Genomic DNA, 229,882 nt, shown 5'->3' with positions numbered 1-229,882 from the left:
GTCGTGGTCGGCATCATCGCCATCTACATTTACCGCGTGATCCGCTGGAAACCCGATGCCTAAGGCGTGATCGCGCCTTGGGCACAAGTTGCTTGCCATAAAATCCAACCTCGTCAATCCTCTGGCAAAGAATTTTGTCGGAGTGATCTGCATGCGTTTTCGCCCTGTTTTCCCGGCCCTGCTGTTCGGACTGATCGCGGCACCCGCGCTGGCCGATCGGATCGACGCAAGCCTGATTGCAGATCATGTCACGGTTTATCCAAGCGGGGCTGAAATCGACTGGCGGGTTCAGGTTCCCGCGATGACCGGGAGGCATCAGATTGTCATTCCCGGCCTGCCTGCAGGAATGGCCGACAGCCTGCGCATCCGCTCGGACGCGGCAAGCATCGGAAATGTCAGCGCAAAGGCCAACGATCAGGCTGCACCGGGCGCGGTCGAGGCACCGGCGGTCGTTGCCGCACGGGAACGGTTGGACAACGAACGCACCGCCCTGCGCGATTTGGAGGCACAGATCGAAGCAAAACGGGCCGAGGCGGCATCCTGGCAGGAACGCGTGCAGATGGTGCGTGACATGATGCGCGGCGACGCCCGCGTTCAGATGGCCGATCTGGCGACCAGTGCCGACACCGCAGGCGATATGATTGCGACCTGGTTCCAAAACGCGGCACAGGCAAGCGCCGCTGCCGCGCAGATGGGAAATCAGCTGGAAAGGCTGAACCGCAACGTGCAACTGGCCGAGGCCGATCTGAGCCGGATCGTTGATCAGAACACCGCCCTGGAAACCCTGACCGTCACGGTTGAAATGTCGGGACAACCTGCTGTTCTGGACATCACCGGCTTTACGAATGCCGCCCAGTGGCGCCCGGTCTATGACCTGACGCTGGCACGCGCGACGGGCCAGATGCAGATGGACCGCGCCGTCATGGTGGCGCAGTCCAGCGGTGTGGATTGGGACAATGTCAGCCTGACGCTTTCGACGGCGCAACCGAACGGACAGACAGCATCAACCGAGGTCGCATCCTGGTTCCCCTCGCTTGATGATCCGGCGGCAAAGACGACCATGCGCCGTCAGACCGCAGCGCCTGAAATGGCCTTTGACCAAGGTGGTTTCGCTGCCGAGGCCGAAGCGGTCGTTGCAGAGACGGCATCGGTCGGGATTACCATCGTCTATCGCTATCCGCAGCGGGTTGCGGTTCCGAATAATCAGGGCGTCCTGCGTCTTTCGCTGGACCAGAAAACCCTCGACACCGATGTTTTCGCCGAAGCTGCGCCGCGTTACGACAGCGTCGCCTATGTCATGGCCGAGGGGGAGAATACATTGGGCGAACCGATCCTGCCGGGGGTGGCGACGGTGCGGCTGGATGGTGCGCTGATCGGCGCGACCAGCCTGCCGCTGATCGCGGCGGGTGATGACGTCCGGGTGGGCTTTGGCCCGATCCTTGGCATGACAGCGGAAATGCGCGTGCCCGAACAGACCGAGGGCGAGCGCGGCTTTATCAGCCGCAGCAATCAGCAGACCCAGACCTATCAGTTGATCGTCAAGAACCTGACAGCCGAGGAATGGCCGCTGCGCATTGTGGACCGCGTGCCCGTCTCGCGCCAGAAGGATCTGGAAATCGCCTATGACGCCGAGCCGGAGCCGACCGACACCGATCCTGAAGGCCGTCGCGGCGTGCTGTATTGGGAATCCCCGCTGCCAGCCGGAGAAACGCGCGAAATCGCCGTGTCCACCGATTTGCGCTGGCCCGAGGGGAGGTTCCTGAACGGTTCGGACCATGGCAGCTATCGGTAACGGCTTGATGCCGTTACCATTCTCAGACCTCGACCCAACGGCGGCCACCGTCTTCGGCCTGCACCAGCTTGCCTTCGCCGATATCATGAACCAGCCCGTGCAAGGACATATTACCCGATTCAACGGCGGACCGCACAAAGGGGAAAGTCAGCAGGTTCTTGATCGACACCAGAACCGCCTGACGTTCCAACGCCGGGATCTGTTCCCCTTCGGGTAAATCCTTGACGTGTTCGTAACCGGGGCGAAGAATATCCATCCAACGACCAACAAAGCTGGTCTTTTCTTCCAGCTCGGGGGCGTGGCCAGAACACATGGCGTGACACCCCGCCACGCCGCCGCAATTCGTATGGCCGACAACGATCAGATGCGCGACTTTCAGCGTATTGACGGCATATTCGATCGCCGCGGATGTGCCGTGCTGATGTCCGTCAGGCGCATAGGGCGGCACCAGATTGGCGATATTGCGGTGAATGAAAAACTCTCCGGTATCGGCACCGAAGATCCCGGTCACATGGACCCGGCTGTCGCAACAGGAAATCACCATCGCCCGCGGATGCTGGCCTTCCTGCGCCAGACGCCGATACCAGGCGCTGTTGTCTTCATAGGATGTTGCACGCCAGCCATGAAAGCGGCTGACCAGATATTGTGGCAATGGGCGCACATTGTGCATAGCGTACCTCGCGCATTTCCGGTTGTGATAGGTGGTAATTTCAGAAAATTCGAGGGGTTTCTTTCCCGGCGGTCAAAGCTTTCTTCATCGCTTCCCACCATGGTCACGCCATGATGATACACAAAGGGTAGAGGTGGGACTTGGCGGAAATAAAGGCTTTGGCAATCTCCGAAGCCGTCAGGGTCGACGCAAAACGTGTCGGCGACATTGTCAGGGAGCTGGGCGAAAACGCTGCTTATAATGTCATCGGAGTGGCTTTGGAACAACTTGCGGGCGCGCTGACCGCCACGGATGAGGCGTATCGGAATGGTGATCTGGTCGCCGCCGTGACCCATGCGGAAAAGCTGTCACGACTGGCGTGGCAGATCGGATTGCTGTCCTTTGCCAGCGTGGCGATGGATCTTGGTGCTTGCGCGGAACGGCGGGACAACATTGCCCTGATGGCGGTTCACGCACGATTGTTGCGGGTGGGCAACCGTTCACTGACCCTGATCTGGGACCGCAGCAATCTGGCTTGATGGCTGGTCTTGCAGGCTGCGCTGTAACGCGTAGTCTGCGCCAAACTGACTGGAGCCTTGCCATGCCCGCCACCTTCGCAACCACCCCCAATGATGCGCTGCCATTGTGGCCGGTGTGGAAGGGGGATGCCCTGCCCGCTCGGTCCGGTGATTGGCCGGGCAGCGCAGGTTTTGGGGCGAAGCCGGGTGAAATCTGTCTGCTGCCGGGTGCGAATGGCGGGCTGAGGGGCGCGTTGATCGGGTTGGGTGACAGGCAGGCGGCGGGCCGCGAACGCTTTGCCCTTGCCCGCGCCACGGCGCTGCCAAAGGGCGTTTGGCAGGTGATGGAATTGCCCGATGGTCTGGACCCGGCTGAAGCCGCACTGGCCCTGTTGCTTGGCCAGTATCGCTTTACCCGTTACAAGGGCAGTGCCTATGACGGTCCGCAATTCCTGTGCCCGGCTGGCGTCGATGCCGCCCGGATCGAGGCAATCGCGGCAGGTGAGTTTCTGACCCGCGATCTGATCAACACCCCCGCCGGTGACATGGGCCCCGCGCAACTGGAAGCCAGCGCCCGCGAATTGGCCACCGATATTGGTGCCGCAATCCAGGTCACAACGGGCGATGCGCTGCTGGATGGCAATTTCCCGATGATCCACGCTGTTGGGCGGGCTGCGGAACAGGAACCCCGTCTGATCGATATTCGGCTTGGCGATAACGGGCCGATGCTGACCATTGTCGGCAAGGGCGTCTGCTTTGACACAGGGGGGCTGGACATCAAGCCACCATCGTCGATGGCCCTGATGAAAAAAGACATGGGCGGTGCGGGCACCGCGCTTGGCCTGCTGAAAATGCTGGCGCAAAGCGGGGCGGCACAAGGCTATCGCATCCGCGTGCTGATCCCGGCGGTGGAAAACAGCATCGCCGGCAACGCTTTCCGCCCCGGCGATGTGCTGACCAGCCGCAAGGGCATGACGGTCGAGATCAATAATACCGATGCCGAAGGGCGCTTGGTTCTGGCCGATGCACTGGCTTTGGCGGCCGAGGAAAAACCCGAGCTGTTGATTTCGCTGGCGACCCTGACCGGCGCGGCGCGGGTCGCGCTTGGGCCGGATGTGCCGCCGTTCTACTGCGACGATGATGAAACCGCACTGGCGCTGGCAGAAGGTGCCGCCACCGCCCGCGACCCCCTGTGGCGGATGCCCTTCTGGGACCCCTATGAGGCGATGATCGAACCCTCAATCGCCGATCTGGACAATGCGCCTTCGGGGGGTATGGCAGGGTCGATCACCGCCGCCTTGTTCCTGCGCCGCTTTGCCGAAGGGGCAGGCCGCTATGTCCATCTGGACATCTATGGCTGGCAACCCAGTGCCGCGCCCGGTCGCCCAAAGGGCGGCGTGGCGCAGGGCGCGCGTGCCATCCTTGCGGCTTTGCCCGTGATGCTGCCATGATGCTGGATCGCCGCCTGACCCCCGCCACGGATCGCGTTGCGCTGGAAAGCCTGCGCGGGATTGTGGAGCGCCCCGACTATACGGCGGGTCAACCCGCGCGGTTGGCGGTGTCGGTGGCCGACCTGCTGACGGCCCCCGATGGCAAGCGTGACCGGCAGGTCAATTTCGGGGCCGATCTGACCGTCATCGACCGCCGCGATGGCCTTGCATTCGTGCAGGCCGCGCTGGACGGCTATTGCGGCTGGCTGCGTGAAGCGCAGCTGACCGCAGACCAGACGCCGATCACGCATCGCGTGTCGGCCCCCGCAACCCATATCTACCCCGAGGCCAGCTTCAAGACGCCCGAAAAAATGCTGTTGTCTCTTGGCGCACGCCTGTCGGTTGACGCTATCGAGGGGCGCTATGCCCGGCTGACTTGCGGAGATTACGTCCCAATCCAACATATCAGTGACCAGCTTTCCCCCGATCCGGTCGCGGTCGCGGAAATGCTGCTGGGCACGCCATATTTGTGGGGGGGCAACAGCCGGTCCGGGATTGATTGTTCGGGTCTGGTCCAGGCCGCGCTGACCGCCTGCGGCATTGCCTGCCCCGGCGATTCCGACCTGCAACGTCTGGCATTTCCGCAAGTCACGGAGATCCAACGCGGCGATCTGCTGTTCTGGCCGGGCCATGTCGCCATGGCGGCCTCGGCCGATCTGATGATCCATGCGACCGCGTGGCAAATGGCTGTGATCTGGGAGCAGATACCGTCAGCCATCGCCCGCATCGACGCAGCGGGCGACGGGCCGCTGTTGGGCGTGCACCGCCCCGCTTAAAGATCGCCCCAGTTACAGGTTGAAAACCCGTTCGGGCTGAACCGTGCCGCCCTGATAGCGCCCGATGCAGACCGGCCCGTCGGCATCGGCGACCCAGACCAGTTCGCCCCATTCTGCCATTCCGGTGACCTCTCCGGGATTGCCGTTTCGGATACGCCGCGCACCCTCGGGCGTTGCGCGCAGTTGCGGCAGTTCCACCAGCGCGGTCTCCAGCGGCAAAAGTCGGCTTTCGAGCCATTCCTGTGTGTCGCGGTCGATTTTGGCAAATTCGACGCCGTCTGCCACGTCGAACGGTCCCGACCACGTGCGGCGCAGGTGATCGACATGACCCAGACAGCCCAGGTGGCGCCCCAGGTCGCGGGCGATCGAGCGGACATAGCCGCCTTTGCCACAGACCATTTCGAACCGTGCAGTATCTGCGCCGCTTTCGATCAGGGTCAGACCTTCAACCCATAGCGGGCGGGCGGCAAGGTCCAGTTCCTCACCCTCTCGCGCAAGGTCATAGGCGCGTTCGCCATCGATCTTGACAGCGGAAAAGGCGGGCGGAACCTGCATGATCTGCCCGGTAAATTCGGGCAGGACGGCGGTGATCTGGTCTGCGGTCGGGCGCGTATCCGATTGCCGGACCACATCGCCCGAGGCATCGTCAGTTGTCGTCTCGGCGCCCCAGTTCACGACGAAATCATAGCATTTCAACGCATCGGTAATGCTGGCCACGGTCTTTGTCGCCTCGCCCAGTGCCACGGCCAGAACGCCGGTGGCATCGGGGTCCAGCGTGCCCGCATGACCCGCCTTTTTCGCGTCCAGCGCCCAGCGGACCTTGGCCACAACCGCGGTCGAGGTCACGCCGGCGGGTTTGTCCACCACCAGCCAACCACTAATATCGCGACCTTTTTTGCGTGCCATCTGAACCTCTGCCTTTCCGAAGGGGTGGGGCATAGCCGCCGCCTGACAAAGCGTCAACTGCGGCGATCAGCCCGCGCTTTCCACCAATCCGATCATTGGCCCCAGACTGCGACCGAAATCCGCGCGATTGACCGAGGGCGCGTAAAGCCGCGACACCGAACCGTCAAAATACAGCGCATCCCGCACCTTTAACCCGTCGCGGAACAGGCGGCCAAATTCGTGGAACGTGACCGGTCGGTCGGAAATCGCAAACCACGCTTTTTGCCCATCGGGCGACACCCCGACACCGTTGCGGACATAGCGGCTGTCGCTGTCGACCAGAAAACGCGGGTGCAGATCGCCGTCGATCACCAACATCGGCCCCGACTGCGTCGCAAGGCGGCAATCCGGGCGGGCATTGGCAAAGGCCCGGCTTTCGACCACCTGAAACGGACGCGCGCCACCCGTGCAAAAGACGCCATTGGGCAGCATTCCGAAATTGTCATTGCTGCCGCCGGTGACGATGGGCGACAATTCCTGACCATCGACGATCAGCAGACCGACCGGCTTGTAATCGGCATGATACATACCGGCATTCATCGCGAAGTTCAGGTTTTCGCCCTGGCCCAGCATTTTTTGGATATTGTTGAAATTCCGCAGCGGTTGACCCGAGGCGTCGTCCTGCCACAGGCGCAACGCAGGTTCCTGCGCGGCGTCAACCTCGCAGATCACATAGCCCTGTCCGTCATGGGTGATGCGCCCGCAGCCATCGGCGGCGGCGGGAACAGTCATCGCCAGCAGCATTCCCACGGCAACGCCAAGGCGGCGTTGCAGATCAAACCGCATCATCATCCTCGTTCGGGGCTTCGACATCGCGGCGCACGCGTTCATCGTCGAACATGCGGCGCGTATCGTCCAACCGGTCAAAGGTTTCATCCAGTTGGAACCGCAGTTGCGGCGCGTATTTCAGCGTCAGCGCCTTGGCGACCAGATGACGGATTTCCGGGGCGTTGCGACGCAGCGCCTCTAACGCGCCCTTGGCGTCGTTTCCGCCCAAAGGCAGCACATAGGCCGTGGCGACCTTCAGATCCGGCGAGGTCCGAACCTCACCCACGGTGATGGAATGGCGATTCAGGTCCGGGTCATGCACATCGGCGCGCAAAAGCACGTCGGAAAGCGTCCGGCGAATCAATTCTCCCACTCGCAGCTGTCGCTGCGACGGGCCTTGTCCATGTGAAAAGCGGTTCTGTGCCATACTGTCCGATGTAGGGGGTCGCGGGCCACGCCGCAACGGGATATGACACGGCAACAGCAAAGGGTGACGCATGAGTGACTTTGAAACGACGCCAGATGGCGATCTTCCCGGCATCGTGGTGACCGGGGCTTCGGGTCGGATGGGACAGATGCTGGTGCGGCTGATCCTGCAAAGCGACAAGGCCCGACTGGTCGGCGCGCTGGATCGCGACGGCAGTGACTGGATCGGTCGCGATGTGGGCGAGGCGATGGGCGGCGCACCGGTCGGTGTCACCGTCAGCGATGATCCCGTCGCGACGATTGCCAAGGCGCAGGCGGTGATCGACTTCACCTCACCCGCTGCGACGGTTGCTTATGCGGAGCTGACCGCGCAGGCGCGGGCGGTGCATGTGATCGGCACAACAGGGTTGGATCAGCCCCAGCTTGACTCGCTGAAAGCGGCTGCCCGCCACGCGCCCATCATCCGCGCTGGCAACATGAGCCTTGGCGTCAACCTGCTGGTCGGCCTGACGCGCAAGGTTGCCGCCGCATTGGGCGAGGATTGGGATGTCGAGATTGTCGAGGCCCATCACCGGCACAAGGTGGATGCCCCTTCGGGCACGGCGCTGATGCTGGGTGAGGCCGCGGCAGAAGGCCGGGGCACGACGCTGGACACGGTTCGCACACCGGCCCGCGAAGGTATCACCGGGGCACGCGAAACCGGCACCATCGGCTTTTCCGCCATTCGCGGCGGCGATGTCGTGGGCGAACATGACGTGATCTTTGCGGGCGAAGGCGAGCGGCTGATCCTGCGTCATGTGGCCACCGACCGCGCGATCTTTGCGCGCGGTGCCCTTCGCGCGGCCCTGTGGGGTCAGGACAAGGGGCCGGGCGAATATGACATGGCAGATGTGCTGGGCCTGAACTGAACCCTCGCGCTATTCTTCGGCCTGCTGTTCTGCCAGCGTATGCGTCACGGAACAGCAGCCGTTCAGCATTCGCGGCGTGGCCCCTTCAGTGGTCTGATCGATAATCAGATGGGCCGCCATGCCGTATAGCTGCTCTGACATGCCATCGCTGCACTGGGCAGGTGTCGTCATCAGCGTGAAATCATTCGCCAGAATCGCGCGGGTCGGCGTGCGATAAGGGCCGGCCACCACATCGGTGACGTTCTGGACATCAACCACCTCACCTTCGGCCAGATTGACCAGCCGAATTTCCTTTTCCCGCAGATCGACCGCCGCATGCCAGAAAGGCTCGGTCCCGAAACAGCGCATCAGTTCGGGCGTGGCGTTGTTCTGCCACGGATTGAACGGATAGGCCATAAACCGCATCGACACCCAGCCGGACCCCTCGCCGCGGTTCACCCGCCCCCAGCCATCGCGTTCCTCGACGACTTCGACATTGGTGGCGTCATGGTCCAACGTGCCAATGATTTCCGATTTCGTGCTCGGCTCGGCCCGGATGTTCAGAACGTCATCTTCTGCGACCTCATGCACGTTATATAGCATGGGGAAAATCGGCTCTTCCGTCGCGGATGCAGGGCCGACAAGGGCCGCAAGGACGACAATGGGGACGATAAGGTGGCGCAGCATCAGACCTCCGATTCACAGGCTGACCTCAACTTAGCGCGGAACATCGCGTTTCGCATCACTTCCTGTTTCCACGGCGATTTTCAGCCGTTAGAAGGTCTGCATGACAACGCGCCTGACTGCCAATGAAACCCTGACCGCCGCGCTGGCCCGGATGCTGGCGGCCACCGCAAAGCCGGGACAGACGATCCTGCTGGATGGTCCGGTCGGGGCCGGAAAGACCCATTTCGCACGTGCATTCATTCGCGCAAGACAGGGCGATCTGGCCGAGGATGTGCCAAGCCCGACCTTCACGCTGGTTCAGACCTATGACGACCCGCGTGGCACCGAAATCTGGCATGCGGACCTGTATCGGCTGACCGATCCGTCTGAATTGGACGAATTAGGACTGGATGAGGCGCTGGACAGCGCCGTCAGCCTGATCGAATGGCCCGACAGGATGGAGGAACTGCCCAAAGGTGCGCTGACCGTGTCGATCCAACCCGACGCCAACCCCGATCTGCGACAGATCGCCCTGACCGGCTGGCCCGATCTGACCCGCACGGTCGAACGCGCACGCTTTGCCGCGCGGGTCGGTTGGGCGGATGCGCAGGTTCTGCCACTGGCGGGCGATGCCTCGGCCCGGCGCTACTTCCGGCTGATCGGAGATGGCGGCAGCGCGGTGCTGATGGACGACCCCTCGGGCGATAACGCGCGCTTTGTCGCCATGACCCATTGGTTGCGTGACCATGATTTCGGCGCACCAGAACTGCTGGCAGAAGATCAGGACGCAGGCTTTTTGCTGGTGCAGGATCTGGGGGATGAACTGGTGGCGCGGGTGTTGCAGGAAACACCTGCTGCGGCCCCGATGATCTATGCCCGCATCACGGATTTTCTGGTCGCGCTGCATCGCCATCCCGTGCCAGATTTCGTCAGTCCGCTGGATGGCCCGACAATGGCCAGTCAGGTGGGCCTGTTCGCCGAATGGTATCCGGCCGCAGCCGGTGCCGATCCCGAACATGCCGCGCAGATCGCCCCGCTGATCGGGCAGCTTTACGCAGAACTGGCCGCCGATCTGCCACCGGTCCTTGGCCTGCGCGATTTTCACGCCGAAAATCTGATCTGGCGGGGGGACGCGCCCTTGGGCCTGATCGACTATCAGGACGCGGTGGCGACGCATCCGGCCTATGATCTGGTCTCGGCCCTGCAGGATGCCCGTCGCGATGTCGCCCCCGAAATCGAGGCCGACAGCATCGCCCGCTATCTGGCGGCAACGGAGCTGGATCAGGACCGTTTCCGCGCCGCCTATGCCCTGATGGGCGCACAGCGGAACCTGCGGATCATGGGCATTTTCACCCGGCTGTCACAACGCGATGACAAGCCGCGTTATCTGGACTTCATGCCGCGCGTCTGGGCCTATATCACCCGCAATCTGGCCCATCCGGCGCTGGCGCCGCTGGCGCAGGTGGTGACTGCGCTGCCCGCGCCAGATGCGCAGATCATCAAAAGGATTCGCAGCCGATGACCAAGCCGTTGATGATCTTTGCCGCTGGTCTTGGCACGCGGATGCGCCCTTTGACCGACCTGAAGCCGAAACCGCTGATCGAGGTGGCGGGCATCGCTTTGCTGGACCGCGCCCTGATGCTTGGCCACGATGCCGGGGCGCAGCCGATTGTCGTCAATACGCATTACCTCGGCGCACAGATCCAGACCCATCTGGACGGGCAGGACATCGCCATCAGTGATGAGGCGGGCGAATTGCTGGACACCGGGGGCGGGTTGCGCAAGGCGCTGCCCCTGCTGGGGGACGGGCCGGTCATGACGTTGAACCCGGATGTGGTCTGGACGGGGGCGAACCCCTTGGCCGGGCTCATTGCCGCATGGGACGGCGACCGCATGGATGCGCTCTTGGCCGTGGTGCCGCTGGACCGCGCCACCGCACGCAAAGGCGGCGGTGATTTCAGCGTTGATGCCGCGGGCCGGATCAGCCGACAGGGTGATTTCGTCTATGCCGGCGCGCAGATCATCCGCCCGGATCGCCTGTCCGACATCCCTGGCCGGGCGTTTTCGCTGAACCGCCTGTGGGATCTGATGATCGCCGAAGGGCGCGCCCATGCGATGATCCACACTGGCGGCTGGTGCGATGTCGGCAGCCCGGACGCCATCCCGCTGGCCGAAGCGATGCTGCTGCATGGCTGAGCCGTTTCACGGCCTTTATGCGCTGCCGCCGGGCGTCGATTTTGCCCGCGAGTTCGTGCGCGGTTTCATGGAACGGATGCAAGGCCAGCCGCCCGAGGCGATGGCCCGCGTCACCATCTATGCCAACGCCTCGCGGACCTTGGCCGAGCTGAAGACCGCCTTTGACGAACGCGGCCCGTTGCTGCTGCCGCAAATGCGGCCCGTGACCAATCTGGACCTGCCACAATTGCGCCACACGCCGCTGGCCGCACCTTTGGCCCGTCGCCTGCAACTGGCCCGGTTGGTTGCGCGGTTGCTGGAAACACGGCCCGATCTGGCGGCGGGACATTCGGTGCCCATGCTGGCACGGTCACTGGCCGCACTGATGACGGAAATGCAGACCGAAGGTCGCGATCTGACCGCGCTGGAAGGGATAGATATCGGCGATCATGCCCGGCATTGGCAAAACGCGCTGGCCTTCCTGCGGATCGCGGCCGATTACCATTTGCAGGCACCCATGGTGGATCGCGCGGCACGGCAACGCGCTGCGGCCCAACAGTTTCTGGACGATTGGACCCAAGGGCTGAACCTGCCGCAAGGGCCGATCATCGTCGCGGGCTCTACCGGGTCGCATGGCGCGACGCGGATGTTCATGCAGGCGGTGACATCCTTGCCAAACGGCGCAGTCGTCCTGCCCGGTTTCGATTTTCACCAACCGCAGGATGTCTGGAATACGCTGGACGAACGGGCCGACGATCATCCGCAGGCACGCTTTGCCCCGCTGATCCGGGCGGCGGGCTATCCGGCGCGCTGGACGGAAACGGTTTCGCCCCAGGACAATCGCAATGCGCTGTTATCACTGGCGCTGCGCCCTGCCCCGGTCACGGATCAGTGGATCGCCGATGGCCCGAAACTTCCCGATCTGATCGCGCCGACCAATGGCATGACGTTGATCGAGGCTGATCAGCCGGGGCAAGAAGCCGAGGTGATCGCCCTGCTGATGCGCGACGCCGCCGAACGGCAAGAGCTTGTGACCCTGATCACCGCCGATGGCAGCCTGATCCGCCGGGTGAACGCGGCACTGGATCGCTGGCATCTTCGCCCCGATGAAAGCGCCGGTCAGCCGCTGTCCCTGTCGGCGCAAGGCCTGTTCATCCGTCAGATCGCCGCCCTGTTTGGTCAGGCCCTGACCATCGACCGCCTGCTGATCCTGCTGAAGCATCCGGTTGCGATGACCGGTTCGCCCCTTGTGCCAACGAACGAGGCGCGGCTGATGTCACGCGAACTGGAACTGCACCTGCGCGATCATGGTCCCGCCTTTCCAGACGGCGCCACATTGCGGAACTGGGCGGACAAAGGCGATGCGCAGCGCAAGTTGTGGGCAGAATGGCTGGCCGGTTTACTTGACCGGATCAAGATGGTCGAAGGCGACAGCGCCCCGCGCCCATTGCCCGACCGCCTGGCCGATCTGCGCGACTTGGCGCAGGCATTGGCCGCTGGTCCTGACGGCGATGCCGAACAGTCGCGCCTGTGGCAGTCCCGGGCCGGACAGCTTGCCCGTTCTGCGATGGATCACCTTGCCGGCCACGCCGCCGAGGGGCCAGAGATGGGGCCGGGTGATTTCAGCGCCCTGCTTCTGGACGAATTTCAACAGCATATGGTGCGGATCGAGGGTGAGGCCCATCCTCTGCTGCATATTCGTGGCCCACGAGAGGCACGAATCGTCGGGCGCGGAACGATCATTCTGGCGGGGCTGAACGAAGGCGGCTGGCCGCGTGCCCTGGAACCCGACCCGTGGCTGTCACGCCAGATGCGGCTGGAAGCGGGGCTGACCGTGCCGGAACGCCAGATCGGTCTGTCCGCCCACGACTTTCAACAGGCGATCAGTCTGCCGCGTGTGTTCCTGACCCGCGCCAAACGTGATGCCGAGGCCGAAACGATCCCCTCGCGCTGGCTGAACCGGCTGATGAACCTGATGAACGGCCTGCCCGATCGCAACGGGCCGCAGGCGCTGGCAGCGATGCGGGAACGCGGCGCGGAATGGCTGGGCATGGCGCAAGCCCTGGCGCATCCGACCGACAGCATCCCGACGGCAAAGCGTCCCTCGCCGGTTCCCCCCGCTCCGCCCTTCCGCGAATTGCCCGTCACCGACGTATCGCTGCTGATCCGTGATCCCTATGCGGTCTATGCCAAGCGCGTGCTTGGTCTGCGGCCGCTGAACCCGCTGCGTCCCGAACCGGATGCGGCGCTGCGCGGCCAAACCCTGCACGCGATTGTCGAGGCGTTGTTGAAATCGAAACCCGGCCCAGACATGACAGCCGAACAGTTGACGGCCGATTTCCTGCGGATCACCGCAGAGGTGTTGGACTCCGAAGTGCCATGGCCCGCCGCCCGCGCCTTCTGGCAGGCGCGGATGGAAAAGATCGCAGATCAGATCGTGTCCGATGAACTGGTCCGGATGCAGCAGGGTCGCCCTGTTGTCGTGGAACGGCGCGGCCGGGTTTCGGTGCCCGGAATGGATTTCACCCTGACCGCCAAACCCGACCGGATTGACCAACTGAAGGACGGGCAGGTGATGATCTATGACTACAAATCCGGCTCACCCCCGACCGATGCGCAGATCAGGTATTTCGACAAGCAATTGGTGCTGGAGGCCGCGATGGCCCGGCGTGGCGGGTTTGACGCGCTTGGCCCGGCGGATGTGGCTGGCATCCGCTATATCCAGCTTGGAGGCGAGGGGAAAACTTATCGTCGCGACCATTCGGACCAGGTCGAGGATGAAAACTGGGAAGGCTTCGTTCGCCTGATCGCGGCCTATCTGACCGGCGGCGCGGGCTTTACCGCGATGCGCGCACCGGAAAAGACCAGCTATGCGGGTGATTACGACCACCTTGCCCGCTATGGCGAATGGTCACTGGCCGATCAGGCCGACCCGGAAAAGGTGGGCGGCGATGAATGACGCGACCATAAATCAGAACAAGGCCGCAGACCCGCTGCGTTCGACATGGCTGACGGCCAATGCAGGATCGGGCAAGACGCGGGTGCTGACCGACCGGGTGGCACGTCTGTTGCTGGCCGGAACCGCTCCCGAACGTATCCTGTGTCTGACCTATACCAAGGCCGCCGCGACCGAGATGCAGAACCGCCTGTTGGGCCGTCTGGGAAAATGGGCGATGCTGCCCGAAGACCAGCTGCGGCAGGAATTGCACGATCTGGGCCAAGATGGCGCGGTCGATCTGCCCGAGGCGCGGCGCCTGTTTGCCCGCGCGATCGAGGCACCCGGCGGGCTGAAGGTTCAGACGATCCACAGCTTTTGCGCCGCGCTTCTGCGCCGCTTCCCACTGGAAGCGGGCGTGCCGATGGGCTTTGCGGAACTGGACGACCGCTCTGCCCGCGTGCTGCGTGCCGAGGTGGTCGAGGAAATGGCCGATGAGCGTGATCCGGCCATCCATGATCTGACGCTGCTGCATAGCGGCGACAATCTGGACAGCTTTCTGGCTGATCTCTCCGAGGCTGATTTTGCCGCAGCCCCCGACCCTGCTGACATCTGGGCGATGCTGCGCCTGCCCGCCGGAATGACGACCGATCGGCTTCTGGCACAGGTTTTCGATGGCACTGAACGTGATTTGTTCGGTGCGTTGATCCCGCTGCTGCGGGCGGGGAAACCCACGGATGTGAAGCTGGCTGATACGCTTGCCAGTGGCAATTGGGCAGAGCCGGGCATGACCGATCTGTGGTTGCTGTGCGGTGCGCTGCTGACCGGCGCCAGCGCGAAAGAGCCGTTCACCGCCAAGATCGGCAGCTTGCCGACCAAGGAGCTGCGCATTGGCCCGTGCGTCGGACTGATGCCGGAGCTGGAGGATCTGATGCTGCGCGTGCAGGATGCCCGCGCCACGGCCATGGCCCTTGGGCTGGCGGAGAAAACCCTGGCGCTGCACCGATTTGGCCATGCTTTCACCGAGCGCGTTGCGGCACGCAAGGCCGCGCATGGCTGGTTGGATTTCGATGATCTGATCCGCCGCACGGCACGGCTGTTGCAGGAATCCAGCATGGCGCAATGGGTGCTGTGGCGGCTGGATGGCGGGATCGACCACATCCTTGTGGATGAGGCCCAGGATACCAGCCCCGAACAATGGCAGGTGATCCGCAGCCTGACCGAGGAATTTACCAGCGGCGCGGGTGCCCATGACCGGTCGCGCACGCTGTTCGTCGTCGGCGATCCGAAACAATCGATCTATTCCTTTCAGGGCGCAGATATCGCCGTATTCGAGGAAATGCGCGACCGCTTTGCCCGCGACTTCGCGGCGGTTCAACGCCCCATGCAGCAATGCGGACTGGCGCATTCGTTCCGTTCCTCGCCTGCGATCCTGTCGCTGGTGGATGCGGTCTTTGACGGGCCTGCCGCGCAGGGCCTTGGCGATCCGCCGCGTCATATCGCGTTTCGTGATACCCTGCCCGGTCGCGTCGATCTTTGGCCCCCCTTGCCCCAGCCGGACGCACCGGAGCGGGCGGATTGGACGCAACCCGTCGATGCGCCGGCGGAAAATGCCGCGGATACCGAACTGGCCCGCGCCATCGCCCGCCAGATCAGGGCCATGCTGGGCACACCGATCCATGATGTGAAAACGGGGCAGGTGCGCGGTATCGGACCCGGCGACATCCAGATCCTTGTCCAGCGCCGGGCGAGCCTGTTCGACGATCTGATCCGCGAATTGAAGGCCGCGAACCTGCCTGTTGCCGGGGCAGACCGCCTGAAACTGGCGGCGGAACTGGCCGTGCGCGATATCGTGGCGCTGCTGTCGGTTCTGGCCACGCCGGAAGACGACCTGTCGCTGGCTGCCGCTTTGCGTTCGCCTTTGCTGGGTCTGTCTGAAAACCAGCTGTATCACCTTGCAGCCAACCGGCCAAAACGGCGCTTCCTGTCGGCAGCATTGCGCGATTCCGAACATCGGACCGCCCATGAGATGCTGATGGATTTGCAAGGGCAGGCCGATTTTCTGCGCCCCTATGACCTGATTTCACGCATCCTGATCCGTCATCGCGGGCGGCACGCATTGCTGGCCCGTCTTGGCCCCGAAGCCGAAGATGGGATCGAGGAACTTCTGTCGCAGGCGTTGGCCTATGAAACCGTCGAAACGCCATCGCTGACGGGATTTCTGGTCTGGCTGGCCAGCGATGATGTGCAGGTCAAACGCCAGCTTCCCGGTGGCGCGGGCGGGTTGATCCGGGTGATGACGGTGCATGGATCAAAGGGCCTTGAAAGCCCGGTGGTGATCCTGCCCGAAACGCAAAAGCGCCGTGCCAACAGTCGCAATCGCACGGTTCGCCTGCATGACAGACCGGTTTGGAAGGGCGCATCGGATGAACGGACCGAAGCTGTGGCGGAAGCCGTGGCCGAATACGATCAGCGGCAAGAGGAAGAACGGCGGCGTTTGCTTTACGTCGCCATGACCCGCGCCGAAAGCTGGCTGATCGTGGCGGCGGCGGGTGAAACCGGCAGCGGCATGGACAGTTGGCATGCGATGATCGCCGACGGCGCGGCACGGGTCGGAATGACCCGCAGCGACATCGGCATTGACGGAATCGGCAGCGGGTTGCGGCTGTCTCTGGGCGGCTGGCCTGATCAGGCCAGCCCGGAAGCGGCGGTCGGCAAGTCGCCCGCGCGGGTGCCCGACTGGGCGCTGCGCCAGCCGCCCACGCCGCCGCCGCTGATCCTGCCGGTTGCGGCAACCGCACTTGGCGGGGCAAAGGTGTTGGGTGCGCCCACGGAACGTGCCGATCCGGCAGCGGCGATGCTGCGCGGGACTCGGCTGCATCTGCTGCTGGAACATCTGCCGGGCCAGCCGCCCGAGGATTGGCGTGATCTGGCGATTTCGGCCCTTGCCGGTGGAGAGGGCGGATTGCCCGACGATGATGAGCTTGAAGGCCTGCTGCGCGAGGCAAGTCAGGTCATCGACGCCCCGGATCTGTCTGAAATCATGACGCCCAGCCCCGCTATGACGGTGCTGAAAGAGGTGCCTTTGACCGCCCCCCTGCCCGGAATTGGCGTGGTGCATGGCAATATCGACCGGTTGATCATAGGCCCCGATCTGATTCACGCCATCGACTACAAATCAAATACCGAAGTCCCGGCAACGCCTGCGCAGATCCCCGAAGGTATCCTGCGCCAGATGGCGGCCTATCGCGATGCGCTGCGAATGATCTGGCCTGACCGAAGGACAGAGATTTCCGTTCTCTGGACGGCAAACCGCACGATAATGACCATCCCCGATCCGCTGCTGAATCAGGTCATGGCCGCTCTTGACCCTCAGGGTCGGGCTTCATAGCTGTTAGACAAGCACATCCCGCCGCATCGTCGGCCCCCGCCTTCTGCAAGGAGCAACCCATGGCAACCGTTCACGTCAACGACAGCGAATTCGATACCGAAGTCCGTCAGGCCGAAACCCCCGTCATCGTCGATTTCTGGGCCGAATGGTGTGGCCCGTGCAAACAGATCGGACCATCGCTGGAAGAATTGTCGGATGAATATGCCGGCAAAGTGAAAATCGTAAAGGTGAACGTGGACGAGAACCCGGAACAGGCCGCCGCCCTTGGCGTGCGCGGCATTCCGGCGCTGTTCATGTTCAAAGATGGCGAAGTCATTTCGAACCGCATGGGCGCCGCGCCCAAAGCCGCGCTGAAAAGCTGGATCGACGAATCGATCTGACGGCCTTCAAGGCTGACGCCGATTCAAAAGCCGTCCGCATCAAGCGAGGCGGCTTTTTCAATTTTTGGGCGCGGTTTAATCAGCCGTCACCATTGTGATCTGGCTGATCCTCCGTCAATTCCGAGCCGTCAATTCTGAGCCGTCAATTCCGGATCGTCCAGATTGGTCTGTATCCATGTCGGGTTCAGGTGAATGTCGATCGTCTCTAACCTGCCCGGCCCCAGATTGACGAACTTGTGGGGCACATCGCGCGGGCCAAGCAGAACATCGCCCTCACCCGCTTCGATCTTGCGATCGCCAATGGTATATAAAGCGCGGCCGGTGCGCAGAATGAAGATTTCATCGTAGGGATGGACGTGCCATTTTGGCCCCTGACCGGGTGTGTCATTGGCGTAAAACAAAACCGTCACATCCGTGCCCAGCGACAGCCCGTCAATGTGGCCGTGCCATTTGTCCTTACCGGACGTCCAGTCGTCGCGGGTTGCATGCCTGATCCGGGCCATAAGATCGACTGTCATCTTTCCCCCTCGGCTTTTCCGACCAGTCGGCCAATGAAGCGCAGGCTAGCGCGGCACTGCTTCCGCTTCAACGGTTGCGAAGATGGGTCCGCGACCATATCTGAACGCAAACGAATGGAGACGCTTCATGTCGGAAGATAAATTTCCTGGCTGGCACGGCACAACGATCCTGGCGGTCAGACGCGGCGGCAAGGTGGTGGTTGCCGGTGACGGTCAGGTCAGCGTCGGGCAGACGGTGATGAAGGGCACGGCACGCAAGGTGCGTCGCCTGAAACCCGGCGGGCGCGATGTCATTGTGGGCTTTGCAGGGTCGACCGCCGACGCCTTTACCCTGCTGGAGCGGCTGGAAAAGAAGCTGGAGCAGGCACCGGGGCAGTTGCAGCGCGCCTGTGTTGATCTGGCAAAGGATTGGCGAACGGATAAATATCTTCGCAATCTGGAAGCCATGCTGATCGTCACCGACGGCGACCAGATTTATGTCGTGACGGGCGCGGGCGACGTGCTGGAGCCTGAACATGACGTGGCCGCCATCGGATCGGGCGGCAACTTTGCGCTGTCTGCCGCACGCGGGCTGATGGAAAGCGATCTTGACGCAGAAGGCGTTGCCCGCAAGGCGATGGCGATTGCGGCCGATATCTGCGTCTATACCAACGGAAACCTGACGGTTGAAATTCTTGAGGCGTAAGGGGGCGCTGCCCCCTTGGTCCGTGCCGGACCTGACCCCCGGGATATTTGAACACAGAAGATAGCCAATCGAGGCAAATTGACCATGACCGACCTGACCCCCCGCGAAATCGTCTCCGAACTGGATCGTTTTATCATCGGGCAGAAGGATGCCAAGCGCGCTGTTGCCGTGGCGTTGCGCAACCGGTGGCGGCGCAAGCAGCTGGGCGACGATCTGCGCGACGAGGTTTATCCCAAGAACATCCTGATGATCGGGCCGACCGGCGTCGGCAAGACCGAGATCAGCCGCCGACTGGCGAAGCTGGCCAACGCGCCCTTCATCAAGGTCGAAGCGACCAAGTTCACCGAAGTGGGCTATGTCGGGCGCGACGTCGAACAGATCGTCCGCGATCTGGCCGATGCCGCAATGATCGACACGCGCGAGCGGATGCGCGAGGACGTCAAGGCGCGGGCGCATAAATCAGCCGAGGAGCGTGTTGTTGAAGCGCTGGCGGGTGAAAATGCGCGTGAGGGCACGCGACAGATGTTTCGGGATAAGCTGAAGCGTGGTGAGCTGGATGACACCGTGATCGAGCTGGAGGTTCAGGACACCTCGAATCCGCTGGGCATGATGGAGATACCGGGGCAGCCGGGAATGGCCGGGATGATGGATCTGTCCGGGCTGATGAAAGCCTTTGGTGGCCGTCGCGTTCGGCGCAAAGTTACGGTTGCGGAAAGCTATGAGCTGCTGATCGCAGAAGAAGCCGACAAGCTGCTGGATGACGAGGTGGTCAAGGCTGCCGCGCTGGAATCCGTGCAGGAAAACGGCATCGTCTTTATCGATGAGATCGACAAGGTCGCTGCGCGCCAGGAAGCACGGGGTGGCGATGTCAGCCGCGAAGGCGTTCAACGCGATCTGTTGCCGCTGATTGAAGGCACGACCGTCAGCACGAAATATGGACCCATCAAGACCGATCATATCCTGTTCATCGCATCCGGCGCGTTCCACGTGGCCAAGCCCAGTGACCTGCTGCCGGAATTGCAGGGTCGCTTGCCGATCCGGGTGGAACTCCGCCCGCTGACCGAGGAAGATTTCGTTCGCATCCTGACGGAAACCGATAATGCGTTGACCCGCCAATATACGGCACTGATGGCAACCGAGGGCGTTACGGTCGGATTTACCGAAGATGGCATTTCGGCGCTGGCGCGGATCGCGGCAGAGGTAAACTCGGCCGTTGAAAACATTGGCGCGCGGCGTTTGTATACCGTGATCGAGCGGGTGTTCGAGGATCTTTCCTTTGCTGCGCCAGACAAAAGCGGTGAAACGGTCAGCGTCGATGCGGCATTCGTCGAACAGCATCTGGGCGATCTGGCACGGTCAACCGACCTGTCGCGTTATGTGCTGTAGCGGAACCATAAGGCCGGCGTTACCGTTTGGCCTAGGGTAGAAAAGGAAACATCGCAATGAAATGGCTATTTGGTGTTATCGTCTTTGTGCTGGATGTCTGGGCCATCGCCTCGATCATCAACACGAATGAGACGATCGGCAAAAAGATCCTGTGGATTTTGCTGATTGCGATCCTGCCGGTCGTCGGCTTCATCATCTGGTGGTTTGCCGGACCAAAGCCGAATTACAGCGTCTGACGAGAGACATTCAGAAAGGCCCGGCATTGTCCGGGCCTTTTGCGTGCGAACCATCAGGGCGCACAGAGAGATGAGATCGGTGGTATCTGCGAACAAGACAGTGCGGAGCACTGGCTTTCCGCTGACGGTCGGGAATTTGCTTCTGAAACGCTGTTATCCTCGACCCGATTGACATGAACAAATCGCTGCCCTGAACCCGCGGCATCTGCTTAAGGGTCAGATAGTATTTCGGTAACTCTCATCTGTAGCGGATCGACACCCCGGCCTTTCCAGAATGGACCCGCCCCTTGCTTTTGGGGCCATCAAGATTCTCGAATGTGACGATCAGGGGCCGGATTTTTGATTGAAACCGTCCGTCTGCCTCTCATCAAATGCTTCCGGAAGGTAGTTTTGGGTCTCGATCAAGGGGCTGGTTGAGGTGGCTATATGCACGCTTCCTCTAAAAGGTTCAGTTTGGCAGTCATTGTGACATGCGCGTTCAACCCGGTCTTCTCAGATAGATATAATACGCGCCCTCGCCCCCGTGACGGTAGTGAGCGGCATTCACCTGTTGAACGATACTGCGAAGCGGCGGGCTGGCCAGCCAATACGGCACCTGATGGCGTAACGCACCCGGTCGGGTCGGCAAGGGACCGTGATCACCCCTGCCCTTTCCGGTGATCACCAGAACCAGCCGGTGGCCCCTGGCCTGACAGGACATGATGAAGCGGATCAGTTCCGGTTGCGCCTGCGCCAGCGTCATTCCGTGCAAGTCCAGCCGCGCCTCGGGCATCATCTTGCCTTGGGACATTCGCTTATGGGTCTTTTTGTCCATCCGCACCGGCTGGGCTGCCAATTGCTGGGCCGGGGTCGGTGCGTATTGCGGGAAGCTTGGCATCGGTAGCGCCGCTGATTCGCCAATGTCAAAGCGGGGGATCGGCTTTTTCGGGACGGGACGGGGCTTGCTATCGGATCGCAGCGACAGATCATCCGGCTTGGCAGCCCGGCTGGGATTTATCGGCGTGGTGGTTTTGGCGACGCGGGACCAGAGCGTTTGCTCTTCAGGCGTCAGGCCCCGTCGTCTGCGTGCCATCAGCTCGTCGCGACAAGCTGCCAGTTCGGATCATCCTGACCCATGCGGCGTGCAAAGGTCCAGACATCCCGCTGTTTACGCGCCGCTTTCGGATCGCCTTCGATCACGTTGCCGTCCGCATCGCGGGTCGCGGCGATCAGTTCGGCAACAAAACGGACGGACAATTCAGCGGTCCCATCTGCCTTGTCGAATTCGGCACCGGCAAGCGCGGTTTCACGGGTGCCCAGATATTGCGCCTCGACCGTCTGATGATTGGCAGCGCGGGCGTCAATGACAGACTGAAGCGCATCGGCGACCTGCTGATCCAGAAAGGCGCGAACATCGGTCAGATCGCCCTTTTCGAAGGCCATCAGGATCATTTCATAGGCGGATTTCGCACCGGACAGAAAATCACCGACAGAGAAGGAGGGTTCAGCGCGCTTCATCGCCAGCAAGGCTTCGGCAGTCGGGCTGCCAGCGTCGGTATGGTCGAAAATATCTCCGTCAATCTCATCCGCGGTGCCGTCGATGACTTCGAAACGCTCGCGCGCGGCTTCGGGCCGGTCAACCTCTTTCGGTTCGAACCCGTCGCGCGTGCCCAAGACATTGCGCAACCGCAGGATCAGAAAGATCGCGATTGCAGCCAAGGCAAGCAGTTGAAGCAACGGGCTGGAAAACATTCGTTAGGCCTCATGTGGCGAAGGGTTTGTTGGTATCTGCGTATTGCGTCATTATGTAGGGATTGGGCGGCAGCAAGTCCAGCTATCCCGCCCACACGGAGGTTATTTCACATGTGGCTTTTGGCTGTGTTTGTTCTGTTGCCGATCATCGAGATCGCATTGTTCATTCAGGTGGGCAGTGCCATCGGTTTGTGGCCAACGCTGGCGCTGGTCATTCTCAGCGCCGTTCTGGGGGTGGTTGTCATGCGCAGCCAAGGGCGCAACGCGTGGCTAGAGGCGCAACGCAGCCTGGCCGAGGTGCGTGATCCGTCGCGTCCGCTGGCCCATGGCGCAATGATCATGACGGCGGGTATACTGCTGGTCATGCCCGGTTTTCTTACGGATACCATCGGCCTGTTGCTGCTGATTCCCTTCGTGCGTAATGCCGTGATAGGCTATTTCGGGCGTCGCGTGCGGGTCACGCGTGCGCATTCCACCAGCTATGGTTATCGCCCGCCCTATGCTGACGGCGTGATCGAAGGGGACTACGTGGTCGAGGATGAGCCACCTGTAAAACGCGGCCAGATGCCCCCCGATCTGGAACCCCCGGAAGATCAACAGCCGCCGCGTTCGGGCAAGTCGGGATGGACGCAGCATTGAGGCGGCATTGAGGGCGGCATTGAGACTGAGACCGCCGCCTGATAGATAACGTTCAAATCCGGATTTACGAGGAACCATCATGGCCGAAGAAAATACACCGAACGGCGTCGAAGCCGGCGCCCAGCCGCAGGTGCGCATGCAGATTCTGGCGCAATATATTCGCGATCTTTCGTTTGAAAATGCCGTCGCCACCAAGGGCGCACCGCAAGGCGAAGTGCAACCGGAAATGACGGTTCAGGTCAGCCTGGATGCCCGCAAGCGCGGCGCCGAACATCAGTATGAAGTCATTTCGAAATTTCGCGTCACGTCGACCAACAAGGGCGATAATTCGACCATGTTTCTGGCCGAGCTGGATTACGGCGGGGTTTTCCACATCGAGGGCGTGCCAGAGGACCAGTTGCACCCGTTCCTGATGATCGAATGCCCGCGCATGTTGTTTCCGTTCGTGCGCCGCATCATTTCGGACCTGACCCGCGACGGCGGCTTCCCGCCCTTCAATATGGACCCGGTCGATTTCGTTGCCCTGTATCGCCAGGAACTTCAGCGTCGCGCCCAGGCACAGACCGAAGCGGGCGCACCAGCCGATCAGCGCCTGTCCTGATCGCGGATGGCCGCAAGCTCTCGTCGGGCCTGGCAGCGGATGTTGTCGGGCCGGCGTCTGGACCTTCTTGATCCGACGCCTTTTGACATCGAAATCTCCGACATTGCACATGGTCTGGCCTTCGTCGCCCGCTGGAACGGGCAGACGCATGGCGACTGGCCCTATTCTGTCGCCGAACATTCGTTGCTGGTCGAAGAGATATTTGCCCGGCTGAACCCGAATATCGAGACGAAATGGCGCCTCGCCGCATTGCTTCACGATGCGCCGGAATATGTCATCGGGGATATGATCTCTCCGGTGAAATCCGCATTGGGCGGAGAATATCGGGCGATGGATGAACGTCTGATGGCTGCAATCCATCGGCGATTTGGACTGCCTACGGCCCTGCCCGCCGCGATCAAGAAAAAGATCAAGATGGCAGATCGAATATCCGCGCGCTGGAATCCGTTCAAATAGCCGGATTCACAGAAAGCGAAGCCAAGCGCTTATTTCCAATTCAAAATGAACTGATTCTTTCGGTTTTGAAAATTGCATTGCGCCCCCCGGCCGAGGTGCGGGTCGCCTATTTGGACAGGTTTAATACGCTGCTCAGCAGTTTAGATGGCGTTGCCGATCGGACGTAAATTGAAAAGGCCGCCCGATATGGCGGCCTTCATAATCAGATCAAAAGATCGTCCAGATTTTTACCCTTATCAAGGTTTTCCTGAACCCATTTCGGCTTTCGCCCACGTCCGGTCCAGGTCAGCGTAGGATCCTCTGGATTCGCATATTTCGGCGCAACAGTGCCGCTGCGGCGGGTTTTGGTGCCCGTCAGCTCGGCAAGATTAAATCCATGTTCACGAGCGGCCTCTTCAATTGCGGCCAACGCCTGACGGCGCTTACGCTCTTGATACGAATTTATGGCACGATCCAGTTTTGTCCGAAGATCACGCATTTCTTTCAGCGTCATCTTGTCAAAGTCGTAGTCCATTTAGGCCATTTCCAATCTTTTCTATATTCCGTAACCAGAACCTATACGTTTAGTTAATGGCTTCAAAGGGGTGATATGTTTATCTTGGACTGCGTTTGGCAAGAATCCGCTGCAATGTGCGGCGATGCATATGTAAACGGCGTGCGGTTTCACTGACATTGCGATCACATTGTTCATAAACCCGCTGAATATGCTCCCAACGAACACGATCTGCGGACATGGGATTTTCCGGCGGCGGCGGTAATGAATCACCTATTGAAAGCAATGCCGAAGTGACGTCATTTGCATCAGCCGGTTTTGCAAGATAATCGGTCGCCCCCATTTTGACCGCCGCAACCGCCGTCGCGATTGCACCATAACCCGTCAAAACGATGATCCGGGCATCTTCACGTGCCTCGCGCAGCGCTTCGACAACGTCTAAACCATTGCCATCTTCCAGCCGCAAATCGACAACCGCATAAGCCGGGGCAAATTCGCGAATCATATCCTTGGCGGCACTGACGCTAAGCGCTGTCTGCGGGATGAATCCCCGTTTTTCCATCGCGCGAGCAAGGCGGGTGACGAACATCTCATCATCATCCACCAACAGAAGGGACGGGTCGGCCCCAAGATCCAAGGCGTTCTTCTTGTCTGTCATGTTTTGCCCTTTCACAGGCAGCTTTACGCTGCCCGAGTGGGGGAATCAAACGCAAGACGAACTTTATCCCATGGCGTTGACAAAGCAGCCCACACGTTCAGCCATCAATTCGGGTGAAACGTCGCGGGCGAAAAACTCGACCGTCTTATTCCCGGGCATAACCAAATAGGTGTTGGTCATGTGATCAACCAGATAATATTCATCATCTTCCTGATCATTCGCCCGGTAATAGTTACGCCACCCCTTGTTGACCGCTGCGATTTCCTCGTCCGTGCCGGTCAGCCCGATCATGTCTTCCGAAAACAGATCGGTGAAGTCCTTCAGAACCTCTGGCGTGTCCCGCTTGGGGTCGACGGTAATCATGACGGTCTGGACGTCCATGCCCTGATCTTTCAAAAGCGCGGCAGCGTCGGCGTTGCGGGCACTGTCCATCGGGCAGACATCGGGGCACATGGTATAGCCGAAATACAGAAGCGATGGCTTGGTAAAGACCTGCTCGGCCGAGACGCGCTGGCCGTCGTCACGCGTCAGTTGGAATTCCGTGCCAAAGCTGTCCATACCGCCTGCCACATTGCCGATCCGGCATGAGGCGAAATCCACCCCGCCGGTATCGCGCTGCGCGACATAGACCCCGCCTGCAACCAACACGATGGCCGCGGCCACACTTCCGATCACCAGTATTTTCTTGTCGGACACAACATCGCTCCCAGCTTGTCAAAGGCACGCATTGATCGCGTATTGCGGCCCACGTATCAAGGTCGCTATTGTCGCATCCGAGGTTGGTATGACCAAGCTTTCACCCGAAATCGCAACCGACAGCTTCCTCACGCCCGAGTTGGAGCCGGTTCGCCTGCGCACGTTGGTGCTGCTGCGCTGGTTCGCCATATCGGGGCAGCTTGCAGCGGTCATGGCCGCGCGTGTGATGGGGATTCAGTTCCCGATCGCGCCGGTATCGGCCCTGATCGCCGCAGCCGCCATCATGAACCTGTGGCAAATGCTGAAGCCGCAACACCGCATGTCGGCCAGTCAGACAACCTGGCAACTGACCTTCGATCTGGTCCAGATCTCGGCGCTGATGGCATTGACGGGTGGTTTGTCCAACCCCTTCGCTCTGCTGGTCCTTGCCCCGGTTATGGTGGCGGCAACTGCGCTGAACAATCGGCGGACGATCGCCCTGGGACTGGCGACTATTATCCTGATTTCGCTGGCGTCCATCCTGGCCATGCCGTTGCATGATGCCGCCGGAAATGAGCTTCGGATGGCACCGGTTCTGACCTTGGGCCATTGGGTCGCGCTGGTCATCGGGGTGGTGTTCTTTGCCAGCTATGCCCGTCGCGTATCGGCCGAGATCAATGCCACATCGACCGCCCTGTTCGCCACGCAGATGGCACTTTTGCGGGAACAACGACTGCAACATCTGGGCGGCGTCGTTGCGGCTGCCGCACATGAAATGGGAACGCCGCTGGCGACGATCAAACTGATCGCCGGCGAACTGTCGGACGAGCTGGGCGATCGGTCAGATTTGCACACCGACATGGTCGCACTTCGCGAATCCGTAGACCGCTGTGCGCAGATCCTGCGCAGTATGGGTCGTGCGGGAAAGGAAGATTTGCATCTGCGCAGCGCCCCAATCCGTGCTGTGCTGGAGGACGCCGCAAATCCCCATGCAAATAGGGGGCCTGTCGTGGAGATCCGTGGCTTTGGCCCGGAAATTCGGCGCGATCCGGGCATTATCCACGCCTTGCGTAACCTGATCCAGAACGCGGTGGATTTTGCCCGGACGCGTGTGGTCATCGAGGTCCGTTCCGGCGACGACCAGATCACCGTGACCATTCGCGACGACGGTCCCGGCTATTCGCCAGCGATGCTGGCGCGGATTGGCGATCCGTTTGTAACCAGCCGTCGAACCGGACAGCAACGGAATGGCTACGACGGAATGGGTCTTGGCTTGTTTATCGCCAAGACATTGCTGGAACGTTCGGGCGCGGCGCTGACCTTTGCCAATGGAGGGCCGGGCGCTGTCGTCACTGTCCGCTGGCAGATGGATCGCATTGGCGCTGACAGCCGCATACCGCTGGGCGAGAACCCATCATTTGATCCATAGCTTTTTAACTGTTTTTTAAATTTACTCTCCCTATGATTGATTTCAATTAACGAGGGATCGCAAAGTTGTCGCTGCAAGGTTTTTGGCTGATTTTCGTCGCAATTATTGCTGGGACAGGTTCGCTTATCGCGGCGATTCTGGTGATCCGATGGGTGGATAATCGCCGCAAGAATCGCATCGGTGCCAATCGGAAAAATCGCCTTGAGGGCGAGTTACGGCCCATAGTTTTCTTATTCAGGCGTGATCGTCTGGTTGACGCGACATCCTCGGCAAAATCGCTGCTGGATCGGACCGGTTCATCCGGTTCCGATTGGACCAGATTGATACGATGGGCGGCCCCCCGTTTTCTGAATGCAGAAGAAAAGTTACAACAAGTCTCGCGCTTCGGTCGCGTCGAGCTGAAGGGCGACACAGGCATGGGCAGCGCCAGCCTGCGCCTTGTCGCGGAAGCCGTCGATGATGGGCTTATCAGGATCAGTATTACCGATCCCGAGGCTGACGGTTCGGGCATCATCGTCGATTCGATGTCGCAGCAAGCGATGGAAGAAGAGCTGGATTTGCTGCGCCGTGCGTTGGATCAGACCCCAATGCTGGTCTGGCGTCAGGATCATGACAAACGGGTGACATGGGCAAATGCCGCCTATCTGCGTCAAGCCGAGACACAGATGAAGGCCCCGGTGTCATGGCCTCTGCCAAAACTCATGGAGCCACCGGCCCCTGTGCCCGGTGGTGGCACCTCTCCGGCCCGGCGCGCGTCTCTGGAGGATAATGGTGTGGTGTCATGGTATGACTGCCATACGCATAAGGTCGGCGACGAAACGACGATGCTTTTTGCGGTACCTGCCGATGCCGCGGTCCGTGCCGAACGCAGCCTGCGAGAATTCGTTCAGACGCTGACGAAAACCTTTGCGGATCTGCCCATCGGCCTGGCCATCTTTGACCGCGAACGGCATTTGCAGCTTTTCAACCCGTCACTGATCGACCTGACCGGCCTGTCCGCCGGTTTTCTGACGGCGCGCCCTACCCTTTTCGACTTTCTGGACAAGCTGCGAGAGCTTCGGATGGTCCCCGAACCCAAGGATTACCGCCATTGGCGTCAGCAGATGGCAAACCTGGAAAACGCGGCGACAACCGGACGTCATGTCGAAACATGGTCCCTGCCCGGCGGTCAGACCTATCGCGTCACCGGCCGTCCACATCCTGACGGAGCGGTTGCGTTCCTGTTTGAAGACATCACCTCGGAAATATCCCTGACCCGCAAGTTCCGGGCGGAATTGTCGCTGGGCACGAATGTCCTGGATGGAATCGAGGACGCGCTGATCGTCTTTGCCCCGGGGGATCAGGTCATCATGACAAACCAGGCTTATCGCGATCTTTGGGGCCAACCTACGGCGTCGATGAGTGCGTCATTGGGCGCGTGGCAACAACAGATCGAACCCGGACCGGGCTTTACCGCCCTGCAGGAACGCCTGGCCGCCAACCCGGACGGTGCCGTGCGGGACAATGGTGTGATGTTCGGGCCGAATCGCCAGCTTTTGCAATGGTCCGTCTCGCCGTTGGGCGTCGGGCGTCAGATGGTTCGTTTCCGTAGCTCTGATTTGCCCATTCAGGCAGATGATACATTTGAGTTGCAGGCATTGGCCGCGGTGGTCAGGACAGGCTGAACTCAGCCCGCCCGCTTCGCCAGCCCGCCCGCTTCGGCCGTCAATAATCACGCTCGAAGAACAGCCCGATCGAACTGTCGCCGTCGCTTCCCACCGACCCGCGCGCTCGCAAGCTATCTGAAATATCCAGATTCAGGTTGATCGCGCTTTTGCCATCATCCCCGACAGACACATCGGTATAAACGTTATCGCTGATATATTTACCGGCGCGCAATTGCACGTTGCCGTCGTCATCCGTTGCAAGATCCAGATCATCCAGCCCCATCCGGCTGCGCAGATTGCCGATGACGCCGATACCGCCACGCCCCGCCAAAACGGCCACGGCATTGGCAAGCTGCGCGGCTTGCAAAGCGCTGATATTGTCCAGACCCCGTCCAAACAAAAGCTGCGACAACACCTCTTCTTCCGGCATTTCGGGCGACGACTGGAAGTTGATATCGGGATTGCGAACCTCTCCGTCGATGATGATCCGCGTGGTTATCCCGTCATTGTTGGATTCCGCCACCAATCGGATCACGGGGATCATGCTGCCTTGCAGTTCCACCAACCCTTCGGTCAGATCAAAGCGCTTGCCCAGAAGATCCACCCTGCCCCGGATCAGCTCCAAATGTCCGATCGGGATGACGTTCCGGGTCGTGCCCCGAACCTGCAGGGTTCCGCCAAGTTCTGCATCGACGCCCCGCCCGCGCACAAAGACCTGCTGCGGCGCGTTGATGAAGAGATCCAGGCGGGGTGGCGCGGATGGCGGGGTTGACGGCGGCGCGGCCATGCCTGCGTCGATTGACGCCTGACTGGGATATTCCTCCAGACCGGCCTTGGCTCGGGTTGCGCGGACAGGCCGCGTATCACCGATATGTTCGATGTCCAGAATTTCCTTGGCCCCGCCAAATCCGGTCGAGGGAATCCGAAACTCGGTCGTGCCCAGATCGATCCGGCCAGAAATCAGCGGACCCGAGGCGTTGTTGCCAACCATCGTCAGGCGTCCGTTGATTTCGGTCTCATACAGATTTGGATCACGCGCGATCACGCCGTCCAGAATAATCACCAGATCAAGCGCGGTGCCATTGTTCAGATCGACAGGTCCGGTCACTTCGATCCGACCCCCGGCCTCGACCTGACCGGCGGCGTTGACCATGATCCTGCCACCGTTCAGATCGGCCGTCGCGTTCAATCCCTCGATCGCGATCCCGGCCCCCGGATCGGAAATGCTGGCATTCGTCAGCTCAACGCGACCCGACAGGGCATTCAATGATGGCCTGCCATTCAGGCGCAGATCAAGCCTGACCGGCCCTTGGATACTGCGCGTCCGAAGCGAGCTGTTCGCGATCGACGCATTACCAGTCCCCGTGATCGCAAGATCGGCGGTCGAAAAATCGCGCGCAGCGGTGCCCGCGATATTCAATCGTGTATCGCCGGGGGCGGTCGTATTCAGATCGACGATGAAACGGCTGCCATCTTCACGAACCGTTCCGTCAACCTCTACGGGGCCGGGAAATTCAGGTTTCAACAGCGCCAGATCTGACAGGCGTGCGGCGACATTCATGCCGCTTGTCGTATCGCCGTCTGCCCGAACCTGAAGTTGCGGGTTCTCTACGATCAGGCGCTGCACCGAAATGCCGGTTTCGCCTTGCGTCGCGGCGACATCGAATGTGGTCCTGCCCGCCAGCAGCGCATCCGCCTGCGCCTGCCTGACCGAAAGACCATTCGCCTGTCCCTTCGCCGTAATCCGGCGCGTGCCGTCTTCCTCGATCAGATGCGCGTCGGCTGTCACCGCGCCACTGATTCCATTGCCCAGAAACCGCAGATCCTGCGCATCCAGATGCGCGGTCACGTCACTTTGCCCACCCCCGACCCGGCCTGTTGCGGTCGCTGCCAGTCGCGGGTTTTCCACCTGCGCCTGTTCGATGATAAAGACGCCATCCTGTTCGGCTCCAACCACCGTCAGGCGCGTTTCGCCGGCCAATGCGCCATCAATCTGCGCCTGACCAAATGCCAGATCGCGCCCGGTTCCGGTCAGTTCCAGCCGACGTTGTCCTTGGGCCGCTTCCTTGAAGCTGGCATCAGCCCGCAGTGAACCGCGCCATCCCGGCCCCATGAACGCGAAAGAGCGGATATCGACATTGGCAGTCACATCGGTGACGCCGTCACCATAGACACCCTGTGCCGTCGCGTTCATCTGATCATTGGTCATCTGGACGTCACGCAGCGTAATCACGCCGCCTTTTTCTTCGGCCTGAACAGTCAGTTTCGTTTCGCCCGTCAGGGTGCCCGCCGCATTCTTTTGACCCAGACTAAGATTGGAACCGGTGCCTGTCAGATCGATGAACCGCGTCCCGTCCCGCTCGGTCAGCTTGGCCTGCGCCTGAAAGCCACCCGTCCACGCGCTTTGCAGAACAGACAAATCCGGCACCGCAAAATTCGTGGTCGCGTCAAGCGTGCCCTGCGTAAACCGCCCCTCGCCCGAGGCATTAAGCTGCGGATTGGAAAGGCTGAATGTTTTCAGTGTGAAGCCTTCGTTCGATTGCTGGGCTGCTGCGTTCAGTTCCGTTCGGCCCTGCAACGCATTGTCCAGCATATCAATTCCAAGTCGCAGATCGGTCGCTTGCCCATCGATCGTCAAACGGCGCTGGCCATCCGGCCCGGTCAGCTTGGCCTCGGCCAGGAGCTCGCCCGAAAAATCCGGATCCGCGCCTTCCAGGGAGGGCATGGAAATCGTGGCGGTGACATCGCTGGCATCGCTGTTCAGGAAACCTTTTGCTTCGGCCGTCAGGCGTTCGGCATTCACGGTCAAGTGGTCCAACTCGATCCCGCGTTCATCGCGGCGGGCGGCAAGCTCGATCGTCGATTCACCAGATAGCAGGCGGTCCACCTGATCTTGATCCATCGAAATGTCGTTGCCGGTCACCGTGGCGTCGATATCAAAGCCACGCGTTAGCATGACGTAATACCCCATCAACGCCACATCGGCCCGACCGGTCATCTTCCGACCCGATATTGTCGAAAGCCGCGACAGATCGTCATAGCGGGCATTGGTTTCCAGCGACAAGGTGATACCGCTGCCCAGACCAGAGACCAGAAAATACCCCGTCATACCGTAATCGGTGCCGTCGATGCGCAGGTTGGAAAATTCAACGGCATTGCCGGGCGTGAAATCGAAATCGGATGAGCCGCGAATCTCATTGCCGACAGCGTCGCGCAGACCGGGATCGGTAAAGGCAATCTCGGTGCCGCCGAACTGGATGTTGCCGGTAATCCCTTCCAGCGCACCGCCATTCAGCGCAACCTCGCCCGCGCCGTTCAGATCCAGTGATCCGATCTGCGTTGCCGTCATGTTCAGCTGGCCGACATTTCCCGTCAGCTTCCAGCCGGACCCTTTGCTGGCATCATATTCCAGCGTCACGCGACCGGTTTCGACCGTGGCGCCATCGCCGGCAAAGGGCAGGGCGACCGGCACTTCCGTTGCACCAGCGTCGCGACCCAGTGTGATCAGCATATTCGCGCTTTGTGGTGCGCCCTGATCGTTTGTGGACAGCGACCCATCCATGGACAAGGCTTCGGTTGAAATCGTTAGTTCCGGAATTTCCATCCGGCCGCTTTCGCCACGCCATCCCTGGGCCTTCAGCTGTGTATTGGTGCCAAAGAATGCGCGATTATCGGGGCTTAGCAGCGATGCGACGTCTCCGCCCAGATTGAAGTTGAATTGCGTGCCGGGCGATCCGTCCGGACCATTTGCACCAGTCGCACTGATCTGACCGGTGATACGTGGCTGTCCGTCGGTGGCCAGTTCGATATTGGCAACGAAATCTGTGATCGCGCCCTCGCCGCTGATGGTCGCGTCAACCGAAGGCTTGCCATAAAGATCAACCATATTGACAAGGATACCGTCCGCATCTTCGTCAAGATTGAGGTTCAGCTTCAGGATCTTGGTCGAGTTTGAATAGCCCGTATCCAGAACGAACTCACCGCGCGGGCCGTCAAGGCGCTGAATGTTCATCTGCGCGTGACCTTCGCCACCGTCAAGGTTCATGCTGCCATCAACGGAAATGGCACCCGCAACACCAATGACGGGTTCGCCAAGCTGAACCCGCTGGGCAGTAATCTTGTCGATATTCAGCGATACCGGCAGTTCGGGCAGCGCAAATTCGCGGGTTTCGGCCTGTGGGACCTCATCGCCGGCGCCCGGCAGACGGGGCAGCAGAATTTCTTCGGCGGACAATTCGGCGATCTGCACACGGCCCCGCAACAAGGCCGAGCGCGTCCATTGAATCGCACCGTTATTCAACGTCAGCCAGACCCCGTCGTCATCCGAAATCGTGATCCTGTCAAAGGTCGCGCGCGATGATAGCGCGCCTTCGAAACCATCAATCACCACCGAACGCCCCGCGCCCGACAGGTTTCGTTCCAGCAAGTTGGTCAGGAAGCCACGGTCGTCATCGACCTGTTCAGAAATCTCGGCAGCGCTTTGCGCCCAGACCATTGCGGGGAACAGAAGAGAGAATAATACCAGCCAGATCTTACGCATCAGAATGCCTGCCCCAAGCCCAGGTAAAGCTGAACACCCTCGCCCGTATCGCCGCCCGTCGGGCCAGCGACATCAAGGCGCAGCGGACCGATCGGCGTCGCATAGCGAACACCAACACCCGCACCCGAATGCCAGTCGCTTTCGCCTGACCAGCCATCCTCGGTCCATAATTTTCCATAATCGGCAAAGACGACAAGGCCGATCCTTTCGCGAACCTGCCAACGGAACTCGGTGCTAAGGTTCGCCTCACTCATCCCGCCCGTCTTGATCGGCCCGTTCGGCCCCTGAATTTCCTCGACGCCCAGCGATTCATAGGGCTGGCCCCGCACGGTCCCGCCGCCGCCCGAAAAGAACAGGTAATCGCGCGGCGTATCTTCGATATTGGGGCCAAGCACGCTGCCCGCACGGGCACGACCCGCCAGGGTGAAGCGGTCATCCATGCCCAGCGAATAGTATCCACGTGCCTCACCAACCACGCGAGAGCCGGAACCTGTGCCGTCAAACCCTTTGAAAGGCTTCACATCGCCGGTCAGATAATAGCCGTTCTTCGGGTCTTTTTCATTGTCGCGACGATCCCACATGACCGCCATCGGAAACGCCAGAACATTGAAGTCCGTTTCACCCAGATCATCATAAACACGGGAAAATTCATACATCATCCCGATGTCGAAGGTGAATTTGTCGTTGAAGATGTGGTTGAAGCCGATGCCGATCGCGCCGTTATCCGAATCGTAATCCTCTTCCCGCATCCGCGCGATCGAGGCTTCCAGATAGGCGGTCGTGTCGGGCGTGATGGTCGCCGGGCGATCCAGACGGGCGGTCAGTTCCTCGTCCCGACCGCTGGTGTCTGATCCGATATCCTGAACCTGCGCATCAAATCGCAACCGCTCGCCACCACCAAGCAGGTTACGATGCATCCAATAGGCCGACAGCAGCGTGCCATCGGTGGTCGAAATCTCAAAGCCTGCGCCGATGCGGCGGGGCTTTTGCTCTACCACGGTCAGGTTCACATCCATCGTATTGCCAGGGCCAAGCTGATCGGCCTCTTCCAGGGTGATCGCGGAAAACACGCCTGTGCGGCGCAGGCGCTTGCGGACATCCTCGATCTCTTCGGGGTCGAAACGCCGTCCCTCGGGCAGACCGGCGATCTTGTGCAGACGGCGGGTGCTGAGCCGCTGGTTTCCGGTCGAGTTCAGGCGGCCAAAAGTCACGACCGGACCGGGTGCCATCCCGATCTGGCTATCGACGGTATTCTGATTGTGGTCGGCCACGATATGCTGGGATGAGACGTCGGCCTTGGCATGACCATAATTCCGCCATCCATCGCGCGCTGCATTGGCTGCCGATTTGATGGTTCCGGTGCCGGCGATTTGACCGCGTTGATATTTATCCGAAATTTCGCTGTCTGGCGCCACCGGACCAATTTCGGCCCGCGAAAACTTGAATTGCGGGCCGGTATCGATCCGGACCACGACATTTTTGACGACATCGGGCGCGTCCAGCGGCGCAACCTCGGCCGCTTCGACACCGTCCAGCTGGATATAGATCAGCGCGGAATAATAGCCCTCATCGTAAAGCGCGCCCAATATCCGGGCGTAATCCGCGCGTGCCGCGGCCAGAATATCCTGACCTGTGGTCCGGTCTTCATCCAACGCCTCCTGAATCAGCGAGGTGTTTTTCAATGAGCTTTCAAGCTCGGTCCCGCCTGTGACATCGAAGGACAGCGACACCGGGCTTTCTGACTGGCTATCGCGACTGAACCAGCCCGAGATGCCTGAAAAAGGGTTCGACGAGGACTGGGCTTTGGCCGCCCCGCCAAAACCAACAGCCGTGGTCGCAACCAACGCCGCCCACAGATACGCCCGCATTTCTACTGCCCTGTATTTCTTCTTTGCCCGCATTTGAGCAGGATCAGGCTGCAGAATCCAGCAAATCGTCGAAAATTAGTAATCTTTAGCGGCGCTGTCGCATTCAGGACAACGCCTCAAGGCAGCCGTGCAGCGCGGCCATGTCGTCGCTGATCAAAAAGATCGGCGTATTTTCAGCGATATGGCGCATATAGGGTTCGGCAAGGAATGACCGTTCGAAGCGATCCATGCGTTCGGCGATACTGCGTCCAACACTACCCGCCAGGAACAACCCCTCCAATGGCATGAAGCGCATTGACAATTCGCGGCACAACAAACCTACCATATCGGTGAACAGCTCATAGGTTGCGATGGCCTCTGCCTCGCCCGCTTCGGCGGCTTTGGCGATCTCTTCGCTGCGCACGGCGGTGGTTTTGGTCCGTGCAGCGTGCAGATGCGACAGACCGCGCCCGGCAAAGGTTTCCTCGGTCGAGGTGAATTGCGCCGCAGCCTTGACCCCCATCAGATCAACAAGAATCCTGTAGATGTTTGCGGGCAGTTGGGTGTGACCCTCCTCCGCCTCCATCGCGATGATCCCGCCCGTGGGCAGGGCACGAACCGCGCAAACGTTGAATCCGGTGCCCAGACCGACGACCAGCGATTGGCCGTTCGTGATCCGATTCGCTGGCGCCTGACGAAGTTCGCGCAATCCGCCCTCGCGGCGAAGGGTGGGGGTCGCGTAGCCCAGGGCGGTCAGATCGTTGATGATCCGCACATGATCCGCATCGGTCAATCGGGCCAATCCGTCTTCGGTCATATCCCAGTCACGGTTGGTCAACCGCGCCCGCCCACCACTGACCGGACCTGCTGCAGCAACACTGGCCGACGTGACCCTTGGCTGATCGTGATCCACCAGAAACTGGCGCACAACGTCATCAAATGTCGCATAGTCGTCACCGCGATATTTGGTGACGGTCTCTGTGTCGATCACACCATTTCGCGCCAGTGCAAAACGTGCATTCGTTCCGCCCACATCCCCCAAAAGAACCGCCATCGCATTCCTCATCCCAAATGTTTGCGGTAACTATTACTTCACTCTGTTACCTAGTTCGAGGCTTCCTGATTAGTCTATCGTTAAAAAGTCGCGTCAATGGACATTTTGGGGACATTTTGGCAGGGGTCGTTTTCCAAGAAATCCGCCCCGCAGCAGATTGAAAAAATATCTTTTAAATATAATGAGTTAAACAATACATGCCTGTTCGAAAATTCGGCATCAAAGGGCGAAATCGGGAACCTGATGGGTTTTGGGACGTTTTTTCATCAGCAAATCGCAAGATGAAAGGCTGAAACCATGAACCGCACCGCAAACCGCATTGGCCGCCTTGGGATGGCTGGCAGCGTCGCGCTGCTGGTGGCGATGCCTGCTTATTCTGCCATCCGTTCGGATCAACCTGTTCAGGGCTGGTCGGCAATGGCGGGCATTGATACGGCAAGCCTGTTGCAACAAGCACAGGACATGCCGACATCGGATATGGCAGTGGGCGATCAGCCCTATTGTGCGACGGATAGCGAAATCCACCAGACTCTGACGCAGGATTTCAGCGAAAACCGTGTTGATGCCGAACAGCATGCCGGCACGGAACTGTGGGGTTCGGATCAGATGGGCACATGGACGCTTGTGGCGCCACGCAAAGACAATACCAGCTGCATCATCGCCTCGGGTATCGGCTTTGACGAACAAACCAGCGTCGAGGTGTATTACACCACTGCCGGTCTGCAGTAATTTCAGCCGACGCGGCGCAAAAAGGCCCTGGTCCGATCATCCTTTGCATTGCCGAATATCTGATCGGGCGGGCCTTGTTCGACAATTCGGCCACCATCCATGAAAATGATCCTGTCCGCGATTTCGCGGGCAAATTGCATTTCATGGGTGACGATCAGCATGGTCTGGCGCCCGTCAGCGATGCGACGGATCAGGTCCAGCACTTCACCCACCCATTCCGGGTCAAGTGCGCTGGTCGGCTCATCAAACAGCATCAGATCGGCGTCCAGAGCCATGGCGCGGCCAATGCCCACACGCTGCTGCTGTCCGCCCGACATGGCCGCCGGATAGCTGTCCCCGCGATCGGCCAGACCGATCTGCGCCAAAATCTGCTCCGCACGGGCATCGGCCTTTTCCCTGGTCCAGCCGCGCACGACGGTCAGCCCCTCGGTGATATTCTGGCGGGCGTTCTTATTGGCGAACAAGGCATAATTCTGAAACACGAAACTGGTGCGACGACGCAGGGCAAGAATGTCCTGCTTGCCTGCGCGTGCAACATCGACCGACAGATCGCCAAGGGTAATCCGACCTTCGTCAGGCCGGTCCAGAAAATTCAGGCAACGCAACAGGGTGGATTTACCGGTGCCCGACGGGCCGATGATCGCCACACGTTCACCCGGTTTCAGGGACAGATCAATCCCGTTCAGAACGACATTCTGGCCAAAACGCTTGACCAGACCTTTGACATTGATTTCGCAGCTCATCGGACCACCGCCTTTCCAAGATGCCGTTCCATCCAGCGTTGCCCGACGGACAGCACTTCAACGATGACCCAGTAGAAGATGGCGACGACAAGGAAGGTTTCGACATAAAGGAAGCTGCCGGCAGCTTCCTTTTGTGCAGCGCCCATCATTTCGGTAACGCCGAGCGTAAAGGCCAGAGAGGTGCTTTTGATGATGTCGATGAAGTAATTCATCAGCGTCGGCGCAACCGTGCGGGCAGCCTGCGGCAGGATGATCCGGCGCAAAAGCTGGATCTGGGTCATGCCGATGGATTCCGCCGCCTCCCACTGGCTGCGATCAACGCCCAGAATGGCACCGCGGATACTTTCCGCCATATAGGCCGAAAAATGCAGCGTCAGACCAAGGATTGCCGCGGTAACGCCGTCGATCTCGACCAGAAAGCTGAAAATTTGGGGCAGGCCGAAATAGAACAGGAACAACTGCACCAATAACGGCGTGCCCCGGAAGAAGCTGATGAACACCGCCACGATCCAATCCACGACCGGTATGCGCATCACGCGGATGATGGCCAGAATGGCTGCCAACACCAGCGCTGCGATCATGGAGACGACCGCCATGAACATGGTCAGCGGGACATACCCGGCAATCACCGGGATCAGGTCCAGCATATAGGCGATGTTCAGGCCTTGCATTATTCGGTCGCTGTCTCTGCTTCAGCCAGAGGCTTGGTCACATCGGTTTTCAGCCATTTCTGCGAGATTTCGGCAAGCGTGCCATCCTCTTTCAACTTGGTGATCGCGTCATTGACCTTGTCGCGCATCGCGATCCCGGCTTCGTCGTTGCGGAAGGGCAGGGCGTTCTGAATTTCGTCAAAGGGTGGTCCGGCCAATGCCAAGGGCAGCGGGCTTTCCGCAATCAGCTGACCGGACGACACGCGATCCATCACAAACGCATCCACGCGGCCAAGTGCAGTATCCTGCGCGATATTGCTTTCATAGGTGCGAATGTCGATCTCACTGGCATAGGGCAGGTTGCGCAACAATTCCTCGAAGTTGGAGCCAAGGTTGACGGCCACCGCGCGGCCTTTCAGGCTTTCGGGGCCGGTAATATCGGTCTCGTTGCCTTTCTTCACAACGACCTGCGCACCATCATAGACATAGGGCTGTGAGAAGGCGAACTTGGCCTCACGCTCGGGCGTGATGGTGATCTGGTTCGCAATGGTGTCGATCCGGTTGGATTCCAGTGCGCCGATCAGACCTGAAAACGACATGGTGACGAATTCGATGTCGTCGCCGGTCGCTTCGCCAATGGCGTTCATCAGGTCAACCTCGAATCCCTGCAACTCACCCGCACGGGTGAACGTGAAGGGGAAATACCCGCCAGACATGCCGACGCGAATGGTTTCCGCCGCTGCGGGCAGGGCGGTCGACAGTCCCAGAACCGCGGATAGGATGACGTTACGCATCACAAAAATTCCTTCTGTTATAGGCAGTTAAGTGGACTGCCCGCATCGCCCACGCAACCGGCCTGCACAAAAAAAGATGTTGTCAGGCGTCATTGTGGAACCACTGGAACAACCGTTTGACTAGAACGGCCCTTGTGGAACTTTGTTCCGGCAATCCGATGGACGCAAGTCAAATGGATTTTCAGAAGGCCGCGCAATCATTGCGCTTTTTGACAAGGTCGCGCAAAGTTCGCCGGAATCAAGGGAGGGGAAATCCATGAAACACCTGTTCACCGCCGCATTGCTCAGCGCGGCAGTCGCAGTTCCGGCTGCCGCGCAGGAAATCAAGATCGGCTATGCCTTGGCCGAAGACAGCCATTACGGCGCGGGTGCCAAGGCGTTCGAGGCATCGCTGACCGAAAGTCTGGGCGATCAATTCACCTTTCGTCATTTCCCGTCCTCTGGGCTGGGCGGCGAGCGTGAAGTGATTGAAGGCTTGCAGCTTGGCACCGTTGAAATGACCATCGTATCCAGCGGCACCCTGTCGAATTTCGTGCCCGAGGCGGGCGTGTTCGACGTGCCCTTCCTGTTCCGCGACAAAGCCCATGCGCGCGCGGTGCTGGATGGCGAGATCGGTCAGGAAATTCTGGCGAAGTTTGATGATGCCGGCCTGCATGCGCTGGCATGGGGCGAGCAGGGCTTTCGCCACATCACCAACAATCGCGGCCCGATCCAGACCCCCGCAGATGCACAGGGGCTGAAGATCCGCACCATGGAAAACCCGGTGCATATCGAGGCGTTTCGCGCACTTGGCGCTTCGCCGACGCCCATGGCATGGCCCGAAGTGATCGGCGCATTGGAGCAGGGTGCCATCGACGGTCAGGAAAATCCGCTATCCGTGGTCGTATCAGCCAAACTGAACGAGGTTCAGAAATATCTGACGCTTGACGGCCACGTCTATTCGCCCGCAATGATTCTGGTATCGCCGCAATTGTGGGGCAAGCTGGACGATGATCAGAAAGCCGCATTCCAGAAAGCAGCAGCCGCGGGGGTGCAGGCGATGCGCGATTACGTGGATGAGGTTGACGCTTCCGGTGTCGCCGCGCTGAAAGCGGCCGGGATGGAAGTCAATGAGCTGACCGACGAGGAAAAAGCCGCGTTCCGCGCCGCTTTGGATGCCCCCTACAAGGAGTATGAAGCGCAATTCGGGAAAGAGTTGATGGACCGCATTCAGGCCGTCCAGTAACCCGCCATGCGCCGGATTGAAAATGCCTTTGTCACGCTGAATGGGGCAGTCCTTGTTTTGGGGCTGGCCTTCATGTCGGTGGTCGTCGGCTGGAACGTGTTCGCCCGATACGCCCTGCCCAGTGCGCCAGCCTGGGCGGATGAGGTTGCGCGTTATTCGATGATCTGGCTTACCTTTCTGGGTGCCGGGCTTGCGCTACGCGAAGGGGCGCATGCCGCCATCGCCAATGCGCAAGAAGCGCTGCCCAGTCCGGCGCAGCGGCTGGTTCGAATTCTTATCCTGTTGATCATGTTCGGCTTTTTTGCCTATATGGTCTGGGTCGGCATCGACTATATGAACCGCATGTCGGTTCAGAAATCGGCGGCGCTGCGCGTGCCGATGAAATGGGTCTATGCCGCGATGCCGGTTGGTTTCGTTCTGCTGATGATCCATCTGGCCCTGATCGCGCCGCGCTATCTGCGGGCAGGTTTCCAGTATTCGGACGAGGCGCACGTTGGCTGAAATCCTGATCATCGCCTTCTTCATCCTGCTGATCCTTGGCGTTCCGGTGGCCTTTTCGCTGGCCATCGCGGCCTTTGCGGCGGTTGGTCTGTCGGGACGCTATCCCACCGTTGTCGTGGTGAAAGAGATGTTCACGGGGCTGGACAGCTTTCCCCTGCTGGCAGTGCCGTTTTTCATTCTGGCAGCGGAAATCATGTCCTCGGGTGCGATTTCGCGGATGCTGCTGCGCTTTGCGTCGCAATTCGTCGGACATTTCCGGGGCGGTCTTGGCTATGCCAACGTCCTGACCGCCACGCTGTTCGCAGGGATTTCAGGTTCGGCCCTGGCCGCCGCTGCGGGACCGGGCGCGATGATGGCCAAGATGATGGAGCGAAGCGGCTATTCCAAATCCTATGCCGGCGCGCTGACGGTGTCTGTCTCGGTCGTCGACCCGATCATCCCACCCTCGATCACCATGATCATCTATGCCCTGCAAGACCGGAACGTCTCGGTCGGGTCGCTGTTCATGGCGGGTATCCTGCCCGGCATCCTGATTTCCGGCGCGATGGCGGGCGTGAACTGGTGGATCAGCCGCAAGCGGAATTACCGCAGCGAGGATATCCGTCCCTCGGCCCGCGAGATGCTGCTGAATACCGCCAAGGCCCTGCCTGCATTGCTGCTGATCGTGCTGATTATCGGCGGCATTCGCGGCGGTATCTTTACCCCGACCGAGGCTTCGGTGATCGCGGTCTTTTACGCCATCATCGTCAGCATGGTGGTCTATCGCGGTTTCAGCCTGCACGATCTGTGGGCGGCGTTCCTGCGATCTGCGATCATGTCAGTGGCGGTGCTGATGATCCTTGCAGCCGCACGTGCCTTTGCCTGGGTGCTGATCATCGAAGGCGTGCCGCAAGCCATGGCCGACGCCGTGATCGCGATGAACCTGTCGCCCATCGCGTTTCTGCTGATGGTGAACCTGCTGCTGCTGATCTTTGGCATGTTCATGGACCCGCTGCCGGGGGTGATGATCCTTGTCCCGATCCTTGCGCCGATCGCCTATGGCCTTGGGATCGCGCCGGACCACTTTGCCATCGTGATGATCGTCAACCTGACCTTCGGCCTGATGACGCCGCCCGTCGGTGGGCTGATCTTTGTCGTGGCGACCGCGACCAAGCAACGGCCATCAGCCATCATTCGGGAATTACCGCCATTTTTCCTGGCTGCGATCATCTGCCTGCTGATCCTGACATTCGTGCCGGGACTGTCGACATGGCTGCCAGGCCTGACGGGCTTCAACCACTGATTCGCGCAAAGCCCGTCAAAACACTTGATATTAGTTTACTCTGCCAGCATCCTTTTCCCGCCACACCCACGAACAGGGAGCGAGGGAAGTATGAGCAAGCGCGACGAGCTGATCGCAAAATATGCGGCTGACATCAAAGAAAAGCTGGGCGAAACACCCGACATGGATCTGTTGACCAAGGTCACGATCGGCTGCGGGCCGTCCATCTATAACGCGGATTCCGAAACCGTTTCAGCCAGCGATCAGACAGAACTGGACCGGGTTCGCGACAACTTTCTGGTCAAGAAGCTTGGGCTGGCCAACGGCCCGGAATTGATGGATGCGATAAACAGCGCCATCGACAAATACGGTCGCTCGAACCGCAACAAATATCGCGCGGTGCTGTATTACATGCTCACCCGGCATTTCGGGAAACAGTCCGTTTACGGCTGATCCAGCATCGACTTGATCGCGGCCACATGATCCGGCGCGGCGGCCAGACAGTCGCCCGCCAGCCCCTTGGTCGCGGCCAGTAACGCATCGCCGGGCACAATCCGGTCAATCAGCCCCCAGGCCAGTGCTTCGGGGGCGTCGATCTTTTGACCCGCCATCAGGATCATCTTGGCGCGTGCCGGGCCGACCAGGGCCCGCAAACGTGGCGGATCGGCAGGCTGCGGCAGAAAGCCCAGCTTCATTACCGGATAGAAGAACTTCGCCTCGGGCACGGCGATCCGCAGATCACAGGCCAGCGCCATGCCAAAAGCCCCGCCAGCCAATGTGCCGTTCAGTGCCGCAATGGTCAGGCAGGGCATGGCCGCTATCTGCGACGACAGCCGGTCCCAGACATGCGACGTGGCAAGGCCTGCCTTTGCCTCATCCAGATCGGCGCCGGCTGAAAAAACCTTGCCGGCCCCTGTCAATATGACGGCTCTGCAGCCATATCGTGACAGATCCGACAGTTTGTCTGTCAGGTCGGTCAGCATCGCCCCGGTCAGTGAGTTGGCCTTTTCGGGACGATTGATCGTCAAAATCGCCAATCCATCCTGAAGATCACATAAGATCACGGAATGTTCCCTTTCCCTTGCGATTGTGCTGTGTCAGACATTCAGCAACCAACGCATTTTCGAAAGGTATCCGGTATGTTCCGTTCGCTTGCAACCTCGGCAATCGCACTAATCGCGGGCGCGGCACCCGTTCTGGCTGATATTACCCCGGCCGAAGCATGGGAAAGCCTGACCAAGAACTACACCGATTTCGGCTATGAACTGACAACCGGGAATGTTGATGACGCGGGCAATACTCTGACCGTCACGGACGCCGTTCTGTCGATGAACAGCGCACAGGGACCGACCACGATCACCATTCCGAAAATGATCTTTACCGAGACCGGCGATGCCAAGGTCCGTGGGGTCATGGAAGGCGATATCGCCCTGTCTGTCACCTATCAGGTGCCCGATGAGAAAGCCCTTGAAGAGGCGATGAACGATCAGGCCGGCCCCGCGCCGACAGATGGCGCCGAGGGTGAAACCACCCCCGAAGAAAGCGCCGAAGCCCCTGCCGAGGAAGGCACCGCTGAGGACGCGACCAGCGACATGGACATGGTCGATGTCCAGATGACGGGCAAGATGACCGCGCCAAACAACGAGATGCTGATCTCGGGCTCGGTCGAAGACACGCTGTATGAATATAACTATCCCTCGATGGTGGTAGATCTTCAGGTTCCTGTCGATCAGGAATCAGATGTGACAATGCCGATCAAGGCAGAGATCACCGATCTGAAGGGCACGCAGCGCAATGTTAAGGCCGACGGCACTGAACAGACCTTCGACCTGACGGCTGCCATGTTGGCTATCGGTTCGGACTGGAAAGTTCCTGCAAATGGCACGGAATCCAGCGGCGGCGATCTGACCTTCAACATCGCCTTCAATAATCTGGCCAGCAAAGGGAATGCGAATACGCCCTCTGGCGAGTTCGATCTTGGCACCCAGATGGCAGAAGCCTTGGCCGCCGGCATGAATTTCGACGCCACTGCTGCCTATGAATCGATTGCCGGCACCTTCAAAATGAACGCCGAGGCCAATGGCCCTGAAAATCCGGCGAAAAATGCCGAAGGCATGTTCAGCGCCGGTTCGGGCGATATTTCGTTCAAGATGTCATCGGATGGCATCACCTATGGCGGCAAGGCGGCTGACACCAAGGTCGAGATGAGCAGCTCGGACCTGCCTTTCCCGATCACCTATGCGATCAAGGAAACCTCTGGCGACATCGCCTTCCCGGTTCAAAAGGGCAACGAGGCGCAGCCATTCACGCTGGCCTATGCGCTAAGCGGGCTGACCATGGGCGATGAAATCTGGGCCTTGTTCGATCCGAATGGCGCCCTGCCGCGCGATCCGGCCAGCCTGTCGATTGATGTTCAGGGCGACGCATTGGTGACGATGAATATTTTCGATCCCGCGCTCAGCCAGCCGCAGGTCGATGCCAGCGGCATGCCCATCGCCCCGCCGGTTCCGTTTGAACCGAAAAACCTGAAGATCAACCGTGTGGCACTGGATGCTGTCGGGGCGAAAGCCGATCTGGTGGGTGATCTGGACTTCAGCCAGAACCCGAACGATCCCACGGGTAAGATCAATGGCACCTTCGAAGGCGTGAACGGTCTGCTGGACAATCTGGTCAAGACCGGCCTTGTTCCGCAGGATCAGCTGATGGGGATGCGCATGATGCTGGGCATGTTTGCCAAGCCTGTCGAGGGCGAAACCGACAAACTGCAGACCGAGATTGAATTCCAGTCGGGCGGCAAGGTCTTTGCCAACGGTCAGCAAATCAAGTGATCTGATCCCTTGCATGGTCAGGGCCGGAGCCATTGCTCCGGCCCTTTTCATTTGCGAAATTCGCTTTGGCGGGACAAAAAGGCATCAAACAGGAGTCCCGGATGAGCAGTAATGCCAATACGCCCCCCGATCTTCAAACGCTTGCTGAATCGCTGATCACAGCGGCCCGGCGCGCCGGCGCGGATCAGGCCGATGCCTTGGCGATGCATGGCCAGTCCGTCAGCATCGATGTGCGAAACAAGTCGCTGGAACATGCAGATCGCGCCGAAGGGGTCGAGATCGGGCTGCGGGTGTTGGTTGGCGGAAGGCAGGCCAATGTATCCGCATCAGATCACAGCGACGCCACCATCCAGCAAATGGCCGAGCGCGCCGTTGCCATGGCCAGGGAGGCGCCTGTCGACGACTATCTGGGGTTGGCCGATCCCGATCAGCTTTCCACAGCGCGCGACGCTGCGGGGTTGGAGATCAGCGACGATCAGCCCGATCCACAGCCCGATTGGCTGCAGGAACTTGCCTTGCGGGCCGAAGCAGCGGCCCTGACCGAACCCGGGATCACGCAGGTCGAAGCATCGAATGCCGCATTCAGCCGACGGTCGATGTGGCTGGCGGCAAGCAACGGGTTTTCGGGCGGATATGGCCGCACGACACATGCCATCTCGACCGTCGCAATCACTGGCGAGGGTTTGAACATGGAACGGGATTACGCTGCTGAATCCCGTATCTGGGCCAGCGATCTGCCTGAACCAGAGGAAATCGGCCGTCTGGCGGCGCTTCGAACGCTGGAACGCGCCGGATCAAGAAAGCCGCCGACGGGCGCATTCCCGATCCTGTATGACCGCCGGGTTTCCGCATCCTTGATCGGGCATCTGCTGTCGGCTGTGAATGGTGGCGCAATCGCCCGCGGCTCAAGCTGGCTACGCAAGGCGCTGGACGCACCTGTTCTGCCCGCGGGGATAGATCTGATCGAAGATCCCCATCGGTTGCGCTATCCGTCATCACGGCCATTCGATGCCGAAGGGTTGGCGACAAGGCAGCGCAGCATTGTTGCCGGTGGCGTGCTGCAGGGCTGGACACTGGATCTGGCGACAGGACGCAAGCTGAATATGGACAGCACGGCATCCGCGTCGCGCGGATTGTCGTCGCCGCCTTCGCCAACCAACAGCAATGTGGTCCTGACCAAAGGAAATCACTCACAACAGGAACTGATCGCAGATATGGGGCGCGGCCTGATCGTGACCTCGATGCTGGGTTCGTCGGTCAATGGGACGACGGGGGACTATTCGCGTGGCGCTGCTGGTTTCTGGGTTGAAAATGGGCAGATCGCCTATCCGGTCAACGAATGCACGATCGCGGGGAACCTGCGCGATATGCTGATGACGCTGATCGTCGCAAATGACGCCCTGCCGTGGCGCGGGTCCGAGGTTTCCAGCCTGCTGGTCGAGGGGATGACCGTTGCCGGCGCCTGAGGACGATCTGACGCTGTTGGTCGATGCCGCCCGGGACGCAGGACAGATTGCCCTGCGCTATTGGAAACAGGATCCCGTCGCGTGGGAAAAGGACGATGATGCCGGCCCCGTGACCGAGGCCGATTTGGCTGTGAACGAAGCCCTGGAGAAAAAGCTTCTGTCGGCGCGACCCGATTACGGTTGGCTGTCCGAGGAAAGCGAGGCCGATCCATCGCGGTTGGACGCAGAATATTGCTTTATCATCGACCCGATTGACGGCACGCGTTCGTTTATCGCGGGGCAAGACGGTTTTGCCCATTCGCTTGCGGTCGCACGCGGCAGCCAGGTGATTGCCGCCGTTGTCTATTTGCCGGCACGCAACATGATCTATACCGCCTATGAAGGTGGCCCCGCCTTGCGCGATGGCCAATCCATCAGGCCCACTGCTGTCAGTATCCAAGGCGCGACCGTTCTGACCTATCGCGCCGCGACCGAAGCCGGCTACTGGCGCGACGGCAAGGCCCCGCCGTTCATCCGCGAATTCCGGCCGTCTTTGGCATGGCGTTTGTGCCTTGCCGCCGAAGGCCGCTTCGATGCGGCGCTGTCTTTGCGCACCGCATGGGAATGGGATATTGCGGCGGGCAGTCTGATTGCTGAACGGGCAGGGGCGATTGCCACTGATCGCAATGGCGGCGCGATGCGATTCAACAGCCCAAAGGCGATGGTGGACGGCCTGATCGTGGCCGGTCCACGGTTGCATGGTGAAATTCTGGACGCATTGACGCCGGAAAAGGCGTCCTAGAACAGCGGTTCAAGATCGGCAAAGGGATCGGGCTGCGTCTGTGTGGCAATCGTTCGGCCCGGACCCGAAAGCGTCGCAATCTGCTGGGCCAGCAGGGAAATCGCCTGCGATGCCGCCGCCGCCGTCTGACCGGGGGATTCGCTTTGCATCGGCACCACGATATCGAAGTTGCGGGCATGGTTTGTCCCGCCCCCACGATCATCTGAAACGAAGTAGCGGCCCGACAGGCGATAGGTATTATTCGCCTGTGCCAATGCGCGTTCGACCCGCACCTCCAATACACGCTGCGGCGGCTCGGCCAGGGGCCATGGCTCGCCAATCACGGTCGCGCCGGATGCATCTGAAATTGCCCGGGCCAGCGTCAGGGTAAAGGCACGTTCAGGGTTGTCTGCCCAAAGATTTCTGGGCGACGACCGGACGGCACCATCGGGCGTTTGATAGGCGACTTCTTCGTCCGAAGCATATCCGGGCAGCGACACATCTTTCAGCTCTGCCGTGCCAAGGCGGTTCGGCACCTGCCCGATGGCGGGCGGGGGGTCGATCAGATAACGGGCCGTCTTTTCAGGGTTGGAACATGCGGTTAGTGCCAGCAGGCCAACCCCGGTCAGCGTTCCAATGCGCATGTAGTTAAGCAGGGTCATCGTTTATCGTCCCAGAATAAAGGCTTGCGGATTGCGTTCGATCATCCGTGCCAGTGAACCAAATGACGCCGTCGCCCGACGCAATTCGCGCAGCATGCCGATCGCCTCGTTGTTGAAGGCCGAGCGATCGCCATAGGCCGCCAGCACAGCATCTGCCCGCGCAGCCGTCGCCTGCAGCCGCTGAACCAACTGCGGCAGATCCTGAACAGCCTTGGAAATCTCATCCGCAGCCGTGCTTGCGGAATCCAGTGCGTTGTTCAGGCTGCCCGCCGCATTGCCATCGCGCAGATCGTTCAACAGCCCCGATGCGGCCTCTAGCGTATTGGACAGGTTGCGCGGCAGTTGTTCTGCATCCTCGGTGCCAAGGATGGCACGGATATCGGCAAGAATACCTTCGGCCTGCGCGCTGATTTCAGCAAAGCCGAATTCTTCCATCTTGGCGGCGGCGGCGTCGATCTGCCTGACCATTTCGGGGGCATCAGCCGCGGCCAGCTTGATCGATTCCGCGGCGGCCGAGGCTTCCTCGACCAAACGTGAAATGCTTGCGGCGGTGTCCTTTTCGCGCAGTTCCTTGGTGATACCACTGATATCCGTTGCGGCGGCCTGTGCCTGATCCAACGTTTCGCGCAATGCCCCGGGAATGGCCCGTGTATCTTGCGAGTTGGCAATGGCCGTGACGCTATCCATCATATTCGTGGCAGATTTCAGAACATCCTCAAGCGGCAGGTTGCCGATACGGTTCAGGAAGCCCTCGGCGCTGGCCGTAAAGTCTTCAAGATTGCCTTCGACCGACGGCATGATCGGGTTCGGATCGCCAGCCATGTCGATGCTTGCAGGCTCGGCGTCGTCGATCTGAACCAATTCGACTTTCAGCGACAGGCCAAGCAGTCCGGCGCTTGCGACACGAGCGCGCAGGCCGCCCTCGACCGCCTGTTCCAAAAATGCCAAGGCATCTTCTTTGGTTGCGCCCGGGTCCAGCCCCAGCCTGCCCGGCGAAATCGCAAGTGTGACCTGCTGCATGACCTCGGGTTCGTTGTTCGGATCGGTCGCATTCTGGATGACAACCGCCAACCCGTTGACCTGACCGATATTCAGGCCCTGAAATTCAACAGCAGCGCCTTTTTCCAACCCCTGCAACGAGTCGTTCACATACATCGTCAGGTAAAGAACATCGCCCGGATTGCCGGCAAGAATGTCATTGCGGGCCGTATCCTCATCCGGTTGCATTGGGAATATATGCCCGGCCTCGACCTGCTGGCCGCCACTGACAAGCGTATCAAATGCCACCCCGCCCTGGAGCAGCGACGACAGCGAACTTACGTTGAAGGCGACCCCGCGCACACCCAGAGACAGCGAAAACCCGGATGTGTTCCAGAACACTGTCGAGGTCGTCAGCTTCCCATCATGCGGCGCTTCGATGAACGCATCTGCAATAACCATGTCGTCGTTTTCTGACAGCCGCAGATTTTCCATCCGCCCAACCTGTAACCCGCGATACAGGACCGGAGCGCCTTCGGTCACTCCGTCGGCATTTTCCATCGACAAGGTAACCCACGTCCCTTTGGCATCTTCGCGGATCAATGGGGGACGGGCCAAACCAATGAAGTGGGTTTTCGGTGCGGTCACTTCGGCGTTCCAATACCCCTCGATGAAAGAGCCGCTGAGAACGGTATCAAGACGGGTCACCCCCTGTGCAGTGACCTGTGGGCGAACGATCCAGAAAGCCGCGTCATCGTCGATATACCGCGCGATTTCCTTTTCAACGCGGATTTCCACAATCACCTTGGAAAGGTCGGGCGTAAAGCGCACCGATTCAACCTGACCCACCGTGATTTCGCGAAAGCGCAACGTGGTTTCGCCCGGCTTCACGCCGGTCGCATCTGAAAATTCGATTTCGATCAGGGGGCCGCGGTTGCTATAGGCATTAAGGGCAATCGCCAGGGTTACGACCAGCGCCAGAATGGGCACCAGCCATATAACGCTCAGTCCCGCCTGTGCGGCGCGTTTGGCGGTCTTGCGAACCGGACTTGCTGGTTTCAGCGGCTGAGGATGTTGCGCGGATTCATCGCTCATAGGGTGTCTTATCCCGTCCCTTCGTTATCCGTCCGGCTTCTCAGCGGCAGGCCGCGCCAGATCAATCTTGGATCAAAGCTTTGCGCCGAAAGCATTGTAAAGGCAACCGATAGCGCAAAAGACACCGCAGCAGGCCCCGGATGGATCGAGGCGACGAAGCCTAATTGCACCAGTGCCGATGTCACCGCGACCACGAACACGTCGATCATGGACCAACGGCCGATAAATTCGACGATTTCATAAACATGCAGTCGACGATGCGCCTGATCGACCGTCGCGGGGCGACCTGCGGCCAAGGCCAGCCATGCGATCGAGACGAATTTCGCAATCGGCACAATGATCGACGCCACGAACACGATTGCCGCGATGTCGTAGCTGCCGTGCTGGACAAGCTGAACCACGCCTTCAAGAATCGTGGATTCGGTATTTCCGGCCAGCCCGCCCAGTGATCTCGTGCTCATCATCGGAAACAGGTTTGCAGGGATATAAGTGATCAGACCCGCAAACCACCACGCCCAGACCGCCTGCAACGACCGGCGGTCCGGTGGCACCAATTTTGCGCCGCATCTGTGGCAATGTGTTTCGGATAGCGGCCAGACGCGTCCGCAACTGCGGCAACCAAGCAGCCCGGCGCGATGTGCTGTTGGAACAGGGCGGTTCGTCTCTGCGGCGCTCATCCGGTCTGACCCTCGACCATCTCACGACCATCGGTTGGCACGCCCGCGTCTTCGATCGCGTCCCAGATCGTTGTCTGGCACATGAAGCCCCGTGCCGCGACGTTCACAAGCACCAGCGCACAAAACGCCCAGAAGGCGGGACCAAGATGGACGGTTGCCAATCCAGCAATCTTGACCAATGCAACCGCCGTGCCGATGATAAAAATCTCGGCCATCGACCACGGTCGCAACTGTTCGGACCAGCGAAACGCCGTAGCGGCATATTGATAGGGTTGATGGCCCTTTGCCAACGGCAGCAGCGTATAAAGCAACAGGAATGAGCGAAAGATCGGCAGGCCGACAACCAGCAGCAACAGCACAAGGACCAGCGGTAGCAAAAGCCCCTCGGCAAACGCCATTGCCACCCCGAACAGCGAGGTCGCATTACCGAAACCCATTCGGGAGATTTCAAGAAACGGAAAGAATATCGCCCCGATCAGAAGGATCATCGAGGTAAAGGACAGCGCGATAAGCTGGATAAAGGCGCCGCCACGGGATTTTGCCAACATACCTCCGCACCGAATGCATTTCGCGGTTTCGCCTGCGGTCAGCTCTTCCTCGATATGCAAGGTATCGCATCGGGGGCATGCGATTAGCCCCTGGCCGGTCGTCAGATTGTAAGTGTCTGGCTGCTGCATCATATGCCTAAGATAAGCGCGGTTAGGGGCGGCGCAAGCGTTATGCGGCCGCCCCTGCGTCTAGTGGCGCGCACCCTCACGCGCGGCAGAGGTCAAAACGACGCTTCGTGGATCGCTTGTTCCACCCAAAACACCGCTGTCGATGGCAAACTCAAGCTTCAAAGTGAAGCTATCGTCGTCGGTTTCTATGACGGCTTCACCTTCAAGCTGTGTCGAAAATGCCTCGATCAATTGGCTGCCAAGGCCGGTGCTTTCACTGTCCAGAACCTGATCGCCCACCGAGTTCGAAATTTCCAGCAATGCACGCCCCGGTTCCGTCGTCACCAGACGGACCCGGACCCATGCACGATCCGCATCCTTGGGAATACCCGCGTATTTAATGGCATTCGTGACGGCTTCAGTCGTCAGCAGCGACAATGGGATTGCCTGATCCGGCAACAGCACCAGCGGCTGAATTTCGGTTTCAATCTTCAGATCACCGGATGAATTGATCGAGGCATTGGCCATTTGATTGATGATATCATCAATAAGCCGGCCCGCCTCGACCGCGTCCAGATGTTCTGCCTGATACAGATTGCGATAAATCGTCGCCAGCGCCGCCACCCGGTCCTGAACGGAACGCAGCACGGCTTTGGCGTCGGGATCGTCAATCATGCGACCCTGCATGTTGATAATCGACGCAATCAATTGCAGGTTATTCTTGACGCGGTGGTGGACCTCTTTCAGCAGAACCGTCTTTTCATTGACGGCTTCCTCCATCGCTTCTTCATCGCGGATCAGAATGCGCGCCATATTGTGAAAGGTCTGGCTGACATCGGCAATTTCCGCTGGCGCATGATTCAGCACTGGCGGCGGTTCCGAACGATTGCCGATGGCAAAGCGGCGCATCTGCCCGCGAAGAACGGTGATGTGCCGTAAAACCATGCGAAATACCGCAAAGTAGGCCACCGCCAATGATACCAGCCAAAGCGCAATCGGAACTGCGACAGCACCAAAGCGGGACAACTGGAACAGCCCGGCGCCTACGGTTTTGGGGCTCCAGCTTCCCAAGGCATAGACCAGACCCGGCACAACCGGAACGACGGTAAAGACCCGGATATTGCCGTTGTTGTCACGCGCGCGGAAGGTCGTATCGCTGCTGGAAAGCAGGTTCACCAGTTCGGTGTTCTGCGGAAGGATATCGGCGTTCATATTCTGATCGTCACCATCCTGCGACAAGACCTGTCCGCGGTGATTGAAGGTGACGATGCGTGCTCCTTGTGTGCCAAGAGTCAGATCGTGGGTCGAGCGCAACAACTCATATGTCAGTGCCAGCGCTATATAGCCCAGCAACTCGCGATCACGATACAGGGGCTGCATCACCACAACAACGGGCCGTTTGCTGATCGGGCCGGATTCCAACGCGGTGACCAGCGTCCCCGGCTCTGCAAGGAATTGTTGGTATGCGGTAGATTCCCGCATATCGATCGTCTGGCCGTTCGGAGCAGACGAACAAGTGCTATAACCGTCTTTCCGAACAAAACTGGCTGAAACATAGGTCGCACTGCGCTGAATAAAATTGCGCATCAGTTCCGAACACAGGGCCGGCTGATCCATCAGATCCAGCACCCCCGGACCAAGCGCGTCGGCCGATCCCAAGGCACTGTGCAGCAGGGCGCGTTCGCCCGCCGCCGCCGAGGTCGTTCGACCAAGTAACGCAATTTCAACGCTCTGCTCGGCTGAACGGACAAGGTTGAAATTCTGGATAAGCGAAATCAGCGCCAGCGGCAAAATCGCCACCGACAGCAACGCGCCCAGGCGAAAACCCAGTTTGCGCGTAAAGCTTAGCCTATCGCCAAACCGCCGGAACACCGGCGGCCTTACCGGGAAATCGTCTGGTTGGACGCCATGATGGCAAGCGTCGCCGGATCGGTCATGTCCATTTCCTCACCATCCGCCAGATGCAAAAGTTCGGCCAGCTTTCTGCGCCCACGATTTGCACGTGATTTGACAGTGCCAATTGCGACACCCGTCATGTCCGCAGCTTCCTCGTAGGAAAAACCCGAGGCGCCCACCAAAATCAGGGCTTCGCGCTGCTCATCGGGCAATTGTTCGAACGCGGCACGAAAATCGCGCATCGCCAGCCGGCCATCATGTTCAGGCCGGGTTGCCTGGCGCGCGGCATGAATCCCGTCCGTATCGCTGACCTCACGCTTGGTCTTGCGACGGGCCGAATAGAATGTATTCCGCAAGATCGTGAACAACCAGGCGCGCAAATTCGTGCCGGCCTGAAATTTGTCCATATTCGTCCACGCTTTGACGATGGTGTCCTGCACCAGATCGTCTGCCGAAGCCCCTTCGCGCGTCAGCGACAGCGCAAAGGCACGAAGCGCGGGAAGATGCCCGACCAGCTCATCGCGCGGATCGGTAGAGTCGGATTTTTTCATATTTTCACCATAGCCAAACCGTCCACAGAAGCACAGACAGTGACTTCATTCCTGCTCTTTCAGTTTTTTGAGCAGATCAAGGAACCGGTCGGGAATTTCTTCCGTGATATCCTGTTCGTAGACACGCTTTAGGTTCTCGTCGATTTGTTGTTCGACTGCTGCCTTTCGACGCTCATCTCGCTTTGGTGTCATTCTTTTGTTAGTCCTGGAAATCTTGTGCGCACCCTTAGCAACATGTAGGGGTGCGGTATAGTTCCTCGAAATACGGGAATAAGGACAAGAAAAAATGTCTTCTGCCGATCTCGCAAACTCCATCGGACGCGAGCTTCCATATCTGCGTCGTTACGCACGCGCATTGACGGGTAGCCAAAGCGCGGGCGACAACTATGCCGCCGCAACCCTTGAAGCCATCCTGACCGACCGTTCGATCCTGAATGGCGAAGACGATGTCCGTCTTGGGCTATACCGCGCCTTCCATGCCATCTGGCAAAGTTCGGGTGAGCCGGTCGAGGAAGTCGAGCTGACCACCCGCGAACAACGCACACAGGATCACCTGCGCAAACTGACGCCAAATTCACGTGAAGCCCTGCTTTTGCGCACCATAGAAGAACTGCGCAACGACCAGATCGCCCGCGTGATGCAGGTCGATGAGGCCGAAGCCGCCGAATTGGTGCAGATCGCCCTGACTGAAATGGGCAGCGCCGTCCGCGGCAAAGTCATGGTCATCGAAGATGAGATGATCATCGCGATGGACCTGAAAGGGATCGTGCAAGCGATGGGCCATGATGTCACCGGCGTCGCCCGCACGCATACCGCCGCCATCGAGTTGGCCGAAAAACAGCGCCCTGACCTGATCCTGGCGGATATTCAGCTGGCAGACGGGTCGTCGGGGGTAGAGGCGGTCAATGAGCTTCTGGCAAAACTGGGTGATCTGCCGGTGATCTTTATCACGGCATTCCCGGAACGGCTGTTGACGGGTGAACGCCCCGAGCCCGCCTTCCTGATCTCGAAGCCCTACAGCGAAGAACAGGTTCGCTCGGCTGTCAGTCAGGCGATGTTCTTTGCATCGACCGAAGGCCTGGACGCCTGATCCAGCGAAATCTGACTAAAAAAAGCGCCGGTTACTCGGCGCTTTTTTTTAACTGCTTCAAAGACTCTCGGGCTTCGCGGGCAGCTTTCAGACGACGTCGGCGGGCAAGTTCGACATTGATCAGCGCCCCCAGCAGCACTGAAAAACCCGCCAGATAGAACCACATCAACAGCGCGACCACAGTCCCGATGGACCCGTAAATGCGGTTATAGCTGTTGAAGCTGCCCAAATAGGCCGAAAATCCGACCGATGCTGCCGCCCACAACATCGCAGCAAACAACGCCCCCCACGTGAATATCGAGGTTCTGGGCATCTTTACGTTCGGGCCATAGCGATAAATTATCCCGATCCCCAGGATCACAACGGCAAACATACCCGCCCAGGGAAGTCCGGCCAGCAGTCGTGCGTTCGCCGGCCCCAAGGGCAGAAAATTCAGCAGCAGCGGAACGATGACAATCGTCGCCAATCCGGCAAGACTGATCCCGACGATCGCCATGGTCAGCGCATAAGCCAGGAAAAAGCCGAAGATCGTTGAATGGCCGCGCACGCCATAAGCAGCATTCAACCCGCGAATCAGGGCATCCACACCCGCACGGGCTGAAATCGTTGCAATGCCAAAGGACACGAATGAGGTCCAACCGACCGACGTTCGCCCTGCCGATGTCAGCGATCTGATCTGGGCGTCGATGATCTCGGCCGATCCTTCGGGCAAGAACTCGTGGGCGACATCGACATATGCCATGATCGCATCCGGATCGAACCACAGGCTCCACAGTGCGATGATCGCCGCCAGGCCCGGAAACACCGCGAACATCGCGTAAAATGCCACGCCTGCAGCGATCAAACCCATATGAGTTTTGTCCATCCGCTCGAATATTGCGGACCAGAAAGACCAGAAATCGCGTAACCAGACGAGCATGGATCCTACAATTGCAGCCAGAATGCTGTGTTGCTGATACAACGGATCAGGTCGAATATCGCGCCCAGATCGATTCCTGGCCCAATTTGACCAAAAATTCAGCGTGGGCTGTGGCTTCTTCGTCAGTCAGACGCGATGGCAAGGGCGCGGGCCGCTGCGTCCGAGGACGGGGTTGACCATCCTCCTGCACTTCGCTTTTGGCCTGTCCCGGCTGATCCAGTATGAAATCAGGCTGCCGCCCGCCGACCAGTTCAAGATAAACCTCGGCAAGCAATTCGCTGTCCAGCAACGCGCCGTGAAGCTCGCGTGACGAGTTGTCGATACCGAACCTGCGGCACAATGCGTCAAGTGAAGCAGGCGAGCCCGGAAATTTTTCACGCGCAACCGCCAGGGTATCCAGCGCACGGGACCAGGGAATGACCGGAAAGCCGGCCCGCCTCAACTCGGCATTCAGGAATTTCATGTCGAAGCTGGCATTGTGGATCACCAGCTTTGCGTCATCCGCGATGAAGTCGACGAATTCCTGTGCAATCTCGGCAAATTTTGGTTTTCCGCGCAGGAAATCATCGCCCAACCCGTGGACATCAAACGCTTCTTTCGGCATCGAGCGTTCAGGATCGATGTAAAGATGTAGCGTGCGTCCGGTGGGCAGGTGGTTCATCAGTTCCAGTGCCCCGATCTCCACGATCCGATCAGCGCCTTCGGCGTCGAAACCGGTGGTTTCGGTATCCAGAACAATCTCACGCATGGGTGGCGATTTCCTTGATGATGCGGGTAACGGCGGCTTTCGCCCCGTCTATCGTATCCGTTGGAATGATCCAATCGGCCCGCGCACGCTTTTCGGCGTCAGGCATTTGGCGGGACAGGATCAGCGCCAATGTTTGTGGCGTCATCCCGGGTCTGGCCATCACCCGCTGCGCTGCGTTTCGGCGTCGGTTGTCACAACAGCGACGCCATCCATCTGATTTTCATAACCATTTTCGAACAGAAGCGGGATATCCAGCAGGACAATTGGCGCGTCGCGATGTTCCGCAATGAACGCCTGCCGGGCTGCGGCGACCAGGGGGTGAACGATCGCTTCCAACTGATCCAGCGCAGTGGAATCCGCAGCAAGAACCTGCTTCAGCGCGGCACGGTCGATACCGCCATCAACATGTGCCGATGGGAAGGCATGGCCAACAGGTGAAACCGCCGCCCCGCCCGGCGCATAAAGGCGATGCACCGCGGCGTCGGCATCCCAGACAGGGACCCCCAGATCGCGAAACATCTGGGCGGTCGTGGACTTTCCCATGCCGATGCTGCCGGTAAGTCCCAAAAGATAGGTCATGCAAGAACGGCCCTGCGCAGATCTTCATCGATTTCGGGACGACGACCAAACCAACGTTCGAACCCCGGTGCGGCTTGATGCAGCAACATTCCCAAACCATCCACGATCTTACACCCCCGGTGTTGGGCCTCGATCAGCAGGGGGGTCATTAACGGTGCATATACCAGATCGGTGACCAGACTGTCAGGGCTGAGTGCATCCAATGGCACCCGCAACGGATGTTTGCCCTCCATCCCCAACGACGTCGCATTCACAACCGTTGCTGCACCATCAAGCATATTCCCGGCCTGAGCCCAGTCATAAACGACCAGACGTGCACCAAATTCCGCCTTGATCTGTTCGGCTCGGATGCGGGTGCGGTTGGTGATGCGTATTTCCTTGACCCCGCTGTCCAGAAGCGACGCAACAACAGCCCGCGCTGCGCCACCAGCACCGATGATCGCGGCCGGACCCGCATCGGGCTGCCATTCCGGCGCCGATTGCCGAATATTCGCGATGAAGCCGTAACCGTCTGTATTATCCGCGTGGATTTTTCCGTCAGGCCTGAAGATGAGGGTATTTGCGGCGCCAATCAGTGCAGCACGATCCGTCACGAAATCCGCCAGTGCCAAAATCGCCTCTTTATGCGGAATGGTGACATTCGCCCCGACGAATCCTGCACGCGGCAGAACGCGCAACACCTCGGCCAGATGCTCGGGCATGACCGGCAAGGGAACGTAATGCCCCCTGATGCCGTAGCGTTTCAGCCAGTGACCATGCAATTGCGGCGAACGCGAATGGGCGATCGGCATCCCGATCACGCCAGCCAACGGAATATCGGAAAGTGGCTTCGGTGTCAGATCATCAGACATGGGCAATCACTCATAAGGCTTTGGGCAGCATAAGCCTTTGTCCTGTGTGACAAAAGCCTTCCCGTCAGCGAAATTTATCGCCCATTTTCCGTCCGAGATCCCCCTGTGGATAACTTCGCGGAGGAATCGGGGCGAGGCTTGTGGGACGTCACAGAGAAAAATCTGTCGCCCGATTTTTGGGCTGGAACCTTTCAGGAACGAAGCCTTTCTATCCACATATGGACAAATCATCGCCGAAAAACGGACTTCTGTGGATAGTTCGGTTACGCAGAATCCTTCCGCACCTTTATACACAATTCAAGTGCATGTTTTAATGATATTTTCTTATGAAAACGGATTCTACACACATACTTATCCACAGCCCCAGAATCGTGGATGAAGGCGAGCATTTATGCTTTATCCGGCTGTCCACAGGCCCTACATCAACAACATCCTTATATCTTCTTATCTTTTAATTAAGAAGAAGAAGGCGAAAGAGAGCCTATGACCGACCTGTTGAGCATGCTTTATCCCTACGTGAAGGCTTTTCACGTGATGGCCGTCATTTCCTGGATGGCGGGGCTTTTCTATCTGCCCAGATTGTTTGTCTATCACGCCGAAAGATCGGCCCAAGGTCACGAACCGACAGCCAGCTTTGTGATCATGGAGCAAAAATTACTGAGAATGATCATGAATCCGGCGATGATCGCGACGTGGATCAGCGGTCTGTGCTTGGTCATGACGCCCGGCATCGTCTCCTGGGCCCTGATTTGGCCCTGGACCAAGGCTGGCTGTGTTCTGGGGATGACCTGGTTTCATATGTGGTGTGCCCGTCAGAGGCGTCTTCTGGAGGCAGGGAAAGGAAAAGACGGTCGCTATTATCGGATGATGAACGAGGTTCCGACCTTGTTGATGATGGTCATTGTTCTGTCCGTCATCGTGAAATTCTGACAGATTGATTGACTTTTGAGCGATCAGCCCCTATTTCGCCGCCAAGCCCTGCCGTCCGGTAAGGGGATTCCCATTTTATAACTTGACTGACTGACTGCGATTTCGTGGTGCAGCCGTAGGTGAACCATATGACCGAAGAACGTTTGAATCTGTCCGATCTTAAAGCGAAAAGCCCTGCTGACCTGCTGTCCATGGCAGAAGAGTGGGAGGTTGAGAACGCTTCGACCATGCGTAAGGGCGAGATGATGTTCTCGATCCTGAAAGAGCATGCGGAAGAAGGGTGGGAGATTGGCGGCGAAGGCGTGCTTGAGGTTGTTCAGGACGGTTTTGGGTTCCTGCGTTCAACCGAAGCGAACTATCTTCCCGGCCCCGACGATATTTATGTCAGCCCTGAAATGATCCGCCAATATGCCCTGCGGACGGGCGATACGGTTGAAGGCGTCATCCGTGCGCCCGGCGAAAACGAACGCTATTTCGCCCTGACAAAGGTCGAACGTATCAACTTTGAAGACCCTGAAAAGGCACGCCACAAGGTCGCGTTCGACAACCTGACACCGCTCTATCCAAATCAGCGCCTGAATATGGAAATCGAAGATCCGACGATCAAGGATCGCTCGGCGCGGATCATCGATCTGGTGGCCCCGATCGGGAAGGGACAACGCTCTTTGATCGTGGCACCGCCGCGAACAGGTAAAACGGTTCTGTTGCAGAACATTGCCCATTCGATCGAAAAAAATCACCCGGAATGCTACCTGATCGTTCTGCTGATCGATGAACGCCCTGAGGAAGTGACCGATATGCAGCGCAGCGTGCGCGGTGAGGTCATTTCGTCGACTTTTGATGAACCGGCAAGCCGTCACGTTGCCGTCTCTGAAATGGTGATCGAAAAGGCCAAGCGTCTGGTAGAACATAAGCGAGATGTTGTTATCTTGCTGGATTCAATCACAAGACTTGGTAGGGCGTTCAACACTGTGGTGCCAAGCTCTGGTAAGGTGCTGACAGGTGGTGTTGATGCCAATGCGTTGCAGCGCCCGAAACGCTTTTTCGGTGCCGCACGGAACATCGAAGAGGGTGGCTCGCTGACGATCATTGCGACGGCGCTGATTGATACCGGCTCGCGTATGGATGAAGTCATTTTCGAAGAGTTCAAGGGCACAGGGAACAGCGAAATCGTTCTGGATCGTAAGGTTGCGGATAAACGCGTGTTCCCGGCTATGGACATTCTGAAATCCGGCACGCGGAAAGAAGAACTTTTGGTCGATGCCAAAGATCTGCAAAAGACATATCTGTTGCGCCGCATTCTGAACCCGATGGGCACGACTGACGCCGTTGAGTTCTTGATTTCAAAGTTGAAGCAAACCAAATCGAATGCAGAGTTTTTCGATTCGATGAACGCCTGACGGGGCATCATGGACGTAATTTTTGCAGAAGCCACTCCGTCTGGGCGGGGTGGCGTTTCCATTGTTAGGCTAAGCGGATCTGGCGCACGCGCCGCGGCAGAGTATTTGGCGGGTGAGCTGCAATATCCGCGGCAAGCCTATTTGCGTGAACTGCGTCATGGTGATGAACTTCTGGATCATGCCCTGGTTTTGTGGTTTGAGGCGGGCCATAGCTTTACCGGCGAGGAAGTCGCAGAACTGCACCTGCATGGCGCACCTGTCATTGTCAGGCGCGTCTTGCGCTTTTTTGCGGCACAAGGTCTGCGACCGGCGGAAGCGGGTGAGTTTACGCGGCGTGCATTCCTTAACGGCAAGATGGACCTGGCGGAAGTCGAAGGGCTGGGAGATCTGCTTGAGGCTGAAACCGAGGCGCAGCGCAGGTTGGCATTGCGGCTAGCAGGTGGAGAACTTGGCCGACGCACGGAAAGATGGCGAAATATGCTGATCCGGGCAGGCGCTTTGGTCGAATCGAGCGTAGATTTTGCCGATGAAGACGTCCCCGACGATGTTCCACTGGAAGTGTTCCATCTTTTGGCTGATCTGCGCAGCCAGTTGGATTCCGAGATTTCCGGCTATGCAGCGGCCGAGCGAGTTCGCGCAGGATTTGAAGTGGCGATCATCGGGCCGCCAAACGCAGGCAAGTCCAGTCTTATCAATCGAATTGCCAAACGTGAAGTTGCGCTGGTGTCCGATATCGCCGGAACGACCCGAGACATCATTGAACTGAGGATTGATTTGCAGGGATTAGCCGTCACCTTGCTGGATACGGCCGGTTTGCGTGATACGGACGATCAGATAGAAATGATGGGCGTTGATCGTGCAAAGCAACGTGCAATGGCTGCGGATATTCGGGTTCATCTGAGTGACACCGGCCAAAAGGATCAAAGACTGTGGCAGGAGGGAGATATTCTGTTGCAGACTAAATCGGATCTTCGTCATGCCGAAAAAAATGCCATTTCCAGCTTTACGGGCGAGGGGATAGATGAATTTCTGCACCAGCTTTTTCTGAATCTGTCCCAAAGGACCATCAGTGCTGGATTGGTAAGTCATGAACGACAGCTGTTGTCGTTGATTGACGCCCATAAAGCTTTGGAAGGTATCGAGGGACTTCCGCCAGAAATTTTGGCGGAAGCTATTCGGAGCGCCGCAAGCTCACTAGATCGTTTACTTGGCAGAATCGGAGCAGAAGAGTATCTGGATGTGATCTTCACGTCGTTCTGCATTGGGAAATAGGGTGTTTCACGTGAAACATTTTGATGTCATCGTCATCGGCGGCGGCCATGCCGGCCTAGAAGCTGCGGCGGCTGCCGCCCGTATGGGTGCGGTCACGGCGCTTGTTACCATGCGTCAGGAAGATATCGGCACGCTTTCCTGTAATCCGGCGATCGGCGGCCTTGGAAAAGGGCATCTGGTGCGTGAAGTAGACGCGCTGGACGGGCTGATGGGGCAAATAGCCGATAAGGCAGGGATTCAGTTTCGGTTGCTGAACCGTCGCAAGGGCCCGGCTGTCCAAGGGCCGCGCGCACAAATGGATCGCAGCATCTACAGGTCGGAGGCGATAAAAGCCGCTAAATCGATAAACGGGCTGGAGCTGATTTTCGGTGAGGCGTTTGATTTCATCAGCAAAGGTGATGTTGTTTCAGGGATTACATTGGCCGATGGGACAATGCTATCGGCCACTTCGGTTGTTCTGACCACAGGTACGTTCCTGAACGGGACGATCCATATCGGTGATGTTAGCCGCCCTGCGGGTCGATGGGGTGATAAAGCATCGAATGGCTTGGCGGCTGCAATCAGAAGATTTAATCTGCCACTGGGTCGCCTGAAAACGGGAACCCCGCCGCGGTTGGATGGTCGCACGATAAATTGGAACGTACTGGAGCAACAACCTGGCGATGATACGCCCGTGATGTTCTCATATATGAGCAGCGCGCCGATTGCGAAGCAGATATCATGCGGGATCACCCATACAAATCTGCAAACTCATGAAATAATTGCAGAAAACCTGAACAGGTCCGCAATGTATGGCGGACATATTTCCGGTCGCGGTCCAAGATATTGTCCGTCGATAGAGGATAAGGTTGTTCGCTTTTCGGATAAAGAATCGCATCAGATATTTCTCGAACCGGAAGGGTTGGTTGACCCCACGATCTATCCAAACGGAATCTCCACATCGCTGCCCGAAGATGTTCAACTGGCGTATGTTCAAACCATAACCGGCTTGGAACAGGTCGAAATCCTTCAGCCCGGCTATGCAGTTGAATATGATTACGTCGATCCGCGTGCTTTGAATTCCTCGCTACGGCTTAAGGACATTAAGGGTCTTTATCTTGCCGGACAGATCAATGGTACCACAGGATATGAGGAAGCTGCCGCGCAAGGTCTTGTCGCCGGGCTGAACGCAGCTTCGGCAGCACTTGGCCGTGACGCCGTCGTTTTCAGCAGAACGGACAGCTATATTGGGGTAATGATCGATGACCTGGTCACACGTGGCGTCACGGAACCCTACCGGATGTTCACCTCTCGTGCTGAATTTCGGCTTACGCTACGGGCAGATAACGCAGATCAACGACTGACGCCCTTTGGGATTGAGCTTGGTTGCGTCGGCAAGGCGCGTGCCGCCGCGTATAATAGGCGGCAAGAGGACTATCTGGCCGCTCGCGAAATTGCGGAATCGACAGGTTTTTCGCCAACGGAACTACAACGAGCCGGGTTCAAGGTTCGTCAGGACGGGCAGATCAGGTCGGTTTTTGCATTGCTTGGCACGGCGGACGTTGATCCGGATCTTGTTTTATCGCTCGCCCCGGGCTTGGCTGAAGTTTCTGCGCAGACCTTGCAGCAGATCAAGAACGACGCGCTTTATCACCAGTATGTGGGCCGGCAGGAAAGGGATGCACAGGCGCTTCGTGCGGATGAAGCCGTCGTTTTACCCTCTTGGATAGATTATTTGGCCATTTCGGGACTATCGGGCGAGCTGAGAATGAAACTACAAGAGCTTCGCCCTCAGAACCTGGCGTCCGCTGCCAAGATCGAGGGGATGACCCCGGCGGCGCTGACGTTACTTGTGGCCGTGGCTCGCAGTGGCGAGCGCAAGAAAGCATGAACGTGAGTGTTTCACGTGAAACAATGGACCGGCTGGCGGCCTATGAAGCGCTGATTCAACGATGGAATCCGCGGATCAATCTTGTGGCCCCGGCAAGCCTGCTTCAGTTACGAGATCGCCATATCGAGGATTGTCTGCAAATTTCTCAGCTTGTTGCGCCTGAAGCTGGGTTGTGGGCGGATTTTGGCAGTGGTGGCGGGCTGCCGGGTTTGGTTCTGGCTATTGCCAACGCTGACAGCCGCACTCGCTTTTTATTGGTCGAAAGCGATCAACGGAAGGCCACTTTTTTACGCACCGTGATACGAGAGCTTGGTCTTCAGAACGCGACGGTGAAAACGGCGCGGATCGAAGAGATTGATCCGCTGAATGCTGCCTATATCAGTGCGCGGGCACTTGCTCCGCTGCCCAGGCTCATGCCATATCTAGAGCGTCATATGTCGGCAGATGGGCAGGCGTGGTTGATGAAGGGTCAGAGGTGGCAATCCGAACTGACCGAGGCGCAAGAAAATTGGCGATTTAACGCCAAAGTACACCCCAGTTCGACACAGGACGGAGCAGCAATTTTGGAAATCAGCGGGGTTAGCCATGTCTGAGAGCAATATAGTCGCCATTGCGAACCAGAAGGGTGGGGTTGGAAAAACTACAACCGCAATCAATTTGGGCGCGGCGCTTGCAATGGCTGGCCATCGCACGATTTTGATTGATTTGGACCCACAGGGGAATGCCTCGACCGGGTTGGGGATTGATTCCGATCAGCGCGAAAAAACGGTGTATGATCTTCTCGCGGGCCCTGAAACGCTGGATGAATGCGCACTTCAAACCTCGATCGACAATCTGCGTATCGTGCCGGCCACATCCGATCTGGCATCTGCGGATGTTGATTTGGCGCAGGCTGACAATCGTACAAAATTGCTTCGTAAGAAGCTGAAACAGGCTGAACCCGGCACCATTATTCTGATTGATTGCCCGCCCGCACTTGGGCTTCTGACGTTGAATGCAATGGTTGCCTCAGATGCGGTTCTGGTCCCGCTTCAGGCAGAGTTTTACGCCTTGGAAGGGCTTTCGCAGCTCCTGACGACAGTCAAGCATGTTCGGCAAAGCGGCAATTCGGAATTGCGGATCAACGGGATCCTGCTGACCATGTCCGACTACCGCAATAACCTGTCGCAACAGGTCGAGGCGGATGCCCGTGCAACTTTGGGAGATTTGGTCTTTCCAACTGTAATCCCACGCAACGTTCGTGTGTCCGAGGCCCCGTCGCATGCCAAGCCGGTCATCCTCTATGATCCGAGTTCAAAGGGTAGCGCTGCCTATTCGCAGTTCGCCAAAGAATTCGCACAACGCCTGAAACTCGTCTCGGAGGAAGTCTGATGTCGGATAGCAAGATCGCCAAACGTGGTCTGGGTCGGGGTTTATCCGCCCTTATGGCCGACATGGACATCGAAGCGTCGGCGGCGAATGCGCCGCAAACGCGAGATCGCACGATGATTCCGATTGAGCAGATTACAGCGAACCCGGATCAGCCGCGCCGACATTTCGAGCCTGACGCTCTGCAAGAACTGGCAGATTCCTTGCGTCAGCGCGGTGTTTTGCAGCCGCTTATTGTTCGTCCACATCCAAGGGATGAAGGGCTTTACCAGATCGTCGCTGGTGAACGGCGTTGGCGGGCGGCGCAAATGGCGCAACTGCACGAACTTCCTGTCATCATCCGGGAATTTTCAGATACCGAAGTTCTGGAAGTCGCTATCATTGAAAATATTCAGCGCGCCGATCTCAATGCCATCGAAGAAGCCGCCTCGTTTCGTCAATTAATGGACCGGTTCGGGCATACGCAGGAAAAGCTTGCGGAGGCGTTGAACAAAAGTCGCAGTCATATCGCAAACCTTTTGCGCCTTCTGAATCTTCCGGATTCGGTTCAAGATTTCGTCAAGGATGGAAAACTCTCGGCTGGTCACGCGCGGGCGCTTATTACGGCAGATAACCCGGCAGCCTTGGCACGTCAGGTTATCGAGAAAGGTCTTTCGGTTCGCGAGACCGAAAACCTGGTGCGCAAAAAATCTGAGCCGGCAGTAGCTCAATCCAACAATACACCGCGTGGGTCGAACATCTCGCGCGAAAAAGACGCAGACACTCGTGCGTTGGAGGCAGATCTTTCTGCCCATTTGAAAATGAAGGTTGTGATCAACCACGCTGGTATGGATGGCGGGACCATATCCATTACCTATCGTGATCTGGAGCAACTTGACGCGTTGTGTCAGACACTGGGGGGCGACAGATAACCCAGATATAGGGGTATGCTGAAAATATTTCCCTATATCTGCGCTAAATTAGCGACTTGGCCTGGTAACCACGTAACTGCCGACTGCGGTGCAGATCCCCAACTGAGCTGCGATCAACCATAAAGGCAGGCCAAGGAAAAACGCGATGATCACGCCGCTGCCCATCGCAGCAACCGCCCATATTTTTGCCCAACGACCAATGGCGCCGCGATCCTGCCATGCACGGATCGGCGGCCCATAGGTCGGATGAGACAGGATTTTTGCGCGTAACCTGGGAGAGCTGCGTGCGAATGCCCAAACCGCCACAAGCAAAAATGGCACGGTCGGCATAATTGGCAGTGCAATCCCGATAACACCCAAAGTCAGTGCGATCGCACCAATGGTAAACCACAAGATTCGCATTTAATCCGCCAACTCCCGCAGGATCGCATTTAGCACCGGGCGACCGTTTTTTGTGGTTCGCAACCGGCCCTGATCCCGTTCGACCATTCCCAGATCGAATAACCGCTCAATCGCGTTTTCGTTCAATGGTTTTTGCGCCAGGCTTGTATAGCGCGCTTCATCCATACCCTCGGACAGGCGCATGGACATCAGCAGATATTCTGTTGCCTGCTCATTTAACGGCAGCGCCTCTCGCAATGACTCGGCAGTACCGCGCTGTCTGACAGCGTTCAGCCAATCCGTGGGGGCCATATGGGCCTCGGTCGCATATCGTCCGCTGGGCAGGGTGATGCGTCCATGCGCACCCGGTCCCACGGCCGCCCAATCGCCCTGACGCCAGTAAACAAGATTGTGGCGGCTTTCCGCATCCGGTCTGGCGTGGTTGGATGTTTCATAACCTGCCATACCGGCCGCTCCGCAGATGTCCTGCGTTTCCAGATACATGTCAGCGGCCATATCATCATCCGGCAGATCGCGCAGCTTTCCAGCGGCCGCACGCGCCCCAAAGGCGGTGCCCGGCTCGATCGTCAGTTGGTAAAGCGACAGGTGGTCGACGGCCATTGACAGCGCTTCACGCAACTCTTTCCGCCAAGCGTCGCGGGTTTGCTGCTGGCGCGCATAAATGAGGTCAAAGCTGACACGGTTAAAGACGGATCGTGCAACATCAAACGCGGCCCTCGCGTCGGCAACGGAATGCATACGCCCCAAACGGCGCAAATCGTCATCATTCAGTGCCTGTATCCCCATCGACAGCCGATTGACGCCAGCTTCGGCAAAGCCGGTAAAGCGGGTTTTTTCCACGCTGGTCGGATTAGCCTCAAGCGAGATTTCGATGTCATTGGTAAAACCCCACGCCCGTCGCGCGGCCCGCAGGACGGTATCGACGGTGTCGGGCGTCATCAGCGATGGCGTGCCGCCTCCAAAGAAGATGCTGCCCAGATTGCGACCGGGAAGCTCTTCGGCCATTCTTGTGATCTCACTCGCCAGGGCATCGGCCCATTGACGTTGATCGATAGATGCAACGACATGGCTGTTGAAATCGCAATAAGGGCATTTGGCGGCGCAGAAGGGCCAGTGGACGTAAAGTCCGAAACCGCCCGCCCGCCAGTCCTCTGCGGGCGGGATCAGATTATCGGAAACTGCGCTCATCCGCGGAACGCAGTGACTTCGATTTCGATCTTCATTTCCGGTTTTATCAGACCAGCGACAATCATTGTCGCGGCGGGGCGGATCTCGCCAAATGCCTCGCCAAGGGCCGGGATGATCTGATCGACCAATCCGGCATCGATAACCGTATATTGGACCCGCACGATGTCCTCGGGGGCAAATCCGGCCTCGTCCAGCACCCGAAAGATCGTGCGAAAGCAGTTTCTCGCCTGTTCCGCTGGATCATCGGGGATGGTCATTGTGGAATAGTCGTAACCCGTGACCCCCGAAACAAAGCACCAGTCACCTTTCACGATGGCCCGGCTGTAGCCCATGGTGGTTTCGAATGGCGATCCAGTAGAGATCTTACGCAAAGCTGCCCTCCAACATTTTGGCGACCGCGCGGGCGCGGTGGCTAAGGCGGTTTTTTTGCTCGGCCGACATTTCGCCCAAGGTGATATCCGCGCCCTCTGGCATGAAAATCGGGTCATAGCCGTGACCCTCGGTCCCGCGCGGCGGCCAGACGACCTGACCGGGCAAGACGCCCTCGAACACCTCATCGTGCCCGTCTGGCCACATCAGGACCAGCGTGCAGCGGAACTGTGCGGTCCGGGGGGCGGGGGCGTTGACGGCCTCCAATTCGTCCCAGGTGCGCTGCATGGCCATCGGGAAGTCCCGGCCATTGCCGGTTTCGGCCCAATCCGCTGTGTAAACACCCGGTGCGCCGTTCAGTGCATCGACGCTGATCCCGCTATCATCCGAAAGGGCCGGCAAGCCGGTTGCGGTCACCGCAGCCCGCGCCTTGATCCGCGCGTTGCCGATAAAGTTGTCTTCGGTTTCGACAGGCTCACCCAGACCCATTTCTGCGGCACCGACGACCTCGATTCCGCGCGGTTCCAGCAGGGCACGCATCTCGGCCAGTTTACCGGCGTTATGGGTCGCGATAAGCAGCTTGTTCTGGGTAAACTTCCTCATCCAATCGCGGCCTTCTGCGCGGCAACCAGATCGGTCATGCCGATTTCTGCCAGATCCAGCAGCTTGGTCATTTCGTCACGAGAGAATGTCGCACCTTCGGCTGACATCTGCACTTCGATCAGACGACCGCCGCCGGTCATCACGAAATTGCCGTCAGTGCCGGCCTCGCTGTCTTCGGCGTAATCAAGATCGAGAACAGGCTGGCCTGCATAAATTCCGCAGCTGACAGCGGCGACATGGTCAATGATCGGGTCCGAGGTCAATGCACCAGAGGCCAGCAATTTGTTGACCGCCAGACGCAGCGCAACCCAACCCCCGGTGATAGACGCACAGCGCGTGCCGCCATCCGCCTGAATCACGTCGCAGTCAATCGTGATCTGGCGTTCTCCAAGGGCAACGCGGTCAATACCAGCGCGCAGGCTTCTGCCAATAAGACGCTGAATTTCCTGCGTTCTTCCAGACTGTTTTCCCTGTGCTGCTTCACGGCGGTTTCGCGTATTCGTGGCTCGGGGTAACATGCCATATTCTGCTGTGACCCAGCCAAGTCCGGTGCCCTTCAGAAACCGGGGCGGCGTTTCCTCCAGCGAAGCGGTGCACAGCACATGCGTGTTGCCGCAACGGATCAGGCACGATCCTTCGGCATGCTTCATGATCCCGGTTTCAATTGAAATCGGGCGCATTTGGCTTAAATTCCGACCAGAAGGGCGCATTGGGTTATCCTTTCACTGAAGATTGGCAGCCCAATACCGTTCCGCAACCCTGTGACGCAAGCCCGATGGGGAAATGAACCAAGAATCCGTACTGAATGCATTGAACGAACGGTCCCGCGAAGTTTTTCGCCGGGTCGTTGAAAGCTATCTGGAAACGGGTGAGCCTGTCGGCTCGCGCACCCTGACCCGTGCGCTGTCTGAAAAGGTCAGCGCGGCGACGATCCGCAACGTCATGCAGGATCTGGAGTTTATGGGGCTGCTGGACAGCCCGCATATTTCGGCCGGGCGCCTGCCGTCGCAATTGGGCCTGCGGCTGTTCGTTGACGGCATGATGGAGGTTGATGCTGTCGCGCCGACCGACCGTGCCGCAATTGACCAAACCTTGGGCAATGACGACCCCGACACGGGCGTTCTGCTGGACCGGGTCAGCACGGCGCTCAGTTCGATCACGCGTGGGGCGTCGCTGGTTCTGATGCCCAAGCATGAAGCCCCGATCCGCCATATTGAATTTGTCAGCCTTGGCCCTGACCGCGCATTGGTCGTTCTGGTCTTTGCCGATGGTCATGTCGAAAATCGCGTTTTCACACCACCGCCCGGTCAAACACCGTCCTCGATGCGGGAAGCCGGGAATTTCCTGAACACCATGGCAGAGGGCAGGACATTGGCCGAATTGCGCGGCTATATCGCGCATGAAATTGTCGCCCGACGGCAGGAGCTGGACGTGCTGGCTGCTGAACTGGTGCAATCGGGTTTGGCCCTGTGGGATACCGAAGCAACCGATCCGCGCCTGATTGTGCGTGGTCGCGCCAACCTTCTGGATAGCGAAGCCGCCGATCTGGACCGGATTCGCGTGCTGTTCGATGATCTGGAACGCAAGCGCGACATCGTGGAATTTCTGGAACTGACCGAGCAGGGCGAAGGCGTTCGAATTTTTATCGGTTCCGAGAACAAGCTTTTTTCGCTTTCGGGTTCCGCTTTGGTGGTTTCCCCCTATATGAATGCTGACCGAAAGATTGTAGGCGCTGTAGGCGTCATTGGTCCGACACGCCTGAATTATGGGCGCATCGTGCCGATCGTGGACTATACGGCGCAGCTGGTTGGACGGGTGCTGTCCGGCCGGAAAGGATGAGTTTGAGATGACCGATCAGAATAAACAACCGCCCGAAGAATTTCTGGAAGATCCGCTTGCCGATCCCGCCGATCAGCTTGAACAGCTGACGATCCAGCGCGATGAGTTTCGTGACAAATTCATGCGTGCGCTGGCCGATGCTGAAAACGCCCGCAAGCGTGCCGACAAGGAACGCCGCGATGCTGAACAATACGGCGGCACGCGTCTGGCCCGTGATCTGCTGCCGGTTTACGACGCGCTGCATCGCGCCTTGGATTCGGCGACGGATGAACAGCGAGCTGCAGCCTCGGCGTTGCTGGAAGGGGTTGAGCTGACTCTGCGCGAATTGTCGAATGTCTTTGCCAAGCACGGCATTACCGTGATTACACCCCAGGCTGGCGATAAATTTGATCCGGCCATTCATGAGGCGATGTTTGAAGCCGCCGTTCCCGGCACGATCGCAGGTGAGATCATTCAGGTCATGGATAACGGCTTCCGCCTGCATGACCGCTTGTTGCGACCCGCCAAGGTCGGCGTTTCCTCGACCCCGGCAAGCTGATGAAGACACGCCCTGATAATGCTCGGGGCGTTTTCACGTGAAACAACTGCGCGGACAAGGTCGCTTTCTTGCCCGGATCGTTCGGCCTTTGGCTTGACGATCCGTCGTAACTGTCCAGAAATGCTGTCCAACCTGGCCGGATCGCGCGGCCAGAGCCGAACTAGACAGGAGAGAGTGATGAGAACCCGCGCCGCCGTTGCACTTGAAGCCGGAAAGCCGCTGGAAGTGATGGAGGTGAACCTTGAAGGCCCGAAAGCGGGCGAGGTTCTGATCGAAATCAAGGCCACAGGCATCTGTCATACCGACGATTTTACCCGCTCGGGGGCTGATCCCGAAGGTATTTTCCCGTCGATCCTTGGTCACGAAGGTGCAGGCATCGTGCTGGAAGTCGGTCCGGGCGTGACATCGCTGAAGCCGGGCGATCATGTCATTCCGCTTTACACCCCCGAATGCCGCGAATGCGCGTCCTGCCTGTCGGGAAAGACCAATCTGTGCACGCGCATCCGGGCGACGCAGGGGCAGGGGTTGATGCCCGATGGCACCACCCGCTTCAGTATGCTGGATGGCACCCCGATTTATCATTATATGGGGTGTTCGACATTCGCGAACCACACGGTTCTACCGGAAATTGCCGTGGCAAAAGTCCGTGACGATGCGCCCTTTGACAAGATTTGCTATATCGGCTGTGGCGTTACCACGGGGATCGGTGCGGTCATCAATACGGCCAAGGTCGAAATCGGCGCCAAGGCCGTTGTCTTTGGCCTGGGTGGCATTGGTCTGAACGTGCTGCAGGGCCTGCGGTTGGCGGGCGCCGACATGATCATCGGTGTTGATCTGAACGATGCCAGAATCCCGATGGCCAAGCATTTCGGCATGACCCATTTCGTCAATCCGAACAACGTCGAGAATGTGGTTCAGGAAATCGTCGAACTGACGAAAACCCCCTTTGATCAGATCGGTGGCGCGGATTACAGCTTTGACGCGACCGGCAACGTCAAGGTCATGCGTGACGCACTGGAATGCACCCATCGTGGCTGGGGCCAGTCGGTTATCATTGGTGTTGCGCCTGCTGGTGCCGAAATCAGCACGCGCCCGTTCCAACTGGTAACGGGCCGCGTTTGGAAGGGCACCGCATTTGGTGGCGCGCGCGGGCGGACGGATGTGCCGAAAATCGTCGATTGGTATATGGACGGCAAGATCGAGATTGATCCGATGATCACCCACACCATGCCGCTGGAAGATATCAACAAAGGCTTTGATCTGATGCATTCGGGTGAATCCATTCGATCGGTCGTCCTTTACTGATCCTTCATGGCTGCTTAGGTAAATGAAACGGTCGGGACGCGTGCATCGCGTTCTTGCCGAAATGACAGGTAAAGGAGCAGGCGGATGCGTCACCAGTGGCTGCACAACGATGATGAGGACGAGGACGAGGACGACCGTCCCCAACAAGATGACGACAAAGGTCTGGGCCTGCCTGAAGGCGACAAGATCGGCAAACTTTATTTCAAATCGCGCACGGTGATTGTCGCCGGCGGCATTACTGACAAATTGGCGCAGCGCACCGTCGCGCATCTGCTGGCTTTGGCCGAAGAAAGCGACGATCCAATCAATATGCTGATCAGCTCGCCCGGTGGTCACGTCGAATCCGGTGACATGATCCATGATGTGATCAAATTCATTCGTCCGACCGTGCGCACCATCGGTTCTGGCTGGGTGGCCTCGGCCGGTGCGCTGATTTTTGTCGGCGCGAAACGGGAAAACCGCTTCTGCCTGCCGAATACGCGTTTCCTGATCCACCAGCCCTCTGGCGGGATCGGCGGCACCACCTCGGACATGATGATTCAGGCCGAACAGATCCGTCAGATGCGTGACCGTCTGAACCAGATCTTCGCCGATGCGACCGGCCAGCCGGTCGAGAAGATCGAAAAGGACACGCAGCGCGATCTGTGGCTGAACACCAAAGAGGCGCTGGACTATGGCCTGCTGAACAAGGTCATTCAAAGCGTGGACGATCTGAAATGAAGCCACGCGGGGAGGTGACGATCCGCCCCGCGACCGAGGCCGATCATGACGCGATCTGGTCCATTCTAAAGCCGGTTTATCGCGCGGGTGAAACCTATTGCATCCCGCGCGACATTACCCGGCCCGAGGCGTTGAAGGATTGGTTCAACAGGCCCTTCACGGCCTTCGTGGCAGAACATCGCGGTCGCATTCTTGGCACAAGCCATGTTGGCGCGAACCGCCCCGCCGGCGGATCGCATGTGGCCAACGCCTCTTTCGCAACGCACCCCGAGGCGCGCGGCAAGGGTGTGGCACGCGCCTTGGCGGATCACGCGAAATCATGGGCCGCGGCACATGGTTTCCGGGCGATGCAATTCAATTTCGTGGTTTCGACGAACGATGACGCCGTGCATCTGTGGCAAAAAGCGGGCTTTGAGATTGTTGGCCGCTTGCCGGGCGCATTCCGGCATCCTGACAAGGGTCTGGTTGACGCGCTGGTCATGTATGCCAAGCTGAAGGAATAGATGATGACCCTTGAAACCCTTTCGGAGAGCCGCAGTTTCGGCGGCACGCAGGGCGTCTATCGCCATAAATCACAGGCGACCGGCACGGACATGACCTTTGCGGTTTTCATGCCAGAGGTCAGCGCTCATGCACGCGTGCCTGTGCTGTGGTTCCTGTCGGGGCTGACCTGCACCCATGAAAATGCCATGACCAAGGCCGGTGCCCAGCAATGGTGCGCGGAAGCGGGCATTGCGATGGTATTCCCCGATACATCGCCACGGGGCGATGAAGTCGCCGATGATACGGCCTATGATCTGGGCAAGGGCGCTGGTTTCTACGTCGACGCGACGCAAGATCCCTGGAAGCCTCATTTCCAGATGTGGCAGTATATTGTCCACGAACTGCCCGAATTGGTCAGCGATAATCTTGCCATTGACCGCGACCGCATGGGAATTACCGGCCATTCGATGGGCGGTCATGGTGCGCTGACCATCGCGATGACGCATCCTGACCGCTATAAATCAGTTTCGGCTTTTGCGCCCATCGCAAACCCAAGCGAATCCGAATGGGGACAAAAGCAACTGTCGGCCTATCTGGGCGATGAACGCGCCACGTGGCGGGCGCATGACGCAACGATTCTGATGGCAGAGCGTGGTTATCCGGGTGATGTCCTGATCGATCAGGGGACAGCAGATCAGTTTCTGGACAAGTTGAAACCCGAAGCCTTGGCCCATGCGATGATGTCACGTCGTCAGCCGGGGCAATTCCGGATGCAGCCAGACTACGATCATAGTTATTTCTTTGTTCAGACCTTCATGCCGGATCATGTTTTCTGGCATGCTGAACGTCTGATCTGACAAAAAAGGCGCATCAGATGATGCGCCTTTTTCATTTCTGTCATCATCTCAACGGGGTGATTTCACAAATGCGGGCATCATCCCGCCCTGTTCAACGGTGCCAAGGAACATATCTGCGGTATCCAGCGCCTCTCGGATCGTCACATCCATATCCAGATAGCGATAGGTTCCCAGACGGCCGACAAAGGTCACGGCAGGCGTTTCTTCGGCTAATGAGATGTATTCCTCAAGCAACGCTTTTTCTTCGACCAGACGGATCGGATAGTAAGGGATATCCTCTGGCTCGGCCGAACGGCTGAATTCGCGATAGCACACGCTGCCCTCATGGTTTTCCCATGGCGCAAAGTGCTTATGTTCGGTGATGCGTGTGAACGGCACGTCACGGTCGCCATAATTCATCACCGCACAGCCCTGATAATCGCCATCATAGGTGAAGCGTTCGAAATCCAGCGTGCGATAGCCCAGACGGCCAAGACGATAGTCGAAATATCCATCCAGCGCGCCCGACCAGAAGATGTGATCGGCATTTGCGGCCATATCGGGGGTAAAGAGCGTCGACAGTTCGACCGTGATATTCGGATGATCCAGAATAGCCTCGATCATCGGAGTATACCCCTCGCGCGGCATCCCCTGAAACTTATGGAAGAAATAGTTGTCGTCATAGTTGAAACGAACCGGCAGGCGCTTCAGGATCGAGGCGGGCAGCTCGGTTGGCGAACAACCCCATTGCTTTTCGGTGTAACCCTTGAAGAAGGCTTCATACAGATCGCGACCGACGAAGCGCAGGGCCTGTTCCTCGAATGTCTGTGGATCGGTGATAGATGTATCGGCCTGATCGGCGATAAAGTCCTTCGCCTCGGCTGGGTTCATCGTCTTGTCAAAAAATTGGTTGATCGTCAGCAGGTTGACCGGCAGCGAATAGACAGCGCCCTGCGTCGTTGATTTCACGCGGTTCTGATAGGGCATGAACTGGGTGAAGTCGTTGACGTAGCGCCAGACCTCTTCATCGTCAGTGTGGAAGATATGTGGACCATAAACATGGACCATCACGCCGCTCTCCGCATCGCGTTCGGTATAGCAGTTGCCACCGATATGATCGCGGGCGTCAATGATGCGGCAAGTATGTCCTGCCTCGGCCAGTTTTCGTCCGATGACGGCCCCGGAAAGGCCCGCCCCGACTAGAAGAATATGCATGACAGTCGCCCATCCCAGCTGCGTTTCATGTTCGGCAATACCCTTACAGCGGTCGTATCTGATCCGCCAGCGCCAGTATTTCCTGATGTGTGCGGTCTAATCGACCCGCCAATCCGTCGCGCAGTGCCAGATTCAGGATCTGGCGAAACCGCCTGCTGTCCTTGCCATAATCGCCCGCTTTGCGGTGCCATTTTGCGATAAGCAAGGGCACCAGCGGCCAGAACAGAACACCGGCGGCCACACGATAGGCAATCAGCGCGTTGCGATACATGTAATAGACCTTCCAGATCGGCGTCAGAATCAATCCGGTCGCGCCCTGTTTGGCTTCGGTATCATGTTCAAAGCGGATCCGGGGCGCAAAGCCGATACGCAAGCCTTTGCGGCGCATGTTCAGCGTATAAAGCTGGTCATCCCCATAGATGAACAGCCGAGGATCAGGCAATCCTGCCCGTGCGATCGCGTTCCGCGACAAAAACAGCCCGACGAAAGAGGACATATCGACATCGACGACCGGTGCGTCGGGCGAATAAGCCGCGTCCTGCAGGTGAAATCCATGACGCCCCTTGCCGCCCAAGGTTCGCAGAAACTCTGCCCCATGCCAAAACGGGTTGCGATAGGGGCGGTTCATCTCGCAAACATCGCCATTCGGGTGAAAAACGGCTGCGCCAATGGCATCCCAACCCGTCAGGTTCATTGCGCGGAAGTTGCCGATCGCATCGGGTGTCGGACGACCATCATCATCCATCACAACTGTCCAGTCGGGATCAAGCCGGGTCGACACGTCTCGTAGCGCCTCCGAGAAACCGCCGGCGCCGCCCAGATTGTCGGGGCTGTGACGGACAATCAGCCGGGGATCATCCAGACCCGCCAGCCATGCGGCGGTGCCGTCTTGCGATGCGTTATCAAATATTAAGATGTGGTCCAAAGGCTGGGTCAGCAGTCTTGTGACCGTATCGCGCAACTTATCCAGTCGTGAATGGGTGACCACAACCGCCGCGATAGTCGCGTCTTGGCCTGCCATAACAGTGGAAACATTCACTTCGGGGACATTTTGTCGCTGCATCGTCACCTCCTATCAATGCGGCCTGAACCCGGCAAGCCGACCTGTCGCAGTTTTGCGCGAAGCATCGGTATTGCCGCTTTTGCCGATGCGGTTGACCTGCTAAGGACGCACCCAACTGATTACCGAAAAAGGACTCCGGCAATGAGGGTCACTTGTCATATCGGTCACCACAAGACCGGGACGACGTCACTTCAGGCATATCTCTCGCAGAATTCGAACGCGCTTCTGCGTGCGGATATTCTGTATCCTTGGGTTGAATCGCAGGGCGCATCCATCGCTTTGGCCAAGGCGAATGCGGGCCGTTCCAGCGAGCGTCGCTTCAAACTGTCGAAGATCACGTCCAAACTTCAGGGCGGGGACAGTTCGGACATTCTGCCGATCAACTTCCGCGAGGCGCATAATGCGCTGGCATTCCGGATGCTGGCGGATTTTGAGAAGCCCTGGCGCGTGCCCCCCTATCATGCGCAATTGCCGCATTCGAACCAGATGCTGATCGCGATCAAGAACCAGATCGAAAACCTGGATCTGGATGAAGTGGTGCTTTGTTCCGAGGTGATGTCGCATTTTGGCAAGGCAAACGCCGATCTGATCCAGCGTCTTTACCAGCCATTTGCCGAAGCTGATGAATTCACCGTGTGGTGCACTTTGCGTCGTCCCGACGAGCAGGCGGTGTCTTGGCACGGACAGCAGATCAAATTCGGCCAATCGCCCAAACCATTGTCCGATCCGGATGGCATTGATTTCAAAAGTATTCATTTCGATTACGCGACCGTCGTCGAACCATGGATACAGCGCATTCCCAATGCGCGGCTGATGTTGCGCCCCTATGATGTCGTAATGAAAGAGGGTGGATCGGTTGACGACCTGATCAGGAATTCGGGCATCAAGTTTCCCCAGGGTCTGATCCCGGCCCCCAAAATGAATGTAAGCCAGCCTCCGGCCGTGGCGGGGTTGATCCGTATGGCGAATGGCCTATTGCCGAAAGATCTGGCGAACCGGTTCAGCAGTCAGATTTTGAAACTGACCAGGAATATCGCACAGCCGACATCAAAAGATGTCGAATATTTCGGCGCAGAGAACCGCGCGAAAATGATGGAGCGTTTTCAGCCGATCCATAAAAGGCTAAGTGATCTTGTCGGTCGCGGGGCATTCTTTGCCGATATTGACCGGATGTTGATCTTGAAGCCCATTCCGGAATTTCACGCAATCCGTCAATTACTTGATAACCTGTCGGGTAGGGAAGAACGGTTGGAACAGACTGAATTGCAGGATTTTCTGAAACAGCAGGTTCGCAGCTTTGGCGCGCGTCAAAGCGTTGAATGACATGTCGACCAAGGACCAACAGCACGAGGCTAATCTGATGAATCAGATCGTAAAACTGGATCAAGTCTCGCAAATGACAGAATTTGTGACGCTTCAGGGACTTTTATGGCCCGAACGCGGCATCTCGACCGAGCGAGAGGTCTATTTCCGCCTGCGCGGTGCCGCTGGCTTGTCTGAAAAGCAAGGCATGATCGTCACCAACATTGGTGGAAAGATCAAATTCGATACGGCCTTCAATCTGTTCAATCTTGGAAAATGGCAGAAATTCTGTGGCCTGAATGATCTTCACCTGATGCTGAAGGGTAAAGGCAGGTTCGAGCTGATCGTTTTTCAGGCGATGGCCGATAAATCCTGGGAACGCATCTACAATGAGATCATCAGCTTTGATGACAGCGGTGAGTTTTCCGTTGATCTAAGCAAGGCGTTCGATGCGCAACAGGGTGGAATCCTGTTCTTTGAACTTAAAAGCCTTGATGAGGGCGAGTTTCACGACGCGTTCTGGCGGACCAGACAGAAACCATTGCGCCAGCCGCGGATTGCGCTGTCGATAACCACCTTCAAGCGCGAACGGGCGGTGCGCGAAAGCGCCCGTCGATTTGCCGAATTTGTCAAGACTTCGAAACTGGCGCCGTTTTTGCAGCTGATCGTTGTGGATAACGGTCAAAGCGCCGAAATCACCCCGTCGGAATATGTCACCATCGTCGAAAACGAAAACCTTGGCGGATCTGGCGGCTTTGCCCGCGGTTTGATCGAGGCCGAAAAACGCGGGGTGTCGCATTGTCTGTTCATGGACGACGATGCCTCGATCCACATGCCCGCGCTCGAGCGGGTCTGGACCTTTCTTGCCTATGCCCAAGATGAAAATGCGGCCGTCGCCGGTGGCCTGACCATGGCAAATCATCGCTGGGCGATGTGGGAAAACGGCGCGCATTTCCGCCTTAGCTGCAAGCCGCGCGACATGGGAACGGATCTGCGTGAGGCGCATCAGGCGTTTCGGATGGAACATGATTCCGTTTCCGATCCGGCGACGAACTTCTACGGTGGCTGGTGGTTCTTTGCCTTCCCGATTGCCTTTGCCAAGCATCGTCCCTTCCCGTTCTTTGTGCGCGGTGACGATATCAGCTTCTCGATCGCCAACGATTTCAAGATCGTCACCCTGCCGGGCGTTGTTTGCTTCCAGGATGCTGATTTCTCGGACAAGGAATCGTTGCAGACGCTGTATCTGGACCTGCGCAGCCACGTAATTCACCATCTGGCACTCCCGAACATGGAGATCAGCCGACCGCTCTTGCTGTCCTTGCCGCTGCGTTTCTTTGGTCGCAGCTTCCTGCAATTGCATTATGAAACACTGGAGGCGCTGAACATCTCATTCGAAGATGTCCTGCGCGGCCCTGATTTCTTTGCCGAAAATGCCGATATGTCGGTTCGCCGCGCCGATCTGAACAAGATCCGCAAGGATGAGGCCTGGAAGCCGTTAGATGGTCCGGTGCCGGCACAGAAAATCCGTTTCGATCCCCATAAAGCCTGGGTGCGATTGCTGATGAAGGCGACGTTGAACGGTCATTTGCTGCCGTTCTTCAGCCATTACGGCAATCATCGCGTGCTGCGCGCGGGTGAGCGGGGGCGTATCCGTGAGACATGGGCAGCCGCGCAGATCACCTATCTGGACGGCAATGGCAAATACTTCACGGTCCGTCATTCCAAGACGAAGGCGTTCAAGCAGGCCTGGCGAATGTTCAGGAATACGCTTCGCTTCAATTCACAGATGGATGACCTCAAGGCCGAATGGCGCGAGGGTTACAACCGTCTCGCGACAGATCAGTTCTGGCAAAAGCGTCTTGGGCTGCAGGCTGGGCCCGTTGCCCAAGACGATAAGTCACAGCCTGTGAACAGCTGATCAGCGGGGCGGCTTTATGCCGCCCGCGATCTTAAATCTTGCTTTGCTTGATGCCGCTTTTCGGGAACAGCCAGTCGGTATCAATACTGATTGGCAGTCCCTGCAATCTGGCCAGATCGGCTGTGGCGGAAAGCAGGGCCTGGTCTATCCACCATTGGGGCGCGCCGCCGTCATGTGCCAGTCCGGCATAAAGGCGGCCGAAAATCTGCAGGAATTTCTGTGCGCCTGCGGTCGGATTGGCGACCATCAGACCGCCCATGACATATCGCCATGGCACGGCCTTCAGATATCCACGCGGGTTGTTTGCACCCTTTGCTGCCGCCAATATGATATCTTTCCCCTTGCCAGCGGCAAACGCCTTGGCGGGCGAGTTGACAAAAAATGCGTCCGCATCAGATGTCATCAACGGAACGCCGTAATGCTGCAGAAACGCGGGCAGGCGCAAAAACCGGATGATCGCATAATATCCATTCGTCGCGTCGGGCTGATCCTCGACCGAGTATCGTATGTTGGCCACCTTGACCAACTCGGCATCGCCGGGATTGACGACGTGAAAATGCAGGTTGCTGCGATCGGCAGCGGTCTCGATCAGCCTGTTTCCATAGCGCTTGAAATAGCCCCCATCCAGGCCGATGACAGTGATGGGCAGCGTGTTGTCAAACGGCGTGTCGCCGATGAACTGCATGGGGGGCAACACCGGGTCTGGCCCATCCGCGGCCCATTCGGCAAATGTCTTCATATTGCGCAACGCCAACAGGCCGCGATTGTGATGGCGCAGATTATTTGTCCTTAGCAACATCTGGCGCGCGGCGTCGAACGTGGCATAGGCCGGTTCGTATTCCCCCCGCACATAGTGGGCACCTGCCGTCAAAAGGTGTTGGGCGACACCGCCTTGATTGGCAAGATGGGCCATCGTGCGCGCCACCTCAGCGTCATTTTTGGACAGATCGCGAAGCGTCTTGTTGCGCAGAAGGCGCGGTCCAAGGGCGTCGGCATTCTTGTGAAAGAACAGTTGAACCAGAAATTCGTCCAGCACGTCCTGCATCTGTGGGGTCGCCGCGCCGATGCGATCCAGGACCTCGTTCAACGTCACGGTGACATCTTTCGGCGCGACATTCAGAAACGCGTTGTTCATGCGGCGGGAAACGTTGTTCAGACGCTCTGGATTTTCGGCCCGCATCGCGACGGCATTATCCACCATCTGGACGCTGACGGTTTTCGCGCCGGCATCGCGGGCAGGCTGTGTAGCCTCGGCCGGATGGGGGGCAGCAGAGTGATTTGGCAGTTCCCTTTGATGCAAGGCGTTCAGACGGCGCTGCATCAGGAACGTCCCCCAAGCACCGGATTTATGATCCAGCATTTCGTTGGTAAGTTGCGCCATAGCGGTGATGGCACGCCGTGCCTCGGCTGAAAAATAATCCGCAGGTTCGTAAGATTGCGCATGCGCTATGGCCGTATCCACGGACCGTTCAAGATCGCGAAGCAGCAGCGGTTCGCCGCCAAAGAAACGCGCATCCATCTTTTTCGCGTCGTCGCGATAGTCCCGCAGGATTTGCGTGGCCAGGCTTTTGTGCAGCGCCGGTTTTGTTCGTTGCGCGGTGAAACCCTCACCACCGGCCAGTCGGGCGACCTCCCAGCCGACATTGTGCCGGACCCATTGCGGGCGGTCGCGCAATTGCTGATGGACCAACTTCAGCAGCATCAGGTCTTCGATGCACAGCGATTCATTCGAAGGCAAAAGCGGCAGCAGACGAACCTTGGCTGCGTCGTCACCAAAGGTTTCGTGGATAAAATCCTCAACCGTTGAGTTCTGGAACAACTGATCCCGGATCATGGGTCGGACAAGAAACCGGTCGCCGAACGTCTTGGTCCAGGGTGTCAGCCGCTTGACATAGGCCAGCCGCCCTTCGCGGGACAGTTTTTTGTGGTATTGTTCAGGTGTGCCGTTGAAACGCCCGATCTTGATATCTTCGGCAAAGGTTGACAGCGTGCGCCCGGCATGGGGTCGCACATAGCAGATCACCTGATGATCGGCGGTATGCGGCAACCAGAAGCGGTGCATGACCTCATGAACAACCTCGGGCTTTGCACCTTCAAACTCTTCGCCCGAAATCACCGCATAATGCCAAGGTTTTTCCTGCAACAACTGACCGATCCGCTCGACACCGGGCTTATCGGCCTTGCCGGGCATGATTTTACCTTCGCGCACAAAGGTATCGACCTGCGGGCGTAGGTAATTGTGATTCAGCGGCGTGGGATAAAGGATTTCTTTTCCCGGCAGCTGGACCTTGCCCGTCGCAAAAGCCTCCTGGATCGAGGTCGAGCCGGTTTTGTGATGGCCGATATGGAAAATCAGCTTCGGCTTGTTCTGGGTCGACGACATTTTATTTCCATCTGCACTGGTCGGCCTGTCGATGCTGCTGCATCGCTGCAGGGTTGAGTGCTGTTTATCAGCTTTGCCAGCGGCTGCCAGTATCGGTGCGATTGCTTGCGGATATATCAGCAACGACCTAGGCTTCCGGCAAAAGTGACAAGAGGCTAGGCGATGACCCCGCAGATGATCGGACCTGAGGTTGAAGACCGGCTGGATTGGCTTGCTTTGACCGATGCCATCGAACAGGCACACAGCCTGCCACGGGCGCAGATTGCGGATACGTTTCTGTATCGTCGTAACGATACATTGCTGACGCGCTCGGCGTGGATCGATGGGCTGGGGGTAGCGGTGAAGCCCGCCACGATCTTTCCGGATAACCCTGGGCATGGAAAGGCCATGGTCAATGGGGTCGTCAACTTGCTGGACGACGCCGACGGACAATTGCGCGCAATTGTCGATTTCCATCTGGTGACCAAGTGGAAAACGGCCGGCGACAGCCTGTTGTCGGCGCGGAAACTGGCCCGCAAAGACGCGCGGCGGCTGCTGATCGTCGGTGCGGGACATGTCGCGGCCAGCATGGTTCAGGCCTATCGCGCCATGATCCCGGATGCGCAGATCACGATCTGGAACCGCACGACGGCCAGCGCCCAAAAACTGGCAAACGAGGTTGGCGCGGATATGGCCGAAGATCTGGCTGCTGCGGTTGGCAACTCCGAAATCATCGCGACGACCACGATGTCAAAAGAGCCGCTGGTGCGGGGCGAATGGATTACACCGGGCACGCATCTTGACCTGATTGGCGCCTATCGCCCGGACCTGCGCGAGGTGGATGATGCCGCGATAGCTCGGGCGCGATTGTTTGTGGACAGCCGCACCACAACCATCGGGCATATTGGTGAAATTCAGATACCGCTGGATAACGGCACCATCACCGAAAGCGATATCATTGCGGATTTCTATGATCTGCCGAGCGGAAAATATGCACGTCAATCGGATGATGAGATCACGATCGCCAAGAATGGCGGCGGGGCGCATCTGGACCTGATGACCGCGCGTTACATTCTGGATGCAGCCGGTTAACCCGACCGCAGACGAGATTCGACCAACAATCCCTCTTCGTCCAGAATGGGGTGCGCGACGGATACGATATGGGCGTTGATCCGCTTCAGGTCGCGCAGAATATCCAGATGCAGCGATGAGGTTTCGCGGCTTTCGGGATTGCCCTCGCGCAGGCGGATCAGGTGGCGTTGCGACGATTGCCGTTCGTGTTTGCGGATCTCGACCTTCACTTCCATCAACTGTCGCGCCACATCGCGATCGCGGGTCATGAAGACGGTCTGCGCCATGCGCAGGTTCTCTTGTGTCATCAGGAACAATGCGTCCAGCTCGTCATAACCTTCATCCGAAAACCACAGCCCCAGGCCGATTTTCTTGCGGACCTCCGGCGCCAATCCCTTGTCGATGATGTCGCCCACATGTTCCAGATTGATGACGTAGTCCAAAATGGTGATCGACCTGCGCCGGTCTTCTTCGTTGGCGCTGCTGCCAAGACGGGACAGATAGCTCTTGACCTCTTGCTGACGGCGGTCGACGCGGTTTTCCAGAACCGATACTTCTGCCAGAGGGGCAGGATCATTGTCATGAAAAGCCTTTCGGGCCTGATCCAGCATCCGCTCAATCGTGTCACCAATGGCCAAAGCTTCGCGACTGGCCCCGGCAAGGGCCAGCGGCGGGGTGTCCAGCTCGTCTTCCATCAGCCAGCGGGGGGCCAGTTCCGCCGATGTTTCTGCATCTGGGATAAGTTTGACGACCAGCTTGGTGATCAACCCGGTAAACGGCCATATCGCCAAGGCCAGAACGACGTTGAAGACCAGATGCGCTTCGACCGCCAGACCGGTATTCGGCATGGGCAACCGTTCCAGAAGCGTGCCGATCTGCCCCGCGAAGGGCAGCGCGAACAGACAGCCAATGCTGCGGATCAACAGGTTTCCAGCCGTCAGGCGGCGCGCTGCGACCTGACCGCGAAGTGTTGCCAGGACGGGGGCGACCGCACCGCCGATATTCGCACCCAGCACCAACACCACGGTCAATGCCGGGGCAAGTCCCAATGACAGGATCAGCAAAACCGCGGCCAGAGAAGATGAGCAGACAACTGCAATCCCGGCTGCGAACAGCAGCGCCACCAGCCACGCGCCATCTAGCATGCCGATAAAGACGGCCATGGTTTCGGATTGTCTTAAAGGTTCCGTCGCCTGCGCCAGCAGGGTCAGCGACAAAAGCATCAAACCAATCCCGATCAACGCCCGGCCACTGCCCGCGATCGACGTCTTGGATTGTCGCGCCATGACAAAGCCGATCAGCAACAAGGCCGGGGCAATCGCTTCGATCCCCGTGGCCACGACCCATGCGGTCAGGGCGGTGCCGACATTCGCGCCCAGCAGCACGATCTGCGCCATCTTGCCATTGACCAGCTTTCGTTCTGCAAAGGCGGCGGTCATCAGGGCCGTCGCGGTCGAGCTTTGCAACCCCAGGGTCGCGATCAATCCCGACAGAAAGGCGCGCGGCCCGGTTTTCGTGCCAAGCCCCAATGCGGTTTTCAGCTTGATCCCGAAGGCATCGGTCATGCCATCGCGCACCAGTCGCAATGCGAACAGCAACAGCGCGACCGCACCGCCAAGCTGAATGGTAACCGTCAAAGAAGACACCTGTTGCCGGACCCTTTCCTTTGAAGTTTTTATAATCAAAGAGTCTTGTCAAAGGATGAAGCGAAACGGCTTAAAGTCAAGCTGCCAAAAAAATCAGGAACTCTGGTGTTTTACCCAAGGCTGGATCTCTGCCTCCATCCAGGTGCCATGGGCGGCATTGGGAAACACGATCCAGTCTTCCCCAAAACGATGGGCGTGGTCCTGGGTCAGCTGGTGTTGCTCCTCCAGCGGGACGCCCGCGAAGGCACCGTGGAAGTCATGCAGGGTATCGCCCAGTTGCAGGACAATACGATGCGAACCTTCGATTGCTGCGCGGCGTTCGGCCTTGGGTGGGCCGAAAAGCTGCACATGATCGGCACTGACCTGCGGCAACCCAAGGCGTGACAGCGTTGCGATGGTCGCGATCTTGTTCTCGTCGAAGCGGTCGGAAAGGTAGAAGATCGTGACGCCCAGCCGATCTGCCAGTTCAAAGAATTCGGCGGCTCCGGGGATCAGATGGGGCTGGCCCTCACGTTCCCATGATTTCCATGTTTCGATATTGTCGTGCTGGCCGTCCAGCGTCATCGCATGGGCCATGACGGCGGTGTTGTCCAGGATGGTTTCGTCAATGTCCGACACGACGGCCAGCCCGTCGCCCTTGCCGTCATTGTCCTGAACCGCAGCCTTCAACCGCAGAGTTGCCAACGCATAGCACTGACGCTGCAACGCCTTTACTTCGGCCGATCGCTGTTGATAGCGGATTGCGATCGCGTGTTCGCGCGGATGGCGTTTTCGGACATCGGTCATCGGCGGTTTCCTTTGATTGCGCGGCGGAAGCTAGGGCCGCCGCGCCGGAAGGTCAAACCCGACTTACCATTCCTCGATCACGGTTTCGGCGTCCCATGCGGTCAATGGTGCCTCGGACCATGTGCCATAGCTGGCATTGGGGAAAACGACCCATTCCGCGCCCCATTTGGCGGTTTCCTGATCGACCGTGGCTTTCTGTTCGTCCAGCGGCGTCTTGCGGAAACGTCCGTCGAAATCATGCAGCGTATCGCCCAGCAACAGGACGATCTGATGATCCGCACTGACGATATCGCGGCGTTCGGTCTTGGGCGGGCCCAGCAACAGCACGGATTCGTCGCTGATCTGCGGCAGGCCCAGCTTTTCCAGCGTCGCGAGGGTCGACGCTTTCTGTTCGTCCGAACGGTCCGAGATGTAGCGGATCGTGACGCCCGCCGCATTGGCGTGATCCAGAAATTCCTTGGCACCGGGGATCAGCGTAGGGGTGCCGTCACGTTCCCACGGCAACCAGGTGTCCCATACGTCATACATGTGGCAGTTCGCCAGATCGCGGGCCAGCAGGGCAGAGTTGTCGATCACGGTTTCATCCAGATCGGTGACGACCGCCAGCTTGGCCGGATCTTCGGCGGCGGCAACGGCCGCGTCCAGACGCATGGTCGCGATATTATAGGCCTGACGTTGCAAGGCGCGCACTTCGGCCGATTGCTGTTGGAAGCGCAGGCCCATCGTGAATTCGGAGACCGGGCATTCGGTGGCTTTTGCCGGCGCATCCTGGGCCATGGCTGTATTGGCCGCAAGCAAGCCTGCCAGCGCCAGAGTCGTCGTGGAGAAACGCATGATTTTCCCTGTTGTTGATCACGGCCGCGTTTCGCGACCTTGACCAACCCTAGGCAGCGGCCAGCGATGTGGCAACTGTCATGCGGGGACCGCGCTGCGCAAGGTCGCGGGCTGTTCCTTGATCGGCAGATGGATCAGGGCACTGAACGCGCCGACACCAACGCCGACCCACCAGACCAGCGTGTAATCGCCGTAGACGTCATACATCTTTCCACCCAGCCAGACACCAAGGAACGATCCCAACTGATGCGACAGAAAGACAAAACCATACAGCGTGCCCATATAGCGCAGGCCATAGATATAGGCGACCAGACCAGAGGTCAGGGGAACCGTGGCCAGCCACAGCGACCCCATCACGACCGAAAAAACGATGACGCTGGTGGGCGTGATCGGCATCAGGATGAAGATTGCCGAGGCAATCGTGCGCAGCGTGTAGACCCCGGCCAGCAGGTATTTCTTGCTATAGCGTTTGCCCAGCCAGCCCGCAAAGATCGAGCCGGCGATATTGGCCAGGCCGATCAGGGAAATTGCCACCGCGCCAAGCGCCGATGTGGTGGTAATACCGATACTGGCCAATGTGCCCGTCGGACTGATCGGACCGCACATTTCGGTAATCATTGCTGGGAAATGCGCGGTGATGAAGGCCAGTTGATATCCACATGAGAAGAAACCGACAAAGATCATCAAATAAGACGGATCGCGAAAGGCGCGTTTCAGGACGCTGCCCATGCTTTCCTCAAGCTCTGACCGGCTGGCGGGTTTGCCGTCGCCCAGCATCGGCAAGAACAACAGGCAGCTGAGGACAAGGACGCCGAAAATGATGAATACGGTCTGCCAGCTATAACTCGCCAGCAGAATTTCAGCCAGCGGTGCGCCAAAGACCTGCCCGGCCGACCCCGCCGCAGTTGCAATCCCAAGGGCAAGGCTGCGGTTTTCATCGCTGGCTGCGCGCCCGACGATGGCAAGAATGACACCGAAGCCGGTGCCTGCGATGCCAAAGCCGACCATCACCTCTAGCAGCTGCATTCCGGCGGGCGTGGTGGCATAGGCCGTCAGGATCAGACCGGCGGAATACAGAAACGCACCGATGATGATGGCCAGCTTGTCGCCCCATTTTTCCGCCAGCGCCCCAAAGATCGGCTGCCCGATCCCCCAGGCCAGGTTCTGGATCGCGATGGCCAGCGAAAATTCGGCCCGTGGCCAGCCGAAATCTTCTGCAATCGGGATCTGGAACATGCCGAAACTGGCGCGAAGGGCGAAATTGATCAGCAGAATAATGGACCCACCGATCAGGATGGGGGTGAACAGGCGGGATTGTGAGGTCATGAAAACACCGGCGCGGCAAAGTCAGACTTGCAGCGTTGACCTGTTGCGCAGGGGAAATCAAGGCAGAGCTTGTGATACAACATATAAGCCGCGATGATGAATCGCGGCTTATATAGCAGGATTATAGATTGATCGTGGCTTAGTTGCGGCGGCCAATCTCATTGTTGATGCTGAACCGCGATGCCGGAATCGAGTTCACGGCTTGCAATTCACCCAGAATAACGGTGGTTTTCTTGCCTGCGTCATCCGTGACGACCCATTGGCGCAATTGCGTCGGGTTCGAGAATACCATCTGGATGTTGCCGTATTGCGGGTTCTGCGGGTCTTGGGCCGTGACGACGGTCGAATTCTGCGCTTCGGTATAGCCAGTGACCATGTTGGCTCGGCCAAGATCGACGTTTGCGTCCAGAATGATCGACAGCGGTGTTTGCGACAGCGGATATTGCTGCGGCCCCCCCGAAGATTTCGGGTCAAAGATCGCGACGTTTCCGCCCGATGCCAGAACCAGCGTGTTGTCATTGTTATATTCGAACCGGACACGGCCGGGGCGCTGGATAAACACCGTGCCAGTCGAAATCGTGCCATCGGGGTTCACTTGCGTGAACTCGGACTGGACGGTGCGCAAGCTGTTCAAATAGCGCGAAATTTCATTCAGCGGGATACGTTCGGCCAATGCCGGGAAGGCAAAGGCCAGGACAAGGGCGGGCGCAAGGGCGAGCGATCTGATGTTCATAGGGCAGATCATATCCTTTTCGGTTCGACATGCACATCACGAGTCACGGATGAGTTCGGGCCGGAACACTCGCGGATGCGTGACGGTTCCCCGTCACACGGTGGCTTGAACTATGTTTCAGTTTTCGTCAGGCCCGCGGATCAGGAACCGGATCTGACCACGGACGTTGGTCAAGGCGACCTCGCGCCATCTTGGAACAAGGGAGATTGCCCCATGAAATCAGGTTTTGCCGTTCTTTCCACCGCCGTTGTTTTTGCCGTTCCGGTATTTGCGCAGGATGCAATGCCAGCTTCGGGAACCTATACGTTCGACCCGGAACATAGTGCGATTTCGTTCGAATACGACCACAACAATCGATTGTCAGAAAGCTATGGTATCATCCGGGGCGTTGAAGGAACCATTGTTCTGGATACCGAAAATCCTGCCAATTCGACCGTCGAGGCAAGTTTCCCCATGTCGAATATCGTGACCACCGCGCCTGCGCTGGATGAACATATTCGGGGCAAGGATTTCTTCAATTCGCCGGATGGCTCATCCCCGATCACGTTCAAATCGACCAAGGTGGATCCCGAAGGGGATGATGAGGCCAAGGTGACAGGTGATCTGACGATCAACGGCGTCACGAAAGAAGTCGTTCTGGATGTCGATTTCAACAATTACGCCGAAAACCCCATGACCAAGGCGATGACGGCGGGGTTCAATGCCGAAACGACCATCAAGCGTTCCGATTTCAACCTCGATGCCTTCGTTCCGATGGTGGAGGATGAGGTCGAAATCAATATCTCGGTCGAGGCTGCGGTCGCGCAGTAAGGCTGGTCAGCGACGCCGATCAGGCCGGGGCTGCCTCCCGGCCTTACAGCGATTGCCCGGTCAGCAGTCGCGGCATCGGATCAACCGAAAGACCTGCGGCTTGTCGCATGAAACCGCGGCGCAGCGGGGGCAGGGCGGTCACGATCCCCATGCCAATGCCGCGCATGGCAGACAGGATGGGATTGTCGCTGCCAAACAGGCGATTCACACTGTCCATGCCAAGTGCCAGACTGGTCGCATCAAATCGCCGCCATGCCTGATAGCGTTCCAGAACCAGTTCGGACCCGATATCTTCGCCACGCCGCGCCGCCTCGACCAGCACCTCTGCCAAGGCGGCGACATCGCGCAGGCCAAGGTTCAGGCCCTGACCAGCCACCGGATGCACGCCATGGGCGGCGCACCGACCAGCGCAATCCGGGGTGCGGCATAGGTTTCGGCCAAGGACAGGCTCAGCGGATAGCTGAACCGCGCGCCCGCCAGGGAAATCGCGCCCAGATAATCGCCAAAACGCGGGCGCAGAACCTTTAGAAATTCATCGTCATCCAGCGCGGCAATCGCGCGGGCGTTGTCATTGGTTTCGGACCAGACGACACTGCTGCGATTTCCGGGCAAAGGCAGAATCGCCAGTGGCCCGGTCGCCATGAAATATTGCTGCGCAATGCCATGATGCGGCTCTGCATGGTCAATGGCCGCGACCAGCGCGGTCTGCCCATAATCCCACCCCTGCCGCTTGATCCCCGCACGCTGCGCGACCGAGGAGTTGCGCCCATCCGCGCCGATCAATGCCCGTGCCGTCATCTGCCGCCCATCGGACAGATCAACGGTGACATGGCTGGCTTCGACGTGATGTCCGGTGACGGCAATGCCCGGCATATGCGTCACCCGGCCTGACATGGCATCCAGCAGGGCGCGATACAGAAAGCGATCCTCCAGCATGAAGCCAACCGGGCCCTCTTCGATCTCTGCACTGTCGAAATGCAGAAAGAATGGCGCGGCACCCTGTCCGGGCAGGCCCTGCGACGCCTTGACCTGCAAGATCGGCTGGCTTTTGTCCGCCAGTCCCGACCACAGGCCAAGCGCCTTCAGCAACCGCTGCGAGGCGACCGCCAACGCATAGGCGCGACCGTCGAAATCATCGCTGGCGCGTGCATCGGCAGGGCGAGGGTCCACGACCGCCACGGAAAGGCCCGCATCCGCCAGCGCCAGCGCCAGCGTCGGCCCATTCAGGCCACCGCCCGCAATCAGAATATCGACATCGGTTTTCATGGCGGCGATCATGCACGGGTGGGCGGCAAAGGCAATGCGGCGCGGTGCCTTTGCCCCTCGCAGTTCAGCCCCCGGCCTTCAGGATCGATTGCAAACCGCTGCGGTAATCCGGGTAGCGCAGGGTAACGCCCAGATCCCGCTTGATCCGCTGGTTCGAGACGCGCTTGCTGTCCCGATAGAAGGACCGCGCCATCGGCGTCATGTCGGCATCATCGAAATCGACAGCGGGCGGGACAGGCAGATCCAGCAATTCGGCCGCATAGGCGATAACGTCCTGCGGCGGGGCGGGGTCGTCGTCGCACAGGTTATAGGCCGTGCCCGGCGCAGGCGCGTTGATCGAGGCCAGCAGAACCTGCGCAATATCTTCGGCGTGGATGCGCGAAAACACCTGTCCCGGCTTGATGATCCGGCGGGCGGTGCCATTGCGGATTTTTTCAAACGGCCCGCGACCGGGCCCATAGATGCCTGCAAGGCGAAAGACATGCAGCGGTAAACCGGCCTTATCGGCCAGACTGCGCCAATCGCCCTCGGCGCGGATACGGGCCTGACCGCGCGGACCTGAGCCGTCCAGCACGCTGTCTTCATCCACCCAGCCACCCGCGCGGTCGCCATAAACGCCGGTCGTGGACAGGTAGCCCAGCCAGCGCGGCGTGGCCTGCGCCAGATCATTCCGAAATGCCGCCAACACCGGATCGCCGGTCTGCAGATCCGGCGCGGCGGATACCAATATCCCGTCAGCGCGGGCAATGGCGCGGCGCAGGTCATCCTCTTGGCCCGGCCATAACAGCGACGTTGCGCCGGTTGCCGCAACCCGCGCAGTATCGCCGCGCGTTGTGCCCGTGACATGCCACCCCTTGGCGATCAGCTGCGGAGTCAGAAAGCCGGCGCTATAGCCGTGACCGAAAATCAGAAATTCCATGACGCCAGCGTAACGATGGCGCGCAGGTCGCGCCAGACGCTTGCTTGCCTTCGCGGGTGCTGGCAGATTCACCCCAATCAGAAGGAACACATTGATGGATACGGATTCCCGTTTTCTGCCGGTCGAGACGCCCGAGCCGGTCGCCCGCGAACAATTCACGGACCCCAAGGCCGCGGTAAAGCGCCTGCAACAGCTGTATTCCGATGCGACGGGTTTCCTGCTTCAGCGTTTTGCCACCGCGCTGGAGGGCCATCAGCCCACGGCACGTTATCGGGCATTTTATCCGGAAATCCGCCTGACGGTGAACTCTCATCCCCATGTCGATTCGCGCCTGTCCTTTGGCCATGTGGTCGAACCGGGCAGCTATGTCGCGACCATCACGCGACCGGATCTGTTTGAAAACTACCTGACCGAACAGATCGGCCTGCTGATCAAGAACCATGGCGTTCCGGTGACGGTTGGTTTCAGTGACACCCCGATGCCGGTGCATTTCGCCGTTGCGGCGCAGACCAATGAACTGGCCGTGCCGCAAGAGGGTGTCCTGGACTTTTCGCTTCGCGATGTCTTTGACGTGCCCGATCTGCGGACGATGAACGACGATATCGTGAATGGGGTCGCCGTTCCGCTGTTGGATGGGGCGCAGCATCTTGCAGCCTTTACCGCGCAGCGCGTGGATTATTCGCTGGCCCGTTTGCAGCACTATACCGCAACCGCCGCCGAACATTTCCAGAATTTCGTGCTGTTCACCAACTACCAGTTCTATGTGGATGAGTTCGAGGCATATGCCCGCCGCGCTTTGGCCGACCCCAATTCTGGCTACACCAGCTTTGTCGCGCCCGGAAATCAGGAAATCACGGATGCGGATGCGGAACTGCCGGTTCTGGCCAAGATGCCGCAGATGCCGACCTATCATCTGAAAAGCAAGGACGGGCAGGGGATCACGCTGGTCAATATCGGCGTGGGTCCGTCAAACGCCAAGACCGCCACCGACCACATCGCGGTTCTGCGCCCGCATGCCTGGCTGATGGTTGGCCATTGCGCGGGGCTGCGCAACAGCCAGCGGCTTGGCGATTTCGTGCTGGCCCATGCCTATCTGCGCGAAGATCATGTGCTGGACGATGATCTGCCGGTCTGGGTTCCGATCCCGCCGCTGGCCGAGGTTCAGGTTGCCCTGCAGGAAGCCGTCGCCGAAGTCACCAAGCTGGAGGATTACGAGCTGAAGCGGATCATGCGCACCGGCACCGTTGCCACGATCGACAACCGCAATTGGGAGTTGCGCGACCATTCCGGTCCGGTGCATCGGCTGTCGCTGTCGCGCGCCGTCGCGCTGGATATGGAAAGCGCAACCATCGCCGCGAACGGATTTCGCTTTCGCGTGCCCTATGGCACGCTTCTATGTGTCAGCGACAAGCCCCTGCATGGCGAATTGAAGCTGCCCGGCATGGCGACCGACTTCTATCGCACGCAGGTCGCAAACCATCTGCTGATCGGCATTCGTGCGATGGAGAAGCTGCGCGAAATGCCGCTTGAACGCATCCATTCGCGTAAATTGCGGTCATTCAGCGAAACAGCGTTCCTGTGACCTAGCGTCATCTTGCGGCCAAACCGCCGGATTTCGCCGGAACGGCGAAAAATGCTTGATCTGCCGGTCAAAACCGTGTGTAGCAGGCGTTATGCCGCAAAAGGCGCAAATTTGTGGGCCCGTCAGAACAGGGCAAGAGGAGACAGAACTATGGCAATGCCTTCCGCAAAACCGATGACCAAGACGCAACTGGTCGCGACCCTGGCCGAAGAAATGGGTTCGGATAAGAAAACCGCAACCGCCGCTCTGGACGCGATTGCAGCAGTTGTCACCCGTGAGGTCGCCGCTGGTGGCGCCGTGACCCTGCCGGGCATCGGCAAGGTTGCTTGCCGCGCCCGCCCCGAGCGTCAGGTCCGCAACCCGCAGACCCAGGAAATGATGACCAAGCCGGCTGACAAGCAGGTCAAAGTGACCGTTGCCAAGGCGCTGAAAGACAGCGTTAACAGCTGATCGCTTTTCGCGATACCCAAGGTCAGGCCGCGCCATCTGGTGCGGCCTTTTCTTTTTTCCCAGACCTGCGGGTTTCGGCCTTTTGATCGTCTCCCCCCTCTGCTAGCGATAAGCCGGTCAAGCAATGACGGGGGCGATCATGGATATTCGCGCGATCCTGATGGGGGTGGTTTTCGCGATCATGTGGGCCTCGGCCTTTACCTCGACCCGGATGATCGTGACCGAGATCCCGCCTCTGATGGCCCTTGCGCTGCGTTTTGCGCTGTCGGGAACGATCGGTGTGCTGATCGCGCTGGCCATGGGGCAGACATGGCGGACGCTGACCCGGAACCAATGGCGTGCGGTCATCATTCTGGGGCTGTGTCAGAACGCGATCTATCTGGGCCTGAACTGGATCGCGATGCAGTGGATCGAGGCGGGGCTGGCGTCGATCATTGCGGCGACCATGCCGCTGATGGTTGCCTTTATCGGCTGGATCGCCATGGGCGAACGTCTGCGCCCGCTGGGCGTTCTGGGCCTGATGCTGGGTCTGGTCGGCGTGGCGATCATCATGGGAACGCGGCTGCAGGGGGGCAGCGATCCCGTGGGCATCGTGCTGTGCTTCATCGCGGCACTCGCACTGGCGGTCGCGACGCTGACCGTTCGTGGCGCAAGCGGGGGCGGCAATGTGATGATGATCGTCGGCCTGCAGATGCTTGTCGGCGCGGCGACGCTGGCCGTTATCTCACCCATGTTCGAGACGTGGCATATCAGTTTTGAGCCGCGATTGGTGATTGCCTTCATCTACACCGTTCTGGTGCCGGGATTGGCGGCCACTTGGATCTGGTTCCTGCTGGTGGATCGTATCGGCGCAATCCGTGCCGCGACCTTCCATTTTCTGACGCCGTTTTTTGGTGTAGCCACCGGCGCCGCGCTTTTGGGGGAAAAGCTGGGCATCGGTGACGTGATCGGCGTGGGGATCATCATGATGGGCATTCTGGCGGTGCAACTGTCCAAAGCGCCGGCCACTGCGACGTCACCTGTCAAGCGGCCGACGCCCTCCTGATCACGGATTGTCGGCGGCCCGTATCGCCTTGGCCGCATCGCGATCCTGACAGCGCTGCACCCAGTCCGTTATGGCCGGGGTGGCTGGCATCTGATCGCCAAACCATGCAAACGGGCCCACGCACAGCAAATCCGCGGCGCTGTAATCATCGCCCAGCAGATAGGGTTGCACCGACAAAACCTCGTCCAGCCGCCTGATCGCGGTGTCATAGTCACGCAGCGATGCCCAGATGGCGGGGTGTTCCAACTTGGCCCAGCTCAGGATCGTAACAGGTTCCAACACGCCCTGATACCATGTCAGCCATGACAGATAACGCCCCCGCTGCGGATCGCCGACAGACCGGCCCAGACCGGATTCGGGAAAGCGATCCGTTAGATACAGGATGATCGCCGCTCGTTCGCGCACATGATCGTCGCCATCCGTCAGATAAGGGACCTTGCCTTCGGGGTGTGGGTTGCCCGGATCGGTCCCGCCCGAACCGTCCTGACGTGGGATTGTCACCGTGACCGTTTCGATCTGATCGCCGATTCCCATTTCCGCGATCAACTGCGCCACACTGGTCGAGCGGCTGTTCGGCGAATGATAAAATGTTAGCATTGGCTTGCATCCCTTTTGACTTATGCGCAAACCATAATCATGACCTGCTGACAGAAAGAGGCAGTATGGCCCGCACCGACCGCCTGATGCGTCTGATGGATGTGATGCGCCGCTTACCTGCGCCGGTGACGGCCGGGCGGCTGGCGCAGGAAACCGGCGTCTCGCTGCGCCAGCTTTACCGCGATATCGCGACGCTGCGCGCGGCTGGCGCCTTGATCGATGGCGAGGCGGGGCTTGGCTACACTCTGACCGAGGATCCGGCCTTGCCGCCGCAAAGTTTCTCTCGGCTGGAGATCGAGGCGTTGTGCCTTGCCGTCGATGCCCTGTCGGGAATTGGCGATGACGAACTGACCGATGCCGCGCAAACCGCCCTGTCGCGGATCATCGCCACGCTGCCCGAACGTCAGGCCCAACAGGCGCTGCACGCCATCATGCGCAGCTTTACCGAGGCGCCCGAACGCGAACCGCCTCAGGTAGATTTGGCCACAATTCGCCATGCCTGCTGGAATGAACTGACCTTGCGGATCAACTATACCGACTTGACTGGCGCGCCTTCGACGCGCGACATCTGGCCACTGGGGCTGTCCTACACGCATCGCACATTGATGCTGCTGGCCTATTGTCGGCTGCGGATGGACTATCGGATATTCCACATCAACCGCATCGCCGCATTGGCCCTGACCGGCGAAAGCTTTCGCCCGCGCAGGGCCGCATTGGTGCGTGATTACGCCGAGGCGCGAAAGGCCTGCACGGACCGGGCCTATGCCGCCAGTGGCGTGAATATCGCGGTCGATGTGTCACAGGAATAGCGGTCGACATAAGCCGAAGCATTTTCGGCCAGATCGGTGATCGCATCCAGAATGGCATCAATCTGCGGCGCTGGCGCGGCCCAGCACAGGTTAAGGCGCACGAAACCCGGCTTCTCAATCTCATCCCCGCGCAGAATGGCGGCCCGCAACCGCTCGGATTGCTGATCACCGATCCCCAACAGGCGATGCACATACGGCCCCGCACAGGCGCAGCCGCCCCGCGCCTGAACGCCGTAAAGGTCAGACAGCATCCGCGTGGCCAATTGCTGATGGATGAATCCGCCATGACCATCACCGATCCGGAACGACAGGATCGGCAGGCGCGGCGCCGTGGCGTGCCCCAGCAACGTCAGTCCCCGGACATGGCGCAACCGTGTCGCCTTTTCCATCCAGCACGCATGAACCGCGTCGATCTGGGCCTGCCCGATATGGTCCTTCAGCGCAAAAACCAGTGCGGCACGAATATCACCGACGACATTGGGCGTTCCCGCTTCCTCTCTTGCCTCGACCAGGGGTGCATAATCATGCCCATGGCTGTTCACGAACCTGACCGTTCCGCCGCCCGGCAGCGTGGGGGTGTCGGCCACGACGGCATCACGCCGCAGGATCAGAACGCCCGACGCCCCCGGCCCGCCAATGAATTTATGGGGCGAGGCGACAATGGCATCCATGCCCAGCGACAGATCGATCGGCAGATAGGGCGCACCACCTGCATAATCCCAAATGACCTTCGCCCCCGCCTGCTTCATCACTTGGGTGACACGCGCGACATCGGTCAAGATTCCCGTGACGTTCGATGCCGCCGAAAACGCGCCGACCACGTGACCCGATAGGGTCGCCAATGCAGCTTTCAGGGCCGCCATATCGATCCCACCTTCGGCCGCCTCGGGCAGCTCGATCACCTCTGCGCCGCTTTCGCGCCACGGCAGAATGTTCGAATGATGTTCATAAGGCCCGATCAGCACGGTCCAGCCCGGTCCGACATCAAACAATCCCACCAGCCGGTTGATGCCTGCTGTCGCGCCTGATCCGGTAAAGATCACGGCATGGTCCGCCCCACCATTGGTGCAGCGCAAAATCTCGGCCCGGGCGGCGCGGCGCATCCGCGTCATCATGCCGCCGCAATGGCTGGCCTCGGTATGGCTGTTGGCATACCAGGGCAGAACCTCCTCCATCACGAAAGCCTCGATCTGGCGAAGCGCCCTCCCCGAGGCGACGTAATCGGCATAGATCATCTGCTTCTGCCCAAACGGCCCGTCGATGACGGCATCGCGACCGATCAAACCGCCTTCGATGCTGTCGACTCCGCCCAGACCGGCGCGAAACTTGCTGTAAATATCCATCGGGTGACCTCCTGCTGCCTTCGAAATATGACACAGGAAGATGCAAATTTTGATTTCTTCTTTGCTTAAATACCCATAAAGATCGGGTCAAATGAACGAACAACCTTTGCAAATCGATGAAATCGACCACCTGATCCTATCCGCGTTGCAGCAGGATGCCTCGCTGTCGCAACGACAATTGGCAGATCGGATCGGGCTGTCGCAAAATGCCTGTTGGCGCCGCCTGCAACGCCTGACCGATGCGGGCATCCTCAGAGGCAGCCGCGCGATTATCGACGCGACGCGAGCGGGCCTGCGACTGACGGTTTTTGTCATGATGCGCACCCGCCACCACGACGACGCCTGGGCGCGGCGTTTTCGCACCCGTGTCGAATCCATCCCTGAAATTACCGAATTTCACCGGATTGGCGGCGAATGGGACTATATGGCGAAACTGGTGACGACCTCGATGGCGGGCTATGATCGCTGCTACAAGGCGTTGATCGCGGATATGGACCTGGAACGCGTGACCGGCGTCTTTTCGATGGAAACGATATTCGAAGGGCGCCCGCTGAAGCTGCCGCGTTGATTTTCACGAAATGTTCGCCATCTTGGTATGATGCGTGCCGATCAGATCCTGCATCCGACCCCTGAGGGGCTTTATTGCCCGCCCGGCGATTTCTACATCGATCCGGTGCGTCCGGTTCACCGGGCGCTGATCACACATGGACATGGCGACCATGCGCGGGCGGGACATGGCGTCGTTCTGGCGACGGCCCAAACGCTGGACATCATGGCGATCCGCTATGGTCAGGATTTCGCGGGCCAGCGGCAGGTGGCCAATGGCCCCCTGCGAATTCATGATACCACAGTCAGCTTTCATCCGGCGGGGCATATTCTTGGTTCGGCCCAGATCGCGATCCAGCCCGACAAAGGCCCGAAGATTGTCGTCTCGGGCGATTATTGCCGGCGCCCCAACCCGGTTTGTGCGCCGTTCGAGCCTGTTCCTTGCGATATTTTCGTGACCGAGGCGACCTTTGGCCTGCCCGTCTTTTGTCACCCTGACCCGTTGCAGGAAATGTCCCGGTTGACCGCCAGCATGGCAGAGTTTCCTGATCGTCCCCATCTGATCGGTGCCTATGCCTTGGGCAAGGCGCAGCGCGTGATTGCGCTGGCACGCCAGGCCGGCATTGATGGCCCGATTGCCATTCATGGCGCGTTGCAGAATTTGTGCGATTATCACATCGCACAGGGGATTGATCTTGGCCCGCTGGTTCCGGCAACAGCGGATACTGTCACCGCGCAACTGGTGATCGCCCCGCCCTCGGCCTTTGCCAGCCCTTGGGTTCAGCGTTTTCGCGATCCGGTGATCGGTTTCGCGTCCGGGTGGATGCAGGTCCGTGCGCGTGCGCGGCAACGCGGGGTCGAACTGCCTTTGATCATCAGCGATCATGTCGACTGGCCGCAAGTTACGAACACCATTCGCGAACTTTCCCCGTCGGAGGTCTGGATCACCCATGGAACCGAGGACGGGTTGATGCGCTGGTGCGAGCTTGAGGGGGTCGCCGCCCGTCCGCTGCGCTTGGTCGGATACGAGGACGAACCGGAATGAAGGCTTTCGCAAACCTGTTAGAGCGTTTGGCCTTCACCCCCGCCCGCAATGCCAAGCTGCAATTGTTGCGACATTATCTGATGGCGACGCCCGACCCGGATCGCGGCTACGCGTTGGCGGCGCTGACCGGCGATCTGAAGCTGCGCGCGGTCACGCCCGGTCTGCTGCGCGGGCTGATGGCCCAACGTGTTGATGAACAGCTTTTCAGCCTGTCCTATGATTTCGTCGGTGATCTTGCGGAAACCATCGCTCTTTTATGGCAAGCTGACGGCGATGAAGACGTGCCCTTGCATCAGGCGGTTGCGCTGCTGGCGGAAACCGGAAAAGCCGGATTGCCCGCCGCAATCGCCGCGATGCTTGACCGGCTTGGATCGTCCCAGCGGCTGGCATTTCTGAAACTGGCAACCGGGAATATGCGGGTCGGGCTTTCGGCACGCATGGCGCGGATGGCGCTGGCCGATATGGGGCAGCCCACGGTCGCCGATATCGAAGAGATCTGGCACGGGCTGACGCCGCCCTATCAGCCGCTGTTTGACTGGATCGCGGGCGGCCCACGCCCCGAAAATGCGGCGAAAGCGCCGTTCAGGCCGGTGATGCTCTCCACGCCGGTTGATCTGGACCAGCTGCGCGGCCTTGATCCTTCGGAATACATCGCCGAATGGAAATGGGATGGCATCCGCGTTCAGGCCATCAACGATCAGGGCGTCCGCAGGCTTTATTCGCGCACCGGCGAGGATATCAGCGCCTCTTTCCCGGATCTGATCGGTGCGCTGAATTTTGATGGTGCGGTTGATGGCGAATTGCTGGTCCGTCGCGGCAATGAGGTGGCGTCATTCGGTGATCTTCAAAAGCGTCTTGGCCGGAAAAGCGTCACGCGGGCGATGTTGGAAAGCCATCCGGCTGCATTGCGCGTTTATGATGCAATGTTCTGGCAAGGGGACGATCTGCGTGATCTGCCCCTGACACAGCGCCGAATGCTGTTGGAGCAGGCCGATTTCGGCAGCGATGGCATTGATCTGTCGCCGCTGTTGGATTTCACAACCTGGGATGAACTGGCTGCCCTGCGTACCGATCCACCGTCCCCGGTCATCGAAGGGGTGATGATCAAACGGCGCGACAGTCGCTATGTTTCGGGCCGTCCGCGCGGACCATGGTTCAAATGGAAACGCGATCCGATGGTGGTCGATGCCGTGCTGCTCTATGCGCAACGTGGTCACGGGAAGCGATCCGGTTTTTACAGCGACTTCACCTTTGGCCTGTGGGATGGTGATCAGCTGGTCACCGTCGGCAAAGCCTATTTCGGCTTTACCGATGAAGAGTTGAAAGAACTGGACCGCTTTGTCCGCAACAATACCATCGACCGCTTTGGCCCCGTGCGTGCCTTACAGCCGAAACTTGTGCTGGAAGTCGCGTTTGAGGGGCTTAACGCCTCGGGTCGCCATAAATCCGGCGTGGCAATGCGATTTCCCCGCATCAGCCGTATCCGGTGGGATAAACCCGCCAGTGAAGCGGATCACCTGACCACGCTGAAGGCGATGATCCCGTGATACTGCCGCCCGATTTTCAGGACTGGTTTGCGCGGCAGGGCTGGCATCCGCATCCGCATCAGATCGCGTTGCTGGACGCGCGCGGCGATACCCTGCTGATCGCGCCGACTGGCGGCGGCAAGACGCTGGCCGGTTTCCTGCCTTCGCTGGTCGATCTGCAATCGCATCAAGGCGGGCTGCACACGCTGTATGTCTCGCCCCTGAAGGCGCTGACGGCAGATATCGCCCGCAATCTGTCGCGGCCGGTCGCCGATCTTGGCCTGAAGATCAGGATCGAGGATCGCACCGGCGATACCCGTGCCAGCCAGCGTGCGCGGCAAAAGGTCGATCCGCCAGATATCCTGCTGACGACGCCGGAATCGCTGGCGCTGATGCTGTCCTACGAACAGGCGCCGAAGATTTTCGGTGGGGTAAAGCGGATCGTTCTGGATGAACTTCATGCGCTGGCCGAAAGCAAGCGCGGCGATCAGCTGATGTTGTGCCTTGCGCGGCTGCGCAGTCTTGCGCCTGATGTGACAGTCACCGGCCTGTCCGCAACGGTGGAAGACCCGCAGGCCTTGGCCTATTTCATGGGTGGCGCACACATCATCAACGCCGATCCGGGGCCGGAACCGGACATCGCCATGCTGGCCACCGAAAATCCCGCGCCTTGGGCGGGGGGCGGCGGTCACTACGCCATCCCTGAAGTGCTGGCCGAGGTGAAGCAGGCCAACACCACCATCATCTTCATCAATACTCGCGCCCAGGCCGAGCTGTTCTTTCAGGCGCTATGGGCTGCGAATGATGATAACCTGCCCATCGGTTTGCATCACGGCAGCCTGTCGCGAGAGGCACGTCAGCGTGTCGAAGCGGCGATGGCCGCGGGTGAATTGCGTGCCGTTGTCGCAACCGGCAGCCTTGATCTGGGTATCGACTGGGGCGCGGTCGATCTTGTGATTCAGGTCGGTGCGCCCAAGAACATCAAGCGGCTGGTGCAGCGGATCGGGCGGGCCAATCACCGCTATAACGCGCCATCCCGCGCCCGCATCGTCCCTGCCAACCGCTTTGAGGTCATCGAATGCGTCGCGGCGCTGGAAGCCGTTCACGAACATGATCTGGATGGTGTTCCACGCCCGCCAGGCCCGCTGGATGTCTTGTGCCAGCATATCCTGCTGACCGCATGCGCCGGACCGTTTGACGCCGACGCCCTGTTTCAGGAAGTGCGGCGGGCTGGCCCCTATCGCGCCCTGTCCCGCGCGGCATTCGAGGATTGCCTGGAATTCGCGGCGACGGGCGGATACGCCTTGCGTGCCTATGATCGCTGGCAGCGGCTGATGCTGCGGGACGGGCTGTGGCGTTTGCGCGACCCGCGCGCCACCCGCGACCTTCGCATGAATATTGGCACCATCGTCGAAGCAGAGATGCTCAAGGTGCGCCTGCGCGGGCGCGGCGGCACCCCGCTGGGCGAAGTCGAAGAGGCTTTTGCCGCCAGCCTTGAACCCGGCGACACCTTTCTGATCGGCGGTCAGACAGTGCGATACGAGGGGTTGCGGGAAATGGTGGTAGAGGTCACCAAACAGCCGACCCGACAACCCAAGATCGCCGTATTCTCGGGCGTGAAAATGGCGACGTCTACCCAGCTGTCGCACCGCCTTCTTGATCTGATCGGTGATCCGGGCCGCCATGCAGTCTTGCCGCCGGACACCAGCGAATGGCTGGCGCTACAGGCGCAGGTCAGTGATCTGCCAAGGCCAGGCGTTCTGGTCAGCGAAAGCTTTCCCCATATGGGCCGCTGGCATTTTGCGCTTTACGGCTTTGCGGGCCGGAATGCCTTGCAGACGCTGGGCCTGTTGATGACCCGCATGATGGAGGAAGCGGGGCTTGGTCCGTTGGGCTTTCTGGCGACCGACTATGCGTTGCTGATCTGGTCGCTGGACCCGGTGACCGATCCCGCCTTACTGCTGGATCGCGCGGGCCTGCGTGCGGGTCTGGGCGATTGGCTGGGTGGGAATGCGGTGATGAAGCGAACCTTTCGCAATGTCGCGACGATTGCGGGCCTGATCCATCGCAATCTGCCGGGCCAGCGCAAGACCGGACGGCAGGCGACCTTTTCCAGCGATATCCTGTATGACACATTGCGCAAATATGACCCGGACCATCTGATGCTACGGATCACCGCAGATGAGGCACGGCGGGGCCTGGTGGATTTTGATCGGATCGAAGAAATGCTGGACCGATCGCCCATCCACGACCATCGAATGCTGGATCGTGTGACTCCGCTGGCAGCACCCTTGCTGTTAGAGGTTGGCAAGGTGCCGATCGCAGGACAGGGGCGCGAACGTCTGGCCGCAGAACAGGCCGCCGCCTTGATGGCAGAGGCGGGTTTGACATGAGTTCCTATGACTTTGATTTTGGCGGGCAGCGATTGCAGGCGCGACCGTCGGGTGCGTTATGCTGGCCCACGCGCCGCTGGTTGATTGTTGCGGATCTGCATCTGGGAAAATCCGAACGAATGGCGCGGCGCGGTGGCGCCCTGTTACCCCCTTATGAAACGCTGGAAACGCTGGACCGGCTGCAGGCGGAAATCGTTGCGACCGATCCGGTGACGGTCGTCAGTCTGGGCGATGGCTTTGATGATGATGCGGCGGGCCGTGGTCTGCCAGATGCAATATGCGACAAAATTCGGGACATGGCCCTGGAACGGGAATGGATCTGGGTCAATGGCAATCACGATCCGGGGGTGGTGGATTCCCGATTGCCGGGGCGCAATACCCCCGAGCTGGCCGATGAATTGCTGTTTCGCCACGAAGCGGGACAAGGCCTCGATATCACCGGGCATTATCATCCCTGTATCCAACTGGCAGGGCAACGCCGCCGCTGCTTTCTGATCGGCGAGCAGCATCTTATCCTGCCCGCCTTTGGCGCCTATACCGGCGGGCTGTCTGTCGATGATCCGGCTTTGGCGCGGCTGGTTGCAAGCGGAATTGCGGTTGCCTGCGGAGCCAGGGCGCTGCCCGTTCCGGTGAGGGGCAGGGCCAAGGCATGACAAAGGCCGGCGGTCCAGTGACATGCCGGCCTTGCTTTAATTGTCGTGCGGATCAGAAGGCGAAATTGACGCCCAATTTCAGGTTGTGATGTTCCGGCGTCGCGCGGGTGACAAGATCCACGTTGTCATCGCTGAAGGTCACGTCCGTCTTACCAAAGTTCCGATACTGCCATTCGGCAAACATCGACCAACGCTCATTCAGTTTGCGTTCGACGCCTGCACCCAATGAATAACCGTTGGCGGTATAGCCTTCGGTCGCTGACTCATCTTCGCCGTTGGTGCTGCCTGACAGAATGTAGTCGAAGTCACCGTGGACATAACCGGCGGTGCCGTAAACCATCGTCTTGGGGTTCACGACTAGGCCAGCCTTCATTTGCACGCCAGCAATGTAGTTAACCTTGGATTCAAGCGCGATACTGACGGCGTCGCCATCGACAATACCGCTGCCGCCTTGTTCGTCGCTGATGTCGCCACCCTCGATGGTCAGTTCGGGACCGAAAACCCAGCTGCCGCGCTGCCAGCGATAGCCAAGATGCAAACCGCCGTTCAGACCCGATACATCCAGATTGGTGATATCGTTCTGACGGCCGATCAGATTGCTGTCTTCGTACAGATCGAACCCGACTTCGTCGTCTGCGCCAAAGGCATAGCCGATCCAGCCGCCAGCATATCCACCAGCCCAATCCGACACAGGCTCAGCGATTGGCGCAACGACCACCGGTGCTTCCTGAACCGGCGCGACATAACCACCCGCCTGAGCAGCCGGCGCCATCATTGCAAGCAGGCCGGCAACAGCAAAAGTAGATTTAATACGCATGTCCTGAAAGCTCCTGTGGCGGCGATAAATTTCGTCTGGAATTCGTTTGAATCAGTTAATCCACCCCAAATCAGAAATCCAATGTTGATCAGGGATAGGGCTGATACATGCCTGTTTTTGCCGCATTGCGCGGCAAAAACAACACAGGAAACATGTGCGATCTGTCGAAAATCCGAACGATCAGATGTCCAGATTTTCGACGTTCAGGGCGTTTTGCTGAATGAACTCGCGGCGCGGTTCGACCACGTCGCCCATCAGCTTGGTAAACAGATCCTCTGCCTCAGCCAGATCTTCGATCCGAACCTGCAGCATGGTGCGGGCAGCCGGGTCCAGCGTGGTTTCCCACAATTGTTCCGGGTTCATTTCACCCAGACCCTTGTAGCGCTGCAACGACAGACCCTTTTCGCCCTCAAGGAAGATCGCCTGCAGCAAGCCCAGCGGGCCATAGATCGGCAATTCCCGATCCTTGCGGATCAGATAGGCGGGTGCGCCATAAACATCTTGCAAGACCTGCGTCATTTCGCCCAGACGGCGGCTTTCTCCGCTGCGCAGCATCTGACCATCCAGCGTGCGGTTTTCCTCGACCCCGCGAAGGGTGCGGGTCAGACGGATGCCCGCATCCTGCGTCGGGCGACCCTGCCAGCCGCGTTCGTATTCTTCCGCGATCATATCCAGTCGTTTGGCAATCGCATCGGCCACCCCTTGCGCGTCGGTGTCGATACGACCCGGCAACAATGCCCCGGCGATGGCCGCCTGTTCGGTGATATGGGGCGGGTAATGCGTCGGATAGGCGCGCAGGATGCGGCGCATGGTGCGCGCCTCATCGACCACCCGCACGAGATCGTTGCCGCTGATATTTTCGCCCGAACCAAGGCGCAACGAGGCACCGTCGACGCCCTGCTGGACCAAATAATCCTCCAGCGCGGCTTCGTTCTTCAGATAAACCTCGGACCGGCCACGGCCGACCTTATACAATGGTGGCTGGGCGATATACAGATGCCCCGCCTCGATCAGTTCCGGCATCTGACGGAAGAAGAAGGTCAGCAGCAGCGTCCGGATATGCGCACCGTCCACGTCGGCATCCGTCATGATGACAATCTTGTGGTAGCGCAGTTTGTTCAGGTTGAACTCGCCGCGCCCGATGCCCGTGCCAAGCGCGGTGATCAGCGTGCCGATCTGTTCTGACGACAGCATGCGGTCAAACCGTGCCCGTTCGACGTTCAGGATCTTGCCGCGAAGCGGCAGAACAGCCTGATTCTGGCGCGACCGGCCCTGTTTGGCGGACCCGCCTGCCGAGTCCCCCTCGACGATGAACAGTTCGGCCAATGCCGGGTCTTTTTCCTGACAGTCAGCCAGCTTGCCGGGCAGCGACGCGATGTCCATTGCCGTTTTGCGACGGGTCAGTTCGCGTGCTTTGCGGGCAGCCTCACGGGCCAGGGCCGCCTCGATGATCTTGCCGATGATCGCTTTGGCTTCGGCCGGGTTTTCCTCGAACCATTCGGCCAGCTTTTCGCTGACAAGGCTTTCAACCGCCGGGCGCACCTCGGACGAGACAAGCTTGTCCTTGGTCTGGCTGGAAAATTTCGGGTCAGGCACTTTGACCGACAGAACACAGGTCAAGCCCTCGCGGGCGTCGTCACCGGTAAAGTCGATCTTTTCGCGTTTGGCGATGCCGCTGGATTGGGCGTAATTGTTGATGACGCGCGTCAAAGCGCCACGGAAACCGGCCATATGCGTGCCGCCATCGCGCTGCGGGATGTTGTTGGTAAAGGGCAGGACTGTTTCGTGGTAGCTGTCATTCCACCACATCGCGACTTCGACCCCGATGCCGTTCTTTTCGCCGGCAATGAAAATCGGATCTGGCATGACCGATGTTTTCGAGCGGTCAAGAAATTTCACGAATTCCCGAACGCCGCCTTCGTAGAAAAGTTCGGTTTTCAGGGGCTCTGCCGGACGCTCGTCCTCTAGCAGGATGCGGACACCGCTGTTCAGAAAGGCCAGTTCGCGCAGGCGGTTTTCCAGCGTCTTGAAGACGTAATCCAGATTGCTGAACGTGCCATTCGGATCGGTTTCCTTGTTCGAGGCCAGAAACCGAACTTCGGTCCCGCTTTCGCCGGGTGCGTCGCCGATGACGCGCAAATGTTCAACCGTGTCACCGCCTTCAAAGCGGGCATAATATTCCTTGTCGTTGCGCCAGATGCGCAGCTCAAGCCAGTCAGACAGCGCGTTCACGACCGACACGCCCACGCCGTGCAGACCGCCCGAAACCTTATAGCTGTTCTGGTCGAATTTCCCGCCGGCATGCAGCTGGGTCATGATCACCTCGGCCGCGCTGACGCCTTCGGTCGGGTGCATGTCCACGGGAATCCCACGTCCGTTGTCGCGCACGCTGACGCTGTTATCGGCGTGGATTTTGACCCTCACATAGTCCGCATGACCGGCCAAAGCCTCGTCAATGCCGTTATCCACGACCTCGTATACCATGTGATGCAGACCCGATCCGTCGTCGGTGTCGCCGATATACATGCCGGGACGTTTTCTCACGGCTTCCAAGCCTTTGAGAACCTTGATGGAATCAGCACCATATTCGGTGGGCTGCAGGGGGGTATCGGTCATTCGTTGGACTTCCTGTTCTTACCCATCCCATATAGGGATTCGGGTGGGTAAAGTCACGGCTTTTACGGGGTTTTTCCGCTATCCAGGGCGGTTGCGCGGCAATGCGCTGGCAGCCCGCATCAAAGCTTGCCACAATAGCCCAAAATCGGAGTCGCGGATGAAGCTGTTGCAGTGGTTTTTGGGCATATTGATCCTGCTGGGAATATGCTGGGTCGCGGGTCGGATGATCTTTCCGGTGCCCTCGACGCAAGGGCGGGAACCGGAATTCACCATCCCCTTCAACCCCGACACCGAACTTGGCCAACGCGCGGTCGAGGCGCAATCGGCCCATCCCGGTCAGTCCGGTGTGCTGCCCCTGGCGGATCCGATTGCCGCCTTTGACAGCCGGGTGCATCTGGCGCGCGGGGCGCAGCATTCCCTGGATGTGATGTATTACATCTGGCACGATGACCTCTCGGGTATGTTGCTGCTGGAGGCTTTGCGCGACGCCGCAGATCGCGGCGTCCGGGTGCGTCTGCTGCTGGACGACAACGGCATCACGGGGCTGGATCAGATGCTGGCGGCGATGAACGACCTGCCGAATTTCAGCGTGCGATTGTTTAATCCCTCAACGATCCGCAATCCCAAGATGGCCGGATACGCCCTGTCGCCCATCCGCATGAACCGCCGGATGCATAACAAGGCTTTCATTGTCGACAGTGCGGTGGCCATCGTCGGCGGGCGGAATATCGGCGACGAATATTTCGCGCTTGGCGATGTGCCGGCCTATCTGGACCTTGACGTCATGGGCGTCGGCAAGGTCGTCAACGATACCAGCAAGATCTTTGACAGCTACTGGAACAGTCAGCCTGTGATCGAGCTGGAGCGGGTGATCGACGGCCCCGGTGATAGGGCGCAATTCGATGCCAGACTGACCGAGGTCAAGGCCGAACCCGACGCTGCGAAGTTTGAACCGGATGCGCAAACGCCGTCAGCCCAGGTTCAGCGCGGCGCAGTGGCACTGGAATGGACCGATGTGCAGGTGGTTGCCGACAATCCGGCCAAGGGTCTGGGACAGGTTGAACGCGACGGTCTGATGATCTCCCAGCTTGGCAATATTCTGGGGAATATCGAAACCAATCTTGACATGATCTCGGCCTATTTCGTGCCGGGAAAGCCGGGCACGGCCTATTTCTCTGGTCTTGCGCGCAAAGGGCATCGCGTCGAGATCCTGACAAATTCATGGGAGGCGACGGACGTTCCCATGGTCCATGCAGGCTACATCAAATACCGGCGCGAGCTGTTAGAGGCCGGCGTTACCCTGTATGAATTGCGCCAGATCGAGGGGCAGCGTCAGGGACGTGACGAACTGGGTCCGATCGGTTCGTCCGGCGCATCGGTTCATGCCAAGACCTTCAGCATTGATGACCGGCGCGTTTTCATCGGCTCGTTCAATTTCGATCCGCGCTCGGCCCTGCTGAACTGCGAAATGGGTTTTCTGATCGACAGCCCGACGCTGGCACGGATGGGGCGCCTGGGCATCGAGCAGCTGGCCAAGCGCAGTTATCAGCCGGTGCTGGAAGGCGACGACATGGTCTGGCGGGTGACCGGGAATGACGGCACGGTCACAACTGTCGATCATGAGCCGGGTTTGGGGACATGGAACCGCATTGCGGTCTATGTTCTGAATATCCTGCCAATTGAATGGTTGCTTTAAGTCGCCAGCAACTGCCCAAGAGCAATGGCGCAGCCGACCACAATCAGCAGGCCGCCGGACAGAAGGTTCATCCGCCTAAGTCCGGTTGGCGTGGCAAGTTTGGCGCGTGCCGCCGCAACCACGCCACCCATCATCAGGTTCAGCGCAAATGGAATCAGCGCCGACATGGCTGCGATCACGGTGATGTCCCAGCCGGTCATCTGCCGGACATCGAAAAAGCCGGGCAGAACGGTGACATAGAAAAGTGCGGCTTTCGGGTTGCCGGTAATCGCAAGCAAGCCTGCGGAAAATCCCGCCCAACGGCCACGGCGCGTCAGGCGGGAATCTCCTTCGACGGGCTGTGCCGCATGGCGCAGCAAAGCAATCCCCATGCCGATAAAGACGATTGCCGCGACCCATCTTAACCCGATCAGCAGGGCCGCGCTTTGGCTGACGATAACGGCCAGGCCGAAGATCGCGATCAGCGGCCACAGCAGATCGCCGATGGCCACGCCCACGGCTAACGGCCAGACGCCGCGAAACCCCGACGCCAATGCCCGCGCCATGATGGCCACCCAGACAGGGCCGGGCGTCAGCCAGATTGCAACCATTGCGCCCGCGTAAAGCCAAAGGGAATGGGCATCCAGCGTCATGCGATATCCTCTGCCGCCGATGCGCCGTCCGTTTTCGTGATGGCCAATTGCCGCGCCCTGTCGCCGAAATCGGCGAATAATTCAGGCCCGGTCCCGGTCAGAAACGATTGCGCAGGCAGCGCCAATATACGGTCGTAAAGTGCGGCGCGGCGGTCCGCGTCCAGATGGGCCGCCACCTCGTCCAGCAGCAGGATTACGGGCTGATCGGACAGGGCGCGCGCATTGGCAAGGATCAGCGACAGCAGCAGGGCCTTTTGCTCTCCGGTGGATGACAGGGCGGCAGGCATGGCTTGCGGTCCCCAAACGGCGCCCAGATCGGCGCGGTGTGGACCGGACAGGCTGCGACCGGCGGCCAGATCGCGCGGCCGCATCTGCGACAGGCGCGATGCAATGCTGTCCGCATCGGCATCATCGGCAAAGCCTTCGCCCGGCAGCAAGGTCAGAGTGGCCGCGGGAAAATCGCCACCATCCTGCGCCGTCATGATCGTCTGAACCGCCGCCATCCGATTGCGCGTCAGCGCCGCGCCGCTGTCGGCCATCTGCGCTTCCAATGCACGATACCAGCCGGGATCGGTGATCTGATCCTTCAGCAGGCGATTACGTTCCCGCATCGCCTTGTCATAGGTCAGCGCCAGATCGGCATGATCGGGAAACAGGCTTAATGTGACGCGATCCAGAAAGCGTCGGCGTGTTTCGGGGGAATCGCTCCACAGACGATCCATCGCGGGCACCAGCCAGACCACACGCAACAGCCGTGCCAGTGCAGTTTGCGGAACCGGCTTGTCGTCAAGCAGCACGTTGCGCGATTGACCGGGGGGGGCTGTTATCTCGACCGGGCGATCCGCGACCAGCGCCCGAAGCCGCCAGCCCGCGTCGCGTCCCTGTCGCGCCTGATCGGGTGCCGGCGCACCGCGCAACCCGCGACCGGGCGCCAGCATCGACAGGGCCTCAAGGATATTCGTCTTGCCCGAGCCGTTCGGACCGTGAATGGCGACGGGGCGGGGGTCCAGTGCCAGATCCAGTTTCGGCCAGGATCTGAACTGCGCCAGCGACAGGTTGGTTAATGTCACACGCGCATCGGCATGACGACATACACGGCGGATTGATCATTGCCTTCGCGGATCAGCGCCGCATCGCCCGACCCGTTGAACATGAAGACCGCATTGTCGCGATCAACCTGCGACGCGATTTCCTGCAGGTATTTGGCGTTGAAGCCGATTTCCAGCGGGTCATCGGCATAGGCGACGATCAGTTCCTCATCTGCGGCACCTGCATCGGGCGCATTGACCGACAGGATCAGGCGGTCGGCGTCCAGTGCCAGCTTGACCGCGCGCGAACGTTCGCTGCTGACGGTCGAGACGCGGTCGACGGCGCGAGCAAAATCTGTCGCATCAACCTCTAGCTTGCGGATATTGTTGGCGGGAATGACACGCGAATAATCGGGGAACGTCCCGTCAATCACCTTTGAGGTCAGAGTGATCGTCGGCGTCGCAAACCGCACCTTGGTTTCGCTGACGGACACCGCAATGTCGGCGTCGTCATCATCCAGCAACTTGCGCAATTCAGCGACGGTTTTGCGCGGCACGATCACGCCCGGCATATCTTCGGCGCCAGCCGGCAAGGGCGCGTCGATACGGGCAAGGCGGTGACCATCGGTCGCGACGCAACGCAAGGCCGGACCATCCTCGGTCTGGGCCACATGCATGTAAACGCCGTTCAGGTAGTAACGCGTCTCTTCGGTCGAGATGGCAAATTTCGATTTGTCGAACAGACGGCGCAGCACGCTGGCCTTGGCGCTGAAATTCGCGCCGTATTCGGTGCTTGCCATGACCGGGAAATCTTCGCGGGGCAGGGTGGCAAGACTGAAGTTGGACCGGCCGGCCTGAACCGACAAGCGGCCAGCGGCGTCATCGGTGGTGATGTTGACCAACGAGCCGTCGGGCAGTTTGCGGGCAATTTCGTTCAGCATCACGGCGCTGACCGTGGTCGCGCCGGGCCGTTCGACCTGTGCCGGAGCCTTGTCCACGACTTCTATATCCAGATCGGTCGCGCGGAAGCTGACACCATCGGGCGTCGCCTCGATCAGCACATTGGCCAGGATCGGGATTGTATTGCGGCGCTCAACAACTGACTGCGCCTGAGCTACGGCTTTCACCAGAACCGCGCGTTCTATCGAGAATTTCATCGCTTTTCCCTGTCCCTATGGCCAATCAATGCCGCATATCGGCATTTTTGTAACCGCCCCGAGGGACGGTCACAAGTTTTTCATCGCCTATCAGGGGATCAGGCTTCCAGCAACCTTTTCAGCATCGCCACATCCTCAGCGAGGCTGTGGTCGTCCGTCGCCAGCTCTTCGATCTTGCGGACGCCGTGCATGATCGTGGTGTGGTCGCGCCCGCCGAAGCGGCGGCCGATTTCGGGAAGGCTGCGGCTGGTCAGTTGCTTTGACAGATACATGGCGATCTGGCGAGGGCGGGCGACATTACGGGCGCGTTTGGGGCCGATCATATCGGCCAAGCGGATATTGTAATGTTCGGCAACCTTGCGCTGGATATCGTCGATGCTGATCTTGCGGTCATTGGTGCGCAGGATATCGGCCAGACATTCCTGTGCCACTTCCAACGTGATTTCACGGCGCAGCAGGCTGGCATGAGCGAACAGACGTTGCAGCGCCCCTTCCAGAACGCGGACGTTGGTGCTGATGCGATGGGCCAGAAATTCCAGCACGCCATCCCCGATTTCCAGATCGGGCTGCTGCCTGCGAAACGCCTCGGTTTTGGATTGCAGAATGCCCAGACGCAATTCATAGGTCGTCGGGTGCAGATCCACGATCAGACCGCAGGACAGGCGCGATTTGATGCGTTCTTCAAGACCCTTGATCTCGGCGGGTGCACGATCGGCGGAAATGACGATCTGTTTGCCCTGATCGACCAGGGCGTTAAACGTGTGGAAGAATTCTTCCTGCGTGCTGTCCTTGCCTGCGATGAACTGCACGTCATCGACCATCAGCATGTTCACATTCCGGAACATGCCTTTGAAATCCATGATCGTGCTTTCGCGCAGCGCCTGGACAAAGCGATACATGAACTGTTCAGCCGACAGATACAGGACCTGTGAATGCGGCTGGCGGGTCTGATAGTCATGCGCGATGGCGTGCATCAGGTGGGTCTTGCCCAGACCGACGCCCCCATAAAGAAACAACGGGTTGAAGCCGACCGGGCCGCCTTCGGCCACGCGACGGGCGGCGGCATGGGCCAGTTCGTTCGGCTTGCCCACGATGAAGTTGCTGAACGTGAAGCGCGGGTCCAGCGGCGCGCCCAGATCTGATTTCGGCGCGATCCGAGCTGTGGCCGGCGCGGCAGCGCGTGCGGTTGGTTGCGCCCCAGCTTTGGCGGGTTCCGCACCGGCGGCGGGACGTGCCGCGCGGACGGTGCCGTTATGCGGCACGACCGCAAACCGCAGTCGTTCGATCTCGCAGCCAAGGCTGTTCAGCTCTGCCGTGATCTTGTCCGCAAAGTGGCGGCTGACCCAATCCGAAATAAACCGGGTCGGGCTTTCAAAATGCGCGATGCCCGATTCCAGCGTGCTGAGTCGCAGGGGCTTGATCCAGTGATTGAAGTTGTTCGGACCAACATTCCGTTCCAGATTCACGCATGCTTGTCCCCAAAGATCGTCCATAGTCTTGTTGCCCTATCTTTCTGTCCCCAGCCTTCGCCGTCATTGCGACGAAACAGAATTCACGCCACAGCTGGACCGTTTGGCAACAAAAATCCCGTGTGCCAGAGGCTGGCACATGAGTGGGCAACTGCCCGACCAAACGAATTAAGACCGAACCCCTTAAAAGCCGATGGCAGTCGACCTTTAAGGAACCCCAAGGTCGAAAATAGAATCGCTTCTATTTCGATACCCGGCCTGATCCTGAAGAATCGCTGTATTTTCCGATCCTTGGACGCGGCCCGTCCCCAACTGCGACGTGAATCGCTGGATGAACCTAGCAACAGCCGCAAGAGCCGCGCAACCGAACTATGAGCTTGACACGAGCTTTCCGAAATCGAATCTGTGAGGCCGTTGACTCACAAGCAAATTTTCAAGACTGCCTTGAAAAGTAACAATATTATCAAAGCTTAAATCTGCACAAATGAAAAATGGGCACGACCGTAACGGTTCGCACCCACCTTCAGATAGTAGCCCAAACAGGCCAAAATTTTAGATATTTTCTGGCCCGGAAAGGGCCGGAAAATCAGAGTGCGGTCATCGTTTTGACGCGTGCTGCCAGACGCGAAACTTTGCGCGACGCGGTGTTCTTGTGAACGATGCCTTTGGTCACACCACGCATCAGTTCGGGTTGAGCTGCTTTCAGCGCATCGCGGGCTGCATCGGCATTGCCGCTGGCGATTGCTTCTTCGACTTTGCGCAGGAAGGTGCGGATGCGCGAACGACGTGCTTTGTTGACGTCGGTGCGACGCTCGGTCTGACGAGCGCGTTTCTTGGATTGAAGAGTATTGGCCATAACTGAGGTCCTATCGGGTCTTTAGCGTTTCTGTTGCGCAAAAAGACCCAAGACGCCGCTTTCAACGAAAGCAGACATGATTCTTGCCTAAGCGGGCCCACGCGCATGTAAGCGAAGGCCTTTAGGGTATATCAAGCCAAAAGGAAACCCCGAATTAGCGGTCGCGGAATTGAGGCTCTCTCTTTTCCAGAAAAGCGGCCATGCCTTCTTTCTGGTCTTCGGTGCCAAACAGCGAATGGAAGGCGCGGCGCTCGAAGCGAATACCTTCGGACAATGTCGTCTCATAGGAGCGGTTGACGGCCTCTTTGATCGTCCTGACGGTGATCTGGGATTTCTCGGCGATCTTGCGAGCTGCGGCCATGGCTTCCGGGATCAGCTTGGCAGTCGGAACGATGCGGCTGACCAGACCGCTGCGCTCGGCCTCGGCTGCGTCCATGAAGCGGCCGGTCAGGTGCATGTCCATGGCCTTGGATTTACCGATGATCCGCGTCAAACGCTGCGTGCCGCCGATTCCGGCGACCACGCCGAGATTGACCTCGGGTTGGCCGAATTTGGCGTTTTCGGCAGCAATGATGAAGTCGCAGATCATGGCCAGCTCACAGCCGCCACCAAGTGCGTAGCCGCTGACAGCCGCGATGATCGGCTTGCGGATACGTTCGATCACCTGGACCTGCGCGCCGAAAAGATCTTCGTTATAGACATCGACGAACGACTTTTCGGCCATTTCCTTGATGTCGGCACCGGCGGCAAAGGCTTTTTCGCTGCCGGTGATGACGATGCAGCGCACCTTGTCGTTATTGTCCGCCTCGCTCAGCGCGTCGGCCAGCTCGGTGATCAGGGTGGAGTTCAGTGCATTCAGTGCCTCGGGACGGTTGAGGCGGATAAGGGCGACATCATCTTCGTTTTCGACGATGATCGTTTCATAAGCCATGGGCTTGTTCCTTATTGGCATAACGTGTTGGCGGGGAACCTATCAGCACCTTACGGGGGAAGCCAAGCACCTGACTAGCGTTGACAGACCGGGCAGAAAAAACTGGACCGTCCCGATTGCACGACGCGACGGATCGTGCCGGGGCAAGCCGGTGTCGGGCAGGGCTGCCCCTCGCGGTCGTAAACACGAAAGCTGTGCTGAAAATAGCCCAGTTCACCAGTGGCTTGCCGGTGATCGCGCAGCGATGATCCACCGGCGGCAATTGCGTCCGTTAACACCTCGCGGATATGTCCGACCAAAACGGCGATGCGCTGCGCGGAAATTCTGCCGGCCGCGCGGCGCGGGTCGATTCCGGCGCGATACAGGGCCTCGCTGACATAGATATTGCCCAATCCCGCCACGATACGTTGATCCAGAAGCGCCTGTTTCACCGGGCTGCGGCGGTTTTGGAAGGCCCCCGCCAGATAGGCCGCGTCAAAGCCCGGATCGAAAGGTTCCGGTCCCAGACGGTCCAGCAACGGATGGGCGGTGCCCTCGCGGATCAGATCGATCATGCCGAACCGGCGCGCATCGTTGAAGGTGATGGTCGTGCCTGCCTCGGTCGTCAGAACGACGTGATCGTGGCGCGACAGGATCGACGGGTCGCGGTGAAAACCGGCCGTGCCGGCCCCTTCGACCAGCATCCGCCCCGACATGCCCAGATGCATCAGCAAGGTGCCGCCCCGGTCCAGATCGGCCAGCAGGTATTTCGACCGTCGCCGCAAGGCCGTCACCGTGGCGCCGGTCAGCACCTGCACCAGATCGACCGGCAGCGGCCAGCGCAAATCGGGCCTGCGGGCTTCGGCCCGGGCGATGCGCTGACCCTCCAGATGGGGCTGCAATCCGCGGCGGACGGTCTCGACCTCTGGCAGTTCTGGCACCTGTTTCCCTTTCGTCGCATTGCACCGCTGGCCCATCCCGGTCATTGTGCCCGCGACGCGCCGGACATATCTGGTGCCCTAATGACATAACGGCAAGCGCGATGACCGAGAACAAGAAAACCCATTTCGGCTTTCAGACTGTGGACGAAGACGCCAAGGCGGGCATGGTCCACGGTGTCTTTTCCAGTGTCGCATCACGCTATGACGTGATGAACGACCTGATGAGCGTGGGCATACACCGCGTCTGGAAGAATGCGATGATGGACTGGCTTGCCCCGCGCGATGGCCAGCATTTGCTGGACGTGGCGGGTGGCACGGGTGATATTGCCTTTCGTTTTCTGGACCGGGCGCCGAATGCACGCGTGACCGTCTGCGACATGACCGAATCGATGCTGGTCGAGGGTCGCAAGCGGGGCGAGGCTGCGGAAAAGGCCGACCGCCTGGCATGGGTGACGGGCGATGCGATGAAGCTGCCTTTCACGGATGACAGCTTTGATCGCTATACGATCAGCTTTGGTATCCGCAACGTGACCCGCATCCCCGATGCCTTGGCCGAGGCCTATCGCGTGTTGCGTCCGGGCGGTCGTCTGGTTGTTTTGGAGTTCAGCCAGATCCCCGTGCCAGCGATGCAATGGGCCTATGATCGCTACAGCTTCAACGTCATTCCGGCGATGGGCCAGGCGGTGACGGGTGATCGCGACAGCTATCAATATCTGGTCGAATCCATTCGTAAATTCCCCGATCAGGACAGCTTTGCCGGACTGATCCGCGATGCCGGTTTTGGCCGCGTGCAATGGCGCAATCTGTCGATGGGGATCGCCGCGCTGCATTCCGGCTGGAAACTGTAAATGCGCGGACCTCATAATATCCTGCGCCTGATCCGCACGGGCGCGACGTTTGAACGCACCGGCGCAATGGGGGCCGTTCTGGACGCGATGGAGGCGCCGCCCCGTTTGCGTGCCGCCGCCCGCATCGTCGGCTGGCCGTTCCGCTGGATGGGCTACAAGGGCGATCCGAACCTGCCGCCGATTACACGCGCAATCACCGCGCTTGGCCCGGCCTATATCAAGTTTGGCCAGATCTTGTCGACGCGCGCTGATGTGGTGGGCGTGGAACTGGCTGATCAGTTGCGGATGCTGCAGGATCGCCTGCCGCCATTTCCGACAGATATTGCCAAAAGCATTGTCGAGGCCGATCTGGGTCAGCCCGTCGACGATCTGTTCAGCGAATTTTCCGAGCCCGTTGCTGCGGCATCCATCGCGCAGGTTCACCGCGCCCGCATCCGCGACAGCGGGCAGGAAGTTGCGGTCAAGGTCGTGCGCCCCGGGATCGGCCCCGCCTTTCGCCGCGATATCGACGCCTTTCACTTTGCGGCGCGTTTTATCGAGGTTTTATCCCCCTCGACCCGGCGTTTGCGTCCCCGCGATGTGGTCAACCACTTCGAATCCGTCGTCTCGGGCGAATTGGATATGCGGCTGGAATCGGCCTCGGCGTCTGAATTTGCCGAAAACACCAAAAATGACGCGGGTTTTGACGTTCCAAAGCCGCATTGGGGCCTGTCATCGCGTCGTGTGATGACTTCGGACTGGGCCGAAGGGCTGCCGATGGGCGATCCGGTGGCGCTGATTGCGGCGGGCCACGACGTCAGCCACATTGCCACGCGTGTGATCCAGCTGTTCCTGCAACACGCCCTGCGCGATGGCTTTTTCCATGCCGACATGCACCACGGCAACCTGAAGGTGGCGGCGAATGGCGACATCATCGCCTATGATTTCGGGATCATGGGGGAAATCGACGAATATACCCGCCGCGTCTATGCCGAAATCCTGATGGGCTTTATCCGCCGCGATTATCGCCGCGTCGCCCGCGTGCATTTCGAGGCAGGCTATGTCCCCCGCGACCGGGACGAGGCGGCCTTTGCCCGTGCCCTGCGTGCGGTAGGCGAGCCGATTTTTGGTGCCGATGCCAACCGCATCTCGATGGCCAATCTGCTGGCCTATCTGTTCGAAGTGACCGAACGTTTCGGCATGCGGACCCAGACCCAGCTGATCCTGCTGCAACGCACGATGGTCGTCGTCGAAGGGGTGGCCCGTTCGGTCGATCCGCAGCTGAACATCTGGGACGCGGCCAAGCCGGTGGTGTCGGATTATATCAAGTCAAGCCTTGGCCCGCAGGCTTTGGCCCGCGATCTGGCCAAGGCCGCGCAGACCGTGGGACGCTACGGCCCGCTGTTGCCGCAGATGGTCGAACAGGCCCTGTGGGACCGCGCCCACCCCGAAGAGGCACAGCTGAACGTCATCGTGCCAAAGCCTGTGGTGCCGACATGGCTGGTTGCCCTGGCCTTTGCCGGGATCGGGGCGGCGATCGGGTTGGGGTTGCGCTAGATCAGCCGGGTCAGGGCCGCGTTAACGGCCCTTCTTCAGCCGCCGATACACCATCTCATCCGTATCCCCCTGCGACTCCACCTCGGCTGCCGCCACCAAACCCGCATGCAGTGGGGATTTCGAACAGACCGGGTCGGTCGCGCGGGCGTTGCCTGCCAGCGCCATTGCCTGACAGCGGCAGCCGCCGAAATCCACGGTCTTGCGGTCGCAGGATTGGCAGGGTTCGGGCATCCATTCGGTGCCGCGAAAGGCGTTGAAGGCATCCGACTGCATCCAGATATCGCGCAACGAGCGGTCGCGGATATTGTCGAACGTCATCCACGGAATCGTTTGCGCCGCATGGCAGGGCAGCACCGATCCGTCGGGCGCGATGTTCAGGCCCGTTGTGGCCCAACCGCCCATGCAGGCCTTGGGATAGATCGCGTGGTGATCGGCCGGCACATAGTCGATGACCATGCGGCCACGCAGCCGCAGCCGTGCATCATTGACGATCTGGCGGGCAAAAGCGGCCTGTTCACGCGTCGGCATCAGCGCCTTGCGGTTCAGGTTGGCCCAGCCATGGAACTGCACTGTCGCGACCTCGATCCGGCGGGCGTCAAGGGTTTCGGCCAGCTGGATCATGTCGGGCAGGCGATCCATGTTCTGCCGGTGGACCACGGCGTTGATGGTCAGCGGAAAGCCGATTTCGGTGACCCATTCGGCGAAAGCCATTTTCTTGTTCCATGACCCCGGATGCCCGCTGATCCGGTCGGCCATGTCCGGGCGGATGCCCTGCAACGACAGCTGGACATGATCGACGCCGGCGCGATCCAGGTCCTGCAACCGTTCGCGTGTGATTCCGATTCCCGAGGTGATCAGGTTCACATACAGCCCGGCCTCGCGCGCGCTGGCGACAATATCCGCCAGATCACGCCGCACGCCCGGCTCTCCGCCCGAGATATGGACCTGCAACACCCCCAGATCGGCGGCCTGACGAAAGGCGCGTGCCCAATCCGTTGCCGGCAGTTCCAGCCCGACGCGGGTCAGTTCGACCGGGTTGGAACAATAGGGACAGGCCAGAGGGCAGCGATGCGTGATTTCGGCCAGCATGGCGATGGGCAGGCCGGGGGTGACGGGGTTGCCGTCGATGTCGCGGGGGCGTTCGGTCATGGCGCGGCCTTCACGAAAACCATCCGCCGTTCGATCAACCCGGTCAGAAAATCGCGCATATCGGCGGCGATCTGATTCTGGGGTGCCTGATAGCGTTCGGCCAGAGCGCGGGCGATGGCGGCCAGACTGCGCTGACCGTCCAGTTCCGACAGGATCGCATCGCCGATCTGGTCCAGTTGCATTGCACGTTCCGGCGCTTGCAGCACGCGGATGCCGCGCACCCGGTCATCTGCGAGCCGCACACCGCGCGGCAGATACGGAATGTCCTGCGGCTGGATCAGCGGTTCCATCAGGCCATTCCTTCGCCCGGACGCCATGCACCGGGTGGGATATGACCTTCGACATAGCCGTGCCACAGCGCATCAAGCTGTGCCCAAAGCACGTCCGTTTTGAAGATCAGCGCCGCCGCCGCCGCGTTTTGTTTGTCCAGCGTGTCGGCATGGGTCAGGACGTAATTCAGCCCAAAGGCCACATCCTCGGGCGCCTCGGTCAGGCGCTTCTTGAAATAGGACAGGCTGCGGTCATCGGCGAAATCGTAATGCGCCAGAAGCCCTTCAATCCGCTGGGCGTGGATTTTCGGGGCGAAAAGTTCGGTCAGGCTGGCCGCGACCGCATCCAGCAAGGGCATGTCACGGACGAAGCGAAGATAGGCATCGACAGCAAAGCGCGTGGCGGGCATCACGCCCTGACCGCTGGCAACGTAATCGGGGTTCAGACCGACCGCTTGGGCCAGCGCCAGCCAGCGGCGAATACCGCCGCCTTCATCGACGCCGCCATCGTGATCCTCGATCCGCTTGCGCCACCGGCGGCGCAGGGCAGGGTCGTCCACGCGTGACATGAAGGCCGCGTCCTTCATCGGAATGCGCGACTGATATTGCCAGCGGTTGATGACCCATGCCCGCACCTCGTCGGGGGTGCATTGGCCACCGTGCAGGCGTGCGTGAAACGGGTGGCGATCATGATAGCGCGCGGCCCCGATGGCACGCAGCCGAGCCTCGAAATCATCGCGGGACTGGGGTTGGGTCGGGATATCCTTCACAGCGTAATCCTTGTTCCATCGCGGCCAACCTGCCAGCCTTGCACCCTGGCCTTGGCTGATTCCGGGCTGTTCGGGTCGGTCAGCGGGTTGGAGTTGTTCATGTGAACAAAGACCCGCTGACCCATTCCGGTTTGCGCCAAGGCGTCCAGCGTTTCGGTGACGGGCACATGGCCCATGCGCCGCCCGGTTTTCCGGCCCAGACCCATGCGGATCATTTCGTCATCATCCCAAAGGGTGCCGTCAAACATCAGCAGATCGGCCCCCTCCATCCGGGTTTGCAGCCAGTCGGGCAGATCGGCGCAGCCGGGAATATACAGCGCGCGCCGCCCGTTCGCGATCAGTTCGACGCCAACGGTATTTTCGCCGATCAGCCCGCTCTGAACCACCGCGCCTTCCTGATACAACGGCACCTTGCCCGGCACCGCGAAAAGGGTCGCGGTCAGGCCGGACGCAAGATCGAATGGCTGATCCAGACGGATCGGCCGGCGCGGAACCAGATCGGCGCGTAGGGCGCCAAACATGGGATTTTGCGCCAAGGCATCATGGATGGCCGCCGTTGCGAACAGATCGAACGGCTGGCTTTCGCGCAATGTCAGCAATCCGGCGACGTGATCAATATCGCCGTTGGTCAACAGAACCGAGCGGATGGGCAGTTGCCTTGGCCCGGTGGGGTGCAGTTCTGGCGTCACCGCCAGTTGGGTGCGAATATCGGGCGAGGCATTCAGGATCGCCCAATCCGTGCCATCAGCGCTGATCGCGACCGAGCTTTGCGTCATCGACGGAATATGCCCCGCGCGGGCGGCATTGCAATTGGCGCAACCGCAATTCCATTGCGGCAGGCCACCGCCCGCACCTGCGCCAAGAAGAATGATCTGCATGAAAATCCTGCCCTGTCGAATGATCAGCCCCGCCCGATAGGATCGGACGGGGCTGTTGTCGTCTCTGGTTCCGAAGGATCAGAACAGAACGGGCTCGTCCTCGGCCGGGGCATACATGTTGATTTCCATGCCGCAGGCGATTTCTTTCAGAATGGGTTTGGTCCAGGCCATGTGATTTCTCCTGATCTGTGGTCATCACGCGATGACTATGGGATGGTAAGGCTGCCAAGGGGCGAAGCACAACCCCCGGCCGAAGCTCCGCGCGGTTTCGTGACCAGATAAATTTTACCGCTAACATGCCCGGCGTGATTGTGTTTTGAAGCATGTGGGACTAATGGGCCGTTGAATTGAATCACCCCGCAATGAAAGGTGACTGAATTGATCCAGACAGCAGCGAATTGGTGGAAGGGCGGCGTGATCTATCAGATCTATCCGCGCAGTTTTCAGGATACGACCGGCGACGGAATAGGCGATCTGGCCGGTATTACGCAGCGCCTGCCCTATGTCGCGTCGCTGGGTGTCGATGCGATCTGGATTTCGCCGTTCTTCACCTCTCCGATGAAGGATTTCGGCTATGATGTCAGTGATTATCGCGGCATCGACCCGCTGTTCGGCAGCATGGAGGACTTCGACCGGCTGGTGGCGCGCGCGCATGAGCTGGGCCTGAAGGTCGTGATCGATCTGGTGCTGTCGCATAGTTCGGACAAGCATCCGTGGTTCGCGGAAAGCCGCGCCAGTCGCGACAACGCGAAATCCGACTGGTATGTCTGGGCCGATCCCAAACCTGATGGAACCGTGCCGACCAACTGGTTGTCGATCTTTGGCGGCAGCGCATGGCAATGGGACGCACGCCGCGAGCAGTATTATCTGCATAACTTTCTGACCTCGCAACCGGACCTGAATTTCCACAACGCCGATGTGCAGGACGCCATTCTGGATGTTGCGAAATTCTGGCTGGAAAAGGGCGTGGATGGGTTCCGTCTGGATACCGTGAATTTTTACACGCATGACAAGCAATTGTGCGACAACCCGCCGCTGCCGCCCGAACGGCGCAAGTCGGATACTGCGCCTGCGGTGAACCCTTACAACCATCAAAGCCATAAATACGACAAGTCGCAGCCGGAAAACCTGGCGTTTCTTGAGCGGTTCAATGCGCTGTTGAAACCCTATGGCGCGGCCTCGGTCGGTGAGATTGGCGACAGCGAGCGGGCGTTGGAGTTGCTGGAGGAATATACCGGCGCACCGAACGGCACCGAAAGCAACCGTTTGCAGATGTCCTATGTCTTTGACTTCCTGTCCGGTGATGACTTGAAAGCGCAGCGGATCGTGGATGTCTTTGCCGATCTGAACCGCGTCGCGCCGAATTCCTGGCCCTGCTGGGCGATGTCGAACCACGACGTCGTCCGCCATGAAGCCGCTGGAACCTGTCGGATGATGCGATCAAGGCCTATTGCACGGTGCTGATGTGCCTGCGCGGCTCGGTCTGTATCTATCAGGGCGAAGAACTGGGCCTGCCCGAGGCCGAGTTGCAATTCGAGGACCTGCAAGACCCCTATGGCATCGAATTCTGGCCTGAATTCAAGGGTCGTGACGGTTGCCGCACGCCCATGGTCTGGGATCAGGAGGCAAATGGCGGTTTCTCGACCGGAAAGCCCTGGTTGCCGGTCCCGGAACAGCATCTGCTGCGCACCCCTGCCGTGGAAGAGGCTGATGCCCATTCCATCCTGCATCACTATCGCCACGCGATCAGCCTGCGCGACACATATGCGGCGATCAGAAACGGTCAGCAGGTCGATATGCGTGCCGAAGGTCCGGTTCTGTCCTTCACCCGTTCCGAAGGTGACCAGACCGTCCATATCCGCGCCAACCTGTCCGACGCTGCCGCAGGTGATCTGCAGCCGTGGCAGGTGACGGTTACCGAAGCCTGATTTTCACCCAATCTCTTCTGCTCCGGCGATGCCGGGGCAGAAACGCGACGTGATCTGATGGTTTGTTCGGAATTGGGGTTGCTGTCCCGAAGGATAGGGCAGAGGTTGAAATCGCAGCTTTTCGCTACGTGGCGTGGCGTCGGGGTTGATCCCGGCCCTTGGCATTACCTTCCCATTCGGACGCTTGGCCGTCCTGATCACGTCGCAGTTCACTGAGCCTGTCGAAAGGAAAACGACATGCGAATTCTACTTTCGCTTCTTTTTGCCATCATTGGGGCCGTGCTGGCTGTGGGCGGTGTTCGCCTTGCCATGCTGGGCGGCAGCCCCTTCTTTGTCGCATTCGGTGTGGTCATGCTTGTGACCGCCGTTCTGATATTCAAACGCAGCATCGCCGCCAGATGGCTTTACGCGCTGCTGCTGATCGGGCTGGCCATCTGGTCCTATTCCGAGGTTGGTTACGACTGGTGGCCGCTGGCGTCCCGTATGGGGATGTTCCTGATCCTTGGCCTGCTGCTGTTGCTGCCTTACGGCGTCGGCGAGCGTCGTTTTGAACGCGCTTGGCTGCCGTTGTTTCTTGTGACGGGCGTGATCGGGCTGGGCACGCTTGGGTCGCTGACCCAGGACAATCATTCGATCGTTGGCGAACTGCCGACCGAGGTTGCAAATGCCACCCCTGACATGGGTCCGGTTGCGGGCGACGAAGACTGGGTCGCCTATGGCCGCACGCAGTATGGCCAGCGTTTCTCGCCCCTGGACAAGATCACGCCTGAAAATGTGACGCAGTTGGAAGCAGCCTGGAGCTATCAGACAGGCGACGTGAAACTGCCCGGCGATTCCGGTGAGTTCACCTATCAGGCAACACCGATCAAGATTGGCGACACGCTGTATCTGTGCACGCCGCATAACTGGGCGATTGCGCTGGACGCGGATACGGGTGCCGAGAAGTGGGTCTACAAGGCCGACATCAAACCCGACGCCAATCGTCAGCATCAGACCTGTCGCGGTGTCAGTTACTGGCCCGGCGATGACAGCGTTCCAACCCCGGCACCGGCGGCAGATACGGAGGCGACCGATGTCGCCACCGATCCGGCGCAGGCTGATGGCGGCACCACTGCCGCTGTGGAACCCGCCGCCCCGGCGATCCCTGCGGCGCGCGTGGTGCATCCCGCGACCCCGGCCAGCAGCAATGTGTCGGATGTGACCGGCACTTGCGAGACGCGGATCTTCATGCCGACGTCGGACGCGCATCTTCTGGCGCTGGACCCTGAGACCGGCGAATTGTGCCCCGAATTTGGCGACAAGGGTTCACTGAACCTGATGCACAACATGCCTTACCAGCAGGATGGATATTACTACTCGACCTCTCCGCCGGTGATCGTGGGCAATACGCTGGTGATCGCGGGAGCGGTGAACGACAACTATAACGTCGATGAACCTTCTGGTGTCGTGCGGGCCTATGATACGCGCGATGGCCGCCTGCTGTGGAACTGGGATTCGGGCAATCCCACGGAAACCGCACCGTTTGACGTGAATAACCCCGATCAGGTCTATGCGACCTCCTCCCCGAACAGCTGGGCACCGCTCAGCGCCGATCCGACACTTGGCATGGTCTATCTGCCGATGGGCAACCGCACGCCCGACCAGTTGGGCATGTATCGGACCGAGGCCGTGGAAACCTATGCCACCTCGGTCACGGCGCTGGATCTGGCGACGGGTCAGGTTCGTTGGGTGCATCAATTCGTGCATCACGATCTATGGGACATGGATACCCCGGCCCAGCCGACCCTGGTTGATCTGGACATGCCTGACGGCCGTGTGCCTGCGCTGGTTCAGCCGACCAAGCAGGGCGACGTCTATGTCCTGAACCGCGAAACCGGCGAACCGATCCTGCCGGTGTCCGAGGTCGAGGTTTCGACCGAGACGATCCCCGAAGATCACGCCTCGCCCACGCAACCGGAATCGTCGCTGTCGTTCAATCCCGAACCGTTGACCGAGGCGAGCATGTGGGGTGCCACGGCCATCGACCAGATGCTGTGCCGGATTGCCTTCCGCGAACACCGCTATGAAGGGCGCTATACCCCGCCTTCGCTGCAAGGCACGATTGTCTATCCGGGCAACTTTGGCGTCTTCAACTGGGGCGGGGTCGCGGTTGATCCGAGACGTCAGGTGATGTTCGGCATGCCGTTGCAGCTGGCTTTCACGTCCAAGCTGATCCCGCAGGAGCAGCTGGGCGATGTGCAGACCAATGTGGGCGAACAGGGCGTCAATTCGAACGAGGGCGCGCCCTATGCCGTCGAGATGGGGCCGTTTCTGTCGCCGCTGGGCATTCCCTGTCAATCGCCGCCATGGGGTTATGTCGCGGGCGCCGATCTGCGCACGGGCGAAATCGTCTGGAAGCACAAGAACGGCACCACGCTGGGCATGACGCCAGACCCGATTGCACTGCCGCTGGGCATGCCGGGCATTGGTGGCCCGATGATCACGGGGGGCGGTGTTGTTTTCATGGGCGCCGCGACCGATGACTTCCTGCGCGCCTATGACCTGACCACCGGGACCGAGCTGTGGAAAGCCCGTCTGCCCGCAGGCGGTCAGGCCACGCCGATGACCTATCTGGACAGCGAAGGCCGTCAGATGGTCGTGCTGGTCGCGGGTGGTCACGGATCCATCGGGACCAAGCTGGGCGATTATGTTCAGGCCTGGAGACTGCCTGCGCAATAATGCGCCTGCCATATTGGCTATAGCGTAATTTGCGCGGCGGCGTAGTATGGTGACCACTACCAACGGAGGAGGAGCCGTTCCGGTATGCGTCACGCAGACTATGTCGCCGCGCAATCTCAATCCAAATCTGCATCATCGGCGCTGACGGCGTCATGGCGTAGATCGCTGGTCAAGCATGGTCTGGATCCCGCCGATGCGCGCCGTCCCGAACGCCTGACCGATGCCGAACTTTCCCTTCGCCGTGAACCGCTTGGTGCATTCCTGCAAGTTGCCGGACCGCAGCTGGATCAGCTTTTCAACCTGATCGGGGCGTCTGGCTGCATGGTGTTGCTGACCGATTCCGAAGGGCTGGTTCTGGATCAGCGGGCGGGCGATGCCGATGTCAGGCAGTTTCAGGAATGGGGGCTGAGCCGCGGCACCGATTGGTCCGAATCGACCCAAGGGACCAATGGAATCGGCACCTGCCTTGTGGAAAAGCGTCAGGTCACGATCCACAGGGACGAACATTTCCACACCCGCAATACCGCGTTATCCTGCATGGACGCGCCGATCTGGGGGCCGGATGGGCGGTTGATGGCGGCGCTTGATGTCAGTTCGGCCCGCTCGGATCAGAATGACCGGTTCAACCGCCTGATCGCGGCGCAGGTGGCGCAGACCGCCAAAGTGATCGAGACGATGTTCTTCAAGGCCAGCTTCCCGCAGGCGCGGATCATCGTCGCCCCGGATGAAGCTCCGGATGCCGCGGTGCTTTTGGCGGTGGACAAGGATGACATCGCCATCGGCGCGACACGCGCAGCCCGCCGTGTCTTTGGGCTGGAACGGGAAGGGGCGTTTCGCCCGCTGCCAGCCGCCGACCTGCTGGGCCGCGAAGACGATCTGACCGGCTTTGACAAGGCCGAACGCGCTGCGGTTGCACGTGCGCTGGCACGGGCCGAAGGGAATGTGTCTGCCGCTGCGCGTGCCTTGGGCATCGGGCGTGCGACCATGTATCGCCGAATGGCCAGGCTGGGCTTGAACGAAAAAGACCTGTGACTGTCTCACCCATGAGACAGCTTCTGTATCACGGACGAGGGGCGCCGGTTGATTCGCAGCATGGCCCTGCCAAGCTGTGAATCAAGACCCGAGGGGGAGACTCGGGGATGAACTCACAGGAGGAGATACGAATGCCAAACGATCAGACGCATGATTTCAAGGGTGTGAACGTCATGCCCTTCGCCAAGCGCTATGACAACTTTATCGGCGGCAATTGGGTCGCGCCCAAATCGGGCAGGTATTTCACCAATACGACGCCGATTACCGGTGGCGAAATCGGCGAAATCGCCCGCTCGAACGCTGACGATGTGGAACTGGCGCTGGATGCCGCCCATGCCGCCAAGGATAAGTGGGGGGCCACCTCTCCGACCGAGCGGGGGAATGTCCTGCTGAAAATCGCGGACCGGATGGAAGCCAATCTTGAACTTCTGGCCACCGCCGAAACATGGGACAACGGCAAGCCGATCCGTGAAACCATGGCCGCCGATGTGCCATTGGCCATCGACCATTTCCGCTATTTCGCGGGCGTTCTGCGCGCGCAGGAAGGTGGCATTTCGGAAATCGACAACGACACCATCGCCTATCACTTCCATGAACCGTTGGGCGTTGTCGGCCAGATCATCCCGTGGAACTTTCCGCTGCTCATGGCCTGCTGGAAGCTGGCACCGGCGCTGGCCGCCGGGAACTGCGTGGTCATCAAGCCCGCCGAACAGACCCCGGCCAGCATCATGGTCTGGGTCAGCCTGATCGGTGATCTGTTGCCGCCGGGCGTGCTGAACGTCGTCAACGGCTTCGGACTAGAGGCCGGCAAGCCGCTGGCATCCAACCCGCGCATTGCCAAGATCGCCTTTACCGGCGAGACGACGACGGGTCGTCTGATCATGCAATATGCGGCGGAAAACCTGATTCCGGTGACGTTGGAGCTGGGCGGCAAGTCCCCCAACATCTTCTTTGCCGATGTCGCTCGCGAAGATGACGACTTCTTCGACAAGGCGCTGGAAGGCTTTGCCATGTTCGCGCTGAATCAGGGCGAGGTTTGTACCTGCCCGTCGCGGGTGCTGATCCAGGAATCGATCTATGATCGCTTCATGGAACGCGCGGTCAAGCGTGTGCAGGCCATCACGCAGGGCGATCCGCGCGACGCCGCGACGATGATCGGCGCGCAAGCCTCCAGCGAGCAGAAAGAAAAGATCATGTCCTACCTGGACATCGGTCGTCAGGAAGGAGCCGAGGTTCTGACGGGCGGCAAAGCCGCTGATCTGGGCGGCGAATTATCGGGCGGTTACTACGTCGAGCCGACGATTTTCCGCGGCAATAACAAGATGCGGATCTTCCAGGAGGAAATCTTTGGTCCCGTGGTGTCGGTCACGACCTTCAAGACCGCCGACGAGGCGTTGGAGATCGCCAATGACACGTTGTATGGCCTTGGTGCGGGTCTGTGGTCGCGCGATATCAACACGTGCTACCGCATGGGCCGCGCGATCAAGGCGGGCCGGGTCTGGACCAATTGCTATCATGCCTATCCGGCGCATGCGGCATTTGGCGGCTACAAACAGTCAGGCATCGGGCGTGAAAACCACAAGATGATGCTGGATCACTATCAGCAGACCAAGAACATGCTGGTCAGCTATAGTCCGAAGAAGCTGGGCTTCTTCTGATCCGGTAAATCCTGCCGGAACCGGATGGGCCGACAGGCCCGTCCCTCGATCCATTCATCACAAAATCGTAGATAGGAGAGTCCCATGGCCAAAACCATGAAGGCCGCCGTTGTGCGCGAATTTGGAAAACCGTTGACGATAGACGAAGTGCCGATCCCCGAACCCGGACCGGGCATGATTCAGGTGGCGATCAAGGCATCGGGGGTTTGCCATACCGATCTGCATGCCGCCGAAGGCGATTGGCCGGTGAAGCCCAATCCGCCCTTCATCCCCGGCCACGAGGGCGTTGGTTTCGTGTCAGCCGTTGGGCAGGGCGTGAAACATGTGAAAGAGGGCGACCGCGTCGGCGTGCCATGGCTGTATAGCGCATGCGGATTTTGCAAGCATTGTCTGGGTGGGTGGGAAACCCTGTGCGAAAGCCAGCAAAACACCGGCTATTCCGTCAATGGCGGGTTCGCCGAATATGTCGTGGCCGATCCGAATTATGTGGGGCATCTGCCCGCAAACGTGGATTTCGCCGAAATTGCGCCGGTCCTTTGCGCAGGCGTCACCGTTTATAAGGGTCTGAAAGTCACCGATACCAAGCCAGGAGACTGGCTGGTGATTTCAGGTGTTGGCGGATTGGGCCACATGGCGGTGCAATATGCCAAAGCCATGGGCATGAATGTCGCGGCTGTCGATATCGACGAAGAAAAGCTGGCCTTGGCACGCAGATTGGGCGCGACGGTCACGGCGAATGCGATGACCGAAGACCCGGTTGCGAAGATCAGGAAGGAAACCGATGGCGGGGCGCAGGGCGTGCTGGTCACGGCCGTCAGCCCCAAGGCGTTTCAGCAGGCCGTCGGCATGGTCGGGCGCGGCGGAACGGTGGCCCTGAACGGCTTGCCGCCGGGGGATTTCCCGCTGGATATCTTTGGCATGGTGCTGAACGGGGTGACGGTGCGCGGTTCGATCGTGGGCACACGGCTGGATTTGCAGGAATCGCTGGATTTCGCGGGTCAGGGCAAGGTTAAGGCGACGATCCACAAGGCCCGGCTAGAGGATGTGAACGACATCTTCGACAAGATGCACAAGGGCAAGATCGAAGGCCGAATGGTGCTGGAAATCTGATCCCTGATGCATCAGGTGCGCGCCCTGTGCAGGCCCCGCATGGGGCGCGCAATGTCTGTAAATTCGTCGAAACTCGACTATACTTGCTGCAATGGTCAAAGGATGGCGCCATGGATGACAAAGTGACAGCGACCCCGGCGGCGTTGGAACTGATCGCTGAAATCGTTGCGGATCATGGGCCGGTGCTGTTTCACCAATCCGGCGGGTGCTGCGACGGATCATCCCCCATGTGCTATCCGCAGGGCGACTTCAGAATCGGCGAACGCGATGTGAAGCTGGGCGAAATCGGCGGGGCGCCCTTCTACATCTCGGCCAGCCAATACGAGACGTGGAAACATACCAACCTGATCATTGATGTCGTGCCAGGGCGCGGCGGCATGTTCAGTCTGGATAATGGCCGCGAGAAACGTTTCCTGACCCGGTCCGAGATTTGCAGCATCTGACATCTGTGCCGTTGTGACCAGAGTGGCTGTCCCGTATATGTAATTCAACTTTTTCAAAGGTTGGGTGACATGGCATACAAGATCTTCATCGACGGCGAGGCAGGCACGACGGGTCTTCAGATCCGCGAACGTCTGGAGCTGCGTGATGATATCCACCTGATCCACCTTGATCCAGAACGTCGAAAAGACGCGTCAGCCCGGCGCGACGCCTTTGCCGAAGCCCATATCGGCATCTTGTGCCTGCCGGATGAGGCCGCGAAAGAGGCCGTGGCCCTGACCGCGGGAATGGATGTGCGCCTGATTGATGCCTCGACCGCGCACCGTGTCGATGATCGTTGGGTTTATGGTTTTGCGGAACTGTCTGGCGAACAGCGCGATCAGATTGCCGAGGCGCATTATGTCAGCAATCCGGGGTGTTATTCCACCGGTGCCATCGCCATCATCGCGCCTTTGGTCGAGGCGGGACTGATCTATGATGATGAGGCTTTGTCGATCAACGCGGTCAGCGGCTATACCGGTGGCGGCAAGGCTTTGATCGCGGAATATCAGGATGAAAATGCACCCGCACATTTTCTGTATGGGTTGAATCAGCATCACAAGCACATTCCCGAAATCATGGTTCAGGGCGGTCTGACCGTTCGACCGATCTTTTCGCCGTCGGTCGGAAATTATGCGCAAGGCATGGCGGTTCAACTGCCGTTGCGTCTGGACAATGACCGCACGATGACCACCTTGCACGAAGCGCTGGCCGACCATTACCGCGACCAGACGTTCGTGCAGGTTGTTCCTGCCGACCAGATCGGCTCACGGATCATTCCAACGGATATGAATGGCACCAATGTCCTGCGCCTTAGTGTACATGGCGATGAGGCGATTGGCTGTGCCACCGTTGTTGCAGTGCTGGACAATCTGGGCAAGGGCGCATCCGGCGCGGCAGTTCAGAACATGAACATCATGCTGGATCTGGACGAGGCGGCCGGACTTCTTGGCGACGACGGCTGACGGTCTGGCTTTTTCATTTGATTGACCGTAACTTTTCAGGCGCGGGGGTATTTCCCGCGCCTGTTTCTGATGCGGCGGTGTGTCTACCCGGATTATTGTGTCGGGCCTTGGCAATGCTTTGCAAGGAGTGGTTGGTGTTATGTTGCCCCAGAATTGCTTTGTGCTGTCAAAGGCACAGGTTTTGGCGCTGCCAAAATCACGGCTTTACGGCTACGGCCTGACGGAAAATGCGATCATCTTTGGTCAGAAGGGCATAGAGGCCTATCTGGCCGCCGGAAATCATACCTTTCCGGATGAGGGGCGTTTTTGTGGCATCTTCCTGAAGCGCGAAAGCATCATTATCCGCACCGACCTGACGGGCCAGGAGATCATCTATCTGTTTCAGGATGGCGATGACTGGGTCATCTCTAATTCGTTCATTCTGTTGGTGCAAAAAGTCGCCACCCGCCAGAAGCTGAGCTTTTATCCTCCGGCAGCTTTGGTGTTCCACCTGAAAAGCGGCAGGCAAATCGGTGAGCAGTTGATATCGCACAAGACCATGGTCAAGCAGATATCGATGGTGCCGGTGACCTCATACCTGAAAATCGACAGGTTCAGCGGTGCGCTGGAGCAGATCAACCGATCATATGCCGATCTGTTTCATCTTCCGGCTGACGAAAGCTATGAAAACAAGGTTCTGCAGGTGCTGGAACGGGGCAGCGGTATCATGTCCGCTTTGGCCAACGCCGGACTGCCGATGAATCTGTTCCTGTCGGGCGGCTATGACAGCCGTCTGGTGCTTGCCATGTTGTTGGCATCGGGTTCCGCGCCTGACAAACTGCGCGTGACAAGCCATCGCCATCTGGAAGCCGATTACAAAGTGGCGAAGGCGCTGACCTCAAGGTTCAATCTACCGCTGAATACCGGTGGCCCGGCCCCCCGGTCCGAGCTTTCGGGAAGCGATGCGATCCGAATGTATCTGCTGTCTTGCGCGGGAACCTATCTGCCGTTCTACCCGATGCATAATCGTCGGTTGCTGAAGGACGCGGAACTGCGCCTGACCGGGGATCAGCCAACCGGGTGGAGCTTTTATGGCGGCAATGGGCTGTTCAATGGCAGTGCTATGAAGATCGCCAAGGACATTACCCGAGGATTGTCGGGGTTTCAGGACGCCGAAACCGTCAAAGATGATTTCCTGTCCGTTTTCGACACGATTGGCGTCGATCCGCATGACCCGGTTGCGATGTTGGCCCAGTATAACGTGATCCGATCACGCCACCATTGCGGGCGCAGTTGGTATCGCTCGGTCGGTCAGGAGGTCGTGTTTACACCGCTGATGCAATGCAGCTTCATCTCGCTTGATGTGATCAACCGCAGCGCCGGCGCGCATCCGACAAAGTTCTTTGCCGATGCTTACAGCGCCCTTGGCGGCTGGCCGCTGGAGGAGCCTTTTGAAACGCCGGAGCGGGCGCTTCCACAGTCTATGCTGGACGACTCGCCGTTTCGTGGCGGCGTTGACATCCGACCCGGGACATTCACCGTATACGGTGACATCCAGATGAGTGATGATGACGACGGCCATGATCTGCTGACGATCCCGACCCAGATGGATACTGGCGCCGAGCCCATCAGGCACGATTTGGCGGCCATGTTCTTTCGGGCCGAACATGCCCGCGACAGCGATATCTTCAAAGAGAAGGATTTCGTGACCGCCAATGCCGAAATCGCGGCGCGCGGCAAGATCGACTCGGGTTATCGCAAGACCTGCCAAATTATCGCCGCCAATGCGGTGCTTGAGGTTCTTGATACCAGCCCCGCTTCGGACACGACCGCAATCATGCCGGGCATGATTATCGAACGCCCGCCGATGAGCGGCCGAAGCGAGGAATACCTGAACTGATCGCTTCATGTTTGGGGTAGAACCTACGGGGTTTCTATCTATGCTGCGTCGCGGCAGCGTTTTTCAATCTCTCCTGGTGGCTTTTCATATCCCGTCAGGCCTTGATCTTGCACAGCCATTGTCATGATCGCGCTTATCAGCGAGATTAAACAAAAATAAATCTTTGTCCGCTAGACCGGCAGACAATCAACACGGGACGGAATATGGCCAATTTTTTCGCTTACGCCGCATTTAACCAGAACAATTTGAATTTTTATCGTCTGTCTGCAGGCGCTACCGACAAGCAACTTCTGGAAGATGCAAATGTTCAGGAAGAAGGGCTGTTCTTCCGCGATCTCTATGGCGTGACCTGGGACTTCAAGGACGGAAGCTATACCAGTGGCTTTTTGGGTAAAGATTTCACGGTGGATCGCAATGAAAATCCCACCGGTGGCACTTTGCAAGGCTATGTTGAAATGCAAAGCAACGGTGTCGACTATATCCCGACATGGGTCGTGACCGACCTGTCCCTGTCAATGACTGATACCTTTGCGATGACACTGACGCCAAGCCGCACCGATGACCGCAAGTTCATCAGCAAGGTGCTGGCGGGCGATGACCTGATGTATCTCAGCGATGGACATGACCGCGCCAATGGGTTGGGCGGACATGACCTGCTTCGCGGTGAATTGGGGAATGACACGCTGACAGGCGGAGGCGGCAATGACACATTGCTGGGACATGGCGGCAACGACCACCTGTATCTGGATGCCGGTCGCGACATCCTGAACGGCGGCGCGGGGAAGGATTGGGTCCATGTCGGCGGGCAGAAAGGCGTCACGCTGAACCTGTCCCTGACGGGGCAGCAAGACACGGGCTTTGGCCTGGATCGTCTGGTCAGCATTGAAAACGCGGTCGGCGGCGGGGGCGACGATATTCTTAAGGGCTCTCGGGTTGCTAATACTCTGGCCGGTGGAAATGGCGATGACCGCCTGTCAGGGGGGAGCGGGAATGATTTGCTGCTGGGGCAGAACGGTGCTGACTGGCTGCATGGCGGAACCGGACGCGACACGTTGCAAGGGGGGGCGGGTAACGACGTCCTGATCGGCGCAGAAGGATATGACATCCTGATCGGCGGCGCAGGCGCGGATAGATTCGTTTTCCGCAGTCTCAAGGATACAGCCGCCAAACCGACGGCTTCAGATGTCATTCGCGATTTCAACCAAGGCAATGATGTCATTGATCTTGCCCGAATCGACGCCAGCACGGTGTTGGCTGGAAACAACCGGTTCAGCTTTTCCGATAGCGGGCAGATCGGCACGATGAATCGCGGTGAGGTGACGTTCCGACACCTTGATCGCGCGGGAACGGTCAACGACCAGACAATCATCCTGATCGATACGGATGGCGATTCGGTGGTCGAGGCGCGGATCCGCCTGCATGGTCTTTACGATCTTGGAGCAGATGACTTTCTGCTTTGATCCGAACGGCTGATAAGAAAGGGCGCCGGAATTTTCCCGCGCCCTTCCAGATTTATTCCGCAGCCTCTGCATAAGCCTCAAGCGGCGGGCAGGTGCAGATCAGGTTCCGGTCGCCATACGCGTTGTCGACGCGACCAACAGGCGGCCAGTATTTGTCGACCCGGAACGCTCCTGCCGGGAAGCAACCCTGTTCGCGGCTATAGGCGCGGTCCCAATCGGCGACCAGATCTTCTACCGTATGCGGCGCATGGCGCAGCGGGCTTTGATCGGCGGCGATGCGCCCTTCCGCGACGTCGGTGATTTCGTCGCGAATGGCCAGCAGAGCCGTGATGAAGCGGTCGATTTCCGCCTTGGTTTCAGATTCCGTTGGTTCCACCATCAGCGTGCCGGGAACTGGCCAGCTCATCGTGGGCGCATGGAAACCATTGTCGATCAGGCGCTTGGCAATATCGTCCACCGTCACGCCATGTTCGGCAAATGGCCGCGTGTCCAGGATGCATTCATGCGCCACCCGGCCGCGATTGCCCATGAACAGGATCGGATAAGCGCCAGCCAGACGGCTTGCGATGTAATTCGCATTCAGGATCGCCACGCGGGTTGCCTGCGTCAGCCCGGCACCGCCCATCATCAGGCAATAAGCCCATGAAATCAGCAGGATCGAGGCACTGCCATAGGGCGCCGCCGAGACTGCACCCGACTCATCTTCGCGCGGATCGCCGGGCAGATGCGGCGCCAGATGCGCCTTCACCCCGATCGGCCCCATGCCCGGACCGCCGCCGCCATGCGGGATCGAGAAGGTCTTGTGCAGGTTCAGGTGGCTGACATCGCCGCCGATCTCGCCCGGTTTCACCAGCCCGACCAAAGCGTTCATATTCGCCCCGTCGATATACACTTGCCCGCCGTAATCATGGGTGATCCGGCAAACCTCTCTCACGGTGTCTTCAAAAACACCATGGGTCGACGGATAGGTGATCATCACCGCCGCCAGCCGGTCGCCCGCCGCCTTGGCCTTGTCGGCAAAATCCTCCAGATCAATGTCGCCATTGGGTGCGGATTTCACGACGACAACCTGCATCCCGCACATCTGCGCCGATGCCGGGTTGGTGCCATGCGCAGAAACCGGGATCAGGCAGATATCGCGCTGATCGTCGCCGTTCGCCTTATGATAGGCCTGAATCGTCAAAAGCCCGGCATATTCGCCCTGCGCACCGCTGTTCGGCTGCATCGAGAACGCGTCATAGCCGGTGATCTCGCACAGTTTCGCGTCCAGATCGGCAATCGCCTCGGCATAGCCGGCCGCCTGATGGCGCGGGGCAAAGGGGTGCAGCGCGCCGAATTCGGGCCAGGTAATCGGCATCATCTCGGCCGCGGCGTTCAGCTTCATCGTGCAGGACCCAAGCGGAATCATCGCCCGATCCAGCGCCAGATCGCGGTCCGACAAACGGCGCATGTAACGCATCATCTCGGATTCCGCCCGGTTCATGTGGAAAACCGGATGGGTCAGGTAATCGCTGTCGCGCAGCAAGGCGTCGGGAATGGCAGGGGCAGTCGCTTGGGCGGCAGTATCGTCGATTCCGAACGCATCCAGCAGGCGCACGATAACACCCGCATCGGTTGTCTCATCGACGCTGATCCCCACGCGGTCGCGCCCAACCTTGCGCAGGTTGATGCCGCGCTGTTCCGCCGCAGCCAGAATGCCCGCCTGACCGACACCGACCTTGACGGTGATCGTGTCAAAGAAGGCATCCGGGGCGACATCCGCCCCCGCAGCACGCAGCGCATTTGCCACCGTGACCGCATGCAAATGCACGCGCTGCGCGATGGCGCGCAACCCGACCGGCCCGTGGAAGACCGCATAGAACGAGGCCATGACCGCCAGCAAAGCCTGTGCGGTGCAGACATTGGACGTCGCCTTCTCGCGGCGGATATGCTGCTCGCGCGTTTGCAGCGACAGGCGGTAAGCCTTGTTCCCCTTGGCATCGATGGACACACCGACAATCCGACCCGGCATGGCCCGCTTCAAATCGTCCCGGCAGGACATAAAGGCGGCATGCGGCCCGCCATAACCCATCGGCACACCAAACCGCTGTGCTGAACCAACTGCGATATCCGCCCCCATCTCGCCCGGAGCTTTCAGCAGGCACAGGGCCAGCAGGTCGGTTGCAACGATGGCCAACGCCTTTGCATCATGCAAAGCGCTGATCTCTGGCGTCAGATCGCGGATATGGCCGTATGTGCCGGGATATTGGAAGATCGCCCCAAATACCTCATCCGCCTTCAGATCATCAATCGAACCTTTGATGATCTTGATCCCCAAAGGCGCGGCACGGGTTTCAATCACCGAAATCGTCTGCGGATGCAGGTCATGGGCAACAAAGAACGCTTCTGCCTTCGATTTTGCCTGCCGTTTGGCCATCGCCATTGCCTCGGCCGCCGCCGTCGCCTCATCCAGCAGGCTTGCGTTGGCGACCGGCAGCCCGGTCAAATCGGCCACCATGGTCTGATAATTCAGCAAAGCTTCCAGCCGGCCTTGGGCAATCTCGGGCTGATAGGGCGTATAGGCCGTGTACCAGGCCGGGTTTTCAAGGATATTGCGCTGAATAGCCGGTGGCGTAACGGTGCCATAATAGCCCTGACCGATCAGGCTGGTCATTACCCGGTTCTTCTTGGCGACCTCTTCCATCCGGGCCAGCAGCGCTGCTTCGGATAGGGCGGGCCAGTCCAGCGGCTTATCCTGCCGGATCGCCTGCGGAACAGTCTGTTCGATCAACGCCTCCAGACTGTCGGCGCCAACGGCCTGCAGCATCTCTGCCATCTCGGCGGGCGATGGCCCGATATGACGGCGATTCGCGAAATCATCAGGGTTATAGTCGGTCGGGTTCCAGCGGGTCATCGGCACCATCCATATGCTCGGTCAGGACAAGACCCGAATATAGGTCTTATCTTCTGTGCGAAAATATCCTCGGGGGTCCGGGGGCAGACAGCCCCCGGCAGTTTCATCAGCCGATCAGCGCCTGGTAGGCGGCTTCATCCATGAATCCCTCAAGCGCCGCCGCATCAGCAGGCTTGATCTTGAAGAACCATGCCGCCATCGGATCGGCGTTCACGTTACCCGGATTATCGGCCAGATCGCTGTTCACTGCGGTGATGACGCCTGCGACCGGGGCCACGATATCGGATGCGGCCTTGACCGATTCGATCACGACGATTTCCTCACCAGCCGCGACCTCCCGGCCTTCTTCGGGCAGTTCGATGAACACCACATCGCCCAGTTGTTCGCTTGCATGGGCGGTGATGCCGACAACAACGTCCTCACCTTCGGCGCGCAGCCATTCGTGATCTTCGGTAAATTTCAGCATGGGTCGGGCTCCTCAGCGTTTGTAGGATGGCGTGATAAAGGGCAGTTCGGTCAGGATAACGGGAAGGCGCTTTCCGCGTAGCTCCGCCCAGAGGCGGGTGCCATCCGGCAGCGAGGCGTCCAACAAGGCCATCGCAACCGGACCACCGGCCGACGGGCCGAACGTGCCCGAGCAAACCTTGCCCAAGGCCTGACCGCCGTCTTCGTCAGCAAAGATTTCGACGCCTTCACGGATTGGCGCGCGACCCTCGGGCCGCAGGCCGCGGCGCGTTACCGTTGGGCCGTTCGCCAATTCGGCCAGAACGATTTCCGCACCCGGGAAACCACCGGCGCGTGCGCCGCCGACACGGCGAAGCTTGGGAATGGACCATCCAAGCGCGGCCTGAGCAGGGGTGACGTCGGTATTCATATCGTGGCCATAAAGCGGCATGCCCGCTTCCAGTCGCAGACTGTCGCGTGCGCCAAGGCCGATCGGCGCGACGTCGGGATTCCTCAGCAGCGCTTCAGTAAATTCACGCAAGACGGTGTTAGGCACAGAAATCTCGAACCCGTCCTCTCCTGTGTAACCTGAGCGTGAAATCCACAGTTCGGCCCCGTTCCAATCGTGAATCTGGCTGTCCATGAACTTCATCTGACGCACCGCAGGCAGCAATGCTGCCAGCGCACCCTCGGCCTTTGGGCCCTGAAGGGCCAACAGACCACGATCCGTGACCGGGACCACATCGACATCAACAAGCGTCTGCAAATGGGCAATGTCTTGTTCGGCACACCCGGCATTGACGACCAGCAGGTAATGATCGCCGCGATTTGCAAACATCAGATCATCCAGAATGCCGCCTGATGCATTGGTGAACAGGCCGTAACGCTGGCGCCCTTCGGGCAGGCCCAGAACCGCAGCCGGGATCAGCGTTTCCAGCGCCAGCGCCGCGGTCTCAAGATTGCCATCCTTGGGGATGACCAGCACCTGGCCCATATGACCAACATCAAATAACCCGGCTTTTTCACGGGTATGCAGATGTTCTGCCATGACGCCCATCGGATATTGCACCGGCATTTCCCAACCAGCGAAGGGCACCATCCGCGCACCTTGCTCGATATGCAGATCGTAAAGTCCGGTCCGACGCAGTTCCTCGGCCATGGGGCCTCCTTTGAAATCCTGCCGGACAGCCGGCATCGAAAAGCGGGATTCCTTCCCGCGCGACGATGCCCCCTCTGTCCTTGCCCGCCACGCTATCCGTGACCTTGGCGCCTGAGATCGTTATCCCTTCGGCGGGCCTTGCGGCCACTCTCCAGAGTTTTGTTGGAAGACGGTCCTTTTGCCTGAGAGTTCGCCGGGGCGGCTGCTCCTTCGGCACCGGCGCTGGCCAGCTTCTCCCGAAATCCTTGGCGCGACTGCTAGCCGCAGCCATGGCGCAAATCAAGTGGTTTGTCGCGAATGGGCGTGAAAGCGGCGATTCCGGATCGCGGATCGGGCAGTCAGGACGATTGACAGGAACAGGTTGATATCCGAGAGGTGAAAGAAATTGTCGCAACCGAGGTCGGAATTGCAAAGGAAATTCTTCCAGATCGGCTTCAACAAATGCGGCACAACCTTCATCGCCAAGCTGTTTCAGATGAACGGAATCCCGACCCTTCACTGGCTCGAAGGGCGTCTGGCCGAGGATATTGCCTATTCCAAACTGGTCGGACGTCAGCCGCTGAAGCCATGGGCAGACAGCATTACCGCCTTTACCGACATGGAATCGGTTCGCTATCTGAACATGCCAGTGGTCGAGGCGTTCAAAGAATTTGAATTCCTTGATAAAAGCTATCCCGGCTCGGTCTTTTTGCTGAACACCCGCGATGTCGAAGATTGGGTCATCAGCCGATATATGCATCGCGATGGCACCTATGCCCGCGCTTATGCGCAGATATTGGGTGTCGGGTTGATTGATCTGGCAGATATTTGGGCGGATGCCTGGAACGATCATATCGCCGCCTGCCGAAGCTATTTCGCGGGCCGGGCCGAATTCGTCGAGATCGACATAGATCACGCCGACCCCGGCGATTATCGCGACGCCCTTGCGCCCTGGTTTGACTTGCCCAACTGCCCGCCGCGATCAGGTAGAAACCGGGCGCAGGTGCGGCGAAACTATCTGATCAAGCTGGATCGGATGCTGAATGCCAAACCGCCCGAACGCGACATGCCTGCCGAGGATCGCGACGCGCTGGCAGACCGGCTTGCCTTGGCTGCTGCGCCTGCGCTGATCCAGCTGGGGGCAGGTGGTGTTTCGCCCCGGTCTGATCTTTTTGCCGTCTTCGACGTGACGGCTGGGCAGGTAATCGATCGCAACGGCAGGCAGCTGCCTTTTCGGCAGGATCGCGATGGTTGGTATCATCTGGATCCGGTCCGGCGTGATCTGCTGCCGCTTGCCAGTGCGGTGAATGATATTGCGCAGGTCGTGCGACACGGAACCTATCACCTGGATATGTCATCCACCTTGCCGGATCATGATCGTCCCACCATTGCGCCGATCCGGCGCGCTGATGCACGGAATGTCTTTCTGTGGCCGGCGGCGTGGACCCATCGGCTGGGCAATAATGGCTATCTGGGCGATCCCGATCGGGATGAGACCCCATGGGCGGACAAGTTGGACCTTGCGGTCGATCCGGCGAAGTTACCGGCTGATCGCCGCAAGGACGACTTCATCCTGTCCCACCGTTATGTCGTCAGTCAGGGACGTGATGCGAATTTCCTGTCCTTGCTGAACAGTCGCTCGTTGGTGCTGAGGGCAGAGGATGGTTGCGAGGATGCGGTTTCGCCCGTTTTCCAGTCATGGCGGCATTTTATACCGCTTCAGTCCGATGCGGCTGATCTGGATGCGCAACTTGCATGGGCGCGTGCACATCCGGCGGAATGTCAGCGGATATCCAGCAATGCGCGCACCTTGTGCAAAGGGCTGGCGGACCCGCGGGTCCGCTGCCGTCAATTGGCACAGGTGCTGCACGATTACCGCGTCGCAACGGGGCAGGAATAACGCAGCCATTCCATCCCCCGCGCGTGAAATTTACATCGTTGCGTTGAACGCCCCGCCATCCAGCAACACATTCTGCCCAACAATGAAGCGCGCTTGCTGGCTGCACAAAAAGGCGCAGGTCGCGCCGAAATCTTCGGCCGTGCCGTAGGTATGGGCGGGGATGCCGGCCTCTCGTTGTTTGCGGGCCTCGTCCATGCTGATGCCTTGTTGATTGGCCACACCGCTATCAAGGCTGATGGCCCGATCCGTCGCATGAATCCCCGGCAACAGGTTATTCACGCAAACGCCCTGACCTGCCACCTGACGCGACATGCCTGCGACAAAACCGGTCAACCCGGCCCGCGCCGTATTGGAAAGGCCCAGCACCGGAATAGGAGAGCGGACAGATTGTGACGTGATATTGACCACGCGTCCCCAGCCACGCTGCATCATGCCGGGCACCAGCGCCTGCATCAGCGCAATCGCCGACAGCATGTTTGCATCTATCGCCTTGATGAAGTCGTCACGATTCCAATCTGTCCAGTTGCCGGGGGGCGGGCCGCCCGCATTGGTCACCAGAATGTCAGCCTCGCCCACTGCGGCCAGAACCTTCGCTCGACCCTCATCCGTGGTGATGTCGGCAGCGACGGAGATGACATCGACACCGTATTTTTCGGCGATTTCGCGGGCGCTCTGCGTGATCTCGGCCTCGGTCCGGCTGTTGATCACCAGATTGACGCCCGCCTCTGCCAAGGCTTCGGCGCAGCCTCGACCCAGTCCTTTTGAGGCTGCACAAACCAGCCCTCGTTTTCCTTTGATACCCAGATCCATCGGCTTCTCCTATTCGGTTTGGCGCGATGGAACAGTCAGGCGGCGTCGATGTCAAACGCCTTCGGCGGCATGGCGAATGGCACGGATATTGGCACCATAGACATCAGGCTGCAGCACCGATCCGCCTTTGAACACGGCGGAACCCGCAACCAGCACATCGGCACCAGCTCTGGCGACCAGCGGTGCGGTCTTGGGATCAATGCCGCCGTCCACCTGAATATGGATCGGCCGATCACCGATCATCCCGCGCAACCTGGCAATCTTGTCGATCTGGTTGTGAATGAATTTCTGACCGCCAAAGCCCGGATTCACGGTCATGACCAATACCATATCCGCCAGATCAAGCAGATAATCGACCGCTTCAACGGGTGTGCCGGGGTTCAGCGCGATACCGGCCTTTTTGCCGGTCGCCCGAATCGCCTGCAATGTGCGGTGCGGATGCGGACCTGCCTCGACATGAGCAGTGATCATATCAGCGCCTGCTTCGGCATAGGCCTCGATATAGGGGTCGACAGGGGCAATCATCAGGTGAACGTCCATGAAGGTTTTCACATGCGGGCGAAACGCCTTTACCGCTGGCGGGCCAAAAGTCAGGTTGGGCACGAAATGCCCATCCATAACATCGACATGGACCCAATCGGCACCTTCGGCTTCAATCGCTTGAATTTCTTGGCCGAAATTTGCGAAATCGGCGGAAAGGATCGACGGGGCGATCTTGATCCTGCGGTCGAAAGTCATGGCAAAGCTCCTGTTGAGGGCTGGCATTCCGGTGCCTACTGAAAGATTTTCCTATCCGATATGGAGGAAAGCAGATCAAGGTCAACCAGCCCCGCCCATGATACCGCTATATTACGCAGGATCGCGCAATGCCGTGATCGCACTGGCCAAGGCCGAACCGCCGTTTTCGAAAGTCACCTCAATACCGTGATCACCCATCTGGGTTTCGACAACCTTTGCATAGACGCCCACTGCGTCTTCCGAAATCAATTCACCCTTGCGGTTGCTTTCGATGACAAAGGAATACATCCCATCGGGTAGCTTTTGTCCATCGTCATCACGGCCCAGCCATTCGATCTGCCCGCTGCCCGGACCGATTTCCTCTCGCGTCACCTCTCGGCCATTGGCGTTCAGGGCAAGCAGCGTCACGCTGTCGGCCGACGAATCGGGCTTGACGTCAAGCGTCAGCGCCGCGTCACCGAACCAGACGGGTTCTGTCGTCCGCGCCTCTTTCCCGATCCAGTCGGCGGTTTGGCCCAGACCGCCGCCACCGCCCAATTGGGAAACAAGCTGCGCCAGCAGCTTGTTGGACTGCGTTTGCTGCTCTACGCCCGAGAATGTTGCCAGTTGCACGGCAAAATCCGTGCCTTCCATTGGATTCAGCGGGTCCTGATTCTTCAGCTGGGCCGTCAGCATTTTCAGAAAAGTATCGAAGTCCGATCCCCCGCTGGCATTTGCCTGTGTGGATGTCGTCGTTGCGGTCGCAGCCGCAGGGCTTCCAATTGCAGAAATCATGCTGTTTTCCTACATTCTCATGTCGATATGTGCGCCCAAGGCGGTCCAACCACCTGATGTGATGGCGTGTTGGGCAAGATGTTCTGGTATTTCCACTTCAACGGCCGGTGCTTGGGGCGCCATCCAGTCTGGCTGGACGTCGCGCCCTTCAAATCCACCTTCGCGAAACTCGAAAGTCGCATCCTGCAACCCGGTTTCGCCAAAGTTTTGCAGCAATGTCGCCGCGTTACGGCGAAGCTGGTCCAACACCTCGGGTCGTTCGGCCCAAACGACAAGATGGGGGGCGTGCTCTCGTCCCGAAAGAACCATTCGAATTCGTCCAAGCTCTTCTGGCGAAAGCGCAATTTCAACCTGTTCATCGCGGATCGTAATCGCCACGTCGGCGACCTGTCGAAGAATTGTTGGCTGGTTTTCCGCTGCAAGCCTGGGCATGCTGGGTGAGATCTCCCCTCGGGTTGAAGCCTGATCGATGCCTTTGCCGTGGCCGATAGCCTCGATAGGGTTGCCGACATCCATTATCCTGTCCGCGTTCAGCATCATCGTTTCCGGATTGAGACCAGAGGTGAAATCGGTATCCGAAAACGGTGTTTGCGGCTTCTGAACGTCGACATCGATCTGCGCGGTGATAGGCGTAGATTCGGCGGCGTTATCCTGCGCGATCATTGCAATCATTGGCGAAGGACCTGAAAAAGCCGATCGCGTAGCTGCGTCAGCCGCTTTGGTCTTTGGCGGTGCGAAGGAACCACTGACGCCGCTCCAACCTTCAATAATTGCTTCCAGCGTGTCAGCGCTACGATCCTCCGAAATTTCCACGGCTTCCGTATCCGCCGGGACGTCATCATCTGGTCCCGACCCGATTTCAGGACCGGCGTCATCGACTGCATCAGCCAAAGGCACGGTGGATTGTTCTTTCAGAACCTCGACGGCCGCAGCAAAATCTTCACCATCTCCGTCTTCCTTTGCGGGTTCCGAAGAAAGTTTCGAGCGGATGTCGAATCGAGTATCTGGCAAAATCGGCGCAGTGTTCGCCATGGCACAACCTCTGTTTTTCAAACTGATAATCGCAAAGCCTTACTAATTGTTTACGGCTTTCGGATATTTCCGGTAAATAATCGAAATAAGAGGGCCTTTATGAAAATTGAATCAATCGGGGTCGCCGCAGGGCACAAAACCCCGGACACGCCCGTTTCCGAACAGCTGGAAATAGCGTTTCTTGAAGAGATGCTGAAATATTGCGGTCCTGCCGCCAGAAAGGGCGAGTTTGGCGGTGGTATCGGGGAGGAGCAGTTTTCAAGTTATCTGACTCAGGAATATGCCGCGATTCTGGCCGATAAACTGGATCTTGGCCTGGCAGTGAAAGGAATCGAAGCATGAACCAGCGGACGTCACGATTGCTGGCTGCCGCCAAATCCTCGGTCATAGCGGGCGATGCCGAGCAGAGCTTGAAGGCTATAGACGATTTTTCCAATCACATCGCACGCGTGGGCGTGATGCCTGAAGATCGTGAGGTGCTTGAACGGAAATTGCATGAACTTCGCCAGCTGGCAGAGGCTTCTGCGCGCGGCGCAAGGCAGGCAGTCGAACAGGTTGCCGCGATCATGCAGGCCGCCCGCAGTCTGCAGACCTATGATGAAGCAGGCAGAAAACAGTCGACGGCAACTGCCGCGCCGGCGGCGCAAAGGTTTTGATAAAATGTTATCTGAACTTTGTTTGAGCGGGGATCGCAAATTCACTATTCATAAATAGCCGCTGCTTAAAACGGTGAATGTGCTGCAAGGGCACGGGGTTTATAAATCCACAGGTCAGAAGGCCGATCATCTCAACATCGGGTGCAAAGCGCCCTTTCTTTAGGAGGACAATATGTCCAGCATTCTGACCAATAACGGCGCAATCGTTGCTCTGCAAACCTTGAAGAGCATCAACTCGAACCTGAACAAAGCTCAGTCCGAGATTGCGACAGGTAAGTCGATCAACAGCGCAAAAGACAATTCTGCGATCTGGGCGATTTCAAAAGTTATGGAAACCGATCAAGCCGCGTTCAAGACCATGCAAAGCAGCCTGAACGTTGCGGACGCCACGGTTTCGACCGCTGTGACCGGTGCGGATCAGGTGACGAAACTGCTGACCGAGATGAAAAATCTGGCGGTGAACGCCGGAACCGACGGCTTCGAGTTCGAAAAGGTTCAAACCGACATCGCGGCCAAAATGGCGCAGATCACGTCGATCGTGTCGGGCACCCAAATGAACGGTGTGAACTTGCTGTCGACCAACGGCGTCAATGGCGGCGCGACGTTCACCGTATTGGCGTCATTGGACCGCGAAATCGGGACAGCGACGACTACGGCGAATACGATTGTCGTCAACTCGGTCGACTTCGAGGCCGATATCGTGGGCGGAACTTTGACGGCCGTGACGGACAGCGCATCTGCGCGAACCGCCGTCGGTCAGTTGGAGACGCTGCTGGAGGTTGCCGTCAATGGTGCGGCAGCTCTTGGTTCGTCCGCCAAACGTATCTCGGACCAGGCGAACTTTGTCGGAAAACTGGCAGATTCGCTGACCCAGGGTATCGGCTCACTGGTTGATGCCGATATGGAGGAAGCATCGGCCCGCCTGCAGGCTCTGCAGACGCAACAGCAGCTGGGTATCCAGGCGTTGTCGATTGCCAACCAGGCCCCGTCGGCGATCCTGTCGCTGTTCCGCTGATAAATACTCGGGGCGCTCAACGGCGTCCCGATCTTTCTAATCCCAGTAAGGAACGAAACATTGAACGCGGTTACGCCTTTGTCCCAGAATGGTTATGGCACCAATGCCGTTCGCACAGCACGTGATGCGGAATATGATGTGATCTCGCGCGTGACGCGCATGCTACGACAGGCAAGTTTGACAGACCGCTCGATTGATACGGTCCAGGCGGTTCACAAGAATAATGAGCTGTGGACATTGCTGGCGACTGACTTGGCGGATCCGGGAAATGCTTTGCCGGATGAAACCAAGGCGGGCCTGCTTTCGCTTGCAGCATTTTCTTTGCGCCAGGGCCATTCAATTTTGGCGGGGCAGGGTGCTGTTGACGCTCTGATCGATATCAATATGTCCATTATGAAGGGCTTGCGAGGCGGGGTGGGCGCATGAGTGGTCTGGTCTTGAAGCTGGCACCAAATGAGCGGGTTTTGATCAACGGTGCTGTCATCGAAAACGGTGAGCGGCGCTCGAAAATCTCGATCAGAACCCCTAATGTGAACGTATTGCGCCTGAAGGATGCAATCCACCCAGATCATGCAAATACGCCCGTTGCACGAGCATGCTATGTCGCCCAGCTGATGTTGTCAGGTGATGTTGAAATGGAGCAGGGTCGGCAACAGCTTATCGTCGCGATCGAGCAGCTGAGTCAGGTGTTCGATGACCGCGACAGCCGCCTTGTGCTGGCCGAGGCGAGCCATCATGCGGTAGCCGGGGCAGCCTATCCTGCAATGAGAAAGCTGAGGGAGTTGCTGCCTCGTGAGGCGCGACTTTTCGCGGTTCGTGCACAGTGAGGATGTGATGAACATATCGGTCGCAACCGGCCTTGGCAGCATTTCCGGCTGGAAGACGCTGCAACGGATCGAAGCACGCCAGCTTGCGGTCATCGCAAATGATCCGGTCGTTCAGCGTGCGACAACATACTTTCGGGATAACATTTCCAGCGGTACAAGCGCTGCGGATCTGGTCGGTGATTACCGGATGCTAAGCGTGGCTTTGGGGGCGTTTGGGTTAGAGCAGGATATCCCGAATAAAGCTTTTATCAGAAAGGTACTGGAATCAGATCTTTCCGACGATAAATCCTTGGTGAACCGGCTGAGTGATAAGCGATACCTGCGTCTGGCACAAGCCTTCCATCTGGGCCGGGCGAGCAGTGACCAGACGGCTCTGGGAAAGCAGATTTCTGAAGCATATCTACAAAGGGAATACGAACGACGCGTAGGCGAAAGCGACGAATCGTTGCGTCTCGCACTGAACGCGCGGCGTGAGTTGCAACAGTTTGTCGGGCGGGAATCGAGCAATAAAACCTTGTGGTATGAGGTGTTGGGTAATCCGCCACTGCGGAAGGTTTTCGAAGGCGCGTTTGGCTTTGGCGGTGCCTATGGGCGCTTGTCAGTGGATCGCCAGCTTGAAGAATTTACCAAGGCTGCTGAGCGTTATCTGGGCAGCAGTGCATTTACCGATATCACCACGGAAAAGGGCATCGATAAGCTTGTGACAAATTATCTGGCGCGAACGCAGGTTGCGACGGGATCAGCACAAAACCGATATAGCTCTGCATTGGCGCTGTTGACCGGGTAATGCTTCGGGCTTGCGTAAAGATAAGGCTTTTCTTCTTGTTGTGCTGGTGGGGTGTATTTGGTGGCCGCTTTGCGCGAAGCGATAGCGTTTAGGCCAAAGCGGGTCGCGGTTGTTTCGCGTAGGCGCCCGAAGCACGTTGCCTGATCAAGGCAAGCCCAGATAATCCTTCAAGCCGGCAGGTGGGTTGTCCATCAAAGCCGCCGTTGCAACCGGCTGATGCGCAACACCGTCATCGACAAGGATAGTCTGAGGGGCGAAAGCACGGGCATCATTGGGGTCGTGGGTGACCATCAGCACGGTTGTACCCATATCGGCGGTGATCTGATCCAACAACGTCAGCATCTCTGATTTTAGGGCGGGACCGAGCGCGGCGAAGGGTTCATCCAGCAACAAGATCGGGCGCGCGCGCAGCAGAATACGGGCAAGTGCGATTCGGCTTTGTTGACCGCCGGACAAATTTTCCGGTTTGCGATCCGAGAACCCTGCAAGCCCTACCTGCGCCAATACTGCGGCGACCTGATCTTGCTGGGCGCGGTCCAATCGAAGGTCCGGCCGTAGTCCTAAACCGATATTCTGCGCGGCAGTCAGGTGAGGAAACAGGTTCTGGTCCTGAAACAGAATTGAAATCGGGCGTTTTCCAGGGGCGCTTTCGGTCAGGTCGGTGCCATTCCAAACGACCCTTCCTGTCTCTGGCGCAAGGAAGCCGGCGATCAGTGACAGAAGCGTGGATTTGCCCGAACCTGATGCTCCGATGACGGCGGTGCGCGTGCCGGGGTTGATCGCCAGGTCGGCTTTCAGGATAAAATCGCCGCGGGTCACTTGGATGTCGCGAAGTTCAAGCAAGACGTCCTCCTCGATCACAAAGCCAGAAAAGGGCGAAACTGATCACCATGAGCAAGACGGCGCAGGCAGACGCCTCGGCCATGCGATAGGAATTCATGAATTGATAAAGTTTCAGCGGCAGCGTTGGCATGTCCGTCGGAAACAGTGCAATCACACCCAAATCGCCCATGGCCAGCGCGGCGGCAAGCCCTGCGGCGAAGCCAATCGGGCGTGCCAGTTGCGGCAAGATCAGAAATCGCAATCGGCTCCACCCCTTGATATCCAATGATTCGGCCAATCGTCCATAGTTCCGGCGCAGGTCGCGTGCGGCGGGGATCAACACCCGCAACCCAAAGGGTAACGCCATGATCGCGTTGATCGCGACCGTAATCGGTAGTGCAAGAGCTTGCGGAGACACCGTTCCGCGCAGCAGGATAAACAGACCTGTCCCCAAGACGAGCGGAGAGGCCACCAAGGGCAGCATGCCGGCAAGCTCTATCAGGCGCGACCCGCTGCGCGCGATGCCAAGGGCCAGTGTCAGGGATAAAATCACAGCCCAAAAGGCTGAGATGACCGCCATGATGACCGAGCGTGCGGCCGCCGTCCAAACCTCGGCCGGAAGCTGCGATATTTGCGGCAAACCGCGCAAAATGACGGCCAACATCGGCCAAAGCAGAAACAATGCCGCCAGAATGATCGCGCAGCCATCCATAAGACGGCGCCACCCGGTCGGTCCGCGAAGGTTGCGCGATAAATCCAGCCCCGATCCAAACTCGGCCGGTATCGTGATCCATCGTGAGGTCAGCATGGCCAAAACGCAAAGCGCGATCTGGATCATGCCCAATGTCGCGGCGCGACCAAGATCAAAATCAAATCGAAACGCCTGATAGATCGCAAGCTCGACCGTCGTGGCCTTTGGTCCACCGCCAAGCGCCAGCGCAACCGTGAAAGAGGTCAAACAGACCAGAAAAACCGCCAGCCACGCGCCGGGCAGGACTGCACGCAGCATTGGGCGCTCCAGATGGTGGGCAATGTCGCGAGGACGGAAGTCGAGGCTGTCGGCAAGGCGAAACCTCTCGAACGGAATGGAATGCCAGCCCTGCAGGATCAGCCTTACGGAAAGCGGCAAGTTGAAAAAGACATGGGCCAGAATGACCCCCTGCCAACCATAGATTGACAGTTCGGGGAGATTCAGGGTGCGTAGACCTTCGTTTATCAGGCCATTACGGCCAAAGACGGAAATCAGCCCCATGATGGCCACAATCACCGGCAGGATGAACGGTGCACCCAACAGGGTGATAAGCAGCCCCCTGCCGGGAAAGCGGCGGCGGGCAAGGGCGCGCGCGACCGGAATGGCCAATAGTGCCGACAGGCTTGCCGAGACCACGGCTTGCCAGATCGTGAACCAGATCGCGCGTAAGTCCCACGGCCCAAGCGCAGACAGTCCGCGCGCCTGCCATGCGACCGCGGCCAAGGTGCCAAGGATCAACGCGGCCAAAGCGGCGGCGGTCAGTGCGCCGCCGATGCTGCGCCTTATTGCGAAAACGCTTGCAGCCATTCGTCCAGTGCCGGTTGCCGCATCGCCTCGGCCTCATCTTCGGAATAGAACAGCGTCTTTTGGGGACGGGGCAGGTCGCGCATCACGTCGGGCCATTCCTCTTGCGGCAGTTTTGCGGGCAGCGACCAGTTGGCCAACGGGATCACCTTCTGGAAATCGGGCGTCAGCACCCAATCCATGAATTTCTGCGCCAGTTCGGGCTGATCGGTTGATGCGACCTGGGCCACCAATTCGGCCATGAAATAATGGCCTTCGGGAAAAATGGCAGCGTGTTTGGTGGTGTCATCTTCGGCCGCGATGTGATAGGCGGGCGAGGTGGTATAGGACAGGACCATATCGGCCTCACCCTCGGTGAACATGCCATAGGCTTCGGACCAGCCCTTGGTCACGGTCAGCACCTTCGGGGCCAGCTTGGCCCAAGCGTCGGCCGCGTCGTCGCCGTAGATCGACTTGACCCATAACAGCATGGCAAGACCGGATACGGATGAGCGTGGATCCTGAATCACGATCTTCAGATCGCCGGGTGCATCCAGCAATTCCGCAAAGCTTTTGGGCGGGTTTTCAAGCCGGGTATCGTCATAGACGAAGGCGGTTTCACCCCAATTATAAGGCAGAAAAATCTCATCCGTCCATTCGACGGGCAGCGACATGTCTGACGTATCCTGACCATGCGGTGCGAACAGGCCCGATGCGCGGGCGCGAGCCGTGACATCCGTGTTCAGGCCAAAGACGATGTCGGCTTCGGTGCCTGCGCCCTCCATCATAATGCGGGGCAGCAGATCGCCGGTCACGAATTTCAGGTCGCAATTGCAAAAAGCCTCGAATCCTTCTTCGATCTTCGGCCCCGGTCCCCATTCACTGGTGACCGAATCGCCCGCATAGACGGTCAACACGGGCTTGTCCTGCGCCATCGCAGGCGCGGCGGATAAAATTGCCAGCGCAATCAGGGACGTTTTCATCGCTATCCTCCGTAACTTGCGGTTCTCGAAAGAAAGGACAGCGAAACCTTCCCTCCGCCGGTGTTGACCGGTTCAGGTTCAACGGGTCCGCTTTTGCGTCTCAGCCGTGATGGGCACCCCGAGGTAAAGTGAAACATAGACCGCCCACGGCCCACTGCAAGAAGAAACCGGTGTTTCCAAGCCGTCTGTGGCCAGTTAGAAACGCCGCCACAAGACAGGCGAAGGACAGGCATGAGTGATCAGCCCACACCGATGATGGCGCAATATCTGGCGATCCGGGACGCGAATCCGGGGTCGCTGCTGTTCTATCGCATGGGCGATTTCTACGAGATGTTCTTTGACGATGCCGTGCAGGCGGCAGCGGCGCTGGATATTGCATTGACCAAGCGCGGGACGCATCAGGGCGAACCGATCCCAATGTGCGGGGTGCCGGTTCACGCCGCCGAAGGTTATCTGCTGACACTGATCCGCAAGGGGTTTCGCGTCGCGATTGCCGAACAGATGGAAGACCCGGCCGAGGCGAAAAAGCGCGGCTCGAAATCGGTGGTTGCCCGGGATGTCGTGCGTCTGGTCACGCCCGGCACCCTGACCGAAGAGGCGCTGTTGGAGGCGCGGCGCCACAATTTTCTGGCCGCCTATGCGCAGGTGCGTGACGAAGGCGCGCTGGCATGGGTCGATATTTCGACCGGGGCGTTTCAGGTGATGGAGTGTTCGCCCACGCGGCTTGCGCCCGAACTGGCCCGGCTGGCCCCGCGTGAACTGTTGGCCGCCGAGGGCGCGGGCCTTGACGATCTGGCGTCCGAGGCCGGGGCGGCACTGACCGATTTGCCGCCCGGATCATTCGACAGCGCGGCGGGCGCGCGGCGCTTGTCGGCGCTCTATGGTGTGGAAACGCTGGACGGGTTTGGCAGTTTCAGCCGGGCAGAGCTGTCGGCCATGGGCGCGATTGTCGATTATCTTGAGATGACGCAAAAAGGTAAACTGCCCTTGCTGCGTCCCCCGGTGCGTGAACGCGCAGGCGGTGCCGTGCAGATTGATGCGGCGACGCGTCGCAATCTGGAACTGACACAGGCTTTGTCGGGGGGGCGCGAAGGCAGTCTTTTGTCGGCGATTGACCGCACCGTGACGGCGGCTGGAGCACGCCTGCTGGAACGCCGCATCAGTGCGCCATCGCGCGATTTGCCCCTGATCCATGCGCGGCAGGATGCGGTGGCGCAACTGGTCGACGATACGCGCCTGACCGCGGATTTGCGCGATGCGCTGGCCCGTGTGCCGGATATGGACCGCGCGCTGTCCCGCCTTGCGTTAGAGCGCGGCGGTCCGCGCGATCTGGCGGCGATCCGCGCCGGTCTGACCCAGGGTGCCGCGATTGCCCAGCGGTTGCCCGGTGATGCGGCGCAGCTGTTGCGCGATGCGGTGCGCGATCTGATCGGGCACAACGATCTGATCGACCTTCTGGATCAGGCGCTGGTGGCCGAGCCGCCTTTGCTGGCGCGGGACGGCGGCTTTGTCACGCCTGATTATGATGCGGATCTGGACGATACCCGCCGCCTTCGTGACGAAGGCCGTGGCGTGATTGCGGGCATGCAGGCTGACTATGTCGCCCGTGCCGGGGTCCAAAGCCTGAAGATCAAGCATAACAACGTGCTGGGCTATTTCATTGAAACCACGGCGACCCACGCTGAAAAGATGATGGCGCCGCCACTGAACGAAATCTTCATTCACCGTCAGACCACGGCGAACCAGCTCCGCTTTACGACGGTCGAGCTGTCAGAACTTGAAACCCGCATCCTGAATGCCCGCGACCGGGCGCTGGAGATTGAACGCGGTATCTTTGACCGCCTTCGCGCCGCCATTTTGCAGCAGGCCGCGCAGATCGGTCAGGCGGCACGTGCTTTGGCCGAAATTGATCTGGCCGGCGCCTTTGCCGACCTTGCATCGGGCGAAGGTTGGACGCGGCCCCGTGTCGATGACAGCCGCGCATTTCAGATCATCGGCGGTCGTCACCCGGTCGTCGAGCGTGCCCTAAAGCGCAAGAGTGAAGCGTTTGTTGCCAATGACTGCAATCTGACCAGCGGTGAAACTCCGGCGATCTGGCTGCTGACCGGTCCGAATATGGCGGGTAAATCGACCTTCCTGCGGCAGAATGCCTTGATCGCTGTTCTGGCGCAGGCAGGCGCATTCGTGCCTGCGCGCGACGCCCATATTGGTATGGTCAGCCAGTTGTTCAGCCGCGTGGGCGCTGCCGATGATCTGGCGCGGGGCCGGTCCACGTTCATGGTTGAAATGGTTGAAACCGCCGCGATCCTGAATCAGGCAGACGATCATGCGCTGGTGATTCTGGACGAAATCGGGCGCGGCACGGCAACGTGGGATGGTCTCAGCATCGCATGGGCCGTCATGGAGCATTTGCACGGTGTGAACCGCTGTCGCGCGTTGTTCGCCACCCATTACCACGAGATGACTGCCCTGACGGCCAAGCTGGACGGCGTCGAAAACGCCACCGTCGCCGTGCGTGAGTGGGAAGGCGATGTGATTTTCCTGCACGAAGTTCGCAAAGGCGCGGCGGATCGCAGTTATGGCGTGCAGGTGGCACGGTTGGCGGGCTTGCCCGGCAGCGTTGTTGACCGCGCGCGCGAGGTTCTGGATGCGCTGGAATCGGGCGAACGCGAAGGGGCGGCCCGTCCTGCCGCGCTGATCGACGATCTGCCGCTGTTTCGCGCCGTGCCGCCGACCCCCACCCCAGCCAGGGTCAAGGAAAGCGCACTGGACGCGCGGATGAAAGACGTGCATCCCGATACCATGTCGCCGAAACAGGCGCTGGACCTGATCTATGAGTTGAAATCCCTGACCGGAGAAACCGCATGAGCTATAACACTTTTGGCCGCGAGTTCCGGTTTACGACATGGGGCGAAAGCCACGGTCCTGCCTTGGGCGCAACGGTGGATGGCGTGCCCCCCGGTGTTCCGCTGGATGAGGCGTTCATCCAGCAATTCCTTGACCGCCGCCGCCCCGGCACCAGCAAGTTCACCACGCAGCGCCGCGAAGCGGATCAGGTTCGCATCCTGTCCGGTGTGTTTGAGGGGAAAACCACCGGCACGCCCATTCAATTGATGATCGAGAATACCGATCAGCGATCCAAGGATTATGGTGATATCGCCAGCAGTTTCCGCCCCGGACATGCCGATATCACCTATCACCTGAAATATGGCATCCGCGATTATCGTGGCGGCGGGCGGTCCAGTGCGCGTGAAACGGCTGCACGGGTCGCGGCGGGCGGGGTTGCCTTGGCGGCTCTGAACCATCTGGTGCCAAAGCTGCGGATCGTCAGCTATATGGTGCAGATGGGGCAGATGCATCTGGACCGTGCGAATTTTGACAGCTCGGCCATTGCCGATAACCCGTTTTTCCTGCCCGATGCGGGTGCCGTGGATGCATGGGCCGACTATTTGGACGGGATTCGCAAGGATCAGAACAGCGTCGGCGCGGCGGTCGAGGTTCTGATCGAAGGATGCCCACCGGGTCTGGGCGCCCCGGTTTATGCCAAGCTGGACACCGATCTTGCCGCTGCGATGATGTCGATCAACGCGGTCAAAGGTGTCGAGATTGGCGAAGGCATGGGTGCTGCCGCCCTGACCGGCACCGAAAATGCCGATGAGATCCGCATGGGAAATGACGGCCCGATCTTCAATTCCAACCATGCGGGGGGGATTCTTGGGGGGATTTCAACCGGGCAGCCCATTCTGGTGCGATTCTCGGTCAAGCCGACCAGTTCCATCACCACGCCGCGCAAGACGATCAATCAGCATGGCGAAGACATCGACCTGATCACCAAGGGCCGCCATGATCCCTGCGTGGGCATTCGCGCCGTGCCGGTGGCCGAAGCGATGGCGGCTTGCGTGATTCTGGACCAGTTTCTGATGGACCGCGCCCAGACCGGCGGTGTTCGCGGAAAGATCGGCTGACGCCTCTGCGCCGTTGATTCTGTTACAATGGGCGCCGTGCCGGGCGGGCGGTGCTGCCTGTGATCTCTTTCAGGATGAAAAGGGAAGCAAAATCAATCCATCGCAATTGTCATAATAACGTCACATAAGTTTTGCATTGATGTCACCTGAGCCGTCTAGCTGTGCGGCAGCCCCAAAGGGGGATAGACCGACTCAGGAGTGATCCATGAACACCGTGAAATTTACCGTCTCGGCCCTTGCCGTGATCGCCGCCTCGGCCACTGCCGCTGCCGCCCGCGATCAGATTCAAGTGTCGGGTTCGTCGACAGTGCTGCCTTACGCCACCATCGTTGCCGAAGCTTTTGGCGAAAATACCGACTTCCCGACCCCCGTGGTTGAATCGGGCGGCTCCTCGGCTGGCCTGCAGAAATTCTGTGAAGGTGTCGGCGAAAACACCATCGATATCGCCAATGCCAGCCGTCCGATCAAGGACAGCGAACGCGAAGCCTGCGCGGCTGCCGGCGTGACCGACGTCATGGAAGTCCGCATCGGCTATGACGGGATCGTCTTTGCCAACGCATCCAGCGGCCCGGATTTCGTCTTTACCCCCGCCGACTGGTTCAACGCCCTGTCTGCCAAGGTCTCAAAGACGGCAAGATGGCTGACAACACCGCCGCAAGCTGGAACGAGGTAAACCCGGACCTGCCCGAGCAGGAAATTCTGGCCTTCATCCCGGGCACCAAGCACGGCACCCGCGAAGTTTTCGAAGAAAAAGTGATCTTGGCCGGTTGCGAAGAATCGGGCGCGATGGAGGTGTTCAAGGCTGAACTGGGCGACGAAGATGCCGCAGAAGAGGCCTGCATGACGCTGCGCACCGACGGCAAGTCGGTCGATATCGACGGCGATTATACCGAAACGCTGGCCCGTATCGACAGCGCGCCGAACGGTATTGGTGTTTTTGGCCTGTCCTTCTACGAAAACAACACCGACAAGCTGAAGGTCGGCACCATGGGCGGTGTTAGCCCTTCGACCGAGACCATCGCCTCGGGTGAATATCCGGTGTCGCGTCCGTTGTTCTTCTATGTGAAGAAAGCCCATATCGGCGAAATCGCCGGGCTGAAGGAATTCGTTGAATTCTTCGTCTCGGATGAACTGTCCGGCCCTGAAGGCCCGCTGGCCGAATACGGGCTGGTCTCCGACCCGGAACTGGCTGCGACCCAAGAGGCCGTCACCAACGAAACCGTTCTGCAGTAATCCCGGAACGGGCGGCGCGTCCAACGCGCCGCCCGTCACATCTGTTCGCCCCTTCATGATGGAAGGAAGCCCGTATGCCGCTGTCCTGGGCACTTTTTGCCAGCTTTCTGCTTGCCATCGCAGGTTATCTGGTCGGCCGCAGCCGCGCGTTCAGCGCCGCTGGTCCTGATATCCGAAAACTGCACAGCCGCCCGACCTATCATGGGTTTTTGGTGGGCTTGGCGGCGTTTCTGCCAGCGGTCGTTGTGATCGCAATTGCATCGCTGCTGCGCATGTCCGGTGTAATCATGGCCGAGGCCGGGCCGGTCGTCGGCCTTGTGGCGCTTGCCGCTGCGGTCGTCGGGCTTGGCTGGGGCATCACCCGGATCGGCGTGGATTTTCACGCACGAAACACGGTCGAGCGGATCGTGCTGGGCATTCTGATCTTCTGTTCCCTGATCGCGATTGCGACCACTGCCGGCATCGTGTTGTCGTTGCTGTTCGAGACGGGAAAATTCTTCCAGATCTATGACTGGAAAACCTTCTTCTTCGGCACCGAATGGACACCGCGCTTTCAGGGAAATTCACAGCTGGGCATCCTGCCACTGCTGTGGGGAACGCTGTATATCTCTCTGATCGCGCTGATCGTCTCGGTTCCGATCGGGTTGTTCGCGGCGATCTATATGTCGGAATATGCAAGCAAGCGGGTTCGCGGCATCGCAAAACCCGCCATCGAAATTCTGGCCGGTATTCCCACCATCGTTTATGGGCTTTTCGCGCTGGTCACGGTCGGCCCGATGCTGCGAGATTATTTCGCGCAACCGATGGGTTGGGGCAATTCGGGGTCATCGGTGCTGACAGCGGGGCTGGTCATGGGGATCATGCTGATCCCGTTCGTCAGTTCACTGTCCGACGATATCATCAACGCCGTTCCACAAAGCCTGCGCGATGGCGCGCTTGGGCTTGGGTCGACCCCGTCGGAAACGATCCGTAAGGTTGTGCTACCTGCCGCGCTGCCGGGTGTGGTCGGGGCGGTCTTGCTGGCCGCCAGCCGCGCGATTGGCGAAACGATGATCGTGGTCCTAGGGGCCGGTGCCTCCGCCCGCATGGACCTGAATCCGTTCGAGGCGATGACGACGATTACCGTCAAGATCGTCAGCCAGCTGACCGGTGACAGCGATTTCAATTCACCCGAAACGCTGGTCGCCTTTGCCCTTGGCCTGACGCTGTTCGTCATCACCCTGGTCCTGAATGTGGTCGCGCTTTACATCGTGCGCAAATATCGCGAGCAATACGAATGACCGATATGCCCATGCCCCGGTCGGGCACTGCCTCTGCCGCAAAATCCTCATTGATGGTCGCTGACGCCAACACGCGACGCCGGAATGCCGCCGAAAAACGCTTTCGCCTTTATGGTGCAACCGCCATCGGGGTCGCGCTGCTGGCGCTGGTGGTGCTGTTGTTCACCATTGTCCGTGATGGTTCGGGTGCGTTCCGGCAGACCTATCTGGCAATTCCCGTCCAGTTGAACGCTGAAGTTCTGGATCCCAAGGGCAACCGCAACCCCGAGGAAATGGCCAAGGTTCTGACCCTGTCCTACGGCAAGGTTCTGGATGCTGCCGTCGAGGCCGCGGTTGTCCGCGAAAATATCCAGATCCAGGGCCTGACGGAAAAGCAGATCAGCGGTCTGATCTCGAAAGAGGCGTCGGCCCAGGTTCGCCACCGCGTTCTGGCCAATCCCGACCTGATCGGCCAGATGATTGATGTGGATGTGCTGGCAAATGGTCGCGTCGATGGCTTCTTCAAAGGGCGCGTCAGCATGGAAAGCGCGGCCAACGACAAGAATACTTCGCCCGAACAACTGATGCTGGCGCAAGAGCTGCGTGACCGAGGTCTGATGGTGACGCGCTTCAACTGGAACTTTCTGACCAACCCTGACGCGTCCGACCAACGCCCCGAAGCGGCGGGCGTCGGCATCGCGATCCTTGGGTCGCTGTATATGATGCTGGTGGTTCTGCTGCTGGCCGTGCCGATTGGCGTGGGCGCCTCGATCTATCTTGAGGAATTTGCCCCCAAGAACAAATGGACGGATATTATCGAGGTGAATATCTCGAACCTTGCGGCTGTGCCGTCGATCGTGTTCGGCATTCTTGGTCTGGCGGCCTTCATCAATTTTGCCGGCCTGCCGCAATCCGCGCCGATTGTGGGGGGGCTGGTGCTGACCCTGATGACGCTGCCGACCATCATCATCTCGACCCGCGCGGCGCTGAAGGCGGTGCCGCCGTCAATCCGCGATGCGGCGCTTGGCGTGGGCGCCTCGAAGATGCAGTCAGTGTTCCATCACGTCCTGCCACTGGCCATGCCGGGCATTTTGACCGGCACGATCATTGGACTGGCACAGGCATTGGGCGAAACTGCGCCGCTGCTGTTGATCGGCATGGTGGCCTTTGTCAAAAACTACCCGGCGGCCCCTCCCGAAGGGCTGTTCGATCCCGCTTCGGCCCTGCCTGTGCAGGTCTATAACTGGACGCAGCGGTCCGACCCGGCCTTTATCGAGCGGGCTTCGGGCGCGATCATCGTGCTGCTGATCTTCCTGTTCTGCATGAACCTGCTGGCGATCTACCTGCGCCGCAAGTTCGAGCGCCGTTGGTAATCCGGCCCGAAGGAGGCCAAGATGTACGATATGAATCGAGTGGAGAATGCCGTGAGCCAGGGTGACATCAAGATCTCGGCAAATGATGTGCAGGTCTATTACGGCGACAAGCACGCCATCAAGGATGTCAGCGTCGATATTCTGGACAAGACCGTGACGGCCTTTATTGGCCCGTCCGGCTGCGGGAAATCAACCTTCCTGCGCTGCATCAACCGCATGAACGACACCATTCCGATCGCCCGCATCGAAGGCCGGATCGCGTTGGACGGCGAAGATATCTATGACCGCCGCGTCGATCCGGTGCAGTTGCGGGCCAAGGTTGGCATGGTGTTTCAGAAGCCGAACCCGTTTCCAAAGTCGATCTATGACAATGTGGCCTACGGCCCCCGCATCCATGGCATGACCCGCAACCGGGCCGATCTGGATCAGATCGTCGAAAAGGCATTGCGGGGTGCCGCCCTGTGGAATGAGGTCAAGGACCGGCTGCATGAACCCGGAACCGGCCTGTCGGGTGGTCAGCAACAGCGGTTGTGCATCGCACGTGCCGTTGCGACCGAGCCAGAGGTTCTGTTGATGGACGAACCCTGTTCCGCCCTTGATCCCATTGCCACCAGTCAGGTCGAGGAGTTGATCGATCAGCTGCGTGAAAAATATTCAGTCGTGATCGTGACCCACTCGATGCAACAAGCCGCACGCGTCAGCCAGAAGACCGCGTTCTTCCATCTGGGTCATCTGGTTGAATATGGTGACACTGACGACATTTTCACGAAACCGCAGGACAGCAGAACTGAGGCCTATATTTCAGGCCGTATCGGTTGATGATTGCAGGAGGACACTCAGTGAACCGCGACAAACATATCTCATCGGCCTTTGACCGTGATCTTGAGACGATTCAGGCGATGGTGGTCAAGATGGGCGGCATGGTCGAAACGGCCATCACCGATGCAGCCGCCGCACTGGAAGCCCGCGATGAAGAGCTTGCCGAGCAAGTTCGCCGCCGGGACAAGGCCATCGATGCGCTGGAAGCGCAAATCAACGAAGATGCCGCGCGTCTGATTGCGCTGCGGGCACCGACTGCGACGGATCTGCGGATGGTTTTGGCGGTGATGAAGATCGCGGCCTCGCTGGAGCGCGTGGGCGATTACGCCAAGAACATGGCCAAGCGCACGTCGGTTCTGTCGCAGTTGCCACAGATCTACGGCTCTGGCATGGCGCTGCGCCGGATGGCGCAGGCGGTCAGCAAGATGTTGCAGGATGCGTTGGACAGCTATATCCGCCGCGATTCCGAACTGGCCGAAGATGTGCGTCAGCGCGACCTGGAGGTGGATCAGATGTATAACGCGCTGTTCCGTGAATTCCTGACTTTCATGATGGAAGATCCGCGCAACATCACCTCCTGCATGCACTTGCATTTCATTGCCAAGAATATCGAGCGGATGGGCGATCATGCTACGACCATTGCCGAACAGGTCATCTATCTGGTGACCGGGGACATTCCGGACGACACGCGGCCCAAATCCAGCAGTGTTCAGGCCGAAGCAGATCTAGCGACCGGAGGATAAATCATGGTCCGTCAGGCCCCTTGCGTTCTTGTCGTCGAGGATGAGGGCGCGCAGCGCGAAGTGCTGCAATACAATCTTGAAGCCGAAGGTTTCGACGTTGTGGTTGCCGATAACGGCGAAGACGCCCTGCTTCTGGTGCAGGAAGAGCAGCCCGATCTGCTAGTGTTGGACTGGATGCTGCCCAAGGTCTCGGGGATCGAGGTTTGCCGTCAGGTCAAGGCTGATCCCGGCACCCGTTCGATCCCGATCATCATGCTGTCGGCGCGCGGCGAAGAAGGAGACCGAGTCCGTGGACTGGAAACCGGTGCCGATGATTACGTCGTAAAGCCCTATTCCGTGGTCGAACTGATGGCCCGACTGCGCACCCAGTTGCGCCGCACGCGGCCCGCCAGCATGGGCGAACGACTGAGCTATGAAGACATTATTCTGGATGCAGCGGAACATCGCGTGTTTCGCGGCGGCCACGCGCTGCATCTGGGTCCGACCGAGTTTCGTTTGCTGTCAACGCTGATGGAAAAGCCCGGCCGGGTCTGGACGCGTGAACAGCTTCTGGATCGAGTCTGGGGGCGCGATATCTATGTCGATACGCGCACGATTGATGTGCATGTCGGTCGCCTCCGCAAGGCGCTGATGCAGAATGGCGGCGATAATCCGGTCCGCACAGTGCGGGGAACCGGATACGCTCTTGGTTGATCGCACTCAGCTTTGCTTGGCAAGAAACGCGACAACTTCTTCCAGCATGGGAATCGCGTCTCCGGCACCATATCGGGTGACTTGCAATGCGGATGCTGCCGACGCCAGCCGCAGGGCTTCGGGGATGGTGTCCCCCCGGTCCAGCGCGGCGGCAAAATAGCCCGCAAACGTATCGCCGGCCCCCGTGGTATCGACGGCTTTCACCCGAAACGCGGCTTGCTGGTAGGTCTGCCCGGTCGTCAGGTCGCGATATTCGGCCCCGTCGGCCCCGCGCGTGATCAGCAGCCCACTGACCGGCAAATCGCCGGGGATCGCTGTAAACAACTGATCTGCCTCGCCCGCGTTCATTGCCAGAATGTCAGTATAGGGCAGGATGGCGCGAACGGCTTCGATCTCGAAGGGCGCAGCCGAATAGACCACCCGCGCCCCAACCTTTCTGGCGGATTTGGCCCCTTCGACCTGACAGTTGGTTTCGTTTTGGATCAGTAACGTGTCCCGAGCCGTGATATTGTCAAAACGGCTTTGCAGCATTTTTATGGACAGTTTTCGATTGGCCCCCGGATGCACGATGATGGAGTTTTCCCCGTTTTCATCCAGCAAAATGATGGCATGCCCGGTGACGACATCGTCCATCCGCAGGATATTCCCGGTGAAGATGCCTGCATCCGCCAACCGCTCGATCACCCACTGATCGTTGCTGCCCATTGCGCCCAGATGATAGGTTTCCGCACCGGCACGGGCTGCCGCAACCGATTGGTTGGCGCCTTTGCCCCCAAGACCATGCGTGAAATCCAAAGCCGAGATTGTTTCACCCGCTTTGGGCAGATGATCCAGACGATAGATGTGATCAATGTTGATCGAGCCCAGATTCCAGATCGCCAATGTCATTTCCCCCTCTTTGGACCGGATTTTGCAGGGGTCGGCGCGATTGTCCAGCACGGCCCTGTCTTTGAAATGCAAAACGCGCCCCGAAGGACGCGTTCTGATGATTTGATGTCTGCGCAGATTACTTGTGCAGGTTCTTGCCCTTATAGGGCGCCCACAAGCGTTTGTTGGTGTAGTAAAGCAAGCCGCTTATCACCAACAGCAGCAGCACCGCCGAAAAGCCGACCTGCTTGCGTGCCATCATCTTTGGTTCGGCGGTCCACATCAGGAAGGCGGATACGTCAGTCGCCATCTGATCGACGGTCGCTTCGGTGCCATCCTCATAGGTGATCAGACCGTCCGACAGCGGCGGCGGCATCGAGATCTGACCGGTCGAGAAGGCGTCGTTGACATAGAAGACAGTGCCCGCCTGTTCGACTTCCTCGCCGGTATAGCTGGACAGGATCGCGTGGATATATTCCGGGCCGCCGATCCCGTTGATCAACTGGCTGATGCCGGTGCCATAAGGACCGTGGAAACCCGCGCGGGCCTTGGCCATCAGCGACAGGTCCGGACCCATGCCATCGCCCAGCACCGTCGGGAAGTGATCGGTCGGCAGGCGCGGCCGCTCTTCGCCGGTTTCGTCGTCCAGAATCGGTGTCAGATTTGCGGCATAGGCGCGAACCTGATCTTCCGGCAGGCCGGGTCCGCCTTCATCCGCAAGCGTGCGGATCGGGACATAGCGCAGGCCGTGGCAGGCCGCGCAGACCTCGGTATAGACCTGCAAGCCGCGCTGAAGCTGGAACTGGTCGAATTTGCCGAAGGGGCCTTCAAAGCTGAAGGCGACGTCCTCGATGTGACCACCGCCATGGCTGGCAGCGGCTTCTTCGCCTTGACCTTCTTCAGCCTCGGCCGCCGCACCGGGATCGCCCGCTGCGGCTTCTTCTTCGGCGGCTTCGCCCGCGGTCTCGACCGTTGCGGTCGGGGCGGCGGCATCTACGGCCTCGCCCGCGGTTTCGGCCTCGACGCCGGCCGGTGCGTTTTCTTCGGCAGGGGTGACTTCGACGGCTTCATCTGTCGGTTCAGGGGTTGCCTGTTCGTCCAGATTTTCTTCGGTTGCGGTTTCCGCTGCCGGATCATCGGCCGTGGTCGCGTCAGCCGCCGGGGCGTCCGTCGCGGTTTCCTCGGCCGCTTCCTGTTCGGCAGGCGTCACCGTTTCCGCGGCGGGATCGGTGTCGTCTGCAACAGGGGTATCGGCCTCTTCGCGCGCCGTTTCGGCGGCATCGGTGGCGGCAGCCTCTGCCTCGGCAGCGGTATCGGCGGTGGATTCTGCGGTGGATTCTGCCGCATCTTCTGCGGCCGTTTCCGCCTGGTTTGCGGCATCCTGCGCCCCTTCGACAGGCGCTTGTTGCGCCTGAACGGGTTGCTGTTCCGTTTCCGCCTCTGGCGCGGTGGTTTGCCCAAAGGCAAACCCTGCGGCAGAGATCGTCAGGGCCGCAACAGCCGTGAGCGTCTTGGTTCTCAGGGTCATTGATGGCTCTCCTTACTCGGCCGGATGCGCTTTTGCGCCGTAGTGATCGTTGAAGTCTTCCTCGATGGTTGCAGGCATCGGCAACGGCTTCTCGATCACACCCAACAGGGGCAGAATCACCAGGAAGTAGGCGAACCAGTAAGCGGCTCCGAACAGGGCGATATAGGGATAAATCCCCTCGGCAGGCATTGCGCCGACCCACATCAGGACGACAAAATCGACGGCCAGCAGCCAGAACCACCACTTGAAGAGCGGGCGATACTGACCCGAGCGAACGCGGCTTGTGTCCAGCCACGGCACCAGTGCCATGACCAGAATCGCACCGAACATCGCCAGAACGCCGAAGAACTTGGCGTCTATGATGCCGAAGGACAGCCATTCGACCAGCATCACGACCCACACGTCCGAGGTGAAGGCGCGCAGGATGGCGTAGAAGGGCAGGAAATACCATTCCGGCACGATATGGGCAGGCGTCGCCAGCGGGTTCGCCTCGATATAGTTATCGGGGTGGCCCAGATAGTTCGGCATGAAGCCCACGACCGCAAAGAAGATCACCAGAATCACGGCCAGCGCGAACAGATCCTTGATCACGAAATAGGGCCAGAAGGGCAGGGTGTCCTTTTCGGCCTCTTCCTTGCTGGTGCGGCGCACCTCGATCCCGGTCGGGTTGTTGTTGCCGGAGGTGTGGAAGGCCCAGATATGGACGATCACAAGCGCCGCGATGATGAAGGGCAGCAGATAATGCAGCGAGAAGAAGCGGTTCAGCGTGGCGTTATCCACAGCCGGGCCGCCCAGCAGCCAGGTCTGGATCGGCTCACCAATGCCGGGGATGGCCCCGAACAGGCCGGTGATCACAGTCGCACCCCAGAAGGACATCTGGCCCCAGGGCAGAACATAGCCCATGAATGCCGTCGCCATCATCGCCAGATAAATCAGCATGCCGACAATCCAGGTCACTTCACGCGGGGCTTTGTAGCTGCCGTAATACAGACCGCGGAAGATGTGGATATAGACGGCAAAGAAGAACAGCGAGGCGCCGTTTGCATGCAGATAGCGCAGCATATAGCCGCCATTCACGTTGCGCATGATATGTTCGACGCTGGCAAAGGCCAGATCGACATGCGGCGTATAATGCATCACCAGCACGATGCCGGTCACGATTTGCAGTGCCAGGCAGAATGCCAGAACGATCCCCCAGATCCACCACCAATTCAGGTTCTTGGGGGTCGGGATCATCAGAGTGTCATAAACAAGACTGACCACCGGGAGACGGCGATGCAGCCAATTTTCAAAGCCCGTCTTGGGCTCGTAATGGTCGTGCGGAATACCGGCCATGTGTAAAGCCCTCCTCAGCCCAGCTTGATGGTGGTGTCGCTGATAAATTCAGCAACGGGAATATGCAGGTTCTGCGGGGCCGGTCCCTGACGGATGCGGCCAGCCGTGTCGTAATGCGAGCCGTGGCAGGGGCAGAACCAGCCGCCGAAATCGCCGGCGCCATCGCCGATCGGAACGCACCCCAAATGAGTGCAAACGCCGATCATGACCAGCCATTCGCCAGCTTCGTCCAGTGTCCGGTTGGCATCGGTCGCAGGTTCGCCGGGCAGGTTTTCGTTTTCGGCGCTCTGGTCGATCAGCTGGTTCAGTTCAACTGCGCGTCCTGCCTCGATTTCTTCGGGTGTGCGGCGGCGAATGAACACGGGCTTGCCCAGCCATTTCACGGTCAGCTGCGTGCCAACATTGATGCCACTGACATCGACCTGAATCGAGGACAGGGCCTGCACATCGGCCGAAGGGTTCATCTGGTTCACAAGCGTCCAGCCGGCGGCACCGGCGGCAACCGCGCCTGCGCCCGCTGTGGCGTAATAGAGGAAATCCCTCCGGGTGCCTACGTGATCGTCTGCGTGGGACACGGGTCATACTCCAATTCGGGCCGACTCGCCGGCCTATACGACATTCCGGGCCGCGTTCCGCAACGCAGCCATGTGTCGCGGTTCTAGCGTTCAATTATCCGTCAGTCCAGACGATATGCCTTTGCCGCCAGATGCAAGGCCTGACCGCTGTTGGATTTATGTCGCGTGTGATTATCGGCGCTATTTGCTGCGAGCGCTGCATACGGAGGCGTGATCTGATGTGATCGATGGTCATTTGTCTGGATGCGCAGGCTAGGCATGCCGAAAACATCAGCATATGCTGTGGATCGACCGGAACCCCGAGGGCACCATGCCAAAGTCGAAATTGCTGATCGCGATACTTCTGATCGGTTCTCCCATGATGTCTCAGGCGGCAAGCTTTGACTGCGATTTACCCGACCTGAAACCGGATGAGCGCGCGATTTGCGACAACCGTGACCTGAACGATGCGGATGTGAAAATGGTTACAACGCTGGATCTTCTGGCGGGATTGTTTGCCATGGGCACGCGTGGAAACATGATGGATCAGCAGGTGACCTGGCTGCATCAGCGCGAGGCCTGCGGCGCTGATGTCGATTGTATCCGTGACGCCTATGATCGGCGGCAAAAGCAGTTGGACGACATCTACCAGTCGATCGACCGGCCCATCTGACGCTATAACATCCCTTCGGATCGAAAACTCAATTCGCGCGATTTGCCGATAATCAGGTGATCATGCAAAGTGATTCCCATGGAATCCGCGGCCTGCATGATCCGTGCAGTCATCGTGATATCTGACTCCGATGGCGTTGGATCGCCAGAAGGATGATTGTGCACCAGGATCAGCGCAGAGGCGTTCAGTTCCAGTGCGCGGCGGATGATTTCGCGTGGGTAGACGGGGACGTGATCCACGGTGCCCCTCGCCTGCTCCTCATCCGCGATCAGCACGTTCTTCCGGTCCAGATACAGGACCCGGAACTGTTCGATTTCCCGATGCGCCATCGTGGTATGACAATAATCCAGCAAAGCCTGCCAGCCTGACAGCGCCGGACGATGCAGAATCTTTGCGCGCGCCATTCGCTGTGCCGCAGCCTCTACAATCTTCAGTTCCTGCACAACGGCGGGACCGACCCCCTGTATCTGTTGCAGGCGTGCCGGCGGCGCGGCCAAAACCCGGTTGAAATCCCCGAAAGCCTCGATCAGTCGCCGGGCCAGTGGTTTCACGTCCTGACGCGGGATGGCGCGAAACAGAACCAGTTCCAGCAATTCGTAATCCGGCATCGCCGTCGCGCCGCCCTGCATGAAGCGGTCGCGCAGACGGGCGCGGTGATCGGTCAGATAAGATGGTGCGGTATTCTTGCGCGATTGCTGAACCGGCAAAACAACATCATCTGCCGCGGGCTGAAACAGCGGCATGGGCATTTCATTGAAGGCGCGATTCGGTTCCATGTGATGAGGATGAAGTGAAAAAGTTAACGCTTGCTGAACATTTTCTACTAAGCCGGGCAAATAACGGTTGTAGAAAAGTCTATATATAGGCTTGAAGGCTCATAATATCTAAATATAGGGGAAGTATCCGTAAATTGACGTTATCCACAGTCTGTCCACAATTTATTGATTCTTAAAGCTTGCCATGTAGGCAAAGACTCGCAATCATATAATGGACAACGGTAAACAACAGCGGCATTGCTGAGGCTGCAACCTCAACAATGCCTAGTTTGCCAGACCTGCAGCAACCCAGATCGCTGACAGCAGGGTCGGAGGCGTAACAACTCGATTGAATCGAGAAATGCTCTGGCAGTCAACAGCGGTCTTTATTTTGAGCGGCAGATGGCCGCAGAAAGGAAACCGTTATGGCCAAGAAATCGCCATGGCATTCGACCAAGCAGTCCGTTCATCACGACAATACCGACTGCAATACGGGAAACAACATTGAGCGTGAAAACCGGCGAGAGGGCACCGGCGGCAAGCCAAAATGCCAAGAATGCTCTCGTCTAGACAGGTAAGAAGATTGGGGCCAGATTTATCTGGCCCCAATCAATCAGCTTGTCATATCATCCCAGAAGGATTTGACTTTCTTGAAGAAACTGGTCGATTGCGGGCTGTTATCGGCTTTTTCGGCTGCAAATTCCTGCAACAGTTCCTTTTGTCGTGCCGTCAGGTTCACCGGCGTTTCGACCATCAGTTCAATCAGCATGTCGCCATAATCGGCGCCCGCCCCGGGGCCGTGACGCAGCGGGGGCATGCCTTTGCCGCGCAAACGCATCTGGCGACCTGACTGGCTACCCGCCGGGACCTTTACACGGGCGCGGCCGCCATCAATCGTCGGAACCTCGACCTCACCGCCCAAGGCGGCCGAGGCCATGCCGACCGGCACCTGACAGGCCAGCGTCTTGCCGTCGCGCAGGAAAATTTCATGCTCTGCCACGTCGACGAAGATATACAAATCACCAGCCGGTCCGCCGCGCATCCCGGCTTCGCCTTCGCCAGCCAGACGGATGCGGGTGCCGGTTTCAACGCCGGCGGGGATGTTGACCGACAGGGTGCGTTCCCGTTCGATACGACCAGCACCGTCACAGGATTTGCACGGATTCTTGACGATCTGACCTTGTCCGCCGCAGGTCGGGCAGGTGCGTTCAACGGTAAAGAAACCCTGCTGGGCGCGAACCTTGCCCATGCCCGCACAGGTCGGGCAGTTCGATGGCTGTGCGGCGCCCTCGGCACCGGTGCCCTGACATTCATCACAGGCGGTCGATCCGGGAACCTTGATGGCTTTTTGCTGGCCGGTATAAGCTTCTTCCAGCGAAACACGCAGATTATAGCGCAGATCCTGGCCGCGTTGGGCACGGGAACGCCCACCGCCACCCGCGCCACGACGCCCCATCATATCCCCGAACAGATCTTCGAAGACATCTGCAAAGGTTGAACCGAAATCACCGGGATGTGCGCCGCGACCGCCGCCGAAACCGCCCATGCCGCCGTCAAATGCGGCGTGACCAAAGCGGTCATACGCAGCCTTCTTCTGATCATCCTTCAGGCAGTCATAAGCTTCGTTGACTTCCTTGAAGCGCGATTCGCAACTCGTATCGTTTTTGTTGCGGTCGGGGTGCAGCTCTTTCGCCTTTTGGCGATAGCCCTTTTTGATCTCGTCCGAAGAAGCTCCGCGAGTGATCCCCAGAACTTCGTAATAACAACGCTTTGCCATCATCGTACCTATTCAAATTCCCCAAATTAATGGCCGACCCGCAGTTTAACGCGAGCCGGCCACAGGGGTGCGGCTCTGATTAGCCGCGCTTTTTGTCGTCGCCGAGATCTTCGAAGTCGGCGTCTACAATGTCGTCATCCACGTCACGCGGGCCGCCATCGGAATCATCGTCATTGCTGGCCGATCCTTCCTGCTGCGATTTGTAAATCGCTTCACCCAGCTTCATGGACGCATCCATGACATTCTGAATGCCCGAACGGATCTTGCCCGCATCTTCGGATTTCAGCGACTCTTCCAGCGCGCCGATTGCCAATTCGATGGCTTCGACCGTCGATCCGTCAACCTTGTCGCCATGCTCGTCCAGCGATTTCTTGGTCGAATGGATCAGGCTTTCGGCCTGGTTCTTGGCTTCGATGACTTCACGGCGAGCCTTGTCGGAATCGGCATTGGCCTCGGCATCCTTCACCATCCGATCGATGTCTTCGTCGGTCAGACCGCCCGAAGCCTGAATGGTGATGTTCTGCTCTTTGCCGGTGCCTTTGTCCTTGGCACTGACCGAGACGATACCGTTGGCGTCGATGTCGAACGTCACCTCGATCTGCGGCAATCCGCGAGGCGCGGGCGGGATATCTTCAAGGTTAAACTGGCCCAACATCTTGTTGTCGGCGGCCATTTCGCGTTCACCCTGGAAGACCCGGATGGTCACAGCGTTCTGGTTGTCTTCCGCAGTCGAGAAGATCTGCGACTTCTTGGTCGGGATCGTCGTGTTGCGGTCGATCAGGCGGGTGAACACGCCGCCCAGCGTTTCGATGCCCAGCGACAGCGGGGTCACGTCCAGCAGAACAACGTCTTTCACGTCGCCTTGCAGAACACCGCCCTGAACAGCAGCGCCAAGCGCCACGACTTCATCAGGGTTCACGCCTTTATGCGGCTCTTTGCCAAAGAACTTGGTCACTTCCTCCATGACCAGCGGCATGCGGGTCTGACCACCGACCAGGATCACCTCGTCGATTTCGTCTTTCGAGACGCCAGCATCTTTCAGGGCATCCTGACAGGGCTTCATGGTGCGCTTGACCAGATCGCCAACCAGGCTGTCCAGCTTGGCGCGGGTCAGCTTGATCACCATGTGCAGCGGTGCGCCGCTGTTTTTGTCCATGCTGATGAAAGGCATGTTGATTTCGGTCTGGGTCGCGCTGGACAGCTCGATCTTGGCTTTTTCTGCGGCTTCTTTCAGACGCTGCAGGGCCATCTTGTCCTTGGTCAGATCGATGCCGTGCTCTTTCTTGAACTCCTCGGCGAGGTAGTTCACGATGCGCATGTCGAAGTCTTCACCGCCCAGGAAGGTGTCGCCGTTGGTCGATTTCACTTCGAACAGGCCGTCGTCGATTTCCAGAATGGTGATGTCGAAGGTCCCGCCACCAAGGTCATAGACCGCGATGGTTTTGTTTTCCTTCTTGTCCAGACCATAAGCCAGCGCGGCTGCAGTCGGTTCGTTGATGATGCGCAGCACTTCCAGACCAGCGATCTTGCCGGCATCTTTGGTGGCCTGACGCTGTGCGTCGTTGAAATATGCGGGAACCGTAATGACGGCCTGCGTCACGTCTTCGCCCAGATAGCTTTCGGCGGTTTCCTTCATTTTCTGAAGGATCATCGCGCTGATCTGTGCAGGGGAATATTTCTCGCTCCGCGCTTCAACCCATGCATCGCCATTGCCACCATCGACAATGGCATAGGGGACCAGCTTGCGATCCTTCTCGACCTCGGGGTCGGTCAGGCGGCGGCCGATCAGGCGCTTGACGGCAAAAATGGTGTTGGTGGGGTTGGTGACGGCCTGACGCTTGGCGGGTTGGCCGACCAGACGCTCATTCTCGGTGAAGGCGACAATGGATGGCGTGGTGCGCGCGCCTTCGCTGTTTTCGATAACTTTCGGCTGGCTGCCATCCATCAGCGCAATACAGCTGTTGGTGGTGCCAAGGTCGATTCCGATGACTTTTGACATAGATTAACCCTTCTTGTGGCGATTTTGCAGGGCTTCGGGTCCGTTATGGCCCCCGAGGCCAAGTCCATATCCTGATTGAATTGTTCGGGACATGCCCCGATCCTTCGTGGATTTATATAGGGATGGTTTCCGGGGTCGCAAGCGCCCGAGGGCTGCAATTTTGACCCGAATGAAAAGGTTTTGCGACGAAATCTATTCGCCTGCGGTCCAGCTGATCGATTCGTATTTCCGCGTTGTGAAGTTGATCAGCAGCCCGACCATCATCGTCGCCAGCGAAAACCAGATGGCGTAATAGGGATCGGTCTTGTGCGGGCTGTAATTGATAAAGACGAAACCTCGCGTCTGGTCGATGACATGAAATAGCGGGTTCCACAGAAACCACATGATGAAGGCATTGGGGATCAGGTTCGCGACGAACATCTTGCCCGAACCGAACATGTTGATCCGCTGAAAGACCGTGGTCAGGATCTTTGACCCGCGCGGGCTCCAGGGACGGATGCCCAGAAAGACCAGCCCCATGCACAGGCCCGAAAACCAGGCCAGCAGATACATGGCCAGCACGCCGGGCCAGTTTTCCACCGTCACCGGCGCGACCAGAACGTGATACAGCCACAAAATGGCAACGCAACTGATCGTCTGGCGATACAGAACCGCCAACGCCGATGAGGCGATCAGGATGGCGGGGCTGAGCGGCTGGTGTTTGTTCAATGCGCCGGTGATCGAATGGCTCCCCGATACCGCGCCGGCTGTCTGGACATGGACCATGAACAGGAAAATCCCGCTCATCATATACATCATGAAATCGCCGCGGATGGGCGAGTTTCGGATGCCCATGATGAAATAGATCAGCAGGAATGCCATCAGGAAGATCGCAGATTGCAGGATCGTCAGCAGCAGACCGACAATCGCGTTCCGGTGTTCGGTTCGCAGATTATAGACCGTTTGGTGGTAGATCAGCGCCAGTGTTGTTCCAGCCGCCTGAACAAAATTCTGATTTCGGCGTTGAACGAACAAATGCCACGCTCCGTGCGGGTTGCTGCGACCGGGTTCTTGCCGTTGCCGCTTTGGCCTAGCATAAAAGAGTCCAGCCCGCGCGACAATCGCGCTGACCCGGCTTGTTGCTTGCCGTGAAGGGAAAATTGAATGGAATTTGATCGATTGACCACCGAGATGCGCCGTCTGGCGCTGCAGGCCGGTGAGAAGATCATGGAAATTTACGGCGCCGATGACTTTGATGTTCGCGCCAAATCGGACGACTCGCCGGTGACGGCGGCTGACGAGGCGGCGGATGCGCTGATCTCTGCTGGCCTGCGGCAGGCCTTTCCCGATGTTGCGCTGGTGACAGAAGAACAATCGTCTACGCATGCGATGGCCGCCAAGACATTTCTGATTGTCGATCCGCTGGATGGCACCAAGGAATTCGTCCAGCGCCGCGGCGATTTCACGGTCAATATCGCTTATGTCGAAGATGGCGTCCCGCTGCGCGGGGTCGTTTACGCCCCGGCCAAGGGCCGTCTGTTCTACACCACCGCCGATGGCCGCTCGGTCGAAGAAAAGGGGCCATTTGGTGACCAACCCGGCGAAACCAGCCCGATTGGTGTCAATCCCGTGCCGGATAACCGGGGGCTGATGGTGGTCGCATCGAAATCGCATCGCGATGCTGCGACGGACAATTATATTGCCCGATATGGCGTTCGCGACATGACCAGCGCCGGTTCCTCGCTGAAATTCTGTCTGGTCGCGACGGGCGAGGCGGATCTGTATCCGCGCCTTGGCCGCACGATGGAATGGGACACGGCAGCAGGCGACGCGGTGCTGCGTGGTGCTGGCGGACTGGTTATTCGTTTTGATGATCACACGCCATTGGCCTATGGCAAACCGGGCTTTGAAAACCCGTTCTTCATTGCCTTTGCCCCCGGTGTCCTGCTGGTGAAAGAATAAGATGTCAGTTCTGATTGCCATTCCGGCACGCTTTGCCTCGACCCGCTATCCGGGCAAGCCATTGGTTGAACTGCGCGGCGCATCGGGTCAGGCGCGCAGCCTGATCCGGCGCAGTTGGGATGCCGCAATGGCGGTCAAGGGCGTTGATCGGGTCGTGGTCGCGACCGATGACGACCGGATTCGCGAACATGCCGAAGGCTTCGGGGCCGAGGTCGTGATGACCAGCCCCAATTGCCGCAATGGCACCGAGCGCTGCGCCGAAACGGTTGCCAATCTGGGCCTCACCCCAGAGATCGTCGTGAACCTGCAAGGCGATGCCCCCCTGACTCCGGCATGGTTTGTCGAAGATCTGGTGGCGGGTCTGCGCAATGCGCCCAAGGCCGAGGTTGCGACCCCGGTTCTGCGCGCCTCGGGGCGGATGCGTGCCGACCTGATTGCGGACCGCCGAGCGGGTCGCGTCGGTGGCACGACGGCAGTTTTCGGCCATGACAAGCAGGGGCTGTATTTCTCGAAAGAAGTGATCCCCTATGCTGCGGGCGAATTCGCGGATGACGAGCCCAGCCCGGTGTTCCACCATGTTGGTGTCTATGCCTATCGGCCGGAAGCCCTGGCGGCCTATCCTACCTGGGATGAAGGAATTCTGGAAAAGTTGGAAGGGCTTGAACAGCTACGGTTCCTGGAGCGTGGCCGCCAAATCCTGTGCGTCGAGGTCGAATCGCGTGGGCGACAGTTTTGGGAATTGAACAATCCCGAAGACGTTCCCCGGCTAGAGGCGATGATGCAACAGATGAGTCTGGACTGAGCATTCGGCAAATTTTGCTGATATGCACATTTTTGTTCAGGTTTTTGCGATGACGGTTCGGTTAGGGTTGGCGCGAACCCGCCGACCGATGTAATTTATTCGCGGTAGAGTGAAGCTAATTTATAGTTTAGGCGTTATCTCCGGTCTGCCGCAGACAGGTGCTGAGGCCATGAGGTTGAATATGAAGGTGTCTACGAAATGAGTCGCACGGTAACAAAAGCCATTTTTCCGGTGGCGGGCTTGGGGACGCGCTTTTTGCCTGCGACCAAAAGCATTCCTAAAGAAATCATGACGCTGGTTGACCGTCCGCTAATCCAGTATGCGATCGACGAAGCGCGTGCCGCCGGGATTACCGAATTTATCTTTGTGACCTCGCGTGGCAAGGGCGCGCTCGAGGATTATTTCGACCACGCACATGAGCTGGAATCCAGCCTTAAGAAAGCTGGCAAGAACGAGCTTTTGGAAACGCTGCGTGGCACCAATATGGAATCGGGCGCCATTGCCTATATCCGTCAACACAAGGCGCTTGGCCTTGGTCACGCGGTCTGGTGCGGGCGCCGTCTGGTTGCTGATGATGAGCCTTTTGCCGTCATTCTGACCGACGACGTCATCATGGGCGAGCCGCCCTGCTTGCAGCAGATGATCGAAGCCCATGCCGAAACCGGGGGCAGCATGGTTGCGACCATGGAAGTCGCGCCGGAAAAGGCGTCCGCTTACGGTGTGCTGGACGTGTCCGAGGATATGGGCGCGGTGGTCAAGGTCAAGGGGATGGTCGAAAAACCCGCACCGGGAACCGCGCCGTCAAACCTTGCAGTGATCGGCCGCTATATCCTTGCGCCGACCGTGATGCAGAACCTGAATAAATTGCGGGCCGGCTCGGGTGGTGAAATCCAGCTGACCGATGCAATCGCGGACGATATTGCAGCCGGTCGCGATGTTTTCGGTTTGCGCTTCCGTGGCCAGCGTTTTGACTGCGGGTCAAAGGCAGGCTTCTTGCAGGCAACCGTGGCATTTGGTCTGGACCGCCCCGAACTGGCGCAGGAATTCGGCGAATATCTGCATGACCTGATGTCGATGCGCCGCGCTGCGGAATAATCTGCGGAATAATCAATGTCTGAAAAAGTTCTGGTAACCGGGGGTGCGGGCTATATCGGCTCGCATGCTTGCAAGGCGTTGGCGGCTGCCGGATATATACCGGTCACGCTGGACAATCTTTCCACGGGTTGGCGCGATGCGGTCAAATTCGGCCCGCTGGTGCAGGCTGATCTGTTGGACCGCGCGGCGCTGGATGCTGCATTTGCAGAACATCGGCCAGTGGCGGTTCTGCATTTTGCTGCGCTAAGTCAGGTGGGTGAGGCGATGGCCGAACCCGGCAAATACTGGCGCAACAATGTCAGCGGGTCGCTGAATCTGATTGAGGCCGCGATTGATGCGGATTGCCTGAATTTCGTGTTCAGTTCGACCTGCGCAACCTATGGGGACCGCGACGGCGACGTGCTGGACGAAGATACCCCGCAAGCGCCACTGAACGCCTATGGTGCCAGCAAGCGCGCGATCGAGGATATGCTGACCGATTTCCGCGCCTCGCATGGGCTGAACAGTGTGATCTTTCGCTATTTCAACGTGGCGGGTGCCGATCCGGATGCCGAGGTTGGCGAATATCACCGTCCCGAAACCCATCTGATCCCGCTGATCCTTGATGCGGTGGATGGTAAACGTGCCGCGTTGACGATCCATGGCACCGATTACCCGACGCCGGATGGCACCTGTATCCGCGACTATGTCCATGTGATGGATCTGGTCGATGCCCATGTGAAGGGGCTGGAATGGCTGCGGGCGGAGAGGGGCAGCCGGGTCTTTTGCCTTGGCACGGGCGACGGTTTCTCGGTTCGGGAAGTGGTCGATGCAACACGTCATGTCACCAATCGCGATGTGCCGATGCAGGATGGCCCGCGTCGGGGTGGCGATGCGGTCAAGCTGGTTTGCGGCAGCACGCGCGCCAAGGCCGAATTGGGCTGGACGCCGGATCGCTCGACCATGAAACAGATGATCCGCGATGCATGGCGTTGGCATCAGAATGGCCATTACCAAGCGTGAGCCGGTCGCGCGACTGGCGTAAGACCAAAACCGGGCAGCTGTGGCTAAGCTATCGGTTGCGCTGGAAGCGTCGGGAATTTCTGTGGCGCGGTCTTCGCGCCGGACGCGATCTGGTCGCATTGGCTGACAGGACAGGGGCGATAGCGCCCGATGCAATATTGTGCTTTGCGGTGATCCGGAATGAGGGGGCGCTTTTACCCGCCTTTCTGGACCATTATCGCAGGTTGGGTGTCGATCATTTTCTGATTGTCGATAATGGCAGTGACGATGGATCGCCCCGGTTCCTGTGCGATCAGCCGGACGTTTCGGCCTGGTCCGCGCCCGGCAATTATCGCGACACCCGCTTTGGCATGGATTGGCTGACCGCGCTGCTGATGCGGCACGGTCATGACCATTGGTGTGTCACCGTCGATGCGGATGAATTTCTGATCTACCCCGATTGGAATGCACGCGGCCTACGCGAGCTGACCAGCTATCTGGACGGCCGGGGCATTCCGGGAATTGGGGCGCTGATGCTGGATCTTTATCCCAAGGGTCCGCTGGACACCGCCGAAGCCGCCAGTGACGCCCCGATCACCGAGCGCCTGAAATGGTTCGACCCTGGCCCCTATCACAGTCAGATCGTGCCACCCAAGCGCAACCGTTGGGTCCAGGGCGGTGTGCGTCAGCGCGTGTTTTTCCATGACAATCCTGAACGTGCGCCAACCCTCAACAAATTGCCGCTGATCCGCTGGAACTGGCGGTATGCCTATGTGAATTCGACCCATTCGATGCTGCCGCCAGACATGAATGATGTCTATGACGGACCGGGCGACCCGCGATTGTCGGGTGTGCTATTACACGCCAAATTTCTGCCCCGGATCATCAGCCGCTCGATCGAAGAGCTTTCGCGGAGGCAGCATTTTAACGACCCCGAAACTTATCGTGCTTACCATGAGGAACTGACACTGGCGCCGATCCTGTGGCATCAACAGTCGCATCGGTATGAGGGGTGGCAGCAGTTGGTCAATTTAGGCTTGATGGGAGGGGCAGATTGGGCCGCAGCAAAAACCGAATTGCAAAACCGCTGACAACCTGCATTTCTTTAGAGGATGATACGAATTTCAACCGCCTGCACTGAAGCGAATCCAAGATGCTTGGCCTGAAGCGGATCCGTTGGCCCGTCCAAATTCGTCGCAGGGCTTTGCGACAATTGCTGCTTGCGCGCGCTATCCGGCGCCGCAAGCAATTGCGGCCCGTGATCGACCGCACCCATATGATTGGCAAGCGCGACATCCTTGCATTTGTCACATTACGCAATGAACGGGTCCGGCTGCCGTATTTTCTGAAATATTATCGCAATCTTGGCGTCGATCATTTCCTGATCGTCGATAATGACAGTGATGATGGCAGCAACAGCTATCTGGCATCTCAGGAGGATGTCTCTCTGTGGTATACGAATGCCAGCTACAAGAAATCGCGCTTTGGCATGGATTGGATCAATTGGCTTCTGTTCCGCTTTGGTCACACGCACTGGTGCCTAACCGTCGATCCGGATGAATTTCTGATCTATCCGCATTGGGATACGCGGCCGCTGCATGCGTTGACCAGCTGGATGCAGGCGACCGGCAGTCGGTCGGTTTCCGGCATGTTGCTGGATATGTATCCGAAAGGGGCTGTCGATGGTCAGATCTATCGCGAGGGACAGAACCCCTTTGACATCGCGCGCTGGTTCGATCCGGCCAATTACACGATTCAGAAAAACAGGTTTTACCAGAATCTGTGGATACAGGGCGGTCCGCGAACCCGCACCTTCTTTGCCGATAATCCCTTGTCAGGCCCGGCGCTGAACAAGATCCCCCTGGTGAAATGGAACCGACGTTTTGTCTATGTCAGTTCCACGCATATGTTGCTGCCGAAAGGCTTGAACCAGGTTTATGACGAGGATGGAGGAGAGACTTTCTCGGGCTGTCTGCTGCATGCCAAATTCCTGTCGACATTCGCCACAAAATCCGCCGAGGAGCTGGATCGAAAACAGCACTATTCCAACAGTCAGGAATATCACGCCTATCACGCAGGCCTGCAATCCGGCACGCAGCTATGGTGCGAGGAGTCGCGCGAATACCGGGATTGGCGGCAGTTAGAGGAACTTGGCCTGATCTCGCGGGGCAACTGGGCATGAACCGGCAGGTCCGACTTGGGGTGATCCTGTTATGTCATAGCGATCTGGATACGGCTGCCCATATGGCACAGATCTGGGCCAAAGGGGGCGCAAGGGTCGCCGTTCATATTGATGCCAAGGTCACGGATAAATCGGTCCGCAGCTTCAAGACTGCTTTGCAGGACGTGGATGATATCATCTATACGCCGCGGACACGATGTTCCTGGGGCCGCTTCAGCCTTGTGAAAGCAACACAGGATGCGGCCGGTGCCCTGTTGGCGCAATTCCCCGATATCACGCATGTCTATCTGTGCTCTGGCTCTTGCCTGCCGTTGCGTCCGATTGCGGACCTTTGTGCCTATCTGGCACTTGATCCGCGTTGCGATCACATTGAAAGCGTGACGGCCCATGATGTCGGATGGACTGTTGGCGGCCTGAATGAGGAAAGGTTTACCCTGTATTTCCCCTTTGACTGGCGCAAGCGAAGGCGGTTGTTTGATCGGTTCACCAATTTCCAGCGGCGTTACAAGATCAGCCGGCGGATTCCCAAAGGGATCTGGCCGCATTTGGGATCTCAGTGGTGGTGCCTGACCGCCACGACGCTGCGCGCGATTTTGAATGACCCCCGTCGAAAGGAATTCGATCGATATTTCCGACTAAGCTGGATTCCTGACGAAAGCTATTTTCAGACCCTGGTCCGCCGCCATTCCCCCAAGATCGAAAGCCGGTCATTGACTCTGGCCAAGTTTGACCATGCAGGTCGCCCCTATCAACTTTATGACGATCACATTGCAGCACTTGCCAGCACATATTGCTTTGTCGCGCGCAAGGTCTGGCCCGGTGCGGCAAAGCTGCTTGCGCATTTTCCCCGTCCGGTTGGCGATTATCCCGATGTAAGCCTGCCGCAACGCAGCCGCTTCGATACGCTGATCAATGACGTCGTTCGCCGCAGAACCCTTGGCCGGCCGGGTCTGTATATGCAAAGCCGTTTTCCCAAAAAGGACGCCGAAAATGGCAAGACGTCTGAACCATATGTGCTGTTTCAAGGGCTAAGCGATCTTTACCCGGGGTTCGAGACATGGCTGTCCCGCCATGTTCAGGCGGATGTTCACGGTCATATTCTTGGTCCGGAAATGGTAGAGTTTAAAGGCCGACCTGTCATCGGACCGGGGGCGCTGCCAACCAATATCCTGGCCCGGGACCGTGATCCCAAGGGTTTTCTGGCCGCGCTGATCCGTATCACGAACCGGACCCAGATGTTTCAGTTCAGCCCCCGCGACAATCAGGCGCTGAGCTGGTTCATGGCGACAGATCCCAATGCACGGATGCTGGTGGTGACAGGGGCCTGGGCATTGCCGCTGCTGCATTCGGAAATGCCGTTTGATGATATCCGACGCGTTTTTGCGCTGTTGCAGCGGACCGAGCTGGAGCAGCTTGCCATCCTGAACTCTGTCTGGGTCAAGGCGCGGGTCGACATGTATGATCTGGGCGATTTTCTTGTCAGTCCACGCTCGATCCTGAACGACTTTCTGCGTCCCATCGATCCGCAGGCACGCCCCGTGATCGACATGCCCGAAATGCGAAGCCTGTCCGGGCTGGCCAGGATGTTGCGCCAGTTGCGCAATTCCGGGCTGCAGCCGCGACTGACAGGGGATAAGCTGCCCCCGGCCGAGGATTTCCTGGCCGAAAGGACCGCTGCCGAATGACGCAACAATTTCGTAGCTTCGTCATCTTCGCCGAGATGCGCACAGGTTCGAACCTGTTAGAGGCGACGTTGAACCAGATCAAGCGCGTCACCTGTTTCGGTGAGGCGTTCAATCCCTACATGATGGGTTGGCCGAATACCGACGCCCTTATCGGGATCTCGCAGCAAGAGCGTGAGGCAGATCCCCTGCCACTTCTGCAAAAGATTACCAATAAACCCGACCATCTGGCCGGATTCAGGTATTTCCATGACCATGACCCGCGCGTCTTTGATGCGATCATGGAGGATCGCGGCTGTGCCAAGGTCATTCTGACGCGCAATCCGTTGGAAAGTTACGTGTCGACGCGGCTGGCCTGGGAGACAAATCAGTGGAAGCTGAATGAGACGGAAACGCCGATCCAGATGCAGATCACCTATGACGCTGCCGAGTTTCGCGACAATCTGTCGGCAACGCAGGCGTTTCAACAGCGGGTGGTTCATCGATTGCAAGTTACCGGGCAGTCCTATTTTGCGATCAGCTATCAGGATTTACGCGATGCCGACGTGCTGACCGGCTTGATGCATTGGCTGGGACGAACGGATTTGGAAAGCGTTCTGCCTGCGACCGATCAGGTGCCCCAGAACCCCCGGGACATGGCGCAAAAGGTGCGCAATTTTGATGACATGCAGGCTGACCTGCACCAATTGGACCCCTTCCTGCTGTATCACCTGCCAAGTTTTGAGCCACGCCGAGGGCCGGCCGTCCCCGGCTTTATCGGCAGCGATGCCGGACGCGGGTTGATCTTCATGCCAATCAACGGCGGTCCGACCGCGACAATCCGACATTGGCTGACCCAGCTTAGCCCGTCGCAAGGCAATTTCACCCAATCCAGTCTGCGCCAATGGAAGCGCGGCCATCCGGGGCATCGCAGCTTTACGGTGCTGCGCCATCCCCTGTTGCGGGCCTGGGATGCCTTTCAGCATTTGCTGACGCGGGCTTCGCGCGATTTGCGACAGTTGATGCGGGATATACATCGGGTGGCGTTGCCCGCCGATCCGGAATTACCGCATTTGTCGGACGATCAAGCTGCCGCCCTGTTCAAGGACTTTCTGAGTTTCCTGCGCCGCAATCTGAACGCGCAAACGACCCTGCCGACGCATCCGAACTGGGCCAGCCAGTCCGAGGTTATCGCGGGCTTTGCGCGGTTCCTGTCGCCTGATCTGCTGATGCGCGAGGATCGTTTAACCGATGATTTGGCCTATCTGATGCGTTCAGTGGGGAACGACGCCCCCGTTTCCGATATCCCTATGCACGTCACATGGCCGGACCTTTTGTCGGATCCAAAGCTGCAACAGGCGGCACAGGCCGCCTATCAGCGTGACTATATTGCCTTTGGATTTGATACGGCCCCGTGAGGGTTTCTCGGATCAATTTGAAGGTGGGGCTAGAATCCAGGTGTGTCATTGTCAGGCTCACGCGCCGGACATGGAATTTCTTCATAGTCACCGTGCGGGATAACGACGGGCGCACCGTTGTCGTTAACAATGGCGGAGCCATCAGGGTTGATCGTCACATCTTCAAAGATTCTGCCATCGCCTTTTCGTACAATGCAAATTCGGGTCATGAATCTATCCTTTCAATAAATTGGCCAGTTCGGTCTGTTTCTCTTGAACCAGCGCCGCGTCACCTTCGGATTCCACGTTCAGGCGCACCAGCGGCTCGGTATTCGACTTGCGCAGGTTGAAGCGCCAGTTGCTGAAGCGAAGTGACACTCCGTCCAGATCATCCCGGCTGTCGGCCTGTCCCTCATATCTGCCGATCACCCGCGCAATAGCGGCGTCCGGGTCGTCGATGACATAGTTCTTTTCGCCCGAGGACGGGTAAAGCCGGATCCGCTCGGACAGCAGCTCGGCCAGGGTCTTTCCTTTGCGCGACAATAGCTCGACCATCAGCAGCCACGGGATCATGCCGCTGTCGCAGAAATAGAAGTCGCGGAAATAGTGGTGGGCCGACATCTCGCCGCCATAAATCGCGCCGGAATCGCGCATCTTGCGTTTGATGAAGGCGTGGCCGGTTTTGCTGACCACCGCCTCGCCGCCTGCTTCGGCGATCATGGCACGCGTGTTCAGCACGACGCGGGGATCGTGGACGATCTTTTCCCCCGGCGACTTCTCAAGGAAGGCGGCGGCCAGCAGGCCGACGATATATTCGCCGGGGATAAACCGGCCGTTTTCATCAAAGAAAAAGCAGCGGTCGAAATCACCATCCCAGGCGATGCCCAGATCGGCGTTTTCCGCTTTGACCTTGGCGGCGGTTGGCGGCTGGTTTTCATCCAGCAACGGGTTTGGGATGCCATTGGGAAAACGGGAATCGACCTCGTGATGCATGCGCAGAAATTCCAGTGGCGCACCGCGGGCCAGTAATTCCCGGGCAATCGCGTCAAAGGTGGGCCCGGCGGTCCCGTTGCCTGCATTGACCACGATCTTCATCGGGTGCAATGCGCCGATATCGACGAAATCGACCATGGCCTTGGCATAATCGGCGCGTGCGCCGCTGAAATCGATCACATCGCCCTTTTTCGCGACCGGTGCGAAATTGCCGGACTGTGCAAGGTCAATAATGGGCGGAATTTCAGTGGCGGGGTCCAGCGGGGCCGACCCTTTGCCCACGATCTTCATGCCATTGTAATTGATCGGGTTATGGGATGCCGTCACCTCGATCCCGCCATCCGTATTCTGACGCCCGGTGTGGAAATAGACTTCCTCTGTTCCCGCAAGCCCAAGATCCAGAACATCAGCGCCACCATCGGTCAGCCCGCGGATCAACGCATTGGCCAGTTGGGGCGAACTTTCGCGGCTGTCGCGGCCAACCACGACGCGCCGGGCCTGACGAATCTGCGCAAAGGCGCGACCGATCCGATAGGCGATGTCGGGGTCAAGATCCTTGTCCAACTCTCCGCGAACGTCATAGGCCTTGAAACAGGTAATGTCGCGGTAGCCCAGCTGATCACTTGTGTTCATCAGCACGTTCCTTTCTGCGCAAATTTTATCGCAGCGCTATCAATTCGCCCGGAAAATACAACCTTGTCTGTGCCGGCAGGGGCGCGGTCGGCAAGATTGCGAACGGCTTTTCCAGATTGTGCGTTTGCTTTCGTGTTTTTTCGGACGAAATTTATGTGTTGTTAAACGAATTTACTTTATTTGAGCGCGAAACGGCCCATATTTTGTAGAATGTTATATATTACTGACGAAATCGCTATCGAGGAGTGGGAACTTTCCGAACAATTCACCCGCGCGCAAGGGCCGGGTGGGCAGAATGTGAACAAGGTCGCGACAGCCGTAGAACTGCGGTTCGAGGCCGAGCGTTCGCCAAATCTGTCAGAGCCGGTAAAGCGCCGTCTGCAGCGGCTTGCGGGGCGGCGCTGGACGGGTGATGGGGCGATCATCATTCTGTCGCAGGAAACCCGCAGTCAGGCGCGCAATCGCGAACTTGCGCGGGAAAGACTGGCGGAACTAATTCGTCGGGCAACCGTTGCCCCCAAGCGACGGATCGCCACGCGCCCGACATTGGGCAGCCAGCGCCGCAGGCTAAAAGCAAAAACGATACGCGGTGAGGTGAAGGCAGGCAGAGGCAGAGTGGACGCCGAGGAATGAAGGCAGTTTTCAGATTTATGAGTTTGTTGTTGGGACGCCGCCCTGTGTCGATGCAGGTTGCGGCGCTGTGTCTTGATGGGGACACGGGCAAGGTTCTGCTGATTACCAGCCGTGGGACGGGCCGTTGGGTTATTCCCAAGGGCTGGCCGATGGCGGGGCGAACCTTGGCCCGCGCGGCCGAACAGGAGGCATGGGAAGAGGCTGGCGTCAGGGGGCAGATCAATCATGCCGAGCTTGGCCGTTACAGCTATGACAAGGATCAGGACAGCGGATTTTCCGTTCCCGTGGAAGTGCGGGTCTTTGTGCTGAACGTATCGTCGCTGGCCGAAACCTTCCCCGAGGATGATCAGCGCAACCGGCAATGGTTTTCACCTGTCGAGGCCGCGCAACGTGTGCGCGAACCCGGCCTGAAACAAATTCTGCTTGGCCTGTCGCGCGGTCAAAGCCCCGATGCGAATATCACCTCTGCGACGGTCAATCGGCATCGGGTCAGTGGCTCGACGGCCTGAATGATCGTAGGTTTGCATCGGCCATGGTAAACAGACGGCGCAGTTATCATACGCTGGACAAGGATCTTGGACGGATCACGCATACCGAGGTTGCGCAGGCCCATGCCTTTCGTCCGATAAGGTGGCTTGGTCTGGCGGTGCTGGTCTTTGTCATCATCCTGATCCTGTTCATCCCGCTGACGGGATATGAGACGCGGCATACCGCGCTTGGTGCCGGGCTGATCGTTGCCGCGTGGCTTGGAATTTCAATCGGCTCCAACGATGTGGCGAACTCGCTTGGTCCGGCGGTCGGTGCCGGAGCAATCCGGATGCTGCCGGGATTGTTGTTGGTTGCGGTGGCGCAGATCGCCGGTGCGGCCCTGGCAGGCGGCAGCGTGACCGAGCGGTTGGCAAGCGACATTTTTGACCCGAACCTGCTGGCATCCGGCGCGCGCGCGCAATTCGTCATGCTGTCGGCGCTGCTGGCGGCGGCGGTCTGGATCACCATGGCGACAGGAATCGGGCTGCCTGTATCAACCTCTCACTCGATCGTGGGGGGCATCGCCGGGGCAGGGCTGGCGGCGCTTGGCTTTGGCGCGATCCATTGGGGAACGCTGTCGCTGATCGCGGTGGCCTGGGTCATCACGCCCTTTGTGTCGGGCGCGATTGCGGGGGCAATCCTGATATTCCTGCGCCGCCGGGTGCTGGAGGCCGAGGATAAGGGCAGGGCCGCCCGCATTTGGCTGCCGGTGATGGTCGGCGTGATGACCGGGGCCTTTACCGCCTATCTGGCTCTGTTGGCGCGGCCATATATGCACGGTGCGATGGCGGTTCCCATGGGCATCGTGGCCGCTCTTGTCGGCGGATGGATCACATCGAACAGATTGCGCGATGAACTGGACATCATCGGTGGCAAGATCAGCACGAAAAAGATCCTGCGCCCCGCTTTGGTCATGTCCGCCGTGATGCTGGGCTTTGCGCATGGCGCGAATGATGTCGCCAATGTCGCCGGGCCGTTTTCGGTGATCCTGAACAACGCCACGTCGGAACATCTTGTCACGGTGCCGCTGGTCGCGCTTTTGGGTGCGGGCGTCACAATCGGGCTGGGCACGGTGCTGTTCGGGCGTCGTCTGGTTGAAATGGTCGGCAGCGGGATTACCAAACTGAATGCGGGCCGTGCCTTTTGCGTATCCCTTGCGACGGCGGGAACGGTTCTGCTGGCCACATGGTTCGGCTTGCCGGTGTCAACGACCCATGTGGCGATTGGCGGCATTTTCGGTGTGGGCTTTACCCGCGAATGGCTGGACCGCAAGCGGGCGCAGGATCGCGACGCCATGCCGGCGGATGAAACCCGCCGCAGGATCCTGATCCGGCGCAGCCACGTGACCACGATCACCGCGGCATGGCTGGTGACGGTGCCCGCGACGGCACTGATCGGGATGGCGATTTGCGTGCTTATTCTGGCGCTGACCGGGGTTTAGGCCCCCGCAGTCAGACGATGACTTCCCGCTCGATCTGTTGGCCGATGTCGAAGACATGTTTGTAGCGTTCAACCTCATCCGCCGGACCTGTGGCCTTGCCAGGATTGTCCGACAGTTTGACCGTCGGCCGACCGTTTGCCGCGACCGCCTTGCAGACCAGACTGAACGGCGCCAACCCGTTATCGGGCACCAGATCACGGAAATCATTTGTCAGCAGCGTGCCCCAGCCAAAGCTGACTTTCACCCGTCCATGGAACTGGTTGTAAAGCGACACGATATTCTCCACATCCAGCCCGTCCGAGAAGATGATCAGCTTCTGACGCGGATCTTCACCCCGGTCCTGCCACCATTTGATCGCGATTTCCGCGTATTCGGCCGGATCACCGCTGTCGATGCGGATGCCGGTCCAGCCCGCCAGCCAATCGGGGGCATGTTTCAGAAAGCCCTTGGTGCCATAGGTGTCGGGCAGGATGATCCGCAGATTGCCGTCATGTTCTTCGTGCCAGTCGGCCAGAACCTCATACGGCGCTTGCCGCAATTCCTGATCGCTGTCGGCCAGCGCGGCATAGACCATCGGCAATTCATGGGCGTTGGTGCCAATCGCCTCGATGTCGCGACGCATGGCGATCAGACAGTTCGAGGTGCCTGTAAACCGATCCCCCAAACCCTCCATCATCGCCTGCACGCACCAGTCCTGCCACAGAAAGCTGTGGCGGCGACGGGTGCCGAAATCCGCGATCAGCAGATCCGGCAGCTTGCGCAGGGCTTCGATCTTTTCCCAAAGGCGGGTCATCGCGCGGGCATACAGAACCTGCAATTCGAACCGGCCCATATCCTTCAGCACGGCACGGGATCGCAGCTCCATCAGGATCGCCAGCGCCGGAATTTCCCACAGCATGACTTCGGGCCATTTGCCCTCGAAGGTCAGTTCATACTGGCCGTCGCGCTTTTCAAGCTGATAGGCGGGCAGGCGAAGCCCCTCCAGAAACTCCATGAAATCCGGCCGGAACATCTGGCGCTTGCCGTAAAAGGTGTTGCCGCGCAGCCATGTGCTTTCACCGCGGGTCAGGGACAGGCCGCGGACATGGTCCAGCTGTTCGCGCAGCTCGCCCTCGTCGATCAGATCGGCCAGGCGAATATTTTTTGACCGATTGATCAGGCTGAAGGTGACATTGGTATCGGGCCGGTTCCGGAACACCGACTGGCACATCAGCAGTTTATAGAAATCGGTGTCGATCAGCGACCGCACGATCGGGTCGATCTTCCATTTGTGATTATAGACGCGCGTGGCGATATCGACCATTTACGATTACTCCAGATTGACACCGGCGGCGCGCATGTCGGTGCGGGCACGGTCGCGGCTGCCATCAAGGTCGATGGCGCGGGTTGCGCCTTCGATCACGGTTGCGGTGAAGCCTTGCCGGGCTGCGTCGATCGCGCTCCAAGCGACGCAGAAATCATGGGCAAGACCGACAAAGCTCAGGTCATTCAGGCCGCGTTCGCGCAGATAACCAGCAAGCCCGGTCGGCGTTTCGTGGTCATTCTCGAAAAAGGCCGAATAGCTGTCGACCTGCGGGCGAAAGCCTTTGCGGATCACCATATCGGCGCGCGACAGATCAAGCCCGGCGTGGAAATCTGCTCCCGTGCTGTCGATCACGCAATGCGCGGGCCACAGAACCTGCGGGCCATAGGGCATGTCGATCACGCTGAACGGAACCGCACCGGGGTGATTGTCTGCGAAGCTGGCGTGATCCGCCGGATGCCAATCCTGCGTCAGGACGACCGCATCGAACTGGCCCATCAGCGCATTGATGGGCTGAACGATCTCATCCCCGCCCGCCACGGCCAAGGCGCCGCCGGGGCAGAAATCGTTCTGCATGTCGATCACGATCAGTGCGCGGTTCATGCCTGACTCCGTAACAGGTTCACAATGGGTAGAAATTGCGCGGGCCGGGGTCAATGCCTGTGGCGACCGAATATTGCCAATTCGTCTTTGGGTAGTGGCGCTTAACCCCAAGGGAAGTTAGCGTAGCAACACTGTATCAGCTATAAGCAAATTCATCGCGGGGAGGAACGGCATGAGTTTGAATGATGATTTTCATCAACAAGGAGAGTTGGCCGAGGAGGAACTGAACAGGTCCGCGCGCACAATCTGGGGCTTTCGGGCCCTGGGTCTGATCATGGCCTTGCTGGTCTGGCTGCTTCTGGGCGGATCAGAGGGGCTGTCATCTGACGCGCGCTTCGTGGCGGCGGTTGGAACCTTGATGGCGATCTGGTGGATGACCGAGGCGATTCCGCTGTCTGCCACGTCGCTTTTACCGATCGTGCTGTTGCCTGCCTTCACCGCCCGCACCGTGTCCGAGGCGACCGCCCCTTATGCCAGTTCCATCGTCTTTCTGTTTCTGGGCGGTTTTCTGATCGCCATTGCGATGGAGAAGTGGAACCTGCATCGCCGCATCGCGCTGCTGACGCTGCATCGCGTCGGTGTGCAGCCAAAGCGCATCATTCTGGGGATGATGCTGTCGACGGGTTTTCTGTCAATGTGGGTGTCGAATACGGCCACCACGCTGATGATGCTGCCCATCGGCCTGTCGATCCTGACGCTGGTGATCGAACGCAGCCATCACACCGATCAGGGTGCCGAGGCGGGCGACCAGATCGGCGCAGTCGGCACCATCAGCCAGATTGTCGAAGACCCCAATATCCGAAAATTCGGGATTTGCCTTGTGCTTTCGATTGCATGGTCCGCCACCATCGGCGGTCTTGGCACATTGCTGGGCAGCCCGCCCAATGCCATCGTTGCGGGCTATGTCGCGGATGAGCTGGGCCGAGAGATTGGCTTTCTGCAATGGATGATGATCGGCCTGCCACTGGCGCTGGTCTTTATCCTGATCGCGTGGTTCCTGCTGGTGAACCTGCTGTTTCGGTTTGACCTGAACGAAGTTCCGGGCGGCCAGCAAATGATCGAGGATGAAATCGCCGCCCTTGGCCCTGTCAGTCAGGGTGAACGGATGGTGATGATCGTCTTTGCCTCGGCCGCGTTCCTGTGGGTCGTGCCCGGATTGTTGACCAGCCTGACCGGGATGAACCTTGGGGTGTTCAGTAATCTTGACGATACCGCCATCGCGATTGCGGCAGGGATCTTCCTGTTCATCCTGCCGGGCAAGGGCAAGACCAAGATGGTTTTGGACTGGAAAGACGCCGAAGAAGGTCTGCCTTGGGGCGTGCTGCTGCTGTTCGGTGGCGGTCTCAGTCTTGCCGGTGCGGTCGCGGCCAGCGGTCTGGACCAGTGGTTCGGCCAGCAGGTGCAGGGTTTGGGTGCGCTGACGCCGATCCTTCTGGTCGCCGCGGTGACGACCATCATCCTGTTCCTGACCGAGATCACGTCGAACACCGCCACCGCCGCGACCTTCATCCCGATCCTTGGGGGTGTTGCGGTTGGTATCGGCGCCGATCCGATGGCGCTGCTGATCCCGGCGGCATTTGCGCGACCTGCGCTTTCATGCTGCCGGTTGGCACGCCGCCGAATGCCATCGTCTTCGGCACCGGCGCCGTCACCATCGGGCAAATGGCACGGGGCGGTTTTGTGCTGAACCTTGTTGGCATCGTGCTGATCACGATGTTCATCTATCTGCTTGGTGGCATCGCGCTTGGCATTACCTTCGGGTGACGAACCCGGCCCCTGCGGCGCTGGCGTCGCAGGGGCTTCCTTTATTGACAAAAGAGCCCCCCATGCTGACCCCGTTTCACCTTGCCTATAACGTCCGCGATCTGGATACGACGCGACAGTTCTATGGCGCCATCCTTGGCTGCACCGAGGGGCGATCGACCGACACATGGGTGGATTACGATTTCTTCGGCCATCAAATCTCGCTGCATCTGGGCGAGCCTTTTGAGACGCGGGCGACGGGCAAGGTTGGCGATCACCTTGTGCCCATGCCCCATCTGGGCGTCGTCCTGACCCTGCAGGATTGGAAGGCACTGGCTGACCGCCTGCGACAGCACGATGTCCAGTTCGTCATTCCGCCAAGCCTGCGCTTTCAGGGCGAACCGGGTGAGCAGGCGACGATGTTCTTCCGTGATCCATCCGGAAACCCGATCGAGGTAAAGGGATTTGCCGACATGGATAGGATTTTTGCGTCCTAAGGCGGCGAAATGCAGGCATAACTGGACATATCCCGCGCATCGCCGTATGCGCCTGCGCATGCTGACAGTCGCCGCCCTTTATCATTTCACCCGATTCCCCGATCCCGATGCCTTGCGCGGTCCGCTGGCCAAGGTCGCCTGCGCCCATGGTGTGCGCGGCACGCTGTTGCTGGCGCGTGAAGGGATCAATGGCACGATCGCCGGAACCCGTCAGGGGATCGACGCCGTGCTGGCCCATATCCGTTCATTGCCGGGATGCGCCGATCTGGACTGGAAGGAAAGCAGCGCCGAGACGATGCCCTTTGGCAAGATGAAGGTCCGCCTGAAGCAGGAAATCGTCACCATGGGGCAGCCCGACGTGGACCCGACAGCCTCGGTCGGGCATTACGTCGATGCGCGGGATTGGAATGACCTGATCAGCGCCCCTGATGTTGCCGTCATCGACACCCGCAACGATTACGAGGTCGAGATCGGCACCTTTGACGGCGCCATTGATCCCGGCACCCGCAGTTTCCGCGACTTCCCGGCCTGGTGGCAGGACAACAAGGATCGTTTTCACAACAAGCGGATCGCGATGTTCTGCACCGGCGGGATCCGCTGCGAAAAATCGACGAACTATCTGCTGTCCCAAGGGGTCGAGGATGTCTTTCACCTGAAAGGCGGCATCCTGAAATATCTTGAGGACGTGCCAGAGCAAGACAGCAAATGGCAGGGAGAATGCTTCGTCTTTGACAAGCGCGTCAGCCTTGGACACGGGTTGAAGCAGGGCAGCCATGATCTGTGCCACGCCTGCCGCCGTCCGCTGTCAGATACCGACAAGCAGCGCCCGGAATATGAACTGGGCGTCAGCTGCCACCGCTGCATGGGCGAATACTCTGACGCCGACCGCGCCCGCTTCCGCGACAGGCAGAAGCAGGTCGACCGCGGGGAATTGTTCGGTGAAGGATAAGGGCGCTGTCCCGCGCCCCTACTTCACCTGCCCCAATCCACCCGCCGCAATTGCCGCCATGTTCAGAATGTCGTTCACGGTCGAGGTGGTCGAACAGATCTGGATCGCCTGCGGCACGCCGGTCAGGATCGGGCCGATCACCGTCGCCCCCGCCATTTCCTGCATCAACTTGACCGAGATCGAGGCCGAATGCCGCGCCGGGACGACCAGCACATTCGCCGGACCGGTCAGGCGGCTGAACGGATAGCGTGCGGCGGAGTCCATGTTCAACGCAACGTCCACGGTCATTTCGCCTTCATATTCGAAATCGACGCCGCGTTTATCCAGCACCTTGGGCGCCTCGGCCATCTTGATCGCACGTTCACTCAGCGGATAGCCGAAGTTTGAAAACGACAGGAATGCCACACGCGGCTCCAGCCCCAGACCACGAGCGACCTGAGCGCCGCGCATGGCGATATCGGCCAGATCCTCGGCCTCGGGCCATTCATGGACCAGCGTGTCGCCGATCAGGACGATCTTGCCCCGGTGCAAAACGGCGGTGACGCCAACGGCACCATCTTGCGGCCGCAGGTCAAAGACCTTGCCCATTTCGGACAGCACATGCGCGCTTTTGCGGGTCGCGCCGGTGACAAGCCCGTCGCCATGCCCATGGGCCAGCATCAGGGCGGCAAAGACGTGGCGGTCGCGATTGGCCGAACGCTCGGCATCTTCGCGGTCGACTCCCTGACGTTGCAGGCGCGAATAAAGGAACTGGTGATAGGCGTCCATATGACGCGAATTGGCCGCGTTCACGACCATCAACTCTCGGACGGCATCGGTAAGGCCTGCGGATTCCAGCTTTTCCTTAACGTCGCTTTCGCGGCCGACGACGATGGCTTGCCCCATGCCCTGACGCTGCCACGCCACGGCGGCGCGCAGGATGCGGGGATCATCGCCTTCGGCAAAGATCATCCGCGCTTGCTTTTGCTTTGCTCGCGCATGGATGCTGCGCAGGATCGCTGCGGTCGGGTCCATGCGGTTGCGCAAAGATTGGGTATAGGCGGCCATATCCTCGATCGGCCTGCGGGCGACGCCGGTCTCCATCCCGGCCCTGGCGACGGCGGGCGGCACGACGTGGATCAGGCGCGGATCGAACGGCGTCGGGATGATGTAGTCACGCCCGAATTGCAGCTTGCGGCCATAGGCGGCGGCAACCTCGTCCGGCACGTCCTCGCGCGCCAGTTTTGCCAGCGCCTCGGCGCAGGCGATCTTCATCTCGTCGTTGATGGCGCGGGCATGTACGTCCAGCGCGCCCCGGAACAGATAGGGGAAGCCAAGGACATTGTTCACCTGATTGGGATAGTCGCTGCGTCCGGTGGCCACGATGGCATCGGGCCGGACGGCATGGGCATCCTCGGGGGTGATTTCAGGATCGGGGTTGGCCATGGCGAAAATGACCGGATTATCGGCCATTCCCATCACCATATCCTGCGTCACTGCGCCCTTGGCCGACACGCCAAGGAAAACGTCGCAGCCCTTCATCGCCTCTTCCAATGTGCGCAGATCGGTTTTCACCGCATGGGCCGATTTCCACTGGTTCATGCCTTCGGTGCGGCCCTGATAGATCACGCCCTTGGTGTCGCACATGATGCAATTGTCATGCTGCGCCCCCATGGATTTCAGCAGTTCCAGACAGGCGATGCCCGCAGCACCTGCACCGTTCAGGACGATCTTCACGTCCTCGATTTTCTTGCCGGACAGTTCCAGCGCGTTCAGCAGGCCAGCGGCGCAAATCACCGCCGTGCCGTGCTGGTCGTCATGAAAGACCGGAATGTCCATCATCTCTTTCAGGCGCTGTTCGATGATGAAACATTCGGGCGCCTTGATATCTTCCAGGTTGATCCCGCCGAATGTCGGGCCCATCAGGCGGACCGCGTTGATGAATTCATCGGCGTCTTCGGTGTCCAGTTCAATATCGATGGCGTTCAGATCGGCAAAGCGTTTGAACAGGACGGCCTTGCCCTCCATCACCGGCTTGGAGGCCAGCGCCCCCAGATTGCCCAGCCCAAGAATCGCCGTCCCGTTCGAGATGACCGCGACCATGTTCCCCTTGGTCGTATAGTCGTAAGCCGCTTCGGGATGTTCGGCGATCACCTGCACCGGCACCGCCACGCCGGGCGAATAGGCCAGCGACAGGTCGCGCTGCGTGGTCATGGATTTCGAGGCGACGATATCGTATTTCCCCGGACGCGGCTCTTTATGATAGGCCAGCGCCTCTTCGGGCGTGACGCGTGCGCCGCGGCGTGTCTTGTCGTTCATCGAAACCCCTCCCTGAATCCCATAAGCATATGTTTAACCCGTCGGTGCCATTGGCCTCAACGGGCTTTCGTGGATATGTTTTTGCAGCTTTGTTTGAAGCTGTCCGATATCAGGATTGATGAGCACGGGGCGTGACGCCGCCCGCCGGATCGCCTAATGTGCAAGACGGCCCGTTTTTATGTGCTTGTCGGGGCCCTATCCTCAACATTCATGGAAATCACACTGGCCATGCGTATCCTTCGGACTGCCTTGCTGCTTCTTCTTGCCGCGACTGCGCCTGCTTTTGCCCAACCGGAACCGATCAAGGTCAAGGTTTTCATCGCCTCGATGTTCGAGATAGGCGAAAATACCGGCGACCGCGCGGGTGAGTTTCAGTATTGGTTCGATGACTATTGGAAGGACGCCACCCCGATCGAGGTTCGGGGTGCCACGCATCCGGTATTCTGCAACGATGATGGGGTGTGCGGTGCGGTTCTGGGGATGGGCAAGGTCGCATCGTCCTCGTCCATGATGGCGATCCTGCTGAACCCGGCCTTTGACTTTTCGCAAAGCTATTATCTGCTGACGGGCGTTGCTGGAACGCCGCCATCGCGTGGCACCATCGGGTCGGTGTTCTGGGGATCGTGGTTGATCGACTATGACCTTGGCCATCGCTGGGCCGAGGGCGAGGTGCCCGCAGGCGATCCGCTGTTCATGCCGCGCAAGGGGTATGAAGATGTACGCCTGTTCCAGCTGAACCCGGCCCTGACCGCGCGCGCCTTTGCGATCAGCCGCGATGTGCCGCTGGCTGATTCCGACAGCGCCCAAACCTATCGTCAACGTTATCCCGATGCGGTTGCCAAGGGCGCACCCGTTGTCGGCACCGGCACGCATATGACGGGGGACACGTTCTTTCATGGTCCCGGCCTGTCCGCCGAGGCCCAATATATCGCCGATCTGTATCAGGCAGATGATTACGTGATCACGGAAATGGAGGCCGCCGCCCTTGCGCAGGTGATCGGTCGTCTGCACGGCACCGATCGGATCATGAGTTTGCGTGGCGCGGTGAACTTCGATCAGGGCAACCCGGATGAATCCACGCTGGCGCATCTGGACCCCAAGCCGGGCGAAACCGCAGGCGGATTTGATGAAACACTGCAGAATATCCATGCGGTTGGCGCGGTTGTCGTGACCGATATCGTGACGAACTGGAATCAGTGGCAGTCAGGCGTGCCCGCGCAGTGACGTTTCCCGCGATGTTTCACGCCCATCTGCTGCGTTGGAACCTGACACCTGACGGCGATCCGATCGCGACCCATGCAGCGAACCTGTTGCCTGTCCTTTCGGACGGGCGTCCGGCGATGCTGAAGATCGCGCATGAAGAGGAGGAGCGGCAGGGTGGGGCCTTGCTGGCATGGTGGGACGGGCAGGGCGCGGCGCGCGTCTATGCCCGTGACGCCGACGCCTTGCTGATGGAACGCGCCCTGGACGGCCGCAATCTGGCGGACATGGCCCGAAACGGACAGGATGATGAGGCCAGCCGGATTCTGTGCGCGACGGCGGATCAGCTGCACCGCCCGCGCAACAAGCCGGCCCCCGATCTGACCCCGCTGACGGTCTGGTTTCGCGAATTGCAGCCCGCCGCGGAAAGATATGGCGGAATCCTTGTCCGTAGCCATCAGGTTGCCCGTGAATTGCTGGCTGACCAGCACCAGATCACGCCGCTGCATGGCGATCTGCACCATGACAACGTGCTGGATTTCGGCGCGCGCGGCTGGCTGGCGATCGATCCCAAGCACATCATCGGGGAACGGACTTTCGATTTCGCGAATATCTTCACCAATCCCGATCTGAGTGATCCATCGCGCCCGGTCGCCACGCTGCCGGGTGTCTTTGCCCACCGCCTGAGCGTGGTCAGCGATGCAGCCCGATTGCAGCCTGAACGATTGTTGCGATGGATCCTGGCCTGGACCGGGCTATCGGCCGCCTGGTATCTTGGCGACGACGATCCCGATGCCGCCATCGATCTGCATATCGCCGAACTGGCGGCGGTAGAACTGGATCGCTAGATCGTCACCTTGACGAAACTCTCGCGCAGGGCTGCGGACCATGCCGCGCTCATTTCCATGAAATCGGGATCGCCTTCCAGAATCCGACGCTGCGCTGTGACAGTGCAGGCGTCCTTTTCGATGATCGTCAGATCCAGCGGCATCCCGACCGACAGGTTGGATCGCAGCGTCGAATCCATCGACAGCAACACCGCCTTTTGCGCATCTGCAAGCGATGTTGCGGGCGTCACCACGCGGTCAAGGATCGGCTTGCCGTATTTATGCTCACCAATTTGCAGATAGGGCGTGTCGTCCGTCGCCTCGATGAAATTGCCCTCGGGATAGATCAGGAACATCCGCATATCCCCGCCCTTGCGCTGCCCGGCAACGATCATGCTGGCCGACGCTTGCTGGTTGAAGTCGCGCATCTGGCCCACAATCTCGCGTCGTGTATTCGACAGGGTGTGGCCGATGATGCTGGCAACCTGCAACATCGTCGGCGCCTTCATGACAGAGGTGGTTTCGTCAGCCATGTCATCGTTCACGGCCTCATCCAGACGCGCCAGCGTGGTCTGCGTCACCGACAGGGAACCGGCGGTCATGATCGCCACGACACGCTCGCCGGGTTCCTGAAACAGGAACATCTTGCGATAGGTTGCAATGTTGTCCAGACCCGCATTGGTGCGCGTATCCGACAACAGCACAAAACCCGCGTTCAATTTCAATCCGACACAATAGGTCATCGGGAATCCCGTAAAAAACTGCGTGCAACCTAAGCATCGCGTCTGGTTGCCGCAATCAATCCTTTTCGGCAGGAATGATAGCATCTTTGCTTGCGGCAATTCCATCGCGTGATGAGTTGATCAGGGGTCGCAATCAGTCCACGATAGGGGCATGATCCGTCCAGATCATGAAGGAGAGATGGATGGGCCCGCTGTTTTCGATCACGCGTCGAGGGATCTTGCAGGCGGGTGCCGCCGGTTTGGGGCTGGCCATGCTGCACCCGTTTGCGGCGCGGGCACAGGCCGGGCAGGCGCATCTGCGGATCATGGAAACGACCGATCTGCACGTGCATATCTGGCCCTATGACTACTATGCCGACAAACCCGTCGATACTGTCGGCCTTGCCCGCACCGCCGCGCTGATCAAGGCAATCCGGGCCGAGGCCGGAAATTCGATCCTGCTGGATAATGGTGATTTCCTGCAAGGCAACCCGATGGGCGACTACATCGCCTACGAACGTGGCATGGCCAATGGACAGATGCACCCGGTCATCACCGCCATGAACGCGGTCGGCGTTGACGGCGGCACGCTGGGCAACCACGAATTCAACTATGGGCTGGAATTTCTGAAACACACGCTGGCGGGAGCCGCATTCCCGCTGGTCTGTGCCAATGTCGTGACGCGTGAAGGGGCAACGCCCGATCAGGATGAAACCCTGATCCCGCCCTATCTGGTTCTGGATCGCGAATTGACCGATGGCGCGGGGGACACGCATCCGATCCGCATTGGCATCATCGGCTTCGTTCCGCCCCAGATCACGCAATGGGACCGCAAGCATCTGGAAGGGCAGGCCACCGCCCGGGACATCGTTCAGGCCGCGCAGGCATGGGTGCCCAAGCTGCGGGCGGAAGGTGTCGATCTGGTTGTGGCGCTGTGCCATTCAGGGATCGGGGCCGCAACGCATGAGCCCGGCATGGAAAACGCCGCCATTCCGCTGGCCGGCGTCGACGGGATCGACGTGATCCTGACCGGTCATGCGCATCTGGTCTTTCCCGGACCTGATTTCGACGGCACCGAAGGCGTCGATAACGCGGCCGGCACGATCGGCGGCAAGCCCGGCGTGATGGCGGGGTTCTGGGGCTCTCATATGGGGTTGATCGACCTGCTGCTGGAGCGGCAGGGCGATCGCTGGACAGTCCTCAACCATACATCCGAGGCACGCCCGATCTATGAACGCGATGCGGATCGCAATGTGATCCCGCTGGTCGAAAGCGTGGCGGCGGTTCAGGAGAGTGTGGGGGCCGAACATGAAGCCACGCTGGAATATGTCCGCCGTCCCGTCGGCAAGACCTCGGCCCCGCTTTACAGCTATTTCGCGCTGGTGGCCGATGACCCCTCGGTCCAGATCGTGTCGAACGCGCAGAAATGGTATATCGCCCAGATGATGCAAGGTACGGCCTATGCCGAACTGCCGATCCTGTCGGCGGCAGCACCGTTCAAGGCCGGGGGGCGCGGTGGTCCGGACTATTACACCGACGTACCGGCAGGCGATATCGCCATCAAGAACGTCGCCGACCTTTATCTGTATCCCAACACGATCCGGGCGGTGAAAATCACAGGCGCGCAGGTCAAGGACTGGCTGGAACGCAGCGCCGGTGCGTTCAACCAGATCACGCCGGGGCAGGCCGATCAGATGCTCCTGAACCCCGATTTCCCCAGCTATAATTACGATGTGATCGACGGGGTGACCTATCGCATCGACCTGTCGCAACCATCACGGTTCGACAAGGACGGTGCGGTTGCGGCACCCGATGCGAACCGGATCGTGGACCTGCAATTCAACGGCCAGCCCATCGACCCGGCGGCGGAATTCATCGTCGCGACCAACAATTACCGGGCCGAAGGGGGCGGGTCTTTCCCCGGCAACGATGGCAGCACGATCGTGTTCGAAGGGCCGGACACCAATCGCGATGTGATCGTGCGCTATATCATCGAACAGGGAACGATTGACCCCGAAGCGGATGCCAACTGGTCGTTTCAGCCGCTGGATGGGGCGACCGCGCTGTTTGACAGCGGTCCTGCCGGGGTGGTCTATGTGGACCAGATCAAGGGCCCGCAGATCGAAGCGATTGGCCATGCGGATGGCAGTTTCGCCGGCGATGACGGCTTTGCCCGATATCGCCTGATGCTGTAAGGGGCGGGCAGAGATGACGAACTGGTTTGATCGAAACGGCAGGGCCTATGCCCGGTTTCGTCCCGACTACCCGCCCGATCTGTCGGATTGGCTGGCGCAAATCGCGCCATCCACCAGACAGGCGGTGGATGTCGGCTGTGGCAGCGGTCAACTGACCGCACAGCTGGCACGGCATTTCGCGGGCGTAATCGGGCTGGACCCAAGCGGCGATCAGATCGAAAACGCAACCTCTCATCCCCGGATCGGCTATATCTGTTCATCAGCCGAGGCATTGCCGGTCGCAGATCACAGCACGGATCTGATCACAGCCGCGCAAGCCGCCCATTGGTTCGACCGTCCCGCCTTCTACGCCGAGGCGCGCCGGATCGCCGCCCCCAATGCCGTTATCGCCCTGATCAGTTATGGCGTTCTGCAGATCGACGATCCCGAACTGGCGCAGCGCTTTGCCCGGTTTTATCGCGATGACATCGGCCCCTTCTGGCCGCCGGAACGTAAACTGGTCGATGAAGGCTATGCCGGAATTGATTTCCCCTTTGCTGAAATACCCACACCCGACCTGTCCATCAGGCTGACATGGCGGTTAGCGGATGTCATGGGCTACCTGGCCACATGGTCGGCCGTCAGGCGCGCGATCGAGGCCGATCAGCAATTGGTTCTGGACAGCTTCGCTGCCGAATTTTCGGCGCTCTGGGGCGATCCCGAACAGGCACGACAGGTCGCGTGGCCGATCAAAATGCGGGTCGGCCATGTGATCTAGCGACAGGTCATTGCGGCGTTTGACGGTGAAAAACAGCACCTCGTTTCCCCTCGTCACGTCTGCGACTGGCTTTGCGCCTGAAACTTCTCGATTTCTTCAACCCGCACCGCGACATCCATTTCCTCGGCGCTTTGTCCGGCGGCGATGCCGCGGATGGGCGCCGCGTCAGACGCATCCAGCCCCGAACCAAGCCGGACATAGCGTTCATCCGGGCAGCAGCGATTGGCGGCATCGAACCCGATCCAGCCAAGACCGTCCACATGGATTTCCGCCCAGGCATGGGCCGCATCATGAGGCTCACCATCCTCGGTGCTGTGCAGATAGCCTGACACATAGCGTGCGGGCAGATCGCGAAGACGGGCAACGGCGATCAGCACCTGCGCATGATCCTGACACACACCCTGACCCAGTTTCAGCGCATCGGCTGCGGTGGTGGCCGCTTCCGTCACGCCGGGAGTATAGGCAATCTTGTCGGTCACCAGCGCCGAAAGCTGATGCGACAGATCCAGCTGGTCGCGTTCGCCCGTGACATGTTGCGCCAGTTCCCGCAAAGCCGCATCGGGTTTTGTGGCGGGGGTGCTGCGCAGATAGGCCAACGGATTGATCTGTTCACGATAACCGCGCAGCACGCCTGCCGTATCGCGGGTTTCGACCCTGCCGGTCACGGTGATGACAACCTGATCCGCCGGGCCGCGAACGGTCCAGCCTTCGATCCAGTCGCCCGCGCCATCGCGGAAGCTGGGGCCTTTGATTCCATCAGCCACGTCGATCTGCCAGTCATGCGTTTTCTGCCCCTCGAACAGCGAAGGGGTCAGGCGCAGGCTTTGCACGATGTTCCGGATCGGATGGTCATAGCGATAGACGGTTTGATGTGTAATCCGCAGTTTCATTGGTCACGACCCTCCCAACAGATAGTCTTCGTGAACAAGGGTCGAGATCGCGCCAATTTCACCGATGAACCACGACAGAAATTCGTGCAGTCCTTCGTCAAAAATCATGTCGATATCGCGCGATTGCAGGCTGGCCAAACTTTCGCGCGCCTTGTCGCGGGCCGAGGTGGGCACCGCATCGCCATAGCGTCGCGCCAACCCCTCCAGATTCCAGACGGATTCGTAAAGCGACGTCAGCAGCGAACGCGGGCTTTCCCCGTTCAGGATCAGGAAATCAGCCACCTGACCTGCCGTGATGTCGCCGCCATAGGCCCAGTGATAGGACCGGTGCGCCGACAGCGACCGCAGGATAACCTGCCATTGATAGGTATCCAGACCAGAGCCGACAAATTCGATCCGGGGCAGCAGCACGTAATATTTCACATCCAACAATCGCGCGGTTGCGTCGGCGCGTTCCAGGCCATAGCCAAGGTTCATGAAATGCCAGCCATCGTTGCGCAACTGAGTCGCGTTGATGGCGCCGCGCACGGTCGAGGTGCTGGCGGTCGTGAAATCGGTCAATGCGGCGGCATCCAGTTTGGACCGCTGCTTCCGCTCCATCTTGCGCAGTTCCTGGTAGGTCATGTTCAGCGCGTCCCAGACCTGACTGGTCAGCGCCGTGCGCACGATGCGGCCGCTTTCGCGGGCCTTTTCCAGGCAGGCCGCGACCGAGGATGGGTTGTCCCGGTCGAAAAAGATAAACTCCTGAATGTTTTCTTCAGTGCTGTCGCCGTATTTTTCGGCGAACAGATCGGCCGTTCCTGAGGCTTGCAGAAGCGAATTCCATTCGTTCTGATAGCCTGCCTCGGTGTTCGGCATCAGTGTGATCCGCTGTCCGACATCCAGCAGACGTGCTGCGGTATCGGCGCGTTCCAGATGTCGGCCCATCCAGAAGAGGTTTGCGGCTGTCCGGCTTAGCATGGCTGTCCCCTTCCTTATTCCGACAAGACCCAGGTGTCCTTGACACCCCCGCCCTGCGACGAGTTGACGACAAGGCTGCCTTCCTTTAACGCAACGCGCGTCAACCCGCCCGGCACCAGTTCGATCCGGTCGCCACACAGGCAATAGGGCCGCAGATCCACATGGCGGGGCGCGATCCCTTCTTCGACAAAGGTCGGCGTCGTGGACAGCGCCAGCGTCGGTTGGGCGATGTAATTGGACGGATTGGCCTCGACTTTCTTGCGGAAGGTCTCGATTTCTTCCTTGGTCGATTTCGGTCCGACCAGCATCCCGTAGCCGCCTGATCCGTGAACCTCTTTCACGACCAGATCGGGCAGGTTCGCCATGACGTGCTTGTAGTCGTCATCCTTCCACAACGTCCAGGTCTGGACGTTGTTCAGGATCGGTTTTTCACCAAGGTAGAAACGGATCATTTCCGGCACAAAGGTATAGATCGCCTTGTCATCCGCCACGCCCGCGCCCGGTGCCGAACAGATCGACACCCCGCCCGAACGATAGACATCCATCAACCCCGGCACGCCCAGCATCGAATCCGTGCGGAAGCACAACGGGTCAAGGAACGGATCGTCGATGCGGCGATAGATCACGTCCACGCGCTTTGGCCCCTGCGTCGTGCGCATATAGACAAATTCGCCATCGACGAACAAATCCTGGCCTTCGACCAGCTCTACCCCCATCAGGTTGGCAAGGAAGCTGTGTTCGTAATAGGCGCTGTTGAAATGGCCCGGTGTCAGGATCACACAGGTCGGGCGATCCTTGCATTTCGGTGGCGCGACCGATTCCAGCGTGCGGCGCAACAGTTCCGGGTATTGGTCCACCGGCTCGATCCGGTTCTGGCGGAACAGTTGCGGGAACATCCGCATCATGATTTCACGGTTTTCCAGCATGTAGCTGACACCGGACGGCGTGCGGCAGTTGTCCTCCAGCACGAAAAATTCGTCCTTGCCCGTGCGGACAAGGTCAATGCCGATGATATGGCTGTAAACGCCACGCGGGGGCACGACGCCCACGACCGCCTTCTCATAGGCCTCGTTCTGATACACCAGACGCGCGGGAATACGCCCGGCGCGGATGATTTCGCCCCGGCCATAAACGTCGCGCAGAAAGGCGTTCAATGCACGGGCACGCTGCTTGATGCCACGTTCCAGCTTGCGCCATTCGGTCTGGTCAAAGACGCGGGGCATCATGTCAAAAGGAATTAAACGGTCAGGGTCGCCGCCTTCGCCATAGACGGCAAAGGTAATGCCGATCCGCCGAAACAATTCTTCGGCCTCGGCCTGCTTCATCTGCCGGAAATCCGCCGGCATCGTCTCGACCCACTCACTCAGGCGCGCATAGGGTTCGCGCACCTTATCGCCGGAATACATCTCGTTGTAATAGTCCATCATCCCCTCAACATGGACGGCACCGCCTATCTGCATCAACGCCAATGATTGAGGCGCGATCTGGTGAAGTCCACAGGGGAAGCACCGGAAATGCACGAAAGTTCCGCAGCTCTGGGCGGCAATCACGATGAGTCGGACCCACAAAAGCCATAATTGCCAAAGAAACGGGCGCTTATCCTGCCCAGCGGACGGTCGGGCATCTGCGGGGTGGCCGCGTAAAACTGGCTACGATTCTCAACGGGGGTAAATGATCTTGATCAGGGTAAATGAACCGTTGCCGGCGACAGGTTCCGAGTCAGTCGGCGCTCAGATCGCTAGAATTTTTCGCGATTTTCTGTTGCGATCCGGGTCTGCGCTTACCGACTGGAAACCTTTTGCGGGTAACCAAAGGGAAAGCAATCAGATCGGATTATCAGCATGCAGTTCATCGTCGCTGACGGCGGCCCCTATCTTCATGTTACGGTGCAGGAATCGCGGATTGATGCCGCGATTGCGACTGGCTTCAAGGATAAGCTGCGCAGCATTGTCGTGACGGCCAAAAAACCTGTCCTGCTGGATATGCGGGGCGTCGATTTCATGGACAGTTCGGGCCTTGGCGCGATGATCGCGGTGCGCAAGGCATTGCCCGAAAACCTGCCGATTGTGCTGGATGGGGTAACGCCCAATGTCGAACGGGTTTTCCGCCTGACCCGTATGGACCGCGTTTTTCGGATCAACGCAATCGCGATTGAGGGGAATGACTGATGATCCCGCACGACCGGCAGAAAGCCGGGCTGGGCGGGCGGCCGTCGTTACAGATGCAGAAAATGTTCCACCGCGTGATGCAGGCCGATCCCATGGCTGTCCGACAGGCGCTGATTGATATACGTGCGCGTTTTGGCGATGATGTCAGTCACGACACGATCGGGCGCCTGGAACTGGTCCTGGCCGAGGTGATGAACAATATCACCGAACATACGGCTCCGTCCCGGACCGATGGTCTGCGTCGGTCAGCATCGATGATCCATCTCAGTATCGTGCGCGACTCAACGGGATTGGCTTGCGCCGTTTCCGATGACGGACAATCATTGCCGGAGGATTGTCTGCGCCCCCGCACCCTGCCAGAGGCCGCACATCCCGACATGCCCGAAGGCGGTTACGGCTGGTTTCTGATACAGGATTTGACGCAGGCGCTTTGCTATTACCGCGAAGGCAGCCGCAATTTTCTGGCCTTCAACATCCCGTTCGCAGCATGACCGCCCGCCGCGATCAGTTCATGTGAAAAACCAGCGGATAGCGCCCATCTTCGAAATCGCCGAACATTTCCATCACCTCGGGATGTTCCAGCGGTTCGCCCGATGCGTCTGGAACAAGATTCTGTTCCGATACATAGGCAACATAATAGGTCGCCTCGGTTTCCGCATAAAGATGGTAGAACGGCTGATCTTTGTCCGGCCGCGATTCCTCGGGGATGGAATCATACCATTCTTCGGTATTGGCGAATTCAGGATCGACGTCGAAAATCACACCACGGAAAGGCCGGTTGCGATGACGCACGACCTGTCCAAGGCTGTATTTTGCAACGCGGTGCTGTCCTTGCATGACGCTTCCACAGAAAGAATGCCCATTGGGCCGGAATGGGCCCTTCTAATGCTCTTCTCCGGTCCTGTCCACCAGATCAGAAAACCACCGTCTTGCGAATGGCAAAGGCTTTATTCGGTCGCAGGACTGCTGCCTGCGGCGGCTGGCTGGTCGGGATCGAACAGTGGCACCGTCGAGATTGCCATCTTGGCCGACCCTTCGGTCACTTCATTTGCATGGGCCAGATAGATCAGCACCTGATTTTGCTCATCATAGATCCGCTTGACCCGCAGCGATTTGAAGATCAACGAACGACCTTCGCTGAACACATCCTCGCCATCACGGCTGCGGTCGATATCCCCGATCGTGATCGGCCCCGTCTGGGAACATTCGATGGCACTGTTCGACGGATCCTCGAACCAGTTCCCGTTGCTAAGCCGATCAATGACCGAGCGGTCAAAATAGGCCAGATGGCAGGTGATGCCGCTGACTTTGGGATCCTGGATCGCCTCGACCATGATATCGTTGCCGACCCAGTCGACCCCGACCTTGCCGACCACATCCGCCGAAGCCAGAACGGGCAGGGCGCAGATAGCCGCAATCGCAAAAAGACGCATCAGATCACTCCGGTTGCAGGGGCGTGCGCCCCTCATCGGTCAGAAGATGGACCTGCCCGTCCTCAATGACAACCGCGCAAAGCGGCCGTCCATAACCGGCCCCGCCATCTATGTTCAGGCGGTTGCCGTAATGCTGCGCGGTCTCCAACGCGGTATGACCATGAACGACCAGCGGGCCGAAATCATCGGTGCTTTCCAGGAAACCCTTGCGGATCCAGACCAGATCCTGTTCGTCCTGATCCTGCAAATCGACCCCCGGCCTGATCCCCGCATGAACCACCAGGGCGAGCGGATGCAGATAATATGTCGGCAGGGACGCCAGAAATTGCGCATGGCTTTGGGGCACGGCGGCCTGCGCCTGCGTCCACACATCCGCCTGTGGCTGATCGATATCGACGCCATAGGATGCCAGTGTCGCCGCCGCTCCAAGCCCCGGATGATCCAGCCAATGCGAAAGCGAAGCCAGCCCCGGATCGACCCAATCCGGGTCGCGCAGGAACCTTGGCAAAAAGCGGTCGTGGTTGCCCTTCACAACGATCCAGCGCCGACCGTCAATCTGCCCTTGCAGCAAATGCTGGACAACCCCGCGTGAATCCGGTCCGCGATCCAGCAGATCGCCGACATGGGCAATCAGGGCATCGCTGCCGCCATCGCGAAAAATCCGCTCATGCGCGGCTTTCAGCTGGTCAATCTGTCCGTGAATGTCGCCAACGGCATAAAGTCGCATATTGGCCCTTTCAGTGGTCCTCATTTCACCGGCGCGAATATGCCGCATGCCCGCAACAGGCATGCGGCGGCAGTCTTACATTTCAAACTGCAGACGACGCGCCTGAAGGAACTTGCCGGTATTTTGCAGCGCGGCCAGGGCCTCATCGCTGATCGCATCGTCCAGATACAAGATCGCGATGGCGTCATCACCCGCCGCCGCACGTCCCAACGTGAAGTTCGCGATGTTGACGCCCAGATCACCAAGGGTCGTTCCAAGGGCGCCGATGACACCTGGAACATCCTTGTTGCGGGTATACAGCATATGTTCACCGACCTCGGCGTCGATATTGATGCCACGGATCTGGATAAAGCGGGGCTTGCCATCGCTGAAGACGGTGCCGGCAATCGACCGCTCACGCTTTTCGGTGACGACGGTCAGCTTGATATATCCCTCAAAGACACCTGCCTTGTCCTGTGTCGTGGTCGACAGCTGGACACCGCGATCCTTCGCGATCACCGGCGCCGAGACCATGTTCACGTCAGGGTTGGTGGCCTTCATCACCCCGGCAATGACCGAGGCGTTCAGCGCATTCACGTTCATCTCCGACACCACACCATCATAGAGGATGTTGATGGCCTTGATCGGCTCGTCCGTCGCTTGACCCACGAAAGCGCCCAGATGACTGGCCAGCTTGATCCACGGTCCCATGACCGCGGCTTCCTCGGCCGTGACCGACGGCATGTTCAACGCATTCTGCACGGCCCCCGTCAGCAGATAGTCGGCCATCTGTTCGGCCACTTGCAGGGCCACGTTTTCCTGCGCTTCGTTGGTCGACGCACCCAGATGCGGCGTCACAACCACGTTCGGCAGGTTGAACAACGGGCTTTCGGTCGCAGGCTCAACCGCGAACACGTCAAAGGCCGCACCGGCCACACGACCATCCTTCAGCGCATCGGCCAATGCGTCCTCATCGACCAACCCGCCACGGGCGCAGTTGATGATCCGCACGCCGGGCTTCAGATTGGCAATGGCTTCGCGTGACAGGATGTTGCGGGTCTTGTCGGTCAGCGGCACGTGGAAAGTGATGAAATCGGCCTTGCCCAATAGCTCATTCAGCTCAACCTTGGTGACGCCGATTTCCTTGGCCCGCTCTTCCGACAGGAAGGGGTCATAGGCCAGAACCTTCATATGCAGCCCAAGCGCACGGTCGATCACGATCGAGCCGATATTGCCTGCGCCAATCACGCCCAGCGTCTTGTTGAACAGCTCAACCCCCATGAAGCGGGACTTTTCCCACTTTCCGGCATGGGTCGAGACGCTGGCCTCGGGCAATTGCCGCGCAACCGCAAACATCATCGCAATCGCGTGCTCGGCCGTGGTGATCGAGTTTCCGAAAGGCGTGTTCATCACGATCACACCCTTTTTCGACGCTGCCGGAATATCGACGTTATCGACCCCAATACCCGCACGCCCGATCACTTTCAGATTGGCTGCCGACTCCAGCAGCTTGTCCGTGACCTTGGTGGCCGAACGGATGGCAAGTCCGTCATATTGCCCGATGACTTCGGCCAGCTTTTCCTTGTCCTTGCCCAGATCGGGCAGGTAATCCACATCGACACCGCGATCACGAAAGATCTGAACAGCGGTTTCCGACAGTTTGTCAGATACGAGAACCTTTGGCATGTCATTTATCCTTCATAGCAAGCGTCCGGGCCCAGCCTCTCAGACGCGATATCCATCTTCTGTGTGAAAATATCCTGCGGGGGTCTGGGGGACGCAAAGTCCCCCAGCTTCAAAGCTCAGCCTTGCGCGGCCAGTTCTTCGCGATAGGCATATTCGACCCATGGCATCAGCGCTGCAACATCGGATGCCTCAATCGTCGCGCCGCACCAGATCCGCAGACCGGGCGGAGCATCGCGATAGGCGCCAGCGTCCAGCGCCACGCCCTCTTTTTCCAGCCGCTTGGCGACAGCCTTGGCAAAAGCTGCGCCGTCCTTGATTGCCGGATCGGTGAACTTCAGACAGACCGAGGTGTTGGACGCGGTCGCGACATCTTCGGCCAGATCGGCGATCCAGTCCTTATCCGCGATGAAATCGCGAACCGCTGCCGCATTGGCGTCGCAGCGCGCAATCAACCCCGCCAGACCACCAATCGACTGCGCCCATTTCAACGCAACCAGATAATCCTCGACCGCCAGCATCGACGGGGTGTTGATCGTTTCACCCTTGAAGATACCTTCGATCAATTTGCCGCCCTTGGTCAGGCGGAAAATCTTGGGCAACGGACGATCCGGGGTATAGGTTTCCAGACGCTCGACTGCGCGGGGCGACAGGATCAGCATGCCGTGGGCAGCTTCCCCGCCCAGCACTTTCTGCCAGCTAAAGGTCACCACATCCAGCTTGTCCCAAGGCAGCTCCATGGCAAATGCCGCACTGGTGGCGTCGCAAATGGTCAGGCCTTCACGATCCGCCGGAATCGCATCGCCATTCGGCACGCGCACGCCGCTGGTGGTGCCGTTCCATGTGAAGACCACGTCCTTGTTGAAATCAACCTTGGCCAGATCAACAATCTGGCCGTAATCGGCTTTGCGGACAGTTGCATCCAGCTTCAACTGCTTGACGGCATCCGTCACCCAGCCTTCACCAAAGCTTTCCCATGCCAGCATTTCGACGGGACGGGCGCCCAGCATGGTCCACATCGCCATCTCGACAGCGCCGGTATCGGAGGCCGGAACGATGCCAATGCGGTAATCGGCGGGAACGCCCAGAACCTCACGGGTCAGCTCGATCGCCTCGGCCAGCTTCGTCTTGCCGACGGCGGCACGATGCGAACGACCAAGCGGAGCATCCGCCAGCAGGTTCAGATCATATTCGGGGAATTTGGCACATGGGCCAGAGGAGAAGCGCGGATTGACCGGGCGCGCAGCCGGAGCAGTGTTGCTCATCTTTATAGCCTTCCAGCTAGATAGCGCCGCGTTGGGGCGGCGTGTCCCGCTGTCGGCGATATATTGGACCGCAGATTCCTGCAAGCGATTTTTCGGCAGATCCCGATCCCTGCAAAACTTCTGACCGATCTGGAAGCTAGGCCCGCTTCGCGCTATGGCACTCCAACCCAAACCCGCCGAGGTCGCCATGTTCACCGTCACATTTCTTGCTGCCCCGACACGTGCCGACCTGACGGCGGCGCTGATTGACGGATTGCGCGATCAATGGGGCGGCGGCCCAACCCTGTGGCTCAACGATGGGATCGCGGCCGAATTCGACGTCTCTGCTGAACCCGTCGACTTCTGGCAGGCTTGGGAAAAACTGCAGACGCAGGGCTTCGATCTGGTAATCCAGCCTGCCAACGGGCGCCGCAAGGCGGTCCTTCTGGCCGATATGGACTCAACCATGATCCAGCAGGAATGCATCGACGAACTGGCCGATGTCGCGGGCGTGGGCGCGCATGTCGCGGCCATTACGGCCCGCGCGATGAATGGCGAGCTGGATTTCAACCAGGCCCTGATCGAACGGGTTGCCCTGCTGAAGGGTCTGGACGCATCGGTTGTAACCAAGGTTCTGGCGACCCGCATCACCCTCACCCCCGGCGGTCGCGAGGTGATCGCCACGATGCAGGCGAATGGTGGTCACGCGATGCTGGTCTCGGGCGGCTTCACCGTCTTTACGGGCCCGGTTTCGCAAATGCTGGGTTTTGACGAAAACCGCGCCAACGTCCTTCTGTCCGAGAATGGCCTGCTGACGGGTGAGGTCGCGATGCCCATTCTGGGCCGTGAAGCCAAGGTCGAGGCACTGCTGGATGTGACCGCGCGCCTTGGTCTGACGCCCGGCGATGTGATTGCCGTGGGGGACGGTGCGAACGATCTGGGGATGCTGCAACTGGCAGGGTCGGGTGTGGCCTTGCACGCCAAGCCTTCGGTTGCGGCGCAAGTGCAGATCCGCATCAACCACGGCGATCTGACTGCGCTGCTGTATCTGCAGGGCTACAAGGCCAGCGATTTTGTCACGGGCTGATCGCCGCCACGGTCTCAGCCGCCGGGCGTGAGACTGCCCGCGCGGCTTCCGTCCCCGCCCAGAACGCGCCATAGCCCATCTCGCCCTTGGCACTCGCCGCAGCGTGCAGCGCCTTTCCCGCATCATAGGTCACCGGGTAATCCGGCGCGTCGGTATCGTCGATCGCGGTGAACCTGTTTTCCAGACAGCGCGCATACCGACCCGAGATTGCGCGCGTCATCTGCGTCCGCCCGCCCGACATGGCACTGCGATGGGCGGGCGGGGTCGCCGCCTCGGGCGACAGCAGGAATGCCGTTCCGCATTGCACGGCCACTGCCCCGGCATCCATCGCCGCCTGTGCATCGCGCCGGTCCATGATCGCCCCTGCCGCAATCACGGGCAACCCTGATGGTTGCAAGGCTCGAACCAGATCCAACGTCCCAAGCGCCATATCCGGTTCCGACGGCTCGAATGTCCCGCGATGGCCACCTGCCTGCCATCCTTGGGCAACAATGCGATCCAGCCCCGCCGCCTTGATCCGCTGTCCTTCCTCCGCGGATGTCGCCGTGGCCCATAGCTCGCATCCCGCCCCTTTCAGCGCGGCTATCTGCTGATGGGTTGCCAGCCCGAAATGGAAACTGACAATGGCGGGCCTCACCTCGATCAACATCCGCAACATGTCGTCATTCACGCGGAACGATTGATAGATCTCGCGCAATCCGGACGGCGGCTCGGCGCCAAAGGCCGCAAACTCGGGCCGTAATTTATTCAGCCATGCCTCTTCCACCGCCGCATCGCGTCGCGCAGGCTGGTGACAGAACAGGTTTACTCCAAAGGGCCGACTGGTTCCCGTCCGAACCTGCTCGATCGCCGTGCGGGTTGCAGTCGCGTCAATCGCCCCCGCGGCGACAAACCCCATCCCCCCAGCCTCGCAAACGGCAACGGCCAGTGCAGGCGTGGACGTCCCGGCCATGGGTGCCTGCACCACCCGATGCTGCAGTTTCTCAATCATCCCGAATCCTCATCACCTGCATTGGTCCATAAATATCCCACGGGGGTCCGGGGGCGTGAAGCCCCCGGCCTGCCCGCCCATCCCCAACTCGGCCATCCCCAACTCGGCCGTCCCATAACATGGATCAATGAAAAGCCCGTCTTTACAAGGCCACCCGAACCGCGCATTGCCAATTCATGTTCGAGCTGACCTTTGATCTTATCCTGATCCTGATCATCGCCGGTTTTCTGGCCGGCTTCGTTGACGCCATCGCGGGCGGAGGCGGGCTGATTACAGTGCCTGCGCTGATGCTGGTCGGGATCCCGCCGGTTCAAGCCCTGGCCACGAACAAGGTGCAGGGGATATTCGGGGCCGCGACTGCCGCGATCAGCTATTCCCGACGCGGTCTGGTCAATATCCGGTCGCAATGGCGATCCGCGGTGATCGCCGGCGTTGCGGGGGCGAGCGGGGCGGTTCTGGTCAGCTATCTGCCGACAGACGGGCTGCGGTTGATCCTGCCGGTCATTCTGATCGGTATCGCGTTGTTCTTCGCGCTGAAACCGGGGTTGAACGACATGGACCGGGTGCAGCGTGTATCCACCGCCGTCTTTGCGGCGACACTGGTGCCGCTGGTCGGTTTCTATGACGGCCTGTTGGGGCCGGGGGCCGGGTCATTCTACATGATCGGTTTTGTCGCCCTGGCAGGCTATGGCGTGCTAAAGGCGACGGCGCACACCAAGCTGTTGAACTTCGCGTCAAATCTGGGCGGACTGCTGGCCTTTGCGATTGTGGCCAAGCCGCTTTGGACCATTGGCCTTGCCATGGGTGTCGCGCAGATCGCCGGTGCGATGCTGGGCGCGCGTCTGGCCGCCCGGATTGGTGCGCGGCTGATCAAGCCGCTGCTGGTGATAACGTCCACCGCTTTGGCGCTGCGGCTGATCTGGCAAATGCTGGGCTGAAAAAGAACCGGCCCCCGCTCTGCCAAGCCGGGGCCGTCTTGATTGATGCAGGGTTGGGGGAAGCAGAGCCTGCCCCGACACCCAACCATATATGCACGTCAATTTCGTGACGGATCAGGCCGGAAACCCGGCCGAGGTGCGCATTTCGCCAGTGATCTTGCCGCGCCAGTTCTTTTGCGGATCGGTCAGGAATTGACCGACGGCGGGATGGCTTTCCTCCAGCACGCCCATATGAACCAGCAATGCGGTGATTGCTGCTTCGCTGGCGCGGGTGGCACCGTCGCGGATTTTCAGGGCGATTCCCAGACCCTGTTCGGGCAGGATGCCCACGAAAACAGCCTCGGCCCCGGTCTTGACGGCGACGTTATGGTTCATCGCGCGCATCAAAATGGTGCAGGCACGACCTTCCCCGGCCACCATTTCAGGATATTTTCGCATCGCATCCGTCAGGCGGCGCATGGCCTGTCCGCGGCGGTCGCTGCCGGGATTGGCGAATGCTGCCATAGCGCGGCCAAGCCCTTCCAGCGAACAGGACCAGTTCGGGGCCGAACAGCCGTCGATGCCATAGCCGGGGCTGGTTTCGCCGGTGACTTCCTCGAACGCCTGTTTGACGGCTTGCTGGACCGGGTGATCGACCTCATCATATTCGCTGCCGCCGTTCAGGTGGCGGTTCAGCGTCAGAAAGCCCGCATGCTTGCCCGAACAGTTGTTGTGATACTGACACGGAGATTCGTCCGAACAGGTCAGCCGGCGGTTTTCGTCCTTGTCGCCCGGCATATGGCTGCCACAGCGTAGATCGCTTTCACCCATGCCAAGATCTTTCAGCCAGCTTTCAACCGCATCGACATGCAGCCGCGCGCCGTTATGGCTGGCGCAGGAAAGGGCCAGTTGCCGCTCGGTCAGGCCCACGGCATCCGCCGCACCGCTTTCAATCAGGGGGAGGGCCTGCATCATCTTGCACGAGGATCGGGGGAAAATGATCTGGGACGGTTTGCCCCAAGCCTCGACAACGCCACTTTTGTCGCAGATGACAACATGCCCCCGATGCAGGCTTTCCAGTTGCCCGCCGCGCCACAACTCGATCAATTCCGCCGAACGCATCCATTTTCCCCTGACAATTGCGCGATTTTATGCCTTGCGGTCTTTTTTTCGCATCGGCATTTTGGCTATCCTGAAGACAGATGGTTGAAAAGACCACAGCAATCGGGAAGAACACCCGGTGAAACGGCGAAAATCATTTGGCAGGAGGCCAGAGCATGAACATCAATACGCTGCGCGGCATGACCGCCGCCCTTGCCTTGATTGGCGGACTGGGCGCTGCGTCTGCGCAGGAATCCACGAATGTGGTTGCAACCGAAGGTGACTGGACCGTTTTTGCGGCAACCAGCCCGCAGGAATGCTGGGCTGTGTCACCGCCGAAAGCGACGCAGAACACCAAGGATGGCAAGGAAGTGGAGGTGACCCGCGGCGATATTCGCCTGTATGTCGCCTATCGCCCTGGTCAAAGCGGTGAAGTCTCGTTTGCCGGCGGTTATCCCTTCGCACCCGATTCGACCGTCGAGGTTGATATCGGTGGAAACAAGTTCAACCTGTTCACCGAGGGTGAAAGCGCTTGGACCGGCAGCCCGTCCGAGGATGAAAAGCTGATCGCCTCGTTGCGGTCCGGTTCGTCAGCGGTCGTCAGCGGTCGTTCGGCACGCGGCACGACCACCAAGGATACATTCAGCCTGTCGGGGATTACCGCAGCCACCAATACCGCGCGTCAGCGCTGTCAGTAAAAGGGGCAGGGGGCTTTGCCCCCGTCCCTCCGGGACTCCCCCAGGGTATTTGTCCAAAGAAGAAATGCGGGGCGGTTGATTTCTGGCCCCGTTTCGATTATGTGCGGGTCTTTCAGCAAGTCTCGGTATCCCTATGTCTGCCCCTATCACGCAGGATGTTCTGACCATCCCACGCAAATTGCCCGAAACAGGCCGGACGAATATCGTTGGCCTGACGCGGGATGAATTGCGTGACGTCCTGATCGCTGCGGGCACGCCGGAAAAGCAGGCCAAGATGCGCGTCGGGCAGGTCTGGCAGTGGATCTATCACTGGGGCGTGCGCGATTTTGCCGGGATGACCAATCTGGCCAAGGATTACCGTGCCCTGCTGGCCGAGAACTTCGAAATTTCCTTGCCCGAGATCGTGACTCGTCAGATCAGCGAAGATGGCACCCGCAAGTATCTGGTCCGGATTGCGGGCGGGCATGAGGTTGAAACGGTCTATATCCCTGAAGAGGGGCGCGGCACGCTGTGCGTCAGCTCTCAGGTGGGCTGCACGCTGACCTGTTCCTTCTGTCACACCGGCACGCAAAAGCTGGTTCGCAACCTGACAGCAGGTGAGATCGTGGGCCAGTTGTTGTTGGCGCGTGACGATCTGGGCGAATGGCCGGTGCAGGGCGCGCCCAAGGACGAAGCCCGGCTGGTCAGCAATATCGTGCTGATGGGCATGGGTGAGCCGCTCTATAATTTCGATGCCGTGCGTGACGCAATGAAAGTCTGCATGGACAATGAAGGGCTGTCGCTGTCGCGGCGGCGGATTACCCTGTCCACCAGCGGCGTCGTGCCCGAGATTGCCCGGACCGCCGAAGAAATCGGCTGCCAGCTTGCCGTCAGCTTCCACGCGACCACCGACGAGGTGCGTAATGTTCTGGTGCCGATCAACAAGCGCTGGAATATCCAGACATTGCTTGACGCATTGCGAGACTATCCGCGTCTGTCGAATAGCGAACGGATCACCTTTGAATACGTGATGCTGGCGGGCGTGAACGACAGTGATGCCGACGCGCATCGTCTGGTCGAGTTGATTCGCGGCATTCCCGCCAAGATCAACCTTATTCCGTTCAACGAATGGCCCGGCGCGCCCTACAAGCGGTCCAGCAATAACCGCATCCACGCCTTTGCCGACATCGTTTACAAGGCCGGTTACGCCAGTCCAATCCGCACCCCGCGTGGCGAGGATATCATGGCAGCCTGCGGTCAGTTGAAATCCGCGACCGAGCGAGGGCGGAAATCCAAGGCACAGATCGCAGCGGAAGCGGCGGGTTAAGGTCACAGGTCTTTGGCGGATGATGGCGGCTTTCGGGCCGCCGTTTTTTTATCTGTTCCGATAACCTGGTTATCTGTAGTGGTTTGATGAATGATGTTTTTTAGTGGGTGTATTGATGAACAGGCGGCGATTGATTCAGGCAGGGGTGGCCTTGGGATCCTCGGGGCTGTTGGGTCGTGCTTCGGCACAGGAACCCAAGCGGTTCTTTGTTCCGGCCGAGGAGGCACGGCACCAGCGCACCTTCATGCAATGGCCGGTCAATCGCACGGTCCATCCGGACCGGGAATATCTGGGGATGACGCAGCAGGTCATCGCCGATATTGCCAATGCGATTTCCGAGTTCGAGCCGGTCGTGATGCTGGCGGCGGCGGACGATCATCCGGGCGCGCGTCGCAAGCTGTCGCGTTCGGTTGAATTGTGGGACGTCCCGACCGAGGATCTGTGGTGCCGCGATGCCGGTCCGTTGTTTGTCGTGAACGGGGCGGGCGAAATGGCGATCAGTCAGGTTCAGTTCAACGGTTGGGGCAACAAGCAGGTTCACCGGCGTGACGGCCAGATCGCGCGGCGCGTGGCGGAACGTCTGGGCATGCAAGTTCTGCCGACCGGCGTCATTGGAGAGGCGGGCGGCGTTGAGCAAGACGGCCATGGCCTGCTGATGGCGCATGAAAGCAGCTGGGTGAACGATAACCGCAACCCCGGCCTGACCCGCGATCAGATCGAGCGGCGATTGCTGCAAGCCTATGGTGCGGACCGCATGATCTGGTCCGAAGGTGTCTGGGGTGAGGATATCACCGATTATCATATCGACAGTCTGGCGCGGTTTACCGGGCCGGGGCGCGTTCTGATCAACCTGCCGGACGAGCCGGACATGAACGATTCCTATCATGTTGCCGCGCTGGACACGCATGACCGTCTGGTCGAGGCGGGGATGGATGTGGATGTGATCCCCGAACCCATCCGGCGGCGGGTAAAGGCGCTGGATTTCGTGGCGTCCTATGCAAATTACTATGTTTGCAATGGCGGTGTCATCGCCGCGCAATTCGGTGATCGGGAAACCGATGCCATCGCGGTCGATGCCCTGCGCCGCCATTATCCGGGACGAGAGGTCGTCACCCTGAATGTCGATCCTTTGGGCGAAATGGGCGGCGGTATCCACTGCGCAACGCAGCAAATGCCCGCGGTATGAGCTGGCTTTCCCGGCACGCGACGGCGATTCAGACGGCATCGGCGGCTGCGACAGTGCTTGTGGCGGTCGCGGCCCTGATCGGGGTCAAGTTGCAACTTGACGGGGCCGACCGTGTTCAACGCGAGCAATCGGCCCGCGAGGCCTATCGCTCTCATCTGGCGCTGGCGACGGGTTTGCCCGCTTTTGCGGCGCCGCAGGATGCCTGCGCGCTGATGGCGTCGGAACAGGAGGGCGCCTATATAGCCTTCGTCGATCACCTGCTGTATTCCGCCGAGCAGATGCTGGCCGTCAGCGATGGCTGGGACGCGTCATTCCGCGACGAATTGCTGCCGCATCGGGATTATTTGTGTTCAGCTGCTGCACCGAAGGGCGATACCCAGGAAATAATCGCCCTTCTGGCGCAGTTTCGCGATGTCGAATGTGCCCCGACGTCCGGTTGTCAATAAACGCGCCGGATGGGGTCATCCGTCGACGGTGATGACCATTCGGTCTGTGCCGGTATTTGCCTGCCAGGCGGTTGCGATATCAGATAGCGGCGCAGTTGTCGTGGCGATCTGAAATCCCGCCGATCCCGCGCTTGCCAACAACTCTTTGATCGAGGCCACCATCCGATCGGGCGCGACACTGCCGATGCCGCTGCCCATCAAGGTGATCGCAGAGGAACGGATTGCGGCGGCGGGCAAGGCGATGGAGCCGTTGCTGACAGAGCCGATCTGGACAAAGCGCGTCGGATCAGCCGGGTGGCTGGTCTGCGCGGCGGCATTCAGGATCTGTTCTGCAGATGATCCCCACAGGTAATCCAGGACAATATCGATGCCCGCTTCGAAAACCTCGGCGAATTGGGCAGGCACATCGTCATCCGTCAGCGAAATCACATGATCTGCCCCCAGGGTTTTCAGCCTGGACAAAGCCTGCGGGTTGCGTCCGGTGGCGATGATGCGCTTTGCGCCCATATGACGCGTGATCTGCACCGCCAATTGACCGGCGCTGCCGGTGGCACCGTTGATCAGAACGGTTTCGCCGGGTTGAAAAGCGGCGCGTTCACGCAGCGCCATCCATGATGACATGCCCGGATTGACGATGGCTGCGGCGGTGATGTCGTCCAGATCGTCGGGCACCGGGGCCAATTTTTCGGGTGACATGGCGACCTGTTGGGCCATCGCGCCATAAGGGGCCTTGGGAAAGGCGAAATAGACGCGCCGACCGTCCTGCAACTGCCCGACGCCATCAACACCCGCGATGAACGGGTAAATACCTTCAAAGCTGTAATGCGTGCCCGATGCGCGGGCGCGTGCAAGCTGGCTGATTGCCGCCGCGCGCACATGGACCAGTTGTTCGCCGGCCTGCGGTATCGGGTCTTGGAAATCAGAAAATGCAGGGGTTTCGCCCGTTTTTGTGACGATTGCTGCTTTCATCTGAACTGTCCTTTTGAAAGGCAAAGCTTTTATGTGTATAATGCACATAAATAGCGAGGCTGGATTCGTCAATGAATAACGTGCATGATACACATATATCTGATCAGTTCAGAAATCTGCATGCCGCAGTGCTTGATATTGCAGCGGTCATGGCCCGTCCGCAGCGGGATGAATTTATGGTCAAGGCTGCGGGGATCACGCTTGATCGGGCATTGTTTCCGCTGCTGGTGCTGATCGGTAGATCGGGGCCGATCGGGGTGGTGGAGCTGGCGGATCGTGTCGGGCGTGACTACACGACGGTCAGCCGGCAGGTCGCCAGGCTGGAAAGTCTGGGCCTGATTCAGCGTCGCGCGGGCGGAAAGGATCGCCGTGTTCGCGAAGCGGTGATCACGGATAGCGGCAGGAAGATGATCGACCGCATTGATGCTGCCCGTGAAAGGATTGCACGTGCGGCTTTTGCCGATTGGGATGTCGCTGATATCGACGATCTGGTTCGCCTGATGCGGCGCTATGCAGATACGCTGATGCAGGAACCAAAAGAGGAGTGATGCAAGCCAGATATTGCGCGACACCGGATAGCGACGTCGCGCAATCGGTTTTACGTGCCCGTATCGCGCCAGTTGTCGATGATTTCGACCGCCTCTTCGGCGGTTTCGACATATTGGAACAGGCTCAGGTCAACGTCGCTGATGGTGCCTGCATCGGCCAGTGCTTTCCAGTCGATGATCTTGTCCCAGAATTCCTGGCCGAACAGCAGGACGGGAATGGGCTTCATCCGGTGGGTCTGGATCAGGGTCAGCGTCTCGAACAATTCGTCCAGCGTGCCAAAGCCGCCGGGAAAGACGGTGACGGCGCGGGCCCGCATCAGGAAATGCATCTTGCGAATGGCGAAATAGTGGAAATTGAAGGATAAATCTGGCGTCACATATTCGTTCGGTGCCTGTTCATGGGGCAGAACGATGTTCAGGCCGATGGATTGGCCGCCGGCTTCATGCGCACCAAGGTTTCCGGCCTCCATCACGCCCGGCCCGCCGCCGGTGCAGATGACAAACTCTCGGCCATAGGTTTTCAGGCTGCGTTCGGTCATCATATAGGCAAAGCGCCGCGCCTGTTCGAAATATTTCGACAGTTCTGCCAGCGTCTTGGTCCGCGCGACATCGGCCTGTTCGGGGGCCGGGATGCGTGCGCCGCCGAACATGACCACGGTGGATTCGATGCCGCGTTCGTCCAGAACCAATTGCGGCTTCAGCAGTTCCAGTTGCAGCCGGATCGGGCGCAATTCCTCGCGGAGCAGGAAATCCTGATCGGCAAAGGCCAGACGATAGGCCGGGGCGCGGGTCTGGGGCGTATCGGCAATTCGGTCGGCGCGAACCAGGTCCTCTTCGCTATGCGGGAAGGGATGGGCGCGATCGCGTTCGTCTTTCTCGTTCATTCAACCCTCATCAGGTGGCCTGCGCGGATTGCGCGGGCTTTGTTCCCCGCTTATAGCCCTGTGAAGACAATTTCCACCGGAACGCGATACATCAGGGAGAGGGCCATCATGACCCAAGCTTTGGAACACGCCATCGAGATCGCATGGGACAACCGTGCCGACATCACCCCCGCCACGCAGGGCGAGATGCGCGAGGCCGTTGAAGAGACGCTGAACCGGCTGGATACCGGCGCGCTGCGGGTGGCAGAAAAGCGTGGGAATGACTGGCATGTGAACCAGTGGGCCAAGAAAGCGGTGCTGCTGTCGTTCCGCCTGAATGATATGGAGCAGATGTCGGGCGGTCCGCAGGGCGCGAACTGGTGGGACAAGGTGCCCAGCAAATTCGAAGGCTGGGGCGACAATCAGTGGCGTGCTGCCGGTTTCCGCGCGGTGCCGGGGTCAATCGTGCGTCGTTCGGCCTTTATCGGCAAGGGCGCGATCCTGATGCCGTCTTTCGTGAACCTTGGCGCCTTTGTGGATGAGGGCACGATGGTCGATACCTGGGTGACGGTTGGTTCCTGTGCGCAGATCGGCAAAAATGTTCACCTGTCGGGCGGTGTCGGCATTGGCGGCGTGTTGGAACCGTTGCAGGCAGGCCCGACGATCATCGAAGACAATTGCTTCATCGGTGCGCGTTCCGAGGTCGTCGAGGGCTGTATCGTCCGCGAAGGCGCGGTTCTGGGCATGGGCGTCTATATCGGCCAGTCCACCAAGATCGTGGATCGTGAAACGGGCGAGGTCATGTATGGCGAAGTGCCCGCCGGTTCGGTTGTCGTGTCCGGTTCGCTGCCGTCGAAAAACGGGGTGAACCTGTATTGCGCGGTGATCGTGAAGCGGGTGGACGCGCAGACGCGGTCCAAAACCTCGATCAACGATCTGCTGCGCGACTGACCGGTGACGACGCTTTACATCGATGCCGATGCCTGTCCGGTCAAGGCCGAGGCAGAACGCGTCGCCACCCGGCTGCGCGTTCCGATGGTGCTGGTGTGCAATGGTGGCCTGCGTATGCCCGCCAATCCGCTGGTGACGCTGAAGATCGTGGCCGAAGGGCCGGATGAGGCCGACAAGTGGATCGCCGAGCAATGCGGTCCGGGCGATGTGGTGGTGACCAGCGACCTGCCGCTGGCCGACCGCTGCCTGAAGGCGGGGGCGGCGGTGATCCAGCATGACGGCGAAGTGCTGACGCTGGCAAATATCGGCCCCCGGCTGGCGACCCGCGACCTGATGCAGGATATCCGTGCCGCCGACCCGTTCCATCAGGGCGGCGGCAAGGCATTTGGCAAGGCGGATCGGTCCTATTTTCTGCAATCGCTGGATCGGTTGCTGACGACCGCTGCCAAAAGCGCCTGAGGCGGCCGAAAGCCTTGCGGGACACGGGGGTAAAAAACCGCTCTGGGCAGCAGGCAGGCGAGGGGTGCGAATACGCCTGCACGGATGCCGCGAGACGACCTGTCCCTGCGACGCCGCGGCAACGCCACCCATGCCGATCTTCAAGGCAGAAGCAGCTGTTCGATCAGGTGATAGGTGGCGGTGACGCGTGCCTCGTTCGGGAAATTGCGATTTGCCAGAACGACGATTCCAAGCTGACGTGACGGGATCACCGCGACATAGGCGCCAAAGCCGTTGGTCGCGCCGGTCTTGCTAAGAATGACATCGCCATTCTTCCCCGACGCGGGGTCAACCGCGCTGGCGGGCTGTGCATTCAGGATGAAATCGGTGCTGTTGCCTTTGATCATCTGCTGCAAATCGATCGGCAGCGGGTAGCGTTCCCAGATCATGGCCTGTTCGAAACTGTCGGTCCGGCGTTGCGGGCGCTGTGTTTGGACGATGGCCGCTGCCAGATCGTCGGGTAGACCGCTTTGATCCATCTGGGCATCCAGCAGCCGCAGCATGTCACGGGCGCTGGATTTGATACCATAAGCCTCATCCGCCAGCACGCCGGGATTGACGCGGATCGGGGCGTTCGTGTCGCGATCATAGCCAAAGGCGTAATCTGGCGTGGCAGTCGCCGGAACGTCGATCCAGGTATTTGTCATGCCCAACAGGGGCAGCAATCGGGCCTGCACCGCGGCTGCAAAGGATTGGTTCATCGCCTGTGCCGTGACGTGACCCAGCAGACCGATGCTGATGTTCGAGTAGCTGCGCGCGCCCGGCTGGGCCGGCTGCCAATCCGCCAGCCACGCAATCAGGTCGTCTGTGGTTTTGGCGTCATCCGGCACCTGCAGCGGCAGGCCGCCGGAATTATGCGTCGCCAGATCCATCAGGGTCAGCCCGCCAAACGCGGTGCCCTCCAGCACGCCCAGATGCTGCGATACTGAATCGCTCAGCGACAGTTGCCCGTGCTCTTCGGCCAATGCGGCAAGGGTCACGTTGAATATCTTGCTGATCGAGCCAAGTTCAAACAGCGTGTCCGGCGTCACCGGACGCTGCTCTTCCCGCGATGCCAGCCCGGTCGCATAAAAGCTGTGCTGGCCATTCTGCGTCACCCCGACGATCAGCCCCGGAATGTCATATTCGGCAACAGCCGTCGCAAAGGCCTTTTCGGCTGATACTTCAGTCGAAGCGTCACTTGCCATTGCTATGGAAGAGTTCAGCACAAGTGCCGCTGCCACAGTGAACGAAAAATTCATGCCAGGTTATCCCTTTTGCCGTCTGCTCGTTGGCGTAAGGGATAGGTTCAGGCAGGGTCGGCAATCAAACGAAAATGCCTCGCAGCCGTCATAAGTAAAACTCATACCTTCTTTTGCCAAAGCAGATTGCTGACGGCCCTGAACGGGGTGGGCACGGCCGAATCGTCCCGGGCACTTAATCCGCAGGCTTCACTTTGGCCGCTGTTCCCTTGGCGAAGGATGCCAGCCGTTCCTTTGCCGCCTCTTGCGTATTGACCACGCCCGCAACAACGGCTTCGGCATAGGCGGCGTCCAGCGCGCTCATATTCTGCATGTGGCTGATGGCGCTACAGATGGCAAAGTTGGACAGCGGCGGATTTTGCGCGGCGGCGCGGGCGATGTCCCATGCCTTCGCTTCGGCGTCGTCGACCAGATACTGGCACAGGCCGACATCGACGGCCTCCTGCCCACGATACAGACGGCCCGACAGCATCATGTCGATCATCCGCGCCTTGCCGATCAGATCGGCCACGCGGATCGTCGCGCCGCCGCCGGTAAACAGACCGCGTTGCCCCTCGGGCAGGCCGAAATAGGTGTCGTGGGATGCCACGCGGATATGCGCCGCACTGGCCAGTTCCAGCCCGCCGCCGACAACCGCGCCTTTCAGAACGGCGATGATCGGAACGCCGCCATATTCCATCTTGTTGAAGGCCTCGTGCCAGCGCAGGCAGACATGCATGAAATCAGCCGCGCTGCGTTCTTCGCGGTGATGTTCGACCAGATCCAGACCCGCGCTGAAATGATCGCCCTTTGCCTGCAAGATCACCGCCCGCACGCCCGCGCGGGGCAGCGTCACGAAGATATCGACCAGCTCGTCAATCGTGGCCAGATCCAGGGCATTCCGCTTTTCCGGGCGGTTCAGCGTGACGGTTGCGATCCCCTGATCGTCCACCTGCAACAGGATATTTTTCAGATCCAGACTGTCGATACCACGCATAGTCTTCCCTTCCCTTGGGTTTAGGCTTGGCCGATCAGCAGCATGACCAGCGGAATGGTCACGATGCTGAGGGCCGTTGAAATCAGAATCGCTGCCGAAACGCGCTGCTGGGCCACGCCGAAATATTGCGCCAGAATATAGACGTTTCCGGCAACTGGCAGCGCCGCGGCGGCCACCATGACGCCCGCCGCAAAGGGATTGACCAACAGCAGCCACGCCGAAATCCCGACAGCCAACGGATGCAGCGCCAGCTTGGCAAAGCTAAGCCATGCCGATGCCGCCAGTCGCTCACACGACGTCCGGCAAGGCTGGCGCCAATGGCAAACAGTGCCCCGGGTGTCGCCGCCGCGCCCAGCATCGCCAGAAATTCGTCGAACGGTCCGGGCAGCGGCAGGCCAAGTTCGGACCACAGCAGCCCGGCGACCATGGACAGGATCATCGGGTTTGCGACGATCCCCCGCAAGATCGGGCCAAGGGTAGCCAGCCGGATACCGCCACTGCGTGCGGCATGGATGATCAGGGTGATCAGTGTCGAAAACACCAGCATGTCGATGGTCAGCACCATCAGCACCGGCCCGATGGCGCGATCGCCCAGCAGAACCACCAGCATCGGCACACCCAGAAAGCCGGTATTGCCGATCATGCAGCATTGCGCCTCCATCGCGGCTTCGGTCAGCGGCAGTCCGCGCCAGCGTGCGACGGCCATGCCGATCACCCAGATCAGAAACGATCCGATCAGATAGGCCAGCGCAAAGCGCATATCGAAAAGCTGCCCGATATCCAGCCCCGCAGCAAAGCGGAACAGCATCGCCGACAACGCAAAGAAAAAGACGAACCTGGTCAGCCAGGCCGCCGCTTCTTCGGGGAAAAAGCGGGTGCGTGCGGCCAGCCAGCCCAGCCCGATCAGCCCGAAGAACGGCAGCGTTTTCAGAAAGACAGCCAGCATCAGAAAATGGTCATGATCTGATCCAACGGCTTTTTCCGCTTGGCCGCAGCCGGGACGGTCGCCGTGGCGGCGGGCAGCCCAACCGGCAGGATCATCACCGGCTTTTCATTGTCGGGCCGATTGCAAAGCTCATTCAGGAACTTCATCGGGTTTGGGGTATGTTCCAGTGTCACCAGCCCGGCATGGTGGATTGCGGAAATCAGCATGCCACAGGCGATTCCGACACTTTCAGGCACATAATAATGCTTGTGGCGCCGACCGTCCTCCAGCCCGTAACGCTGGGCGAAGACCACGATCAGCCACGGCGCAGTGGTCAGATGCGGCTTGTCCGGGCCCGTGCCTACCGGCTCTAATGTGGCCAGCCACTCATCACCGCCCCCGCCAGCATAAAACGCCCGCTCCTCCTCCTCCGCGGCTTCGCGGATACGCGCCTTCATGGCGGCATCGCTGATCGCCACGAAATGCCAGGGCTGCTGGTTGGCGCCGGATGGGGCTGTTCCTGCCACTTCGACGCAGGCCCGTATCACCGCGGCGTCCACCGGATCCGCCGAAAACTCGCGCACGGAATGGCGCTTGCGCATATAGTCGCGATACGCCCGCACATGGGCCAGCGATTCCTCGGGCGCAAGCTGAACCCGGTCGGGCAGCGGTAGCGGAACATAGCTCATCGTGATCCCCCTGCTGCCGAACTAACCCGAACCGATCAGAATGCCCGCAGCCAGCACCAAACCACCCCCGACGACCACTTGCAAGACGGCGCGCCAGAACGGGGTCTGCATCCAGCGTTTCTGGATCCACGCAATGGCCCAAAGCTCGACGAAAACCACGATCAGCGCGATAAAAGTCGCGGTCCAGAAGTGCGGAATCAGATAGGGCAGGGCATGGCCCAGTCCGCCCACTGTCGTCATCACGCCCGATGCAATGCCGCGCTTCAGCGGCGATCCACGCCCGGATACGATGCCGTCATCCGACGCCGCTTCGGTAAAGCCCATGCTGATCCCGGCCCCGATACTGGCCGCCAGCCCGACCAGAAACGTGGTCCAAGGATCCTGCGTGGCAAAGGCGGTCGCAAAAATCGGTGCCAGCGTTGAGACACTGCCATCCATCAGCCCCGCCAATCCCGGCTGCACCCAGGTCAGCACAAACTCGCGGTGGCGCACGGCATCTTCTTCTTCCTGCGCCTGATCAGCCAGATGCTCGGCCCTCAAATCTTCGGCCTTGCTTTCATGCCCCCGTTCGGCCGCCGCCAGATCACCCAACAGCTTGCGCGTCACGACATCCGTGCTGCGCTGCGCCGCGCGGACATAGAACTCGGCTGCATCATGCTCCATCAACGCGGCTTCGTTGCGGATGGCCTCCAACGTCATGGTCTGCATCATCCATGCCGGGCGACGGCTGTAATAACCCGCGACATGCTCGCGCCGGATCACCGGAATCGCTTCACCGAAACGCGTGCGATAGGCCTCGATCAACAACCGGCGATGCTCATCTTCCTCGGCGCCAACCCCGTCAAAAATCGCGGCCGTCGCCGGGTAATCCGCCCGCAGAAACTCGGCCCAATTGCGATAGATCCGGGCGTCATCCTCCTCCGAGGAAATGGCCAGCGCCAATACCTCTTTCTCGGACAGGTCGGAAAAGCGTTTGCGGTTGTGCAGTGTCGGAAAGGTCATCTTCTGTGCTCAAATATCCTCGGGGGGAAGGCCGCTTGCGGCCAAGGGGGCAGACAGCCCCCTTGCGACGACGAATTCATGCTGCCTGTCCGCAATTTCAGTGACGCTGATCAAGGCATGGCCTGCATCGGAACAGAAATGCGGCACATCGACCAATGCCATCGTATCCGTCACGATCATCCGAACCTGTCCGCCGACTGGCAACGACAACAAGGCCTTGCGCAGTCGCAGCACCGGCAACGGACACAACATGCCACGGGCGTCGATGTCGATGGGCCGGGTCATGTCACCTGCTCGACCACCTGGGCGTGGCACCAGCCTTCCAATTGATCTGCCTGCAGTTCCTGGGCCATGCCACCACAAAAGGCGTCAAAGGCCTGACGCTGTTGCCGTGGGACATGCAGCAGAACGGGCTGATCGTTTTCGATCGCCATGGCAATCACATTGCGAAAACCACGGCCAATTGCCTCTTGCTTCCCGAATTTGGGAAGGATCACCAGTTGGGCACCCTCCATCCGCGCGGCGACGCGGCCGGCCGCCACTTCCAACGCGCCGCTATCCAGTCGGCAGCCCGTGGAACCCGCGCCCAGCGATTGCGAAATCCGGATCGGCTGATCCTCATCCCCGATCACCAAAAGGTCCATGTCGCAGGCACAATCCGAACCCTGATCGGTGTTGCGCTGCACCGCGCCGGCAAGCGCAAGATCGGCATCATGCAGCCGCTGAACCAGTTCGGCAAGGACGCGATTCGCTTCGCCAGCCGGGCTGTCATCTGAAAGCGTGAACCATGCAAGCATCAGGTGTTTCCTTTGAATTCAATGCCCTTCTTGTCACTTTCAGCGGGCGTTCGTCCACCCCCGACTTGCGCCTGTCGGGTTCAGCGACAATGGCACGGGAATCGAGGCAGACAGGCGTGCAGTCGGCGAATTATCACACAAGCGGACTTGCTGGATTAGCGAAACTTGGCCAGTCTGAACCGAACGTCTTGCGCTCGTGGACGGACTGGGCAGGTTGTAGGGCGAATTTCTCTTACGTGTTAGGCACCTTATGAAAGATCAACCGTTTAACCGCCGCGCGCTGCTACAGTCTGCCTTGGGGACCGGTGCCTTTTTTCTGCTGCCCAGACTAAGTTTCGCTCAAGACGCTGCAGAGCAGCAGGGCGCGCAGCCATTTTCATGGGACAGCCTGACCGACACGGCGCGAACCTTGGCCGCTGCACCGTATCAGCCACCTGAAATCGCGGATCGCGATGTGTTGGAGCAGGTGGATTACGACCGCCACAACGAAATCAGCTTTCGCACCGACAATACCATCTGGAAGGATGCAGAAGGGTCGTCCCGCGTGCAGATGTTCTTTCCGGGGCGCTATTTCAAAGACCCCGTGCGGATTTTTACCGTCGCAGACGGGATGGCGACCGAGGTGCCGTTCGACCTGGACCTGTTCGACATCCCCGCCGACAACCCCGCCCGTGCGCTTGGTCAGACCAAGGGCTTTGCGGGCTTTCGCGTGCAGGACCCCGAAACGGATCTCGACTGGATGGCTTTCCTTGGTGCGTCTTATTGGCGGACGTCCGGTCATACCGGCCAGTTCGGTCTGTCGACGCGTGGGCTTGCGCTCAATACAGCCATCCCCGATGGCCCGGAAGAGTTTCCGATCTTCACCAGCTTCTGGTTAGAGCGGGGTGAAGGCAGCGACATGACAGCCTATGCGCTGATGGACAGCCCAAGCGTGACGGGCGCGTATCGCATTGTCTCGCACCGGGAAAATGGCGTTATTCAGGATGTAACGGCGCGTGTCTTCCTGCGCCAGAATGTCGAACGGCTGGGTATCGCGCCGCTGACCTCGATGTTCTGGTATGGCAAGAATTCCCGCCATCTGGCCCCGGACTGGCGTCCCGAAATCCATGATTCGGACGGTTTGCAGATCCTGACCGGCAGCGATGAACGCATCTGGCGTCCGCTGAACAACCCGCCGCATACGATGGCAAACGCGTTTCAGGCCCCGTCGCTGAAAGGTTTTGGCCTGATGCAACGGGAACGCGATTTCAACGAATATCAGGATGATGGCGTGTTCTATGAAAAACGCGCCTCGGCTTGGATCGAACCGCAGAGTGATTGGGGTGACGGTGCCGTCATGCTGGTCGAATTGCGCACCGATGATGAAATCCACGACAATATCGTGGCCTTCTGGCAGCCGGGAGAGGCCGCGCAGGCCGGAACCGAGCACGAGTTCCAGTATAAGCTGTCATGGATCGACGACGCGCCCATTTCGGCCCCGATGGGGCGCTTTATCGCAACGCGGCTTGGCGCGGGCGGCGTGCCGGGGCAGCCGCGCCCCAAGGATGTCATCAAGCTGGTTTGTGATTTCAGCGCCCCCGGACTGGCCCCGGATGATGAGCCGTCGTTGAACATCACGGCATCCGACGGCCATATCTTCAACGAAGCGGTCCGCCCCATTGTCGGCACTGAAAACTGGCGGGCGACGGTGGATATCGACTTTGCGCAGATGAACACCGAACAAGACAACCCGATCGATCTGCGCATCTACATCGCCAACAAGGATATGGCGGTGACGGAAACGCTGCTGTTGCAGTTGTTCCCGTCGCAATTGCGTAAATTGCTGGCCAACACGCCCTGACAGCTTCCCTCGGTGCATCAGGCGTCATACAAGATCACCATGACCGATTATGACGCCCTGACCGCCCGGATTCGCGCCCTGACCCAGGGTGAAACGGATGAGGTTGCCCTGATGGCAACCATCGCCTGTGAATTGCACCATTCCGATGATCGTTTCGACTGGACCGGATTTTACCGGGTGGTCGCGCCGGAACTGCTGAAGATCGGGCCGTATCAGGGCGGCCATGGCTGTCTGGTGATCCCGTTTTCGCGTGGCGTCTGCGGGGCGGCGGCACGGACGCGACAGGTGCAACTGGTCCCTGACGTGTATGCCTTTCCCGGCCATATCGCCTGCGCCAGCAGCACCCGGTCTGAAATCGTGCTGCCGGTATTGGGTGCAAATAACCGTCTGATCGGCGTGCTGGATATCGACAGCGATCAACCCGACGCCTTCACGGACAAGGACGCCACCCGTCTGGCCGCGATCCTGCAAGAGGTGTTCGGTGGCCTATGATTTCAGCGGAAAATGCCTTTGCGGGGCGGTGACCTTTACCGGCCGCTGGATCGATCCATCGTTGAAAGCCTGTCATTGCGGCCAATGCCGCCGCTGGTCGGGGCATGTCTGGGCGGCGGGAACCACGGATAAGCTGACCATCAGGGGCGATCTGCGCTGGTTCCAATCCTCGGATTTCGCGGAGCGTGGCTTTTGCCCGACCTGTGGATCGTCGCTGTTCTGGCGCAGGCAGGGCAGCGATGCGATTGATGTCGCGGGCGGCGCGGTCGATACGCCCACCGGGTTGACCATGGAAAGCCATATCTTCGTGCAGGACAAAGGCGACTATTACCACATCGCCGACCATCTGCCACAAGAGGAGCGTGAGACATGATGGGTCAGTGTCTGTGCGGCGCGGTCCGCTTTTCGGCCCGACCGGTCGATGGTCAGGTTGTCGCCTGCCATTGCAGTCAATGCCGGAAATGGTCGGGGCATTACTGGGCTGCCTTCCTTGCCGGGGATCTGCTGATCGAGGATGACAGCCATTTGCGTTGGTATGCCTCATCAGCCAATGCGCAGCGCGGGTTTTGCGGCAATTGCGGATCGTCCCTGTTCTGGCGCACCGATGGCCGGGCGGAAGTCGCCGTCAGCGGCGGCGCGATGGATGCGCCGACGGGCCTGCAAATGACGGGGCATATTCATGTCGCCGACAAGGGTGATTATTACCCGATGCCGGACGATCTGCCCGAATTTCCCGTAGACGATAATTGATGGTGCAAAAATGATCTGGGACACGATGGCGAACATCCCTTCGGCGCAACTGATTGCTTTCATCCTTGGCGGGCTGGCGCTGAATTTTGCGCCCGGTCAGGATGTGTTCTTTGCCAGTGCCTGTGGCATTCAGAGCGGGCCGCGTGCGGGCGCATTGGCGGGCTTCGGTGTCGGTTTGGGCGTGCTGTTTCACCTCATGTTGGCAACCGTCGGCCTTGGCGCCTTGGTTGCCGCCCACCCCGAGGCGATGACAGCCATCAAATACGCCGGCGCGGGTTATCTTCTGTGGCTGGCGTGGAAAAGCTGGAATGCGGGGCCGGTTGATCCGACAGCGCAGGCGGCCCGCAAGCCGTGGAACATCATCCGGCGTGGGGCACTGTCCAACATCCTGAACCCCAAGCCGGTCCTGTTCCTGCTGGCCTTTCTGCCGCAATTCACCAACCCCGCCTTTGGCCCGATCTGGCAGCAGGTCCTGGGGCTGGGCCTGATCTTTGCCTTTACCGGCACGCTGGTGACGATCGGTTATGGCGTTGTTGGCGGTCTGGCCGGACAGGTTATCGGCAAGCGTCTGGGCCTGCTGAACAAGATTGCGGCCGTAATGTTCGCGGGTCTGGCCCTGCGGCTTGTGGTGAAATGACCGAACACGGCTTCAGCTATAACCCGCCCCCGGATGCGGCCGATATCCTGCATGCCGATCACGAAATTCTGGTGGTCGGAAAGCCGGCGGGGCTGCTGTCGGTGCCGGGGCGTGGCGAGGATAAAGCCGACTGCCTGATCGAACGCCTGCGTGGCGCGTTCCCAACGATTCTGCTGGTGCATCGGCTGGATCAGGACACGTCGGGTGTCATGATCTTTGGCCTGACGCCACATGCGCAGCGCAACCTGTCCAAGCAGTTCGAGGATCGGAAGGTCAAGAAAACCTATGTCGCGCGGCTGACAGGACGGTTGCAGCCGAAAACCGGCACCGTCGATCTGCCGCTGATCGTGGATTGGCCGAACCGCCCGCGTCAGATGGTCGATCACGAACAGGGCAAACCTGCTGTGACGGATTGGCGTGTCGTGCGGGCCAGCGATGATGAAACCCGCGTGCGGCTGTTTCCGCTGACCGGGCGCAGCCATCAGCTGCGGGTGCATATGGCCGAACTTGGCCATGCGATCCTTGGCGATCCGCTGTATGCGGTGGGCGCTGCGGCGGATCATCCGCGCCTGATGCTGCATGCCGAAAGCCTGCGTATCCGTCATCCTGACAGCGGGATGCCGCTGAATTTCACTCTGCCCGCGCCCTTCTGATGCGGCGCGCGGCCCAACGGGCCAGCCACGGAAAGATCGCCAGCAGGAACAGCATGGCCAGGACATTGGCGGTCATGATGTCCTGAACCCGTTCTATTTCAGCCAGATGGTTGCCCGCACCGACAAAGACCGCCGTCATCGGCAGCTTGCCGACAAAGGTCGTCAGAACAAAGCTGCGCAGGCTGAGAGAGGTCAGCCCTGACAGCACATTCACGGCGTAATAAGGGACGGCCGGCGTCAGCCGCAGCGACAGCATTGCCAGCGGTCCATCCGCGTCGATGGCCGCCCTCAGCCGTTCCGTGAAGGCGCCAAAGCGCCGGTTCAACCAGCCCGAGAACAGGTAACGTGCCGTCAGCATCAGCAGCGTCGCCCCAATGGTCGTCGCGATTGTGACCAGCACCAGCCCCGGCCAGAAATCAAAGATCGCCCCTGCCGTCAGCGCGAGCAACACCATGGGAAATGGCAGCATGGTCAGCCCGATACAGGCGAAGAAGAAACCGGCCATGTAATAAAGCGGGCGGGCATCGTTCCAGCGGCGGAACCGCTCGATCGTGTCGTGCAGTTCCGTCAGTTCGGGCTGGACCGGCCCCGCCCAATGCCAGATTGCGGCGACCGCAAGGGCGATCGCGATGGCGGGCAGCCATGTCGTCAGAAAACGGCTCATTCATCCTCATGTGCCGCTTTCGGCTGCGGCCGATCTTATGGTGCTTCGCCGCTGGAATACCAGTCGGCGATGACAATCAGACTACCGGCATCCGACGATTCGACCAGCCTTGCGAATTCGGCCAGATCGCTGCCCCGATGGTGATAGGGAAAGACCACGACCGGCTTGAAGGCGGCCACCGCCTCGGCGGCCTGCTGGACCGTCATGGTATAGGGCAGGTTCATCGGCAGGAATGCCACCTCGATATTTTCAAGCGCCAGCATCTCGTCGGTCGGCTCGGTATCCCCGGCGATGTAGAACCGCTTGCCGCCGATGGTCAGGACATAGCCGTTGTCACGGCCCACGGGGTGATATTCCATCCGGTCGGCGCTGGTGTTGTGGGCGGGGACGGCCTCGATATTCATGCCGATCACCTCGACCTGATCGCCATTGTTCATAACCGTGGCGCGGGCCTGTATTTCAGCGGGCAACTGGTCGAAGACCGACTGGTTGGTGATCAGCCGGACGCCGGGCAGGTTTTCCAGCGCCGTCAGGTTGAAGTGATCGCCGTGTTCATGCGTGATCAGGATCAGCGTCGGCTGCGGCAATCCACTATACCATTGCGGCGGACCGACGGGATCCACATAGACCACCCCGCCGGGCGTCTCGACCACCATCGAGGCATGTTCGACCGGGTGAAAGACCACCTGCCCGCCTTCCACCGGATAGGTGAACGATGCGGCCGGGGCGGCGTCCTGTGCGGCGGCGAAGCCAGGCAGGGCGCTGACCCCAAGGACGGCGATGCCCATTTTCAGACCGGAGCGGCGTGAGATATTCATGACGTGACCTCCTGTTGCTGGGAAATTACTGGGCCAACACGCGGGCACGGATCGGGTTCCGCCTGTCGCATGTAAAAGCCATGCTTGGCAGCACAGGATGGCTTGGCTACAGATATTGGCGCAGCGCAGCAGGGGACCGACCGAATGACACATCTATGGGTGCGGGCCGAAACTCGGCCGAATGAAGATCGGGCCGGGATCACCCCCGAAGGCGTGGCGCAACTGATCGCCAAAGGAATGACGGTCACGGTCGAGGAGAGCGGCACCCGCGTGATCCCGATTGCCGATTACGCCAAGGTCGGCGCGCAGATCGCGCCAG

General features: G+C 59.4%; 218 protein-coding genes, 7 pseudogenes and 2 riboswitches (2 of these 227 cut by a window edge). Of the genes and pseudogenes, 119 read left to right on the top strand and 106 right to left on the bottom strand.

Going from position 1 to position 229,882, the window contains the following annotated elements:
• A protein-coding gene (locus H4P12_RS06230; RefSeq protein ID WP_187792814.1) for a VTT domain-containing protein crosses the window boundary here: on the top strand, positions 1–63 show its end. Its footprint begins 537 nt before the window's first position; the window shows 63 of its 600 coding nt (coding positions 538–600); the start codon falls outside the window, past its left edge; the stop codon is at positions 61–63.
• 88 nt (positions 64–151) lie between these two features.
• Positions 152–1,792, top strand: coding sequence for a DUF4139 domain-containing protein (locus tag H4P12_RS06225; protein ID WP_187792813.1), 1,641 nt, complete (start codon positions 152–154; stop codon positions 1,790–1,792).
• Between the two features lie 22 nt (positions 1,793–1,814).
• Here H4P12_RS06225 and H4P12_RS06220 read toward each other — a convergent pair whose 3' ends face one another.
• The gene (locus tag H4P12_RS06220; protein ID WP_187792812.1) at positions 1,815–2,462 is read right to left on the bottom strand and encodes a carbonic anhydrase; all 648 of its coding nucleotides are present in this window, start codon (positions 2,460–2,462) and stop codon (positions 1,815–1,817) included.
• A 158-nt stretch (positions 2,463–2,620) separates the two neighbouring features.
• Between H4P12_RS06220 and H4P12_RS06215 the strand changes: the two genes are divergently transcribed.
• From H4P12_RS06215 to H4P12_RS06205, 3 genes are all read left to right on the top strand, one after another.
• Entirely contained in the window at positions 2,621–2,980 is a 360-nt protein-coding gene (locus H4P12_RS06215; RefSeq protein WP_246448989.1) for a hypothetical protein, read from the top strand.
• A gap of 62 nt (positions 2,981–3,042) precedes the next feature.
• A complete protein-coding gene (locus H4P12_RS06210; RefSeq protein ID WP_187793327.1) occupies positions 3,043–4,410 on the top strand; it encodes a leucyl aminopeptidase family protein in 1,368 nt (455 codons plus the stop codon).
• Between the two features lie 2 nt (positions 4,411–4,412).
• The gene (locus H4P12_RS06205; RefSeq protein ID WP_425498208.1) at positions 4,413–5,225 is read left to right on the top strand and encodes a C40 family peptidase; all 813 of its coding nucleotides are present in this window, start codon (positions 4,413–4,415) and stop codon (positions 5,223–5,225) included.
• Positions 5,226–5,237: 12 nt separating this feature from the next.
• Here H4P12_RS06205 and truB read toward each other — a convergent pair whose 3' ends face one another.
• The 3 genes from truB to rbfA form a co-directional block, all read right to left on the bottom strand.
• Positions 5,238–6,131, bottom strand: coding sequence for a tRNA pseudouridine(55) synthase TruB (gene truB, locus H4P12_RS06200; RefSeq protein WP_187792810.1), 894 nt, complete (start codon positions 6,129–6,131; stop codon positions 5,238–5,240).
• Between the two features lie 66 nt (positions 6,132–6,197).
• Positions 6,198–6,956 carry a phosphodiester glycosidase family protein gene (locus H4P12_RS06195; protein ID WP_187792809.1) on the bottom strand — a complete coding sequence of 253 codons (759 nt, stop codon included), beginning with the start codon at positions 6,954–6,956 and terminating at the stop codon, positions 6,198–6,200.
• Entirely contained in the window at positions 6,946–7,365 is a 420-nt protein-coding gene (gene rbfA / locus H4P12_RS06190) for a 30S ribosome-binding factor RbfA (protein ID WP_187792808.1), read from the bottom strand. The genes H4P12_RS06195 and rbfA overlap by 11 nt, the downstream gene beginning before the upstream one ends.
• A gap of 70 nt (positions 7,366–7,435) precedes the next feature.
• Between rbfA and dapB the strand changes: the two genes are divergently transcribed.
• Positions 7,436–8,272, top strand: a complete 837-nt coding sequence (gene dapB / locus H4P12_RS06185; protein ID WP_187792807.1) for a 4-hydroxy-tetrahydrodipicolinate reductase — start codon at positions 7,436–7,438, stop codon at positions 8,270–8,272.
• A 9-nt stretch (positions 8,273–8,281) separates the two neighbouring features.
• Here the strand turns inward: dapB and H4P12_RS06180 are convergent, their stop codons facing one another.
• Complete coding sequence (locus H4P12_RS06180) at positions 8,282–8,938, bottom strand: SH3 domain-containing protein (protein WP_187792806.1); 657 nt, start codon at positions 8,936–8,938, stop codon at positions 8,282–8,284.
• 100 nt (positions 8,939–9,038) lie between these two features.
• On the opposite strand from H4P12_RS06180, the gene tsaE reads away from it, so the two are divergent.
• Genes tsaE through trxA form a run of 5 tightly spaced genes read left to right on the top strand, consistent with a single transcriptional unit; the run spans position 9,039 to position 17,798 of the window.
• The gene (gene tsaE, locus H4P12_RS06175; protein ID WP_187792805.1) at positions 9,039–10,439 is read left to right on the top strand and encodes a tRNA (adenosine(37)-N6)-threonylcarbamoyltransferase complex ATPase subunit type 1 TsaE; all 1,401 of its coding nucleotides are present in this window, start codon (positions 9,039–9,041) and stop codon (positions 10,437–10,439) included.
• A complete protein-coding gene (locus H4P12_RS06170) occupies positions 10,436–11,113 on the top strand; it encodes a nucleotidyltransferase family protein (RefSeq protein ID WP_187792804.1) in 678 nt (225 codons plus the stop codon). Before tsaE ends, H4P12_RS06170 begins: the two co-directional genes overlap by 4 nt.
• The gene (gene addB / locus H4P12_RS06165) at positions 11,106–14,051 is read left to right on the top strand and encodes a double-strand break repair protein AddB (protein ID WP_187792803.1); all 2,946 of its coding nucleotides are present in this window, start codon (positions 11,106–11,108) and stop codon (positions 14,049–14,051) included. The genes H4P12_RS06170 and addB overlap by 8 nt, the downstream gene beginning before the upstream one ends.
• On the top strand, positions 14,044–17,418 hold the full coding sequence (gene addA / locus H4P12_RS06160; protein ID WP_187792802.1) for a double-strand break repair helicase AddA: 3,375 nt from the start codon (positions 14,044–14,046) through the stop codon (positions 17,416–17,418). Before addB ends, addA begins: the two co-directional genes overlap by 8 nt.
• Positions 17,415–17,798 carry a thioredoxin gene (gene trxA / locus H4P12_RS06155; protein WP_343069793.1) on the top strand — a complete coding sequence of 128 codons (384 nt, stop codon included), beginning with the start codon at positions 17,415–17,417 and terminating at the stop codon, positions 17,796–17,798. Before addA ends, trxA begins: the two co-directional genes overlap by 4 nt.
• Positions 17,799–17,926: 128 nt before the next feature.
• Here the strand turns inward: trxA and H4P12_RS06150 are convergent, their stop codons facing one another.
• The gene (locus tag H4P12_RS06150; RefSeq protein ID WP_246448986.1) at positions 17,927–18,316 is read right to left on the bottom strand and encodes a cupin domain-containing protein; all 390 of its coding nucleotides are present in this window, start codon (positions 18,314–18,316) and stop codon (positions 17,927–17,929) included.
• A gap of 127 nt (positions 18,317–18,443) precedes the next feature.
• On the opposite strand from H4P12_RS06150, the gene hslV reads away from it, so the two are divergent.
• The 3 genes from hslV (at position 18,444) to H4P12_RS06135 (ending at position 20,623) form a co-directional block, all read left to right on the top strand.
• Entirely contained in the window at positions 18,444–19,001 is a 558-nt protein-coding gene (gene hslV, locus H4P12_RS06145) for an ATP-dependent protease subunit HslV (RefSeq protein ID WP_187792800.1), read from the top strand.
• A gap of 84 nt (positions 19,002–19,085) precedes the next feature.
• Positions 19,086–20,387: an ATP-dependent protease ATPase subunit HslU gene (gene hslU, locus H4P12_RS06140; RefSeq protein WP_187792799.1), complete on the top strand. Its 1,302-nt coding sequence runs from the start codon at positions 19,086–19,088 to the stop codon at positions 20,385–20,387.
• A gap of 56 nt (positions 20,388–20,443) precedes the next feature.
• Complete coding sequence (locus H4P12_RS06135; protein WP_187792798.1) at positions 20,444–20,623, top strand: PLDc N-terminal domain-containing protein; 180 nt, start codon at positions 20,444–20,446, stop codon at positions 20,621–20,623.
• A gap of 478 nt (positions 20,624–21,101) precedes the next feature.
• Here the strand turns inward: H4P12_RS06135 and H4P12_RS06130 are convergent, their stop codons facing one another.
• Both H4P12_RS06130 and H4P12_RS06125 read right to left on the bottom strand, forming a co-directional pair.
• Positions 21,102–21,695: a Smr/MutS family protein gene (locus H4P12_RS06130; protein ID WP_187792797.1), complete on the bottom strand. Its 594-nt coding sequence runs from the start codon at positions 21,693–21,695 to the stop codon at positions 21,102–21,104.
• Positions 21,695–22,354 carry a Tim44/TimA family putative adaptor protein gene (locus H4P12_RS06125; protein WP_187792796.1) on the bottom strand — a complete coding sequence of 220 codons (660 nt, stop codon included), beginning with the start codon at positions 22,352–22,354 and terminating at the stop codon, positions 21,695–21,697. Before H4P12_RS06125 ends, H4P12_RS06130 begins: the two co-directional genes overlap by 1 nt.
• 111 nt (positions 22,355–22,465) lie before the next feature.
• On the opposite strand from H4P12_RS06125, the gene H4P12_RS06120 reads away from it, so the two are divergent.
• The 3 genes and pseudogenes from H4P12_RS06120 to H4P12_RS06110 all read left to right on the top strand — a co-directional run bounded on the left by H4P12_RS06120 (position 22,466) and on the right by H4P12_RS06110 (position 24,217).
• Positions 22,466–22,993: an FxsA family protein gene (locus tag H4P12_RS06120; RefSeq protein ID WP_187792795.1), complete on the top strand. Its 528-nt coding sequence runs from the start codon at positions 22,466–22,468 to the stop codon at positions 22,991–22,993.
• A gap of 79 nt (positions 22,994–23,072) precedes the next feature.
• On the top strand, positions 23,073–23,594 hold the full coding sequence (gene secB, locus H4P12_RS06115) for a protein-export chaperone SecB (protein ID WP_187792794.1): 522 nt from the start codon (positions 23,073–23,075) through the stop codon (positions 23,592–23,594).
• A gap of 6 nt (positions 23,595–23,600) precedes the next feature.
• Positions 23,601–24,217, top strand: a pseudogene (locus H4P12_RS06110) (HD domain-containing protein).
• 35 nt (positions 24,218–24,252) lie between these two features.
• On the opposite strand, the gene H4P12_RS06105 reads toward H4P12_RS06110, so the two are convergent.
• The 3 genes from H4P12_RS06105 to H4P12_RS06095 all read right to left on the bottom strand — a co-directional run bounded on the left by H4P12_RS06105 (position 24,253) and on the right by H4P12_RS06095 (position 25,897).
• Complete coding sequence (locus H4P12_RS06105) at positions 24,253–24,564, bottom strand: H-NS histone family protein (protein ID WP_187792792.1); 312 nt, start codon at positions 24,562–24,564, stop codon at positions 24,253–24,255.
• A 79-nt stretch (positions 24,565–24,643) separates the two neighbouring features.
• Positions 24,644–25,201: an ActR/PrrA/RegA family redox response regulator transcription factor gene (locus H4P12_RS06100; protein ID WP_187792790.1), complete on the bottom strand. Its 558-nt coding sequence runs from the start codon at positions 25,199–25,201 to the stop codon at positions 24,644–24,646.
• Positions 25,202–25,264: 63 nt separating this feature from the next.
• A complete protein-coding gene (locus H4P12_RS06095; RefSeq protein ID WP_343069773.1) occupies positions 25,265–25,897 on the bottom strand; it encodes an SCO family protein in 633 nt (210 codons plus the stop codon).
• Between the two features lie 88 nt (positions 25,898–25,985).
• Here H4P12_RS06095 and H4P12_RS06090 point away from each other — a divergent pair, with 88 nt between their 5' ends.
• Positions 25,986–27,305: an ActS/PrrB/RegB family redox-sensitive histidine kinase gene (locus H4P12_RS06090; RefSeq protein ID WP_187792781.1), complete on the top strand. Its 1,320-nt coding sequence runs from the start codon at positions 25,986–25,988 to the stop codon at positions 27,303–27,305.
• 416 nt (positions 27,306–27,721) lie between these two features.
• Positions 27,722–28,969 (top strand): PAS-domain containing protein, encoded by a 1,248-nt coding sequence (locus H4P12_RS06085; protein ID WP_187792773.1) that lies wholly within the window; start codon positions 27,722–27,724, stop codon positions 28,967–28,969.
• A 40-nt stretch (positions 28,970–29,009) separates the two neighbouring features.
• On the opposite strand, the gene H4P12_RS06080 is transcribed toward H4P12_RS06085, so the two are convergent.
• From H4P12_RS06080 to H4P12_RS06070, 3 genes are all read right to left on the bottom strand, one after another.
• Positions 29,010–33,491 (bottom strand): translocation/assembly module TamB domain-containing protein, encoded by a 4,482-nt coding sequence (locus H4P12_RS06080; protein WP_187792766.1) that lies wholly within the window; start codon positions 33,489–33,491, stop codon positions 29,010–29,012.
• Positions 33,491–35,359, bottom strand: a complete 1,869-nt coding sequence (locus H4P12_RS06075) for an autotransporter assembly complex protein TamA (protein WP_187792760.1) — start codon at positions 35,357–35,359, stop codon at positions 33,491–33,493. Before H4P12_RS06075 ends, H4P12_RS06080 begins: the two co-directional genes overlap by 1 nt.
• Positions 35,360–35,462: 103 nt before the next feature.
• Positions 35,463–36,392, bottom strand: a complete 930-nt coding sequence (locus tag H4P12_RS06070; RefSeq protein WP_187792758.1) for a glucokinase — start codon at positions 36,390–36,392, stop codon at positions 35,463–35,465.
• A gap of 297 nt (positions 36,393–36,689) precedes the next feature.
• On the opposite strand from H4P12_RS06070, the gene H4P12_RS06065 reads away from it, so the two are divergent.
• Positions 36,690–37,121, top strand: a complete 432-nt coding sequence (locus H4P12_RS06065) for a hypothetical protein (protein ID WP_187792756.1) — start codon at positions 36,690–36,692, stop codon at positions 37,119–37,121.
• A 2-nt stretch (positions 37,122–37,123) separates the two neighbouring features.
• On the opposite strand, the gene H4P12_RS06060 is transcribed toward H4P12_RS06065, so the two are convergent.
• From H4P12_RS06060 to H4P12_RS06050, 3 genes are read right to left on the bottom strand one after another with little or no spacing between them, the layout of a single operon-like run.
• A complete protein-coding gene (locus tag H4P12_RS06060; RefSeq protein ID WP_187792754.1) occupies positions 37,124–37,864 on the bottom strand; it encodes an amino acid ABC transporter ATP-binding protein in 741 nt (246 codons plus the stop codon).
• Positions 37,861–38,535, bottom strand: coding sequence for an amino acid ABC transporter permease (locus H4P12_RS06055; RefSeq protein ID WP_187792752.1), 675 nt, complete (start codon positions 38,533–38,535; stop codon positions 37,861–37,863). Before H4P12_RS06055 ends, H4P12_RS06060 begins: the two co-directional genes overlap by 4 nt.
• The gene (locus H4P12_RS06050) at positions 38,535–39,308 is read right to left on the bottom strand and encodes an amino acid ABC transporter substrate-binding protein (protein ID WP_187792750.1); all 774 of its coding nucleotides are present in this window, start codon (positions 39,306–39,308) and stop codon (positions 38,535–38,537) included. The genes H4P12_RS06055 and H4P12_RS06050 overlap by 1 nt, the downstream gene beginning before the upstream one ends.
• A gap of 256 nt (positions 39,309–39,564) precedes the next feature.
• Here H4P12_RS06050 and H4P12_RS06045 point away from each other — a divergent pair, with 256 nt between their 5' ends.
• From H4P12_RS06045 to H4P12_RS06030, 4 genes are all read left to right on the top strand, one after another.
• Entirely contained in the window at positions 39,565–40,533 is a 969-nt protein-coding gene (locus tag H4P12_RS06045; protein WP_187792748.1) for a TRAP transporter substrate-binding protein, read from the top strand.
• A 6-nt stretch (positions 40,534–40,539) separates the two neighbouring features.
• Entirely contained in the window at positions 40,540–41,034 is a 495-nt protein-coding gene (locus tag H4P12_RS06040; RefSeq protein WP_187792746.1) for a TRAP transporter small permease, read from the top strand.
• Entirely contained in the window at positions 41,027–42,316 is a 1,290-nt protein-coding gene (locus H4P12_RS06035) for a TRAP transporter large permease (RefSeq protein WP_187792744.1), read from the top strand. Before H4P12_RS06040 ends, H4P12_RS06035 begins: the two co-directional genes overlap by 8 nt.
• Before the next feature lie 90 nt (positions 42,317–42,406).
• Complete coding sequence (locus H4P12_RS06030; RefSeq protein ID WP_187792743.1) at positions 42,407–42,748, top strand: DUF2853 family protein; 342 nt, start codon at positions 42,407–42,409, stop codon at positions 42,746–42,748.
• On the opposite strand, the gene H4P12_RS06025 is transcribed toward H4P12_RS06030, so the two are convergent.
• Positions 42,739–43,359, bottom strand: a complete 621-nt coding sequence (locus tag H4P12_RS06025) for an enoyl-CoA hydratase-related protein (protein ID WP_187792741.1) — start codon at positions 43,357–43,359, stop codon at positions 42,739–42,741. The genes H4P12_RS06030 and H4P12_RS06025 overlap by 10 nt on opposite strands.
• A gap of 75 nt (positions 43,360–43,434) precedes the next feature.
• Between H4P12_RS06025 and H4P12_RS06020 the strand changes: the two genes are divergently transcribed.
• The 3 genes from H4P12_RS06020 to H4P12_RS06010 all read left to right on the top strand — a co-directional run bounded on the left by H4P12_RS06020 (position 43,435) and on the right by H4P12_RS06010 (position 47,370).
• Positions 43,435–45,123 (top strand): DUF2125 domain-containing protein, encoded by a 1,689-nt coding sequence (locus H4P12_RS06020; protein WP_187792739.1) that lies wholly within the window; start codon positions 43,435–43,437, stop codon positions 45,121–45,123.
• A gap of 101 nt (positions 45,124–45,224) precedes the next feature.
• A complete protein-coding gene (locus H4P12_RS06015) occupies positions 45,225–46,589 on the top strand; it encodes a TldD/PmbA family protein (protein WP_187792738.1) in 1,365 nt (454 codons plus the stop codon).
• Positions 46,576–47,370: an inositol monophosphatase family protein gene (locus H4P12_RS06010; RefSeq protein ID WP_187792736.1), complete on the top strand. Its 795-nt coding sequence runs from the start codon at positions 46,576–46,578 to the stop codon at positions 47,368–47,370. The genes H4P12_RS06015 and H4P12_RS06010 overlap by 14 nt, the downstream gene beginning before the upstream one ends.
• Here H4P12_RS06010 and H4P12_RS06005 read toward each other — a convergent pair.
• The 7 genes from H4P12_RS06005 to H4P12_RS05975 all read right to left on the bottom strand — a co-directional run bounded on the left by H4P12_RS06005 (position 47,367) and on the right by H4P12_RS05975 (position 54,056).
• Positions 47,367–48,011 (bottom strand): PqiC family protein, encoded by a 645-nt coding sequence (locus H4P12_RS06005; RefSeq protein ID WP_246448975.1) that lies wholly within the window; start codon positions 48,009–48,011, stop codon positions 47,367–47,369. The two genes, H4P12_RS06010 and H4P12_RS06005, sit on opposite strands and share 4 nt — an antisense overlap.
• Positions 48,012–48,014: 3 nt before the next feature.
• Positions 48,015–50,084, bottom strand: coding sequence for an MlaD family protein (locus H4P12_RS06000; protein ID WP_187792734.1), 2,070 nt, complete (start codon positions 50,082–50,084; stop codon positions 48,015–48,017).
• Positions 50,085–50,092: 8 nt separating this feature from the next.
• Positions 50,093–50,761 (bottom strand): paraquat-inducible protein A, encoded by a 669-nt coding sequence (locus H4P12_RS05995; protein WP_187792732.1) that lies wholly within the window; start codon positions 50,759–50,761, stop codon positions 50,093–50,095.
• Positions 50,758–51,309 (bottom strand): paraquat-inducible protein A, encoded by a 552-nt coding sequence (locus tag H4P12_RS05990; protein WP_246448973.1) that lies wholly within the window; start codon positions 51,307–51,309, stop codon positions 50,758–50,760. The genes H4P12_RS05995 and H4P12_RS05990 overlap by 4 nt, the downstream gene beginning before the upstream one ends.
• 189 nt (positions 51,310–51,498) lie before the next feature.
• Positions 51,499–53,289 (bottom strand): histidine kinase dimerization/phosphoacceptor domain -containing protein, encoded by a 1,791-nt coding sequence (locus H4P12_RS05985; RefSeq protein WP_187792730.1) that lies wholly within the window; start codon positions 53,287–53,289, stop codon positions 51,499–51,501.
• 8 nt (positions 53,290–53,297) lie between these two features.
• The gene (locus H4P12_RS05980; protein ID WP_187792728.1) at positions 53,298–53,864 is read right to left on the bottom strand and encodes an RNA polymerase sigma factor; all 567 of its coding nucleotides are present in this window, start codon (positions 53,862–53,864) and stop codon (positions 53,298–53,300) included.
• 45 nt (positions 53,865–53,909) lie between these two features.
• Positions 53,910–54,056, bottom strand: a complete 147-nt coding sequence (locus tag H4P12_RS05975; RefSeq protein ID WP_187792727.1) for a NepR family anti-sigma factor — start codon at positions 54,054–54,056, stop codon at positions 53,910–53,912.
• A 94-nt stretch (positions 54,057–54,150) separates the two neighbouring features.
• Here H4P12_RS05975 and H4P12_RS05970 point away from each other — a divergent pair, with 94 nt between their 5' ends.
• Positions 54,151–54,954: a response regulator gene (locus tag H4P12_RS05970; protein WP_187792725.1), complete on the top strand. Its 804-nt coding sequence runs from the start codon at positions 54,151–54,153 to the stop codon at positions 54,952–54,954.
• 31 nt (positions 54,955–54,985) lie between these two features.
• Here H4P12_RS05970 and H4P12_RS05965 read toward each other — a convergent pair whose 3' ends face one another.
• The 4 genes and pseudogenes from H4P12_RS05965 to H4P12_RS05950 form a co-directional block, all read right to left on the bottom strand.
• The gene (locus H4P12_RS05965; RefSeq protein WP_187792724.1) at positions 54,986–55,873 is read right to left on the bottom strand and encodes a YihY/virulence factor BrkB family protein; all 888 of its coding nucleotides are present in this window, start codon (positions 55,871–55,873) and stop codon (positions 54,986–54,988) included.
• A 46-nt stretch (positions 55,874–55,919) separates the two neighbouring features.
• Positions 55,920–56,621, bottom strand: a complete 702-nt coding sequence (gene dnaQ, locus H4P12_RS05960; RefSeq protein WP_187792722.1) for a DNA polymerase III subunit epsilon — start codon at positions 56,619–56,621, stop codon at positions 55,920–55,922.
• Positions 56,614–57,200, bottom strand: a pseudogene (coaE, locus tag H4P12_RS05955) (dephospho-CoA kinase). Before coaE ends, dnaQ begins: the two are co-directional and overlap by 8 nt.
• On the bottom strand, positions 57,197–58,051 hold the full coding sequence (locus H4P12_RS05950) for a shikimate dehydrogenase (RefSeq protein ID WP_187792720.1): 855 nt from the start codon (positions 58,049–58,051) through the stop codon (positions 57,197–57,199). The pseudogene coaE and the gene H4P12_RS05950 overlap by 4 nt, the downstream one beginning before the upstream one ends.
• A 483-nt stretch (positions 58,052–58,534) precedes the next feature.
• On the opposite strand from H4P12_RS05950, the gene H4P12_RS05945 reads away from it, so the two are divergent.
• The 7 genes from H4P12_RS05945 (at position 58,535) to H4P12_RS05915 (ending at position 65,802) form a co-directional block, all read left to right on the top strand.
• A complete protein-coding gene (locus H4P12_RS05945; protein WP_187792719.1) occupies positions 58,535–58,981 on the top strand; it encodes a CopD family protein in 447 nt (148 codons plus the stop codon).
• A gap of 128 nt (positions 58,982–59,109) precedes the next feature.
• Positions 59,110–60,381, top strand: a complete 1,272-nt coding sequence (rho, locus tag H4P12_RS05940) for a transcription termination factor Rho (RefSeq protein WP_187792717.1) — start codon at positions 59,110–59,112, stop codon at positions 60,379–60,381.
• A 9-nt stretch (positions 60,382–60,390) separates the two neighbouring features.
• The gene (mnmE, locus tag H4P12_RS05935) at positions 60,391–61,653 is read left to right on the top strand and encodes a tRNA uridine-5-carboxymethylaminomethyl(34) synthesis GTPase MnmE (RefSeq protein WP_187792715.1); all 1,263 of its coding nucleotides are present in this window, start codon (positions 60,391–60,393) and stop codon (positions 61,651–61,653) included.
• Between the two features lie 10 nt (positions 61,654–61,663).
• The gene (gene mnmG, locus H4P12_RS05930) at positions 61,664–63,523 is read left to right on the top strand and encodes a tRNA uridine-5-carboxymethylaminomethyl(34) synthesis enzyme MnmG (protein ID WP_187792713.1); all 1,860 of its coding nucleotides are present in this window, start codon (positions 61,664–61,666) and stop codon (positions 63,521–63,523) included.
• Entirely contained in the window at positions 63,520–64,116 is a 597-nt protein-coding gene (gene rsmG / locus H4P12_RS05925) for a 16S rRNA (guanine(527)-N(7))-methyltransferase RsmG (protein WP_187792712.1), read from the top strand. Before mnmG ends, rsmG begins: the two co-directional genes overlap by 4 nt.
• Entirely contained in the window at positions 64,109–64,894 is a 786-nt protein-coding gene (locus H4P12_RS05920; RefSeq protein ID WP_187792711.1) for a ParA family protein, read from the top strand. The genes rsmG and H4P12_RS05920 overlap by 8 nt, the downstream gene beginning before the upstream one ends.
• On the top strand, positions 64,894–65,802 hold the full coding sequence (locus tag H4P12_RS05915; RefSeq protein ID WP_187792709.1) for a ParB/RepB/Spo0J family partition protein: 909 nt from the start codon (positions 64,894–64,896) through the stop codon (positions 65,800–65,802). Before H4P12_RS05920 ends, H4P12_RS05915 begins: the two co-directional genes overlap by 1 nt.
• A gap of 48 nt (positions 65,803–65,850) precedes the next feature.
• Here H4P12_RS05915 and H4P12_RS05910 read toward each other — a convergent pair whose 3' ends face one another.
• Genes H4P12_RS05910 through rph form a run of 5 tightly spaced genes read right to left on the bottom strand, consistent with a single transcriptional unit; the run spans position 65,851 to position 69,074 of the window.
• Positions 65,851–66,204: a YbaN family protein gene (locus H4P12_RS05910; RefSeq protein ID WP_187792707.1), complete on the bottom strand. Its 354-nt coding sequence runs from the start codon at positions 66,202–66,204 to the stop codon at positions 65,851–65,853.
• On the bottom strand, positions 66,205–67,392 hold the full coding sequence (hemW, locus tag H4P12_RS05905; RefSeq protein WP_187792706.1) for a radical SAM family heme chaperone HemW: 1,188 nt from the start codon (positions 67,390–67,392) through the stop codon (positions 66,205–66,207).
• Complete coding sequence (locus H4P12_RS05900) at positions 67,389–67,763, bottom strand: RidA family protein (RefSeq protein WP_223115724.1); 375 nt, start codon at positions 67,761–67,763, stop codon at positions 67,389–67,391. Before H4P12_RS05900 ends, hemW begins: the two co-directional genes overlap by 4 nt.
• Positions 67,756–68,364 (bottom strand): RdgB/HAM1 family non-canonical purine NTP pyrophosphatase, encoded by a 609-nt coding sequence (gene rdgB, locus H4P12_RS05895; protein WP_187792704.1) that lies wholly within the window; start codon positions 68,362–68,364, stop codon positions 67,756–67,758. The genes H4P12_RS05900 and rdgB overlap by 8 nt, the downstream gene beginning before the upstream one ends.
• Entirely contained in the window at positions 68,361–69,074 is a 714-nt protein-coding gene (rph, locus tag H4P12_RS05890; protein ID WP_187792702.1) for a ribonuclease PH, read from the bottom strand. The genes rdgB and rph overlap by 4 nt, the downstream gene beginning before the upstream one ends.
• Positions 69,075–69,147: 73 nt before the next feature.
• On the opposite strand from rph, the gene hrcA reads away from it, so the two are divergent.
• The 6 genes from hrcA to fghA all read left to right on the top strand — a co-directional run bounded on the left by hrcA (position 69,148) and on the right by fghA (position 74,106).
• The gene (gene hrcA / locus H4P12_RS05885; RefSeq protein WP_187792700.1) at positions 69,148–70,203 is read left to right on the top strand and encodes a heat-inducible transcriptional repressor HrcA; all 1,056 of its coding nucleotides are present in this window, start codon (positions 69,148–69,150) and stop codon (positions 70,201–70,203) included.
• A 7-nt stretch (positions 70,204–70,210) separates the two neighbouring features.
• Complete coding sequence (locus H4P12_RS05880; protein WP_187792698.1) at positions 70,211–70,741, top strand: nucleotide exchange factor GrpE; 531 nt, start codon at positions 70,211–70,213, stop codon at positions 70,739–70,741.
• Between the two features lie 177 nt (positions 70,742–70,918).
• Positions 70,919–72,046 carry an S-(hydroxymethyl)glutathione dehydrogenase/class III alcohol dehydrogenase gene (locus tag H4P12_RS05875; protein WP_187792697.1) on the top strand — a complete coding sequence of 376 codons (1,128 nt, stop codon included), beginning with the start codon at positions 70,919–70,921 and terminating at the stop codon, positions 72,044–72,046.
• Positions 72,047–72,130: 84 nt separating this feature from the next.
• A complete protein-coding gene (locus H4P12_RS05870) occupies positions 72,131–72,766 on the top strand; it encodes an ATP-dependent Clp protease proteolytic subunit (RefSeq protein ID WP_187792695.1) in 636 nt (211 codons plus the stop codon).
• The gene (locus H4P12_RS05865) at positions 72,763–73,269 is read left to right on the top strand and encodes a GNAT family N-acetyltransferase (RefSeq protein WP_187792694.1); all 507 of its coding nucleotides are present in this window, start codon (positions 72,763–72,765) and stop codon (positions 73,267–73,269) included. Before H4P12_RS05870 ends, H4P12_RS05865 begins: the two co-directional genes overlap by 4 nt.
• A 3-nt stretch (positions 73,270–73,272) precedes the next feature.
• Complete coding sequence (fghA, locus tag H4P12_RS05860) at positions 73,273–74,106, top strand: S-formylglutathione hydrolase (RefSeq protein ID WP_187792692.1); 834 nt, start codon at positions 73,273–73,275, stop codon at positions 74,104–74,106.
• A 48-nt stretch (positions 74,107–74,154) separates the two neighbouring features.
• Here fghA and glf read toward each other — a convergent pair whose 3' ends face one another.
• Both glf and H4P12_RS05850 read right to left on the bottom strand, forming a co-directional pair.
• Positions 74,155–75,300, bottom strand: coding sequence for a UDP-galactopyranose mutase (glf, locus tag H4P12_RS05855; RefSeq protein ID WP_187792691.1), 1,146 nt, complete (start codon positions 75,298–75,300; stop codon positions 74,155–74,157).
• Positions 75,301–75,343: 43 nt separating this feature from the next.
• On the bottom strand, positions 75,344–76,321 hold the full coding sequence (locus tag H4P12_RS05850) for a glycosyltransferase (protein WP_187792689.1): 978 nt from the start codon (positions 76,319–76,321) through the stop codon (positions 75,344–75,346).
• A 183-nt stretch (positions 76,322–76,504) separates the two neighbouring features.
• Between H4P12_RS05850 and H4P12_RS05845 the strand changes: the two genes are divergently transcribed.
• The gene (locus H4P12_RS05845; protein WP_187792687.1) at positions 76,505–77,686 is read left to right on the top strand and encodes a hypothetical protein; all 1,182 of its coding nucleotides are present in this window, start codon (positions 76,505–76,507) and stop codon (positions 77,684–77,686) included.
• 37 nt (positions 77,687–77,723) lie between these two features.
• A complete protein-coding gene (locus H4P12_RS05840) occupies positions 77,724–79,583 on the top strand; it encodes a glycosyltransferase family 2 protein (protein WP_187792686.1) in 1,860 nt (619 codons plus the stop codon).
• Positions 79,584–79,614: 31 nt separating this feature from the next.
• Here H4P12_RS05840 and H4P12_RS05835 read toward each other — a convergent pair whose 3' ends face one another.
• Positions 79,615–81,966: a hypothetical protein gene (locus tag H4P12_RS05835; RefSeq protein ID WP_187792684.1), complete on the bottom strand. Its 2,352-nt coding sequence runs from the start codon at positions 81,964–81,966 to the stop codon at positions 79,615–79,617.
• 162 nt (positions 81,967–82,128) lie between these two features.
• On the opposite strand from H4P12_RS05835, the gene H4P12_RS05830 reads away from it, so the two are divergent.
• The gene (locus tag H4P12_RS05830; RefSeq protein WP_187792683.1) at positions 82,129–83,037 is read left to right on the top strand and encodes an ornithine cyclodeaminase family protein; all 909 of its coding nucleotides are present in this window, start codon (positions 82,129–82,131) and stop codon (positions 83,035–83,037) included.
• Here H4P12_RS05830 and H4P12_RS05825 read toward each other — a convergent pair.
• The 5 genes from H4P12_RS05825 to H4P12_RS05805 form a co-directional block, all read right to left on the bottom strand.
• Positions 83,034–84,662, bottom strand: coding sequence for a sodium-dependent inorganic phosphate transporter (locus H4P12_RS05825; RefSeq protein WP_187792682.1), 1,629 nt, complete (start codon positions 84,660–84,662; stop codon positions 83,034–83,036). The two genes, H4P12_RS05830 and H4P12_RS05825, sit on opposite strands and share 4 nt — an antisense overlap.
• Positions 84,663–84,755: 93 nt before the next feature.
• Complete coding sequence (locus H4P12_RS05820) at positions 84,756–85,448, bottom strand: 5'-nucleotidase, lipoprotein e(P4) family (RefSeq protein WP_187792680.1); 693 nt, start codon at positions 85,446–85,448, stop codon at positions 84,756–84,758.
• 63 nt (positions 85,449–85,511) lie between these two features.
• Complete coding sequence (locus H4P12_RS05815; RefSeq protein WP_187792678.1) at positions 85,512–86,282, bottom strand: 5'-nucleotidase, lipoprotein e(P4) family; 771 nt, start codon at positions 86,280–86,282, stop codon at positions 85,512–85,514.
• 78 nt (positions 86,283–86,360) lie between these two features.
• Positions 86,361–87,608 carry an MFS transporter gene (locus tag H4P12_RS05810; protein ID WP_187792677.1) on the bottom strand — a complete coding sequence of 416 codons (1,248 nt, stop codon included), beginning with the start codon at positions 87,606–87,608 and terminating at the stop codon, positions 86,361–86,363.
• 139 nt (positions 87,609–87,747) lie between these two features.
• Positions 87,748–88,341, bottom strand: coding sequence for a LolA family protein (locus tag H4P12_RS05805; RefSeq protein WP_187792675.1), 594 nt, complete (start codon positions 88,339–88,341; stop codon positions 87,748–87,750).
• A 213-nt stretch (positions 88,342–88,554) separates the two neighbouring features.
• Here H4P12_RS05805 and H4P12_RS05800 point away from each other — a divergent pair, with 213 nt between their 5' ends.
• Positions 88,555–89,151, top strand: a complete 597-nt coding sequence (locus H4P12_RS05800; RefSeq protein ID WP_246448970.1) for a YceI family protein — start codon at positions 88,555–88,557, stop codon at positions 89,149–89,151.
• 43 nt (positions 89,152–89,194) lie between these two features.
• On the opposite strand, the pseudogene H4P12_RS05795 reads toward H4P12_RS05800, so the two are convergent.
• Both H4P12_RS05795 and H4P12_RS05790 read right to left on the bottom strand, forming a co-directional pair.
• Positions 89,195–90,417, bottom strand: a pseudogene (locus tag H4P12_RS05795) (UbiH/UbiF/VisC/COQ6 family ubiquinone biosynthesis hydroxylase).
• Positions 90,418–90,481: 64 nt separating this feature from the next.
• On the bottom strand, positions 90,482–91,336 hold the full coding sequence (locus tag H4P12_RS05790) for an SDR family oxidoreductase (protein ID WP_187792673.1): 855 nt from the start codon (positions 91,334–91,336) through the stop codon (positions 90,482–90,484).
• A 94-nt stretch (positions 91,337–91,430) separates the two neighbouring features.
• Between H4P12_RS05790 and H4P12_RS05785 the strand changes: the two genes are divergently transcribed.
• The 3 genes from H4P12_RS05785 (at position 91,431) to H4P12_RS05775 (ending at position 94,413) form a co-directional block, all read left to right on the top strand.
• On the top strand, positions 91,431–92,918 hold the full coding sequence (locus H4P12_RS05785; RefSeq protein WP_187792672.1) for an AMP nucleosidase: 1,488 nt from the start codon (positions 91,431–91,433) through the stop codon (positions 92,916–92,918).
• A gap of 150 nt (positions 92,919–93,068) precedes the next feature.
• Positions 93,069–93,368, top strand: coding sequence for an HU family DNA-binding protein (locus H4P12_RS05780; RefSeq protein WP_187792671.1), 300 nt, complete (start codon positions 93,069–93,071; stop codon positions 93,366–93,368).
• 139 nt (positions 93,369–93,507) lie between these two features.
• Positions 93,508–94,413, top strand: coding sequence for a DMT family transporter (locus tag H4P12_RS05775; protein WP_187792670.1), 906 nt, complete (start codon positions 93,508–93,510; stop codon positions 94,411–94,413).
• Here H4P12_RS05775 and H4P12_RS05770 read toward each other — a convergent pair whose 3' ends face one another.
• Complete coding sequence (locus tag H4P12_RS05770) at positions 94,414–95,010, bottom strand: glutathione S-transferase family protein (protein WP_187792669.1); 597 nt, start codon at positions 95,008–95,010, stop codon at positions 94,414–94,416.
• A 65-nt stretch (positions 95,011–95,075) separates the two neighbouring features.
• Here H4P12_RS05770 and H4P12_RS05765 point away from each other — a divergent pair, with 65 nt between their 5' ends.
• Complete coding sequence (locus H4P12_RS05765) at positions 95,076–95,819, top strand: helix-turn-helix transcriptional regulator (protein WP_187792668.1); 744 nt, start codon at positions 95,076–95,078, stop codon at positions 95,817–95,819.
• On the opposite strand, the gene H4P12_RS05760 is transcribed toward H4P12_RS05765, so the two are convergent.
• Complete coding sequence (locus H4P12_RS05760; protein ID WP_187792667.1) at positions 95,771–97,162, bottom strand: aminotransferase class V-fold PLP-dependent enzyme; 1,392 nt, start codon at positions 97,160–97,162, stop codon at positions 95,771–95,773. The two genes, H4P12_RS05765 and H4P12_RS05760, sit on opposite strands and share 49 nt — an antisense overlap.
• A 91-nt stretch (positions 97,163–97,253) precedes the next feature.
• Between H4P12_RS05760 and H4P12_RS05755 the strand changes: the two genes are divergently transcribed.
• From H4P12_RS05755 to pdeM, 5 genes are read left to right on the top strand one after another with little or no spacing between them, the layout of a single operon-like run.
• Positions 97,254–97,730 (top strand): Lrp/AsnC family transcriptional regulator, encoded by a 477-nt coding sequence (locus tag H4P12_RS05755; protein ID WP_187792666.1) that lies wholly within the window; start codon positions 97,254–97,256, stop codon positions 97,728–97,730.
• A gap of 30 nt (positions 97,731–97,760) precedes the next feature.
• The gene (locus H4P12_RS05750) at positions 97,761–98,753 is read left to right on the top strand and encodes a ligase-associated DNA damage response exonuclease (protein WP_187792664.1); all 993 of its coding nucleotides are present in this window, start codon (positions 97,761–97,763) and stop codon (positions 98,751–98,753) included.
• Complete coding sequence (locus H4P12_RS05745; protein ID WP_187792662.1) at positions 98,750–100,300, top strand: cisplatin damage response ATP-dependent DNA ligase; 1,551 nt, start codon at positions 98,750–98,752, stop codon at positions 100,298–100,300. The genes H4P12_RS05750 and H4P12_RS05745 overlap by 4 nt, the downstream gene beginning before the upstream one ends.
• On the top strand, positions 100,297–102,672 hold the full coding sequence (locus H4P12_RS05740; RefSeq protein ID WP_187792660.1) for a ligase-associated DNA damage response DEXH box helicase: 2,376 nt from the start codon (positions 100,297–100,299) through the stop codon (positions 102,670–102,672). Before H4P12_RS05745 ends, H4P12_RS05740 begins: the two co-directional genes overlap by 4 nt.
• Positions 102,669–103,325 (top strand): ligase-associated DNA damage response endonuclease PdeM, encoded by a 657-nt coding sequence (gene pdeM, locus H4P12_RS05735; RefSeq protein WP_187792658.1) that lies wholly within the window; start codon positions 102,669–102,671, stop codon positions 103,323–103,325. Before H4P12_RS05740 ends, pdeM begins: the two co-directional genes overlap by 4 nt.
• Before the next feature lie 52 nt (positions 103,326–103,377).
• On the opposite strand, the gene H4P12_RS05730 is transcribed toward pdeM, so the two are convergent.
• Together H4P12_RS05730 and gyrB are read right to left on the bottom strand one after the other, a co-directional pair.
• Positions 103,378–104,142 (bottom strand): outer membrane protein, encoded by a 765-nt coding sequence (locus H4P12_RS05730; RefSeq protein WP_187792657.1) that lies wholly within the window; start codon positions 104,140–104,142, stop codon positions 103,378–103,380.
• 180 nt (positions 104,143–104,322) lie between these two features.
• Entirely contained in the window at positions 104,323–106,758 is a 2,436-nt protein-coding gene (gyrB, locus tag H4P12_RS05725; protein WP_187792656.1) for a DNA topoisomerase (ATP-hydrolyzing) subunit B, read from the bottom strand.
• 157 nt (positions 106,759–106,915) lie between these two features.
• Between gyrB and H4P12_RS05720 the strand changes: the two genes are divergently transcribed.
• Positions 106,916–108,454 carry a phospholipase D family protein gene (locus tag H4P12_RS05720; protein WP_187792655.1) on the top strand — a complete coding sequence of 513 codons (1,539 nt, stop codon included), beginning with the start codon at positions 106,916–106,918 and terminating at the stop codon, positions 108,452–108,454.
• Here the strand turns inward: H4P12_RS05720 and H4P12_RS05715 are convergent.
• The 7 genes from H4P12_RS05715 to mutM all read right to left on the bottom strand — a co-directional run bounded on the left by H4P12_RS05715 (position 108,451) and on the right by mutM (position 115,447).
• Positions 108,451–109,086, bottom strand: a complete 636-nt coding sequence (locus tag H4P12_RS05715) for a LysE family translocator (protein ID WP_187792654.1) — start codon at positions 109,084–109,086, stop codon at positions 108,451–108,453. The genes H4P12_RS05720 and H4P12_RS05715 overlap by 4 nt on opposite strands.
• Complete coding sequence (recF, locus tag H4P12_RS05710; RefSeq protein WP_187792653.1) at positions 109,083–110,156, bottom strand: DNA replication/repair protein RecF; 1,074 nt, start codon at positions 110,154–110,156, stop codon at positions 109,083–109,085. Before recF ends, H4P12_RS05715 begins: the two co-directional genes overlap by 4 nt.
• A complete protein-coding gene (gene dnaN / locus H4P12_RS05705; protein ID WP_187792652.1) occupies positions 110,153–111,271 on the bottom strand; it encodes a DNA polymerase III subunit beta in 1,119 nt (372 codons plus the stop codon). The genes recF and dnaN overlap by 4 nt, the downstream gene beginning before the upstream one ends.
• Before the next feature lie 98 nt (positions 111,272–111,369).
• Positions 111,370–112,764 (bottom strand): chromosomal replication initiator protein DnaA, encoded by a 1,395-nt coding sequence (dnaA, locus tag H4P12_RS05700; protein WP_187792651.1) that lies wholly within the window; start codon positions 112,762–112,764, stop codon positions 111,370–111,372.
• A 562-nt stretch (positions 112,765–113,326) separates the two neighbouring features.
• Positions 113,327–113,596 (bottom strand): 30S ribosomal protein S20, encoded by a 270-nt coding sequence (gene rpsT / locus H4P12_RS05695; RefSeq protein WP_187792650.1) that lies wholly within the window; start codon positions 113,594–113,596, stop codon positions 113,327–113,329.
• Between the two features lie 154 nt (positions 113,597–113,750).
• Positions 113,751–114,527: an enoyl-CoA hydratase gene (locus H4P12_RS05690; RefSeq protein ID WP_187792649.1), complete on the bottom strand. Its 777-nt coding sequence runs from the start codon at positions 114,525–114,527 to the stop codon at positions 113,751–113,753.
• A 74-nt stretch (positions 114,528–114,601) separates the two neighbouring features.
• On the bottom strand, positions 114,602–115,447 hold the full coding sequence (mutM, locus tag H4P12_RS05685; protein ID WP_187792648.1) for a bifunctional DNA-formamidopyrimidine glycosylase/DNA-(apurinic or apyrimidinic site) lyase: 846 nt from the start codon (positions 115,445–115,447) through the stop codon (positions 114,602–114,604).
• Between the two features lie 101 nt (positions 115,448–115,548).
• Here mutM and ubiE point away from each other — a divergent pair, with 101 nt between their 5' ends.
• Positions 115,549–116,295 (top strand): bifunctional demethylmenaquinone methyltransferase/2-methoxy-6-polyprenyl-1,4-benzoquinol methylase UbiE, encoded by a 747-nt coding sequence (gene ubiE / locus H4P12_RS05680; protein WP_187792647.1) that lies wholly within the window; start codon positions 115,549–115,551, stop codon positions 116,293–116,295.
• Positions 116,296–117,831: a 2-polyprenylphenol 6-hydroxylase gene (gene ubiB / locus H4P12_RS05675; RefSeq protein ID WP_187792646.1), complete on the top strand. Its 1,536-nt coding sequence runs from the start codon at positions 116,296–116,298 to the stop codon at positions 117,829–117,831. It begins immediately after the preceding gene.
• A gap of 21 nt (positions 117,832–117,852) precedes the next feature.
• Here ubiB and pqqE read toward each other — a convergent pair whose 3' ends face one another.
• The 5 genes from pqqE to pqqA all read right to left on the bottom strand — a co-directional run bounded on the left by pqqE (position 117,853) and on the right by pqqA (position 121,068).
• Complete coding sequence (gene pqqE / locus H4P12_RS05670; RefSeq protein ID WP_187792645.1) at positions 117,853–118,980, bottom strand: pyrroloquinoline quinone biosynthesis protein PqqE; 1,128 nt, start codon at positions 118,978–118,980, stop codon at positions 117,853–117,855.
• Positions 118,977–119,270 (bottom strand): pyrroloquinoline quinone biosynthesis peptide chaperone PqqD, encoded by a 294-nt coding sequence (gene pqqD, locus H4P12_RS05665; protein ID WP_187792644.1) that lies wholly within the window; start codon positions 119,268–119,270, stop codon positions 118,977–118,979. Before pqqD ends, pqqE begins: the two co-directional genes overlap by 4 nt.
• A complete protein-coding gene (gene pqqC / locus H4P12_RS05660) occupies positions 119,270–120,019 on the bottom strand; it encodes a pyrroloquinoline-quinone synthase PqqC (RefSeq protein ID WP_343069772.1) in 750 nt (249 codons plus the stop codon). The genes pqqD and pqqC overlap by 1 nt, the downstream gene beginning before the upstream one ends.
• Positions 120,016–120,897, bottom strand: coding sequence for a pyrroloquinoline quinone biosynthesis protein PqqB (gene pqqB / locus H4P12_RS05655; RefSeq protein ID WP_187792643.1), 882 nt, complete (start codon positions 120,895–120,897; stop codon positions 120,016–120,018). Before pqqB ends, pqqC begins: the two co-directional genes overlap by 4 nt.
• Positions 120,898–120,975: 78 nt before the next feature.
• On the bottom strand, positions 120,976–121,068 hold the full coding sequence (gene pqqA, locus H4P12_RS05650) for a pyrroloquinoline quinone precursor peptide PqqA (protein ID WP_043131127.1): 93 nt from the start codon (positions 121,066–121,068) through the stop codon (positions 120,976–120,978).
• Between the two features lie 210 nt (positions 121,069–121,278).
• Here pqqA and H4P12_RS05645 point away from each other — a divergent pair.
• From H4P12_RS05645 to H4P12_RS05605, 9 genes and pseudogenes are all read left to right on the top strand, one after another.
• Positions 121,279–122,783 (top strand): annotated as a pseudogene (locus tag H4P12_RS05645) (alpha-amylase family glycosyl hydrolase); the annotation flags it as partial.
• 279 nt (positions 122,784–123,062) lie between these two features.
• Positions 123,063–125,543, top strand: a complete 2,481-nt coding sequence (locus tag H4P12_RS05640; protein WP_187792642.1) for a membrane-bound PQQ-dependent dehydrogenase, glucose/quinate/shikimate family — start codon at positions 123,063–123,065, stop codon at positions 125,541–125,543.
• Positions 125,544–125,627: 84 nt separating this feature from the next.
• Complete coding sequence (locus H4P12_RS05635) at positions 125,628–126,575, top strand: GAF domain-containing protein (protein WP_187792641.1); 948 nt, start codon at positions 125,628–125,630, stop codon at positions 126,573–126,575.
• 131 nt (positions 126,576–126,706) lie between these two features.
• Positions 126,707–128,233 (top strand): aldehyde dehydrogenase, encoded by a 1,527-nt coding sequence (gene adh / locus H4P12_RS05630; RefSeq protein ID WP_187792640.1) that lies wholly within the window; start codon positions 126,707–126,709, stop codon positions 128,231–128,233.
• Positions 128,234–128,317: 84 nt separating this feature from the next.
• Positions 128,318–129,343: an alcohol dehydrogenase AdhP gene (gene adhP, locus H4P12_RS05625; protein ID WP_187792639.1), complete on the top strand. Its 1,026-nt coding sequence runs from the start codon at positions 128,318–128,320 to the stop codon at positions 129,341–129,343.
• 110 nt (positions 129,344–129,453) lie between these two features.
• The gene (locus H4P12_RS05620) at positions 129,454–129,786 is read left to right on the top strand and encodes a DUF779 domain-containing protein (RefSeq protein ID WP_187792638.1); all 333 of its coding nucleotides are present in this window, start codon (positions 129,454–129,456) and stop codon (positions 129,784–129,786) included.
• A 69-nt stretch (positions 129,787–129,855) separates the two neighbouring features.
• The gene (gene argC / locus H4P12_RS05615) at positions 129,856–130,788 is read left to right on the top strand and encodes an N-acetyl-gamma-glutamyl-phosphate reductase (protein WP_187792637.1); all 933 of its coding nucleotides are present in this window, start codon (positions 129,856–129,858) and stop codon (positions 130,786–130,788) included.
• A 139-nt stretch (positions 130,789–130,927) separates the two neighbouring features.
• A complete protein-coding gene (locus tag H4P12_RS05610) occupies positions 130,928–132,667 on the top strand; it encodes a hypothetical protein (protein ID WP_187792636.1) in 1,740 nt (579 codons plus the stop codon).
• 203 nt (positions 132,668–132,870) lie between these two features.
• Complete coding sequence (locus H4P12_RS05605; RefSeq protein ID WP_187792635.1) at positions 132,871–134,127, top strand: calcium-binding protein; 1,257 nt, start codon at positions 132,871–132,873, stop codon at positions 134,125–134,127.
• A 52-nt stretch (positions 134,128–134,179) separates the two neighbouring features.
• Here H4P12_RS05605 and gcvP read toward each other — a convergent pair whose 3' ends face one another.
• From gcvP to gcvT, 3 genes are all read right to left on the bottom strand, one after another.
• Positions 134,180–137,020 (bottom strand): aminomethyl-transferring glycine dehydrogenase, encoded by a 2,841-nt coding sequence (gcvP, locus tag H4P12_RS05600; RefSeq protein ID WP_187792634.1) that lies wholly within the window; start codon positions 137,018–137,020, stop codon positions 134,180–134,182.
• 106 nt (positions 137,021–137,126) lie between these two features.
• Positions 137,127–137,483 carry a glycine cleavage system protein GcvH gene (gene gcvH, locus H4P12_RS05595; RefSeq protein WP_187793318.1) on the bottom strand — a complete coding sequence of 119 codons (357 nt, stop codon included), beginning with the start codon at positions 137,481–137,483 and terminating at the stop codon, positions 137,127–137,129.
• Between the two features lie 15 nt (positions 137,484–137,498).
• Entirely contained in the window at positions 137,499–138,623 is a 1,125-nt protein-coding gene (gene gcvT / locus H4P12_RS05590) for a glycine cleavage system aminomethyltransferase GcvT (protein WP_187792633.1), read from the bottom strand.
• Between the two features lie 160 nt (positions 138,624–138,783).
• Positions 138,784–138,872, bottom strand: a riboswitch (glycine riboswitch).
• Positions 138,873–139,029: 157 nt separating this feature from the next.
• On the opposite strand from gcvT, the gene H4P12_RS05585 reads away from it, so the two are divergent.
• Entirely contained in the window at positions 139,030–140,502 is a 1,473-nt protein-coding gene (locus H4P12_RS05585; protein WP_187792632.1) for a glycosyl transferase family 90, read from the top strand.
• A 30-nt stretch (positions 140,503–140,532) separates the two neighbouring features.
• Here the strand turns inward: H4P12_RS05585 and H4P12_RS05580 are convergent, their stop codons facing one another.
• From H4P12_RS05580 to fliK, 4 genes are all read right to left on the bottom strand, one after another.
• Entirely contained in the window at positions 140,533–141,312 is a 780-nt protein-coding gene (locus tag H4P12_RS05580; protein WP_187792631.1) for an SDR family oxidoreductase, read from the bottom strand.
• A 51-nt stretch (positions 141,313–141,363) separates the two neighbouring features.
• Positions 141,364–142,050, bottom strand: a complete 687-nt coding sequence (gene rpe, locus H4P12_RS05575) for a ribulose-phosphate 3-epimerase (protein ID WP_187792630.1) — start codon at positions 142,048–142,050, stop codon at positions 141,364–141,366.
• 111 nt (positions 142,051–142,161) lie between these two features.
• A complete protein-coding gene (locus H4P12_RS05570; RefSeq protein WP_187792629.1) occupies positions 142,162–142,824 on the bottom strand; it encodes a flagellar hook capping FlgD N-terminal domain-containing protein in 663 nt (220 codons plus the stop codon).
• 9 nt (positions 142,825–142,833) lie between these two features.
• Positions 142,834–143,637, bottom strand: coding sequence for a flagellar hook-length control protein FliK (fliK, locus tag H4P12_RS19150; RefSeq protein WP_187792628.1), 804 nt, complete (start codon positions 143,635–143,637; stop codon positions 142,834–142,836).
• 90 nt (positions 143,638–143,727) lie between these two features.
• On the opposite strand from fliK, the gene H4P12_RS18715 reads away from it, so the two are divergent.
• The 6 genes from H4P12_RS18715 (at position 143,728) to H4P12_RS05535 (ending at position 147,141) form a co-directional block, all read left to right on the top strand.
• A complete protein-coding gene (locus H4P12_RS18715) occupies positions 143,728–144,198 on the top strand; it encodes a hypothetical protein (protein WP_246448969.1) in 471 nt (156 codons plus the stop codon).
• Between the two features lie 17 nt (positions 144,199–144,215).
• Positions 144,216–144,512, top strand: coding sequence for a hypothetical protein (locus H4P12_RS05555; RefSeq protein WP_187792627.1), 297 nt, complete (start codon positions 144,216–144,218; stop codon positions 144,510–144,512).
• A gap of 172 nt (positions 144,513–144,684) precedes the next feature.
• Positions 144,685–145,527 (top strand): flagellin N-terminal helical domain-containing protein, encoded by an 843-nt coding sequence (locus tag H4P12_RS05550; protein WP_187792626.1) that lies wholly within the window; start codon positions 144,685–144,687, stop codon positions 145,525–145,527.
• 60 nt (positions 145,528–145,587) lie between these two features.
• Complete coding sequence (gene flaF, locus H4P12_RS05545) at positions 145,588–145,953, top strand: flagellar biosynthesis regulator FlaF (protein ID WP_187792625.1); 366 nt, start codon at positions 145,588–145,590, stop codon at positions 145,951–145,953.
• Positions 145,950–146,354: a flagellar biosynthesis repressor FlbT gene (gene flbT / locus H4P12_RS05540; protein ID WP_187792624.1), complete on the top strand. Its 405-nt coding sequence runs from the start codon at positions 145,950–145,952 to the stop codon at positions 146,352–146,354. The genes flaF and flbT overlap by 4 nt, the downstream gene beginning before the upstream one ends.
• Before the next feature lie 7 nt (positions 146,355–146,361).
• The gene (locus H4P12_RS05535; protein ID WP_187792623.1) at positions 146,362–147,141 is read left to right on the top strand and encodes a DUF1217 domain-containing protein; all 780 of its coding nucleotides are present in this window, start codon (positions 146,362–146,364) and stop codon (positions 147,139–147,141) included.
• 144 nt (positions 147,142–147,285) lie between these two features.
• On the opposite strand, the gene thiQ is transcribed toward H4P12_RS05535, so the two are convergent.
• The 3 genes from thiQ to thiB are packed head-to-tail and all read right to left on the bottom strand — an operon-like array spanning position 147,286 to position 150,480.
• The gene (gene thiQ / locus H4P12_RS05530) at positions 147,286–147,984 is read right to left on the bottom strand and encodes a thiamine ABC transporter ATP-binding protein (RefSeq protein ID WP_187792622.1); all 699 of its coding nucleotides are present in this window, start codon (positions 147,982–147,984) and stop codon (positions 147,286–147,288) included.
• A complete protein-coding gene (locus tag H4P12_RS05525) occupies positions 147,977–149,521 on the bottom strand; it encodes a thiamine/thiamine pyrophosphate ABC transporter permease ThiP (protein ID WP_187792621.1) in 1,545 nt (514 codons plus the stop codon). The genes thiQ and H4P12_RS05525 overlap by 8 nt, the downstream gene beginning before the upstream one ends.
• Positions 149,497–150,480, bottom strand: a complete 984-nt coding sequence (gene thiB / locus H4P12_RS05520) for a thiamine ABC transporter substrate binding subunit (protein ID WP_187792620.1) — start codon at positions 150,478–150,480, stop codon at positions 149,497–149,499. Before thiB ends, H4P12_RS05525 begins: the two co-directional genes overlap by 25 nt.
• 32 nt (positions 150,481–150,512) lie before the next feature.
• Positions 150,513–150,611, bottom strand: a riboswitch (TPP riboswitch).
• Positions 150,612–150,711: 100 nt separating this feature from the next.
• Here thiB and mutS point away from each other — a divergent pair.
• The 8 genes and pseudogenes from mutS (at position 150,712) to phoB (ending at position 160,565) form a co-directional block, all read left to right on the top strand.
• The gene (mutS, locus tag H4P12_RS05515; protein ID WP_187792619.1) at positions 150,712–153,348 is read left to right on the top strand and encodes a DNA mismatch repair protein MutS; all 2,637 of its coding nucleotides are present in this window, start codon (positions 150,712–150,714) and stop codon (positions 153,346–153,348) included.
• Entirely contained in the window at positions 153,345–154,445 is a 1,101-nt protein-coding gene (gene aroC / locus H4P12_RS05510; RefSeq protein WP_187792618.1) for a chorismate synthase, read from the top strand. The genes mutS and aroC overlap by 4 nt, the downstream gene beginning before the upstream one ends.
• Before the next feature lie 205 nt (positions 154,446–154,650).
• Positions 154,651–155,678: pseudogene (locus H4P12_RS05505) on the top strand (substrate-binding domain-containing protein).
• Between the two features lie 74 nt (positions 155,679–155,752).
• The gene (gene pstC / locus H4P12_RS05500) at positions 155,753–156,958 is read left to right on the top strand and encodes a phosphate ABC transporter permease subunit PstC (RefSeq protein ID WP_187792617.1); all 1,206 of its coding nucleotides are present in this window, start codon (positions 155,753–155,755) and stop codon (positions 156,956–156,958) included.
• Positions 156,955–158,310, top strand: coding sequence for a phosphate ABC transporter permease PstA (pstA, locus tag H4P12_RS05495; protein ID WP_187792616.1), 1,356 nt, complete (start codon positions 156,955–156,957; stop codon positions 158,308–158,310). Before pstC ends, pstA begins: the two co-directional genes overlap by 4 nt.
• A 21-nt stretch (positions 158,311–158,331) precedes the next feature.
• Entirely contained in the window at positions 158,332–159,129 is a 798-nt protein-coding gene (gene pstB, locus H4P12_RS05490) for a phosphate ABC transporter ATP-binding protein PstB (protein ID WP_187792615.1), read from the top strand.
• Between the two features lie 20 nt (positions 159,130–159,149).
• A complete protein-coding gene (gene phoU, locus H4P12_RS05485) occupies positions 159,150–159,872 on the top strand; it encodes a phosphate signaling complex protein PhoU (RefSeq protein ID WP_187792614.1) in 723 nt (240 codons plus the stop codon).
• 3 nt (positions 159,873–159,875) lie between these two features.
• Positions 159,876–160,565: a phosphate regulon transcriptional regulator PhoB gene (gene phoB, locus H4P12_RS05480; RefSeq protein WP_187792613.1), complete on the top strand. Its 690-nt coding sequence runs from the start codon at positions 159,876–159,878 to the stop codon at positions 160,563–160,565.
• Between the two features lie 6 nt (positions 160,566–160,571).
• Here phoB and H4P12_RS05475 read toward each other — a convergent pair whose 3' ends face one another.
• The 4 genes and pseudogenes from H4P12_RS05475 to petA all read right to left on the bottom strand — a co-directional run bounded on the left by H4P12_RS05475 (position 160,572) and on the right by petA (position 164,870).
• Positions 160,572–161,447 (bottom strand): ribokinase, encoded by an 876-nt coding sequence (locus tag H4P12_RS05475; protein ID WP_187793316.1) that lies wholly within the window; start codon positions 161,445–161,447, stop codon positions 160,572–160,574.
• A gap of 124 nt (positions 161,448–161,571) precedes the next feature.
• Positions 161,572–162,306, bottom strand: a pseudogene (locus H4P12_RS18710) (cytochrome c1); the annotation flags it as partial.
• A 666-nt stretch (positions 162,307–162,972) separates the two neighbouring features.
• On the bottom strand, positions 162,973–164,295 hold the full coding sequence (gene petB, locus H4P12_RS05465) for a cytochrome b (protein WP_187792611.1): 1,323 nt from the start codon (positions 164,293–164,295) through the stop codon (positions 162,973–162,975).
• Between the two features lie 14 nt (positions 164,296–164,309).
• The gene (petA, locus tag H4P12_RS05460) at positions 164,310–164,870 is read right to left on the bottom strand and encodes a ubiquinol-cytochrome c reductase iron-sulfur subunit (protein ID WP_187792610.1); all 561 of its coding nucleotides are present in this window, start codon (positions 164,868–164,870) and stop codon (positions 164,310–164,312) included.
• Between the two features lie 277 nt (positions 164,871–165,147).
• Between petA and H4P12_RS05455 the strand changes: the two genes are divergently transcribed.
• Positions 165,148–165,522, top strand: coding sequence for a lysozyme inhibitor LprI family protein (locus tag H4P12_RS05455; protein ID WP_223115722.1), 375 nt, complete (start codon positions 165,148–165,150; stop codon positions 165,520–165,522).
• Between the two features lie 2 nt (positions 165,523–165,524).
• Here the strand turns inward: H4P12_RS05455 and radC are convergent, their stop codons facing one another.
• From radC to H4P12_RS05435, 4 genes are all read right to left on the bottom strand, one after another.
• Positions 165,525–166,298 (bottom strand): RadC family protein, encoded by a 774-nt coding sequence (gene radC / locus H4P12_RS05450; protein ID WP_187792609.1) that lies wholly within the window; start codon positions 166,296–166,298, stop codon positions 165,525–165,527.
• Positions 166,299–166,890: 592 nt separating this feature from the next.
• Complete coding sequence (gene dnaJ, locus H4P12_RS05445) at positions 166,891–168,054, bottom strand: molecular chaperone DnaJ (RefSeq protein WP_187792608.1); 1,164 nt, start codon at positions 168,052–168,054, stop codon at positions 166,891–166,893.
• Positions 168,055–168,133: 79 nt separating this feature from the next.
• On the bottom strand, positions 168,134–170,053 hold the full coding sequence (dnaK, locus tag H4P12_RS05440; protein ID WP_187792607.1) for a molecular chaperone DnaK: 1,920 nt from the start codon (positions 170,051–170,053) through the stop codon (positions 168,134–168,136).
• Between the two features lie 192 nt (positions 170,054–170,245).
• Positions 170,246–171,067: an ABC transporter permease gene (locus H4P12_RS05435; RefSeq protein ID WP_187792606.1), complete on the bottom strand. Its 822-nt coding sequence runs from the start codon at positions 171,065–171,067 to the stop codon at positions 170,246–170,248.
• Positions 171,068–171,196: 129 nt separating this feature from the next.
• On the opposite strand from H4P12_RS05435, the gene cysQ reads away from it, so the two are divergent.
• The 5 genes from cysQ (at position 171,197) to H4P12_RS05410 (ending at position 175,963) form a co-directional block, all read left to right on the top strand.
• Positions 171,197–171,994 carry a 3'(2'),5'-bisphosphate nucleotidase CysQ gene (gene cysQ / locus H4P12_RS05430; protein WP_187792605.1) on the top strand — a complete coding sequence of 266 codons (798 nt, stop codon included), beginning with the start codon at positions 171,197–171,199 and terminating at the stop codon, positions 171,992–171,994.
• 1 nt (position 171,995) lies between these two features.
• Positions 171,996–172,796, top strand: coding sequence for a 3-deoxy-manno-octulosonate cytidylyltransferase family protein (locus tag H4P12_RS05425; RefSeq protein WP_187792604.1), 801 nt, complete (start codon positions 171,996–171,998; stop codon positions 172,794–172,796).
• Positions 172,797–172,994: 198 nt separating this feature from the next.
• Positions 172,995–173,891 carry a UTP--glucose-1-phosphate uridylyltransferase gene (locus H4P12_RS05420; RefSeq protein ID WP_187792603.1) on the top strand — a complete coding sequence of 299 codons (897 nt, stop codon included), beginning with the start codon at positions 172,995–172,997 and terminating at the stop codon, positions 173,889–173,891.
• Between the two features lie 15 nt (positions 173,892–173,906).
• On the top strand, positions 173,907–174,893 hold the full coding sequence (galE, locus tag H4P12_RS05415) for a UDP-glucose 4-epimerase GalE (RefSeq protein WP_187792602.1): 987 nt from the start codon (positions 173,907–173,909) through the stop codon (positions 174,891–174,893).
• Entirely contained in the window at positions 174,890–175,963 is a 1,074-nt protein-coding gene (locus H4P12_RS05410; RefSeq protein ID WP_343069771.1) for a glycosyltransferase family 2 protein, read from the top strand. Before galE ends, H4P12_RS05410 begins: the two co-directional genes overlap by 4 nt.
• 14 nt (positions 175,964–175,977) lie before the next feature.
• On the opposite strand, the gene H4P12_RS18705 is transcribed toward H4P12_RS05410, so the two are convergent.
• Positions 175,978–176,148 carry a hypothetical protein gene (locus H4P12_RS18705; RefSeq protein ID WP_246449200.1) on the bottom strand — a complete coding sequence of 57 codons (171 nt, stop codon included), beginning with the start codon at positions 176,146–176,148 and terminating at the stop codon, positions 175,978–175,980.
• On the opposite strand from H4P12_RS18705, the gene H4P12_RS05405 reads away from it, so the two are divergent.
• From H4P12_RS05405 to H4P12_RS05395, 3 genes are read left to right on the top strand one after another with little or no spacing between them, the layout of a single operon-like run.
• On the top strand, positions 176,131–177,054 hold the full coding sequence (locus H4P12_RS05405; RefSeq protein WP_343069770.1) for a glycosyltransferase family 2 protein: 924 nt from the start codon (positions 176,131–176,133) through the stop codon (positions 177,052–177,054). The genes H4P12_RS18705 and H4P12_RS05405 overlap by 18 nt on opposite strands.
• Positions 177,051–178,739, top strand: coding sequence for a DUF5927 domain-containing protein (locus H4P12_RS05400; RefSeq protein ID WP_187792599.1), 1,689 nt, complete (start codon positions 177,051–177,053; stop codon positions 178,737–178,739). The genes H4P12_RS05405 and H4P12_RS05400 overlap by 4 nt, the downstream gene beginning before the upstream one ends.
• Positions 178,736–180,133, top strand: a complete 1,398-nt coding sequence (locus H4P12_RS05395; RefSeq protein WP_187792598.1) for a hypothetical protein — start codon at positions 178,736–178,738, stop codon at positions 180,131–180,133. The genes H4P12_RS05400 and H4P12_RS05395 overlap by 4 nt, the downstream gene beginning before the upstream one ends.
• Positions 180,134–180,162: 29 nt before the next feature.
• Here H4P12_RS05395 and H4P12_RS05390 read toward each other — a convergent pair whose 3' ends face one another.
• Positions 180,163–180,342, bottom strand: a complete 180-nt coding sequence (locus H4P12_RS05390; protein WP_187792597.1) for a hypothetical protein — start codon at positions 180,340–180,342, stop codon at positions 180,163–180,165.
• A 4-nt stretch (positions 180,343–180,346) separates the two neighbouring features.
• A complete protein-coding gene (locus tag H4P12_RS05385; RefSeq protein WP_187792596.1) occupies positions 180,347–181,738 on the bottom strand; it encodes a phosphohexomutase domain-containing protein in 1,392 nt (463 codons plus the stop codon).
• 210 nt (positions 181,739–181,948) lie between these two features.
• Between H4P12_RS05385 and arfB the strand changes: the two genes are divergently transcribed.
• The 3 genes from arfB to H4P12_RS05370 are packed head-to-tail and all read left to right on the top strand — an operon-like array spanning position 181,949 to position 184,340.
• Positions 181,949–182,371: an alternative ribosome rescue aminoacyl-tRNA hydrolase ArfB gene (arfB, locus tag H4P12_RS05380; protein ID WP_187792595.1), complete on the top strand. Its 423-nt coding sequence runs from the start codon at positions 181,949–181,951 to the stop codon at positions 182,369–182,371.
• Positions 182,372–182,388: 17 nt separating this feature from the next.
• Entirely contained in the window at positions 182,389–182,880 is a 492-nt protein-coding gene (locus H4P12_RS05375; protein ID WP_343069769.1) for an NUDIX hydrolase, read from the top strand.
• Positions 182,881–182,903: 23 nt separating this feature from the next.
• A complete protein-coding gene (locus tag H4P12_RS05370; protein WP_187792593.1) occupies positions 182,904–184,340 on the top strand; it encodes an inorganic phosphate transporter in 1,437 nt (478 codons plus the stop codon).
• A gap of 10 nt (positions 184,341–184,350) precedes the next feature.
• Here the strand turns inward: H4P12_RS05370 and pncB are convergent, their stop codons facing one another.
• The gene (gene pncB / locus H4P12_RS05365; RefSeq protein ID WP_187792592.1) at positions 184,351–185,643 is read right to left on the bottom strand and encodes a nicotinate phosphoribosyltransferase; all 1,293 of its coding nucleotides are present in this window, start codon (positions 185,641–185,643) and stop codon (positions 184,351–184,353) included.
• A gap of 6 nt (positions 185,644–185,649) precedes the next feature.
• Positions 185,650–186,246, bottom strand: a complete 597-nt coding sequence (pncA, locus tag H4P12_RS05360; protein WP_187792591.1) for a bifunctional nicotinamidase/pyrazinamidase — start codon at positions 186,244–186,246, stop codon at positions 185,650–185,652.
• Between the two features lie 172 nt (positions 186,247–186,418).
• On the opposite strand from pncA, the gene H4P12_RS05355 reads away from it, so the two are divergent.
• The 4 genes from H4P12_RS05355 (at position 186,419) to trhO (ending at position 189,435) form a co-directional block, all read left to right on the top strand.
• Positions 186,419–187,933, top strand: coding sequence for an SLC13 family permease (locus H4P12_RS05355; protein ID WP_223115721.1), 1,515 nt, complete (start codon positions 186,419–186,421; stop codon positions 187,931–187,933).
• Positions 187,873–188,010, top strand: a complete 138-nt coding sequence (locus H4P12_RS18995; RefSeq protein ID WP_343069792.1) for a hypothetical protein — start codon at positions 187,873–187,875, stop codon at positions 188,008–188,010. The genes H4P12_RS05355 and H4P12_RS18995 overlap by 61 nt, the downstream gene beginning before the upstream one ends.
• 62 nt (positions 188,011–188,072) lie before the next feature.
• Positions 188,073–188,486: a VOC family protein gene (locus tag H4P12_RS05350; RefSeq protein ID WP_187792590.1), complete on the top strand. Its 414-nt coding sequence runs from the start codon at positions 188,073–188,075 to the stop codon at positions 188,484–188,486.
• Positions 188,487–188,544: 58 nt separating this feature from the next.
• Positions 188,545–189,435, top strand: coding sequence for an oxygen-dependent tRNA uridine(34) hydroxylase TrhO (gene trhO / locus H4P12_RS05345; protein WP_187793314.1), 891 nt, complete (start codon positions 188,545–188,547; stop codon positions 189,433–189,435).
• An 18-nt stretch (positions 189,436–189,453) separates the two neighbouring features.
• Here trhO and H4P12_RS05340 read toward each other — a convergent pair whose 3' ends face one another.
• Positions 189,454–191,733, bottom strand: a complete 2,280-nt coding sequence (locus H4P12_RS05340) for an NADP-dependent malic enzyme (protein ID WP_187792589.1) — start codon at positions 191,731–191,733, stop codon at positions 189,454–189,456.
• 228 nt (positions 191,734–191,961) lie between these two features.
• On the opposite strand from H4P12_RS05340, the gene H4P12_RS05335 reads away from it, so the two are divergent.
• On the top strand, positions 191,962–192,957 hold the full coding sequence (locus H4P12_RS05335) for a purine-nucleoside phosphorylase (protein ID WP_246448966.1): 996 nt from the start codon (positions 191,962–191,964) through the stop codon (positions 192,955–192,957).
• Positions 192,954–193,781: an aminoglycoside phosphotransferase family protein gene (locus H4P12_RS05330; RefSeq protein ID WP_343069768.1), complete on the top strand. Its 828-nt coding sequence runs from the start codon at positions 192,954–192,956 to the stop codon at positions 193,779–193,781. The genes H4P12_RS05335 and H4P12_RS05330 overlap by 4 nt, the downstream gene beginning before the upstream one ends.
• On the opposite strand, the gene H4P12_RS05325 is transcribed toward H4P12_RS05330, so the two are convergent.
• Positions 193,778–194,503 carry an Ntn hydrolase family protein gene (locus tag H4P12_RS05325; RefSeq protein WP_187792587.1) on the bottom strand — a complete coding sequence of 242 codons (726 nt, stop codon included), beginning with the start codon at positions 194,501–194,503 and terminating at the stop codon, positions 193,778–193,780. The two genes, H4P12_RS05330 and H4P12_RS05325, sit on opposite strands and share 4 nt — an antisense overlap.
• A 182-nt stretch (positions 194,504–194,685) precedes the next feature.
• On the opposite strand from H4P12_RS05325, the gene H4P12_RS05320 reads away from it, so the two are divergent.
• Complete coding sequence (locus tag H4P12_RS05320) at positions 194,686–196,677, top strand: bifunctional 2',3'-cyclic-nucleotide 2'-phosphodiesterase/3'-nucleotidase (protein WP_187792586.1); 1,992 nt, start codon at positions 194,686–194,688, stop codon at positions 196,675–196,677.
• Between the two features lie 13 nt (positions 196,678–196,690).
• Positions 196,691–197,434 (top strand): class I SAM-dependent methyltransferase, encoded by a 744-nt coding sequence (locus H4P12_RS05315; RefSeq protein WP_187792585.1) that lies wholly within the window; start codon positions 196,691–196,693, stop codon positions 197,432–197,434.
• A 53-nt stretch (positions 197,435–197,487) separates the two neighbouring features.
• On the opposite strand, the gene H4P12_RS05310 is transcribed toward H4P12_RS05315, so the two are convergent.
• The 3 genes from H4P12_RS05310 to H4P12_RS05300 are packed head-to-tail and all read right to left on the bottom strand — an operon-like array spanning position 197,488 to position 200,711.
• Entirely contained in the window at positions 197,488–198,324 is an 837-nt protein-coding gene (locus H4P12_RS05310; protein WP_187792584.1) for a transglutaminase family protein, read from the bottom strand.
• A gap of 3 nt (positions 198,325–198,327) precedes the next feature.
• Entirely contained in the window at positions 198,328–199,284 is a 957-nt protein-coding gene (locus H4P12_RS05305) for an alpha-E domain-containing protein (protein WP_187792583.1), read from the bottom strand.
• Positions 199,285–199,298: 14 nt separating this feature from the next.
• The gene (locus H4P12_RS05300; RefSeq protein WP_187793312.1) at positions 199,299–200,711 is read right to left on the bottom strand and encodes a circularly permuted type 2 ATP-grasp protein; all 1,413 of its coding nucleotides are present in this window, start codon (positions 200,709–200,711) and stop codon (positions 199,299–199,301) included.
• Positions 200,712–201,125: 414 nt separating this feature from the next.
• Between H4P12_RS05300 and H4P12_RS05295 the strand changes: the two genes are divergently transcribed.
• Complete coding sequence (locus H4P12_RS05295) at positions 201,126–201,452, top strand: STAS domain-containing protein (protein WP_187792582.1); 327 nt, start codon at positions 201,126–201,128, stop codon at positions 201,450–201,452.
• Entirely contained in the window at positions 201,452–201,943 is a 492-nt protein-coding gene (locus tag H4P12_RS05290; protein WP_187792581.1) for an ATP-binding protein, read from the top strand. The genes H4P12_RS05295 and H4P12_RS05290 overlap by 1 nt, the downstream gene beginning before the upstream one ends.
• 13 nt (positions 201,944–201,956) lie before the next feature.
• Here the strand turns inward: H4P12_RS05290 and hspQ are convergent, their stop codons facing one another.
• From hspQ to H4P12_RS05265, 5 genes are all read right to left on the bottom strand, one after another.
• Positions 201,957–202,289 carry a heat shock protein HspQ gene (gene hspQ, locus H4P12_RS05285; protein WP_187792580.1) on the bottom strand — a complete coding sequence of 111 codons (333 nt, stop codon included), beginning with the start codon at positions 202,287–202,289 and terminating at the stop codon, positions 201,957–201,959.
• 110 nt (positions 202,290–202,399) lie between these two features.
• Positions 202,400–202,885, bottom strand: coding sequence for a CreA family protein (locus H4P12_RS05280; RefSeq protein ID WP_187792579.1), 486 nt, complete (start codon positions 202,883–202,885; stop codon positions 202,400–202,402).
• 4 nt (positions 202,886–202,889) lie between these two features.
• Positions 202,890–203,612 (bottom strand): metallophosphoesterase, encoded by a 723-nt coding sequence (locus tag H4P12_RS05275; RefSeq protein ID WP_187792578.1) that lies wholly within the window; start codon positions 203,610–203,612, stop codon positions 202,890–202,892.
• 75 nt (positions 203,613–203,687) lie between these two features.
• Positions 203,688–205,277, bottom strand: a complete 1,590-nt coding sequence (serA, locus tag H4P12_RS05270; protein WP_187792577.1) for a phosphoglycerate dehydrogenase — start codon at positions 205,275–205,277, stop codon at positions 203,688–203,690.
• A 116-nt stretch (positions 205,278–205,393) separates the two neighbouring features.
• The gene (locus H4P12_RS05265; protein ID WP_187792576.1) at positions 205,394–206,539 is read right to left on the bottom strand and encodes a phosphoserine transaminase; all 1,146 of its coding nucleotides are present in this window, start codon (positions 206,537–206,539) and stop codon (positions 205,394–205,396) included.
• 187 nt (positions 206,540–206,726) lie between these two features.
• On the opposite strand from H4P12_RS05265, the gene serB reads away from it, so the two are divergent.
• Complete coding sequence (gene serB / locus H4P12_RS05260) at positions 206,727–207,605, top strand: phosphoserine phosphatase SerB (RefSeq protein WP_187793311.1); 879 nt, start codon at positions 206,727–206,729, stop codon at positions 207,603–207,605.
• Here serB and H4P12_RS05255 read toward each other — a convergent pair.
• Positions 207,595–208,596 carry an NAD(P)H-dependent flavin oxidoreductase gene (locus H4P12_RS05255; protein ID WP_187792575.1) on the bottom strand — a complete coding sequence of 334 codons (1,002 nt, stop codon included), beginning with the start codon at positions 208,594–208,596 and terminating at the stop codon, positions 207,595–207,597. The genes serB and H4P12_RS05255 overlap by 11 nt on opposite strands.
• A gap of 176 nt (positions 208,597–208,772) precedes the next feature.
• Here H4P12_RS05255 and H4P12_RS05250 point away from each other — a divergent pair, with 176 nt between their 5' ends.
• Positions 208,773–209,534, top strand: a complete 762-nt coding sequence (locus H4P12_RS05250; RefSeq protein WP_187792574.1) for a TSUP family transporter — start codon at positions 208,773–208,775, stop codon at positions 209,532–209,534.
• 114 nt (positions 209,535–209,648) lie between these two features.
• On the opposite strand, the gene H4P12_RS05245 is transcribed toward H4P12_RS05250, so the two are convergent.
• A complete protein-coding gene (locus H4P12_RS05245) occupies positions 209,649–210,635 on the bottom strand; it encodes an asparaginase (protein WP_187792573.1) in 987 nt (328 codons plus the stop codon).
• 155 nt (positions 210,636–210,790) lie between these two features.
• Between H4P12_RS05245 and H4P12_RS05240 the strand changes: the two genes are divergently transcribed.
• The 4 genes from H4P12_RS05240 (at position 210,791) to H4P12_RS05225 (ending at position 214,250) form a co-directional block, all read left to right on the top strand.
• On the top strand, positions 210,791–211,312 hold the full coding sequence (locus H4P12_RS05240; protein ID WP_187792572.1) for an invasion associated locus B family protein: 522 nt from the start codon (positions 210,791–210,793) through the stop codon (positions 211,310–211,312).
• 133 nt (positions 211,313–211,445) lie between these two features.
• A complete protein-coding gene (gene rlmN / locus H4P12_RS05235; RefSeq protein WP_223115720.1) occupies positions 211,446–212,618 on the top strand; it encodes a dual-specificity RNA methyltransferase RlmN in 1,173 nt (390 codons plus the stop codon).
• Between the two features lie 115 nt (positions 212,619–212,733).
• A complete protein-coding gene (locus tag H4P12_RS05230) occupies positions 212,734–213,804 on the top strand; it encodes an agmatine deiminase family protein (protein ID WP_187792571.1) in 1,071 nt (356 codons plus the stop codon).
• Positions 213,801–214,250 (top strand): hypothetical protein, encoded by a 450-nt coding sequence (locus H4P12_RS05225; RefSeq protein WP_187792570.1) that lies wholly within the window; start codon positions 213,801–213,803, stop codon positions 214,248–214,250. Before H4P12_RS05230 ends, H4P12_RS05225 begins: the two co-directional genes overlap by 4 nt.
• 15 nt (positions 214,251–214,265) lie before the next feature.
• On the opposite strand, the gene H4P12_RS05220 is transcribed toward H4P12_RS05225, so the two are convergent.
• Entirely contained in the window at positions 214,266–215,219 is a 954-nt protein-coding gene (locus H4P12_RS05220; RefSeq protein ID WP_187792569.1) for a quinone oxidoreductase family protein, read from the bottom strand.
• 71 nt (positions 215,220–215,290) lie between these two features.
• Here H4P12_RS05220 and H4P12_RS05215 point away from each other — a divergent pair, with 71 nt between their 5' ends.
• Positions 215,291–215,767: a MarR family winged helix-turn-helix transcriptional regulator gene (locus tag H4P12_RS05215; RefSeq protein ID WP_187792568.1), complete on the top strand. Its 477-nt coding sequence runs from the start codon at positions 215,291–215,293 to the stop codon at positions 215,765–215,767.
• Positions 215,768–215,817: 50 nt separating this feature from the next.
• Here H4P12_RS05215 and H4P12_RS05210 read toward each other — a convergent pair whose 3' ends face one another.
• On the bottom strand, positions 215,818–216,651 hold the full coding sequence (locus tag H4P12_RS05210; protein ID WP_187792567.1) for an LOG family protein: 834 nt from the start codon (positions 216,649–216,651) through the stop codon (positions 215,818–215,820).
• Between the two features lie 105 nt (positions 216,652–216,756).
• On the opposite strand from H4P12_RS05210, the gene dapD reads away from it, so the two are divergent.
• Both dapD and H4P12_RS05200 read left to right on the top strand, forming a co-directional pair.
• Positions 216,757–217,581 carry a 2,3,4,5-tetrahydropyridine-2,6-dicarboxylate N-succinyltransferase gene (dapD, locus tag H4P12_RS05205; protein WP_187793309.1) on the top strand — a complete coding sequence of 275 codons (825 nt, stop codon included), beginning with the start codon at positions 216,757–216,759 and terminating at the stop codon, positions 217,579–217,581.
• A 3-nt stretch (positions 217,582–217,584) separates the two neighbouring features.
• The gene (locus H4P12_RS05200; RefSeq protein ID WP_187792566.1) at positions 217,585–218,040 is read left to right on the top strand and encodes a YaiI/YqxD family protein; all 456 of its coding nucleotides are present in this window, start codon (positions 217,585–217,587) and stop codon (positions 218,038–218,040) included.
• 140 nt (positions 218,041–218,180) lie between these two features.
• Here the strand turns inward: H4P12_RS05200 and ampC are convergent, their stop codons facing one another.
• From ampC to H4P12_RS05165, 7 genes and pseudogenes are all read right to left on the bottom strand, one after another.
• Entirely contained in the window at positions 218,181–219,266 is a 1,086-nt protein-coding gene (gene ampC, locus H4P12_RS05195; protein WP_246448963.1) for a class C beta-lactamase, read from the bottom strand.
• A 229-nt stretch (positions 219,267–219,495) separates the two neighbouring features.
• Entirely contained in the window at positions 219,496–220,296 is an 801-nt protein-coding gene (locus tag H4P12_RS05190; protein WP_187792564.1) for a crotonase/enoyl-CoA hydratase family protein, read from the bottom strand.
• A 20-nt stretch (positions 220,297–220,316) separates the two neighbouring features.
• Positions 220,317–221,242 (bottom strand): annotated as a pseudogene (locus tag H4P12_RS05185) (AEC family transporter).
• Positions 221,242–221,910: a nitroreductase family protein gene (locus tag H4P12_RS05180; protein WP_187792563.1), complete on the bottom strand. Its 669-nt coding sequence runs from the start codon at positions 221,908–221,910 to the stop codon at positions 221,242–221,244. The pseudogene H4P12_RS05185 and the gene H4P12_RS05180 overlap by 1 nt, the downstream one beginning before the upstream one ends.
• Before the next feature lie 21 nt (positions 221,911–221,931).
• A complete protein-coding gene (mbfA, locus tag H4P12_RS05175) occupies positions 221,932–222,912 on the bottom strand; it encodes an iron exporter MbfA (protein ID WP_187792562.1) in 981 nt (326 codons plus the stop codon).
• Positions 222,913–222,921: 9 nt separating this feature from the next.
• On the bottom strand, positions 222,922–223,197 hold the full coding sequence (locus tag H4P12_RS05170; protein ID WP_187792561.1) for a sulfurtransferase TusA family protein: 276 nt from the start codon (positions 223,195–223,197) through the stop codon (positions 222,922–222,924).
• Positions 223,194–223,709: a DUF2478 domain-containing protein gene (locus H4P12_RS05165; RefSeq protein WP_187792560.1), complete on the bottom strand. Its 516-nt coding sequence runs from the start codon at positions 223,707–223,709 to the stop codon at positions 223,194–223,196. The genes H4P12_RS05170 and H4P12_RS05165 overlap by 4 nt, the downstream gene beginning before the upstream one ends.
• Before the next feature lie 250 nt (positions 223,710–223,959).
• Between H4P12_RS05165 and H4P12_RS05160 the strand changes: the two genes are divergently transcribed.
• Genes H4P12_RS05160 through H4P12_RS05135 form a run of 6 tightly spaced genes read left to right on the top strand, consistent with a single transcriptional unit; the run spans position 223,960 to position 228,081 of the window.
• A complete protein-coding gene (locus tag H4P12_RS05160) occupies positions 223,960–225,549 on the top strand; it encodes an OpgD/OpgG family glucan biosynthesis protein (protein ID WP_187792559.1) in 1,590 nt (529 codons plus the stop codon).
• Between the two features lie 39 nt (positions 225,550–225,588).
• A complete protein-coding gene (locus H4P12_RS05155) occupies positions 225,589–226,041 on the top strand; it encodes a GAF domain-containing protein (protein WP_187792558.1) in 453 nt (150 codons plus the stop codon).
• Positions 226,031–226,414: a GFA family protein gene (locus tag H4P12_RS05150; protein WP_187792557.1), complete on the top strand. Its 384-nt coding sequence runs from the start codon at positions 226,031–226,033 to the stop codon at positions 226,412–226,414. The genes H4P12_RS05155 and H4P12_RS05150 overlap by 11 nt, the downstream gene beginning before the upstream one ends.
• Complete coding sequence (locus H4P12_RS05145; RefSeq protein ID WP_187792556.1) at positions 226,411–226,791, top strand: GFA family protein; 381 nt, start codon at positions 226,411–226,413, stop codon at positions 226,789–226,791. Before H4P12_RS05150 ends, H4P12_RS05145 begins: the two co-directional genes overlap by 4 nt.
• 10 nt (positions 226,792–226,801) lie before the next feature.
• On the top strand, positions 226,802–227,428 hold the full coding sequence (locus H4P12_RS05140; protein ID WP_187792555.1) for a LysE family translocator: 627 nt from the start codon (positions 226,802–226,804) through the stop codon (positions 227,426–227,428).
• The gene (locus H4P12_RS05135) at positions 227,425–228,081 is read left to right on the top strand and encodes a pseudouridine synthase (protein WP_187792554.1); all 657 of its coding nucleotides are present in this window, start codon (positions 227,425–227,427) and stop codon (positions 228,079–228,081) included. Before H4P12_RS05140 ends, H4P12_RS05135 begins: the two co-directional genes overlap by 4 nt.
• Here H4P12_RS05135 and H4P12_RS05130 read toward each other — a convergent pair.
• Entirely contained in the window at positions 228,059–228,745 is a 687-nt protein-coding gene (locus H4P12_RS05130; protein WP_187792553.1) for a TVP38/TMEM64 family protein, read from the bottom strand. The two genes, H4P12_RS05135 and H4P12_RS05130, sit on opposite strands and share 23 nt — an antisense overlap.
• A gap of 35 nt (positions 228,746–228,780) precedes the next feature.
• Positions 228,781–229,563, bottom strand: a complete 783-nt coding sequence (locus H4P12_RS05125) for an MBL fold metallo-hydrolase (protein WP_187792552.1) — start codon at positions 229,561–229,563, stop codon at positions 228,781–228,783.
• Positions 229,564–229,707: 144 nt separating this feature from the next.
• On the opposite strand from H4P12_RS05125, the gene H4P12_RS05120 reads away from it, so the two are divergent.
• Positions 229,708–229,882, top strand: the start of a protein-coding gene (locus tag H4P12_RS05120) for a saccharopine dehydrogenase (RefSeq protein ID WP_187792551.1). Its footprint extends 881 nt past the window's final position; the window shows 175 of its 1,056 coding nt (coding positions 1–175); its start codon is at positions 229,708–229,710; its stop codon lies off the right edge, out of view.

Origin of the sequence: Paracoccus amoyensis, from assembly GCF_014490725.1 — a bacterium.
Taxonomy (GTDB): domain Bacteria; phylum Pseudomonadota; class Alphaproteobacteria; order Rhodobacterales; family Rhodobacteraceae; genus Paracoccus; species Paracoccus amoyensis.
Note: the sequence above shows the minus strand (reverse complement) of the source record. Positions and strands in the feature narration are given on the sequence as shown.

Bases quoted from the DNA above. Each gene is read 5' to 3' on its own strand.
- H4P12_RS06225 (WP_187792813.1), top strand. From the start codon at position 152: ATGCGTTTTCGCCCTGTTTTCCCGGCCCTGCTGTTCGGACTGATCGCG.
- H4P12_RS06220 (WP_187792812.1), bottom strand. From the start codon at position 2,462: ATGCACAATGTGCGCCCATTGCCACAATATCTGGTCAGCCGCTTTCAT.
- H4P12_RS06210 (WP_187793327.1), top strand. From the start codon at position 3,043: ATGCCCGCCACCTTCGCAACCACCCCCAATGATGCGCTGCCATTGTGG.
- truB (WP_187792810.1), bottom strand. From the start codon at position 6,131: ATGGCACGCAAAAAAGGTCGCGATATTAGTGGTTGGCTGGTGGTGGAC.
- H4P12_RS06195 (WP_187792809.1), bottom strand. From the start codon at position 6,956: ATGCGGTTTGATCTGCAACGCCGCCTTGGCGTTGCCGTGGGAATGCTG.
- rbfA (WP_187792808.1), bottom strand. From the start codon at position 7,365: ATGGCACAGAACCGCTTTTCACATGGACAAGGCCCGTCGCAGCGACAG.
- dapB (WP_187792807.1), top strand. From the start codon at position 7,436: ATGAGTGACTTTGAAACGACGCCAGATGGCGATCTTCCCGGCATCGTG.
- H4P12_RS06180 (WP_187792806.1), bottom strand. From the start codon at position 8,938: ATGCTGCGCCACCTTATCGTCCCCATTGTCGTCCTTGCGGCCCTTGTC.
- tsaE (WP_187792805.1), top strand. From the start codon at position 9,039: ATGACAACGCGCCTGACTGCCAATGAAACCCTGACCGCCGCGCTGGCC.
- H4P12_RS06170 (WP_187792804.1), top strand. From the start codon at position 10,436: ATGACCAAGCCGTTGATGATCTTTGCCGCTGGTCTTGGCACGCGGATG.
- addB (WP_187792803.1), top strand. From the start codon at position 11,106: ATGGCTGAGCCGTTTCACGGCCTTTATGCGCTGCCGCCGGGCGTCGAT.
- addA (WP_187792802.1), top strand. From the start codon at position 14,044: ATGAATGACGCGACCATAAATCAGAACAAGGCCGCAGACCCGCTGCGT.
- H4P12_RS06150 (WP_246448986.1), bottom strand. From the start codon at position 18,316: ATGACAGTCGATCTTATGGCCCGGATCAGGCATGCAACCCGCGACGAC.
- hslV (WP_187792800.1), top strand. From the start codon at position 18,444: ATGTCGGAAGATAAATTTCCTGGCTGGCACGGCACAACGATCCTGGCG.
- hslU (WP_187792799.1), top strand. From the start codon at position 19,086: ATGACCGACCTGACCCCCCGCGAAATCGTCTCCGAACTGGATCGTTTT.
- H4P12_RS06135 (WP_187792798.1), top strand. From the start codon at position 20,444: ATGAAATGGCTATTTGGTGTTATCGTCTTTGTGCTGGATGTCTGGGCC.
- H4P12_RS06130 (WP_187792797.1), bottom strand. From the start codon at position 21,695: ATGGCACGCAGACGACGGGGCCTGACGCCTGAAGAGCAAACGCTCTGG.
- H4P12_RS06125 (WP_187792796.1), bottom strand. From the start codon at position 22,354: ATGTTTTCCAGCCCGTTGCTTCAACTGCTTGCCTTGGCTGCAATCGCG.
- H4P12_RS06120 (WP_187792795.1), top strand. From the start codon at position 22,466: ATGTGGCTTTTGGCTGTGTTTGTTCTGTTGCCGATCATCGAGATCGCA.
- secB (WP_187792794.1), top strand. From the start codon at position 23,073: ATGGCCGAAGAAAATACACCGAACGGCGTCGAAGCCGGCGCCCAGCCG.
- H4P12_RS06105 (WP_187792792.1), bottom strand. From the start codon at position 24,564: ATGGACTACGACTTTGACAAGATGACGCTGAAAGAAATGCGTGATCTT.
- H4P12_RS06100 (WP_187792790.1), bottom strand. From the start codon at position 25,201: ATGACAGACAAGAAGAACGCCTTGGATCTTGGGGCCGACCCGTCCCTT.
- H4P12_RS06090 (WP_187792781.1), top strand. From the start codon at position 25,986: ATGACCAAGCTTTCACCCGAAATCGCAACCGACAGCTTCCTCACGCCC.
- H4P12_RS06085 (WP_187792773.1), top strand. From the start codon at position 27,722: ATGGGCAGCGCCAGCCTGCGCCTTGTCGCGGAAGCCGTCGATGATGGG.
- H4P12_RS06080 (WP_187792766.1), bottom strand. From the start codon at position 33,491: ATGCGTAAGATCTGGCTGGTATTATTCTCTCTTCTGTTCCCCGCAATG.
- H4P12_RS06075 (WP_187792760.1), bottom strand. From the start codon at position 35,359: ATGCGGGCGTATCTGTGGGCGGCGTTGGTTGCGACCACGGCTGTTGGT.
- H4P12_RS06070 (WP_187792758.1), bottom strand. From the start codon at position 36,392: ATGGCGGTTCTTTTGGGGGATGTGGGCGGAACGAATGCACGTTTTGCA.
- H4P12_RS06065 (WP_187792756.1), top strand. From the start codon at position 36,690: ATGAACCGCACCGCAAACCGCATTGGCCGCCTTGGGATGGCTGGCAGC.
- H4P12_RS06060 (WP_187792754.1), bottom strand. From the start codon at position 37,864: ATGAGCTGCGAAATCAATGTCAAAGGTCTGGTCAAGCGTTTTGGCCAG.
- H4P12_RS06055 (WP_187792752.1), bottom strand. From the start codon at position 38,535: ATGCAAGGCCTGAACATCGCCTATATGCTGGACCTGATCCCGGTGATT.
- H4P12_RS06050 (WP_187792750.1), bottom strand. From the start codon at position 39,308: ATGCGTAACGTCATCCTATCCGCGGTTCTGGGACTGTCGACCGCCCTG.
- H4P12_RS06045 (WP_187792748.1), top strand. From the start codon at position 39,565: ATGAAACACCTGTTCACCGCCGCATTGCTCAGCGCGGCAGTCGCAGTT.
- H4P12_RS06040 (WP_187792746.1), top strand. From the start codon at position 40,540: ATGCGCCGGATTGAAAATGCCTTTGTCACGCTGAATGGGGCAGTCCTT.
- H4P12_RS06030 (WP_187792743.1), top strand. From the start codon at position 42,407: ATGAGCAAGCGCGACGAGCTGATCGCAAAATATGCGGCTGACATCAAA.
- H4P12_RS06020 (WP_187792739.1), top strand. From the start codon at position 43,435: ATGTTCCGTTCGCTTGCAACCTCGGCAATCGCACTAATCGCGGGCGCG.
- H4P12_RS06015 (WP_187792738.1), top strand. From the start codon at position 45,225: ATGAGCAGTAATGCCAATACGCCCCCCGATCTTCAAACGCTTGCTGAA.
- H4P12_RS06005 (WP_246448975.1), bottom strand. From the start codon at position 48,011: ATGACCCTGCTTAACTACATGCGCATTGGAACGCTGACCGGGGTTGGC.
- H4P12_RS06000 (WP_187792734.1), bottom strand. From the start codon at position 50,084: ATGAGCGATGAATCCGCGCAACATCCTCAGCCGCTGAAACCAGCAAGT.
- H4P12_RS05995 (WP_187792732.1), bottom strand. From the start codon at position 50,761: ATGAGCGCCGCAGAGACGAACCGCCCTGTTCCAACAGCACATCGCGCC.
- H4P12_RS05990 (WP_246448973.1), bottom strand. From the start codon at position 51,309: ATGTTGGCAAAATCCCGTGGCGGCGCCTTTATCCAGCTTATCGCGCTG.
- H4P12_RS05980 (WP_187792728.1), bottom strand. From the start codon at position 53,864: ATGAAAAAATCCGACTCTACCGATCCGCGCGATGAGCTGGTCGGGCAT.
- H4P12_RS05975 (WP_187792727.1), bottom strand. From the start codon at position 54,056: ATGACACCAAAGCGAGATGAGCGTCGAAAGGCAGCAGTCGAACAACAA.
- H4P12_RS05970 (WP_187792725.1), top strand. From the start codon at position 54,151: ATGTCTTCTGCCGATCTCGCAAACTCCATCGGACGCGAGCTTCCATAT.
- H4P12_RS05965 (WP_187792724.1), bottom strand. From the start codon at position 55,873: ATGCTCGTCTGGTTACGCGATTTCTGGTCTTTCTGGTCCGCAATATTC.
- dnaQ (WP_187792722.1), bottom strand. From the start codon at position 56,621: ATGCGTGAGATTGTTCTGGATACCGAAACCACCGGTTTCGACGCCGAA.
- H4P12_RS05950 (WP_187792720.1), bottom strand. From the start codon at position 58,051: ATGTCTGATGATCTGACACCGAAGCCACTTTCCGATATTCCGTTGGCT.
- H4P12_RS05945 (WP_187792719.1), top strand. From the start codon at position 58,535: ATGACCGACCTGTTGAGCATGCTTTATCCCTACGTGAAGGCTTTTCAC.
- rho (WP_187792717.1), top strand. From the start codon at position 59,110: ATGACCGAAGAACGTTTGAATCTGTCCGATCTTAAAGCGAAAAGCCCT.
- mnmE (WP_187792715.1), top strand. From the start codon at position 60,391: ATGGACGTAATTTTTGCAGAAGCCACTCCGTCTGGGCGGGGTGGCGTT.
- rsmG (WP_187792712.1), top strand. From the start codon at position 63,520: ATGAACGTGAGTGTTTCACGTGAAACAATGGACCGGCTGGCGGCCTAT.
- H4P12_RS05920 (WP_187792711.1), top strand. From the start codon at position 64,109: ATGTCTGAGAGCAATATAGTCGCCATTGCGAACCAGAAGGGTGGGGTT.
- H4P12_RS05915 (WP_187792709.1), top strand. From the start codon at position 64,894: ATGTCGGATAGCAAGATCGCCAAACGTGGTCTGGGTCGGGGTTTATCC.
- H4P12_RS05910 (WP_187792707.1), bottom strand. From the start codon at position 66,204: ATGCGAATCTTGTGGTTTACCATTGGTGCGATCGCACTGACTTTGGGT.
- hemW (WP_187792706.1), bottom strand. From the start codon at position 67,392: ATGAGCGCAGTTTCCGATAATCTGATCCCGCCCGCAGAGGACTGGCGG.
- rdgB (WP_187792704.1), bottom strand. From the start codon at position 68,364: ATGAGGAAGTTTACCCAGAACAAGCTGCTTATCGCGACCCATAACGCC.
- rph (WP_187792702.1), bottom strand. From the start codon at position 69,074: ATGCGCCCTTCTGGTCGGAATTTAAGCCAAATGCGCCCGATTTCAATT.
- hrcA (WP_187792700.1), top strand. From the start codon at position 69,148: ATGAACCAAGAATCCGTACTGAATGCATTGAACGAACGGTCCCGCGAA.
- H4P12_RS05880 (WP_187792698.1), top strand. From the start codon at position 70,211: ATGACCGATCAGAATAAACAACCGCCCGAAGAATTTCTGGAAGATCCG.
- H4P12_RS05875 (WP_187792697.1), top strand. From the start codon at position 70,919: ATGAGAACCCGCGCCGCCGTTGCACTTGAAGCCGGAAAGCCGCTGGAA.
- H4P12_RS05870 (WP_187792695.1), top strand. From the start codon at position 72,131: ATGCGTCACCAGTGGCTGCACAACGATGATGAGGACGAGGACGAGGAC.
- H4P12_RS05865 (WP_187792694.1), top strand. From the start codon at position 72,763: ATGAAGCCACGCGGGGAGGTGACGATCCGCCCCGCGACCGAGGCCGAT.
- fghA (WP_187792692.1), top strand. From the start codon at position 73,273: ATGACCCTTGAAACCCTTTCGGAGAGCCGCAGTTTCGGCGGCACGCAG.
- glf (WP_187792691.1), bottom strand. From the start codon at position 75,300: ATGCATATTCTTCTAGTCGGGGCGGGCCTTTCCGGGGCCGTCATCGGA.
- H4P12_RS05850 (WP_187792689.1), bottom strand. From the start codon at position 76,321: ATGGCAGGCCAAGACGCGACTATCGCGGCGGTTGTGGTCACCCATTCA.
- H4P12_RS05845 (WP_187792687.1), top strand. From the start codon at position 76,505: ATGAGGGTCACTTGTCATATCGGTCACCACAAGACCGGGACGACGTCA.
- H4P12_RS05840 (WP_187792686.1), top strand. From the start codon at position 77,724: ATGAATCAGATCGTAAAACTGGATCAAGTCTCGCAAATGACAGAATTT.
- H4P12_RS05835 (WP_187792684.1), bottom strand. From the start codon at position 81,966: ATGTCGTCGACCCAGAACAAGCCGAAGCTGATTTTCCATATCGGCCAT.
- H4P12_RS05830 (WP_187792683.1), top strand. From the start codon at position 82,129: ATGACCCCGCAGATGATCGGACCTGAGGTTGAAGACCGGCTGGATTGG.
- H4P12_RS05820 (WP_187792680.1), bottom strand. From the start codon at position 85,448: ATGACCGATGTCCGAAAACGCCATCCGCGCGAACACGCGATCGCAATC.
- H4P12_RS05815 (WP_187792678.1), bottom strand. From the start codon at position 86,282: ATGCGTTTCTCCACGACGACTCTGGCGCTGGCAGGCTTGCTTGCGGCC.
- H4P12_RS05810 (WP_187792677.1), bottom strand. From the start codon at position 87,608: ATGACCTCACAATCCCGCCTGTTCACCCCCATCCTGATCGGTGGGTCC.
- H4P12_RS05805 (WP_187792675.1), bottom strand. From the start codon at position 88,341: ATGAACATCAGATCGCTCGCCCTTGCGCCCGCCCTTGTCCTGGCCTTT.
- H4P12_RS05800 (WP_246448970.1), top strand. From the start codon at position 88,555: ATGAAATCAGGTTTTGCCGTTCTTTCCACCGCCGTTGTTTTTGCCGTT.
- H4P12_RS05790 (WP_187792673.1), bottom strand. From the start codon at position 91,336: ATGGAATTTCTGATTTTCGGTCACGGCTATAGCGCCGGCTTTCTGACT.
- H4P12_RS05785 (WP_187792672.1), top strand. From the start codon at position 91,431: ATGGATACGGATTCCCGTTTTCTGCCGGTCGAGACGCCCGAGCCGGTC.
- H4P12_RS05780 (WP_187792671.1), top strand. From the start codon at position 93,069: ATGGCAATGCCTTCCGCAAAACCGATGACCAAGACGCAACTGGTCGCG.
- H4P12_RS05775 (WP_187792670.1), top strand. From the start codon at position 93,508: ATGGATATTCGCGCGATCCTGATGGGGGTGGTTTTCGCGATCATGTGG.
- H4P12_RS05770 (WP_187792669.1), bottom strand. From the start codon at position 95,010: ATGCTAACATTTTATCATTCGCCGAACAGCCGCTCGACCAGTGTGGCG.
- H4P12_RS05765 (WP_187792668.1), top strand. From the start codon at position 95,076: ATGGCCCGCACCGACCGCCTGATGCGTCTGATGGATGTGATGCGCCGC.
- H4P12_RS05760 (WP_187792667.1), bottom strand. From the start codon at position 97,162: ATGGATATTTACAGCAAGTTTCGCGCCGGTCTGGGCGGAGTCGACAGC.
- H4P12_RS05755 (WP_187792666.1), top strand. From the start codon at position 97,254: ATGAACGAACAACCTTTGCAAATCGATGAAATCGACCACCTGATCCTA.
- H4P12_RS05750 (WP_187792664.1), top strand. From the start codon at position 97,761: ATGCGTGCCGATCAGATCCTGCATCCGACCCCTGAGGGGCTTTATTGC.
- H4P12_RS05745 (WP_187792662.1), top strand. From the start codon at position 98,750: ATGAAGGCTTTCGCAAACCTGTTAGAGCGTTTGGCCTTCACCCCCGCC.
- pdeM (WP_187792658.1), top strand. From the start codon at position 102,669: ATGAGTTCCTATGACTTTGATTTTGGCGGGCAGCGATTGCAGGCGCGA.
- H4P12_RS05730 (WP_187792657.1), bottom strand. From the start codon at position 104,142: ATGCGTATTAAATCTACTTTTGCTGTTGCCGGCCTGCTTGCAATGATG.
- gyrB (WP_187792656.1), bottom strand. From the start codon at position 106,758: ATGACCGATACCCCCCTGCAGCCCACCGAATATGGTGCTGATTCCATC.
- H4P12_RS05720 (WP_187792655.1), top strand. From the start codon at position 106,916: ATGAAGCTGTTGCAGTGGTTTTTGGGCATATTGATCCTGCTGGGAATA.
- H4P12_RS05715 (WP_187792654.1), bottom strand. From the start codon at position 109,086: ATGACGCTGGATGCCCATTCCCTTTGGCTTTACGCGGGCGCAATGGTT.
- dnaN (WP_187792652.1), bottom strand. From the start codon at position 111,271: ATGAAATTCTCGATAGAACGCGCGGTTCTGGTGAAAGCCGTAGCTCAG.
- dnaA (WP_187792651.1), bottom strand. From the start codon at position 112,764: ATGGACGATCTTTGGGGACAAGCATGCGTGAATCTGGAACGGAATGTT.
- rpsT (WP_187792650.1), bottom strand. From the start codon at position 113,596: ATGGCCAATACTCTTCAATCCAAGAAACGCGCTCGTCAGACCGAGCGT.
- H4P12_RS05690 (WP_187792649.1), bottom strand. From the start codon at position 114,527: ATGGCTTATGAAACGATCATCGTCGAAAACGAAGATGATGTCGCCCTT.
- ubiE (WP_187792647.1), top strand. From the start codon at position 115,549: ATGACCGAGAACAAGAAAACCCATTTCGGCTTTCAGACTGTGGACGAA.
- ubiB (WP_187792646.1), top strand. From the start codon at position 116,296: ATGCGCGGACCTCATAATATCCTGCGCCTGATCCGCACGGGCGCGACG.
- pqqE (WP_187792645.1), bottom strand. From the start codon at position 118,980: ATGACCGAACGCCCCCGCGACATCGACGGCAACCCCGTCACCCCCGGC.
- pqqD (WP_187792644.1), bottom strand. From the start codon at position 119,270: ATGGAACCGCTGATCCAGCCGCAGGACATTCCGTATCTGCCGCGCGGT.
- pqqB (WP_187792643.1), bottom strand. From the start codon at position 120,897: ATGCAGATCATTCTTCTTGGCGCAGGTGCGGGCGGTGGCCTGCCGCAA.
- pqqA (WP_043131127.1), bottom strand. From the start codon at position 121,068: ATGGCCTGGACCAAACCCATTCTGAAAGAAATCGCCTGCGGCATGGAA.
- H4P12_RS05640 (WP_187792642.1), top strand. From the start codon at position 123,063: ATGCGAATTCTACTTTCGCTTCTTTTTGCCATCATTGGGGCCGTGCTG.
- H4P12_RS05635 (WP_187792641.1), top strand. From the start codon at position 125,628: ATGCGTCACGCAGACTATGTCGCCGCGCAATCTCAATCCAAATCTGCA.
- adh (WP_187792640.1), top strand. From the start codon at position 126,707: ATGCCAAACGATCAGACGCATGATTTCAAGGGTGTGAACGTCATGCCC.
- adhP (WP_187792639.1), top strand. From the start codon at position 128,318: ATGGCCAAAACCATGAAGGCCGCCGTTGTGCGCGAATTTGGAAAACCG.
- H4P12_RS05620 (WP_187792638.1), top strand. From the start codon at position 129,454: ATGGATGACAAAGTGACAGCGACCCCGGCGGCGTTGGAACTGATCGCT.
- argC (WP_187792637.1), top strand. From the start codon at position 129,856: ATGGCATACAAGATCTTCATCGACGGCGAGGCAGGCACGACGGGTCTT.
- H4P12_RS05610 (WP_187792636.1), top strand. From the start codon at position 130,928: ATGTTGCCCCAGAATTGCTTTGTGCTGTCAAAGGCACAGGTTTTGGCG.
- H4P12_RS05605 (WP_187792635.1), top strand. From the start codon at position 132,871: ATGGCCAATTTTTTCGCTTACGCCGCATTTAACCAGAACAATTTGAAT.
- gcvP (WP_187792634.1), bottom strand. From the start codon at position 137,020: ATGACCCGCTGGAACCCGACCGACTATAACCCTGATGATTTCGCGAAT.
- gcvT (WP_187792633.1), bottom strand. From the start codon at position 138,623: ATGGCCGAGGAACTGCGTCGGACCGGACTTTACGATCTGCATATCGAG.
- H4P12_RS05580 (WP_187792631.1), bottom strand. From the start codon at position 141,312: ATGGATCTGGGTATCAAAGGAAAACGAGGGCTGGTTTGTGCAGCCTCA.
- rpe (WP_187792630.1), bottom strand. From the start codon at position 142,050: ATGACTTTCGACCGCAGGATCAAGATCGCCCCGTCGATCCTTTCCGCC.
- H4P12_RS05570 (WP_187792629.1), bottom strand. From the start codon at position 142,824: ATGATTTCTGCAATTGGAAGCCCTGCGGCTGCGACCGCAACGACGACA.
- H4P12_RS05550 (WP_187792626.1), top strand. From the start codon at position 144,685: ATGTCCAGCATTCTGACCAATAACGGCGCAATCGTTGCTCTGCAAACC.
- flbT (WP_187792624.1), top strand. From the start codon at position 145,950: ATGAGTGGTCTGGTCTTGAAGCTGGCACCAAATGAGCGGGTTTTGATC.
- H4P12_RS05535 (WP_187792623.1), top strand. From the start codon at position 146,362: ATGAACATATCGGTCGCAACCGGCCTTGGCAGCATTTCCGGCTGGAAG.
- H4P12_RS05525 (WP_187792621.1), bottom strand. From the start codon at position 149,521: ATGGCTGCAAGCGTTTTCGCAATAAGGCGCAGCATCGGCGGCGCACTG.
- thiB (WP_187792620.1), bottom strand. From the start codon at position 150,480: ATGAAAACGTCCCTGATTGCGCTGGCAATTTTATCCGCCGCGCCTGCG.
- mutS (WP_187792619.1), top strand. From the start codon at position 150,712: ATGAGTGATCAGCCCACACCGATGATGGCGCAATATCTGGCGATCCGG.
- aroC (WP_187792618.1), top strand. From the start codon at position 153,345: ATGAGCTATAACACTTTTGGCCGCGAGTTCCGGTTTACGACATGGGGC.
- pstC (WP_187792617.1), top strand. From the start codon at position 155,753: ATGCCGCTGTCCTGGGCACTTTTTGCCAGCTTTCTGCTTGCCATCGCA.
- pstA (WP_187792616.1), top strand. From the start codon at position 156,955: ATGACCGATATGCCCATGCCCCGGTCGGGCACTGCCTCTGCCGCAAAA.
- pstB (WP_187792615.1), top strand. From the start codon at position 158,332: ATGTACGATATGAATCGAGTGGAGAATGCCGTGAGCCAGGGTGACATC.
- phoB (WP_187792613.1), top strand. From the start codon at position 159,876: ATGGTCCGTCAGGCCCCTTGCGTTCTTGTCGTCGAGGATGAGGGCGCG.
- petB (WP_187792611.1), bottom strand. From the start codon at position 164,295: ATGGCCGGTATTCCGCACGACCATTACGAGCCCAAGACGGGCTTTGAA.
- H4P12_RS05455 (WP_223115722.1), top strand. From the start codon at position 165,148: ATGCTGTGGATCGACCGGAACCCCGAGGGCACCATGCCAAAGTCGAAA.
- radC (WP_187792609.1), bottom strand. From the start codon at position 166,298: ATGGAACCGAATCGCGCCTTCAATGAAATGCCCATGCCGCTGTTTCAG.
- dnaJ (WP_187792608.1), bottom strand. From the start codon at position 168,054: ATGGCAAAGCGTTGTTATTACGAAGTTCTGGGGATCACTCGCGGAGCT.
- dnaK (WP_187792607.1), bottom strand. From the start codon at position 170,053: ATGTCAAAAGTCATCGGAATCGACCTTGGCACCACCAACAGCTGTATT.
- cysQ (WP_187792605.1), top strand. From the start codon at position 171,197: ATGGAATTTGATCGATTGACCACCGAGATGCGCCGTCTGGCGCTGCAG.
- H4P12_RS05425 (WP_187792604.1), top strand. From the start codon at position 171,996: ATGTCAGTTCTGATTGCCATTCCGGCACGCTTTGCCTCGACCCGCTAT.
- H4P12_RS05420 (WP_187792603.1), top strand. From the start codon at position 172,995: ATGAGTCGCACGGTAACAAAAGCCATTTTTCCGGTGGCGGGCTTGGGG.
- galE (WP_187792602.1), top strand. From the start codon at position 173,907: ATGTCTGAAAAAGTTCTGGTAACCGGGGGTGCGGGCTATATCGGCTCG.
- H4P12_RS18705 (WP_246449200.1), bottom strand. From the start codon at position 176,148: ATGGGTGCGGTCGATCACGGGCCGCAATTGCTTGCGGCGCCGGATAGC.
- H4P12_RS05400 (WP_187792599.1), top strand. From the start codon at position 177,051: ATGAACCGGCAGGTCCGACTTGGGGTGATCCTGTTATGTCATAGCGAT.
- H4P12_RS05395 (WP_187792598.1), top strand. From the start codon at position 178,736: ATGACGCAACAATTTCGTAGCTTCGTCATCTTCGCCGAGATGCGCACA.
- H4P12_RS05390 (WP_187792597.1), bottom strand. From the start codon at position 180,342: ATGACCCGAATTTGCATTGTACGAAAAGGCGATGGCAGAATCTTTGAA.
- H4P12_RS05385 (WP_187792596.1), bottom strand. From the start codon at position 181,738: ATGAACACAAGTGATCAGCTGGGCTACCGCGACATTACCTGTTTCAAG.
- arfB (WP_187792595.1), top strand. From the start codon at position 181,949: ATGTTATATATTACTGACGAAATCGCTATCGAGGAGTGGGAACTTTCC.
- H4P12_RS05375 (WP_343069769.1), top strand. From the start codon at position 182,389: ATGAGTTTGTTGTTGGGACGCCGCCCTGTGTCGATGCAGGTTGCGGCG.
- H4P12_RS05370 (WP_187792593.1), top strand. From the start codon at position 182,904: ATGGTAAACAGACGGCGCAGTTATCATACGCTGGACAAGGATCTTGGA.
- pncB (WP_187792592.1), bottom strand. From the start codon at position 185,643: ATGGTCGATATCGCCACGCGCGTCTATAATCACAAATGGAAGATCGAC.
- pncA (WP_187792591.1), bottom strand. From the start codon at position 186,246: ATGAACCGCGCACTGATCGTGATCGACATGCAGAACGATTTCTGCCCC.
- H4P12_RS05355 (WP_223115721.1), top strand. From the start codon at position 186,419: ATGAGTTTGAATGATGATTTTCATCAACAAGGAGAGTTGGCCGAGGAG.
- H4P12_RS05350 (WP_187792590.1), top strand. From the start codon at position 188,073: ATGCTGACCCCGTTTCACCTTGCCTATAACGTCCGCGATCTGGATACG.
- trhO (WP_187793314.1), top strand. From the start codon at position 188,545: ATGCTGACAGTCGCCGCCCTTTATCATTTCACCCGATTCCCCGATCCC.
- H4P12_RS05340 (WP_187792589.1), bottom strand. From the start codon at position 191,733: ATGAACGACAAGACACGCCGCGGCGCACGCGTCACGCCCGAAGAGGCG.
- H4P12_RS05335 (WP_246448966.1), top strand. From the start codon at position 191,962: ATGCGTATCCTTCGGACTGCCTTGCTGCTTCTTCTTGCCGCGACTGCG.
- H4P12_RS05325 (WP_187792587.1), bottom strand. From the start codon at position 194,503: ATGACCTATTGTGTCGGATTGAAATTGAACGCGGGTTTTGTGCTGTTG.
- H4P12_RS05320 (WP_187792586.1), top strand. From the start codon at position 194,686: ATGGGCCCGCTGTTTTCGATCACGCGTCGAGGGATCTTGCAGGCGGGT.
- H4P12_RS05315 (WP_187792585.1), top strand. From the start codon at position 196,691: ATGACGAACTGGTTTGATCGAAACGGCAGGGCCTATGCCCGGTTTCGT.
- H4P12_RS05310 (WP_187792584.1), bottom strand. From the start codon at position 198,324: ATGAAACTGCGGATTACACATCAAACCGTCTATCGCTATGACCATCCG.
- H4P12_RS05305 (WP_187792583.1), bottom strand. From the start codon at position 199,284: ATGCTAAGCCGGACAGCCGCAAACCTCTTCTGGATGGGCCGACATCTG.
- H4P12_RS05300 (WP_187793312.1), bottom strand. From the start codon at position 200,711: ATGATGGACTATTACAACGAGATGTATTCCGGCGATAAGGTGCGCGAA.
- H4P12_RS05295 (WP_187792582.1), top strand. From the start codon at position 201,126: ATGCAGTTCATCGTCGCTGACGGCGGCCCCTATCTTCATGTTACGGTG.
- H4P12_RS05290 (WP_187792581.1), top strand. From the start codon at position 201,452: ATGATCCCGCACGACCGGCAGAAAGCCGGGCTGGGCGGGCGGCCGTCG.
- hspQ (WP_187792580.1), bottom strand. From the start codon at position 202,289: ATGCAAGGACAGCACCGCGTTGCAAAATACAGCCTTGGACAGGTCGTG.
- H4P12_RS05280 (WP_187792579.1), bottom strand. From the start codon at position 202,885: ATGCGTCTTTTTGCGATTGCGGCTATCTGCGCCCTGCCCGTTCTGGCT.
- H4P12_RS05275 (WP_187792578.1), bottom strand. From the start codon at position 203,612: ATGCGACTTTATGCCGTTGGCGACATTCACGGACAGATTGACCAGCTG.
- serA (WP_187792577.1), bottom strand. From the start codon at position 205,277: ATGCCAAAGGTTCTCGTATCTGACAAACTGTCGGAAACCGCTGTTCAG.
- H4P12_RS05265 (WP_187792576.1), bottom strand. From the start codon at position 206,539: ATGAGCAACACTGCTCCGGCTGCGCGCCCGGTCAATCCGCGCTTCTCC.
- serB (WP_187793311.1), top strand. From the start codon at position 206,727: ATGTTCACCGTCACATTTCTTGCTGCCCCGACACGTGCCGACCTGACG.
- H4P12_RS05255 (WP_187792575.1), bottom strand. From the start codon at position 208,596: ATGATTGAGAAACTGCAGCATCGGGTGGTGCAGGCACCCATGGCCGGG.
- H4P12_RS05250 (WP_187792574.1), top strand. From the start codon at position 208,773: ATGTTCGAGCTGACCTTTGATCTTATCCTGATCCTGATCATCGCCGGT.
- H4P12_RS05245 (WP_187792573.1), bottom strand. From the start codon at position 210,635: ATGCGTTCGGCGGAATTGATCGAGTTGTGGCGCGGCGGGCAACTGGAA.
- H4P12_RS05240 (WP_187792572.1), top strand. From the start codon at position 210,791: ATGAACATCAATACGCTGCGCGGCATGACCGCCGCCCTTGCCTTGATT.
- rlmN (WP_223115720.1), top strand. From the start codon at position 211,446: ATGTCTGCCCCTATCACGCAGGATGTTCTGACCATCCCACGCAAATTG.
- H4P12_RS05230 (WP_187792571.1), top strand. From the start codon at position 212,734: ATGAACAGGCGGCGATTGATTCAGGCAGGGGTGGCCTTGGGATCCTCG.
- H4P12_RS05225 (WP_187792570.1), top strand. From the start codon at position 213,801: ATGAGCTGGCTTTCCCGGCACGCGACGGCGATTCAGACGGCATCGGCG.
- H4P12_RS05220 (WP_187792569.1), bottom strand. From the start codon at position 215,219: ATGAAAGCAGCAATCGTCACAAAAACGGGCGAAACCCCTGCATTTTCT.
- H4P12_RS05215 (WP_187792568.1), top strand. From the start codon at position 215,291: ATGAATAACGTGCATGATACACATATATCTGATCAGTTCAGAAATCTG.
- H4P12_RS05210 (WP_187792567.1), bottom strand. From the start codon at position 216,651: ATGAACGAGAAAGACGAACGCGATCGCGCCCATCCCTTCCCGCATAGC.
- ampC (WP_246448963.1), bottom strand. From the start codon at position 219,266: ATGGCAAGTGACGCTTCGACTGAAGTATCAGCCGAAAAGGCCTTTGCG.
- H4P12_RS05190 (WP_187792564.1), bottom strand. From the start codon at position 220,296: ATGCGTGGTATCGACAGTCTGGATCTGAAAAATATCCTGTTGCAGGTG.
- H4P12_RS05180 (WP_187792563.1), bottom strand. From the start codon at position 221,910: ATGAGCTATGTTCCGCTACCGCTGCCCGACCGGGTTCAGCTTGCGCCC.
- mbfA (WP_187792562.1), bottom strand. From the start codon at position 222,912: ATGACCTTTCCGACACTGCACAACCGCAAACGCTTTTCCGACCTGTCC.
- H4P12_RS05170 (WP_187792561.1), bottom strand. From the start codon at position 223,197: ATGACCCGGCCCATCGACATCGACGCCCGTGGCATGTTGTGTCCGTTG.
- H4P12_RS05165 (WP_187792560.1), bottom strand. From the start codon at position 223,709: ATGCTTGCATGGTTCACGCTTTCAGATGACAGCCCGGCTGGCGAAGCG.
- H4P12_RS05160 (WP_187792559.1), top strand. From the start codon at position 223,960: ATGAAAGATCAACCGTTTAACCGCCGCGCGCTGCTACAGTCTGCCTTG.
- H4P12_RS05155 (WP_187792558.1), top strand. From the start codon at position 225,589: ATGACCGATTATGACGCCCTGACCGCCCGGATTCGCGCCCTGACCCAG.
- H4P12_RS05145 (WP_187792556.1), top strand. From the start codon at position 226,411: ATGATGGGTCAGTGTCTGTGCGGCGCGGTCCGCTTTTCGGCCCGACCG.
- H4P12_RS05140 (WP_187792555.1), top strand. From the start codon at position 226,802: ATGATCTGGGACACGATGGCGAACATCCCTTCGGCGCAACTGATTGCT.
- H4P12_RS05135 (WP_187792554.1), top strand. From the start codon at position 227,425: ATGACCGAACACGGCTTCAGCTATAACCCGCCCCCGGATGCGGCCGAT.
- H4P12_RS05130 (WP_187792553.1), bottom strand. From the start codon at position 228,745: ATGAGCCGTTTTCTGACGACATGGCTGCCCGCCATCGCGATCGCCCTT.
- H4P12_RS05125 (WP_187792552.1), bottom strand. From the start codon at position 229,563: ATGAATATCTCACGCCGCTCCGGTCTGAAAATGGGCATCGCCGTCCTT.